The 230,686-nt window shown below is 40.6% G+C and carries 163 protein-coding genes, 8 pseudogenes and 1 CRISPR repeat array (2 of these 172 only partly in view); of the genes and pseudogenes, 86 read left to right on the forward strand and 85 right to left on the reverse strand.

The genetic code is table 11. From position 1 onward, the window contains the following. From FD724_RS26000 to FD724_RS26010, 3 genes are all read left to right on the forward strand, one after another. Window positions 1–1,527, forward strand: partial view of a cation:proton antiporter gene (locus tag FD724_RS26000; RefSeq protein ID WP_179074581.1) — the 3' portion only. Its footprint begins 612 nt before the window's first position; only the last 1,527 of its 2,139 coding nucleotides appear in the window; its start codon lies beyond the left edge, outside the window; the stop codon is at window positions 1,525–1,527. A 421-nt stretch (window positions 1,528–1,948) separates the two neighbouring features. Continuing rightward, entirely contained in the window at window positions 1,949–2,899 is a 951-nt protein-coding gene (locus tag FD724_RS26005; protein ID WP_179074582.1) for a UDP-glucuronic acid decarboxylase family protein, read from the forward strand. A gap of 155 nt (window positions 2,900–3,054) precedes the next feature. Further along, window positions 3,055–4,446 carry a UDP-glucose/GDP-mannose dehydrogenase family protein gene (locus FD724_RS26010; RefSeq protein ID WP_114083384.1) on the forward strand — a complete coding sequence of 464 codons (1,392 nt, stop codon included), beginning with the start codon at window positions 3,055–3,057 and terminating at the stop codon, window positions 4,444–4,446. Window positions 4,447–4,999: 553 nt separating this feature from the next. Here FD724_RS26010 and FD724_RS26015 read toward each other — a convergent pair. Further along, window positions 5,000–5,794, reverse strand: a complete 795-nt coding sequence (locus FD724_RS26015) for a DUF2993 domain-containing protein (RefSeq protein WP_179074583.1) — start codon at window positions 5,792–5,794, stop codon at window positions 5,000–5,002. Window positions 5,795–6,055: 261 nt separating this feature from the next. On the opposite strand from FD724_RS26015, the gene FD724_RS26020 reads away from it, so the two are divergent. Next, complete coding sequence (locus FD724_RS26020; protein ID WP_242060710.1) at window positions 6,056–6,358, forward strand: hypothetical protein; 303 nt, start codon at window positions 6,056–6,058, stop codon at window positions 6,356–6,358. A 104-nt stretch (window positions 6,359–6,462) separates the two neighbouring features. On the opposite strand, the gene FD724_RS26025 is transcribed toward FD724_RS26020, so the two are convergent. The 6 genes from FD724_RS26025 to glyA all read right to left on the reverse strand — a co-directional run bounded on the left by FD724_RS26025 (window position 6,463) and on the right by glyA (window position 10,466). After that, the gene (locus tag FD724_RS26025; RefSeq protein ID WP_179074584.1) at window positions 6,463–6,684 is read right to left on the reverse strand and encodes a type II toxin-antitoxin system HicB family antitoxin; all 222 of its coding nucleotides are present in this window, start codon (window positions 6,682–6,684) and stop codon (window positions 6,463–6,465) included. Between the two features lie 80 nt (window positions 6,685–6,764). After that, a complete protein-coding gene (locus tag FD724_RS26030) occupies window positions 6,765–6,938 on the reverse strand; it encodes a type II toxin-antitoxin system HicA family toxin (protein ID WP_242060711.1) in 174 nt (57 codons plus the stop codon). A 175-nt stretch (window positions 6,939–7,113) separates the two neighbouring features. Beyond that, window positions 7,114–7,530 (reverse strand): type II toxin-antitoxin system VapC family toxin, encoded by a 417-nt coding sequence (locus tag FD724_RS26035; RefSeq protein ID WP_179074585.1) that lies wholly within the window; start codon window positions 7,528–7,530, stop codon window positions 7,114–7,116. Continuing rightward, the gene (locus tag FD724_RS26040) at window positions 7,517–7,777 is read right to left on the reverse strand and encodes a CopG family transcriptional regulator (RefSeq protein WP_114083387.1); all 261 of its coding nucleotides are present in this window, start codon (window positions 7,775–7,777) and stop codon (window positions 7,517–7,519) included. Before FD724_RS26040 ends, FD724_RS26035 begins: the two co-directional genes overlap by 14 nt. A 48-nt stretch (window positions 7,778–7,825) precedes the next feature. After that, window positions 7,826–9,076, reverse strand: coding sequence for a competence/damage-inducible protein A (locus FD724_RS26045; RefSeq protein ID WP_179075630.1), 1,251 nt, complete (start codon window positions 9,074–9,076; stop codon window positions 7,826–7,828). A gap of 106 nt (window positions 9,077–9,182) precedes the next feature. Next, window positions 9,183–10,466, reverse strand: coding sequence for a serine hydroxymethyltransferase (gene glyA, locus FD724_RS26050; protein WP_179074586.1), 1,284 nt, complete (start codon window positions 10,464–10,466; stop codon window positions 9,183–9,185). A 409-nt stretch (window positions 10,467–10,875) separates the two neighbouring features. Here glyA and FD724_RS26055 point away from each other — a divergent pair, with 409 nt between their 5' ends. Both FD724_RS26055 and FD724_RS26060 read left to right on the forward strand, forming a co-directional pair. After that, complete coding sequence (locus tag FD724_RS26055; protein ID WP_179074587.1) at window positions 10,876–11,622, forward strand: hypothetical protein; 747 nt, start codon at window positions 10,876–10,878, stop codon at window positions 11,620–11,622. A 9-nt stretch (window positions 11,623–11,631) separates the two neighbouring features. Continuing rightward, entirely contained in the window at window positions 11,632–12,255 is a 624-nt protein-coding gene (locus FD724_RS26060) for a DUF4231 domain-containing protein (protein WP_179074588.1), read from the forward strand. 712 nt (window positions 12,256–12,967) lie between these two features. Here the strand turns inward: FD724_RS26060 and FD724_RS26065 are convergent. After that, window positions 12,968–15,745, reverse strand: a complete 2,778-nt coding sequence (locus FD724_RS26065; RefSeq protein ID WP_179074589.1) for a pitrilysin family protein — start codon at window positions 15,743–15,745, stop codon at window positions 12,968–12,970. 568 nt (window positions 15,746–16,313) lie between these two features. On the opposite strand from FD724_RS26065, the gene FD724_RS26070 reads away from it, so the two are divergent. Further along, entirely contained in the window at window positions 16,314–16,796 is a 483-nt protein-coding gene (locus FD724_RS26070) for a hypothetical protein (protein WP_218651478.1), read from the forward strand. A 140-nt stretch (window positions 16,797–16,936) separates the two neighbouring features. Continuing rightward, window positions 16,937–17,848: direct repeats of the CRISPR family, unit length 37 nt; unit sequence GTTTCAATCCCTAATAGGGATTTTATTTGATTGCAAT. A gap of 368 nt (window positions 17,849–18,216) precedes the next feature. Here the strand turns inward: FD724_RS26070 and FD724_RS26075 are convergent. Both FD724_RS26075 and FD724_RS26080 read right to left on the reverse strand, forming a co-directional pair. Then, window positions 18,217–18,984, reverse strand: a complete 768-nt coding sequence (locus tag FD724_RS26075; protein ID WP_114083392.1) for a circadian clock KaiB family protein — start codon at window positions 18,982–18,984, stop codon at window positions 18,217–18,219. Window positions 18,985–19,222: 238 nt separating this feature from the next. Beyond that, a complete protein-coding gene (locus FD724_RS26080; RefSeq protein ID WP_179074590.1) occupies window positions 19,223–20,506 on the reverse strand; it encodes a type IV pilus twitching motility protein PilT in 1,284 nt (427 codons plus the stop codon). A gap of 727 nt (window positions 20,507–21,233) precedes the next feature. Here FD724_RS26080 and FD724_RS26085 point away from each other — a divergent pair. Next, on the forward strand, window positions 21,234–21,608 hold the full coding sequence (locus FD724_RS26085; RefSeq protein WP_179075632.1) for a hypothetical protein: 375 nt from the start codon (window positions 21,234–21,236) through the stop codon (window positions 21,606–21,608). Between the two features lie 252 nt (window positions 21,609–21,860). Continuing rightward, window positions 21,861–22,991 carry a non-hydrolyzing UDP-N-acetylglucosamine 2-epimerase gene (gene wecB, locus FD724_RS26090; protein ID WP_179074591.1) on the forward strand — a complete coding sequence of 377 codons (1,131 nt, stop codon included), beginning with the start codon at window positions 21,861–21,863 and terminating at the stop codon, window positions 22,989–22,991. 493 nt (window positions 22,992–23,484) lie between these two features. On the opposite strand, the gene FD724_RS26095 is transcribed toward wecB, so the two are convergent. From FD724_RS26095 to FD724_RS26115, 5 genes are all read right to left on the reverse strand, one after another. Continuing rightward, the gene (locus FD724_RS26095) at window positions 23,485–24,156 is read right to left on the reverse strand and encodes a peptidoglycan-binding domain-containing protein (protein WP_179074592.1); all 672 of its coding nucleotides are present in this window, start codon (window positions 24,154–24,156) and stop codon (window positions 23,485–23,487) included. Window positions 24,157–24,470: 314 nt separating this feature from the next. Then, the gene (locus FD724_RS26100) at window positions 24,471–24,881 is read right to left on the reverse strand and encodes a response regulator (protein ID WP_114083396.1); all 411 of its coding nucleotides are present in this window, start codon (window positions 24,879–24,881) and stop codon (window positions 24,471–24,473) included. Window positions 24,882–25,050: 169 nt separating this feature from the next. Beyond that, window positions 25,051–25,785 (reverse strand): Crp/Fnr family transcriptional regulator, encoded by a 735-nt coding sequence (locus FD724_RS26105; protein ID WP_179074593.1) that lies wholly within the window; start codon window positions 25,783–25,785, stop codon window positions 25,051–25,053. A gap of 80 nt (window positions 25,786–25,865) precedes the next feature. Next, on the reverse strand, window positions 25,866–26,612 hold the full coding sequence (locus tag FD724_RS26110) for a Crp/Fnr family transcriptional regulator (protein ID WP_179074594.1): 747 nt from the start codon (window positions 26,610–26,612) through the stop codon (window positions 25,866–25,868). Between the two features lie 188 nt (window positions 26,613–26,800). Continuing rightward, window positions 26,801–27,538, reverse strand: a complete 738-nt coding sequence (locus FD724_RS26115; RefSeq protein WP_179074595.1) for a Crp/Fnr family transcriptional regulator — start codon at window positions 27,536–27,538, stop codon at window positions 26,801–26,803. Window positions 27,539–28,582: 1,044 nt separating this feature from the next. Between FD724_RS26115 and FD724_RS26120 the strand changes: the two genes are divergently transcribed. The 3 genes from FD724_RS26120 to FD724_RS26130 all read left to right on the forward strand — a co-directional run bounded on the left by FD724_RS26120 (window position 28,583) and on the right by FD724_RS26130 (window position 31,804). Then, entirely contained in the window at window positions 28,583–29,620 is a 1,038-nt protein-coding gene (locus FD724_RS26120) for an NADP(H)-dependent aldo-keto reductase (protein ID WP_179074596.1), read from the forward strand. 144 nt (window positions 29,621–29,764) lie between these two features. Beyond that, window positions 29,765–30,892: an aryl-sulfate sulfotransferase gene (locus FD724_RS26125; protein ID WP_179074597.1), complete on the forward strand. Its 1,128-nt coding sequence runs from the start codon at window positions 29,765–29,767 to the stop codon at window positions 30,890–30,892. A gap of 240 nt (window positions 30,893–31,132) precedes the next feature. Next, a complete protein-coding gene (locus FD724_RS26130) occupies window positions 31,133–31,804 on the forward strand; it encodes a glutathione S-transferase family protein (protein ID WP_179074598.1) in 672 nt (223 codons plus the stop codon). A 71-nt stretch (window positions 31,805–31,875) separates the two neighbouring features. On the opposite strand, the gene FD724_RS26135 is transcribed toward FD724_RS26130, so the two are convergent. The 3 genes and pseudogenes from FD724_RS26135 to nrdJ (FD724_RS26145) form a co-directional block, all read right to left on the reverse strand. After that, entirely contained in the window at window positions 31,876–32,889 is a 1,014-nt protein-coding gene (locus FD724_RS26135) for an NAD(P)-dependent alcohol dehydrogenase (RefSeq protein ID WP_179074599.1), read from the reverse strand. Window positions 32,890–33,077: 188 nt separating this feature from the next. Next, window positions 33,078–34,151: pseudogene (gene nrdJ / locus FD724_RS26140) on the reverse strand (ribonucleoside-triphosphate reductase, adenosylcobalamin-dependent); the annotation flags it as partial. A 309-nt stretch (window positions 34,152–34,460) separates the two neighbouring features. Beyond that, window positions 34,461–35,690 (reverse strand): annotated as a pseudogene (nrdJ, locus tag FD724_RS26145) (ribonucleoside-triphosphate reductase, adenosylcobalamin-dependent); the annotation flags it as partial. A 257-nt stretch (window positions 35,691–35,947) separates the two neighbouring features. On the opposite strand from nrdJ (FD724_RS26145), the gene FD724_RS26150 reads away from it, so the two are divergent. Both FD724_RS26150 and FD724_RS26155 read left to right on the forward strand, forming a co-directional pair. Beyond that, window positions 35,948–36,457, forward strand: coding sequence for a GNAT family N-acetyltransferase (locus FD724_RS26150; RefSeq protein WP_179074600.1), 510 nt, complete (start codon window positions 35,948–35,950; stop codon window positions 36,455–36,457). Beyond that, complete coding sequence (locus FD724_RS26155; RefSeq protein ID WP_179074601.1) at window positions 36,454–36,963, forward strand: GNAT family N-acetyltransferase; 510 nt, start codon at window positions 36,454–36,456, stop codon at window positions 36,961–36,963. Before FD724_RS26150 ends, FD724_RS26155 begins: the two co-directional genes overlap by 4 nt. A gap of 89 nt (window positions 36,964–37,052) precedes the next feature. On the opposite strand, the gene FD724_RS26160 is transcribed toward FD724_RS26155, so the two are convergent. The 3 genes from FD724_RS26160 to FD724_RS26170 all read right to left on the reverse strand — a co-directional run bounded on the left by FD724_RS26160 (window position 37,053) and on the right by FD724_RS26170 (window position 39,352). Next, on the reverse strand, window positions 37,053–38,438 hold the full coding sequence (locus tag FD724_RS26160) for an AtzE family amidohydrolase (protein WP_179074602.1): 1,386 nt from the start codon (window positions 38,436–38,438) through the stop codon (window positions 37,053–37,055). A gap of 9 nt (window positions 38,439–38,447) precedes the next feature. After that, window positions 38,448–39,074, reverse strand: a complete 627-nt coding sequence (locus FD724_RS26165; protein WP_179074603.1) for a DUF4328 domain-containing protein — start codon at window positions 39,072–39,074, stop codon at window positions 38,448–38,450. Window positions 39,075–39,163: 89 nt separating this feature from the next. Then, complete coding sequence (locus FD724_RS26170; RefSeq protein WP_114083407.1) at window positions 39,164–39,352, reverse strand: DUF4089 domain-containing protein; 189 nt, start codon at window positions 39,350–39,352, stop codon at window positions 39,164–39,166. 72 nt (window positions 39,353–39,424) lie between these two features. On the opposite strand from FD724_RS26170, the gene FD724_RS26175 reads away from it, so the two are divergent. The 3 genes from FD724_RS26175 (at window position 39,425) to FD724_RS26185 (ending at window position 43,029) form a co-directional block, all read left to right on the forward strand. Next, window positions 39,425–39,706: a glutaredoxin family protein gene (locus tag FD724_RS26175; protein ID WP_179074604.1), complete on the forward strand. Its 282-nt coding sequence runs from the start codon at window positions 39,425–39,427 to the stop codon at window positions 39,704–39,706. A gap of 53 nt (window positions 39,707–39,759) precedes the next feature. Continuing rightward, complete coding sequence (locus FD724_RS26180) at window positions 39,760–41,262, forward strand: UDP-N-acetylmuramoyl-L-alanyl-D-glutamate--2,6-diaminopimelate ligase (protein WP_179074605.1); 1,503 nt, start codon at window positions 39,760–39,762, stop codon at window positions 41,260–41,262. Window positions 41,263–41,547: 285 nt separating this feature from the next. Further along, complete coding sequence (locus tag FD724_RS26185; protein WP_179074606.1) at window positions 41,548–43,029, forward strand: DICT sensory domain-containing protein; 1,482 nt, start codon at window positions 41,548–41,550, stop codon at window positions 43,027–43,029. Between the two features lie 412 nt (window positions 43,030–43,441). On the opposite strand, the gene FD724_RS26190 is transcribed toward FD724_RS26185, so the two are convergent. The 4 genes from FD724_RS26190 to FD724_RS26205 all read right to left on the reverse strand — a co-directional run bounded on the left by FD724_RS26190 (window position 43,442) and on the right by FD724_RS26205 (window position 53,275). Then, entirely contained in the window at window positions 43,442–46,984 is a 3,543-nt protein-coding gene (locus FD724_RS26190; RefSeq protein ID WP_179074607.1) for a HEAT repeat domain-containing protein, read from the reverse strand. Between the two features lie 654 nt (window positions 46,985–47,638). After that, window positions 47,639–48,115 (reverse strand): hypothetical protein, encoded by a 477-nt coding sequence (locus FD724_RS26195; RefSeq protein WP_179074608.1) that lies wholly within the window; start codon window positions 48,113–48,115, stop codon window positions 47,639–47,641. 276 nt (window positions 48,116–48,391) lie between these two features. Next, a complete protein-coding gene (locus FD724_RS26200; RefSeq protein WP_179074609.1) occupies window positions 48,392–51,565 on the reverse strand; it encodes an efflux RND transporter permease subunit in 3,174 nt (1,057 codons plus the stop codon). Window positions 51,566–51,817: 252 nt separating this feature from the next. Continuing rightward, complete coding sequence (locus tag FD724_RS26205) at window positions 51,818–53,275, reverse strand: efflux RND transporter periplasmic adaptor subunit (RefSeq protein WP_179074610.1); 1,458 nt, start codon at window positions 53,273–53,275, stop codon at window positions 51,818–51,820. 797 nt (window positions 53,276–54,072) lie between these two features. Here FD724_RS26205 and FD724_RS26210 point away from each other — a divergent pair. Both FD724_RS26210 and FD724_RS26215 read left to right on the forward strand, forming a co-directional pair. Then, entirely contained in the window at window positions 54,073–54,954 is an 882-nt protein-coding gene (locus FD724_RS26210; protein ID WP_012409034.1) for an Npun_R2479 family HD domain-containing metalloprotein, read from the forward strand. Between the two features lie 106 nt (window positions 54,955–55,060). Then, window positions 55,061–56,176 carry an ABC transporter permease gene (locus FD724_RS26215; protein WP_179074611.1) on the forward strand — a complete coding sequence of 372 codons (1,116 nt, stop codon included), beginning with the start codon at window positions 55,061–55,063 and terminating at the stop codon, window positions 56,174–56,176. 242 nt (window positions 56,177–56,418) lie between these two features. Here the strand turns inward: FD724_RS26215 and FD724_RS26220 are convergent, their stop codons facing one another. Continuing rightward, window positions 56,419–59,022, reverse strand: coding sequence for an ATP-binding protein (locus tag FD724_RS26220; protein WP_179074612.1), 2,604 nt, complete (start codon window positions 59,020–59,022; stop codon window positions 56,419–56,421). A gap of 290 nt (window positions 59,023–59,312) precedes the next feature. After that, window positions 59,313–60,413 carry an ATP-binding protein gene (locus tag FD724_RS26225; RefSeq protein ID WP_179074613.1) on the reverse strand — a complete coding sequence of 367 codons (1,101 nt, stop codon included), beginning with the start codon at window positions 60,411–60,413 and terminating at the stop codon, window positions 59,313–59,315. Window positions 60,414–60,611: 198 nt separating this feature from the next. Here FD724_RS26225 and FD724_RS26230 point away from each other — a divergent pair, with 198 nt between their 5' ends. After that, on the forward strand, window positions 60,612–60,953 hold the full coding sequence (locus FD724_RS26230; protein WP_179074614.1) for a hypothetical protein: 342 nt from the start codon (window positions 60,612–60,614) through the stop codon (window positions 60,951–60,953). 120 nt (window positions 60,954–61,073) lie between these two features. On the opposite strand, the gene FD724_RS26235 is transcribed toward FD724_RS26230, so the two are convergent. Further along, entirely contained in the window at window positions 61,074–62,099 is a 1,026-nt protein-coding gene (locus tag FD724_RS26235) for an ABC transporter permease (protein WP_179074615.1), read from the reverse strand. A 221-nt stretch (window positions 62,100–62,320) separates the two neighbouring features. After that, window positions 62,321–63,973, reverse strand: a complete 1,653-nt coding sequence (locus FD724_RS26240) for an ABC transporter substrate-binding protein (protein ID WP_179074616.1) — start codon at window positions 63,971–63,973, stop codon at window positions 62,321–62,323. 280 nt (window positions 63,974–64,253) lie between these two features. Between FD724_RS26240 and FD724_RS26245 the strand changes: the two genes are divergently transcribed. Then, a complete protein-coding gene (locus FD724_RS26245; protein ID WP_179074617.1) occupies window positions 64,254–65,144 on the forward strand; it encodes a hypothetical protein in 891 nt (296 codons plus the stop codon). 43 nt (window positions 65,145–65,187) lie between these two features. Here FD724_RS26245 and FD724_RS26250 read toward each other — a convergent pair whose 3' ends face one another. Further along, a complete protein-coding gene (locus tag FD724_RS26250; RefSeq protein WP_179074618.1) occupies window positions 65,188–66,063 on the reverse strand; it encodes a DNA adenine methylase in 876 nt (291 codons plus the stop codon). Window positions 66,064–66,345: 282 nt separating this feature from the next. Between FD724_RS26250 and FD724_RS26255 the strand changes: the two genes are divergently transcribed. The 6 genes from FD724_RS26255 to FD724_RS26280 all read left to right on the forward strand — a co-directional run bounded on the left by FD724_RS26255 (window position 66,346) and on the right by FD724_RS26280 (window position 72,094). Further along, entirely contained in the window at window positions 66,346–66,672 is a 327-nt protein-coding gene (locus FD724_RS26255) for a hypothetical protein (protein ID WP_179074619.1), read from the forward strand. Window positions 66,673–67,187: 515 nt separating this feature from the next. Continuing rightward, window positions 67,188–68,717, forward strand: a complete 1,530-nt coding sequence (psbB, locus tag FD724_RS26260) for a photosystem II chlorophyll-binding protein CP47 (protein ID WP_114081688.1) — start codon at window positions 67,188–67,190, stop codon at window positions 68,715–68,717. Between the two features lie 111 nt (window positions 68,718–68,828). Then, entirely contained in the window at window positions 68,829–68,936 is a 108-nt protein-coding gene (locus FD724_RS26265) for a photosystem II reaction center protein T (RefSeq protein WP_012409025.1), read from the forward strand. Window positions 68,937–69,233: 297 nt separating this feature from the next. After that, complete coding sequence (locus FD724_RS26270) at window positions 69,234–70,361, forward strand: 30S ribosomal protein S1 (protein ID WP_179074620.1); 1,128 nt, start codon at window positions 69,234–69,236, stop codon at window positions 70,359–70,361. A gap of 153 nt (window positions 70,362–70,514) precedes the next feature. Then, on the forward strand, window positions 70,515–71,249 hold the full coding sequence (locus tag FD724_RS26275) for an HAD family hydrolase (RefSeq protein ID WP_114081686.1): 735 nt from the start codon (window positions 70,515–70,517) through the stop codon (window positions 71,247–71,249). Window positions 71,250–71,503: 254 nt separating this feature from the next. Next, window positions 71,504–72,094, forward strand: a complete 591-nt coding sequence (locus FD724_RS26280; RefSeq protein ID WP_179074621.1) for a Uma2 family endonuclease — start codon at window positions 71,504–71,506, stop codon at window positions 72,092–72,094. Between the two features lie 71 nt (window positions 72,095–72,165). On the opposite strand, the gene FD724_RS26285 is transcribed toward FD724_RS26280, so the two are convergent. The 15 genes from FD724_RS26285 to FD724_RS26355 form a co-directional block, all read right to left on the reverse strand. Beyond that, window positions 72,166–72,594 (reverse strand): hypothetical protein, encoded by a 429-nt coding sequence (locus FD724_RS26285; protein WP_179074622.1) that lies wholly within the window; start codon window positions 72,592–72,594, stop codon window positions 72,166–72,168. A 25-nt stretch (window positions 72,595–72,619) separates the two neighbouring features. Continuing rightward, the gene (locus FD724_RS26290) at window positions 72,620–74,338 is read right to left on the reverse strand and encodes a GUN4 domain-containing protein (RefSeq protein ID WP_179074623.1); all 1,719 of its coding nucleotides are present in this window, start codon (window positions 74,336–74,338) and stop codon (window positions 72,620–72,622) included. Between the two features lie 30 nt (window positions 74,339–74,368). After that, window positions 74,369–76,396: an ABC transporter ATP-binding protein/permease gene (locus tag FD724_RS26295; protein ID WP_179074624.1), complete on the reverse strand. Its 2,028-nt coding sequence runs from the start codon at window positions 76,394–76,396 to the stop codon at window positions 74,369–74,371. Between the two features lie 203 nt (window positions 76,397–76,599). Next, window positions 76,600–77,778, reverse strand: coding sequence for a 2-isopropylmalate synthase (locus FD724_RS26300; RefSeq protein WP_179074625.1), 1,179 nt, complete (start codon window positions 77,776–77,778; stop codon window positions 76,600–76,602). A gap of 66 nt (window positions 77,779–77,844) precedes the next feature. Beyond that, a complete protein-coding gene (locus FD724_RS26305) occupies window positions 77,845–82,032 on the reverse strand; it encodes a non-ribosomal peptide synthetase (protein WP_179074626.1) in 4,188 nt (1,395 codons plus the stop codon). Further along, complete coding sequence (locus FD724_RS26310; RefSeq protein WP_179074627.1) at window positions 82,029–89,765, reverse strand: non-ribosomal peptide synthetase; 7,737 nt, start codon at window positions 89,763–89,765, stop codon at window positions 82,029–82,031. Before FD724_RS26310 ends, FD724_RS26305 begins: the two co-directional genes overlap by 4 nt. Before the next feature lie 93 nt (window positions 89,766–89,858). Continuing rightward, window positions 89,859–93,089, reverse strand: coding sequence for a non-ribosomal peptide synthetase (locus tag FD724_RS26315; RefSeq protein WP_179074628.1), 3,231 nt, complete (start codon window positions 93,087–93,089; stop codon window positions 89,859–89,861). A 118-nt stretch (window positions 93,090–93,207) separates the two neighbouring features. Beyond that, window positions 93,208–99,708 carry a non-ribosomal peptide synthetase gene (locus tag FD724_RS26320; RefSeq protein ID WP_179074629.1) on the reverse strand — a complete coding sequence of 2,167 codons (6,501 nt, stop codon included), beginning with the start codon at window positions 99,706–99,708 and terminating at the stop codon, window positions 93,208–93,210. A 378-nt stretch (window positions 99,709–100,086) separates the two neighbouring features. Next, window positions 100,087–100,479, reverse strand: a complete 393-nt coding sequence (locus FD724_RS26325; protein ID WP_012409014.1) for a hypothetical protein — start codon at window positions 100,477–100,479, stop codon at window positions 100,087–100,089. Between the two features lie 186 nt (window positions 100,480–100,665). Beyond that, the gene (locus FD724_RS26330) at window positions 100,666–102,375 is read right to left on the reverse strand and encodes an aconitase/3-isopropylmalate dehydratase large subunit family protein (protein ID WP_179074630.1); all 1,710 of its coding nucleotides are present in this window, start codon (window positions 102,373–102,375) and stop codon (window positions 100,666–100,668) included. After that, on the reverse strand, window positions 102,359–103,450 hold the full coding sequence (locus FD724_RS26335; protein ID WP_179074631.1) for an isocitrate/isopropylmalate dehydrogenase family protein: 1,092 nt from the start codon (window positions 103,448–103,450) through the stop codon (window positions 102,359–102,361). Before FD724_RS26335 ends, FD724_RS26330 begins: the two co-directional genes overlap by 17 nt. Window positions 103,451–103,672: 222 nt before the next feature. Further along, complete coding sequence (locus FD724_RS26340; RefSeq protein WP_179074632.1) at window positions 103,673–105,811, reverse strand: patatin-like phospholipase family protein; 2,139 nt, start codon at window positions 105,809–105,811, stop codon at window positions 103,673–103,675. Window positions 105,812–105,872: 61 nt separating this feature from the next. Next, window positions 105,873–106,055 carry a hypothetical protein gene (locus FD724_RS26345; protein WP_218651479.1) on the reverse strand — a complete coding sequence of 61 codons (183 nt, stop codon included), beginning with the start codon at window positions 106,053–106,055 and terminating at the stop codon, window positions 105,873–105,875. A gap of 115 nt (window positions 106,056–106,170) precedes the next feature. Further along, window positions 106,171–106,563, reverse strand: coding sequence for a hypothetical protein (locus tag FD724_RS26350; RefSeq protein ID WP_179074633.1), 393 nt, complete (start codon window positions 106,561–106,563; stop codon window positions 106,171–106,173). Window positions 106,564–107,544: 981 nt separating this feature from the next. Then, window positions 107,545–108,456 (reverse strand): cation diffusion facilitator family transporter, encoded by a 912-nt coding sequence (locus tag FD724_RS26355; protein ID WP_179074634.1) that lies wholly within the window; start codon window positions 108,454–108,456, stop codon window positions 107,545–107,547. Window positions 108,457–108,925: 469 nt separating this feature from the next. Between FD724_RS26355 and FD724_RS26360 the strand changes: the two genes are divergently transcribed. Then, window positions 108,926–111,268 (forward strand): glycoside hydrolase family 31 protein, encoded by a 2,343-nt coding sequence (locus FD724_RS26360; RefSeq protein WP_179074635.1) that lies wholly within the window; start codon window positions 108,926–108,928, stop codon window positions 111,266–111,268. Between the two features lie 94 nt (window positions 111,269–111,362). Here the strand turns inward: FD724_RS26360 and FD724_RS26365 are convergent, their stop codons facing one another. The 17 genes from FD724_RS26365 to FD724_RS26445 all read right to left on the reverse strand — a co-directional run bounded on the left by FD724_RS26365 (window position 111,363) and on the right by FD724_RS26445 (window position 131,948). After that, window positions 111,363–112,766: a GumC family protein gene (locus FD724_RS26365; protein WP_179074636.1), complete on the reverse strand. Its 1,404-nt coding sequence runs from the start codon at window positions 112,764–112,766 to the stop codon at window positions 111,363–111,365. 100 nt (window positions 112,767–112,866) lie between these two features. Next, window positions 112,867–114,036: a DegT/DnrJ/EryC1/StrS family aminotransferase gene (locus FD724_RS26370; RefSeq protein ID WP_179074637.1), complete on the reverse strand. Its 1,170-nt coding sequence runs from the start codon at window positions 114,034–114,036 to the stop codon at window positions 112,867–112,869. 111 nt (window positions 114,037–114,147) lie between these two features. Then, window positions 114,148–115,326, reverse strand: a complete 1,179-nt coding sequence (locus FD724_RS26375) for an ATP-grasp domain-containing protein (RefSeq protein ID WP_179074638.1) — start codon at window positions 115,324–115,326, stop codon at window positions 114,148–114,150. Window positions 115,327–115,435: 109 nt separating this feature from the next. Continuing rightward, complete coding sequence (locus FD724_RS26380) at window positions 115,436–116,509, reverse strand: GNAT family N-acetyltransferase (protein ID WP_179074639.1); 1,074 nt, start codon at window positions 116,507–116,509, stop codon at window positions 115,436–115,438. Between the two features lie 45 nt (window positions 116,510–116,554). Beyond that, the gene (locus FD724_RS26385; RefSeq protein ID WP_179074640.1) at window positions 116,555–117,442 is read right to left on the reverse strand and encodes a phytanoyl-CoA dioxygenase family protein; all 888 of its coding nucleotides are present in this window, start codon (window positions 117,440–117,442) and stop codon (window positions 116,555–116,557) included. Between the two features lie 77 nt (window positions 117,443–117,519). Further along, window positions 117,520–118,626 (reverse strand): DegT/DnrJ/EryC1/StrS aminotransferase family protein, encoded by a 1,107-nt coding sequence (locus FD724_RS26390; RefSeq protein WP_179074641.1) that lies wholly within the window; start codon window positions 118,624–118,626, stop codon window positions 117,520–117,522. Window positions 118,627–118,802: 176 nt separating this feature from the next. Continuing rightward, window positions 118,803–119,459, reverse strand: a complete 657-nt coding sequence (locus FD724_RS26395; RefSeq protein ID WP_114081662.1) for a sugar transferase — start codon at window positions 119,457–119,459, stop codon at window positions 118,803–118,805. A gap of 53 nt (window positions 119,460–119,512) precedes the next feature. Then, window positions 119,513–120,817, reverse strand: coding sequence for a hypothetical protein (locus FD724_RS26400; protein ID WP_179074642.1), 1,305 nt, complete (start codon window positions 120,815–120,817; stop codon window positions 119,513–119,515). After that, the gene (locus FD724_RS26405) at window positions 120,795–122,048 is read right to left on the reverse strand and encodes a glycosyltransferase family 4 protein (protein ID WP_179074643.1); all 1,254 of its coding nucleotides are present in this window, start codon (window positions 122,046–122,048) and stop codon (window positions 120,795–120,797) included. The genes FD724_RS26400 and FD724_RS26405 overlap by 23 nt, the downstream gene beginning before the upstream one ends. A 73-nt stretch (window positions 122,049–122,121) precedes the next feature. Then, on the reverse strand, window positions 122,122–122,424 hold the full coding sequence (locus FD724_RS26410; RefSeq protein ID WP_179074644.1) for a glycosyltransferase: 303 nt from the start codon (window positions 122,422–122,424) through the stop codon (window positions 122,122–122,124). 43 nt (window positions 122,425–122,467) lie between these two features. Beyond that, window positions 122,468–123,667, reverse strand: a complete 1,200-nt coding sequence (locus FD724_RS26415) for an O-antigen ligase (protein WP_179074645.1) — start codon at window positions 123,665–123,667, stop codon at window positions 122,468–122,470. 15 nt (window positions 123,668–123,682) lie between these two features. Next, entirely contained in the window at window positions 123,683–124,003 is a 321-nt protein-coding gene (locus FD724_RS26420; RefSeq protein ID WP_179074646.1) for a hypothetical protein, read from the reverse strand. Then, window positions 123,984–125,222 carry a lipopolysaccharide biosynthesis protein gene (locus FD724_RS26425; protein WP_179074647.1) on the reverse strand — a complete coding sequence of 413 codons (1,239 nt, stop codon included), beginning with the start codon at window positions 125,220–125,222 and terminating at the stop codon, window positions 123,984–123,986. The genes FD724_RS26420 and FD724_RS26425 overlap by 20 nt, the downstream gene beginning before the upstream one ends. Beyond that, window positions 125,209–125,538 (reverse strand): hypothetical protein, encoded by a 330-nt coding sequence (locus FD724_RS26430; RefSeq protein WP_179074648.1) that lies wholly within the window; start codon window positions 125,536–125,538, stop codon window positions 125,209–125,211. The genes FD724_RS26425 and FD724_RS26430 overlap by 14 nt, the downstream gene beginning before the upstream one ends. A gap of 71 nt (window positions 125,539–125,609) precedes the next feature. Then, the gene (locus tag FD724_RS26435) at window positions 125,610–127,646 is read right to left on the reverse strand and encodes a nucleoside-diphosphate sugar epimerase/dehydratase (protein WP_179074649.1); all 2,037 of its coding nucleotides are present in this window, start codon (window positions 127,644–127,646) and stop codon (window positions 125,610–125,612) included. A 1,603-nt stretch (window positions 127,647–129,249) separates the two neighbouring features. Continuing rightward, window positions 129,250–131,427, reverse strand: a complete 2,178-nt coding sequence (locus tag FD724_RS26440) for a polysaccharide biosynthesis tyrosine autokinase (protein ID WP_256874363.1) — start codon at window positions 131,425–131,427, stop codon at window positions 129,250–129,252. A 383-nt stretch (window positions 131,428–131,810) separates the two neighbouring features. Then, the gene (locus tag FD724_RS26445) at window positions 131,811–131,948 is read right to left on the reverse strand and encodes a hypothetical protein (protein WP_179074650.1); all 138 of its coding nucleotides are present in this window, start codon (window positions 131,946–131,948) and stop codon (window positions 131,811–131,813) included. Window positions 131,949–132,929: 981 nt separating this feature from the next. On the opposite strand from FD724_RS26445, the gene FD724_RS26450 reads away from it, so the two are divergent. The 30 genes from FD724_RS26450 to FD724_RS26595 all read left to right on the forward strand — a co-directional run bounded on the left by FD724_RS26450 (window position 132,930) and on the right by FD724_RS26595 (window position 169,857). Continuing rightward, window positions 132,930–134,288: a glycosyltransferase family 4 protein gene (locus FD724_RS26450; RefSeq protein WP_179074651.1), complete on the forward strand. Its 1,359-nt coding sequence runs from the start codon at window positions 132,930–132,932 to the stop codon at window positions 134,286–134,288. A 341-nt stretch (window positions 134,289–134,629) separates the two neighbouring features. Beyond that, complete coding sequence (locus tag FD724_RS26455) at window positions 134,630–135,052, forward strand: hypothetical protein (RefSeq protein ID WP_179075634.1); 423 nt, start codon at window positions 134,630–134,632, stop codon at window positions 135,050–135,052. Window positions 135,053–135,101: 49 nt separating this feature from the next. Then, a complete protein-coding gene (locus tag FD724_RS26460; protein WP_179074652.1) occupies window positions 135,102–135,947 on the forward strand; it encodes an ABC transporter permease in 846 nt (281 codons plus the stop codon). 125 nt (window positions 135,948–136,072) lie between these two features. Then, on the forward strand, window positions 136,073–138,301 hold the full coding sequence (locus tag FD724_RS26465) for a N,N-dimethylformamidase beta subunit family domain-containing protein (protein ID WP_179074653.1): 2,229 nt from the start codon (window positions 136,073–136,075) through the stop codon (window positions 138,299–138,301). A gap of 133 nt (window positions 138,302–138,434) precedes the next feature. Then, the gene (locus FD724_RS26470; protein WP_179074654.1) at window positions 138,435–139,445 is read left to right on the forward strand and encodes a hypothetical protein; all 1,011 of its coding nucleotides are present in this window, start codon (window positions 138,435–138,437) and stop codon (window positions 139,443–139,445) included. Window positions 139,446–139,600: 155 nt separating this feature from the next. Continuing rightward, complete coding sequence (locus FD724_RS26475) at window positions 139,601–140,233, forward strand: DUF1566 domain-containing protein (protein WP_179074655.1); 633 nt, start codon at window positions 139,601–139,603, stop codon at window positions 140,231–140,233. 53 nt (window positions 140,234–140,286) lie between these two features. Further along, the gene (locus FD724_RS26480; protein WP_179074656.1) at window positions 140,287–141,582 is read left to right on the forward strand and encodes an ABC transporter ATP-binding protein; all 1,296 of its coding nucleotides are present in this window, start codon (window positions 140,287–140,289) and stop codon (window positions 141,580–141,582) included. 72 nt (window positions 141,583–141,654) lie between these two features. Beyond that, window positions 141,655–142,302, forward strand: a complete 648-nt coding sequence (locus tag FD724_RS26485) for an acetyltransferase (RefSeq protein ID WP_179074657.1) — start codon at window positions 141,655–141,657, stop codon at window positions 142,300–142,302. A gap of 26 nt (window positions 142,303–142,328) precedes the next feature. Next, window positions 142,329–143,126, forward strand: a complete 798-nt coding sequence (locus tag FD724_RS26490) for a TauD/TfdA family dioxygenase (protein WP_179074658.1) — start codon at window positions 142,329–142,331, stop codon at window positions 143,124–143,126. After that, entirely contained in the window at window positions 143,123–144,073 is a 951-nt protein-coding gene (locus tag FD724_RS26495; RefSeq protein ID WP_179074659.1) for an aldo/keto reductase, read from the forward strand. The genes FD724_RS26490 and FD724_RS26495 overlap by 4 nt, the downstream gene beginning before the upstream one ends. Window positions 144,074–144,181: 108 nt before the next feature. Beyond that, window positions 144,182–145,414 (forward strand): aminotransferase class I/II-fold pyridoxal phosphate-dependent enzyme, encoded by a 1,233-nt coding sequence (locus tag FD724_RS26500; RefSeq protein ID WP_179074660.1) that lies wholly within the window; start codon window positions 144,182–144,184, stop codon window positions 145,412–145,414. A gap of 179 nt (window positions 145,415–145,593) precedes the next feature. After that, entirely contained in the window at window positions 145,594–146,568 is a 975-nt protein-coding gene (locus FD724_RS26505; protein WP_179074661.1) for a glycosyltransferase, read from the forward strand. 337 nt (window positions 146,569–146,905) lie between these two features. After that, window positions 146,906–148,129 carry a glycosyltransferase family 4 protein gene (locus tag FD724_RS26510; protein ID WP_179074662.1) on the forward strand — a complete coding sequence of 408 codons (1,224 nt, stop codon included), beginning with the start codon at window positions 146,906–146,908 and terminating at the stop codon, window positions 148,127–148,129. Between the two features lie 281 nt (window positions 148,130–148,410). Then, the gene (locus FD724_RS26515) at window positions 148,411–149,574 is read left to right on the forward strand and encodes a glycosyltransferase (RefSeq protein ID WP_179074663.1); all 1,164 of its coding nucleotides are present in this window, start codon (window positions 148,411–148,413) and stop codon (window positions 149,572–149,574) included. 206 nt (window positions 149,575–149,780) lie between these two features. Continuing rightward, window positions 149,781–151,106 (forward strand): glycosyltransferase family 4 protein, encoded by a 1,326-nt coding sequence (locus FD724_RS26520; RefSeq protein ID WP_179074664.1) that lies wholly within the window; start codon window positions 149,781–149,783, stop codon window positions 151,104–151,106. Window positions 151,107–151,111: 5 nt separating this feature from the next. After that, entirely contained in the window at window positions 151,112–152,047 is a 936-nt protein-coding gene (locus FD724_RS26525; protein WP_179074665.1) for a glycosyltransferase family A protein, read from the forward strand. Between the two features lie 58 nt (window positions 152,048–152,105). After that, complete coding sequence (locus tag FD724_RS26530; protein ID WP_179074666.1) at window positions 152,106–153,119, forward strand: glycosyltransferase family A protein; 1,014 nt, start codon at window positions 152,106–152,108, stop codon at window positions 153,117–153,119. A 118-nt stretch (window positions 153,120–153,237) separates the two neighbouring features. After that, entirely contained in the window at window positions 153,238–154,461 is a 1,224-nt protein-coding gene (locus tag FD724_RS26535) for a glycosyltransferase (RefSeq protein WP_179074667.1), read from the forward strand. 272 nt (window positions 154,462–154,733) lie between these two features. Beyond that, window positions 154,734–155,762: a glycosyltransferase gene (locus FD724_RS26540; RefSeq protein ID WP_179074668.1), complete on the forward strand. Its 1,029-nt coding sequence runs from the start codon at window positions 154,734–154,736 to the stop codon at window positions 155,760–155,762. A 10-nt stretch (window positions 155,763–155,772) separates the two neighbouring features. Beyond that, the gene (locus tag FD724_RS26545) at window positions 155,773–156,585 is read left to right on the forward strand and encodes an FkbM family methyltransferase (RefSeq protein ID WP_179074669.1); all 813 of its coding nucleotides are present in this window, start codon (window positions 155,773–155,775) and stop codon (window positions 156,583–156,585) included. 13 nt (window positions 156,586–156,598) lie between these two features. After that, window positions 156,599–157,936 carry a glycosyltransferase gene (locus FD724_RS26550; protein WP_179074670.1) on the forward strand — a complete coding sequence of 446 codons (1,338 nt, stop codon included), beginning with the start codon at window positions 156,599–156,601 and terminating at the stop codon, window positions 157,934–157,936. Beyond that, window positions 157,933–159,441, forward strand: a complete 1,509-nt coding sequence (locus FD724_RS26555) for a hypothetical protein (protein WP_179074671.1) — start codon at window positions 157,933–157,935, stop codon at window positions 159,439–159,441. Before FD724_RS26550 ends, FD724_RS26555 begins: the two co-directional genes overlap by 4 nt. 3 nt (window positions 159,442–159,444) lie before the next feature. After that, complete coding sequence (locus FD724_RS26560) at window positions 159,445–160,650, forward strand: glycosyltransferase family 4 protein (RefSeq protein WP_256874364.1); 1,206 nt, start codon at window positions 159,445–159,447, stop codon at window positions 160,648–160,650. Between the two features lie 59 nt (window positions 160,651–160,709). Further along, window positions 160,710–161,867, forward strand: a complete 1,158-nt coding sequence (locus FD724_RS26565; RefSeq protein ID WP_179074672.1) for a glycosyltransferase — start codon at window positions 160,710–160,712, stop codon at window positions 161,865–161,867. A gap of 312 nt (window positions 161,868–162,179) precedes the next feature. Next, a complete protein-coding gene (asnB, locus tag FD724_RS26570) occupies window positions 162,180–163,979 on the forward strand; it encodes an asparagine synthase (glutamine-hydrolyzing) (protein ID WP_179074673.1) in 1,800 nt (599 codons plus the stop codon). A gap of 86 nt (window positions 163,980–164,065) precedes the next feature. Further along, the gene (locus tag FD724_RS26575; protein WP_179074674.1) at window positions 164,066–165,259 is read left to right on the forward strand and encodes a glycosyltransferase; all 1,194 of its coding nucleotides are present in this window, start codon (window positions 164,066–164,068) and stop codon (window positions 165,257–165,259) included. Between the two features lie 255 nt (window positions 165,260–165,514). Beyond that, window positions 165,515–166,282, forward strand: a complete 768-nt coding sequence (locus tag FD724_RS26580) for a glycosyltransferase family 2 protein (protein ID WP_179074675.1) — start codon at window positions 165,515–165,517, stop codon at window positions 166,280–166,282. A 267-nt stretch (window positions 166,283–166,549) separates the two neighbouring features. Further along, window positions 166,550–167,089 carry a WcaF family extracellular polysaccharide biosynthesis acetyltransferase gene (locus FD724_RS26585; RefSeq protein ID WP_179074676.1) on the forward strand — a complete coding sequence of 180 codons (540 nt, stop codon included), beginning with the start codon at window positions 166,550–166,552 and terminating at the stop codon, window positions 167,087–167,089. A 466-nt stretch (window positions 167,090–167,555) separates the two neighbouring features. Next, the gene (locus FD724_RS26590; RefSeq protein ID WP_179074677.1) at window positions 167,556–169,421 is read left to right on the forward strand and encodes a carbohydrate-binding protein; all 1,866 of its coding nucleotides are present in this window, start codon (window positions 167,556–167,558) and stop codon (window positions 169,419–169,421) included. A 289-nt stretch (window positions 169,422–169,710) separates the two neighbouring features. Continuing rightward, window positions 169,711–169,857: a hypothetical protein gene (locus tag FD724_RS26595; RefSeq protein ID WP_179074678.1), complete on the forward strand. Its 147-nt coding sequence runs from the start codon at window positions 169,711–169,713 to the stop codon at window positions 169,855–169,857. On the opposite strand, the pseudogene FD724_RS26600 reads toward FD724_RS26595, so the two are convergent. Next, window positions 169,854–170,074, reverse strand: a pseudogene (locus tag FD724_RS26600) (IS1 family transposase); the annotation flags it as partial. The gene FD724_RS26595 and the pseudogene FD724_RS26600 overlap by 4 nt on opposite strands. On the opposite strand from FD724_RS26600, the gene FD724_RS26605 reads away from it, so the two are divergent. The 4 genes from FD724_RS26605 to FD724_RS26620 all read left to right on the forward strand — a co-directional run bounded on the left by FD724_RS26605 (window position 170,063) and on the right by FD724_RS26620 (window position 174,406). After that, the gene (locus tag FD724_RS26605; RefSeq protein WP_179074679.1) at window positions 170,063–170,773 is read left to right on the forward strand and encodes a TIGR04283 family arsenosugar biosynthesis glycosyltransferase; all 711 of its coding nucleotides are present in this window, start codon (window positions 170,063–170,065) and stop codon (window positions 170,771–170,773) included. The pseudogene FD724_RS26600 and the gene FD724_RS26605 overlap by 12 nt on opposite strands. Window positions 170,774–170,863: 90 nt before the next feature. Next, complete coding sequence (locus tag FD724_RS26610) at window positions 170,864–171,622, forward strand: TVP38/TMEM64 family protein (RefSeq protein ID WP_179074680.1); 759 nt, start codon at window positions 170,864–170,866, stop codon at window positions 171,620–171,622. Further along, window positions 171,591–172,364, forward strand: coding sequence for a TVP38/TMEM64 family protein (locus FD724_RS26615; RefSeq protein WP_179074681.1), 774 nt, complete (start codon window positions 171,591–171,593; stop codon window positions 172,362–172,364). Before FD724_RS26610 ends, FD724_RS26615 begins: the two co-directional genes overlap by 32 nt. 491 nt (window positions 172,365–172,855) lie before the next feature. Next, window positions 172,856–174,406 carry a mercuric reductase gene (locus FD724_RS26620; protein ID WP_179074682.1) on the forward strand — a complete coding sequence of 517 codons (1,551 nt, stop codon included), beginning with the start codon at window positions 172,856–172,858 and terminating at the stop codon, window positions 174,404–174,406. A gap of 166 nt (window positions 174,407–174,572) precedes the next feature. On the opposite strand, the gene FD724_RS26625 is transcribed toward FD724_RS26620, so the two are convergent. Next, entirely contained in the window at window positions 174,573–178,490 is a 3,918-nt protein-coding gene (locus FD724_RS26625) for a PA14 domain-containing protein (RefSeq protein WP_179074683.1), read from the reverse strand. A gap of 1,342 nt (window positions 178,491–179,832) precedes the next feature. On the opposite strand from FD724_RS26625, the pseudogene FD724_RS41110 reads away from it, so the two are divergent. Further along, a pseudogene (locus FD724_RS41110) lies at window positions 179,833–180,419 on the forward strand (magnesium transporter); the annotation flags it as partial. A 27-nt stretch (window positions 180,420–180,446) separates the two neighbouring features. Here FD724_RS41110 and FD724_RS26630 read toward each other — a convergent pair. After that, window positions 180,447–180,704: a hypothetical protein gene (locus FD724_RS26630; protein WP_012409850.1), complete on the reverse strand. Its 258-nt coding sequence runs from the start codon at window positions 180,702–180,704 to the stop codon at window positions 180,447–180,449. Between the two features lie 373 nt (window positions 180,705–181,077). Next, window positions 181,078–181,950, reverse strand: a complete 873-nt coding sequence (locus FD724_RS26635; protein ID WP_179074684.1) for an SDR family oxidoreductase — start codon at window positions 181,948–181,950, stop codon at window positions 181,078–181,080. A 925-nt stretch (window positions 181,951–182,875) separates the two neighbouring features. On the opposite strand from FD724_RS26635, the gene FD724_RS26640 reads away from it, so the two are divergent. Continuing rightward, window positions 182,876–184,477, forward strand: coding sequence for a peptide ligase PGM1-related protein (locus FD724_RS26640; RefSeq protein WP_179074685.1), 1,602 nt, complete (start codon window positions 182,876–182,878; stop codon window positions 184,475–184,477). Window positions 184,478–184,489: 12 nt separating this feature from the next. Here FD724_RS26640 and FD724_RS26645 read toward each other — a convergent pair whose 3' ends face one another. Then, window positions 184,490–186,520, reverse strand: a complete 2,031-nt coding sequence (locus tag FD724_RS26645) for a protein kinase (protein ID WP_179074686.1) — start codon at window positions 186,518–186,520, stop codon at window positions 184,490–184,492. Between the two features lie 396 nt (window positions 186,521–186,916). On the opposite strand from FD724_RS26645, the gene FD724_RS26650 reads away from it, so the two are divergent. Together FD724_RS26650 and FD724_RS26655 are read left to right on the forward strand one after the other, a co-directional pair. Then, window positions 186,917–188,191: a DUF4255 domain-containing protein gene (locus tag FD724_RS26650; RefSeq protein WP_179074687.1), complete on the forward strand. Its 1,275-nt coding sequence runs from the start codon at window positions 186,917–186,919 to the stop codon at window positions 188,189–188,191. Then, window positions 188,188–190,176, forward strand: a complete 1,989-nt coding sequence (locus FD724_RS26655) for an ATP-binding protein (RefSeq protein ID WP_179074688.1) — start codon at window positions 188,188–188,190, stop codon at window positions 190,174–190,176. Before FD724_RS26650 ends, FD724_RS26655 begins: the two co-directional genes overlap by 4 nt. A gap of 338 nt (window positions 190,177–190,514) precedes the next feature. On the opposite strand, the gene FD724_RS26660 is transcribed toward FD724_RS26655, so the two are convergent. Continuing rightward, on the reverse strand, window positions 190,515–191,318 hold the full coding sequence (locus tag FD724_RS26660) for an S-adenosyl-l-methionine hydroxide adenosyltransferase family protein (RefSeq protein WP_179074689.1): 804 nt from the start codon (window positions 191,316–191,318) through the stop codon (window positions 190,515–190,517). Between the two features lie 111 nt (window positions 191,319–191,429). On the opposite strand from FD724_RS26660, the gene FD724_RS26665 reads away from it, so the two are divergent. Further along, window positions 191,430–191,585: a hypothetical protein gene (locus tag FD724_RS26665; protein WP_167755997.1), complete on the forward strand. Its 156-nt coding sequence runs from the start codon at window positions 191,430–191,432 to the stop codon at window positions 191,583–191,585. Between the two features lie 282 nt (window positions 191,586–191,867). Here FD724_RS26665 and FD724_RS41115 read toward each other — a convergent pair whose 3' ends face one another. Then, a complete protein-coding gene (locus tag FD724_RS41115; protein ID WP_256874365.1) occupies window positions 191,868–192,956 on the reverse strand; it encodes a type II CAAX prenyl endopeptidase Rce1 family protein in 1,089 nt (362 codons plus the stop codon). An 89-nt stretch (window positions 192,957–193,045) separates the two neighbouring features. Then, on the reverse strand, window positions 193,046–194,302 hold the full coding sequence (locus tag FD724_RS41120; protein ID WP_256874366.1) for a hypothetical protein: 1,257 nt from the start codon (window positions 194,300–194,302) through the stop codon (window positions 193,046–193,048). Window positions 194,303–194,651: 349 nt separating this feature from the next. Here FD724_RS41120 and FD724_RS26675 point away from each other — a divergent pair, with 349 nt between their 5' ends. Beyond that, window positions 194,652–194,996 (forward strand): hypothetical protein, encoded by a 345-nt coding sequence (locus FD724_RS26675; RefSeq protein WP_179074690.1) that lies wholly within the window; start codon window positions 194,652–194,654, stop codon window positions 194,994–194,996. Window positions 194,997–195,021: 25 nt separating this feature from the next. Here FD724_RS26675 and aspS read toward each other — a convergent pair whose 3' ends face one another. Beyond that, window positions 195,022–196,809, reverse strand: coding sequence for an aspartate--tRNA ligase (aspS, locus tag FD724_RS26680; protein WP_179074691.1), 1,788 nt, complete (start codon window positions 196,807–196,809; stop codon window positions 195,022–195,024). A gap of 290 nt (window positions 196,810–197,099) precedes the next feature. Here aspS and FD724_RS26685 point away from each other — a divergent pair, with 290 nt between their 5' ends. The 6 genes from FD724_RS26685 (at window position 197,100) to FD724_RS26710 (ending at window position 201,581) form a co-directional block, all read left to right on the forward strand. Then, complete coding sequence (locus FD724_RS26685; protein WP_256874367.1) at window positions 197,100–197,306, forward strand: hypothetical protein; 207 nt, start codon at window positions 197,100–197,102, stop codon at window positions 197,304–197,306. 231 nt (window positions 197,307–197,537) lie between these two features. Continuing rightward, complete coding sequence (locus tag FD724_RS26690; protein WP_179074692.1) at window positions 197,538–197,786, forward strand: type II toxin-antitoxin system Phd/YefM family antitoxin; 249 nt, start codon at window positions 197,538–197,540, stop codon at window positions 197,784–197,786. After that, window positions 197,786–197,956: a Txe/YoeB family addiction module toxin gene (locus FD724_RS26695; RefSeq protein ID WP_256874368.1), complete on the forward strand. Its 171-nt coding sequence runs from the start codon at window positions 197,786–197,788 to the stop codon at window positions 197,954–197,956. The genes FD724_RS26690 and FD724_RS26695 overlap by 1 nt, the downstream gene beginning before the upstream one ends. 260 nt (window positions 197,957–198,216) lie before the next feature. After that, a complete protein-coding gene (crtD, locus tag FD724_RS26700; RefSeq protein ID WP_179074693.1) occupies window positions 198,217–199,731 on the forward strand; it encodes a C-3',4' desaturase CrtD in 1,515 nt (504 codons plus the stop codon). 118 nt (window positions 199,732–199,849) lie between these two features. Next, entirely contained in the window at window positions 199,850–200,956 is a 1,107-nt protein-coding gene (locus FD724_RS26705) for a saccharopine dehydrogenase family protein (protein WP_179074694.1), read from the forward strand. Between the two features lie 235 nt (window positions 200,957–201,191). Beyond that, window positions 201,192–201,581, forward strand: a complete 390-nt coding sequence (locus tag FD724_RS26710) for a hypothetical protein (RefSeq protein WP_179074695.1) — start codon at window positions 201,192–201,194, stop codon at window positions 201,579–201,581. Window positions 201,582–201,725: 144 nt separating this feature from the next. On the opposite strand, the gene FD724_RS26715 is transcribed toward FD724_RS26710, so the two are convergent. The 3 genes and pseudogenes from FD724_RS26715 to FD724_RS26725 form a co-directional block, all read right to left on the reverse strand. Next, entirely contained in the window at window positions 201,726–203,024 is a 1,299-nt protein-coding gene (locus tag FD724_RS26715) for a sodium:proton antiporter (protein WP_179074696.1), read from the reverse strand. A 122-nt stretch (window positions 203,025–203,146) separates the two neighbouring features. Beyond that, a pseudogene (locus tag FD724_RS26720) lies at window positions 203,147–203,389 on the reverse strand (transposase); the annotation flags it as partial. 138 nt (window positions 203,390–203,527) lie between these two features. Next, a pseudogene (locus tag FD724_RS26725) lies at window positions 203,528–204,078 on the reverse strand (IS5 family transposase); the annotation flags it as partial. Between the two features lie 198 nt (window positions 204,079–204,276). Between FD724_RS26725 and FD724_RS26730 the strand changes: the two are divergent. Then, on the forward strand, window positions 204,277–205,617 hold the full coding sequence (locus FD724_RS26730; RefSeq protein WP_179071337.1) for a transposase: 1,341 nt from the start codon (window positions 204,277–204,279) through the stop codon (window positions 205,615–205,617). Window positions 205,618–206,161: 544 nt separating this feature from the next. Further along, window positions 206,162–206,431 (forward strand): hypothetical protein, encoded by a 270-nt coding sequence (locus tag FD724_RS26735; RefSeq protein WP_114082264.1) that lies wholly within the window; start codon window positions 206,162–206,164, stop codon window positions 206,429–206,431. Window positions 206,432–206,631: 200 nt separating this feature from the next. Here FD724_RS26735 and FD724_RS26740 read toward each other — a convergent pair whose 3' ends face one another. Then, a complete protein-coding gene (locus FD724_RS26740) occupies window positions 206,632–207,771 on the reverse strand; it encodes a glycosyltransferase family 4 protein (RefSeq protein ID WP_114082263.1) in 1,140 nt (379 codons plus the stop codon). A 75-nt stretch (window positions 207,772–207,846) separates the two neighbouring features. Then, complete coding sequence (locus tag FD724_RS26745; protein ID WP_179074697.1) at window positions 207,847–209,016, reverse strand: glycosyltransferase family 4 protein; 1,170 nt, start codon at window positions 209,014–209,016, stop codon at window positions 207,847–207,849. 499 nt (window positions 209,017–209,515) lie between these two features. On the opposite strand from FD724_RS26745, the gene FD724_RS26750 reads away from it, so the two are divergent. Further along, window positions 209,516–211,813 (forward strand): hypothetical protein, encoded by a 2,298-nt coding sequence (locus tag FD724_RS26750; RefSeq protein WP_179074698.1) that lies wholly within the window; start codon window positions 209,516–209,518, stop codon window positions 211,811–211,813. Between the two features lie 44 nt (window positions 211,814–211,857). On the opposite strand, the gene FD724_RS26755 is transcribed toward FD724_RS26750, so the two are convergent. After that, window positions 211,858–212,754 (reverse strand): aspartoacylase, encoded by an 897-nt coding sequence (locus FD724_RS26755; protein WP_179074699.1) that lies wholly within the window; start codon window positions 212,752–212,754, stop codon window positions 211,858–211,860. A gap of 170 nt (window positions 212,755–212,924) precedes the next feature. Between FD724_RS26755 and FD724_RS26760 the strand changes: the two genes are divergently transcribed. Then, a complete protein-coding gene (locus FD724_RS26760) occupies window positions 212,925–214,094 on the forward strand; it encodes an AGE family epimerase/isomerase (protein WP_179074700.1) in 1,170 nt (389 codons plus the stop codon). Window positions 214,095–214,350: 256 nt separating this feature from the next. On the opposite strand, the gene FD724_RS26765 is transcribed toward FD724_RS26760, so the two are convergent. Continuing rightward, window positions 214,351–214,704, reverse strand: coding sequence for a Spx/MgsR family RNA polymerase-binding regulatory protein (locus FD724_RS26765; RefSeq protein WP_179074701.1), 354 nt, complete (start codon window positions 214,702–214,704; stop codon window positions 214,351–214,353). Window positions 214,705–215,184: 480 nt separating this feature from the next. On the opposite strand from FD724_RS26765, the gene FD724_RS26770 reads away from it, so the two are divergent. Continuing rightward, window positions 215,185–215,367 (forward strand): hypothetical protein, encoded by a 183-nt coding sequence (locus FD724_RS26770; RefSeq protein ID WP_041565423.1) that lies wholly within the window; start codon window positions 215,185–215,187, stop codon window positions 215,365–215,367. Window positions 215,368–215,514: 147 nt separating this feature from the next. On the opposite strand, the gene FD724_RS26775 is transcribed toward FD724_RS26770, so the two are convergent. Beyond that, window positions 215,515–215,940: a hypothetical protein gene (locus FD724_RS26775; RefSeq protein WP_179074702.1), complete on the reverse strand. Its 426-nt coding sequence runs from the start codon at window positions 215,938–215,940 to the stop codon at window positions 215,515–215,517. A gap of 151 nt (window positions 215,941–216,091) precedes the next feature. On the opposite strand from FD724_RS26775, the gene FD724_RS26780 reads away from it, so the two are divergent. Together FD724_RS26780 and purD are read left to right on the forward strand one after the other, a co-directional pair. Then, complete coding sequence (locus FD724_RS26780) at window positions 216,092–216,511, forward strand: hypothetical protein (protein WP_179074703.1); 420 nt, start codon at window positions 216,092–216,094, stop codon at window positions 216,509–216,511. A gap of 139 nt (window positions 216,512–216,650) precedes the next feature. Next, a complete protein-coding gene (purD, locus tag FD724_RS26785; protein WP_179074704.1) occupies window positions 216,651–217,934 on the forward strand; it encodes a phosphoribosylamine--glycine ligase in 1,284 nt (427 codons plus the stop codon). Window positions 217,935–218,225: 291 nt separating this feature from the next. Here the strand turns inward: purD and FD724_RS26790 are convergent, their stop codons facing one another. Together FD724_RS26790 and FD724_RS42140 are read right to left on the reverse strand one after the other, a co-directional pair. Beyond that, window positions 218,226–220,094 carry a carbohydrate-binding protein gene (locus FD724_RS26790; RefSeq protein ID WP_179074705.1) on the reverse strand — a complete coding sequence of 623 codons (1,869 nt, stop codon included), beginning with the start codon at window positions 220,092–220,094 and terminating at the stop codon, window positions 218,226–218,228. Between the two features lie 386 nt (window positions 220,095–220,480). Continuing rightward, window positions 220,481–221,073: pseudogene (locus tag FD724_RS42140) on the reverse strand (transposase); the annotation flags it as partial. 49 nt (window positions 221,074–221,122) lie between these two features. Here FD724_RS42140 and FD724_RS26800 point away from each other — a divergent pair. Next, window positions 221,123–221,263: pseudogene (locus tag FD724_RS26800) on the forward strand (Uma2 family endonuclease); the annotation flags it as partial. 154 nt (window positions 221,264–221,417) lie between these two features. Here FD724_RS26800 and FD724_RS26805 read toward each other — a convergent pair. Both FD724_RS26805 and FD724_RS26810 read right to left on the reverse strand, forming a co-directional pair. Beyond that, window positions 221,418–221,984 (reverse strand): DUF2808 domain-containing protein, encoded by a 567-nt coding sequence (locus FD724_RS26805; protein ID WP_179074706.1) that lies wholly within the window; start codon window positions 221,982–221,984, stop codon window positions 221,418–221,420. A gap of 22 nt (window positions 221,985–222,006) precedes the next feature. Beyond that, complete coding sequence (locus tag FD724_RS26810; RefSeq protein ID WP_179074707.1) at window positions 222,007–222,444, reverse strand: DoxX family protein; 438 nt, start codon at window positions 222,442–222,444, stop codon at window positions 222,007–222,009. A 369-nt stretch (window positions 222,445–222,813) separates the two neighbouring features. Between FD724_RS26810 and FD724_RS26815 the strand changes: the two genes are divergently transcribed. Further along, a complete protein-coding gene (locus FD724_RS26815) occupies window positions 222,814–224,988 on the forward strand; it encodes a DEAD/DEAH box helicase (RefSeq protein WP_179074708.1) in 2,175 nt (724 codons plus the stop codon). Between the two features lie 52 nt (window positions 224,989–225,040). Here FD724_RS26815 and FD724_RS26820 read toward each other — a convergent pair whose 3' ends face one another. Next, window positions 225,041–225,925: an SMP-30/gluconolactonase/LRE family protein gene (locus FD724_RS26820; protein WP_179074709.1), complete on the reverse strand. Its 885-nt coding sequence runs from the start codon at window positions 225,923–225,925 to the stop codon at window positions 225,041–225,043. A 431-nt stretch (window positions 225,926–226,356) separates the two neighbouring features. Then, window positions 226,357–227,295, reverse strand: coding sequence for an NAD-dependent epimerase/dehydratase family protein (locus FD724_RS26825; protein ID WP_179074710.1), 939 nt, complete (start codon window positions 227,293–227,295; stop codon window positions 226,357–226,359). A 280-nt stretch (window positions 227,296–227,575) separates the two neighbouring features. Between FD724_RS26825 and FD724_RS26830 the strand changes: the two genes are divergently transcribed. The 3 genes from FD724_RS26830 to gmd all read left to right on the forward strand — a co-directional run. Continuing rightward, complete coding sequence (locus FD724_RS26830; RefSeq protein WP_179074711.1) at window positions 227,576–228,730, forward strand: glycosyltransferase; 1,155 nt, start codon at window positions 227,576–227,578, stop codon at window positions 228,728–228,730. Between the two features lie 99 nt (window positions 228,731–228,829). Continuing rightward, window positions 228,830–229,588 (forward strand): sugar transferase, encoded by a 759-nt coding sequence (locus FD724_RS26835; RefSeq protein WP_114082250.1) that lies wholly within the window; start codon window positions 228,830–228,832, stop codon window positions 229,586–229,588. A gap of 357 nt (window positions 229,589–229,945) precedes the next feature. Beyond that, window positions 229,946–230,686 carry the 5' portion of a GDP-mannose 4,6-dehydratase gene (gene gmd, locus FD724_RS26840; protein WP_114082249.1) on the forward strand. It continues 339 nt past the right edge of the window, so only the first 741 of its 1,080 coding nucleotides appear in the window; the start codon lies at window positions 229,946–229,948; the stop codon falls past the right edge of the window.

Raw genomic sequence — 230,686 nt, forward strand, 5'->3', positions numbered from 1 at the left:
ATTTACTCTGTTGCCGTTGTTACAGGCTTTGATTGGGCAGGTAAGGAATTTTTCAAGCGGTCTGGAGATGATGAAGGAAACAAGTTTTTGTTTGTATTACTTTCCGTATTTCTGGCGGCTGTAGGCGCTCAATTGATTGGGGTAGAAAAAATAGTTGGTGCTTTTTTAGCGGGTTTAGCGGTGAATGAAGCTGTGGGTGAAGGCCCTGTCAAAGAAAAGGTGGTATTTATTGGCAGTGTGTTGTTTATTCCCATTTTCTTTGTTGACCTTGGCTTACTGATCAATCTATCCACCTTTGTGAACAACCTGGATACGCTCAAGTTAACGCTGTTGATGATAGTCGGGTTGATTGCCAGTAAATTGATTGCAGCTTTGTTGGCAAAACTGCTTTACCGCTACAAGTGGCAAGAAACGTTAACCATCTGGTCGCTATCACTTCCCCAGGTTGGTACAACCTTAGCAGCTACGTTAGTGGGATATCGGGCTGGGTTGCTGCCACTAGAAGTATTACACAGTGTCATTGTCTTAATGGTTGTCACATCAACTTTGGGGCCGTTGATAACCAGTCGAATAGCTGTTGGTTTGAATTCCTTAGCAGAGGAAGATCCGGCACTACCTCTATCTGACCAGAATGCACCAGAGACAGACAGCGCTTTTACGATAGTTGTACCTGTCTATAATCCTCATACCGAACAGCATTTAATTGAAATGGCTGCCTTATTAGCGCGTCAGTCTCAGGGAAAAATTATACCACTGGCGATCGCAACTGCTGCGGCTCAGATGGATGCACCACAGTTAGAAGCTTCTCTACAACGCAGTGAGCAGTTATTGACTAAAGCCACGGCACACAGTCGATTATTAGGTGTTACCGCAGAACCAATGCTGCGAATTGATGATGCCTTTGCTCAAGGAATTAGCCGAGCCGCCCGCGAACAAAAGGCTAATTTAATTGTGATGGGTTGGGGTAAACGGACTGGGTTACGAGCGCGTTTATTTGGGAATGTGATTGATGGTGTGCTTTGGGCATCCCATTGCCCAGTAGCAGTAACACGTCTAGTAGAATCACCGAAAAAAATTCAGCGCATCTTAGTACCCGTAGAAAACTTAACAGCACCCATATTACAGCCTGTACAATTTGCCCAGATGTTGGCAGAGGCAAATCAGAGCCACATTACTGTGCTAAATGTGTGCGATCGCCGCACGAGTTCCAGTAAAATTGCTTGGAGGCGATCGCATCTCTCCCTAATGGTATCTAATTTAGCTTTGGCTAATGCTCCAGAAATTCAAATTATCGCTCATGAAAATGTTGCCCAAGCAATTTTGCAGGCAGCACGATTATATGATTTAGTAGTTTTACCTTTTATACGCAATCGTACCAGTCCTGGAGGGTTAGCCATTAGCGATGTTACAACCCAGTTAGCCAGACAACTAACCTGCTCCATTGTCATGCTTGGAGAACCGCAGCGCACCCAAACCACAAATATAGTTATGTCTAACACGGTTACTAGTATTACATCTGCTGTATAATATCAAGCAGATTTTAGTCTATCTGAGTGAACTGGGGCTGCGATCTGTATTGAAAAAAAGCTTTGCAACAAAAGAATTGACTGTAAGAATATATAGATATTCCTACGGTCAATTCTTCACTGCTTTGCATCCAACTGAGAACAGCAATAACCGTAAAAACATTTTATATTATTGAAGATTTGATGAACTTTAAGTGGAAGACTAACAATATTGAGACTAAGTTTGTTATTTTGCTAGTTAAATTGTTAAAAAAGCAGGTAAAAACATCACAAGACTATAACCATAGCAAAATAAGTAAGTTCAATAACACTTTTTGATTAAGCCTTGTTCTTTTTTGAGTTCTGTATTTTTGTCCCCAAGCTGGGTAATCTAAAAGTAAGTGCAATAGGTACTGAAAATATTTGTAAGTAACTGGGAAACTATGAGAATTTTGGTGACGGGCGGTGCTGGGTTCATTGGTTCCCATCTCATCGACCGATTAATGACCGATGGGCATGAATTAATATGCTTGGATAACTTTTACACTGGCCATAAACGTAACATTCTTAAATGGTTAGGTCATCCGTATTTTGAAATGATCCGCCACGATATTACCGAACCAATTCGGTTAGAAGTGGATCAAATTTACCATTTAGCTTGCCCTGCTTCACCAGTACATTACCAGTACAACCCAGTTAAAACCGTTAAGACTAACGTCATGGGAACCCTGAATATGTTGGGGCTGGCTAAACGTGTGAAAGCTAGATTTTTCTTGGCTTCAACTAGTGAAGTATACGGAGATCCAGAAGTTCATCCCCAAACTGAAGAGTATAGGGGTAGCGTCAATCCCATTGGGATACGTTCATGCTACGACGAAGGTAAAAGAATTGCTGAAACTTTAGCATTTGATTACTACAGACAAAATAAAGTTGATATTCGAGTTGTGCGAATATTTAACACCTACGGCCCGAGAATGTTAGAAAACGATGGTCGGGTAGTAAGCAATTTTATAGTTCAAGCCTTGCGAGGTAATCCTTTAACCGTGTATGGCGATGGTTCGCAAACTCGGAGTTTTTGCTACGTTTCTGATTTGGTAGAAGGATTCATCCGTCTGATGAATAGCGACTATGTTGGCCCAGTAAATTTGGGTAATCCTGGTGAATACACAATTTTACAATTGGCACAAGCTGTGCAGAACATGATCAATCCAGACGCACAGATTAAATTTGAGCCACTCCCTTCGGACGATCCCCGTCGTCGCCAGCCTGATATTACTAAGGCAAAGACTTTGTTAAATTGGGAACCTACCATTCCTCTGCAAGAGGGGTTAAAACTGACAATAGAAGATTTCCGTAATCGCATTCAAGGCGATGTCAATAATTCAACCAACTAAGTAGCGTAGCGCCTAGCGTTGCTCTGAATTTTCATGCAGGCTTACCCAAAGGGTAGCTGGTATGCTTAGTTACTGAGTTTTCTAACTGTGTGTTAAGTGTCATATTGATAACTTCTTTTTGAAGACTACACCAAAAAAAATTAGGGAGTTAAAGAATGCGTGTTTGCGTGATTGGTACTGGCTACGTTGGTTTAGTTACAGGTGCTTGCTTGGCTCATATTGGGCATGATGTAATTTGCGTAGACAACAACGAAGAAAAAGTTAAGTTAATGAAGTCTGGACAGTCCCCAATTTTTGAACCGGGACTCTCAGAAATTATGCAGTCTGCCATTCAAACACAGAAGATTCATTTTACAAGCGATCTTGCTGCTGGAGTTTCCCACGGTGAAATTCTGTTTATTGCTGTGGGAACACCACCTTTGCCAACTGGTGAAAGTGATACTCGTTACGTTGAAGCTGTAGCCCGTGGGATTGGCGAAAATCTCAACGGTGGTTATAAGGTGATAGTGAATAAGTCTACAGTCCCCATTGGCTCAGGTGATTGGGTGCGGATGCTTGTTCTAGATGGTGTTGCAGAGCGGCAAAAAACATTGATACCCGCAGGTGGAGTGCCGAGTGATCAGAAATTACCTGAATTTGTAGCCGAGTTTGATGTAGTAAGCAATCCAGAGTTTTTGCGCGAAGGTTCGGCTGTTCACGACACTTTCAACCCCGATCGCATTGTACTAGGAGGCAATAGTCAAAGAGCAGTAGCATTAATGCAACAACTGTATGCCCCGATTGTGGAACGCAAGTACGCTGAGGATCAATCTTTACCCCCAGTGCCAATTCTGGCAACAGACCTGAGTTCGGCGGAGATGATTAAATACGCCGCTAATGCCTTTTTAGCCACTAAGATTAGTTTTATTAACGAAGTTGCTAATATTTGCGATCGCGTCGGTGCTGATGTCACCCAGGTAGCCAAAGGTATTGGTTTAGACTCCCGCATTGGTAACAAGTTTTTACAAGCTGGTATCGGTTGGGGTGGTTCCTGCTTTCCCAAAGATGTCTCGGCTCTGATTCATACTGCTGATGACTATGGTTATGAAGCCCAGTTACTAAAATCTGCCGTTAGTGTTAACGAACGCCAACGCTTGATTGCTCTGGAGAAACTCCAACAAGTTCTGAAAATTCTCAAAGGCAAAACAGTCGGACTACTCGGACTGACCTTCAAGCCAGATACCGATGACTTACGTGATGCTCCAGCCCTCATTTTAATTGAGCAGCTAAACAGACTAGGAGCCAAAGTTAAAGCCTACGATCCTATTATTTCCCAAACAGGTATGCGTCATGGTCTTTCTGGCGTGTTAGTAGAAACCGATGCCGAAAGGTTAGCTGACGGCTGCGATGCCTTAGTACTCGTCACCGAATGGCAGCAGTTCAGCACTCTCGACTATGTGAAGATGGCGAAACTGATGGCCCACCCCGTTATCATCGATGGTCGTAACTTCCTCGACCCTGAAACACTGATCCGCGCTGGATTCCAATATGTAGGCGTGGGAAGGTAGAGAGTTAGGAAGTTATGGCAATACGGTTCGGTTAAAGTTTTAATCTTTTGAAGATCCCCCCAAGCACCCTTTTTAAGGCAGGGCCGTTTCATTCCCTAAAAGGCTCTGATTTACAAGCGTTTCAGGCAAAAAAGTCATGTGACTAAAAAATCTGATTGGGCAAGAAAATCGCGATCGCACTGAAATTTACTCGTTGAGGTGGTAGCTTTTCGATTAGCAAATTAAGCAAATTTCTGACTCCTACTCTTGACAAAATCTCTAAGAGATCGAATGAAACAGCCCTGCCTTTTTAAGGGGATCTTTTAACCCTCTTTATACCCCCTTAAAAAGGGGATCGCCGCAGGCGGGGGGATCTTAAGCAAACCGTATTGGGAGTTAGGGGTGATAAGTAAAAATGAATTACAACCTGTAATCAATTACTCCGAAATCCCTTAAAAACCTAAAAATTTAAAGTACCGCCTAGAATAATCTAGGCGGTATTTAATTTGTTTAAAGTTTTACACAAAGTTGCTCAGAAAGACTTTACTTTGATATTTTACGTGTTCATTTCATATTAGCTGCTACTTGGAATACGCTCGATTTCAGCATATCCACTGAAAATAAGTTTTTGACCTTCAGTTTCTAGTCGGTTGAGCCGCATTTTCACTCCATCGAGGTCAAAACGATCCAAATCAACCATATTATCTAAAATTTCTACCAGCGCTACGCTCAAGGTTTGCGAAATTTCTCGTTGTGCTTCTGGAACTTGATCAAGTTGAATTTTTGGATCTTTGAAAGAAACTCGCCGCCGCCTTTCAATACCTACAGTTAAAATCATGCTCAGGGGCACAAGTTCGCCATTGTTTAAATCTGCTTTTGCTACAACCTGCAACCGATTTTCTGGCAATAGCTGTACCTGAACATCTGTAAAGGAGACTGGTTCTCCGCCAGATAATTCTGTCAGTGATGGCACGGTGAGGTTAAGCAAGCGCTTTTTCACCAGTTCCGCATTAAAGGCTTGGTTAATGCCTGCTTCTGATAAAATTACTTGAGCGATCGCTTGAGTGGGTTGCTTAAGACTAAGTTTGCCCTTTAAAACCGAGCCGAAGTCAATAGCCACCGCATCAGTTTCAAAAGACATCTCTTCTACTGCGAAATCTCTCCGAATCACCAAGCCACGACCGCTCATTTTGAAGCTATCAATGCTGCCTTGCAAGAGCTTGCTGGAGGGGTAGCAGCGCACAAAGACTTCTACTGACTCGCTTTGGGTAAACAGGTGGCGAATCGTTTGGCTGGCGACCGTGTTGAGCATCCGCTCACCCCAATCAGTGCCTTTAGGATCTTGTAAACCAGTAAGTCCGCCGAACATGTGGTTCTTAGTCTCTAGAAGTTCTTTGTACTTTTGTAACAAATCGTGAAGAATACAGCAAGCGATCCCGTGATTAATTGTGCTGATGGGTAGGAGTTGGATAACTGATGATTATAATTTAAACGTATCAAATGTTACTTTGCATCTAATGAGTGGAAATAATCAAACTAAGTTATTGCTAAGATTCTCACCAGTACTATATATGATACACAACTAGAGAGTGAACAATATCTTGAAGCTGCTATCTCCCAAGAAAAGATTATGGATCAAATTTTGGTTCATATTGTCTTAGCGGGAAATCCAGATAAATCTTGGAAAGATATTTTGCTAGAATTACAAGCTGCGAATCTTAGTCCTGCCTCAATCGATGCGATTACAGGTAATATAAAATCGCTACCATCTTTAGAAACTTTACTTGAGCAACTTAATAGTGACTTTGCCGTACCTCTACTGGCGCAATGTCAAAAAATTGCTCATCTAGACGGGGTAATTACACCAGCAGAAGCTAAGGCTATAGATTCTATTAACAAAAAGTTTAACTATGATTTAGCTGCAATTAAATAACCTGAATACTGGTATTAAGATTTTTTAGCAAAGGCGATCGCAATCTCTACATAAAAGTGCGTAGACGCGGAACGGCTTGTCATCAGACATCGCATCTCTACTAATCATGAGGCTATCTGGTAAATTGCAGGACGATATCTCGGTTCAGGAATTAGTTTTCCCTCCTTTTTCGCAGCATCTAACCATGCTTCTTTTGCTTTCAAAACTTCATGAAGTGCTTCTTCTTCAGTTGAACCAAATGCTGAACAGTATTTCAAATCAGGAATATCAGCAATATAGCCCTCATCTTCTTGACTGTAGAAGATATTAATATGATAGTTTTTCATTCTTCATCCTCCAAAGTAAGTGTATATTTTTCAATCAAAATCAAAAATTGACGGACTTGATATGGAACAGCTTCGCCCTTTCAATTTTGCAGGTTAACAAGCTCAGGAATATCTGGATTAGTAAATATGTGGTGGCTGCCATTAACCCGTGATAGAGAAAATCCAAACGCCTCAACCAAAGTCACCAGTTCATTAAATTGGATATTCTTAGAACCAGAAAGAACTTTCTCTAGCAATTTACGCTTTTTCGACATTTCTACACTTTGGACTTTTGTAGATTCAGAGAGGAACGTTTTAAAGAATAGCCAAATTCGGACAGTGTATCTTCTGGATCGAATAACATCTCAAAATAGTTTCTGGAAGTGTATGAGTGATTTGGTTTAAGAATAGAAATTTTGCTCATAGCTGCGTAAGTCATAATTTAGTTTTTTAACATACCATCAGATTTTCAAACGGATACTGATTTTTCCAACGGTAAGCATTAAAATCTCTAAAATCTATAGACAAAATCCTTCCACGCCCCAGATGTTCTGCTAAAACTACTAACGAAGCATCGGCCAGATCCATTGGTAAGTTCGCATATTTTTCCATCAGTTCACAAATGCGTTTACCATGATGGGGTTGCAAATCAAAAACCGTAAAGGCCCCTAAAAATAAGTTATTAATGAAACTTACTTGCGCGTGGTTCGCCATCTTTGTTAGCAGTAGATAGCAAGTCTCTGTAACGACAGCCCCAGTCGTAATCAGAGGTTCGTTGACATTGGCAAGTACTGTTATTGCTTGAGTGTGGTACAAGTCATTGCGATTTGCCAATGCTAACCAAAAGCCAGTATCAACGATAATCATACTTAGCTTTTAAACCATCTCTTAAAATTGATTTGTAATTTACAGATAGATCCGGATGTGACTCACCGCAACCAATAAAGCCTGTTTGGGTGAGCATTGAGAAAGGATTCTTTTGCTCCTGCTGAAGCTGCTGGTAATACAATTCAATAGCAGACTTAATCACATCTGTTACTGCCTGATTAGTCTGCTGTTGAATAAAGGCTAGTTTGTCAGCATACTCATCATCTAATCGCGCATTAATTCGCATGGTTAGGTAAGCTTGTCATACATTTGTATGACAAAAATAACATACCTTTTACCTCGTCAACAACTTCCGCCGCAGATTATCTAACGCTGCATTCGCGCTGACATGACGAATTAGAGCGCGGCCTCGCACTGTACCAAACTGATACTCAAAACTTGTCACTTCATCCTTTGGGCCAGCTAAACCAACGTAAACTAAACCCACTGGCTTGGTATCTGTCCCTCCAGTTGGGCCAGCAATACCAGTAATACTCAATCCCCAAGTTGTTGCAAGGCGGGTTTTTACCCCAACAGCCATTTGCTCTGCAACAGTTGCACTTACTGCCCCAAATTTATCTAAATCTTCCTGGTTAACCCCCAGCAGCCCAACCTTCACCGAATTGTCATAAGAAATTACTCCACCCCAAAAGTAATCAGAACTTCCAGAAATTTCGGTCAACATTTGCCCTAAACCGCCACCAGTGCAAGATTCTGCCACTGAAAGCGTTTCTTTTGATGCCCGCAATAACTCACCGACAACGGAAGCAAGAGTATCATTATTAACGCCGTAAAAATCTAGTCCGGCAATTTCTTTAAGTTGTTTCTCAATGGGCGCAATTAGTTCTTCTGCGGCTGCTTCGGAAGTGGCTTTAGCAGAAACTCGCAATCTTACTTCCCCCTTACCTGCATAAGGGGCTACTGTGGGATTTGGCAACTTCAAATAAGAAGCAACTTTTTCCGCCAAAGCAGATTCACCAATACCCCAAAATTTTAAACTCCGGCTGTAAATAATTTCTTTACCCCAACCTTGACTTTTGAGAAATGGGACAGCTGTTTCTTCCCACATTGGGTACATTTCACTGGGAACACCGGGAAAGGTAAAAATTGTGATTTCAGGACGAGGTTGCCAAATGATACCGGGTGCTGTTCCTGTGGGGTTGGGGAGAATTTCTGCACCTTGGGGAATCAAAGCCTGTTTGCGGTTACTTGGTGACATAACCCGACCACGTTGGGCGAATTTCTGGGTTATATCTTCGATGATTTCTGGGTTTTCTACCAAAGGGGTTTTAAAAAAATCGGCGATGGTTTCGCAGGTGAGATCATCTGGTGTGGGGCCGAGTCCACCAGTGAAAATGAGAATTTGCGCTCTGGAAATAGCAATTTCTATAACTTGCTTCAACCGTTCTGGATTATCCCCAACTACTGTTTGATAGTAGTGGGGAATTCCTAGCTGCGCTAATTGTTGCGCCAAATATTGAGCATTGCCGTTGAGGATATCTCCTAACAGCAATTCAGTACCAACACAAATAATTTCTGCACTCATTGGAATTGGGAATTGGGAATTGGGAATGGGAATGGGAAATGGGGAATGGGGAATTGGGGAAGAAGAATTATTTACCAATGTTCTATGCCCAATGCCCCATGCCCAATTATGCTAGTGCTGGTACAGGAATTTCCAGGTGAGGATATAAGGGGAAGCGATCGCACAATGCTGCTACCCGTTGCCGACAATCTTGGGTTACTACGTCGGAATCTGGAGAAAGCAGGCGATCGCTAATAATATTTGCAATCTCGGTAAATTCTGCTACTCCTAAGCCCCGTGTTGTCATTGCTGGCGAACCTAATCTCAGACCACTGGTAACAAATGGCGATTGTGGATCAAAGGGAATGGTATTCTTGTTAGCAGTAATATTTACAGTACTGACTAGCTTATCGGCTTGCTTACCAGTTAGATTTACAGAGCGTAAATCCACTAGGAGTAAATGGTTGTCAGTGCCATTTGACACTAATTTTAAACCACGACTTTGTAGTTGTTCTGCCAAAGCACGAGCATTTTCAATTACTTGGGCAGAATAGGTTTTAAACTCAGGCTTTAGAGCTTCTCCAAAAGCCACTGCTTTACCAGCAATGACGTGTTCCAATGGCCCGCCCTGAGTACCAGGAAAAACAGATTTATCTAGTTTTTTACCTAGTTCTGCGTCGCTGGTCAAGATTAAACCACCTCTGGGTCCGCGGAGAGTCTTATGCGTAGTTGTTGTTACTACATGACAATGAGGAATGGGATCGGGATGAAGACCGCTAGCAACTAAACCAGCAATATGAGCGATATCGGCAAGTAAATAAGCACCGACTTCATCAGCAATACTACGGAATTTTTCAAAATCAATTATCCGGGGATAAGCCGAATAACCACAAATCAAGAGCTTAGGACGCTCCCTCAGCGCCAGCTCCCGAATTTGGTCATAGTCAAGTTGTTCTGTTTGTTGACTGACACCATAGTGGCTAACTTGGAACCACTTACCTGAAACGTTTACAGGTGAACCGTGGGTGAGATGTCCCCCATGAGACAAATCCATCCCCATAATTTTGTCCCCTGGTTCCAGAAGCGACAAAAATACTGCAAAATTGGCTTGTGCGCCAGAATGGGGTTGGACATTGGCATGAGCAGCGCCAAATATCTGTTTAGCACGATTGATAGCTAGTTGCTCGATTTTGTCAACATACTCACAACCGCCATAGTAGCGTTTACCAGGCAACCCCTCGGCATATTTATTTGTCAGTACCGAACCTTGAGCCGCCAGTACCGCAGCAGAAGTAAAGTTTTCGCTAGCAATCAGCTCCAAGTGATCTCGCTGGCGTTGTAGTTCGTCGTTGATTAACTCCGCGATCGCTGGATCGGTGGAGGAAAGAAAGTCTGAATTAGTCCTAGTCACTTCAATTATCCTTATGGAAATTTGTACAACGGCTGATTTTGGTTTGGCACAGTACCTAACAGCTTTATAGAGGCGATTAATCGTCTCCGTATTCTAGAGGTTTGTTTGTGCCAACTTATTTATTATTAGGCGTAAGCTTGATTAATGCATTAATTATCATAACGTTGCTTTTTGAAGCTGCACCAAATAATACTTCTGACATAGGCGTAGCCCTTCTCCTGTCGGAGACGCTTCGCGTAGCTTGCTTCCACGAAACGGCTGCGCTCAGGAACCACCCGTCGGAGACATCGCTCCTCGGTAGAACAAAAATCTGAACGCTTCGACAATTAATTGTCGGTAATACAACCCTTGCGGAACATGGCTAGGAACCTCTACCCTGGGAAACTTAATCAGTCAAAATTGTGGACAAATGAAAAATCCTTTGAAATTTACCTTTGACAGAGGACAAACAGCATTAGCTATTCGAGTCGATCGACAAGCCGAATTACCAGATGCTCTTGAGCAAATAGGGCTTGGCGGTTCGCGTTCTATTTTAGTAGTGGTAGGGGGTGCAAGTAAAATCAGTGAAGCTGATTTTCTTCGGATTAAACGGTTGTTTACGGAAGTTTTAGCCCCAATAGCCGAAAGTTTGGGTGCTTATGTTGTCGATGGAGGTACGGATGCGGGAGTTATGCAATTGATGGGTGAGGCTCGTAGCCAGATAGGTGCTAAGTTTGCTTTGATTGGTGTAACACCCGAAAACAAAGTGGCTTTACCTGATCAACAAGAACCCGGTTCTGATTTGACACCGTTAGAGCCAAACCATACTCATTTTGTACTGGTTCCTGGTGATAATTGGGGCGACGAATCACCTTGGATATCTGACGTTGCAACTATGCTGGCCAATAATGCACCTTCAGTAACTGTACTTTTAAACGGTGGTGAGATCACCTTTGATGATGCGTTTTATAGCGTTAATACTGGAAGGTTAGTTGTTGTGATTGCTGGTAGTGGTAGAACCGCAGATATCCTTGCCGATGCCTTGCGTGGAGAGGGTACTGATGAGCGAGCTAAAAAGTTAGCAAAATCTGGTATATTACAATACGTCAACTTGATTGACATCGAGAATGGGGTTAAAAATTTAGGCCAAATAATTAAAGATTTGCTGTCTAATTAGGAGTGAATAATGGCAAAAAAAGATAGTTATCAGGAATTTTTAAAGGAAGATTTTAACAAGTTATTTGAAGGTATGAATTTAGGCGATGGGCAAAGGCATTTTTTGCGATCGCGCTGGTTAGACCAAGTACTCTGGATGGAAGGTAAGGCTAATTTATCACGCGATCGCCATTATTTGTTACGGATAACAACTATTATTGGCGGTGTAATTCTCCCAGCGCTGGTAAGTTTAAACATTAACATTACTTCTCCCTTACAAGTTAATGAAAGATCCAGAAATATCATTATCTGGTCAACTTTTGGTTTAAGTCAAATTGTTGCTATTAGTGCTGCCATTGAAGAGTTTTTTCATTACGGTGAACGTTGGCGACACTATCGTCGTACAGTTGAATCTTTGAAAACCCAAGGGTGGCAATTCTCCCAGTTGACAGGCCCTTATCGTGATTATACAAGCCACCAACAGGCGTTTAATCTTTTCGCGGGTAATGTAGAAGATGTTATTCAACGAGATGTTGAAATATATTCCACTCAAGTTATACAAGAAAAGAAAGAAGAAAAACAGAGCCAGGAAAACTATATCCTGATGCCAAATGCGAAGATAACCAATTTGGAAGAAAAGAAAGAAGAAAAATAAAATCGGAAAAACAAGATAAGTAGGTAGACATAATTAAATATAAAATAAACTCTTAGTTTGTAGTGAGCGATTTATCGCTCAGAGCAAGGAATATCAGGACTAAAGTCCTTACTACAAACTTTAAATTTATTTATGCCTAGATAGTTATTGCGATAGTTATAAGTTAAGATTTCTCTAGTTACATACTTTTTTATGAATTGCATTAGCAATATGAAAGCGCCATTAAAAATTATTTTCCCGATGATTAGGGATAATCAAGGATTAAACTAAGCTGATTGATTTGCAAGAACTCTCATCTGTCTTGGTGCAGCCATCGATTGTTTAAATAAACTCTCCCCCGTTAGGTAAAAACATGGGGAGAGCTAGAACAAAGTTCGGTAGGGTAATCGGGCTACTTAAGTTTTTATTATTTTTAGACTTGATCTTATTCCTCCTAAAGACAGATAAATATTTCATTGGAATTCCACGTTGGTAGCTTTTGAAAAAAAATTCCTCATTTCTATCTAGAAATGGGGAAATAGGAGTTAAAGTTCGTCAGGTGATCGGAATATCTGTTTATTTTGTCCTGATACTATCTTTCTCAATTCCTCCGTTAGATAGAGAAATACTCTCTCAAAATGTTTAGCTATGTGTCTCTTAGCACTGTCAGGTTAAATTTTGAATTTTGAATCTTTCAATTCCATTATCCAAAATTCAAAATTCAGTGAGTTAATTAACCGCCTTTAGGTACAATCTCTCCAGGCCCGGCGGTGACAATTACCAGATTTTCTGGCTTAATTAAATCCTCAATTGCCTGTTGCATTTGAGCCATAGTGACTGCTTGAATCCGTTGAGGAAAGTCTCGGATTTCTGATCGTGAAAGTCCCAAGACAGCATTATCCAAAATGATACTTGATACATTACTGGGATTAGCTAAATCCACGGGGTAGCTATTAGTAAGTGAGCGTTTTGCCGTGTTGAATTCAGCCTCAGTTACTCCTTGTTCGCGCAACTGTTTAAGTAAAGCGAGAGTACTGGCAATCGCTTTTTGGGTATCTCCAGGAGCAGTCTGCATCTGAATCAAGAATGGGCCGGGATTGATGCCGGCGGCAAAACCACTATAGATACCGTAGGTTAGACCGAGGCGATCGCGCACTTCCGTACCCAATCGGCTCGATAAAGTATCACCACCCAAAATTTGATTCAGTATCAGTGCTGCATAATAACGCGGGTCTTTGCGAGAGATGCCGTTGTAGCCGATGTAGGTAACAGCCTCAGCTTTACCAGGAATTATTGTGCTTAAACGTGTCGAAGTTTGCGGTAATGGCACGGATGATATTTTCAGCACAGGTGGCTTACCTGTGGCTTGCCATGTGCCAAACGCCTGATTCAGCAAAGTTTTTACCTTAACTGGATCAAAGTCTCCAACTATTGCGATCGTTGTGTTATCTGGTCGGTAGTGTGTCTGATAAAAGCCAAGCAAATCATCACGACTAATGCTTTTTAAGCTCTCGAATGTAGGAAAGCTATGGAATGGATGATTTTCAGGATAAATTGCCTGCTGGAATACTTGTCGTCCTAGTCCTCTAGGATCATCTAGCTGGACTTTAAGACTTGTCAACGCTCGTTGACGGCTCAATTCTAGCTGGTCGGCGGGGAAAGTGGCGTTTTCTAACACATCTGCCAGAGTTTGAATCAATATCGGCAGGTTCTTTGAAAGTCCTTCACCGCTAACATTCACTCCCTCACGGCTAGCACTGAAGCTCAAATCGGCTCCCAGGTCTTCTAAGGTTTTTGCTAGGGTAAGAGCATTTTTAGTCTGCGTCCCATTCATTAAGTTGGCCGCAGTCAGATTCGCTAATCCAGCTTTTTGATTACCGTCAAATTCAGTACCAGCGTCAATTTGTCCACTCAGGTTAATAGTGGGGAGACTGCGATCGCGTAACAACAAAACCCGCAAACCATTATTTAAGGTAAACTCTTCTGGTAGCGATTGTTTGGCCGAATCTGTAGCTGATGTGGCAGGTGGGAGATATTTAGCTAGTTCTGCCGGATCTACAGGTTTACCGGGGCTGAAATTTTCGACTGTGCGCCCAGAACCAGCGCTAGAAGTCCCTGGTTTTCCATCTGGTTGAGTCGGCTCAAAGAAACCGATGGTTTGTTTAGCCGGATTTAGGTAAGTTTTCGCTACTTTTTGGACTTGGGCTGGGGTGACTTTAGCGATCGCAGCGAGATACTGTTCAATAAAATGATAATCGCCCGCGATCGTTTGGTTATATCCCAATTGGGTAGCCTGGCTAGTAATATCTTGATTACCCAAGATATACGAAGCTTGCAGTTGCGTCTTCGCTCGATTCAATTCTTCTGTGGTGACAGGCTGCTGTTGCAACTTTCCTAAAGATTCCTGAAGCACCTGGGCAATTTTACTTAACTCTTGACCTGGAGCTGCCGTAGCATTAATTTCATACCAACCTGGTTCGATAAGTTCGGCAGCACCGCCACTCACTGAACTAGCGAGTCCAGATTCTACCAAAGCTTGGTAAAGTCTAGAGCTACGTCCACCTGTGAGAATGGCATCCATCACATCAATTGCCGGCACATCAGGATGCTTGATATCTGGTAAAGGATACACTGCTTGTAGCAGTGCCGCACTTCCCGGTTGCTTCAAAACAATCGGTGCTTTTTTAGTAGTAGGGGCAAGTGGAGAAGATGGAGCGACATTTCTCCTTACATTGCCCTGTTGCGATCGTTTTGCCAACTTCCCATAAGTTTCTTGAACAACTTTGAGTACAGGTTCTGTGGCAAAATCCCCCGTAATTACTAACGTGGCATTTTCTGGGCTGTAGTAGGTTTGATAATAATTCCGTACCTGCTCCACCGTGAATTTCTCGACATCAGCTTTTGTGCCTCCCACTGGTAAGCCATAAGCTCTGTTAGGGAAAGCATCTCGCATTACTGCCCGACTCAGACGATAGCCTGGTGAATTTTCGTACCCCTGTAACTCGGATATCACCACTCGCTTTTCACTTGTGAGTTGTTCAGACCCAACTAAGGAATTTTCCATGCGATCGGCTTCCAGTGTCAACAATGCTTCGAGTCTGTCTCGTTGCACTGTGCCAAAATAAGCTGTTTCGTCATAACTAGTAAAAGCATTGAACTGGCTACCCAAGGCACTAAACAATCTTCCAAACTGCACTGGGCGGGCAGTTGTACCCTTGAACATCAAATGTTCTAGCTGGTGAGAAATGCCATTTTCTCCCTTAACTTCGTTACGGGAACCAACTTTATACCAAACTTGTACACTCACCACTGGAGCAGTATGAACTTCCTTGGTTAGCACTGTTAAGCCATTGTCCAACACCGTTTTTTTAACCCCTTGGGTGAATGAGGCCGCAGATACAGGTGCGACTGCTGTCGGTGTTGCAGCATTTATGAAATTGCTCGAAAAAGGCAAAAAAGTTAGGAGCAGACTCAGAAAAAAACCTAAAAACATATATGAACGTAACTTCATAAGCAATGCCAAATGCAAACTTTCTAATTTTGAAGAAGAATTCAGAAGCAAAGCCGGGGACTCCGCAACTCCGGTCACAATCAATTAGTAAGGGACTCGCTACCTCTGTGCTATCCACCAGTTGTACAGCATTCATTCTGTAGCTTGCTTCCCTGAAAGGGTATTCTGACTCCTGAATTCTGTTTTGATAAAACAAAACCTTAGTACCACTTCGTGGAAGTGAGAAGACTTAACATTCTCAGCTTTTTTAACATTTTTAATGGTAGCTTTATTTTTCCTATGCCGTAATAGTCGGTTTTCACGTTGACTTATTTGCAATACACTTACAAGCAATAGTCCACAATAATGGTATAAAAAGTTTTGTTTCTATCCCGTAACACTCATTTCATCTTCTTTTAGATATAAATTTACGTACTGTTACTAATTATTGTAATTATATTAACAACTATTGCAATGTGTTCCATTTGACAAGTGTTTTGGTATGGCTACTTCTACGATTGGTTTGATTCCTAATTGTCATCCCATCAGGGTAGGTATCTCCGTCAAACTAGCAAGAACTTTTTGAGATATGCAAACAAGAAACTTAATTGCATCATTCGCATTAGGTATAGCTTTAACAGCAATACCTGTATTACAGTCTCATGCCTTAGAAGAAAAAACACCGAACTTATATAATTTCACAGGATATAATTCTAAAGGTGAAAAAGTCAGTATTAATTACTCAGCATCAAGCATTACTGGCAAGCCCCTTTTCAACTATCAAGATCAGAAACAGACATTAAACTTTCAGGGAGATGAGATCCGTACTGTCGAAATGGAAATTGGTACACTGGTGACTGTGACTATTAAAAAGACAGTAGATACTGGTTTCACCACATTTAGCTTGCTCATCCCCCATGTAAACCTGGGATATAGCAACGAAGTCAAAATTGTAACTAACGGAATCACAACATTAAATCGGTTTTCTACGATTCCTCAATTCAACCAAGGGCAGAAACAAACTTATACAATAATCCATCTCAAGGGGACAGCCCAAGCTGTCGCTTTTTAAGCACAAGAGGGATAAAAAACATCTAAATTGCATAAACCTAATTAAACGTAGCTCTTGTGGGGCGGTCATATTGCCCGCCCAGCTTATGCAATTTAAATGTGGGATTACTAGTAGTGTTTACTGTCAAGCCCGCGACAGTTGTTTCAATCCCTAATAGGGATTTTATTTGATTGCAATAAATGCTGTGTATTGTGTCGAGGTTTAAGGTTTCGTTTCAATCCCTAATAGGGATTTTATTTGATTGCAATAATCCCAAGGGATTTGGCAAAGTTGGTAGGGATGCTCTGGTTTCAATCCCTAATAGGGATTTTATTTGATTGCAATTGCTTGCTGAGATCGCGCCAGAAGTGGCACGGGAAGGTTTCAATCCCTAATAGGGATTTTATTTGATTGCAATGGAAATGTTGTAATCAATGCTCCATCCTTCGCAACACGGGAAGGTTTCAATCCCTAATAGGGATTTTATTTGATTGCAATCTTATAGGCGTAAATATCTTTGCCTTTGGTGGTTTCAATCCCTAATAGGGATTTTATTTGATTGCAATCCAAGTTCAACAGTTAGAAAACAAAGGACTGCTTGTTTCAATCCCTAATAGGGATTTTATTTGATTGCAATTTTACCTGTATCCTGTCCATACTACGAAGGATTGGGTTTCAATCCCTAATAGGGATTTTATTTGATTGCAATAGAAGTAGTGGCAAGCTTGCCAATGCAGGTAAGAAGTTTCAATCCCTAATAGGGATTTTATTTGATTGCAATAGATACTATAGGTTTGATTCAGTTCGCGCATGGAATGGTTTCAATCCCTAATAGGGATTTTATTTGATTGCAATGCAACGCGCCTAATAGTATTTATATAGACCCTTTGCAAGTTTCAATCCCTAATAGGGATTTTATTTGATTGCAATTTTTTTGAATAAATTGATAGGCAGATAAAACTCGGTTTCAATCCCTAATAGGGATTTTATTTGATTGCAATAAATTAAGCACGAATATTGGTGCAGACTGACTTTGGTTTCAATCCCTAATAGGGATTTTATTTGATTGCAATCGCTGGCATTTGAAAGCTTTGTGTTATTTGGTTTTCAAGGTTCAAGAGCGCGAATAGAAAAATCATAACATGAAGAGTGGCAATGTGTCATACGAAAATCGCTGAAAGTCAGTCCACATAAGGTGCGCGGATGTCTTCAAGATTCTCCAGTCGTCAAGTCTTTGCATACACGGCAATTCAGCCATGTTTGTAGTCACCTCTTCACCAACACCTACCCATTCGCGCACTTGGCAAAAAAACTAGTCTGATTGCAAAGCGGTTCACGAGCCATGAGCTTACTACAGACTTTCTTTGATTTCTAGCAAAAACAATTGCCACCTCTCAAACCTCTGCATTTTACTTTTAACGCTCCAATTTCGTTATAAAACTTAAAATTTTTCCTTAGCAGCTAACATCTGTAAAATCTTTTCTACATGATCCAACTCTCCAACGATTCGCCGAATTGGGTGCGGCCAAACTTTGACAAGGGTAGGAGTTGCAGAAACTTGATTGAGTTCTGCTTGTTCTGGATGACTTAAAACATCAATTACTTTCAGAGTATAAGGATGTCCGAGCGATCGCTCCAACAATTCGTGTAAATTTTGCAGAATGCGTTCGGTTGTACTGCTATGTCCTGCAACAAACAAGCGGAGAACATAGCCTTGTGTGATTACTTCCTTTTTTTGTACTATTACTGGCTGGTGGTATTTTGGCACAGGTTCAGAAAGGTCTAGACGAACAATTAAATCGTGATCTTCCCAAAGCTGCCCAAATGAGGAACGATAAGATGTTAACACCATGCGATCGCACAACCCCTCTTGCCAAGGAGCAGCTTGCCATACTAAATCCCCTGTACCAAAAATGGCATTAAGCAAAGCTTGATGTCTAATTACAGCCGGATAAGCTTCAGCAAAAGTTCGCACTTGTTGAGTACGCGGATCTAACCAGTGGTCAATAGTTGCAGTATAACAAGGCACTAAAAAGTGCGGTGGCTCTGGCAAATCTAGAATTTCTTGCAAAGCCGAACACAAATGCAAATGCCATCGACCTTGTTTGCTAGGGTCGATGCAGTAAATTAAATCTCCTCCAGGTGTAAATAGGGCAATGCCTTTAAACAACTGGGGTGTAGATAGTTTGTTTGTTGTCAAGTTATTCACAAAGGCTAGGAAGCTAAAAGTAAAAATTCTCTCTTTTACCTTTTACCTTAGCTATAACCGCAACCAGGATCAGAAAAATATTTAGGATTGAGGGATGAGGGAGCAGGGGAGGCAGGGGGCAGGGGAAGCAGGGGACAAGGGGATAAGGGGACAAGAGGTGAGAACTTGAAACAAGTCTTTCCCCTTGTCCCCAAATCCTCTTCCCAATTCCCAATGCCCAATTCCCAATGCCCAAATCTTAAACTCTACCTCGGAGAAACTGTGCCATTTCATTAGGAGTTGGCGACATTTCCAAAGCAGTTTCTTCAGTGATGCGACCGTCTTGATAGAGATTGAGTAACGACTGATTCATCGTAATCATGCCGTCAAAGCTAGCTTGTTTCATCAACTCGCCAATTTCATCATACTTACCGTCTTTGATCCATTCTTTAATAGCCTCAGTATTGATCAGCACATCGTGGAAAGCAGCTCGCTTCCCGTCAGTTGTGCGGCACAAACCTTGAGCAATTACCGCTACTAAAGACTCAGAAATTGCTACTCGCATTGCATCCTGTTCGTCACCAGAGTAGAGGTTGAGAATCCGTTCAATGGTTTTAACTGCGCTATTGGTGTGTAGGGTTCCCATGACCAAGTGACCAGTCTGAGCAGCTTTTAGGGCAGTGTTAACTGTTTCCTTATCTCGCATTTCCCCCACCAGAATCAAATCTGGATCTTCCCGCAAAGCTGCTTTCAAAGCGTTGTCAAATTTCCGGGTGTGCATTCCCACTTCCCGTTGTTTGACTAAAGATTTGCGGCTTTGATGGATAAATTCGATTGGGTCTTCAATGGTAATGATATGCTTGGCCATCTCCTTATTGATGTAGTCAACCATCGCTGCCATTGTGGTGGACTTACCAGAACCAGTGGGCCCAGTTACCAAAATTAAACCTTTGTGGTGATGACAAATATCCCGAAAAACTGAGGGTAATCTCAACTGTTCCATAGTTAAGATTTTCAGAGGAATCAACCGCAACACCATCGCAGGCCCTCTAAGAGTGCCAAAAACATTAATCCGCACGCGAGCAAAGTCATATTGAGTTGCTCCGTCAAATTCTAAGTGTTCTTCAAAGCGCTGAATTTCCGCCTCACTCATTACCTCCCGCAACCAATTCATAAAAGCTTCTTTATCTACTTCTGGATAATCCCATGATTGAATTTCTCCTCGGGTGCGGAAGCGCGGTACTTCACCGACACCTAGGTGCAAGTCAGAATATCCCTGATCGTAAGCTTCCCTAATTAACTTCTCTAAAGTGGGCCCCGCACTGCTGGTTTTAGGGAGAACTGAAGTAGGTATTGGCGGTGGACTAACCGGACGATGACCTGCAACAGGTGTGTTGGAACCCCTATCCATTGACATATCCAATGTCTGTGTCATCTGCCTCTGCGTACTAAAGGTTGGCGGAGGTGGTGGCATTGGGGGCATTGGGGGCAAGTTACGTTCGGTAACAGGGCTAGAATTTGATGGAGACTGTGATTCTGTCATATATCTTCACATTTGGCAGGTAAAAATTTGAATGAGTGAGAAGTCAAGCACTTACTTCGATGACTTTTGGAAAATGCTTGCGTGCAAGCCCTAGTCGTGATGGGAGGCGATTGAAAATCTAGAACCACGGTCAATCCATTTCATCCACCTAAACTGGTATCTTTTTTTCTAAGATTCCGCTACTCAGAAAATTTAGAAAAATTATTTAACCTATATATAATGGTTAACACACCTAATAGCTTAGAGCGCCTCAGGAAAAATCCATAGATTATATTGTGCTTTATAATACTTACAACAAAATATGAATATTCTCAGCCATTAGATGAGAAATTTATCTTGGGCATGAATACAAATTGCCAGCAATTAACAGCATAAATACTAACTATTCATTTATTCAGCCCATCTATCAATTATGAGAAGCGCTATCAATTTTTATAAGAAATGTTAAGCTTGGTAGGAGCAATATCTGGGGATCAACGTTAAAAGCCCATACCTTTTAGGTTATATACCTGAAGACAGATGCAGAAAGCAAGTTATTCTAATAGATATAAACTTGGTTTTATATCCACAATTACAAAAAACTAACTGTAAACTTTAGTAAACAAATGCTCATTTTCCTGATTAGTTTTTATATACTGAATTTCACTGAGAAACAAATCAGTTAACTCGCCAAAAGCGAGATATGACTGAAATTAAAATTTGCTGTGTATTTTTGGGAGGAAAAGTCATGGTTTCTGCTGAAAGCTCTAATCTAGGAAAGACCTACTCCTTGTTGATGATTAAAAGCTTTTTAATATGGACTTTTACATTAGCAGTATGCTTGTTGGTTGTCGGTTTTCCATTAGTGGTCTTGATGGCTACGGTTGGATGTCTGTTATCGATCATCTTGCAATCTGTGATGCCTGTTAGTGCTGTTTTGCTTGTAGCAGGTGCTTTAATCATGTTTAATGTCATGGCAGTTGTATTTGCTGCGGGTGTGCTAACTATTAAAGGAGTTCATCCAAGTGAAGTTAAATGGTTAAGCTGGTTGCATGGAGAGGCAGACCCAATGCAGACTACTGTTTATGCTGCTTGCCCTTTAACTTGTGAGATTAAAATGTAGTCATCACAGGTGAATACGACAAACAGTGCGTCTGCCCGGTTAAGCCGGGTTTTTTCATGCTCTCTAATGATGTGATTACAATTGAATTCGATATACAGTTCATCTACCCGATTAAGCCGGGTTTTTTCATGCTTTTTATATAATTTTTCCTTTTATATTTATGATTTGTGTAATGATTGACCGTCAACTATTGACTATTGGTCATAGACCATTGACTATAACCATTGGCAAATGACAGATGACTAATGACTAATGACTAATCAAAAACGGGTTTGCATTATCTTGGGTACTCGTCCCGAAGCGATTAAACTTGCTCCAGTTATTCAGGTTTTCCAGAAGTCTTTAGCTTTTGAGTCGCAAGTAATTCTAACTGGACAACATCGGGAGATGGTTGAGCAAGTTATGCAGCTGTTCAACATCAAGGCAGATTATGATTTGGAAATTATGCAGGTTCAGCAATCTTTAAATGATATTACCTGCCGCAGTTTACAAGGGTTAGAAGCGTTATTTAAAGAGAAAAAGCCAGATTTAGTGGTGGTGCAGGGAGATACGACAACGGCTTTTGCCGCAGCTTTGGCAGCTTTTTATCAAAAAATCCCTATTGGTCATGTAGAAGCAGGTTTAAGAACTGATGATATCTTCAATCCTTACCCAGAAGAAGCCAATCGGCGGTTGATTTCTCAAATTACTCAGTTGCACTTTGCGCCGACTCCTTGGGCTGTGGAAAATTTGCACCGTTCTGGTGTTTTGGGTGAAATTCACATGACGGGTAATACGGTAATTGATGCGCTGTTGAATGTAGCTGCAAGCCAAGCTGTTTGCAATGTACCAGGCTTAGACTGGGATTCATACCGCGTTCTGTTAGCAACAGTTCATCGGCGGGAGAATTGGGGAGAACCCCTGCAAGCGATCGCAGAGGGGTTTTTACAAATCTTAGACAAGTTCCCTGATACAGCTTTATTGCTACCATTACACCGCAATCCCACAGTGCGAGTTCCGTTACAAGAACTTTTAGGGAATCATCCCCGAATTTTCTTGACAGATCCTCTGGATTATGGAGAGTTGGTGGGTGCTATTGGGCGATCGCATCTTTTGCTCACTGACTCTGGTGGTTTGCAAGAAGAAGCCCCCAGTTTGGGAAAACCAGTACTGGTTTTGAGAGATACCACCGAAAGACCAGAGGCTGTTGTAGCCGGTACAGCCAAACTTGTAGGCACTACGAGTGAGAATATTTTTGCATCTGCTACTGAGTTACTAAGCGATCCAGATGCCTATGCAGCAATGGCAAATGCAATTAATCCCTTTGGGGATGGTCATGCAGCAGAGCGCATTTTGCAGATTGTGCAAAATTACTTGGGTGTTTCATCCGAAATATCAACTTAGATTAAACAAAATACAAAATTTCTGTTTTTCAGGGTGTATAAAATCGACTTTTCTTATTTCAATTCAACACAGTTTCAATGTTGTGAAGTGAGCATCTTGCCCGCTTTAAGACGGGCGAGATGTTCAGTTTGCACAGCGTCTCCGATAGGAGAAGTTTTAATCTAGGACTGCCTCAATTTATATTTCTAAAAAAATAGATATAACCTAGAAATGAGATTTTTCAAAAGTGGCTGTTTGATGAAATTGTCTCTAAGAGGATGTTTGAAAAGTCCTCTTCTCGGTAACAAAACGTTTAGATCCCCCTAAATCCCCCTTAAAAAGGGGGACTTTGACTCCGGTTCCACCCTTTTTAAGGGGAGCCAGCGCGGTCTTCTCCCAAGGGGAGACGCTAAAAGCGATGGGGTCTCCCCAAGTGGAGCGACTGGCGTGGGTTAGGAGGGATCAATGAGTGCCTAAAATCACAGCCAACTACTTTTCAAACAACCTCTAACTTTTAAATACCCAGAGCTGCTCTAGTTTCGGGCCCCACCGTACCATCTACAAGTAGACCTTTACTTGCCTGAAAGCTTCGGACTTGGTTAACAGTTTCTTGACCGTAAATTCCATCAACTCTGAGATTACCTAAAGCTGTCTGAACGTCTTTTACAAGCTGACCTTTAGAACCACGGGAAAGAATGACTGAACCACCAACGCCACCAGGTCTACTAGTCACAGGAGGGTTGTTAGGTCTATCAGCAACCCATCGAGCATAAACATATCTACCCGTAGAAAGCCGAGCAAAACCGTTTTCATACCTCTCAATCGCTGGAAGTGTTGCACCATTTGATACACAATCAACATAAGAGTAGTTTGTGCTTGGGCCTGTACGGATACGCAAACAACCGCCGTTAGTCTTTACATAAGCAGCCGAACTCATTTGAATTTGGGTAGCAGCAATAAGCAATACACCAACACCAGCTAAAGCTAACCAAGCTGAAGATTTAAGTAGTTTTTTCCAATTAAACTTAGATTTGCTGTTTGCAGATACCTGTTTTTCAGCAATAACTATGTTGGAAGATTTAAGAGGTTCTTTCCCATTTAATTGAGATTTAGGGAGATTATATTTGGTGTTTTCAGATGCCTCTTCTTGAGCAATAAACATGTGAGAATAAGCAAGATATTCCATAATGCAGCCCTTTATATGAAAAAATGAGTACTCACAGAGAATTACCTTAGTCTTCTCTGTATTTATTCTTAGTATATTTTATATCTCTGCTCTTTCAAAGGTTTTTGCTGGTAGCGGAATTAAAAAAGAATAAAATTAGTCAAAAAATTCCTAAAAAAATGCGATGTCTACGAAGGGCTACGCCAACACGCTGATTTAGTATAAAAATCATCAGGCGTTGGTATAATCCTCGGTAGACATCGCATTTTCAAAATAAATTTAATTTATTTAAAGCTTTATTGCTTAATGCCTCATCCCTAAAACATCCAAATGTGTCAAGCGTATTCTTCGAGCGTAACTAGACTAGCAACTGTAGAAGATAAATCATCTAAGTCTATCGGTTTGCATCGGTATATATCATAACCTGCTAATAATGCCCGATTCTGGTCTTCGTCGAAAGCAGATGCTGTCAGAGCAATAGCTGGAATCTTTCTCCCTCGATTTGCTTCCAGATTTCTGACTTTCATGAGCAGTGAGCAGCCGTTTTCATCTGGTAAGTAAATATCACTAATAAAGATGTCTGGTTTAAAAAATGACATTATTTCTATAGCAGCACCTGCCGAAGCAGCTGTGATAATTTCTGCTCCCTCTAATTCAAACAAGAAGGTAAGTAAAGTTCTCGTATCAGGGTCATCATCTACGACGAGCAATCGTAGACCTTTAAAAGACATTGATTGATTAGACATTATTCTCACCGCCGTCTAGCTCAAACACTTAAAGTAGCAATTGCATCAAATGGCACGCGTTTGTAAATACCTTATGATGCATTCTTTACTAAATCTTAATGGAACTAATTGCTAAGTGTCTGTCCGGTTTCGGACATAATAACTTAGAAAATTGATTCATCGGCGATGTCTACGACGGGCTACGCCTACGCGCCTGATTGCCCAGTAACCGAGTAAATTCGTTTTGTATGACTTGATAACACTCGCAGGAAGTTGCTTCCAAATCCTCTCGGTTGAGAATACTAATTTGACCACGCTGATAGCGAATCATTCCGGCTCGGCTGAGGGTGCTAGCCGCTACTGTCACACCAGAACGACGTACACCTAGCATCTGGGCGATAAATTCTTGCGTGAGTGGAAAATCATCTGATTCAAAACGGTCAGAAACTGTGAGAAGCCAACGAGCTAGCCGTTCTTCTAGTGTATGAAGACGGTTGCAAGCACATCCTTGCGTAAGTTCTGTATATATAGCTCGTACATAGCGCAGCAGCAGCTTTTGAATAGCTCCGCCCCGATTGAACTCGGTTCTCAGAATATCTGCATCCATCCGCATTCCCTCGCCCGCAACTTGGACAAACGCTTTTGTGGTTGTTGTATTGCCTCCTAAAATTATTGGGATACCGACCATACCTTCATTGCTAACTATCCCAACTTCCACCGTTGAACCATCTTCCATAATAGTGACTATAGAAACCACTGCGTTTTGGGGAAAATAGACCTCTGTGATAGGTTCTCCTGGTTCATAAATGACTTGCCGAGTCGGAAGCGAAACTAATTTCAGATGGGGAACAAGACGCTCATAATCACTAGTTGGCAAAGCCGCTAGTAATCTATTTACTTGCGGCTTAAGAGTATTTTCACTCACTGAACATTAAAAGAGAAATTTCCTCAAAATACTTTAAATCAAGTTACTTTTGCGAGTCTGTTCGGTTTCGTACACATAACTCAAAAAAATTTTCTGGCTCGGTTACTGGGCAAAAAGCCCAGTAACCGAGCAAATTCGTTTTGTATGACTTGATAACACTCGCAGGAAGTTGCTTCCAAATCCTCCCGGTTCAGGATGCTAATATGACCACGTTGATAGCGAATCATTCCGGCTCGGCTGAGGGTGCTAGCCGCTACCGTCACACCAGAACGACGTACACCTAGCATCTGGGAGATAAATTCTTGCGTGAGCGGAAAATCTTCTGATTCCAAACGGTCAGAGACTGTCAGTAGCCATCGGGCTAGCCGTTCTTCGAGAGTATGAAGACGGTTGCAAGCCGCTCCTTGCGCTAGTTCAGAGTATACAGCTTGTACATAGCACAGCAGCAGGGTTTGAATAGCTCCGCCTCGATTGAACTCGTTTCTGAGTACATCTGCATTAATTTGCATAGCAGCGCCCGCAACTTGGACAAACGCTGTTGTGGTTGTGGTGTTGTCTCCTAAAATTACTGGGATACCCACCATGCCTTCATTGCTTACTATCCCAACTTCTGCCGTTGAGCCATCTTCCATAGTGGTGACTATAGAAACCACTGACTTATCAGGAAAATAGACCTGTGTGATGGGTTCGGCTGCTTCATAAAGAATTTGCTGAACTGGAAGCTTAACTAGCTTTAGATGGGGAACAAGATGCTCATAATCACTAGCTGGTAAGGCTGCAAGCAGCTTATTTGATGGTTGCTGAAAAAGGTTTTTGTCTAATGACATTAGAAGTCACTCTCCTTAAGGTAGGTGACTTTAGAAAAGTCAACTCAGGGCACAAGGAAAGGATTAAGGTTCTGATCCTAATGTCAAAAGGTGTATTCTCTAAAGGAACACGGGGACAATCTAAAAAATCTTAAATGAACACATTTCTTCAAGTCTGTGCGGTATCGTACATAGAGGCTAGAAAAAAATTATTTTTTCCGTTTATTGGGCTTATTGCCCAATAAACGGATATATTCATTTTCTATAATCTGATAACATTCGCAGGAGGTTTTTTCTAAAGCTTCTCGATTCAGGATGTTAATCTGACCACGGTGATAGGTGATGATTCCGGCTTCGCTCAAGATATTCGCTGCTTCGGTGACACCAGCACGACGTACACCCAGCATCTGTGAAATAAATTCTTGCGTGAGGGGAAATTCTTCTGATTCCAGACGGTCAGAAACTGTTAACAGCCACCGAGCCAGTCGGCTCTCTAGCTTATGAAGACGGTTGCAGGCAGATCCTTGTGCTATTTGAGTGTATACACCTTGCACGTAGCGTAGCAACAGGTTCTGAAGGGCTGTACCCCGATTAAACTCACTTCTGAATATATTTGCATCCATCTGCATAGCACTGTCTGGAATCTGCACTAATGCTGTTGTGGTTGTGATGCTGTCTCCTAAAATTACTGGGATACCTACCATGCCTTCATTGCTCACTAAACCAGCTTCCACAGTCGAGCCATCTTCCATAGTGGTGATTATAGAAACCACTGCTTTATTAGGAAAATAGACTTGTGCGATCGGTTCGCCTGCTTCGTGAAGTATTTGCCTATTTGAGAGCGAAACTAGCTTTAGATGGGGCGCAAGACGTTCATAATCACTGTCTGGCAAAGCTGCCAGCAGATTATTTGCTGGTTGCTCAAGGGTATTTTTGTCTAATGACATTGGGGTTCTCCTGAATCTAGCAGTCTCTAGAAAAGGCAACTTGCGGCATAAGGAGAAAATCAAGAGTCTAACCCTAAATGTCAAAAGATGTATTTCCTAAAAAAGTTATAATAGAAAATTGAGATTTTTATATTCATATATAATATAACATAATTAAATTAGTTATTCATAGTAACAAAAAATCCAGATTATAGACCAAAAAACTTAGTATAGGTGTCTGAGGTATCTATACTAAAGACTGAAAAACATAATACAAATTAATAGCAAAGTATTAAGCATATACTACAGTAAAAAACTATATTTCTATTGTTAACTACTGGCTTTATCAAAGTTAATAGAAAGTATAAAAAAATCAGTAGGTCAGTTTAAAGGTAAGGAATCCCAAAAAGTTGGAATTGCTAAATTTCACAGGAATTGCACTTGCGATTGCAGAATTAAGTCAAATTACGTTTACTCATCATATGGACACGAGAATCTTTGTCAGCGATCGCAGCAAAAAATCCTTGGTTGCACAAGTCCTTGCAACCCTAAGTCTTTGTCGTTGCGATCGGATATTGTGACCTTTCCCGATAGACTCGGTATATTTTGATTGTTCACGAAAATAATATACTTTTTCAGAAGCATATTAATATGAACATTTATTAAGACTTAATTCCAGAATAATCTTAAGATTTTTGGTATACTACGGTAAACTAACTGATTTATCGTAGTATATGCTTGGGCTGAAACAGTCTATTCCACAAAAACCCAATAAAAGCAAGTACTTTGTACTACAATTTTAGATTTTTATGACTCCACAAACTAGCTTACTTATCGGATTACTTTATGCAACAATAAGCAACTTCATTCATTAAATACGATTTAACTATCTATTTTTAGTAGTTTCAGTAAAATAATATTTTGCTGAAAAATTTATATTGGCTTAGTGCCAAACTAAGTTTTGTTTGAAGCTAAGTTAATTAAAAATAATAACGTACTTGACAAAATGTAAAATCTCCAACAAAAATATCACTGTTAAATCAAACAGAATAACAACACGAAAACATGAAGTATAACCAACTTGGCAAGAGCGACTTAAAAGTTTCTGAGATTTGTTTGGGCACTATGACTTATGGACAGCAAAATACTATTGAAGAAGCCCATGCTCAGTTAGATTATTCTATTGCTCAAGGAGTAAACTTTATTGATGCTGCGGAGATGTATCCAGTTCCAACAAGTGCCGAAACTTATGGATTAACTGAAACTTACATTGGGGAATGGTTAAAACGCCAACAAAGAGAACAACTGATTATAGCGACTAAGATTGCTGGCCCTGGACGTGGCTTTAAATGGTTACGGAATGGAGCCAAAGCAATTGATCGTGATAATATCAAACAAGCTGTAGATGATAGTTTAAAAAGATTACAAACTGATTATATTGATCTCTACCAAATCCACTGGCCAGATCGCTACGTGCCAAGATTTGGGCAAACGGTATTCGATCCGACTCAAGTGGGAGAAACAGTTCCTATCGCTGAACAGCTAGCAGTTTTTGCCGATGTCATTAAGGCAGGAAAAATTCGCTATATCGGTTTAAGTAACGAAACTCCTTGGGGAGTAGCACAGTTTAGTAACGCTGCTAAACAATTAGGATTACCCAAAGTTGTCTCTATTCAAAATGCTTACAACTTACTAAATCGAGTATTTGATGGAGCCTTAGCAGAAGCAGTTTATTACGAAGAAATTGGATTACTAGCTTATAGTCCTTTGGCTTTTGGTTTATTGACTGGTAAATACCTGAATGGCAAACCAGAAAAAGCAAGATTCAGTTTATTTGAAAATTTTGGTCAACGCTACTTAAAACCAAAAGTTAGTGAAGCAGTAGCAGCTTACATAGATATTGCCAAGCGCTATCAACTAAGTCCAGCGCATCTGTCTTTGGCATTTGTGCGGAGTCGTTGGTTTGTCCCTAGCACAATTATTGGTGCTACGACACTAGAACAACTCAAAGAGAATTTGGAAAGTGTAGATGTAGTTCTCAGTAAAGACATTTTGGAAGAGTTGGATGTAGTTCATGGTCAGTCTCCAAACCCAGCACCATGAACAATTAAAAATTAAAAATTAGAAATTAGAAATTCAAACATTTTAGACAGTTCACCTCGTTACCAGGCTCCAGCCTGGTAATGCCTCCCTAGAGGCTCTGGCTCTCATTATTAGATTCAAAACTAGATATTTAGTAGGTAGGATATGACTTTTACAGCAACATCGATTGACCAAAATACTATTCGTCGTCGGGGTACTGGTTTAAAGGCTTATAATCCCGAAAAAGTATTTAAAGGATACACACTTTTCACGCCTCTGACAGGTCAAGGTGAAGTCTATCTTTTGAACTTAGAAGGAGAAGTAGTACACCAGTGGAATCTGCCATATCCACCAGGGTTATATGGTTATCTCTTACCTAATGGCAACCTTTTTTATAACGGTAAGACTCCACCAGAAGAACCACTGCGTTTTGCTTTGTGGGCTGCGTTTAAAAGTGGTGTTGTTTTAGAGGCAGATCCCAAAGGAAATATTATTTGGGAATATAAGCATCCAGATCATCATCACGATGGACGCAGACTAGCCAATGGCAACACAATTTTACTCGCCATTGAAAAAATACCTCAGTCGTTGGTACCTCGTATCAAAGGCGGCGTAACAGGTACAGAGCCAGATGGGAATATATATGCGGATGTGCTTTATGAAGTGACTCCAGGAGGGGAAATTGTTTGGACTTGGCACGCCCACGAACACCTCGATCCAGATATATTTACCATTACGCCCCAGGATCATCGACATGAATGGACTCATGGAAATACTGTGGGAGAACTCGCTGATGGCAACATTATAGTCAGCTTTCGTAATATATCCACAGTTGTCATTATCGATCGCAAAACCGGAGAAATTATTTGGACGTTGGGTGATGACGTGCTAGCACAGCAGCACTTTCCGAACGAGCTAGCTAACGGTAATATCCTGATTTTCGACAATGGCGCACATCGCCGTAACGTCGCTCTCAATTTCTCCCGTGTGATTGAGGTAAACCGTCAAACGAAAGAGATAGTTTGGGAATATACCGATAACCCGCCTCAAAATTTCTTCAGTGCATACATATCAGGAGCGCAACGTTTAGCGAATGGCAATACCTTGATTACAGAAGGTGCTTACGGCCGGATATTCGAGGTGACAGTTGCAGGAGAGATTGTTTGGGAATACATCAACCCCTACTTTGCAACTCGGAATATTCCAGGTGAGAAATCGCCGGTCACTCGTGGGGAGCAGAATACAGTCTTCCGCGCCTTCCGTTATGCACCTGAAGAAGTGCCTTGGCTTTAGTAGTTTGTCAAGCTAATAAAAGCCTGGTACGTAGTAAGCACTGAAGTGCTTAGAAAATTAAGGACTAAAGTCCTTACTACGAACTTCTCATATTAAAAGTTTGGTTAGTGTCGAGAATTTTTCACGCTTCATGCGCCTCAAAGGGGCTTCAGGACACTAACAATTGAAGATTTGGGATTTTGGATTCAAATTCAATTCCCAATGCCGATTAACAAGTCCTATTTACCAAGGTACTTAAACATGGCCCAAATCAAAGTATACAGTGCAGTTGTTTGTCCTTATGCTCACCGTACCCGTTTGGTACTCCAAGAGAAGAGCATTGACTTCGATTTGATTGAGATTGATTTGCAGAACAAGCCTGAAGGGTTTACCAAAGTTTCCCCCTATGGTAAAGTACCTGCACTAACTCATGGCGATAACCGAGTTTGGGAATCAGCAGTAATTAACGAGTATCTCGATGAGGTATTTCCCAATCCACCACTGTTACCTAGCAATCCTGCTGCTAGGGCGCAGGCTCGTATCTGGATCGATTTTGCTAACACCAGATTCGTCCCCGCTTTTTCTACCCTACTGCGGAGTTCAGATCCGCAAAAACAAGAAGAAGCTAAACAGGAACTATACAAACACCTGGAATTCGTTGAAAACGAAGGTTTGGCAAAGCTTTCTGGGGAAGGTCCTTACTGGTTTGGTGAATCTATCAGTTTGGTCGATTTCACCTATTTCCCCTGGTTTGAGCGCTGGGCTGCACTAAAGCAGTATCGTGGTTTTGGGATACCAGAAGAGTTTACCCGTGTACGCCAGTGGAAACATGCTTTGAAAGAGCGTGAATCTGTGAAAGCGATCGCAAACTCTAAGGAATTCTACATAGAGCGATATGCTAAATTCGCTGCGCCTACTCTCGCTGCTGTATAAACGTAATTAATAATTATGTTTCAAGTGGGAATTTAAACCCCACTTGAAACATAGAATTAAACTCTTTACAATTACGAATTACGAATTACGACTTTCCCAAAATGAGCCGCACTTTTGAGATAACTGTAAGCTTCTCTTGCCTCAGTGAATGGAAAAACTCGATCAATAATTGGTTTGATTTGATGCTGTTGCATCGCCTGATTCATCGCCTCAAACATTTCCCGACTGCCGACATAAATGCCCTGAACTGTTAAACTCTTAAAAAGTATTGGCATGGGGTCAATTTCACTTCCTCTTCCTGACAATACGCCAATCAAACTAATCCGTCCCCCAATACGGACTGCTTGTAGTGATTTTGGCAGAGTACCTGCACCTCCTACTTCAACTACATAATCTACACCAGTGCGATTAGTTAATTGATAAACTTGCTTTTCCCAATCTGGTGTTGTTTTGTAGTTGATTGTCTCGTCAGCACCAAGCTGTTTAGCTCGTGCTAATTTAGCATCACTGCTGGAAGTAATAATTGCTCTAGCACCATGTATCTTGGCAAACTGGAGAGCAAAAATCGAAACTCCCCCAGTACCGAGTAATAAAACACTATCACCTGCGCCAATATTGCCTTTTGTCACCAGTCCGTGCCAAGCTGTGACTGCTGCACAGGGTAAAGTTGCCCCTTCAATGTAGGATAGATAGTTTGGTAATATCACCAATCCATCTTGGTGTAATACGACATATTCAGCCAGCATTCCATCGATACCGCCTCCGAGATCAGATTTCATTTTCTCTTTGGTTAAAGAGCCATAAATCCAGTCTTGGAAGAAAATACCAGCGACGCGATCGCCTATTTTCACCCGTGTCACACCTTCACCTACGGCCACAACTTCCCCCGCACCGTCAGATAGGGGAATTAACGGATACTTCTGTCCAGCACCGTAAGCACCCTCAGCGACGAGCAAATCGCGGTAATTTAGGGATGTTGCTTTGACTTGGATGAGAACTTGTCCCGCAGTTGGTTTTGGTTCAGCGCGCTCGACTAATGCGATCGCATCAATCCCGCCGTTGCTTTGAATTTCGTAAGCTTTCATACAAAAAGCAGTGGTTTAATGTCATATTAAACCACTGCTGTTTATTGTAATAAATTAGGACTTACGCACAATATTTCTCAAACTCTCATTTCTCTGTGTCCTCTGCGTCTCTGTGGTTCGTTATTCCGTAACTCGTGCTTAAGTCCTATAAATAAACAGTGCCTACCCTAAATTGATGTTATTTCGCCTTATGAGCTTGGTTGCTGATCGGGAAACATACACTTATCAGAATCACAACCACTAGGGCCAGCCTCTGACATTTCACCTAAATCGTAGCGGCTTAAGACTGCACAGAAATCATCTGTTTTCCGTCGTGCTTTCACCTCTTGATTCAAGCGCTCGTAGGTTGGTTTATCTATTGGTTCAAATGGCAAACGGGGGAATGATTGCAAGTCATCAAAACGAGCTAAAAGAGCTGCTGAAATATATCCCTGATCGCTTTGAATAGTTTCATAGATTTTCTGTCCCAAAGGTTCGATTTCATCAGAACGCAGTTCCAAAGTAGCTGATGTGTTGTGAGTTACATACCAACGTTGAACCTGGAGGACAAAATCAAATTGAGCTAAGACTGAAAACTTAGAAACATCAATCTCATCAGCACCTGGTAAATCTGCCCAAGATACAGAAACAGGGATTTCTACCAACCATTCACTCACCCGTGAATCAAAGGGATCGTTGAGCAAATTGCCCTGTTCATCTTTGTCTGATTGTGAGGGAATGACATTATAACCGTAGTCAATACAGGCTAAAGCTACTGGATCATTTTTGCCGAAGGTGATGCGGCGAATAAATCTTTGGGCTTTGGGAGGATGCCATCCTGAACTAGCATTAGTTAACAAAGCCTTAGTACCACTGGGTTGGACTGTGGTACAGCGATTGGGACGTTTGAGATTGTGGCGATCGCAATAATCCCAAACTACACGATGTACAATATCTCTCCAAGAACTTAGATATTTTTCTTCCTCACGCTTGAAAGCTAACCCTTGTGGAGTTGCAGGTCTTCCTGCTTCCCACCAGCGCAGCCAATCAACACCAAAAGCATGGACAAAGAAATCAAATAAACCTGTAAAAGAAACTCCCACAATTGGGTCTAATTCACGGCTGTATTGATAGCGTGGTTCTAAGAATTTGTGATTTAAAAGTGCCGCAACAGATAACGCCCCAGCAGTGAAAGCTTCTTCTTGTTCTTTGTAGTTACGTGGGTCGATTTGATTAAGGTGAACCTCAGACAAATTACAGTGAAAATTACTACCAATGATTTCCAAATTTGTTACCCTAGAGGCTTTTTATCCCCTAGTTCTACTGCTTGATTATTTGCAGTAGCTCCGCGTACCTTTTGCAGATGTGACTTTAGATAATAAAAGTGTTTCGGCTCCGCTCAACACAAGTATTTTTCACATCCACCCTCGCACTCTTGGAGAGATTATATTCTAGACACAAATTTCTGATGTCATCTAGTTTCACTCTCTACGCTGTACGGTGTCAAAGACTTTTTAATTCCTTTGATTACCACGGGATTAGCATCTCAGCTTTCCCCGTTTTTGCGAGGTTTTTAACGTGAGGCAAAATCACTTACCACACGGATTTAGCCCATAGCGAGCTAAACGATGTTCTAACTCATTAGCATCAAGATTTGAATAACGTTCTTCTAACCACTGTTTTGCTGTTCCTTGTTCATAAGCTTGTAAAAACTCAACTTTTAGAGCTTGTGTTGGCAGCAAATCAATATTCGATCGCGCTACAGCTTCACCAGCCCATTGAATCGCTCCCTCGCCGCTATAATACTGTTTGCGAACAGCATTAAGACATTCTTCTAAGGTTGGCTTGCGGTGAAAAACTCTGGTATGGTTTGCCATCCTGAGTGCATCGCGCTCTGGATCAATTCGCCAGTTGCCATTTTCATCTTGCTGCCATAAGTTATCTTTGGCATCAGCAAACAAACTATCTTCGCTAGAACCTTGCCTCATGCCAGCTGATCTTCTAATATTACCGGCAACAATTGTTACAGCAGCTTGATCGATTAATAGACAGCATTCAACTGAATTTAATTGTCGTCCTAAAGCTTTATTCAGAATAGATGCACAACGCTGATAAAGTCCGGGCAATTTTACAGGATTAGCAACTCCTCCAAAGCCGTTGAGAGTTTCTCCGGCTTTTCGGACATCGCTGATATCAACTAATACTTCAACTGCTGCTGAAAACTGTTCATTAGTGGAAAGTTCTAATAGGGCTTGATATGATTCAACCCAACCTTCACGGCTATCTCCAACGTGAATAGTGACGTTATTGCCTTCTATATGAGTTTGAGTATATTCACGTCGCTGTTGCACAGGAGTGCTGCCAATTTCACCTTTTACAGTGACATTCAGTTGATTACGGATAGGAGGTAACTGGTTAATAAATTGTGGTTCTAGGACGGCTCCAGTACCACAGCCCATCATTGCCAAATCCATCATTAACCCGAAGGCACTCCAGTCTTCGAGATTGGTAGAGGTGCAATTATAAGCGCCGGAAAAGTTCTTTGGTTTGGTTATCCAGTCTGTACCACCAACCCATAGCCAGCGTCCACTGGGCATAGCTTTCAAGTTGCGCTGCATCTTATCCAGTATGGCAGCTTCTTCTTGAGTGAGCTTTCCCAACTCGACTAAGCCGAGGAGAGTGCGATCGCATACCTCATCCCATGTTTCCCTTAATCCCGCCTTTGTGCGGCGGCTATAGGTTCTAAAAAATACGGGATTTGCAGCCGGTGCTGTTTCAGGAAACTTTGCACTCTGGCGTTTTCTTTCTAGCTCTCGAACCATATATTAAGTGTCTTGCGTTCTTGTTGCGTGCGGACAGATTATGACTATACGCCAAGTAGTTTGAGTATTAAAGATTGTCAAATTGTCCACTTTACGCTAGCTCTACTAGGCACTAATTACAACAGAAATTTATGATGTATAATGTCACTCGCCCTTGGGTAGGATCTCGATACGGAGTTTTAATTGGCACAGATTAAGTTATAAGTAAATTCTCTTTATACCGATTTTTGTGCAATTACTTAGCGGAGGTATAAACTTTGCTTAAAATTATACAAGTAGAGACTGACGAACATAAATCTCACACACAGAAACTGTTTTGGGAATATTTTAATGAGACTAGGTTGATATTCAGCCATCAGTTCGGCATAAATTTAGATGCTAATACATTCTTTGAGCAATATATGACTCAACTTCATGAATTTATACCCCCTTCAGGACGCTTATTTTTGGCACAATACGAAACACAAATAGTCGGCTGCGCTTGCTTGCGAAAGATTGGTGAAAATATTGGTGAAATTAAAAGAATGTATGTTCGACCAGAATTTCGCAGAAAAGGAATAGGTAGAACATTATTAGAAACTATCATCAATGAAGCTTCTAGTATTGGTTACTCACAGATTCGTTTAGACAGCGCCCCATTTGCAAAGCAAGCCCAAGCACTTTATCGTGTATTTGGCTTTCGGGATATCGAGCCGTATTTAGAAAAAACAGAGATTCCTTTAGAATATCGAGCAAACTGGGTTTTTATGGAATTAATTTTAAAATGATCAATATCCGTTGTGAAACTCTGGCAGATTATACAGTAATAGCTGAAGTGAATACATTAGCTTTTGGGCAGAGAAATGAGGCTAAACTTGTAGAGAAAATTCGCCGTTCTGACCGCTACATTCCAGAACTTACTCTGGTTGCAGAAGTTGAAAATGTTGTAGTCGGTTATATTTTATTCAGCTATATTAACCTGGTGAGTGAAGAAACACTACAGGTAATCGGTCTAGCACCTTTAGCGGTTCATCCACAGTTTCAACAACAAGGTATTGGTAGCGCACTGGTACAAGCAGGATTAGAAAAAGCAGATGCAAAGAAAGAAGCCGTAGTTATTGTACTTGGTCATCCTCATTTCTATAATCGTTTTGGCTTTCAGCCTTCTGTTATTTATGAAATCGAGTCTCCCTTTCCAGTACCAGAGGATGTCTTCATGGTTAAAACACTGCAAAGCTATGAAAAAAAGTATAAAGGTAAGGTTGTTTATCCGGCTGCTTTTGAGGAAGTATAGTATTATTTACGCCTAACAATGAGGTGACTTTAGAATGGGAAAGATACAACAATATCGCATATATATCCAACATTTATTATCTGCTATAATTACACTATAACTGCCGCAACTACGCCCTTTGTTTGTAAGGCAGCCGCAACTCTTAAAATTAAAGCTTCATTATATGGCGCTGCTATCAATTGCACACCCAAAGGTAAGGCATTTGGACGCTGAATTGGTACTGATAAAACGGGTAAGCCGATAAAAGATAATGGTTGAGTAAATAGCCCCAAATGAGGACGGACAAGAATTTCTTCCCCATCCAAAATCATAGTTTGTTGACCGATTAGCGGTGCAGAAATTGGTGTAGTTGGGGCAATAATTAGATCCACATTTTGAAATACTTCTCGAACGCGATCGCGATACCAGCTTCTAAACCGTTGTGCTTGCAGATACCAGCTACTGGGAATTAACGCCCCAGCCAAAAAGCGATCGCGTGTCGCTGGATCAAAATCTTGAGGACGACATCGCAAATTATCTAAATGCAGATTTGCACCCTCGCTAGCTGTAATCACGAAAGCTGCTGCACGGGCGCGGTGTGCTTCTGGTATGGTTACGTATTCAGTGACATTCAAAGCATCGGCTACCTTTTGCACTGCTGCTAAAGCCTCCGGTTCTGCACCTTTGGTGAAATAATCAGCAGCAATGGCAATTCTAATATCAGAAATATCTTGTTTGAGTTGTGATAAAACCAATTCAGGCGGACGCTTTGTGCAAATTGGATCGCGATCGTCTTCTCCTTGAAGCACATCAAACACCGTAGCAATATCTTGCACCGAACGCGCAAAAGAGCCAATGTGGTCAAAACTGCTAGAAAATAAAGCTACCCCAGCACGAGATAACCTTCCATAGGTTGGCTTCAAACCAAAAACGCCACATAACGCCGCCGGAACGCGAATTGAACCATTAGTATCAGAACCCAGCGTCAAAGGTACTAACCCAGCAGCAACAGCCGCCGCCGAACCACCCGATGAACCACCAGCAACTCGCTGTAAATCATGGGGGTTGTGAGTAGCACCGTAATGGGAGTTTTCCGTAACAAACCCATAGGCGTACTCATCCATATTCAAAGCACCAACCAGCACAGCACCCGCTTGTTTCAGCTTCGCTACTGCGGTTGAATCTTGGGTAGCGGCTGGGTTCTCTGCATTGATTTTTGACCCCGCCAGAGTCGTTAAACCAGCAATATCGAAAAGATTTTTCACCGCAAAAGGCACACCAGCAAGCAAACCAGGATTATTACCTTGAGCAATTTCTTCGTCAATGCGAACTGCATCTGTTAAAGCTGTTTCAGCAGTCACAGCCGTAAAACAGTTGAGTTGATGATCTCGCGCAGCGATTCGTGCGATCGCAGCTTTGGTAACTTCCACCGCGCTGACTTTGGCTGCACGCACCGCATTTGATATTGTTATGGCATCGGCAGAATCAAAATTCATGCTGGAATATTAGGAGATAGCACTTTTAGCTTTTTGAGTAATAGCAGTCTGCATAGTTTTTGCTAGTTGTAGCAAAATAGCCGTAAGACCTAAATCTAAAATACAAGAGAATAAAAACCAAAAGGGCAGAAATTTATCTTCGGGATTTTTAACAGCTTCTGTAAAAGCGAGCCGATTCAAAAGATTTGACCCAATCATACAACCATATAGCGGCCCGATTAACGATCGCACTTGTTCACTTAAACGTGTTAAATCCTCACCTTCACCTTTAAATCGATCAGCAAAAGTGGATAACGTGTTGGCTATTCCCCAAAGGCTATATATAGGAATTAGAAATCGCGCGATCGCACCTCCTGGCGTAATCGGATATTCCTTGAAAATATCCCTTAAATCAGCATGGAGACGATATAGCCAAATCATAAAAACAATGATTGAAGTTAAACTGAAAAGTAATGTAACTATTGATATCAGTGCATCTAGAGAAGCAAGTAGCTGATAAAGTGGCTTTGCTATTAATTGCAACAAAGATAATAGCGTAGAAGCAACACCAAATCCTAGCAGCACCCAAAGTAACCGCACCAACAATCTACCGATACTCGCAGACTTCAATGAAATAACAGCATTGAAATTATTCATCTGATTTTTCCAAGGTATAGTCGGCTATATCTTAGTATTGTTGGTTATATTGAAAACTCAGTAAAATTCCTTAAACATTAAAATAGCTCTTATGGTTCAAAAACTGGTGCAACTTCAATTTCTTCTGGTAAAGGGAAAGAATTTACAATATTTGCGATCGCACTAATTCTCTCAAAATTTGCCACTACCCCATCCCGATACTCATCTCTTAACTGCAAATCCAACAACAACGCCATAAGATCAACATACTCACCCACATCAAACCCTTCTCTTCTCATCTCTCCTCCTCTGCGTCCTCTGCGCCTCTGCGGTTCGTTATTCTAAACTTATAACTTCTTACCCCAACTCAAATGCAATTAATCTTATACAGTAAACCCGGCTGTCATTTATGTGAAGGCTTGCAAGAAAAGCTAGAACAAATCCAAAATATCAGTTTTGAGTTGGAAATTAGGGATATTACGACTCGTGAAGATTGGTTCGGTGCATATCAGTATGAAGTGCCAGTACTTTATTTATCGAACCACAGAGGCGCAAAGGACGCAGAGGGGAGTGAGAAATTATTGCCGCGTCCTTCTCCTCGTGCTAGTGTGCAACAGTTGGAGCAAATGTTGCGTAAGTATTTAGCCAATTAGAAAAAAATAATGCAGAATAAGCGCAAGATTAAGAATGTGACGAGGTTCACAACATGAAATTGCGGGAATTACTAACGGCGGTAGACAGTGTTGAACAATTGCCTAGCCATCCGACTTTGGAGGATGTGGAAGTTAGGGGTTTGAAGACCAATTCCCATGCTTGTGGTGTGGGAGATTTGTTTATTGGGATGCCAGGAACGCGGGTTGATGGTGGGGAGTTTTGGCAAAGTGCGATCGCATCGGGGGCTGTGGCTGCGATCGTTTCTCCTGAAGCTGCACAAAAAAATCCCCCCACAAATGAGGCTGTGGTCATCAGTGCAAGTAACATAACTCAAGCTTGTGCCCAGATAGCTAGTGCTTTTTATGGTTATCCAGGGCAAAAACTCAAGCTGGTAGGCGTGACTGGTACCAATGGCAAAACTACAACTACTCATATTATTGAATTTCTCCTGATCAAAGCTAATCTCGCCACAGCTTTGATGGGAACTCTCTACACTCGTTGGGCAGGTTTTGAGCAAACTGCTGCCCACACTACGCCCTTTGCAGTCGAACTGCAACAGCAGCTAGCAGAGGCTGTCAATGCTGGTAGTGAGTTCGGGGTGATGGAAGTAAGTTCTCACGCTTTGGCTCAAGGTAGAGTTTTGGGCTGTCAATTTGAGGTGGCGGTGTTCAGTAATCTTACCCAAGACCATCTCGACTATCACCGCGACATGGAAGATTACTTTGCCGCTAAAGCGTTGTTGTTTAGCCCTGATTATCTTAAAGGACGGGCAATAATTAATGCTGATGACTCCTACGGAAAGCGGTTAATTGCCTCGTTAGATTCCGAACGGGTTTGGAGTTATAGCGTCAACGACAACAGCGCTGATTTATGGATGAGTGATTTAAGTTATGAGCCGAATGGTGTCAGTGGGACATTACATACACCAAAAGGTGACGTAGCTTTTCGATCGCCATTAGTCGGGCAATATAATTTAGAAAATCTTCTCGCAGCCGTCGGAGCAGTTTTACACTTAGGGCTAGATTTGCAGTTAGTGGCATCTGTAATACCTGAGTTTCCTGGAGTTCCCGGACGGATGGAACGGGTGCAGATTAATTCTGACCAAGATATTAGTGTGATTGTGGATTATGCCCACACACCCGATAGCTTAGAAAACTTGTTGAAAGCTGCACGTCCATTTATACCTGGGAAGGTGATTTGCGTGTTTGGTTGCGGTGGCGATCGCGATCGCACCAAGCGCCCAATTATGGGTAGAATTGCTGCTGAATTAGCTGATGTGGCAGTGGTGACATCAGATAATCCCCGCACAGAAAACCCAGAACGGATTTTAGAAGACGTTTTGGCGGGAATTGCCCAAACAGTAAAACCAATGGTAATTTGCGATCGGGCTACTGCGATTCGTACCGCTATTTTACAAGCACAACCAGGTGATGGAGTGCTGCTTGCTGGTAAAGGTCACGAAGACTACCAAATTCTCGGCACTGAAAAAATCCATTTTGACGACCGAGAACACGCACGCGACGCTTTACAGCAAAGACTTAATAGCCAAGCTTAATTTATTTGGGCATGGGGCATTGGGAATTGGGCATTGGGCATGGGCAAGAGGATTTGGGGACAAGGAGAATTGGGGACAATGGGAAAGAGTTGTTTCAATTTCTCACCTCTTGTCCCCTTGTCCCCTTGTCTCCCCTGCCCCCATTCCCCCATTCCCACTGCCCCTGATGGGTGTAGTTTTTGATATTTAATGTTTCTTTCCGTGGGGATTTTGTAAAAGATGGACACATAAAGGTGAAAATCGAGACAGAATTATTTCTTGCTTCATCCTTTTTGTGCTTGACTCATGAATGTTTCTCTGACTAAGGATCTGTCTGTTTATCAACTGGTTATGGGAGTGCAAGTGCCTCCAAAACCATTGTCTCTCAGTCCTGCGACTCTGCTATCACTGGTGAGAGCGCAAATTGACTTACTAATTGAGCAGCAAATTGCAGCCACTTTATGGGTGAAGCTACCACCAGAAAAAATTTGGCAATCAGAATTAGCGCGTTACCAATCCTCAGTGGGTGCGTCTAGTATTATCTATACTTGCCAGATTGACGAGAATGAAAAACAGGGAGCGGGGGAAGATGATGAAGCAGGGGAAGAAAATACTTCCTCATCTTTCTCATCTACTCATCATGTCACCGTTCACCTGACACCAGATAGCCAACTGCGACGGGAAAACTTTTTGATGGTGTTATCGCCCCAGTTTTGTAGTTTAATTTTGGCTCATCGGCCACTTAAAAAACGCAAGAGTCAGACATCGGGGAAGGTAAATACTCATAAAAATCAGCCATTGCTGATTATCACTACTGTTGAGGGGAGAGTAATTCAGCAAGTATTAAATGGTATCCAAAAAGCGATATCTAACGACCATCTGCCAGGCAGTTCCGCGCCAGAATCATCGCCTATTGTACCTGCTGATTTTATTTGTCCAACGATGCCGGAAGCGGCAACGATGAGTCAACTGTTTACAAAACAACTCCTGCGACAGGATGAAATTAATCGCCAAATCATCACAGCCCGCACTACCAAGTTGCAGCAGATAAATCAAGAACTGCACAACAAAGAACAATTTCAAGATGAATATCTGAAAAATCTCTGTCAGGAATTGCGTATACCCCTGACGCATATCAAAACAGCACTTTCGTTATTGAATTCTCCTAATCTCAAACCTACGCAGCGACAACGTTATTTACAGATGTTAAATACCCAGTGCGATCAACAAAATTCTCTAATTACAGGTTTGTTGGAACTGGTGCAACTAGAACGTAATTTGGAGGGGATGGTTTTGGAGTCGGTGCGGCTCTCAGAGATTGTACCTGGAGTAGTGAGTACGTACCAACCTTTAGCCCAAGAAAAAGGGATTATGCTAGCCTACACCGTACCCACTGAACTCCCATCTATTTGGTGTGTGAGTGGTGGGCTGAGGCAGATTGTAATTAATCTGCTGCACAACAGCATTAAATTTACTCCTAATGGGGGTGAAGTATGGGTGCGTGCCCGTCTTCAAGGCGATTATGTCCAATTAGAATTCCGTGATACAGGTATTGGTATTGCCGAAAACGAGATTTCTAAAATCTTTGAGCGATTTTATCGTGTGCGTACAGGATCTACAGAAGATTATGCTGGTGCTGGCTTGGGGTTAACAATAGTACAGCAATTGCTGCTGCGCTGTGGGGGATCTATTTCTGTAAAAAGTAAATTATATGAAGGTTCCACATTTACAGTGCAACTGGCAACAGTTGGCGATGCCCCAAGAGCGATCGCAATAGAACATGAGTAGATCGGTTATGATTATCCCCTAAGTTAACTTTGTGGTGCTATGCAACTTTGCTTAAGAGGTTGTTTAAAAAGTATTTGGCTGTGATTTTAGACACTTATTGATCGCCCTTAACCTCCCTTAAAAAGCTACGGTGTACATACAAATCGAATTACCCCCCTTAATCCCCCCTTGGAAAGGGGGGAAAAAGAAATCTAGTTCCCTCCCCTTTACAAGGGGAGGGTTAGGGTGGGGTAATTTGAGGACTGGTAGAGTGATTCGATAACTTGTGTATACACGTAGCTTAAAAAGGGAGGCAAAAAGCTCTCAAAGTCCCCCTTTTTAAGGGGGATTTAGGGGGATCTAAAAGGATTTGATACATCACTAAGAACTTTTCAAACATCCTCTAAAACACAAAGAAAATAACCATGCCCACTTATCTAGTCCGTAACAACTGCACAAAGGTATTACTCACCGTATTGTCTTTAGTATCCGCCGCGTATTGAATCAAATCTTCTCGCAGTTCTTTGGCTGCATCTAAAGGAAGCAACGTTGCTAGCAAGAAATAAACACCACGAAAACGCGGATCGCCCATTCTATCAACTAATAGTCCTTCGGCGGTATCAGTTTCGCCGAGAAAGTTTTGCACCAAGAAGAAATCCATGATTTTATCGTGGCGGAAGTACCATTCTTTCTTCGCTTCGCCTTTTTCATCTTGCCACTGACGGCTGACTACCATCTTGTATTTCTCATCTTCCAAAGACATGGCAACTTGGTGAAATTCATCGGCGGGTAAGGCTTGTTTGTCATCGAGTCGCATTTGGTAGACGGCGGCGGAAAATCTTTTGAGGGGAAATTCTTGTTTCCATTCTTGCTGGTATTCTGCCGCCATCAGGTTGTATTGCTGTTCTTGCAGGCGAAACAAGTTTGGCTGTTTACCTTGTGATAACATCAGCGCTACTACTGTTAAATCCATTGGATTGGAAAGAATGCGGCGGACAGCATCTAACTCTTCTTTGGCTTGCTGGTTGTTGAGGACTTCTGTTAAATAAATGGTGCTGGCTTGGGCGTAATCAGCACCTTGAATTTTGGCATCTTGGGGGAGTCGCGGCTGACGGGAGATCAAAAACTCTTGAATTTGTTGTTGTTCAAGGGGCTGCAAGTAGTAGGTTTTGGCTGTTGAGGGGGGTGTCCACTCTAGGGGCTGGGTAGTCATGATAATGTTGCCCCGGAAATAGCTTTCGACAAACTGGCAGATTTTCGCCCGTGTTTCGGCGGTGACTTCGTTGAGTCCGTCGATGCAGATATCTATCGCGCCACTGTAAATCAGGTTTTTCAGGAAGCCGGCATCTTGGGCTTGGCCGTGTAGCTTGTCTTGGATGGCTTCTATTACGCCTTTATCACATTTTTGGGCGGGGAGATAAACGACTATGCGCTGGGAGTTTTTCAACAGATGACGGATAAACATCGACTTGCCTAAGCCGGAATCTCCTTGTAAGATAATTTGTCCTTGAATGCTGGGTAGGGCTGCGGTAATTGGCTGGATGTCTCCTGAAGTGGGAATTTTGACTTTTGATTCTGGGAAGTATGATTGGTCATAAAAATTATCTAAGCTGGCATCGGCTAATAGGGAAGGTTTGAAGGGTTCAAATAATTTGCGGCGGAAGGGGGGAAACCAGGTGAGGAGAAAGCCGACGTAGCCGACGCCGAGAATACGGCGTACCCAAGGGTTCCAGAAGAAGATGGCTTGGACTTGGGGAAATTTGGGGTAGGCGAAGATGAGGGCAAGCCAAAAGGCGGCATGAGTGAGGATGGTAATTCTGGCGTTAAAAAACCACTGCCAACCTTTGAGGTTAATTATGACTGATTGCAGTGAGTCAGCTTCGTTGTAGCCGGCGTTTTTCAGGTTGTGGTAGTGAGTTTCTAAAATCAAAATATCTTGTTGTTGCCAAGAGACTTTTCTGGCAACTACAGCAATTTGCCTAGCTAAGTCTTGTTGTAAACGTGGAAATTCTTGACTGAGTTTCCAGGTAGTACGGAATTCTTCTAGTGTTTTGACACCTTCAGGGTGCTTCAGATTATCGGGAGTTGCTTGAGGTCTGCCAAGCCATTTCAGTAAAGTTTGCACTTGCTCAGTGCCGCCACCCAGAAAATAAGTCCAAAATCGCCAAAATTCATAATTATTCTGACCATAACCAAAACTTCCCTGATTTGGTTCGTAGACATAATTTAAAACTACAGCAACCTCTTCTAATTTCAGTTGTCTGATTTTTCCCAATGCCGATGCTGCACTTGAACGAACTTCGGCATCCATATTTTCATCCTTAAGGAAATTGAGGATGTCAGGGACATACTTGGCTGCGGCGTCTCCCAAGTTGCCCAATGCCACTGCCGCATCTGAACGAACGTTGGCGTCCACCTTTTTATCCTTGAGGAAATTGAGGATGTCAGGGACATACTTGGCTGCGGCGTCTCCCAAGTTGCCCAATGCCACTACCGCACCTGAACGAACGTAGGCGTCCACCTTTTCATCCTTGAGGATATTGAGGATGTCAGGGACATACTTGGCTGCGGCGTCTCCCAAGTTGCCCAATGCCTTTGCCGCACTTGAACGAACGTAGTAGGCGTCCACTTTTTCATCCTTGAGGATATTGAGGATGTCAGGGACATACTTGGCTGCGGCGTCTCCCAAGTTGCCCAATACCTCTGCCGCACTTGAACGAACGGAGGTGTCCACCTTTTCATCCTTGAGGATATTGAGGATGTCAGGGACATACTTGGCTGCGGTGTCTCCCAAATTGTCCAATACCTCTGCCGCACCTGAACGAACGTAGGTGTCCACCTTTTCATCCTTGAGGATATTGAGGATGTCAGGGACATACTTGGCTGCGGTGTCTCCCAAATTGTCCAATGCCGATGCCGCAATTGAACGAAGGGGGGTGTCCACCTTTTCATCCTTGAGGAAATTGAGGATGTCAAGGACATACTTGGCTGCGGCGTCTCCCAAGTTGCCCAATGCCGATGCCGCACCTGAACGAACGTAGGCGTCCACCTTTTCATCCTTGAGGATATTAGCGATGTCAGGGACATACTTGGCTGCGGCGTCTCCCAAGTTGCCCAATGCCGATGCCGCACCATAACGAACGTTGGCGTCCACCTTTTCATCCTTGAGGAAATTGAGGATGTCAGGGACATACTTGGCTGCGGCGTCTCCCAAGTTGCCCAATGCCGATGCCGCACCTGAACGAACGTAGGCGTCCACCTTTTTATCCTTGAGGATATTAGCGATGTCAGGGACATACTTGGCTGCGGCGTCTCCCAAGTTGCCCAATGCCTTTGCCGCACTTGAACGAACGGAGGCGTCCACTTTTTCATCCTTGAGGATATTGAGGATGTCAGGGACATACTTGGCTGCGGCGTCTCCCAAGTTGCCCAATACCTCTGCCGCACTTGAACGAACGGAGGTGTCCACCTTTTCATCCTTGAGGATATTGAGGATGTCAGGGACATACTTGGCTGCGGTGTCTCCCAAATTGTCCAATGCCGATGCCGCACCTGAACGAACGGAGGTGTCCACCTTTTCATCCTTGAGGATTTTAAGGATGTCAGGGACATACTTGGCTGTGGCGTCTCCCAAGTTGCCCAATGCCGATGCCGCACCTGAACGAACGGAGGTGTCCACCTTTTCATCCTTGAGGATTTTGGCAGCTTTTTCGGCAATATCCTCTGGTTTCTTCACCAGGGATTTTAAATCTTTCAGATCATATTCAACTAATTTATCCAGAGCATATCCCTTAACTTTGTCGTGTCCATCATCAAGGGCTGCTGATATACCGTTAATCTGCCAATCTTGGGGTTTGGGTTTGGGGGTTTCTTTGGCGTTTACCCAAGGTAGAGAGAGGAAGAGAGTTAGGAGTAGGGTGAAACAGAAAAGGAAAAAGACGGAAAGCTTGTTAGTGTGGCGGGGAGTTATGAGCATAAATCAGGGCAGGGTGGCAGATTACACGCGGCTATCGGTATAATACCAAGCTTGCAATTCCTAATTCCTGATTTAGAAAGTCAGATTTTCTTTGGGTTTTTAAATTTGTATTTGTGGGAGCTTCCCAAATTTGAAAATTTACTATGCTGCGTTCAGGCAGGAGTAAGAGAATGAAGAAACGAACCGCAAAGGGCGCAAAGAGCGCAAAGTAAGAGAATAGACTGGATGTTAATCTTTGCTCATGAGTATAAAAGACTCATCCACGAGTATAAAAGACTCGCCGACGAGTATAAAAGACTCTCCCGCGAGTATCAAAGACTCATTCACGAGTATTAAAGACTCATCCACGAGTATCAAAGACTCATTCACGAGTATTAAAGACTCGCCGACGAGTATAAAAGACTCTCCCGCGAGTATCAAAGACTCATTCACGAGTATCAAAGACTCTCCCGCGAGTATTAAAGACTCGCTCACGAGTATTAAAGACTCATTCACGAGTATCAAAGAACTTTCAAATAAAAAAATACTCAAATAATTCTTGTGGGGTGGGTGTCTCACCCGCCCATAGCCAAAGGCGCTCATGTTGCCCGCCCCACAAGATTGAATAATTTATTTGTTGGAAATCCCTAAAGACTCTCCCGCGAAGTTTAAAGCTTATGAATCAGAAGCAGTTTTAGCAGGTTTACTTTTAATAGCTTTAAACCGTTCCCCTAACTGTTCGGCAATAGTTTTTAACCCTGGAGTCTTCTTAGCAGCAGTCTTGACATAATCGTAAACTGTCAAACTGCTGCTCATTGTCTCACTACCGACAGCCATTAAGGTATCATCTACTTGTTCTGTCAGTTGTCGCAGTCCAATCAGAAGTTCGCTGAGAGTGGCGGCTAGTTGATAATCCCGCACAAACTCATCTACATCAAAGCTGGCTGGTAAAATATCTTGGTTAGATTGGGCAGCAGTCAGGCTAGTGTTGACAAAAGCTAGGCTTTTATCGCCCATCTTAAATAACTTGCGTCGTTCTTCTACACTCAGAGTCACCAGAAAAGGCAACTTTGTTTGGATAGTCGCAAAGGCTGCTTTAATTTCTTGGATATCTGCTGGGGTAAGGGAGCCTGTAATGTTTTGGTAAGCCATTGTTTATTTACTGTGGTGAATCTGTTTGTTATGATTCCCACTGGTAAATGCGATCGCACAATATTTAAGGAAGCGGAAGTAGGGAAATTAACCTCTCTGGTGTACACATAAGTCGAATTACCCCCCTTAATCCCCCCTTGGAAAGGGGGGAAATAAGAGAATCTAGTTCCCTCCCCTTTCCAAGGGGAGGGTTAGGGTGGGGTAAAACTTACGTTGTAAGCAAGCAATACGATTTGGTTAAGAAGACGCGATAAATCGCCGTCTCTACAATAATTATTAACGCGATGGTTTCTTACCAAAGCCATAGCGCAATCTATCCATAATCCAAGTTTGGAAGTTGTCAATGTAGCTAAATATCACTGGCACTACTACCAGTGTCAACAGAGTAGAAGTTGTGAAACCGCCCATAATGGCAATTCCCATTGGTTGCCGAACTTCAGAACCTGCGCCAATTCCTAACGCTAGGGGTAGAATACCGGCGATCGTTGCCAGAGAAGTCATTAAAATTGGACGCAGACGTGACACGCCAGCTTCTACGAGTGCCTGACGCTGAGTTTTGCCTTCTTGCATATTGATGATTGTATAATCCACCAACAGAATCGAGTTTTTGGTGACAATCCCCAACAGCAACACGATACCAATCAAGGCATATATCCCCAATGGTTTTTGAGCAACCATCAAGGCTACTAGTGCGCCGCCTAAAGAAAATGGCAAGGCCGCCATAATCGATAATGGATGCAGAAAGTTGTTATACAGCAACACCAGAATTGCATAGATACACATTAATGCCAGCCCTAACGCGCCACCAAAGCGCCCAAAAATCTCTTGCATAATTTTGGCGCTACCGGAGGGTTGCTGTACTACCCCTGGCGGTAAGTTTTGCATTATAGGTAGTTTGTTGATTGTTTCTACAGCCTCTCCCAAAGAAATCCCTTGCAAATTGGCTTCTACAGCAACTTGACGGGCGCGATCGTAACGGTTGATGGTTGCAGGGCCACTACCAAAACGGATATCTGCAACAGCCACCAGGGGAATCAATTTGCCATTTTGACTGAGGACTTGGAGATTTGTGATTGTGTTAATGTCAGCCCTGACTTTCGGATCGATTTGCACGCGAATCGGGATTTGACGATCGCTTAAATTAAATTTTGCCAAGTTCGCCTCATTATCGCCGATGGTGGCCAGAGAAGCTGTCCGAGCGATCGCTTGTACTGTTACTCCCAAATCTGCTGCCCGTTGTGGGTTCGGAATTACCAAAATCTCTGGTTTAACCAAACTCGCAGTCGAAGACACTTCTACCAATCCTGCTAGCGATCGCATCTGCTTTTCTAGGGCATCAGCCGCTTGATTCAATGCTTCCGGATTTTCACTTCTGAGAACAATTGATAAACCTTTGCGACTGTCGCCTGGTGACTGACTTTGAAAACTAATTCTCGCTCCTGGTATTTGCTCAAAGGCAGGGCGTACTTGTTCCTCAAACTGTTTTTGAGAAATATTTCGTTCTTCTCTGGGTTTGAGATTAATTGCCAGGTTTGCAGAATTGATCTCTTCGGTTGCTAATACACGTTCAACGACTGGGTTTTGCCGGATGATATCAGTCGCTTGTGTGACTACCTTGTTAACATCTTCTAATGTCGAACCTGGAGCTAGTTCTATAGATACGTTAGAAATCCCAAAGTCGCCATCATCAACGAAACCCTTGGGAATCAACGGAACCAGCATCACACTGGCAATGAAGAAAGCTAGAGCGATCGCCATTGTGGTCAATCTATGGCGTAACGCCCATTGTAATAACGATCTATAAGGTTGAAACCCCCGACGATTTTCAGTTCTAAGTGTTCTGTTTCCATGCTTTCTACCTGGGAGTGCAAACTTGAAATTAAACAATCTTATTACTCCCCCCGCTCCCCTGCCCCCCTGCTCCCTCTGCTCCCCCTGCTCCCCTGCTCCCCTGCTCCCCTGCTCCCCTGCCTCTTTTAAAAGATACGCCCCCATCATCGGCGTAACCATCCGCGCGACAAGAGTTGAGAAAATTGTGGAAACGGCAACGGTAACACCAAATGGTTGGAAAAATTGCCCCGGAATCCCACCCATAAAAGCAACGGGCATAAACACGGCAATAATGGTTGCTGAACTTGCGATTACCGCTAATCCTACTTCGTCGGCAGATTCAAAAGCAGCATCCCAAGCTGATTTGCCCATAGCGATATGCCGTTCCATGTTTTCAATTTCCACCACGGCATCATCTACTAAGTTGCCCACCGCCAGCGCTAATGCCAACAAAGTCATGTTGTTGAGCGTGTAACCAAGGGCTTGCTGCACTGCAAAGGTGGGAATTATTGACAAGGGTAAGGCAACAGCCGTAATTAATGTTGCTCGCCAGTCCCGCAAAAATACTAAAATAACGATGACAGCCAGCACTGAAGCTTGAATTAATTCATCAATGGTGCTTTGGTAAGATTGGCGAACAACATCGGCTCTAGTAAAAATCAAATCTAGTTTGACATCTGCGGGAAGTGTTTTTTCCAGTTCTTTGACTGCTGCTTTCACTCCTTGTTCTACTGTCACCAGAACGCTGCCAGTACTACGCAACACTTGGAAAGCTACCACAGGTTGATTATTTAAAGTAGCAGCTTGGCGCACGTCACCAAATTTATCTTCTATAGTTCCCAAACTGGATAAGGGTACGGAACCGCCTTGTGGTAAAAGGATTTCGTAGGTTTTCAAAATATCCACACTGGCGGCACTTCCTAATGTGCGGATACTTTGTTCGCTACCGCCGACTTCGGCCCGTCCGCCAGGTAAGTTAATGTTTAAATCGCGGATTTGGTCATTTACCTGAGTGGCGGTGATACCCAGAGATTGTAAGCGGCTTGGACTCAGGTTAATCCGAATTTCTCGATCAACTCCACCCACACGTTGAATTTGGGCGACACCACGAACTCCCAATAAGGCGCGGCTAATGGTTTGATCGACAATATTGCTTAACTCTTCTACAGAAAGCTTATCTGATTTAACCGCGTAAGTAATCACCGGGCCGCCGGCAAAGTCTAGACGTTCCACAATTGGATCGTTGATCTCTTGGGGTAAATCTTGGCGAATTTGAGCGATCGCATTGCGGACATCATTGGTGGCGCGATCGCTATCTGTACCCAAAACAAAATTGATTGTCGTCTTAGAATTCCCATCGCTGACGGTGGAAATCATAAAATCGATATTGCCCAACCCCGCGACGGCATCTTCAATTTTTTTCGTCACTTGGGATTCTAGTTCGGCTGGCCCTGCACCTGGTTGGGTGACTTTGATCGAAACTGTTGGGACATCAATATTAGGGTTAGTATCAATCCCTAAGGATAAAAAGGAGAACCAACCCACAACCGTCAAAATTAAAAATAAAACTATCGTAGGAACAGGTTTTTTAATCGACCAAGCTGAGATATTAAAGGACATGAGAAAATTTTAGATTTTAGATTTTGGATTTGTCATTTGTCATTGGTCATTGGTCATTGGTCATTGGTTATTTCTCCCATTCCCCATTCCCTATTTACGCCGTGTGCAACTTTCTCTCAGACCTAACCCCCAACCCCTTCCCTACAAGGGAAGGGGAGCAATAATCAAAGCCTCTCTCCGTTTCGGGGAGAGGTTTGGAGAGGGGTTTTAAGAATAAGTCGCACATCCCATTTCCACATTGCCAATTCCCTTTTACTTTGCAACTCGAACCTTATCACCATCTTTGAGATATCCTGCACCATCAACTACGATGCGATCGCCTAATTGCAACCCACTCTTAATTTCTACTTTGTCGCCGTTTGTAGGATTTTCTAAGTCTACTTTCTGGCTGCGAACTATATCTCCACTTAATAAGGTGAATACAATTACACTTCCATCTGCTTGAGATTGGACTGCTTTTTGCGGCACTACCATCGTCATCCCTGAGTTAGTAGTAATTGCAGCATTGGCAAACATCCCTGGTTTAAGTAAAGTGGTTGGCGGTAAGTCAATTTTGACCGTAGCCTCTCGCCTTTGATCGTTCACCTGTGGTTGGATCTCTCTGACTCGTCCTTGCGATCGCACGCGCTGATCGACATCGGAAGTAATTTGCACAGATGCGCCAATTTTCACTTGATTTAATTGAATTTCAGGAACCTTCGCCTGAAGTTCTAACTTTTCATCTCGGATAATCGAAAATAGCTTTTGTGTGCCACCAATCACGGTTCCCACCTGCGTTTGCGGCGGCACACCAGTTACATCACCGACTCTGGCCAATTTCTCCGCGATGACTCCAGAAACCGGCGCACGCACCACAGTTTGTTCCAACTGAGTTTGTAGTTGTTGCACCTTAGCAGCACTGCTGCGGACATCAGCTTTGGCTTTGTTGATAATAGCTTGAGCGTTACTAATATTAGCCTGGGCGCTGCCGATATTGGCCTGGGCACTACGCAGATTTTCTTGGGATAGATTCACAACTTGTATGGCAGTTTTTACAGCGTAGGAACGAGTATCAAGTTCTTGCTTACTAATGGTTCCAGAATCAGCCAGTTGTTGATAGCGCTGATAATTTTTGGCGGCTTCTTCTAGCTTTGCCTTCGCTTGAGCTAAATCTGCTTGTTTTTGCTGGACTATGGCTTTATTTGATGCCAAATCTGCCTGCTTGGATGCTAAATCTGCTTGTTTCGATTCCACATCGGCTTGTTTTGATTCGACATCTGCCTTTGCTTGGCTAATTTGGCTTTGCAATATGGAATCATCCAACACCGCCAAAACTTGACCTTTTTTGACAAAAACCCCTTCTTTCACATCTTCAGGGATACTTTTGATTTGTAAACCGTTTGTCTGTGGTAAAACCGGAATTAAATCACGTGCTGCAACAGTTCCAGTAGTTTTAAGAGTACGCACAACACGGGCGGCTTCTACTGTGGCGATGGTAACTGTCATTGATGGGTTAATTTTTTTATCCGCTACCGCACTTTGTTGACGGGATGGAAGATGACTTAATACACTCATTCCACCAAATGCGATCGCAATTCCTAAACCAGCACCCAAAAATAATGGCTTCAACCATGCCCTAGTTGGTTTTTGCTCTGATTTGCTCAAAAAGCTAGCATCCTCAGAGGTTATAGGTTCTTCCACCTCGATTTCTGAAACACTTTCATCGCTCACAGTCCAACCTCCACTTTCTGTCTATGCATACCAATATTGGTATTTTCTTAAGAAAACTTGAAATTTATTTACTTCCCATCAACTATGACGCATTTCATAGTAAATGTCTTTTATTTTTAACCGTATATAATAGAACTTCTTTGATAAGAAAAATTACTGCCATCAAATACTTGAAACCTTTCTGTAGATTATGATACAAGAAATTATTTCATCTCATCTAGCTACTCTAAATCACACAATATACCCATTTAGATCACCGTCAACCAATGCTCATATATGAAAAACTGATAAAGCTAATCTAGAATTATTTAATTAAAAATTTGAACTATCAATGTATGTTATTAAACCAGTAAAAGCTTTTATCTACGCAAATCCTAATTCCTCTAAAGCCTTTGTCTTGTCAAAAAGTCGTACATCCAGGGATAGTTCAAGCTAGCGTCCACAGCTACACGTGAGTTACAAATGAGCAAACTCGCATTACCCTAACCCGAATTTCTCACGTATTGTGTGGTTCGGGTGGGGAGTGTGGGAGGTGTGGGAGGTGTGGGAGGTGTGGGAGGTGTGGGAGGTGTGGGAGGTGTGGGAGGCAATGCAGCGTTCATTGATGTGCAGTTATTCAATTCCTCCTCTTTCTCCCCACACTCCCCACACTCCCTACACTCCCTACACTCCCTACACTCACGCTCATTTCTCACTTGTGAGAAATCCAGGTAAATTCCAGCCAGGGCGATCCTGATAGTGGAATTTTGAAATCAATCAAATCAATAAATAATTGGTATTTACCAGAGTCACCAGATATGTTCAATGCCACTGAAATTTTAATTGATGCCTTTGTAAATGAAATTAGAGAAGGCTACCGTCGCACTTATGGCTGCTTCAAAAATGATTATCAGGACATTATCGCCTGGGCTGGTAACATGGCTTTGGAAAATATTGCCAATAGCGATGCCCTTTATCACAATGTTGAACACACTGTCCTTGTCACCCTTGTGGGGCAAGAAATATTACGTGGCAAACACATCAGAGAAGGCGGTGTTTCCAGTGAAGACTGGTTGCATTGTATTATTTCCTTAGTGAGCCATGATATTGGCTACGTTAAGGGAGTTTGCCGACTAGACCAAGAAGCAGTAGGCTTATATTCCACAGGTAAAAATGGCAAAATGGTTTCTGTAGCTCCTGGCGCTTCTGATGCCAGTCTCACGCCATATCATGTTGATAGAGCCAAGCTTTTTATTGATGAGCGTTTTGGAGGCCACAAGTTAATAGATGCTGAGGCAATTAAGAGCAATATTGAACTGACACGATTTCCCGTGCCTGCGGCAGAAGATCATCAAGATACAAAGTGCTTTGCTGGTTTAGTCCGGGCTGCTGATTTGATTGGTCAACTAAGCGACCCACGTTACCTGAAGAAAATTACTTCTTTATTTTACGAGTTTGAAGAAACTGGTGTAAATAAAGTTTTAGGCTATAAAACCCCTGCCGATTTACGGAATAACTACGCTAAGTTTTACTGGAATGGTGTCTATCCCTATATCCAAGAAGGGCTGCATTACCTATCATTGACACAACAGGGCAAACAAATTCTTGCTAATCTCTACTCAAACGTGTTTGTTGTAGAACACGAAAAACAACAGCAAGAACAGCAGAAGTATTTAGAGAAGTTAGGAGTGGGGAGTTGAGAGTTAGGAGTTAAAAGTTAGGAGTTAATAATTATTAATCATGAGTTATGAATTAAGATAAAACTTTAATAACTCATAAACTCATAACTTATAACTCCTAACTACTATGGATTGGTGGCGACGACTAAAGAAAAATCCTTTGGCACAATTTGGGGCGATTTTGCTGTTAATTTTCTACATAGCAGTAATTGCAGCAGATTTCGTGGCTCCTTATGACCCTTATGCCTCACAGCCTAATGGTTCACTGCTGCCACCAACTCAGATACACTGGGTTTCTCAATCAGGACAGTTTATCGGGCCCCATGTTTATCCCACAACTCAGGGAGACACAAATTTAGAAACAGGCGATCGCCAACTCATTGTAGACTTCAAAAAGCCATCACCTGTGCGTCTATTTGTTTCCGGGCCAGAATACCGATTGTTGCAGATGAGTTTGCCACTACCACCCAAGTGGGATGAAGTCACAATTTTTCCTGGTATTCCCTTAAATTGGCATTTATTTGGCACAACAACTGACGCAAAAGTCAATATCTTGGGCACTGATGACCAAAGCCGCGACCAATTTAGTCGCCTCTTACATGGCGGTCGCATCAGTCTGTTTATCGGGATTTTTGGCATTATCATTACCTATCCCCTCGGTTTGCTCATCGGTGGAATTTCGGGCTATTTCGGCGGTGTGACTGATAGCATCATTATGCGCTTGGCAGAAGTGCTAATGACTTTCCCTAGTATTTATCTTTTGGTGACTTTGGGCGCAGTCTTACCAGCGGGTTTAAGTAGTACCCAGCGCTTTTTGCTGATTGTGGTGATTACTTCGGTTATTAGCTGGGCTGGTTTAGCACGAGTCATTCGAGGACAAGTACTATCACTTAAAGAACGAGAATTTGTCCAAGCATCACGCGCGATGGGCGCAAACCCACTTTATATAATCCTTCGCCACGTCTTGCCGCAAACGGCTAGTTATGTAGTTATCTCTGCTACTCTTGCAATCCCCAGCTTTATTGGTGCAGAGGCAATACTAAGTCTCATCGGCTTGGGAATTCAACAACCAGACCCCTCTTGGGGCAATATGCTTTCTCTGGCTAGCAATGCTTCCATTTTGGTACTGCAACCTTGGTTAATTTGGCCGCCGGCTGTGTTGATTATTCTCACAGTGCTAGCATTCAACTTACTCGGTGATGGGTTGAGAGATGCACTCGACCCTCGGAGTTTAAGAAGATAAGCGTTTAGAATAGGAAATGCGATCGCCGAAATAGCAAATGCGAACCCCGAAGTAACAAATGCGAACTCCGAAATAACAAATGCGATCGCCGAAATAGCAAATGCGAACGCTAAAGTAACAAATGCGATCGCTGAAATAGCAAATGCGATCGCCAAAGTAACAAATGCGAACTCCGAAGTAACAAATGCGAACTCCGAAGTAACAAATGCGAACTCCGATGTAACAAATGCGATCGCTCTACTCTACTGCTGTAAAACCCAACGGCGAAAAAGTTCTACCATAATCCGCCAGTTTCCCTGAATTTCCTCAACTACATCATGACGCTTCAGAGTATTCAGCGCTTCCTGTAAATCAGCGTCGTTCATACCTGTAGACTGAGCTAAGGCATCCAGACTTATCCCCTCTGGGTGAGGTGCAAGTACTCGTACAATTGCTTGTTGACCCTCAGCACCCCGCGCCGCCTGACCCCAAACCCCATCAAAGTAGTAGCGTCCCCGCTTGAAAAACTCAGGGTCATTAATAACTGCTTCCACATCTTCTACTGTGAAAACTGGGTCACGCGATCGCCCTTGCTCAAAAACAAAGTCATTGTAGCCGCGTACTAGCTGGAAACCCAGCAGTTGCACTAAATATGGCTGGCCGTATGTCAAAGCATAAATTTCATCTAAAGCTTCCGGCATATAGTCGAGAGGGAAGTCTTCATTACCTGGGTTAGCTAAAATTTGGCGAGTAGCTGCACGTTCTTGAAAGCCTACATGAATAGGAATGACGCTGGCAAAGAAGGGTTGAAAATAATCTGCTGTCATCTCCTCTAAAGTGTGCAAACCAGCAAATGCAAAGGCGATTTTAGAACTCATTTGCACTAAACCCCGCAGAAAACCCATAAAGTCGATAGGGATTTTTTTCGCCTCTATTAAATCTTCAATTTTCTCAAACTCGTCTAAGGCAATGATTAACCCACCCTCTAGCTTTGCTTCCACCTGTTTTAAATAGCGTTCAAAAGTCCGGTAGGGAAGATTTAGTAAATCAGTGTCAGCTGGTGGTGGAAGTTTTACAGTTTGAGAAATTTCATCACAAATTGCCATTAGCACTTCACCCACACCTTGGGGGCTATCTCCCAAACGTAGCAAGTTGACATAAGCTAGCTGTATTTGTGAGCCTAAACAGTTAGCAGCGTTAACCAGAATAGAGGTTTTACCCATCCGCCTGTGACCGTAGAGAACTACAGACTGAAGTTGATTACCCATGACCCAGAGTTCTTCTAACTGTCTGATAATATCTTCTCGCCCAATAAAGAGATGACCTTGAACCGGGTCGCCTACAACATAAGGATTAACCACAGGCTTGGTGATGGAAATCTCTCCCACTTCACCAGCGATTTGTAAAAGGCTTTTTTGCCAAGTTTGAGCGATATCTATAATTAACCCTTGCTCTGCTTGCGGCAAGGTGTCGGCTTGATTTAGGATTTTTGTCAGTTCGCCTAATGCTCGATTGAGAGCTAAAGACCTGGCTGAACGTGAGACACTGCGATTAATAAACTGGACATCCTCAACAACTCTACGCAGATTAGCAAGGACTTTCCAAGTAATTGGACGTAAAAGCGGTTCCTGGGGAAAAGGAGGAACTTGGATAGCAGCAATAGAGGCTGGTTTTTTAGCTTTGTGAAACAGCGCTAGAGTTTGAGCAAGGGTATACATTTCCTCGCCATAGAGAAGAGAATGCACTACAGCAAAAGCAATACAGGCTTTTGCTGGTTCTTTTTCATGCAGATGCCAGAAACCAGCAGCAGCACGGGCAGGAGTACTTGACTTTGGCGTTTGATCTAAAGAAACTGAAGCCAAATGTACTATATTCCAATCAAAAGGATTTGCTACTAGACGAGAGACATTCCAAATAATTTGCTCTGAGGGGATTTTGGCAAGTACTCTATTGACTGCTTGCACAACAGGAATGAATTGTAGAGTATATGCCAGCAATTCATTAGTATTATGTAAACCTATTTCCCAATCATTTTGCAACCAATTTTGCAAGCGCCAGACAAGATTAGGAAGGGGAAGCGGGGTGATGCGGGGGAGTAGCCAACTACTGTTTTGGATGATTCGCAAGTTTAAAAGTGAGCCAATAAGCCAGGTTTCTGGACGCAGTACCGCCACGCTGAACGCCACGCTGAACGCCACGCCTCCCGCTACGCCTCCCGCCACACTTTCCCCCGCCACGCCTCCCACGCCCAACGCCACGCCCAACGCCACGCCTCCCACGCCCAACGCCACGCCTCCCACGCCCAACGCCACGCCCAACGCCACGCCGAACGCCACGCCTTCCAAGCCTCCCACGCCCAACGCCACGCCCAACACCACGCCCAACGCTACGCCTCCCACGCCTAACGCTATGCTGAACGCCACACCTACCGCCACACCTACCGCCACACCTAGCGCAACGCCTACCGCAACGCCTAGCGCAACGCCTACCGCAACGCCTAACGCCACGCTGAACGCCACGCCTACCGCCACGCTGAACGCCACGCCTACCGCCACGCCGAACCAGTCAACGGGAATGTTTATTGCCTGAAAAATTAAACCTATAGCTAAAGGTGTAATTACTGTTAAAACTAATCCTTGAAAAAGTAACTGACGTTGGATAGCATTTTGACGCAATAACTCCCATCCCTTCCGCCAATTCATTTCCTCTTCAGGAATATACCCACCCCCGAATGTATCCACATACCACCGTAAAGCTTGCGGAAAGAAAAACACCCAATACAAAAGGCGCAGATAATCTAAAGGGTTCCACAGCGAGAGGGGACGCTTCAACTTGGGCGCTAAGTCTAGGCGGGGTACAGGGTTCATTATTCAACCTCCATTATTCTTAATGAATGAAGAACCTAACCCCCCAGCCCCTTCCAGGGAAGGTGGAATAAGAGTAATCTTGCTCTCCTCCACTTGTAGGCTACCGTGTACGCACAAATCGTAGTTACTTTGAGATCCGGGTTTTACCCCCCTTAATCCCCCCTTGTAAAGGGGGGAAACAAGAAAATCTAGTTCCCTCCCCTTTCCAAGGGGAGGGTTAGGGTGGGGTAATTCGATAACTTGTGTGTACACCGTAGCCCCTTGTAGGGGAGAGATAAAAGCGGTGTCATTCATTGCAAACTCTCCACATACTGCGAATAAGTTCGATAACACAATTGCATCAGTTTGCGAGGATGTCCGCCACTTTCTTGGATGAGTTGGATGATTTCATCTTCAGTAAAACTCACAGAAGTTCTAGCCAAACGGTTGGTAATAAAAGCACGCATAGTAAATTCATCCCAAGGATGAATGTGTTCCTCTTGGCAAATACCTGCCAACGGAGAAGTATTACCTTGCTCCTGACTATCGTTAAAAAGGTTATTCAGGGGTTCGGTGGCAGCTAAAATCAGCTTCAACGGAGCATTACTTCCTTCGGCTAAACCGCGCAAATAATCCCTTATGTTACGAGTAAAACCTTCGCTTGTAAGCTTTCCTACATTGTCTATAGCCAGTAGTATTTTACAACTTCGCAAATTGCGGGTTAACTGATAGTCTTTACTGTCAGGTATACCGATCTCGTGGCACAATTCACTATAAAATTGGCTTTCATTATGAAGTAAATTCAGGTCTAAGAAAACTGGCTGACGTTCACTTTTGAGAAAGTTTTTCGCCTGTTGGTTAATCATCCATAGCAGCGAAGATTTGCCAATTCCCTCTTCCCCAATTAAAACGATACTACTACCGCTATTTAGTACCTCAAATATTCGTCGGATTTCGCGCTCTCGGTCAAAAAATAGATACTTTTCTTCTACTCTGCCACTAAAAGGAATGAAGGGATTTTGATTTAGCTCAGATACAGTATTATTACTTAACTCTGAAGAAGTAGTATAATTTGGTTTTGGCGCAGTGATATAAGATAGTTTTTTATTAGGGTAATTAAAATTTTTATCAAAAAAGTTTTCAAGTTCTTCCCTAAAATTCCTTTTATCAAAGTCGTCTATATTTAAAACTTTCTTAATTTTATCAATTAATTTTTTACCTATTTCTCTAAAATACTGTTCTGTATATGGTTTGCCAGTAGGTTTATATATTTTACAAGTCATATCGCCATAATCCATACCTTGCCAACTTAGTAGAAAAACTTTTTCTTCTAACTTGCTCAGTAATACTACTTTTCCTTTCCTCTCCTCAAATATTTGCCTAATAGATTCTAATGCTTCTTCAGCTTCCATTTAACCTGATTGAGTTGGTAGAATAAAGTTAACACTTAGATATAAGTTTATTATTTTACAGCAAAACCTACATAATCCTACGTCTATGTAGATATTCTTTGTATTTATGACCTAATCCTACGTTTACCTACATCCTACGTATAACTATGGACTACAGGCGAATATAGAGACATCGAAACAACAGAGGAGTGCAAAACGATGTCTACTTACTATCCTGGAAATGAAAATTTAGCTGCACAGCAACAGCCAATAGTTCAATCTCTAGATGTTCTCAGTCAGTCAAACAATACAGAACAACTTCTCGATATCGCTGAAAATATTACTGCTGCCTTAAGCAAATCAGATACAGTGGAATTAGTTCAAGCTGGGGGTCAGACAGCAGAAAATATTTTTAAGGTCTTAGTCCAATATGGTGGTAAACCAGTTGCAATTATCCTGGCTACTGCTGTTCTGATTGCAGCTACTTCTATACCCATATTAGCTGTAAAAGTATCTCTGGGTCAGATAACTCAAATCGATAATATTTCACAGACAAAATGATAGTTTTGTGTTGGGTTTTGCTTTGCTTAACCCAACCAACATTTTACTGTTCATTTAATACAAAAGGGCGGACAAGATGCCCACCCCACAAGAAGGTTAGAAAGAATTAAGAACTTTTTGCTAATATCGAATTCGCGGATCTACATAAGCATTTAAAATATCAATCAGAATGCTGGCACTGACAACGATCGCACCAAAAAAGACCAACACTCCCTGGACTGTGGGATAATCGCGATCGGCGATCGCTTGATACAGTCGATTCGCTAACCCAGGCCAAGAAAATGTCACCTCTGTCAAAATCGCCCCACCTAACAGAGATGCAAAAGTTAATCCCAACACTGTAATTACTGGGATTAGAGCATTCTTTAAGGCATGGGAGGCTAAAATCTTATTTTCACCAATACCTCTAGCTCTAGCGGCTTCTACATAATCTGCTTGCAAGGTTTGCTTTAAATTCACTCGCACAATTCGCTCAAAAATCCCACTCAGCAAAATTCCCAAAGTCAGACTCGGTAGGGCGAGATGGTGCAAAGATGTGAAAAACTGGGTGAGATTTCCACCGAGTAAGCTATCAATTGTATACAACCCAGTCACGGTAGTGGGAGCCGGAAGATTAGGCGGAAAGCGGTTGGAATTGGGAAACCAACCCAGTTGGACTGAGAAAATCAACTGCAAAAGCATTCCCGCCCAAAACATGGGGAGTGCGTAGGTGATAATCCCAAACAAGCGCCCACCAATATCAAAATATGTTCCAGGACGAGAAGCTGAAAGAGTCCCAACCGCAATTCCGACGATGAGTGCAACCGCCATACTACAAACTGCTAACTCCACTGTCGCCGGGAAATATTGCCCAATTATGTCCCAAACATTTTGTCCGCGACTCATTAGAGACGTTCCCAAGTCAAAGCGCAGTATGCTTCCCAAATAATTTAGGTACTGTAGCCACAAAGGAAAGTTTAAACCTAGTTGTTTTCGCAATTCTTCTTTGGCAGCTTCTGGCGCACGTCCACCAAGAATTGCATCTGCGGGATCTCCTGGTGTTGCTCTTAATAAGAGAAAGACAATGGTGATAATTGTTAATAGCTGAAGTGGTGCGAGAAGCAACCGAGAAACTATGTAATATTGTAAAGCTTTAGAGCGAGACATATTTTAGTTATTTGTTATTTGTCATTTACTATTTGTCATTTGTCATTTGTCATTTGTCATTTGTTTAGAAACCTTGATTTTGCAGAAGGGAAATTCGTGAATTGCCCTTACTGCGTGTAGTTTTGCGTAAGTCCTAACTTTCCTGAAAAACTCCAAATTTCAAAATAGACAAGATTTAACTCTTTACTAATGACTAATGACCAATGACTAATGACTAATGACTACTTTTTAATTGTCTGGTAAACCAGAATTTGGGTTGGGTTAAGTTGTACGCTATTCACACCTTTTTGAGCAAATACATAGTCTTTGCTTTGCCATAAAGGAACATAAGGTACATCAGCAGTTACTTGCTTTTGAATTTCTGCAAAAATTTTCTGACGTGCTTCGGGATTTAGTTCTTTGCGTTGTTGATCGATCAGTTTATTCATCGCTTCGTTATAGTAGAACGAACCCTGAGTTTGACTGCCTCCATCTTCACATCCTTTAGCAACTGAACCTTTGTCACAAGACAAAAACGGCTGGACGTAATTATCTGGATCTAAAAAGTCTGGATACCAATCAAGTAAAGCTCCTGGATATAATCCTTTGGCAATGTCTTTAAAAAATGTCGGCCCTTCAGCAGGGGTAACTTCAAATTGCAGAATTCCATCCATTTTGGCATCCACAAGAGATTTGAGCGTCTGTGCTGCCAAGCTACGAGTAGGTGAACTAGAAGGATACCAAATTTGGACTTTTGCGGGATTTTCTTTGGAGAAACCAGCAGTAGTTAACAATTTTTTAGCTTGATCAAAGTTAGCATCGCCATAAGCATCTTTGAATAATGGCACAGAAACATTAAATGTTGTGGGAATCATGCTATAAAGCGGATCTGCTTGACCAAGTAAGGCTCGCTCATTTAAGAGTGGACGGTCAATTATTGACGCGATCGCTTGTCTAACTTCTAATTTATCTAAAGGCTGCTGATTCCGGTTCAATACCAGATAGCTTACTACACTACCTTCAGCTGCGATCGCTTGCCAATCCCCTTTTTTACCACCTTCTTCTAAGCTCCGATTTTGATCTGGCTGTAGTGACAGATAAGCCACATCTACAGCGCCTGTACGGAAAGCATTAAACAAATTAACCGGACTAGTTTGAATTTGGAGGTTAACACCTTTGTTAGCTGGTTTTTCTCCCCAATATTTATCAAACGTATCAAATCTTATTGAATCAGTACCATACTGCGCCAACTTGTAAGGGCCAGTTCCCACAAAAATATTCGGCTTAAATTTACCAGCACCGAGTTCGTAAGCTTTTGGCGAAACTGCACATACCCCAGGAAACGCCAACAGTGAAGGAAAGGCTGCAAAAGGCTTTTTCAGCTTAATGGTTAACTCATACTCACTTGTACTTTTTACCGAATCTACTATATCACCTAGTAAGAATGAAGGTTTTCCTTTATTTTGAATAAAGCGGTTGATGGTAAACGCCATTGCTTCGGCGTTGAAAGGAGTCCCATCGTGAAAAACCACTCCCTGACGTAAGGGGATGGTATAAGTTAAGGCATCTTGACTGACTTTAGGTAATGCTGTTGCAAGCTGGGGCTTAATTTCCGTGCTTCCTGGTTCGTAGGTGTAGAGGCGATCGCTCATATTAAACACCAAACCCAAGGATGCTAACTCATAAGCATCAGCCGGATCAAGGGTTCTCGGCTTTGCTGTTGTACCTATAGTAATACGACCATCACCTGTAGGGCTATTTACAGAACCCGATGGTGGCGTAGAAGGCTGTGGACGAGGAGCGCAACTAACAACTAAAAATAAACATAGACAGAACAAAGATAGGAATTGTGTAATCCGACCCCACCGTTGCACGGACAAGGAAAACCAGGTCATACAGTTAAATTTCATGTAATGAGAAGTCAGTGATTATACTATATATTTGCTAATTTTATAGAAAATTTTACAATTAATTACTACTCTAGATAGTTTTTATAGAGGATTTTGCTAATATATATAAATTTATGTGTATTCAGGATGATTAAGTAAAAATACTTTAAAGCCTATAGTATATAGAAGGTTAGTATGTATAAATTTACTACTGTCTTTATATTAAAAAAATAGCTAAAGCCCTGGTAATAAGTGTAGATGAGTTATTAAGAGGTATTACTTAAAAGTGCTTCAAGAACAACAAGAAGAGAAATGGATAAATGATATTCGGAAATATTGCCAATCATTAAATATATCAATTAATGATTTATACAAAATTGTAACTGATTTAAAAGTGTCTCCAATGATTCGTGGCAAAGCATTTGAATTTTCTACATACGCTAGATTAAAGCAAATTTTGCCTGGCGAAAAATGGATGGTAACAAAGCCTATGATGAATGCACAAACTGGAACACATGATATTGATATAAAATTGGAACATAAAGACACGCGGAAAATAATATCTATTGAGTGTAAGTTAGCTAAAAAAGGAGATTTTAAAGTACTAAAACAGAATAAAAGTGGTCTTGGTCAGAAAGGTGATTATTTGATACCTGTTAAGTGTATGCGTTCACGAACTACTAAGAGTAATGATAAAGCCTTAGCAGCAGCAAACAAATTTAATGTTTCTCTTGATGCTTTTATTACACATAGCGACCAATATCGTACATCTAGTTTTCATGTTGTTGCTACATCTATTGGCAATGCTTTTTATGAAACAGGTGAAGATGAAGAGGCAAACATATCATATAGATTTAGTCCTACTCAGGAAGGAATGGAATTTATAAAAAAGCTAAATCCTCCTCATCTTACCGAAGCATTTATACAAGAATTTGTTTACAACAAAGTTTATCTTGCTAGTTCTTTTGATATAGTTGTCTCACACGAAACAGGGATTATTTGTGGAAGAAAAAAATGCCTAGACAAGTCTAATTGTGGTTTTATACCTAACTATCCAGTTATTAATTTTGGCAATGTTCAAAATTTAGAATCAACAGAAGTTCCCTATCCAAAAAATAAATGGATAGAAATAGAAAAATGCGAAGCTTTCTTTGAAGAATTACTTCTAAAGCTTTAGACTATTACTAACCAATTTATATTGATTATTGATATACAATTATTCAAACTTTTAAAACTAACTGTTCATAATTTTGAGAAGTAGAGTCAAAAGAAGAGTAGTTTAATATAAAAATTTCTTTCCCCTTATATCGTTCGCCTTTAAAATTATCTTGTTTACTCTTTCCATTCTTTTGATCGTCGGTTCTATTAATTGTATAGTTCCATTCTTTGTCGTGTATTTCTAATGCCCATTCATATAGATTTCTAATTTCTTCGCTATTATCGTAAGTTATAAGAAATTTTATTCTCTCCTTATGTCTGTTTAATATTTGGCAGAGCCTTAAATGATCGTCTTTAGAAAATGAATGAGCATAAAATTTATCTTGATCCGCATTGAAATAAGGAGGATCAATAAATAAAAAAGCTCCATTAGGTACAGATTCGATAACTTCTTCAAAGTCAAGATTAGTAATTTTAACATTTTGAAGTTTCTCCGAAGTTCGACGTATGTTTCTGGGCCAATTCTCTGGACGCATACTGTATTTATCACCATATCCCCAATAACAGTTTTGATGCTTCATAATCCCAGAGTAGGAGGTTCTATTAAGGTAAAACCATCTACCAGCTTGTTCTAATTTATTTTGTGGGATAAATTGATTTTTGTAATATGTATGTCTTTCTTTAGTAGCTGATTCCCCTGCTAAAAATTTTATTAATTCTTCTGGTTGATCTCGAATTATTAATAAGGTATTTATTAATAATTCATCAATATCATTGAGCCAGTTAATATTAACTTTATCTTTTACAAAAAAAATAGAACCACCCCCAGCAAAAGGTTCAGCATAATAGGAGTGAGAAGGAATATGATTAAGAATCAAATTGCGGGCATAAAATTTGCCACCAGGATATCTAAATGGTGAGTTTATAGCCTTGTTCATAATTACCTAAATTATATACGTTATTTGTTAACTATATTATACATAAAAATTTGTTGTCAACTTGCAAAAACAAAATTAGTAACTTAAAAATTAAATATTATTAATTTATTTTTTGTACTGAAGTTAAATTATAAATAGCTATTTATTTTATTAAAGCGTAGAGAATAAACTAAAGTAACCTTAAATAGTCTTAATTTAAAATATCATTATTTATACATAATTAACAAATAATATACGATATCGTAAACAGCAGATTGAAAGTTTAATAGTGAGACTAAGATCGTGAAGTATTTCTTTCTATCTGAGGGATGGGCAGTTGCTAGAGTCTGGGCATCTGATGGACTCTGGCAAGTAACTGCATGGCGGCGGCAACCAGATATTCAGCGAATGAATATTTGTTTAGTGGAAGAAAACGAATTGCTATGGCTTTATCGAGTTGAAGAAGCCATTTTAACCGTAGAAGTGAAACCGACAATACCAGTCACAGCTGGTACTACCATAGGTCAAGTAGTACTCAAGCGTTTGATGAGTGCTGAACAGGTAATTGAACGCTTAAACACAGCTGAGGCGAAATGCCAACTGCAAAATATCCAGTTGGTGGTTCAGTAGGATTGGCATTGGGCATTGGGCATTGGGTATTGAACATGAAAAAGAGACAAGGGAGACAAGGAAGAGGGGGGAGACAAGAGAGAGACTTGTTCAATAATTTCCCCTTGTCCCCCTTGTCCTCCTGCCTCCCTTCTCCCTACCCCCTTGCTCCCCTTAATAAAGTTAAATGATAAGTAAATTTAATCTCCAAGAGGGATTGGTAGCGAAAAAACTTTGAGATGCTACGCGATCGCATCAATTTACACGCTTGCAAACAATTCCATCAATAGTTACACTTTTTAAAACATTCTCATTTTTTGCTTGGCGGTGGCTACCCTACAAGGTAAACCTCCCGAAGCGAGTAAGCATTGTCAAAGCACCCACGCTGTCTAACTTATAAGACTAACTGTGGTAGTACTCTGGCTCTGGCAATAACAAAAAACAAGAGAGAGTTTTCTGAGTGGCGAATTTCGTTCCTTAGAATCTCAGTAAGAAAATTGCTTTGTAAACTAACTCATCGAGGAGGAGCGTAGTCGATGGGACTACCCTGGTACCGAGTACATACAGTCGTTCTGAATGATCCAGGGCGGCTGATTTCTGTACACCTGATGCACACAGCCTTAGTAGCAGGCTGGGCTGGTTCGATGGCACTCTACGAACTGGCTGTTTATGACCCTAGCGATCCAATTCTCAATCCGATGTGGCGGCAAGGGATGTTCGTCCTGCCCTTCATGTCGCGTTTGGGCGTTACCCAATCTTGGGGTGGTTGGAACGTTACTGGTGGCCCAGCAAGTGATCCTGGCTTTTGGTCATTTGAAGGCGTTGCTGCGGCTCACATTGTTCTTTCCGGTCTTTTATTCCTAGCTGCCGTATGGCATTGGGTTTACTGGGATTTGGAACTCTTTAGAGATCCCCGCACTGGTGAACCTGCTCTAGACTTGCCAAAAATGTTTGGCATTCACCTGTTCTTATCTGGTCTACTTTGTTTTGGTTTTGGTGCTTTTCACGTCACCGGACTATTTGGGCCGGGGATATGGGTTTCTGACGCTTATGGTATAACTGGGGCTGCCCAGGGAGTAGCACCGGAATGGGGCCCAGATGGTTTTAACCCATATAACCCTGGTGGCATTGCGGCTCACCACATTGCTGCTGGTGTTGTTGGTATTATTGCAGGGTTATTCCACCTCACAGTTAGACCCCCCGAACGGCTCTACAAAGCCCTACGGATGGGGAACATTGAAACAGTACTTTCTAGCAGTATTGCAGCAGTCTTCTTTGCTGCCTTCGTTGTTGCTGGTACTATGTGGTACGGAAACGCTGCCACTCCCATCGAATTGTTTGGCCCTACCCGTTACCAATGGGATCAAGGCTACTTCCGTCAAGAAATTCAGCGCCGCGTCCAAACTGACGTTGCTCAAGGTGCAACCCTTGACCAAGCTTGGTCGCAGATTCCTGAAAAACTGGCTTTCTATGATTACGTCGGTAATAGCCCCGCTAAAGGCGGTCTATTCCGTACAGGGCCGATGGTGAAGGGTGATGGTATTGCCCAATCTTGGCAAGGTCACGCCGTATTCAAAGATTCTGAAGGACGGGAATTGACCGTGCGTCGTCTCCCCAACTTCTTTGAAACCTTCCCAGTAATTTTGACCGATGCTGATGGAATTATCCGCGCTGACATTCCTTTCCGTCGGGCAGAATCAAAGTATAGCTTCGAGCAATCTGGTGTCACCGTCAGCTTCTATGGTGGCGATCTGAATGGTAAAACCTTTACAGAACCAGCTGATGTGAAGAAGTATGCTCGGAAAGCTCAAGGTGGCGAAATCTTTGAATTTGATCGCGAAACCTTGAACTCTGATGGTGTATTCCGCACCAGTCCTAGAGGTTGGTTTACCTTTGGACACGCTGTATTTGCTTTGCTGTTCTTCTTTGGTCATCTCTGGCATGGCTCTCGGACAATCTACCGAGACGTATTTGCCGGTGTTGATGCGGATCTAGAAGAGCAAGTTGAGTGGGGGCTGTTCCAGAAAGTGGGTGACAAGTCAACCCGCCGGAAGGAAGCTCTCTAATTTAAGTACTGAGTTCTGAGTGCTGAGTTCCGAGTTAAGGCTCTGACTCAGCATTCGGTGACTCAATACTCAGAACTTTAATTACTGGCTGGATAGGCAGGAATTCATAATATGGAAAGCGTTGCGTACATCTTGATTTTTACTCTGTGTATAGGTACTATCTTTTTTGCGATCGCATTTCGCGAACCCCCTCGCTTTGAGAAACCAAAAGATAAGTAGATCCTAATTACCAGACCTTTAGCTGATTTAAAGAAGTTAGTATCCGTTGCTACTAATTGTAGGGGCAACGGATATTATTGTGTTTGTCCTTTGTTAATTTTAAATACTAAGTAAATAACCAATCATTTTTATATTGTGATATAATTTCCAATCTTGGGAGTAGATATGTGTTAATACTAGCTTTTCTGCGCTAGGATGAAAAAGGATGTTAGGTGTAAACTGCCATAGAACTGCTTACATAGTACATCGCGCTTGTCGCACAACCTTTACGGAGACTAGAACCAGGAACAAATCAGCATGGTCAATCAGAATTTAACCGCTACAGAAATTGGATTCACTCACGAAGATTTCGCTGCTCTACTTGACAAATACGATTATCATTTTAGCCCTGGCGATGTTGTGCCAGGAACAGTTTTCAGTATAGAGCCGCGCGGCGCTCTGATTGACATTGGTGCTAAAACCGCAGCATATATTCCTATACAAGAAATGTCTATTAACCGGGTGGATAGCCCGGAAGAAGTCTTACAGTCAAACGAAACGCGTGAGTTTTTCATCCTTACCGATGAAAACGAAGATGGTCAATTAACCCTTTCCATTCGCCGTATTGAATATATGCGGGCTTGGGAACGTGTGCGACAGCTGCAAGCAGAAGATGCCACTGTCCGTTCTGGCGTGTTTGCAACCAATCGCGGTGGTGCATTGGTAAGGATTGAAGGATTACGTGGCTTTATCCCAGGTTCTCACATCAGTACTCGCAAACCTAAAGAAGAATTGGTAGGCGAAGAACTGCCATTGAAATTCCTAGAGGTGGATGAAGAACGTAACCGCTTAGTTCTATCTCATCGTCGGGCGTTGGTTGAACGCAAGATGAACCGCCTAGAAGTCGGGGAAGTAGTAATTGGTACAGTTCGTGGTATCAAACCCTACGGTGCTTTCATCGACATTGGTGGTGTAAGTGGTCTACTACACATTTCTGAGATTTCCCACGAACATATTGATACGCCTCATAGCGTGTTCAATGTCAATGATGAAGTGAAAGTGATGATCATTGACTTGGATGCAGAAAGGGGTCGCATTTCCCTATCTACCAAGCAGCTAGAACCCGAACCCGGCGACATGATTAAAAACCGGGATTTGGTTTACGATAAGGCAGAAGAAATGGCTGCTAAATATCGTGAACAACTGTTAGCCAAGCAACAAGGTGCTACTGCTGCGCCTGCTGCACCTGCTGATGTTTTAGCAGAAGAAGATATTCCACCAGCAACAGAAATTGAAGACGAGATCCCACCAGCAGCAGAACTAGAAGAAGAAATTCCACCAGCAGCAGAAATTGAGGAAGTAACCCCAGTAGTTGCGGAAGTTCAAGAAGAGATTCCAGCAGCCACGGAAACTGAAGAAGAAATTCCAGCAGCTATTGAAGAATAATACATTTTATAGTTTTACTTGTTTTTAAGTAAGAGTATTAAATCATTGTATAAAGAGGGAAAAACCCTCTTTTTTTATGTGGAAAATTAGGAACAGTTAGGGGTTAGGAATAAAAACTCATAACTTCTGACTAAATAAGTGGGGTGAAATATTGTGGCAACTATTAAATGTAGAAAAATCACTTTTGATAATATTCAGGCAATTTTGTTTGACAAAAACGGTACTCTAGAAGATTCAGAAACGTATTTGCGATCGCTCGCACAAAAGGCAACAAGATTAATAGATGCTCAAATCCCTGGAACTGGGGAACCCCTATTAATGGCATTTGGCATCAATGGCAATCTTCTAGATCCGGCAGGCTTAATATCGGTAGCGAGTCGCCGCGAAACAGAAGTTGCGGCTGCGGCATATATTGCCGAAACAGGGAAAGGATGGTTTGAGTCCTTAAAAATAGCCCGTCAAGCTTTGGATGAAGCAGAAAAATACATCGAACAAACTCCTTCACCGCTATTTGTGGGTAGCTTAGACTTGTTGAAATACTTACGCAAAGGAGGCTTAAAACTCGGTATCCTCTCAGCGGCAACAACCGATGAAGTAAATAAGTTTGTAGCGCATCACCAATTAAGCGATTATATCCAGTTAAAAATGGGAGTAGATGAGGGACCGAGCAAACCAGATCCAGTCCTATTTTTGCAAGCTTGCGAAGCATTGGGAGTTGAACCAGGTGCTACCTTGATGGTAGGTGATGCAGTTGGCGATATGCAAATGGCACGTAATGCTAAAGCCGCAGGTTGTATTGGTATCACTTGGGTGGGTAAGTCAGATAATGTCCGAGGTGCAGATGTGGTGATTAATCAACTTGATGAAATCCAGATTTTAGAAGATTAGCAGCCTTAACAAGTAGAATTCGCAGAGGTTACGGGCACACAAACAAGAGTTACACCGATTTGGGCTAAGGTTAAATCAAGAGTCTGAAACCCGCCTGCGCGGGTTTTGACTTTATAGATGCGGTTTAGTTTATAACAGCCGATTTTAGGTTAAGTTGACTAAAGCGAAATATCTTGCTGATATCATACTATTTTTCTTAAGTCAAGGAAAACAGGCTAAAATATTAATTACTTTTCACAATTGCGAAACAAGCCATGCAAAACACAGAAACGACGTTAAGGCTTCGCCTGTGGACAGTTGAAGAATACCATCGGATGGCTGAGGCTGGGATTTTTGGTGCAAATGAACGAGTAGAACTCCTAGAAGGAAAGATTATTTGGATGATTGCTAAAGGGACAGCCCATCGTTCAGCAGTGGGGAGAACAGATAGATTACTGCAAAATAGTTTGAGAAATCGGGCTTGGGTATGTATTCAAGACCCAGTAAAGTTAAACGCACGATCTGAACCAGAACCGGATATAGCTGTCGTTAAAGTAGATCCACTAGACTACGCAGACCACCATCCCACTCCAAAAGAAGTTTATCTGATTATTGAAGTAGCAGATAGCAGCCTGAAACTAGACTGCGAAATCAAAGCTAAAGCCTACTCGCAAGCGGGAATTACAGATTATTGGGTGTTAGATGTGGTTAGTCGTCAATTGCACGTCTTTCGAGAACCAACTCAGGATGGCTATCAAAATGAAGTGATTTTGGCAGAAGATGCGACTATTTCACCTTTAGAGTTTCCTGATTTGAGCATTACGGTTTTAGAAATGTTACCGCCCGTAATTGTGATTGGATCTTAGTTGAGAGTTAATTTTATCAAAAAAAACGTATTTAAGCCCGCTGTACCCATCTCCAAAGTAGCAAAATAAAGTTATTTTCTAATATTAATATTATTTATTTTTGTCCCAATAATTGATTGTTCTTTATCCTTAATTAAAAATTTAGAACTATTAATTCTCATAACTTCATAATTTTCTACCATAAGTACCGAACTTAAAGTAGCTATCATATCTGCAATGGATATCTTAAAAACTAGTGGTATCCTTAAGTTCAAAAAGGATTTTGGCATAGTTTTAACATTTAAATATAATTTTTTTTGACTTACGTACCATACCCCAGTAAATTTATTCCCTGTTATAAGTTCTTTCGGTTTAGAGAAAAGCAATGTTTGAACCGTGGTTTGTTCATAAGTCATATCATCTTTAAATTCAATAGTAACTTTTTCGGAAGACGTATCAAAACGCCATTTTCCAAAAAGTAAAATTTCTATTTCTATATCAGAATGCTTACTATTACTCATGTTTATCCTCAAATTAGCTTTAGCTCTAATTTTTCCTATTCTTAATAAATGTGCGATTATCACATAAGGAAGTTTCGTGACAAGTTTTTATACGAGAAAAGAATAAATGCATCTGCCAAACTAACCAAGACTTGACCCGCCAAGCTCCCATTGAAAGGTGTTCTGTAGATGATTTTGGGGATAAGTCAAAACTATGTTGATCGTAGTGTAACCATTGAGCTGGCAAGTGTCCCATCGGTGTCATAGGGGACAATTTAAAAGTTAGTTGCTCATAGTCTAACCAGTTTCCCTCTGTTCGCCAACCAAGGCGATCGCCAAGTCTTTTTTCTGTTTCGTAATCTACCTGGCCACCCATTTCGCTCCAGATAGTTTGCTGAACAGTAAAGCCGAAATAGCCATAACTATATTGATCCCAAAGTTGATCGATAGTGTGAAGGTCTTGACAAGAAAAGTTATCAATATCTTCTTTATAAACTTCATTCCAATAATTTTTACTCATGACTTTTAGCATTATTTTAGTGGTTTCAATATCAGCCTCTTTCCAATGATGTTGTGCTAAGAGATACCGCAATTGGGTATAATCAATACCTTTATTGCTGGGAAATGTTTTTGGCAACGTAACATTGTTATTAGTCAGTCCTATCAATCCTGTTTCTTCAACAGGAGATAGAGAATCTGTAGAGACAAAATTTACTTCTGCTATATCTAGCGCTTTTCTTTGATCTGTTAGTTGCGTGGATATATAGTTAGATATTAAATCAATGCCCTTATCTAAAAAGACACCATTTTCGCTCAAATCAAAATTATGGATTTGCCAATCTAATAATTGAGATTGAATAAAAGCATCTTTTAATCTGGCTTTTTTCTCATAACTTGTCACCATAAAATCGAGAAAACTTTCAGAAATAGCCTCGTTTTTTTCCAGGTTAAATAAGTTTGATTGATGCTTTAAAATATTATCTCCTAAATTTTTAATATCTCCAACAGTTGCATAAAAATATTCATCTACCTTTATGACTTCATCTATTAAAGATTGAAAGGGACTAAAGTATTCTTGTAAAGAATTTTCAAGGTTGATTGCAGTGTGGGCAATTTTAGCTATTTCTTGACGAATTTTATGGGCTTTTCTTTGATATTCGTAAATCTCTTGATATACTTCTAAATCTTTTACTATTTGTTGAACAACTTCTTTTTGATTTTTTGTATCTTCTGCAAGATTTTTAATCCCTTCACCAAGCAATTTTATTTTTTCTAGCATTAAGAAATAAGCATTACTCAATAGCAAAACTGCTTTGAGATTTTCTTGCTTTTCCCATGTTAGCTCATCAAGTATTTTCGGATTGTTATGATTTTTTAGCTCTAATTTACTTCTTTCGTCTTCTAAGGTTTTTATAGCCAAATATTTTTGTTTAAATAATTCTTTTAAGTCATCCGCAAGATTTAATAAAAAATTATGATAATTATCCTTATAATTTTCTAAAAAATCAATAATATGACTGTAATCTTTAATAAATAATTGGATTTCCTCAAAAACTTCTCCTTGGCTAATTTCTTCTTTTCGCTTAATTATCCCGCCAAGTTGATGACTATATCGAACGCCTTCTTTAATTAATCTTTGACGTTCTCTAATTTTTTTTTGAACTATTTTTACAGCATTATTTTTTAGAACTGGTAATTGATAGGTTCTTTCATAAATGGAAATAGTCTTGTAAGTAATTAGTTGTCTTTGCTGTCTAGTTAGCATGACCTTGATTTTAAAAAGTAAAAATATTCGTTAAGCTCTTACCCATTTCAACACCTTTGGGTCTTTGTCATAGCGGTAGGTAAAGCCATCATTAGCAGTAATAGACTTCCCAAGGCTAGCCTTACTTCTGATGGTGTTAATGCTACAGTCTGTTAATATCTGCATTTCTTTATGAGAAAGACCTTCGACTGTACCTATCTCAATAGATGTTTCTGGTTTAGTTTGGGATTCATTGTTGGGTAAAACATCTATTGTAATTTCAGGCTTTTTAGGAAGATTAATGACAGCTTCTTTTGCTTTTTGTAGTTGATAATCCTGTACGCTAATAATTTTCCAGCTAGAATCTCCTGATAGTTCCAAAACCCATTGATGATAATTAAATAAACTTTCTCTATGTCCCACACTGATAAAAGTTGTTTTTGTGTTTTGCAACTGTTGATATAAACTCTCTTCATTTTTCAAATCTAAAGCACTTGTTGCTTCATCTAATATAGTAAATCTAGGATGAGTAATTAGTAGTCGTGCAAATGCAAGGCGTTGTTGTTCTCCTAGTGATAATATGTTCTCCCAAGGAACTTCTGTATCAAAGCCATCTACTCGACTCAACAAGTTTTGTAGGTTGACTTGTTGCAAAACTTCTTTGAGTTCTGCATCGGTCATCTTACGAGTTGTATTGGGATAGAGCAATTGTTCACGCAAAGTTCCCAAAATTATATAAGGACGTTGGGGCAAAAATAACACTTCTTCTAATGGAGGTCGTACCAGACGACCAGTACCTGCATTCCACAAGCCAGCGATCGCTCTCAATAGAGAGCTTTTACCTCGACCACTAGGCCCAACAATCAATAAGCCTTCTCCAGGTTGAACAGAAAGTGATAAATCTTCAACAATCACCTGTTCATAGTTGGGTGTTTGTAAAGTGATATTCTCAAAAGCGAGATGGTTTTCTTCTATTGTTTTAATAGTACTTACTTTCTCTGGTTCTTTGGTAACAAATTCTAAAGCATCTGTAAACTCACCCAAACGTTGAACGTAACTAGAAAATCGTCCCGAAGTTGCAAATTCTCTAATTAATTCTGCCATAGCAGTAGCAAACAAATTACAAGCTAAACTGGCTTGAGCAATTTCTCCAAATTCAATTTCACCTCTAATCTGTAAAGGCCCGAATACTATAAATGGAAATATTTGGATAGCCGCCTGATATCCTCTGTTAAAAATATCCTGAGTTAACTCCCAATTAATCTTGCGTTTAGCACTTTGAATAATATTATTAAATCTTTGCTGGATTATATTTAATTCTTTTTTTTCTCCCTGAAAGAAAGCTATTGATTCAGCGTGATTACGTACATGAGTCAGGCTATAAGCATAGTTTGCATCAAATTCGAGTTCCTCTTGTTTAATCTTATTCAATTCTTGAGCCAAATAAACAGCAATTAAATTGCCTATTATCGTATAAACAACCAATACAACTGCAACAAATTGGGAGAGAGACCAGATAATTATTAAAAAAGTTGCCATCTCCAGCACTTTTTCTAGAAAAGTAGCCGAAAACGTGAGAGCATTTCTGATTAAAGGTTCAATTTCTTGGGATATTCGTTGATCTGGATTATCAATATCGGATTTGAAATTGATTTTATAATAGGCACGATTGCTTAAATATTTTTCTAAAACATGATTATTTAGCCATTCATACCAATCAAGAGCGATTTTTTTTCTAACAAATTTAGAAAATCCTACTAAGAGTGTTACGCATATAAGGGCAGCACCATAAACTAATAATGTATTAATAAATTCATTAAAATCTTTTTCTTCAGTAATGATATCTAGCAAATAGCGGCTAACAAAACTATTAAAGGCAGTTACACCGACAAGCATTATTATTAATAATATCAGGATGATGAGCATTCCCCATGCACGAATCACGTCTGAAAATGCTCGTCCCAATGCCTCTGTGGGATACCAGTAAGGCCCTGCGATCGCTTTGATATCTTCCCAAAATTGAGTAAAAGCTGAAGGGGTATTGGTTAGGGATTGATTATGAACGGTTTTAGATTGCATATTCTCGAAATCAGTTAAGACTCTTAAGGCTGACTGAATAATTTTGGTATTTTACTATATTGACTACATTCTTTGTTTTGCAATGCTTTTAGGGTTTTACAGTAATGTGCAAACAAAGTCTATATGTTTTAGCTGTAGGATGTAGCTCGCGGATATTTTTTCCCATCCCATGACAGTAGCGAGCTACTATACGAGAACATAGATTATTTAAAGACCCCATTTTTCCATAACTCTAATACCTCGTTGGCTGTAAAATAACGTTCTTGCTCAACAGCAAGAGATTTGATTACTGAGCGCATTTTTTCATATTGATTTCTGGGTTGGGGATTTTGTAGTTGCTTTTCAAATAGATATTGAAAATTGCTGACTCCACTCCATTTACCGAAGAGAACTTCTATAGTGCTGTAACGCAAAGCAGCATAGCTTTGAGGATCGCTAAACAAAGAATTGACATGGATACCTGATTCGTGGCGTTGAGCAGTTTGAGAGTAAGGGGGAGCAGGACGAATTCCCAGTTGATCAATGTAATCAGTCACTGTGGCGATCGCATCATAATTAATCCCTTTGACTTCGATTCCAAAACGGACTCGCAACCCATTTAATACCTGCTCAATCGCAACATTTCCGGCTCTCTCACCAATCCCGGAAAATGTACCCGATACTAAAGTCGCTCCGGCCATAACGGACTGGAGAGTATTTTCGAGAGCCAAGCCCATGTCATTGTGGTAGTGTACCCCGAAAGCAACGCCTGTTGTACGTTGGAGCAGATCATTAACCCAGATATAACTCTTTTCTGGAGTGAGGACTCCGACTGTATCACAAAGTAAAAAGTTTTCAATATAAGGGCTGCATGAGCGGATACATTGCACTAAAAAGTCAAAATCAGCTCTTGAAGCATCCTCGGCGGCAAAGTCTACCCTAAGACCAGCAACCTTAGTGGCATAGCGCAAATTTTCGACAATTGTATCAATGGCGTTTTGGCGAATTATCTCGATTACTTTTTTAGGGATATCGTCATCAATGGTTTTTCCTTTAAACTCGTTCAACAAACGGATCTGAGGATCTCGCAAAAACAGCAGGCGATCGGAAAGACCATAAAAAAGGATAATGCGCTTAACTCCGTACATTTTTGCTTTATCAATGTACTCCTTTCCCATTAAGGTACAAGCAGTGAGCAGACTATCAAATCCCTCTAATACTAATGATTTGACTAATTCTTCTTCTTGTTTACAAACACTGGGCATGATAGCGAGTCCATCGACTCCCGTTTGAGCAATGGAATAGGCAAGTTTTTGTTTAGTTGGATAAGAGAAGAAGATGCCTGCTTGTTGTTCTCCATCACGCAGGGTTTCATCGGAAATTCTGATAGAAATAGTTTCCATTATACCTATTGCAGAATCATTTTATAGTGGGCTAAAGAAAAGGTAAGAATAGACTATTGAAATACTCTATTCTGCTGTATTTACCATCAAATTATGTAATTGTGCAGCTAATAGTTTGACATTGGGTTCATAAAGCATCTGACCGTGGTTGCCAGGTACAGAAATTACTTTGACAGGCTTTTGAGTATAGGGTTGCCATCCCCAATCGGGTAGATTGTAATCAGAAAAAGCTTGGAGTTCTTGCAAGACAATCTCCTTAACTTCTTGAGCGCGGAATAAAACAATCGGGGCAGAAATTGGATAATTAGGCTGATAATTAGCGTAATTCAGTGTTAGTCCTTTCATTACTTTCATATTGGTTTTGAGTAAAGAAAGTGTGGAGTGTTCCGGTAAAACATTATTTCTGTACAAATACTCTGCCGCTAAATTCCACCTAGCTAGGTCATTAGGTTGAGCAGCTAAATCGTCGTATTGTAGTCTTGAAGAAACTCCCTTTAAAACTTCAATTCGTCGAATTAATTGCCAGATCCAATCAAGCTCTGCTCTATCAGTAAAATACTCAGGCTGAGAAACCAGTCCAGCATCGAAGATAGCTAGTAAACTTACCGTTTCACCTTGCTTTTCGAGTTGGGAAGCAATTTCAAAAGCAACGGCACAACCTGAAGAGTATCCTGCTAATATATATGGGCTTTTCGCTTGCTGTTGACGCAATATATCAATCAATTGATTTGCATGGGTTACTACTGATTCAGGGAGTGCGCTAGAGCCGTCTCTTCCTGGAGTTTCGAGTCCATATACTGGTCGCTCAGTTCCTAAATTAATTGCTAAATCTCGAAAATAGAAGCTGTGTCCGTTTGCGCCAGGAAGAAAAAATAGAGGGGTTGCATTTCCTTGAGGTTGGAATAAAAGTAAATCGGGATTTGACTGTTGAAGCTCAGTATTACAAAGTTGTTCTGCGAGTTGAGCAATAGTAGGATTCTGAAATAAACTACTTAAAGAAAGATGTTGTCCAAATACCTGTTGAATATTATTGAGCAGTTTGATTGCTAATAAAGAATGACCGCCCAAATCGAAAAAGTTATCATGAATCCCAATATTTTGATGTTCGAGTACAGCAGACCAAACTTGCGCCAGTTGTTGTTCAGTTTCGTTACGTGGAGCTACATATAAGCCCTCAATTACTCCATTTGGAGTAGGTAAAGATTTTCGGTCAACTTTGCCATTGGGAGTTAAAGGCAACTCATCCAATACGATGATCTGAGCAGGTATCATATAATCGGGCAGACGGGATTTTAGATGATTTTTTAATTGGGTAGATAAATCATTGGTGATTCCCGTTACATAAGCAATTAAACTCTGGTTACTCTCAGTTTTATATAAGGTGACAATTGCTTCTTTAACTGATGGATGTTGCAACAAAATCGATTCAATTTCACCGAGTTCAATGCGAAAACCCCGTAATTTAATCTGATCGTCAATGCGACCCAGATATTCAAGGTTTCCATCAGATTTCCATCTTGCTAAGTCGCCAGTTTTGTAAATTCGCTCAACTTTACCAAATAATTCAACTTCAATAAATTTTTGAGCGGTTAAGTCAGGACGATTTAGATAGCCTCGTGCCAAACCCACACCAGCGATGCATAGTTCTCCAGGTATGCCAGGGGGTAATGGTTGGTTGTGAGGATCTAATATATAGATGCGGATATTAGATAATGGTTGACCAATGGGTGGTTTCTTTCCATTAGGATGACAAAGTGCTAACGCCACATTAACTGTAGATTCAGTAGGCCCGTAGCAATTAAACAAACGCCGTCCCGTTCCCCACTGCGCCACCAATTCTGCTGAACAAGCCTCACCACCAACGCCTATGGTTTGCAAATCGGGTAAGGTCGCTTGAGGTAAGAGAGATAAGGCCGAAGGAGGTAAAAAGCTGTGGGAAATTTTGTGATGAGTTAAAAAGTCAACCAAAGTTTGACTGGGTAACAAGGTTTCTTTTTTAGCAAGATACAAGCAAGCACCAGTGACGAAGGTAGTCGCAATTTCAGCAACAGATAGATCAAAACTAAAGGAACCAAATTGAAGTAAACGGCTGTTTTGTTGAACTTGAAAAGTTTCAGCCCAAGCCAAGCTTAAATTTACAATTGCTTGATGCTCAATCATTACCCCTTTTGGTCGTCCCGTCGAACCAGAAGTATAGATTACATAAGCCAAATCATTAGGCATACTTTGAGAGCTAGGATTTTCTTTTAACGTGGTAAAAGTTTCCTTATCTAAACAAATTATTTGACAGGGTTTTTTCAGTTCAGCGATTGGTAATTGATTTAGCAGAAAACTTTGGGTCAGCAACACTGATGTCCCCGAATCTTCTAACATGAACTCAATACGTTCTTTAGGATAATTAGGATCAATCGGCACATAAGCCCCGCCTGCTTTCAGGATAGCGAGTACACCGATAATCATTTCACTAGACCGTTCAACGCAGATACCAATTAAAGTGTCTGGTTTAATTTGGTGATTTTGAATTAGATAATGAGCAAGTTGGTTCGCTTTTTGATTGAGTTGCTGATAAGTTAAGCTTTGAGATTCAAACACCAAAGCGAGATTATTAGGGTTTTTAGCAACTTGTTGTTCAAATATCTCAGCTAAAGTTTTATCGTCAAGATAAGCGTTTTGAGTTTGATTCCAGCGTTGTAGTTGCAGAAGTTCGGGCGCTGTCATCAAAGGTAAAGTATTGATAGGTTGTTGAGGATTATCAATAATTCCCTTCAGCAGAACTTCAAACTGTTCCGCCATCCGTTGGATAGTAGCCTTTTCAAAAAGATCGGTGGCGTATTCCCAAGTTAAATCTAACTGGTTATTAGATTCTATTACCATAAGTGTTAGGTCAAACTTAGCAAACGGATAGCTTAATGGGAGCCATTCAATCTCTAAGCCTGGTAAACTCAGGTCGGGACTTTCATTATTTTCTAGTGCGAACATGACCTGAAATAAGGGGTTATGGCTCATACTGCGTTCTGGTTGCAACTGTTCTACCAGATACTCAAAGGGAATGTCTTGATGAGAGTATGCATCTAAACAATTTTGGCGAGTTTGTTGCAGGAACTCGATAAAACTTTGCTCAGGCTTGATTTGGTTACGCAGTATTAAAGTATTGACAAAAAAGCCAATTAATCCTTCCGTATGGCTATGGGTGCGGTTAGCAATAGGAGAACCAATACATACGTCTTCTTGGCGACTGTAACGAGAAAGCAAAATATTGAAAGCCGCCAACAAAGTCATAAACAAACTAGTCCCTTGCTGTTGACTTAGAGTTTTAATGGCAAGAGTTAAGTCAGCCGATAAAGAATAGCGATCGCGATCGCCTCGGTAGCTTTGCAATGCTGGACGAGGATAATCGATAGGCAATTCCAGTAATGGGGGAGCATCACTGAGTTGATTTTTCCAGTAGTTGATCTGGGTTTCTAATACCTCTCCTTGTAACCAGTGGCGTTGCCAGTTTGCGTAGTCGCTGTATTGAATGGGTAATGGTGCAAGAGTTGGGGTATGACCTTGGGCAAAGGCAGTATAGACTTCCCGTAACTCACGGACAAAGACCCCCATTGACCAGCCATCACTAATAATGTGGTGCATAATTATGAGCAACACATATTTGTGATCCTTCAATTGCAGCAGTTTTGCTTTAAATAAAGGGCTAGTGTTTAAGTCAAAGGGTTCTTGAACATGAGCATCGATAAAATGCTGAACGGTTGTTTCTTGATTCCCAGTCCCCAGTACCTGGTACGTTAAAACTTCGATGTTGTCTAAATTTGCGATCGCAACCTGGGGTTGTCCCGCCACTGTGGGAAAATACATTCTCAGACTGTCATGCCGATTAAGCAGATAAGCCAAACTAGAATGCAAAGCATCAATATTGAGGTTTCCATCCAGTTGTAAAGCGATCGGCATATTATAACTAGCTGATGGGCCTTGGAGTTGCCCTAACAGCCAGAGACGTTGTTGAGCAAAGGAAAGGGGTTTGGGGACATCATCTGGTAAAGTTGGAATTTCCTCTGCCATGACAGATCCGGCTTTGGCAGAATTTAAGAAGGCTAATATATCTGCTTTGTTGGCTTGAATTTCTTGCTTGAGTTCAGAAGTTAAGGCGTTTTTACTACTACGAAGCCGTAACTTATCATCTTCAGCCCAAATTTTGCAGCCTATGTTCTGCAAACGAAGCATTAAAGAAACTATTTGCTGATTTTGTGTCATAGTCATAGTTCAATTTCCTCCTCGTCTGAGTTTAAAGGTTGTATATCTGCTGTGGAGAAATTAACCCAAATGCAGCTATCTATATAATTTGCCAATTCGCTGAGGATAGGAGACTCAAATACTTGACGCAGTGGCAGTTCTACTTTAAAAGTGTCGCGGATGCGGTAGCACATTTGGGTGGCTAGTAGGGAATGTCCTCCCAACTTGAAGAAGTTATCATGGCGGGCAATCGCTTCATATTTAAGCAGCTTCGCCCACAATTCGGCCAGCAATTTTTCTGTCGAGGTTACAGGCAATTCAATGTTTGTTGATGAAATGGCTGCATTTGGTGCGGGTAAAGCTTTGCGATCTACTTTGCCATTTGGTGTTAGTGGCAGTTTTTCCAAAACAATAAAATGGCTAGGAATCATATAATCTGGAAGAGTTTTTTCCAGATTATCTCGCCATTCTTCTAATAACGCTGGCTCAACTTGATTGGTGCGATATTGTAACGGTTGATTTGCATAATGTTGCCAGGGTTTTAACCGCAAATTTTCCCCTTGATTAAATCGTGGGATTGTCGCCTGTCCAGGAATATTCCGTTGAAAAACAACATCGTAATCAGAAAATTCTGTGGGGCTATATTGGATAAAAGCCGTATAGGGCAAATCTCGTACTAAATTTCGGAATGCTTCGGGTTCTATCCCTGATCTGACTTCGGCAACTGCGGCTTTTAAGTCTGAAACAGTACCATCCAATTGACTAATTTTTTCTACCAGCACCATTTCTGAAGTTAGACGCGCATTCGGAATATTCTTAATACCTAGAAAATCGGGTTGTTGAGTTGTTAAAATTCTCTCGATTTTTTCTAAATTGAGTTGCTCAGTTTGCCAATCTAACCATTCAGGTTCTGCAATTGGAGTATCTGTTTGATCCAAATGTAAAACAACGTCATAACGAAAACGGTTCATTTCCGTCTGCCCATAACCTCGTTTCATTTGGATTTGTACATGACTAATCCGAGGAAATTTTTGTTTTAGGGCAATAAATAAATTAGGGTCAATTAGTAACTCGCCTTCGGTGTGAATATTTTTTTGAATCTGTTGATGCAAATCCTTAATTGATAATTCATCAGGGGCGCGATTAAATTTAACTGCGGTATGAAAAACCTCTAGTAAATGGAGATTTCGCACATCTCCAATAAATATTTTTCCTTGATTCCTCACCGCACTAACAGCACCCCCAATAACTTCTAACAAATAATCTAAAGAAGGAAAATACTGAATAACAGAATTGAGTATTACCAGGTCATAATTATTTGTCTCAATACCGTTAAATTGGTTAGCAGCACTTTGTTTTAAAGTAACTTTTTCTTTGAGAGATTGCTGTGGAAGATGTTGTTCAATATAATGTAACCCTGCTGCGGCAATATCTGTACCCAGGTACTTTTGACAATGGGGAGCAATTTTTAACAATAACATCCCTGTCCCACAACCGATTTCCCAGATCCGTTTGGGTGCAAGTTCCAGAATTTGGTCAATAGTTTTATCCCGCCATTCTTGCATTACAGCTTTGGGATAAGGTTTATCTGTATAGCTATCATTCCAGCTAGCCAAATTCAGCGTTGGGTCATCTTCTGGATCTTGTGATTTATGGTAAGCATCATTAAAAACTTGTTGCCATAATTCTACCTGTTCACCTTGAAGGTCTTCATCCTCTGTTCCTGTTGGGACAATGTATGCTACTAGACGTTGATCGAAATCACTGTCCTCTCGGATAATGACAACTGCTTCCTGAATTTTTGAGTGTTTGAGTAAAGACGCTTCAATCTCACCTAATTCAATGCGGAAACCACGAAGTTTGACCTGGCGATCGATGCGACCTAAATATTGCAAATTGCCGTCAGGTAGCCAACGAGCTAAATCGCCAGTTTTATAAATCCGCTCAGTTTGGTTGAAGAGATTGAGGTCAATGAATTTTTCAGCACTCAGATCGGGACGATTCAAATAGCCCTGTGCTAAACCCGCACCTGCAATGCAGAGTTCCCCAGGAATACCAGGAGGAAGAGGTTGGTTATAGGTGTCTAGAATATAAATGCGGGTGTTAGCAATGGGCTTCCCGATACATACCACAGCGCCTTGAGAATAGTTTTTTCTCTCAAAAGTATTTATCTGATAAATATCTGACCAAATAGTGGTTTCTGTCGGGCCATAAAGATTCCAGAGTTCAGCACTTCTTTCTAGTAGTTGATTAGCAAGTTCCCAGGTTAAAGCCTCACCGCCGCAGAGAATTTTTAGTTGTGTTGAACCTTTCCATCCGGCGGCTAATAATATGCGCCAAGTCGCTGGAGTCGCTTGCATGAAAGTGATACCATTAAGCAATTGTTCTGATAACTGTAAACTGTCAGAAGCAATTTCACGACTGACTAGAACAATTTTGGCTCCTACTATAAGAGGCAAATAAATTTCCAGTGCAGCAATATCAAAGGATATAGTGGTGATAGCCAGAAGAGTATCGGACGCAGCTATTCCAGGCTTTTCCTTCATTGAATATAAAAAATTCGTCAGTGAAGAGTGACAAACTGCTACACCTTTTGGTCGTCCTGTAGAACCAGAAGTATAAATTACATAAGCTAAATCATCAGGACTACTTTGCAAGTTGAGATTATCTGTTGGCTGATTAGCCCATGTTTCTTTCTCTAGAAATACTACTTGACAGGGGTTTTTTAGTTTTTCTAGGGGAAGTTGCTTTTTGATGGGGTTTGTTGTTAGTAATACAGAAGCATTACTATCTTTGAGCATTAAATGAATGCGTTCTTGAGGATAACTCGGATCAATCGGCACATAAGCGCCACCCGCTTTGAGAATAGCAAACAAGCCAATGACCATTAAGAGCGATCGCTCCACACAAATCGCAATCAATGGATTATCAGGTAATTGTTGCTCCCTTTTGAGTTCCAACAAATAATGGGCTAGCTGATTAGCTTGTTGGTTGAGTTCTTGATAACTCAGGCTTTTATCTTCAAACACCACCGCAATGTTATCGGGCGTTTGTGCTGCTTGTTGTTCAAACAGACTCACCAAAGTCTGATTTTTGGGATAATTGATATTGGTTTGATTCCAAATTTGCAGTTGTTGAATTTCTGCGGTTGTGATTAAGGGTAGTTTACTGATCGGTTGTTGGGGATTTTGGGCGATTGCTTCCAACAAGACTTCAAAGTGTCCCGCCATCCGTTGAATTGTTTCTACTTCAAATAAATCTGTGGCATATTCCCACATACAATGCAGTTGGCCGCCCCTTTCGCAAAGATCCAGTGTTAGGTCAAACTTGGCAAATGGTAAACTTTGCTCTAAATATTGAATATCCAGCCCTGATAAACTAATATTTTTCCCCGCTTCTTGAGTATTTTGGAACACCATCATCACTTGGAATAAGGGATTATGGCTCAGACTGCGTTCTGGTTGTAACTGTTCTACTAAATACTCAAAGGGAATATCTTGATGAGCGTAGGCATCTAGGCAAGTTTGGCGGGTTTGTTGGAGTAACTGACTAAATCCTTGCTCTGGCTTAATTTTGCTCCGTAATACTAAGGTATTGACAAAAAAACCAATTAACGATTCTGTATTGCTATGGGTGCGGTTAGCGATCGCAGAACCAATACATAAATCCTCTTGACGGCTGTAACGAGATAGTAAAATACTAAAAGCCGTTAACAGGGTCATAAACAAACTAACCCCGTGTTTTTGACTGACAATTTTGAGTTTCTGAGTCAGTTCGCTGCTTAAAGGATATTCCTCACGCCCACCTTGGTAACTTTGTTGCGCTGGACGGGGATGATCGGTAGGCAAATCCAGCAATCGGGGAGCATCGCCTAGTTGTTGTTTCCAGTAATTTTCCTGGCTTTCTAAAATCTCCCCTTGTAACCAACTGCGCTGCCAAGCTGTATAATCGCTATACTGAATCGGCAATGGTGACAAATTCGGAGTATACCCCGCAGCAAAAGCAGCATAAGCTTGTTCCCATTCGCGCTTAAATACACCCATTGACCAGCCATCGCTGATAATGTGGTGCATATTAATCATCAGTACATTTTTCTGTTCGCTAAGTTGCAGCAGTTGTGCTTTGAACAGGGGGCCAGTATTTAAATCGAAGGGTTCTTGAGCATGGGTATCGGCTAAACGTTGTACAGTTTCTGCTTGAGACTGAGGATCGAGTGACTGTAAATCTGCGATTGTCAGTACTTCTATATCCTCTGAATTTTGGACGACTACTTGCGCCTCTCCCTCCAGTGCTGGAAAATAAGTGCGTAGAATGGTATGGCGATCGAGGAGATAATCAAAACTTGCACGCAACGCCTCTATATTCAACTTGCCGTCAAGTTGCAGCGCTGTTGACATATTGTAGGTAGCCGAGGTTCCTATGCCTTCAAGTTGGTCTAAAAACCAGAGTCTTGATTGGGAATAGGACAAAATTTTAGGAGCATTTTCAGGCTGTGGTGTAATGGGTGGTAAGGTGACACTGCAAGTAGCCTTGTCAATTTCTCCTGCCAACTCAGACAAAACACTTTGCTCAAATACCTTGCGGACAGGCACTTCTACCCCAAAACTGTCACGAATACGAGTAACTAATTGGGTTGCTAATAAAGAATGTCCCCCCAGTTCAAAGAAGTTATCTTGACGACCGATAGACTTAGCTTTTAAAAGACTTTGCCATAAAGTAGCCAGCAGTTCTTCAGTTGGAGAAACAAGGGCTTCAAAGTTAGTATAAGTAGCTGTATCTGGTGCTGGTAATACTCTACGATCTAGTTTACCGTTAGGGGTAAGGGGCAACTGATCCAACACCATAATCTGGCTAGGAATCATATAATTCGGCAGGCGAATTTTCAGGTAGTCTTTGAGTTGACTGCTTAAATTGCTGGATTTTTCCTTTGCCGTGACATAAGCTACTAACCTGGGATTATTATCAGTTTCATATAAAATAACAACAGCTTCTTTAATTAAAGAGTGCTGCAATAATAGCGATTCAATCTCACCAAGTTCGATTCGGAAGCCCCGCAGTTTAACTTGATCGTCAATGCGACCGAGATATTCAAGATTTCCATCATCTCTCCATCTTGCTAAGTCGCCAGTTTTGTAAATTCGCTCAGTTTTGCCAAATATTTCAACTTCAACAAATTTTTCAGAGGTAGTTTCTGGACGATTGAGATAGCCTCGTGCTAAACCCACTCCAGTGATGCACAATTCCCCAGGAAGTCCAGGCGGTAATGGTTGATGATGAGCATCTAAAATGTAGATGCTGTTATTAGCTATAGGTTGCCCAATGGAAGGTTTTTTCCCATTCGGTTCACAACTAGAGATACTGGCGATAACCGTCGATTCCGTCGGCCCATAGCAGTTAAAGAAACGTCTTTCTGTGCCCCATTTTGTAACCAACTCGGCTGTACAAGCTTCACCACCAACGATTACGGCTTGCAAATCAGGTAACGAGGCTTGAGGTAATACAGATAAGGCGGAAGGAGGTAAGGTGAAATGGGAAATTTTGCGATCGCGCAATAAGTCAACTAAAGTTTGACTAGGTAACAAAGTTTCTTTCTTAGCTAAGTACAAACAAGCACCTGCGGATAAAGCAGTGGCAATTTCACCAATAGACAAATCGAAACTAAAAGAGCCAAACTGAAGCCAACGGCTATCGTGTTGAACTTGAAAAGTTTCAGCCCAGGCTAAACTTAGGTTGACAATTGCACGATGCTCAATCATCACCCCTTTGGGTTGTCCCGTTGAACCAGAGGTATAAATTATATAAGCTAAATTATCAGGAGTACTTTGAGGATTGGGATTATCTGTTAATGCTGAATTAAAAGTTTCTCGATCTAAACAAATGATCTGGTGTTTAAGTTTAGTTAAAGGTAATTGCTCTTTGAGGTGACTTTGGGTTAGCAACACCGATGTCCTAGAATTTTCTAACATGAACTCAATTCGTTCTTGAGGATAATTGGGATCAATCGGTACATAAGCTCCACCTGCTTTAAGAATACCGAGGACACCAATAATCATTTCTAAAGACCGTTCAACGCAGATACCAATTAAAGTGTCTGGCTTAATTTGATAATTTTGAATTAAATAATGAGCTAGTTGGTTTGCTTTTTGATTAAGTTGTTGGTAGGTTAAGCTTTGAGATTCAAATACTAAAGCGAGATTATTAGGGTTTTTGGCAGCTTGAGCTTCAAACAAGTCAACCAAAGTTTGATTCAGGGGATAATCAGTTTTAGTTTGATTCCAGTTTTGGAGTTGCTGACGTTCGCTTTCTGCGATTAATGGCAGATTATTAATATTTTGTTGAGGATTATCAACAACTCCCTTAAGTAGAACTTCAAAATGTCCCACCATCCGTTGAATTGTTTTAGCCTCAAACAAATCAGTTGCATATTCCCATTCTCCTACCAAGCCTTGAGGAGTTTCACGGAACATCAGCGACAAATCAAACAGCGTTGTTGTGTTTTCCCACTCAAAACGGGTTAGAGATAATCCAGGAGTTTCTAGTTTCTCTTGGGTTCCACTTTGCAAACCAAAGGCCACTTGAAATAGGGGATGATGAGAAAGCGATCGCTCTAAACCCAATTCATCGACTAGTTTCTCAAAGGGTAAATCTTGATGGTCATAAGCATCCAGAGTTACTTGCTTCACTCGTTCGAGTAATTCTAAGAAACTTGGATTCCCTTGCAGATTGCTACGTAATGCTAGTGTGTTGACAAAAAAGCCAATTAGGGGTTCTGCCTCCCGACGATTACGATTAGCGATCGCAGAACCAACTACAATATCCTGTTGACCACTGTAGCGCGACAATAACAGCGTAAATACTGCAAGCATTGTCATAAACAGGGTAGTTCCTGATTCCTGACTTAAACGCTTCAACTTCTGCGTTAAATCTTGATTGAGTTCTAAAAACTCACTCCGTCCCCTAAAGCTTTGCACTGATGGGCGGGGTTGATCTGTGGGCAATTCTAACAGAGGCGGGACTCCGGCTAATTGTTTTTGCCAGTAATTGAGTTGGGTTTGCAGTACTTCTCCCTGTAACCATTGTCTTTGCCAGTGGGCGAAATCGGCATATTGTAGAGATAATTCGGGTAAAGGAGAAGGTTTTCCAGCGCAGAAAGCAGTATAAAGGCTGAACAATTCCCGGCGAAAGATGTCCATTGACCAGCCATCACAAACAATATGATGGATAACCAGCAACAGCAGATGAGATTGATCGGCCAGTTGCAACAACTTTACCCGCAGCAAAGGAGGATTTGATAAGTCAAAGGGCTGTTGTAATTCTTCTGCTGCTAACTGCTGCGCCTTGCTTAACTGGTCTGCTTGTGTCAATTGTCGCCAATCTAGCAGTTGCATTGTCAGTTGCGGATGAGTGTGAATCACCTGTATGGGTGACTCATCGACAACAGAAAAACTAGTACGTAAGACCTCATGACGTTGGACAATTTCTGCGATCGCTTTTTCTAACGCAGTTATATTCAAAAATCCGCGAATCTGCAAGAAAAACGGTACGTTATAGACACAATTTTCGCCTTCTAGTTGGTCGAGAAACCACAGTCTTTGTTGGGCAAAGGAAAGGGGAAGGGGTTGCTCTCTTGATACGGGTGTTAGGGGTGGAGTTAGCCTGTTATTATTTTGTGCAGATTGCTGTTGCTTCTTCAGTTTTTGTAGGACTAATTCTCGTTTTTCTGGTGAAAGTCCTTCTAGACGTTTTAGTATATCGCTCATAATATTTGTCGTTTAAAATTAATTTTTTATCGAACCACAGAGACGCAGAGAACACAGAGAGACAACAAAAATATCGAGTAGTTTAATTAATACTTAAAAAAGCAATTCTTGCGTCACTTCTTGGTCTGATAACTGATCAACTTCCTTTAAAATTTGTGCTAGGGCATCATTTTCTGCTTGTTCAATCTGTTGGGCGATCACTTTTTGGGCAAGTTCAGCAATGGTCGGATTTTCAAACAGATAACGGAGAGGAAAATCTACAGAAAAGGCTTCTCTTAATCGAGAAATTGCTTGTGTAGCTAGTAAAGAATGTCCCCCTAACTCAAAAAAGTTATCGTGAATTCCAACCTGTTTTACTTTGAGAACTTCAACCCAAATCGTAGCTAATTCTTGTTCGGTAGATGTGCGAGGAGGAACAAAATCAACCTCTAGATTTCTTTGGGAAATATCTGGGGCGGGCAAAGCACGGCGATTGATTTTAGCATTAGGCGTTAGGGGGAATGCCTCTAGAAATACGAAAGCGGCGGGAATCATGTAATCAGGCAGCTTTTTCTTGAGGAAGTTTCGCAGTGTACTAGGCGTTGGCTGATTATCTTTGGTGACAAGATAAGCCACTAAATACTTGTTACCAGGTTCATCTTCCCGCACAGTGACAACGACTTGCTTTATATCAGGGTGTTGATTTAAAAATACCTCAATTTCTCCTAATTCAATGCGAAAACCGCGAATTTTAACTTGTGTATCAATTCGACTGATAAATTCCAGGTTTCCATCAGGGAGACGGCGTGCTAAATCTCCAGTTTTGTAAAGCTTGTCCCCCTCAATAAAAGGATTAGGAATAAATCTTTCACGGGTTAATTTCGTTTGATTTAAGTAACCTCTACCAACACTTGCTCCACCTACATATAGTTCACCAGTAATACCAATTGGAACTCTATGTAAATTCTCATCTAGTATGTAAACTGTCCTATCACCGATGGGTTTACCAATAGGAATTAAATGGATATTTTCAGCAAGTTGTTTAGGAATTGGATAACAAGAGGTGAAAACTGTACATTCTGAAGGGCCGTAAGCATGAATAATTTGCGTTTTCGGCAATAGTTCTAAGGCGCGACGAACATGAGGTACAGAAACGGATTCTCCCCCAAACAGTAGTTGTTTTACACCTGACAATCCTTGCGGCATTGTCTCAATCATGAGATTGAATAAAGCTGTAGTCAGAAATAAGGTGTTAACTTTTTGTTCTTGAATAATCTGGCTTAAGCCTTCTGGTGTGGGAATTTTATCTGAATAAAGTACACAACGCCCACCGTAAAGCAATGGCGGCCAAAGTTCTAAGGTTAGTGCATCCCAAGAAATCGATGAATGTTGTAGCCAAATCTGTTCTGCATCAAGGTGAATATAATCAACCCCAAACATAAAACCAATAATGCTACGATGGGTAACTTCCGTTCCCTTTGGTGTTCCCGTTGTGCCAGAGGTATAAATGATATAAGCTAAGTTTTCTGGATTAACTTCACTGAGCAAATTATCTTCTTTGCGTTGAGCGATTATTTCCCAATCTGAGTCAAGATTAACTACAGTTTGATTATCAATTGGGAGTCTATTTTGTAAATTAGTTTGTGTTAGTAAGATGGGCATTTGTACATCTTCTAGCATGAACGCCAGTCTTTCGGAAGGATAAGCGGAATCTAATGGAACGTAAGCCCCACCCGCTTTGAGAATAGCGAGTATTCCGATTACCATTTCTAGCGATCGCTCTACACAAATTCCCACCCGTATTTCTGGTTTAACTCCCAGCCCTTGTAAATAATGGGCTAATTGATTGGCGCGGTTATTCAACTCCCGATAAGTTAAATGTTGCTTTTCGTATATAAGTGCGACTGCATCAGGAGTTTTTTCTACCTGTTCTTCAAATAAAATATGAATACATTTGTATTGAATAGAATCTATATTTTTATTATTCTCTTGTAAAATTATCTCTTCCTCTTCGGCTGCACTAAGCAGGGATAATTGGCAAATATCTTGTTGTAAATTGGCTCCCATCCCTGATAGCAATGTTTGGAAATGTCCAATCATCCGCCCAATTGTCTCTTGCTCAAAACGACCAATATCATAGACAATCCTTCCAGACAATTGTGATTCAGGATTAATCACCACTGTTAACGGATAATTCGTGCGTTCAAAACAACGAAGATGACTAATTTCTAAAGTTTTTTTGGTTTCCTGTTCAGCAGCATCTAGCGGATAATTTTCAAATATTAAAAGGCTCTCAAACAGAGGCATTCCTGGGGGAACATCACTCAAACGCTGAATTTCTGCCAGTGAATAATAAGCATACTGTTCCTGTTCAAATGCTTGACTTTGTAATTGCTTGAGCCAGGGTAATAATTTTGCTTTTGGTGTAATTTGTACCCGTATAGGGAGGGTGTTGATTAATAGCCCCACCATCGAATCCACTCCCACAAGCGTTGGTGGACGACCAGATACAGTTGCACCAAAGACCACATCGCTTTCCCCTCTGTAGCGGGAAATTAGTAATGCCCATGCTCCCTGCACCAAATTATTCAAAGTTAAATGGTACTGTCGCGCCGCGTATTGCAATTTCTCCGTTACCGTTTGGGATAATTGAAAACGTTGCTCATTATATGTTTCCAGTCCCCTGTTCCCTGTTCCCTGTCCCCTGTTTCCTATTAAAGGTGTAGGAACTTCAAACCCCTGGAGAGTTTGTTGCCAAAAATTCTTTGCTTGATCAATATCCTGTTGCTGTAACCAATTAATATACTCTCGATAGGGGCGAACGTGTTGGAGGCGTAAATGTTCGCCTCGCTGATGTGCTTCATAGAAAGCTAAAACTTCTTTGAGAATAATCTGCATCGACCAACCATCAAAGAGGATATGATGATGACTCCAAATAAATTGGTAAGTATAGTCCTCTAGTTGAATGATGGTGAAGCGCATCAGAGGGGCAACATCCAGTTCAAATCCTTTTTGGCGATCGCATTTCAAAAAATTCTCTAAATGCTCTTGTTGTTCATCAGGTGTAAAATGCCGCCAGTCCAATTCCTCCCACGGGAGATTCACTTGCTTACTCACCATTTGCAAGGGCTTTTCTATCTCCTCCCAATAAAAGGAACTGCGTAAAATTGGGTGTCGTGCAACAACCTGTTCCCAAGCTTGCTGGAAGGCAGGAAAATTTAATTTTCCTTGAAGGATACAAAGCAACTGCTCAAAATAAACTTCCGATTCTGGCGCATAAAGGGTATGAAACAGCATCCCTTGCTGCATGGGCGAAAGTTCATAAAGGTCTTCGATATTGTTCATGAAAATACCTTTGAGTGGGGACTGGGGAATGGGGAAAATAAAAAATGATTCTTGACTAATGACCAATGACCAATGACAAATGACAAATGACCAATGACAAATGACAAATGACAAATGACTACTTCGTTTTATTTTTTTTGATTTTGGTCATAAATTTGTCAAGCTGTTTTTGGCTGAGTCTGGCTGCTGAGAAGTCTGAAGGTGTATTACCGATCGCATCAGGGGATTGACAGTGGGTAATGAGCGATCGCAATGCCTCAATAAATCCAAAGGCCAAACCCTCAATAGTGTCTCGTTTATGAATTTTCTCGCTGTAAGCCCAAGTCATTTCTAGCCTTCCTGTACGAATGAATCCGCTTACCCCTAACAGGTGGCTGCGCTGATTAAGTAAACTCTGTTCAGCTTTGAATTCTTGAGCCAAACCCAAGGCGGTAGAAGCCTTAAGCACTTGATCGAATTGACCAAGGTAGTTAAAACTTACTTGTGCTTGGGGGAAACTTTGTAGTTTCGTGCGAATTGTGTCATCCGGGTGCAAATATCGCAACACGCCATAGCCTATTCCTCGGTTGGGGATGCGCCGCAGTTGTTCTTTAACTAACTTTAAAACCTCTCCTGGATGGTCAATTTCTTCTAGCTGTAAATGAACGGGGAATAAAGTAGTAAACCAACCTACAGTCCGCGACAAATCCACATCCTCAAACAAGTCTTCTCGTCCATGTCCCTCTAAATCAACAAGCAGAGAACGTTCTCCCGTCCATTGGGCAAAGCTTTGCACTAGGGCAGTCAACAGCACATCATTAATTTGAGTGTTGTAGGCAGAGGGTACATCCTGCAAAAGGGCGCGGGTCTGTTCTTCAGTTAAAGAAATTGACACAGACGCAGTTGAGGCTACAGTGTTATTTTCTTTATCGGAAGGATAGTCTACTGGTAAAGCTGTAACTTGAATACTAGATTGACTTAGCCAGTAATCCAACTCTGTGACTGCCTCTGATTGGGCGTATTCTGTGAGGCGATCGCTCCAATATTGAAAAGAAGTTGTTTTAGCTGGTAATTTAATGGCTTCACCACGGCTGATTTGCTGGTAAGCCATAGCCAAGTCTTCAAGCAAAATCCGCCACGAAATGCCATCTACTACTAAATGATGGATGATGAACAGTAACCGACCAGGTTGATCGTTGCCCAACCTAAACAGTACTACTCGTGCGATCGCCCCAGTCGATAGATTCAAACTAGCTTGGAGTTCAGCATCTGCCGCTTTCATTACTGTTTGTTGTTCTTCTGCCGATAGGTGCGATAAATTGATGACGCTAAATGGCACAGCTTCTAGGGTAGAGGCGTTAAACTGCTGCCAGTTTTCCCCTTCCTGCACAAATCGCAGACGCAAAGCATCGTGATGCAATAACAATTCTTGTACAACTTGCTGCAATAGCTCTGGTTGCAAATCTGGCGGCACTTCCAGCATGGCTGACTGGTTAAAGTAATCAGATTCGGGCAATTTCTGCTCAAAAAACCAGTGTTGGATAGGTGTTAGCGCCACCTTGCCAGTTACTAATCCTTGTTCGGCTTTGACAGAGCGAGTCATGCCTGCCACAGCAGCTAATTCAGCAATGGTTTGGTACTGAAATAGCTGTTTAGGGGCAATTTGGATACCCGCTTGATTAGCTCTTGAAATTACCTGAATGCTGAGAATGGAGTCGCCGCCCAATTCAAAGAAGTTATCGTGGATGCCGACTTGTTTTAGTCTTAAGATTTCCGACCAAATTGCTGCTAATCTCTCTTCTGTAGGGGTTTGGGGTGCAACAAAGTTATCTTCTGCGCCACGAGAGAGATCGGGTGCTGGTAGGGAGCGGTAGTCTATCTTGCGGTTCGGAGTCATCGGCAGGGCTTTCAGCTGCACGAAAGCTGAAGGAACCATATAATTAGGCAACTTTGCTTTTAGGAACTGGCGCAGTTCATCAGTGGTTGGTTGCGGCTCGTGCGGTACAACATAAGCTACAAGCCGCTTTTGTCCCGGAATGTCTTCACGAGCAATAACCACAGTTTGAAACACCTGTGGGTGTTGTCTCAGCACCGTTTCGATTTCTCCCAACTCAATGCGGAAGCCGCGAATTTTCACCTGATCGTCAACTCGACCAAGATATTCTAGATTGCCATCTGCGCGAAATCGTGCTAAATCTCCTGTTTTGTAGAGGCGATCCAATTTTGCATTTTGGATAAATTTCTCTGCGGTAAGTTCAGTCCGTTGCCAATAGCCTCTAGCTAATCCGGCTCCGCCAATGTGCAGTTCTCCGGGAACTCCTATAGGGACAGGTTGCAGATATTTATCCAGGACATAAACCTGAACATTGCTAATCGGTCGTCCAATGCTAACAGAGGAGGCTGATGGGGTTAAGCGATCTAAGGTGGCTATAACCGTTGCTTCTGTTGGCCCATAACTATTAAGTAATTGGGGTGGATGCCAGAAGTGAGCAACACTACTGTGCCAGCGCTTCACTTTTTCGAGTTGAACTTCTTCCCCACCAATAATCACTATTCTGATACTTTCGGGAATTCGGGAGTCTTCAGGGGTAAGTTCTGCGACTAATTGATGCCAGTACGCTGTGGGAAGATCCAAAACAGTTAACTGCCATTCTCGGCAACACCGCCAAAATTCATCGCTGGAGTGCAACATCTGTTCGGTTCGCAGCACTAATGTTGCACCGACTAAAAGACAAGGTAGGATTTCTTCAATAGATGTATCAAAACAGATTGACGCAAATTGCAGAATATTATCGCCCGCATTAATTCCATATTCATGAGTGGCAGTGATGACAAAATTTATTAGCGATCGCTGTTCAATCATCACCCCTTTGGGTTTACCTGTGGAACCAGAGGTGTAAATAATATATGCGAGGTTATGGAGTTGAACCTTAGTAATCGGATTGGCTGTACTGTGTTGAGCAATTATTTTCCAATCTCTATCTAAACAGATCGTTTTTCCGGCATAATTTGGTACTTTGCCCTGGAATCTTTCTTGAGTCAGCAGAATACTTAGTTGTGTATCTTCGAGAATATCAGCCAGTCGCTCTTCGGGATAGGCAGGGTCAAGGGGAATGTATGCACCCCCAGCTTTGAGAATGCCGAGTAAGGCGATAATCATCTCTGGGGAACGCTCAACGCAGATACCGACTAAGGTTTCTGGTTTGACTCCCAAACTTTGCAGATGGTGGGCTAGTTGATTGGCGCGATCGCTCAATTCGCGGTAAGTTAACTGTTGACCTTCTTGTTGAATAGCTACAGCGTCGGGCATTAACTCCACCTGAGCCGCAAATAAATCGTGAATACACTCTTTAGCGGGATACTCTTTCTGAGTCTGATTCCACTCCACTAGTAACTGCTGCTGAGTCTGCGTTAACAGTGGTAATTCAGAAACTCGCTGCTCTGGATTAGCAACAATTCCCACTAGTAAAGTTTGATACTGCTCTGCCATCTGCTGGATTGTGGCAGCGTCGAATAAATCGGTGTTGTATTCCCAAATAACACTAATTCCCTTTTCTATACCATGTTGCGGGATCAGAACGACATCAAGATCAAACTTTGTTGATTTGTTGCTGAGGGCTACATTCGTGGTGATGTTCAACTCTGGGAGAGTTAAGTCTGGACGAGGAGAATCATGGAAGCTAAACATCACCTGAAACAGGGGATTATAACTCAGGTTCCGTATTGGTTTCAGAACCTCCACGACCTTATCGAAGGGTAAATCTTCGTTAGCAAAAGCTTCTAGACTGACTTGGCGGACTCGATCTAGTAACTCCCGAAACGTGGGATTACCAGACAAATCGGTGCGTAAAACCAAATTATTGACGATCATGCCAATTAATTGTTCTGTCTCGCGCATCCGCCGATTGGCAACAGCTGTCCCCACACAGAGATCGTCCTGTCTGGTGTATCGGTGCAATATTACTAAAAAAGCCGTTAGCGTCGTCATGAATAAGGTGATTCCCTCTTGACGGCTCAAAACTCTCAAAGATTCACACAAGCTAATGGGCAACTCTACCCTGACTTGAGCGCCGTTGTAAGTTTGTTCTGCTGGTCGCGGGCGGTCTGATGGTAATTCCAATAGGGGCGGACTGCCGGATAACTTTTGTTGCCAATAAGCTAACTGTGCTTCGGCTTCCTGGCTTTTAACCCACTCTCGCTGCCAATGGGCATAATCTCCAAACTGGAATGTTAATTCTGGCAGTGGGGAGGGATTACCCAAACAGAAGGCTTGATAAAGTTCCAGGAACTCATTCAAGAACACATTGTTGAAAGACCAGCCATCATGAACCATGTGATGTTCGATGTGGATCAAAAGATGGTTTTGGTTGCTCAACTTCAACAATAACCACCTAACTAACGGCAGTTGATTTAAGTAGAAGGGCTTTTGCACCTCTGCGTCAAATAGGCGCTGACTTTCTGCTTCTTGCTCAGACTCAGGAAATCTCTGGAGGTCTACCACTGTTAACTTAAGTGGTGAGGCTGGGTGGATTACTTGAAATAACCGTCCATCTATTGCCGGAAAAGTTGTGCGGAAGATTTCATGCCGTCGGACAATCTCACTGAGGCACTGCTCTAATGCAGACACATTAAGTTTCCCGGTGAATCGCAGAGTTACCTGAGCTTGATAGGCAGCACTTTCAGGTGCTACTTCTTGGATGAAGTATACTCGCTCTTGAGCAAAGGATGCAGGCAAGTATCCTGACCGTGGAATTGGCTGCATAGCAGGACGTTGCAACTGTTGTTTGAGTTGGCTGTGCTGTTCAATCAGCCCAGCTAGACCCGCTATGGTAGGATTGGCAAAAATGTGGTGAAAGAATAACTCGACTTGGAAACCCTCGCGGATGCGGGAAAGCATCTGAGCTGCTATTAAGGAATGACCACCCAAATTGAAAAAATTGTCATCGATTCCTATCTGCTCAAGTCCCAGTAACTCAGCCCAGATGCTGAAGAGTGTTGCTTCAGTGGAGTTACGAGGTGCGATAAAGGTTTCTTCAAGATCGGGGCGTGTGCGATCGCAGGCTGGAAGATTTTGACGATCAACTTTACCATTGGGAGTAAGGGGCAAGGAGTCTAGGATTACAAAGACTGCTGGCACCATGTAGTTAGGCAGTTTTTCTTGAAGAAAGCGTTTGAGGGTAGTGACGCTTGCATCAATTTGGTTAAGCACAATATAGGCGACAAGACGCTTATCACCAGGGATGTCTTCACGGCTGATTACCACCGCTTGCTGTACATCCGGGTATTGACTCAAAAGCGCCTCAATTTCTCCCAGTTCAATACGGAAGCCGCGAATCTTCACCTGATGATCGATTCGCCCCAAAAATTCAATGTTGCCATTTGGTAAGAAGCGGGCTAAATCGCCAGTTTTGTATAATCTACTCCCTTCTGTTTTCTCAAAGGGATGGGGAATAAATTTTTCCTTGGTTAACTCTGGGCGGTTCAGATAGCCTCTAGCCAAGCCATCGCCACCAATATACAATTCGCCAGGAGTACCAATCGGAACTGGTTGTTGATGGTTGTCGAGGATATAAACTTGTGTATTAGCGATCGCTCGACCAATTGTCAGTTGAGTGCCGCCAGTATATTCTGCTACTGTGGCGCAGACTGTTGATTCTGTTGGCCCGTAAGCATTAAAAAAGCGCCGTCCTTTTGACCATTCAGCAATCAGCTTCGGATTACAAGCTTCTCCGGCGACGATGAGGGTTTGCAAGTTTGGCAATTCCTCTTTTGGTAACGCTGCTAGTGCTGTGGGTGGTAGTGTTACCTGAGTTATTGATTGCTCACGCAAAAATTCAATTAAATCTGTTCCTGGGCGCAAGGAATCTTGAGTGCCAATGTAAAGGCTACCTCCTGAACACACAGCCATGAAAATTTCCCAAACTGAAGCATCAAAGCTGAAAGAAGCAAACTGGAGAACACGGCTATTTTGCTTTACATCAAACAGCTTTATTTGTGCCTGGACTAAATTACACACGCCTTGATGCTGGAGTAGCACGCCTTTGGGTGTTCCTGTTGACCCTGATGTGTAAATTACATAAGCCAGATTTTCGGGTGTAACCCCACTACTAAGATTCTCGTTGCTCTCTCGCTGAAAAGATTCCCTGCCAGTATCCAGACAAATCAACTTCGCCCCACTTGCAGCTAATTCTTCAACAAATTTGTCTTGGGTTAACACCACTTGGACTTGCGAATCTGAGAGCATAAACGATAGACGCTCTTTCGGATACGTTGGATCTAGTGGAATGTATGCTCCACCCGCCTTGAGGATACCCAACATTCCTACAATCATTTCTAGCGATCGCTCAACGCAAATCCCTACCAACATCTCTGGTTTTACACCCCAAATTTGTAGATAATGTGCTATTTTGTTGGCTCGGTGGTTCAACTCTTGATAAGTTAGTTGTTCCTCCTTGAACACAACAGCGATGCTGTCTGGAGTTTTTTCTACTTGTGCTTCAAATAACTGATGTATACATAAGTGCTTTGGATAATCTACCGTTGTATGATTCCATTCCACCAATATTTTATGTCGCTCCTGCTCAGTTAAGGCAGACAAATTATTAATATTTTGAATAGAGTTAATGATAGTTTCTTCCATAATAAATTTGGTACAGAAAGTAAGGATTTTACAATTTCTCTAACTTTTTACTATATGCTTGCCCAGGCTTTACAGTTATTTCTTTCACAGACCTTTAGAGCGATTTTTGGGCTTCTGTTAGGTAACAGATTTATTGCATAGATATCTCAAAAAATAGGCCTTTGAGGGTTTAATCGGTGAGATTGGACTCAGAGGCCATTTTCTTTGCTCATAGAAATTTGGTGCGATCGGTTAACTGATACTGTTTTGAAAATAGAATCCGAATGATATCTTAAAGCAAAATCCAGTCAGCTTTTAATAACACCAAATCCCTAATCTAAAATCCCAAATAGGATTTGTGCCATTTGATTTTAAATGTCACCAAATCTAACCGTGAAATTATTCCTCGACAATTTCAATTGTTTTTGGAGCCTGAACATCTTCCACCTCAGTAACAGTTTCTGGGCTAAGGTGATTTTTAAGTTTGAGTTTTAGCTCCTCTGAAATGGGTAAATCTTTAATTTCTTTCAGGAGATATCTTACAGATTCGGTTTTACTCCGTTCTGTATAGACAGCCTTGAGAACAGCTTCAATTCCATATCCCGCGACAGTATCACCTAGAACCGTAATTAGACCAAGTAAACCTATACCTCCAACGATGCCAAATGGGCCTCCTACTGCTGTGAGGGCAGCAACAATAGCAGCATTACTACCTGCTGATGTAACTGTTAAAATCACGAGAATTATCCCAGGAAGACCCAGACCAGCAAGTTTTTTAGCGATTTCGTCCATTTTAATTACCTAAAATCCTTTTTTTGTTGGTTAAGACATTACTAAGGGTAAGAGGATAGAGTCTTTGTAAATCAAGAAACTTCTCTTAAAACCTAGACTAAGCTAAATAAGAGTAATTCACGTTCAGATTGGGTTAATATTCTTTGAGTTTTATCTCTAATTCAACCTCATCTGATAGCTCAGTCTTTAATCAAAGCGATCGCTAATTTTTCCATTTACAGCAGAGATAGCTACTGTTCTGGGTGAGGCTAAATAATTTTTGCCCGTTGGATCGCCACTGCGTCCTTTAAAATTGCGATTGGTTGCATAAATACCTGTTTCTTCTTTCGCCAAAACCCCAAATCCAGAATTGATACAAGCCCCACAACCTGTCTTAAGAATTTGTGCCCCTGCTTGTTCAAAAATGTCGAGATAGCCCAATTCTTGAGCTTGTTCTCTAATTTCAATGGTTGCAGGTACAATAAACAAGTTTACACCGTCTGCCAGTTGGCGACCATTTAAAACTTCGGCTGCCTGAGCTAAGTCATAGAGTTTTCCTCCAGTACAAGAGCCAATAAAGGCTTTGGTAATCGGAATGTTTTCTAACTGACTAATGGCAACTACTTGATCTGGTTTTGGGGGACGTGCAACTTGTGGTTCTAAACTGCTGAGGTCAAATTGATAAACCCTTTCGTACTCAGCATCAGCATCGCCAATAATCTCTTGAAATTCTTCTGAAACTCGGTTTTTTAGATACTCACGGGTTACTTCATCAGGAACAATCAACCCACAGATTGCCCCACACTCCACGGCCATATTGGCTAAAGTCAACCGTTCATCAAAAGGTAGTTGTGTGAGGATTGACCCTCTAAACTCCATTACTTTACTGGTAGCACCAGCACAGCCGATTTGTCCCAAAATAAACAGGATAATATCTTTGGCACTGATTTTAGGAGGTAAGGTTCCAGATAACTCAAATACCAGGGTTGGAGGAACACGAATCCACATATCTCCTGTGGCATAAATATTAGCCATATCTGTCGTTCCCACCCCTGTGGAAAAAGCTCCCAATGCCCCGTATGTGCAGGTATGGGAATCTGTACCGGCAATTATCATCCCTGGTCGGACAAACCCTTTTTCTGGAAGTAAAACGTGACAGATGCCTGCTGCTTCACCTGGGGAAACCACATCAAATAAGTGGCATTCTTGGAATTTAGCAAATTCAATCATCTGTTCGTACATCAGATATGCTTTGTCATCAGCACGGATGTCGTTGATTTGGATGAAGTGATCTGCTACTAAGACCACCTTTTGGGAGTCCCATAACTTTGCTCCTTCTCCATACTGTTTATAGAATGTTTTAGCTACAGGCCCGGCTACAGCATCATGGGATAATGCTAAATCGACCTGAGCAAAAACCACTTCTCCAGGCTGGACGTAGGAATTTCTAGAGGCTTTGGCCAAAAGTTTTTCTACTAAAGTCATGGGTCGGGTCGGGGTCAGGCTGCGAGGAATGGTAATCTGACCCTGACGACGCATCTGATTAAAAGACATTAACCCACCTGCTGCTGCGATCGCATCAACGACAGGATTCTCCTGTTTCTCCCCTAAAATTTCTAGAGAAAGTCCAATATTAATGCTATTACGATAAAAAATTTCGGCGAACGATTGCGCCCGAATCTTTGTAATTCCAGCAGCTTGGAGGGCAATGGGAGCAATTTCTCGACTGGAACCACAGCCGAAATTTTCTCCTGCTTCAATAACATCATATTTTAGCAGTTCACCTGCTCCAATCACATGTTCTAAAGCATAATGTTTTAAGCTATCTAAGTCATCATTTGTAGCTCGATTGGCAGGAATAATATCATCGGTATTGATATCATCTCCAAGGTGTAAAACTTTATTTTCTTGACTCATGAAGCACTCCTAATTGAGAATGTTGCACAACTGAAAGTTCTTCAAGTAAAAGGTCAACTAAGGTTGCAGTGTTAACTAAAATTTCTTCTCCTTGGGTAAACAAATCAGCTGTTCGGTATCCCTTAGCTAAAATTCGGTCTTGCGCTGCAATAATATGTTGGGCAGCCTGCACTTCTCCCCATTGCTGAAGCATTAAAACACACGCGCCCAAGGTTCCGAGGGGATTAGCAATTCCTAAGCCTGCAATATCTGGAGCCGTACCATGAATGGCCTCGTACAAACCAAATCCATTAGCGTTAAGACTTGCCGATCCTAATAAGCCAATTGAGCCAACTAATGCACCACCAATATCGCTGAGAATATCTCCAAACAAATTACCAGCCAAAATGACATCAAACCGTTGGGGATTTAAAACCATTTGCATAGCTAAGTTATCTACCAGCATTGGCTCAACAACAACGCCGGGAAATTGTCTAGCTTCTTCTTGAACTAGACGAGTCCAAGGCAAATGAGGTAAAGCGTTTTCTTTGTGAGATACGGTCAGTAATCCTCGGCGAGATTGCGCTTTTTCTAATGCTTTGTGAGCAATTCGACGAATCTCTTCATCGTAATAGCGCATTGTATGGTATCCATAATTTCCTTGTTCATCGCAAGAGCGTCCAGATGGGCCAAAATAGATTCCACTGACTAGTTCTCGAACGATGAGAATATCAAGTCCTTGAATTTTTTCTGGTCGAAGACTAGATTTATGTACAAGACTGTTAACGCTGAGGATTGGACGAAGATTGCAAAAGAAGTCGAAGTGCTTTCGGAGTTCCAGCAATCCGCCTTGACTAACTGCACCAAATACAATCCCATCGGCTCCATCGCACAGTTCGGCGGTGGCTTGAGGGAAGTAACTACCCAGTTGTTCAAAGGCAGTTGCGCCGAGCCAACCATAGTCTACCTGTAAGCTAAATCCTTGAATTTTAGCAACGTGTTGCAGAATTTTTAAGGAAGCTTCCACTACTTCTGGCCCAATCCCTTCTCCAGGAATGGCAACAATTCGATAAGATGCTTTACTTAAAGACTCCATTTGGCCACAACTCCAATACCTCGTTGTTTTACATACTTACTCAGAAAGCCTCAAAGGTTGTTTTAAAAGTGTTTATCTGTGATTTTAGACACTTAATTTATTCCCTCTATCCCCCTAAAAAGGCAGGAGACTGGAATCAAAGTTTCCCAATTTATCGAGTGATTTAGAGGGAACTAAAACTTTTGATATCGCCAAGGCAACTTTTAAAACATCCTCTCAGATTTAGCTTGTTAAAATACTACACAACTCATCGATTTGTTGACTTTTTTCTTGAATCAGTATGCTACCTAAAGTTTGTAACTGCCGGACATTTTCTAGTTTGGCATTATCTATTGCTTCAAGTTCGCTTTTTAGGAATGTTTGGAATCGATAATAAGAAGCTTTACTCCCTTTATTAGTAGCCTCAAATAACCGTTCTAATTCTCCAGCTACTACTTCGCTCCCACCGTCCAGTACAATATTTAACAGTGGTTTTGCCCATTGTAATAGTCCCCATTGTTTGACTTCATCATAAGCGTAGACACTGGTCAAGGAACCAGTACCCAAGGATACTAATAAGATATCCTCTATATTCAGGGCTTGTTTTGCTTCTTGTCTACTGATTTGTGCTTCTAAAATAGCCAAATTAGCTGGATTATTAGCAACTACTCCACCATCGACTAAAGTATAAAATCCGTTGGTATTATGGGAGCTAGAAACGCGATAGGGAGCAAAATAAGTTGGAGTTGCACTAGTTGCTAATGCCGCATCTGCGAGGGTAAAACCTGCACATAACTTACGAAACTTTTTCGATTCTGTCTGTTGTTTTTCCAGTTTGTTAGTAAAGAATATCGGAATTCGCTGCTCGATATCGTAGCTAGTTACAAATACTTCTTTGAGATTATTTTCTAGAGGACTATCACCAAAATATTGCTTAATAATTTCTTCTCTTCCTTCGGAAGAATATTTTGGTTGAACGAATATATCCTCTATTTGACCGAGTACTTTTTCCCAGAATGGCTCGTAAAATATCTCAGCCCCATACTCAATATATATTTGCAGGAGATCCTCAGCACTATATTGGGCGGTGGGTGAGGTATCAGTGGACTCTAAATCTAACCGGGGTTTAGTTAATCCGAGTGCCAGAATTCCTCCGCTAGAAGTACCAGAAATTAAATCGAACAAACTAAAAATCGGCTTTTGTGTCCGCTTTTCAATTTCTGCCAGGATCATGGTGGGGATAATGCCCCGAATACCGCCTCCGTCAATGGCAAGGATTTTATATTTGGAATTGGCTTTAGTATTCATAGCTTTTGGCGATCGCTCCTGAGTTAATGTTTGTGGTTGTTCCTGTTGTTGGATATTGACTGCAACTGTTTGGGCTGTTTCTGATTTCTGTCCCTTTGGCTGGTTAGTTTGAATATTTGCAGATTTTTCGGTCTGTCTTTTTGCCCCTTTTTTTCCCTTCGTTGTTTTCTCTGTGGGGATGTCAGTTTCTACAACCGGAGGAACCTCAACGGATAGTTGCCGCAAATCACCTTCAGCGATCGCAGTTACTTCAGTGGGGATAACTTGTGCAATCAACTGGCTTTCCTCATCCACTACCACAGTTTCCTCTGGTTGTTCCCCATCAGGACTACTTGCTATCTGGTCTTGTGTCTCACTCTCGCTGGATGATTGTGTAATTCCAAAGGGAAGTTGTGCAACATCCCAACTGGGATCGCCACGCAATTTTCCATCATGGCCATTTCCAGTTTGGTCTTTTACACTTGTCCCTTGCCCTTCGTTTAATGCCCAATAAGCGATTAATCCCTGTTCATTGCCAACTAAAGGTTGATAGCGATGCCTCTGGATTTCCACTGGGGGACAAGGGTAATTCCAGACGCTAATGTTAGCTAATTGACCGGTGAAATATATGTTGTTGTGTAAAGTCGCGCCCAGAGTCACAGAACTCGTTGCTTTGTTTAAAGAGTCACCTGTGAAGTAGCCAAAGTACTCATTTTCGTCAAGGTATATACTTACTTGACCCTTATTAAAAACAATAGCAAAAAAGTGCCATTGTCCGACAGTTAATTCTCCATTACCAAAGGGTTTGATAAATTTTTCAACATTCTCGTCAATGTATACATCTAGGTTCCCTGATTCACTGATGCCAAACTCAAAATTATCACTATATCGATCTGAAGAACGAGCGAAAAAAACGTTGCGCGTTCCATAAGTGGTGGCTTTATCTGTTAGTTTATGAGGATTCACCCATCCTGAAATCGTAAAGGCTGAACTTCCTTGAGCAAAAACACCAGCAAAATCGTTTTTGCCAAAATCTATGTAATCATCTTGACCATCAAATGTTAGTACTGATTGGCTATATATCTGGTTTGTCACAAGATTTTAATCTCCACAAAAAATAAATTTGTAATTTTGCTTTCATAACTTTACGGTAAAACTAGTCAGGAATAGTATTGGCATTACCCAGTAATATATCAATCCGTTTAATGATTGCTTTAAACTCACCTGCATTAAAGCGCTGGCTAAGTTGCGATCGCTGAATTTTGCCAATTGCAGTTTTAGGAATAATTTCTTTATCTAGTGGAATCAAATAATCGGGATTTACTCTCAGATTGTTCACAATTCGAGTGCGAATTCCTTTTATATCCTTATTAAAGTCCCCTTTGAGAAAAATAGTATTATTTTGCTGTACATTGGTCAAGATTTAGGTTGACCAACGTACAGTTTTATAAAAACTATTTCTCGATGATTTCAATTTTTTTTAGATATCGAACCTCTTTAGTATCAGTAATCATTGCTACGCTAAGTTGATTTTTCAGTTTGAGTTTTAGCTCCTCTGTAATCGGTAAACCTTGAATTTCTTTGAAGAGAAATATCACAGATTCAGTTTTGCTACGTTCTGTATAGATGCCTTTAAGAATGGCTTCAATTCCATATCCCGTTACAGTATCTCCTACCACAGTTACTAGACCTAGCAGCGCTATACCTCCGACGATGCCAAACGGCCCTCCCAAGGCTGTCAGAATAGCTGCAACAGCAGTAGAACTCCCCCCTGTTGTTACCGTTAGAATCACGAGTATTACACCAGGAAGACCCAGACCAGCAAGTTTTTTAACTATGTCATCCATTATAATAATTACCTAAAATCCTTACACTTGGATGCTGATGAAAACACTACTTAAGTATCTAATTCAGAAAAATATTTTCATGAGAATAATATATTCTTTTTTAAAGGAACTATGTGTTTAAATAATAGCTCGTAAAATATCTCATTCCTATACTAAATATATTTTTGGGGAGATTTTCAACACTATAATTTAGCGCTCGGAAATGTATGAGATTTATTTAAGGTTAATAAAATTCTATTAGTCTGATTGTAAGAACACCTCCGGTTTAAATGTTAGCAATTAAATCTAACAAAGTAAAAATAATTTTTAGCATTCGCTTTTCTATTTATGCTGGTATAATTTTCCTGGTACTGTCCTTCATTAATGACAAGCATTTTATATTTTTAATTGGTGTGAACTCCATAGTTTTTTGAGATGGATTAGGGATTGCTTATGAGATAAGATTTACCGTTTATTCCTACTATTTAATATCGGAAAAAACTTTCATTATGATAGATTTCTACAATAAATTTATTAAATTAGATTATTTTTCAATTTAATAACTGCATTTCAAAGAACAGGCTGAAGTTCAGCCTACAAATCATCTCAGCTTTATCTACAAAATGCAATAGCAGTTAAGACAGTTAAGGAGATAGTTAAGCGGATGCTTAAGATAGCTAACCAGACAATTAAGACAGTTAAGACAGTTAAGCGGACAGTTAAGACAGTTAAGACAGTTAAGGAAATAGTTAAAATTTTTAAAATTGCTAATTACACAGAAGTTACTAACTGTAACTTCTGTGTAATTAGGTAAATAATTATGCAGATTTTCAGAGGTACTTGCTTTTTTTCGTCCCTAGGGGCTACCGCCTCATACATACACTCATTCAAAAAATGCTGCTGATGTTGGATCGTTGAATGGGGCAGAGGTGGCTGTTTTGTGTTTAGAAGGTGCTTCACCTATTATTTAACCTCTTGAACAGTATTTGCAAGTGATTCATGTCATTGGTTACTAGTCCGCTCCAATTCCTGATCGTCCCAAGATACAGGGTCTTCTAATGGTTCCAGATGAGTTGTGATGCTGCTTTTTGGCAATGCTTGAATGATGCTCAACTCAATTGCTTCGCATAAATCATGTCCTTGCTGCACTGTCCATACTCCAGGTACTAAAACATGAAAGGAAATAAACCGACGTGTTCCAGCAATCCGAGAACGCATTGCATGGAACTGGATACCTTGGCGTTCATATTTACTGAGAATAACCCGGATTGTCTCTATTTCTTCAATAGGCAAGGCAGTATCCAGTAATCCAAAAAAGCTTTCTCGTAGCAAACTAAATCCTGTCCAGACAATATTGACTGCTACCAACAAAGCGATGATTGGGTCAAGTATTAGCCAGCCTGTTACCTGAACTAAAAAGATTCCCACTATCACACCACCCGAAGTCCAGACATCAGTAAACAGGTGGTGAGCATCAGCTCGCAGTGTAATCGAACGCAAACGTCGTCCCGCTTTTAGCAAGACAAAAGCAACTCCTCCATTGACTGCTGTTGCCAACATTGATAGAGCCAAACCCAATCCCACTTGAGCGATCGCTTCTGGATGCAGTAATCTTCCCCAAGCTTCAACTCCAATACTGATAGCTGCAACTATAATCAATGCACCTTCTGCTCCACTGGAAAAATATTCCGCTTTAGAATGCCCAAAGGTGTGTTCTGCATCGGCTGGTTTGGCAGCATAAGTTACTGCCCACAGTGCTATCAATGCTGCCGCCAGATTCACACACGATTCAATTGCATCCGAAAGCAACCCTATCGATCCGGTTAGCAGATAAGCCCCAAACTTCAAAGCAATAGTAACAACTGCTGCCCCAATTGATAGGAAAGCGTAGGAGCGTAGTGTTCGAACACTCATCAAATTTACTCAATTGTAATTTTTAGCCAACAGTAACAAATTTAGCTCATAGCTTCATCCACCTTAAGACTTTGCTCAGAATTTCGTATTCACATAGAAACGGGTAATCGTGGGGCATAGAAAGCGATCGCTCTTGAAGGGATAATATCTGCGATCGCAGATATTACTACTTTTGGCTCCAAAGCACGGCTTTGATTGCCTAGTAGTTCGCCAACCCAAAATTGTTGGGTGGAAGTCGGCAGAGGAGCAGGGGAGCAGGGGAGCAGAGGAGAGGCTTATACAAGTTCTTTCCCCTCTGCCCCTCTGCTCCTCTGCCCCTCTGCTAACCACCATGCAAAGTTTCCTTGGCAGACTACTAGGACAGTGATAAATAAAGTTCAATATACGCTATGCCTAAAGATACACGCTTTTGAGTAGTAGTTTATGTGAATCTCAATTGGGTAAAATAATTATCTTAAAATCAGAAATTATGCCACAATACTTTGGACAACTGCACACAACTGAAGCGCCTTGGTCAACCCTGGGAGCAGTACAAGCAATACAACAAAATGAGCGTCATATCCTATTGCTGTGCGGCGACCCTTGTCTAATAGTTAGTGTGCTAGCACCAAACTTAATTCGGGTAAGGATGGCCCCAAGTGGTGAATTTCTCTCTAGGCGATCGTGGGCAGTAGCACTTGCGGATGAAGAATGGCTTACTGTGCCGTTTGAAGTGCGGGAAAAAGCAGAGACTATAGAAATTGAAACTGAGCAATTGTGTATTGTCGTGTCCCGCGATCCGTGTCGTATCCAGTGCTTTGACTCAGCAGGACAGCCTTTTGCACAAGATACAGACTTAGGGATGGGGTGGCGGACAGGGGAAGTTGCTGGGTGGAAACGGATTGAATCTGACGAACATTTCTATGGTTTTGGTGAACCGACTGGTTTACTAGATCAGCGTTCAAAAGTCAAAACCAACTGGGCATCAGATGCGATCGATTACGGCATCATGACAGACAGTATGTATCAGGCAATTCCTTTTTTCATCGCCTTGCGTCCTGGATTGGGATACGGACTTTTTTTTAATACTACTTATTGGAGCCGATTTGATCTGGGCGCACAGCAGCCTGGAGTCTGGCAGATGGAAACTCAAGGGAGTGAACTAGATTACTACATTATTTATGGGCCTGAACCTGCGAAAATTATCCAGACTTATACGCAGTTAACTGGACGGATGCCTTTGCCACCTCGATGGTCATTAGGTTATCACCAATGTCGCTGGAGTTACGAGTCACAAGATATAGTAGGCAAACTAGCTGATGAATTTCGTCAGCGTCGCATTCCCTGTGATGTTATTCATTTAGATATTGACTATATGAATAGCTATAGGATTTTTACCTGGAGTCCCAAGCGATTTGCTGACCCTCAAAAATTAATCCAAAATCTTAAGCAAGATGGATTTAAAGTAGTGACGATTGTTGATCCGGGGGTCAAATACGAGCCAGAAGCAGATTACAAAGTCTTTGATGAGGGATTAAACAACAACTATTTCATCCGAAAAACTAATGGTCAATTGTTCCACGGCTATGTTTGGCCAGACAAGGCTGTCTTTCCTGATTACCTACGTCCTGAAGTTAGAGATTGGTGGGGAAATTGGCAAAAAAGTTTGACTGATATTGGTGTTGCCGGCATCTGGAACGACATGAATGAACCCGCACTGGATGACCGTCCATTCGGCGACCCTGGTAACAAAATTTCCTTTCCCCTTGATGCACCACAGGGGCCAATTGAGGAAATAACCACCCACAAGGAAGTTCACAATCTTTATGGGTTAATGATGGCACAGGCATCTTATCAAGGAGCTAAAATATCTCGTCCGACTGAACGCTCTTTTATATTGACACGCTCTGGATATGCCGGCATTCAACGCTGGTCAGCTATCTGGACAGGAGACAATCAATCTCTGTGGGAACACTTGGAAATGTCCATACCAATGCTTTGTAACCTGGGCCTATCGGGCATTCCCTTTGTTGGTAGTGATATTGGGGGGTTTGCGGGGAATGCTACGGCTGAACTATATGCGCGTTGGATGCAGCTAGGAATGCTTTACCCCTTGATGCGTGGGCATTCTGCATTAACTACTGCACAGCATGAGCCTTGGGTATTTGGCGATCGCATCGAAAAAATCTGCCGCGAGTATATTGAACTCCGTTATCAACTACTACCTTATATTTACAGTCTTTTTTGGTTAGCTGCAACTACTGGCGCACCAATTCTTCGCCCACTTCTGTATGATTTCCCCAATGACCCAAAAACCTTTTCTCTTGCCGATCAAGTAATGCTTGGCCCCTCCTTACTAGCAGCACCTATTTACCGTCCAGGCGTTGAACATCGTGCTGTGTACTTGCCTGAAGGTTGTTGGTACGATTGGTGGAGTGGAGAGGAATTTACAGGGCCAACTCACATTCTTGCTTATGCACCACTGGAGAAAATGCCGTTATATGTTCGTGCTGGCTCCATTATTGCGATCGCACCAGTAATGCAATATGTAGATGAACATCCCATAAATCAAATGAGACTGCGGATTTGGAAGGGTGTTGGTGAGTTTACCCTTTATGAAGATGATGGTCATACTTTTGAGTACAAAACAGGAGCCTTTTGCACCACAACTTACCATGTTTATTCCGAGCAGCAAACAACCATTGTTGAGATTGCAGCCAGAGAAGGTGAGTTTTCACCCATAACACGTGAAACCATTGTGGAATTAGTCGGCGTTGGTGAACAGAGTTTTGTAGATAATGGTACTGCACATCGGTTGGAATTTTCTACTTAAGCAGCTCCATAAAATTGATTCTGAAGTTTGCATTTAGAATTCAGTAATATTCGTGAAATGGTATTACTCAAAGAAAGAATAATCCCTAATGAAGTCAATCCCAACAACTTTTGGTCTCATCAACAGTCTTAATTGATTTATCTGTTGCTTCCAAAATAAAGATAGCCACTAAAGTAGCCAGGATAGACAATAAAGAAGCACTCACAAGCATAAAAGGAGAAGAAATAGGCTCTTGAGGAACTTGAGCTTCGGATAGGATAATTGCATTACCTAAGTTTTGATTTTCTGCTAAACGGCTTTCTTCTAGCTTTTGTTGCAAAAGTAAATAAGTAGATTGTGCGACTTGTGCTTTACGTTCTAACTGGCGTTGTTGTTGTTCTAATCTCGGAAGATAACTCAAACGTTGTTTGTGGCTAGCTTGTAAGTTAGATAAAGCAGCAGCTTGGCTTTCTAAACCTAGATGGGTTGACTCTAATTCTATAAGCTTCGCTGAGAGTTGCTGTTGTAGCTCTCCTAATTCATAGTTTTGATTTAGTTGTAGTTTATTCGTTCCTGTAACTTTTTCTATACGTTGTTGCAGTAGCTCATTTAAAGACTTTAATTTGTCTTCTAAATCTATAATTTGCGGATGGGTGTCTTTTACAACAGTTCGCCTGAGCGTAAGTTGCGACTCTAATTGTTGGATTTCTTTGAGAATATCTTGTACACCTGAAATTTGGCTAAGGGAAGTCTTAATCATTGCCTGCCGAGAGTTCATACCCAATTGTTCGCGGATTTCTTTAGATTGTGCATCGATATCAGCAATTTTTGATTGAGCTTCACTAAATTTCTTTTGTAAATCTGCAATATTTTCTACTGCCTTACTTGCTTCCTCTGGCAGGGAAACACTTTTATAATTTTCTTTAAACTTTGCGATATCGGCTTCTGCTTTTAGAACAGTTAATTCTGCATTCGGCATCTGTTTTTCTAAAAATTTGCGAGCAGCCGTAGTTTGATTCCTCTGAGCGGATACATTATATTCTAAATAAGCATCCATCAATTTATTAACAACTTCTGTTGCAATTTCCGGGTTCTTATCTTGATATGATACTAATAAAATATCAGTTCCATCAATATTATTCACATTCAACTTTTTAAGAAAAGCCTGGAGTTTTATAAGCTCCCCTTTGTCATCCTTCAAGTTGAGTTTTTTTATAGCTTTTTGCGCTATAGGTATAGAGCGTATAACTTCTGCTTCTGTATTTAAAGGATTAGTTTGATCCTGAGATACTGATTCTAGCTTGTTTATTTCTGTTCCTACTCCCGTTAGGGAAGAAGTTATATTTGTTTTGTGGAATAGCAGCTTTCCCTCTGCCATATAATTAGGCTGTCTTAATAACAAAGGTAGCAATGAAATTAGCAAAGCTGGGAAAAATATTACTATAAAAGACAACCATCGGCGCTTCAAAATTTGCAAATATATATTAAACGTAATAATGCTTTCTGTTCGAGATTCCATAAATTTAAATTGAATTTTTAATGATTGATGTAATTAAGATTGGATGACTCAATATTGCAAAAAAGTAAAATAAATAAGATAGATAATTTGTCAAGCCAAGCTACTGATTAGATAGAGACATATAAGTATGAGTTTTAGAACTATTATGGTGAACTGCTAGAATTTCACTAATCACTTGCTCCAAATCTTCGTCTGTAAGATTAGAACCCGAAGGTAGGCAAAGACCGTGTGTAAATAAATCTTTAGCGACTGTATCTCCAATATATTCACACTCAGCAAACACAGGCTGGAGATGCAAAGGCTTCCATACAGGACGAGTTTCAATTTGCTGTGCGGCAAGTGCGATGCGGACTTGTTCTCGATCTACTCCAAAAGTTGCTGGATCGATTGTTAAACAGGTTAACCAGCGAGTAGCACGGCCAAAAATAGCTTCCGGCATAAATTCTATGCCTGGGAGATTTCCTAAAACCTGTTGGTAAATTTTAAAGTTGCGTCTTCTAGCCGCCACTCGCTCACTCAAAAGATGTAATTGACCGCGACCAATACCAGCTAAAACATTGCTCAGACGGTAGTTGTAACCAATTTCTGAGTGTTGGTAATGGGGAGATAAATCGCGTGCTTGGGTTGCTAAGAAACGGGCTTTTGCTACCAATTGTGGATCGTCGGAAACCAACATTCCACCGCCGGAGGTAGTGATGATTTTATTGCCATTAAAGGAGTAAATGCCAATGCGCCCAAAAGTTCCGGGGGAACGCTCTTTGTAGGTAGCACCTAAAGCTTCAGCTGCGTCTTCAATTAAAGGAACGTCATATTGATTGCAAGCTTTCAGGATGGGATCGATATCTGCACTTTGACCATACAGATGAACAAGTACCACTGCTTTAGGCAATCTACCAAAACGTGCGCGGTTCTCTAGCGCTTCCTGCAATAAGTCAGGATTCATATTCCAAGAAGTGCGATCGCTATCAATAAATACTGGTTTTGCTCCTAGGTAAGCAATTGGATTGGCGGTAGCTATAAATGTCAGGGTAGAGCAAAAAACTTCATCTCCAGACTGGACACCTACTAACCGTAAAGCCAAATGCAGAGCTGCTGTACCAGAACTAACAGCCGCCGCATACCCAGCCCCAGTTTCTTGACAAAATTCTTGCTCAAAAGCATTTACGTGTGGGCCTACTGGTGCAATCCAGTTAGTATCAAAAGCTTCTTTGATGAGTTCTAGCTCGCGATCGCCCATGTGTGGAGTTGAGAGCAAGATTGGTTTAGTCATGATTATTTTCAGTAGTTTGGATTATCTGATAAGGCTGCAATAATTCAGATTTTTTCATGAGAAACTCCTCAAAGTATTCCTGATGACCCTAAAAATCTTTACACTTAGTTGTTATTTAACATTTTGTAATTTCTGAGATTGCAGAGAAAATATACTTTTCATATTTTGAAGTAACTTCTGTTTAATAAGCTTATAAAATAAGAAATGGAGTATACCACTTGGATCTGATAAAAAATATTTAACATTCGTATCAAACAAACTATATTCTAAAGAGCCGTTGAAAGCATCTTGAATAAACCTATGGAATTTAGCATAATATTGTTCTTTATAGGAAATCCTCTCAAAATTGATGTTATTTGATAGTAAATATAAAATATACGGAAAGTTTACACCAACTGAGAGAGAACCCATTAGAGATTGCCAAAACCGTGGATTGATTTCAATAATATTAATTTGCCCTGTCTGAGAATTGTATCTTAAGTCTAAATTAGCAACACCATTCCATTTAAGTACATTCATAGTTTTTGTGACTATATCAATAACAGCAGAATCATGAACAAACTTCAATTTGTCAATTTTGGGAGTAAATCCTTTTGCTAACCCTAATTGCTGTTGTATTGTGTAAGCAAGAACTTGCCCATTTTGACAAAGAACGCTACAACCTATATCATGACCAGGTACATATTTTTGAACAATATAGACATCGTTGGGATAGTTACAAAGAGCCTGAAAGTTTTCTTCTTCTAAAGACTCAAATTTTTGTATATTTTTTCCACCACTTCCATCAACTGGTTTGAGTATTACAGGATAATTAAATTGGCTAATATTCTCAATCTCTTTAAGTAAAACTGTTTCAGGTGTTGGAATATTATGTTTTTTTAATAAAAGGTGCAACTTCCATTTGTCAAAGGCTGTATCTAAATTTTCTTCACTTGGTAATGCCACTATTCTACAAAACTTTGACAATTTATCTCTATATTTTGAAACAAACTTAAATCCTTCTTCGGAAGCCGGAAATATAATATTTATTCCTTGATTTTCGATTATCCTAATTACCTCATCTAAATACTCTAGTGAATTTATCCTATTTTTCGAAATAACTAAACTATCAATATATGCCGAATGCTTGTAAAAATATAACCATTGATTCTCATCTGATACTTGGTCTGAAGAGACAATCACATTTATCTTAAATTCACTATTAGCTTTTTTAAGACAGCGTATTGCATAGTACGCGAGAGGATTGTTGCATGGATCGGGAATTAAAACGGATGGTTGTTGAATTTTCATTGACTATGATTTATGTAAATTTTCAAAACTTAAATACTAGAAGCATTATCAAGCTTAATTGCTTAACCAATATGAAAAATGAAAAGCATAATTTTCCGATCGTGGTTATTCAATGTGAACGATAAGCAGGAAAAAAGTCTGATTCCAATAATTCTGATGCTGTTTTACCTATAACTTTCGCTCTTAATTCCACCAATTTATAATATTTTTCCTCATTAATTATTAAGCGTAATGTTAAAAACTTGTGAGTCAGTTGAGAGAAACCCGCTTTGAAAATATATAAACTATCCTCATTTGAACTACCAACTCCACCTCCCAAGTGCAAAAATTCATTACCGCGTTTCTGTGCCCAATACCTTGCATAGTCGGTTTCTAAACTACCTGGTGATAAATGAGCAAATTGATTTCTTGTTCCTCCAAGTGTGCTTTGCACAATTCCACAACATTCTGTATATAAACCAACACAAGCTATTTGATGTTCATGTTCAACAATGCATAGATGAAGACTAATACCTAACAAATCATTCATTTGAGTAAAATATTCGGAATTAAAGGAATAGTATCCTGTCGTTGCATTGACACGTTTCATGGTTTCTTCATAGATTGCAACAAATTCGTCCAAATAATCTTGGAATGGAACCATCTTTGCAACCATTCCGAGGCGCTTACACTTGTTAATTGTGCTACGATGACCCTTTCTGGTGTGAGTCCACAAGTTAGAAAGCCTCAAATCAACTGAGACTGTTTCGCCTGTAAGTTTCAAAGTTTCCGTTTGAGAGACTTTGGTGAAACTCTCATTGAGAATTGGATGCAAACGAAAGAAAGCGGAGCATATTCCCCTAGAGTGAAATTCCTGCTTCATGATATCTAGAGCAGCATCTAGAAATCCTGGTGTGTTAAGAGCTGCTTCACTGAGCAAGATTCCCGGATAGCCATAGGGGGAAACAACATCAAAAATATCTGCTGATTGTAGTCCTTCAAAGAGGATATCATTACATTTCCTGAGTAAATAAGGGACAAAAAACTTTTTTTCACCTTCAGTTATTAATATAGCTTCGGGGATAGTATCAGTTCTTTTAGCTTCTAAATAGCTGTACTCAGGCAAATGGTAAAAATCATGACGGATTTCTTGCAGGGTTTTTAACCACAAATCATTTGTTAATTCTATTATTTGTACTTGCATATTTATCTTATGTTCCCAAGTTATTTGGTTATATTTGACTATTTTTTATCTATCATCTGTTGACCACAAGATAGGAAATATTGCTGGATCACTATAATCTGGATTGCCGTTGGGCAGTTTGCGACAGATACTGTCAAGAAAGTGATGAATTTGTTCTTTGTTATTCCAAAAAGGTTGATGGCGATTGGCATAGTCCTGTAAATATAAAGCAAATGCTAAACGTACTGAATTGCTGCAATTGGAATAGCTACCGTGAATAGTACAACAGTGGTGAAAGCTAACTTGACCTTTGTTGAGGATGATAGGTACTTCAACAATTCCTCGTCCTTTTTGGGTAAATTTCTCTTCTATCTCTTTGAGATTCTGGTTATTGAAGCAACGCAGATGTTCAGTATCTGACCACTTATGACTACCATCAAGAACAACGAGTGGTGCTTTATTTTCATCAATATCTTGGAAAGGTATCCAAGCGGAAAGCATTTTTTTAGAGGTGCAGTTAGAAGAATAAGAGTAATCGGTATGCCAGCCAACTACGCCTCCTTGATTGCTAATCGTGATGGGTGCCTTATAGATTAGCGTATCTTCAAATAATCGAATTTCTGTAGTTCTAGCTAGTTTCGCGGCGATCGCCCCAACAATTGGCTGAAGAACGAGCTTGCGTAGTTCTTTTTTCCGATAAGAAACGTGTTGATTATTGCGTACAGCGTCTCCATCTCCAGGCTTCCAATCGCTGTAACCAGTACTATAGGGAAGTGTTGCGTCTCGCTCTCCGCGATAAAAATTTTCACTACCTGCGATCGCTTCATCTATAATCTCATCAGGTATAACTTTTTTGCTAATAAACCAGCCGTGTTCTTCATAAAAAGCAATATCTGACTCTGTGGGTAAAAGAGCTAGCTGATCTTGTGATAATTTGTAAGTAAAAGTTTTCATGTAATATATCCTGCTTACTTTCAAAACTTCAAAAAATTGTGCGAACAACAATAAATTATTGAATTTTGAATTACTTTTCATCCTCCAATCATAGAGATAGCAAGATTATCATATTGTTGAAAAAATTCTCGAAATTTCGCTGCCACACGACTAATATCATCTAAAGAGTAACGTTGATCTGTTGGTATTGTTAAAATGCGTTTTGACAAATCTATTGCTAAAGGGTCATTAGATGAATTTTCTGGCGTTTGCGGCCAATGAATCGGTGGAAATATGTTTTGACTTATTAAGTAGTTACGTAAAGCTTCTCGATTTTCTGAATCTTTACAGACAATTATACTGTTGAATGGCACAGAACCATTGGGCCAAGAGGTAAAAAGGGGTGTCCAATTAGGATGGTTTGTAATTGATATCCAAGCTAAAAATTGTTTGACATTTTTTTCCCTTTTTCGCCTAAATTCTCCAATTTTTAGGCAGTTTAAAATATTAGAAGTAAAAGTTGAAGCTGCATAATTAGTTTCGCAATCAAGCTCTTCCTCACTTTCAATCTCTAGTCGCCGATAGATATCTTTCGAGATATTTGCACCACTAATATAAGCTCGTTTTAACAGCATCGCAGTCAGCTTTTTACAACTAGCTGGTGATTCTGAAGAAGCTTTTGGCAACTTAATATTTTGGGGTGACCAGATAATACCTCCATTTGGGATTGGCAGAGTTTTACGTAGAGAAGCTATAGCATAGTGAGCATTACTTTGCTGTGCCCAAGAAGAAAAAGGGTCGTGGCTATGGTCTTCAATTAAGATAATCTCATTATGTTTAGATAGCCAATCTTGCCAACATTTTCTTTGTCTAACCCCAAATAAGTTAACTGCTAAAACTAAATCACCTGGGAAAGTATTGAGGGAGTTAAAATCTGGGGATTCTTCAGTTGGCAAATCTCGATACCAACATATCTCAAAATATTTTTTGAGTTTTGTTGCAAAATCCATGCATGAAAAAGATGGCAAATGCAGTCGTAGCTGACGGACTTGATTCTGATTTAATAGATTGTTGAGAGAAATCAAACAAGCTGTACCAGTGGAAAAAAGTTCATATAGCTTAGGTAGAAAATTGTTAGTTTTAGATGCCATTAAAAAGTCATTTGACCAATCAAATTCAGAACCTACTTCCCATCCTTTTTCCATAAACATTTACCTGAAATAATAGGATTTATTACAAGAAATTTCTTTGGTTATTGTGAAGCTAATCTCTTGTCTTGACGAAGTTATGAAGCGTTAGCGAGTTCACGAGCTTCGAAAAACCTCACTCAGACTTTTCTCAGTCTTCTGCCTTATTTATTGAGAGTTTGTACAATAATATTTCATACTTCTCTAGTACTACCTTGAAATTCTTCACCTGTAGCGTAGCCTTCTTGGCTAATATTTTCTTTTTTCAAAACTTTGAACAGAGTTAAAACCAGAATTTTCAAGTCCAACCATAGATTCCAATTGTCAATGTACCAAATATCTAATCTGAATTTCTCTTCCCAACATCCATCTAATAATCGGCGACCATTGATTTGCGCCCAACCTGTGATACCCGGTTTGACATTGTGGCGACGTGCTTGTTCGAGGCTGTAACGGTCAAGATACTGTACCAGTAAAGGACGAGGGCCCACCAAACTCATGTCACCCTTGAGGACGTTCCAAAGTTGTGGGAGTTCGTCCAAACTGGTTTGACGAAGAAATTCACCAAAAGGCGTGAGGCGTTTCTCATCAGGGAGAAGATTACCTTTGGCATCGCGTTCATCCGTCATAGTGCGGAACTTGTAAAAATTGAAAATACGAGCATTTTTACCGGGACGGGGTTGGATAAAAATAACTGGATAACCCATACGGAGATAAATAGCGATCGCAATTATCAATATCACTGGAGAAAGAGCTAAAAGGGCGATCGCTGCTACAAATCTATCTAATATAGACTTGATTAATCTGCTACTTTTTATAGAAATATGTTGCTGTAAATATTTGCTGTTCATAGCTATATTCTTCACTTTTGTCAACTAAAATCAGTAATCAAGGTATATAACTTTTATCGAAAAAATTGAGCGCAGATACTTTGCTTTTCCCCTTTCAAGACTTTGCTGCTACTGCTGCTAGCAATTTTGAAGATATGTACACCAAGTGGTTGAAATTCGGTATTCAACACTCCATCGGTAAGCGGAACTGTCTTGTTTTCAAATAGAACAGTTGCTTCGGTGGGCGTATTAGGAAGACCAGTAAAACTAACCGAAACAGGTTCATTTGCTGAGTTGACGGCAATAACGTAGGTAGATTGATTCCAAACAGTTGTCAGGAGATTAATAGAAGGAAAGCTGAGTGGCTGTTTCATGCCATAGGTGTAGAACTTCTCTGTCCTTCTTGGCCCAGCGATAATCTCAAAGCTCACATTATCTAGCCTCGTGCCATACAAGATAGCCGAGCCCAATTGCTCTGGCCCTACAATCTCTCCAGCAGCCTTATGATATGTTTGCAAAACACTTTCTAGATTTGGATGGTCGCGCTCATGCCAGTAAGAAAAAATGAGAATCCCCCTAGCACCAGATACAATAGACTGCCAGAAGTCATGATAGGCCCCTTCAGTTGTGGCGATCGCATTACCCGATTCGTAAAAAAGTTCCAGAATTGCTACAGGAGTTTTTTCTCCATTCAGATAATCAGGGCCTATCGTGGCTTGTGCTAGCTTGATCCCCTTTAGTGTGGTTTCCATCCGCCATCGCACCCATGCATGTGGCACCCCTATATAGTTTGTGTAAACGCTGGAGGGAATGATATCCAAATAAGGTACATACTGCTGGACACTTGTAGCATCATAGTGACCGGGGATGTACATATAATTTGGTCGCTTTTTTGGGTCATACTTGCGTGTCCAACTCGCATAATTGGTGACTATCGCCATTTCTCCATCTCTCCAATAGCGCCGTTCTTCAGGAAATTCCCACCACGCTACTTGATCGCTCTTAGCAAGAGCAGTTATCTTCTTTGCCGCTTGCACTTCTGGTATCGGCTCAGATTTACCTGGCAGGCTGGCAAGAGCAAGCATCTTACCCTTAGCTACAGTCTCAAGAAAAGAAGGGGTAAAATGATATGTCTGGGCGATTTTCCATCCGAATTGCCGCACCCTCTGCATATCTTGTGCTTCGTGTATGGAGTATAGTCCTAACGGAAATTGCTTACTCTTAGGGTATATATCTTGTCCAACAACTTCTGTATTTGTTGCCGTAAAGACGACGGACGCAACAACAATTCCAACGGCTGCTAGTAACTTATCAGCACAACGTAAGAATTTTATTTTCGACCAATGTTTCCACTTTTTAAATGCCAGAATGCGTTTCATTTAAAACCTTCTGAAAAACATTTGCTAGTTTCTTGTACAAAATATCCCGATCAAACACTGTGTCTGCAAGTTTTCTTGCAGCAGTCTGAGCGCTTTGCAAGCACTCAGAGCTATTTAAAAATTTTGCAAGTTGAATTGCAGCAACTTTTGGATCGTTGCTAGAAATGCTAATACCAGCACCAGACTGTTCGAGAATTTCTTTTTGCCAACCGCCATAGTTAATTACGACTGGACGACCTGCTGCTAGGGCATCAAAGAATTTATTAGCTGAATTATGCTCCATCTCAGGAATTGGCTTAAACAAGGAGGTGGCAACGGTACATGCAGAAAGAAGTGCTGGCATTTCAGCTTTAGGAATAGGTGGCCACATCCAGAAGTTTTTTTCCAAAATCCCTAATTGACAACTAGCTTCTCTGACTTCACTTTCACAGACACCTGAACCAACCACCAGAAATTTAGCCTCAGGTATGATATTTCTCATGTGACTTGCTAAATAAGCCAAGTAGTTGACTCCATTTATATGCCCCAATGTACCGGTGTAAACAATCAAAGGCCCGCCAGATAATTCGGGATGCTGGCGGAGAAACTCTAATCCAATTGTTTCTGAAATGTTAAAACGTGCATTATCGCAAGCATTAGGAATCACTTCTACTTTCTCAGCAGGAATACCCTGTTTGACGATGCCTTCTTTCATGCCAGGAGAAAGCGCCACAATATGAGAAGCATTTTGATAAGCTATCAGTTCTAATTGCCGAGCCAAAAATATAGCTAATGGTGAGCGTACAGCTTTCATCGCTATTGGCATTTCTGGCCAGAGATCTCTGACTTCAAAAACATAAGGAGTCCCATGTAACCATTTTCGCAATAAAGCTGGTATTGCAATAGTAAGCGGTGTGCTAGTAGCAAAAGTGAGATCAGCTTTTTCTTCCCGCAGGACTTGTAAAGAAGACCTTACAGCAAAACTCAAAAATGCCAAAATTCTCCGCGAGAAGCTCATGTAATTACTGTACTTCAAAGGAATAACATTTAATTTAAAACTAACATTTTTGGTGTTGAACAATTTCAGGATATTAACGGCGGGAATTCCATGAATTTCCGAGTCACCGCAAAACATACAAACTTGCCATTTATCTTGGACAAGACGAGTCGAAAACTCCCAGGATCTTGTGCCTCCAGAAACTGTGGGAATAGAAAAATATTGATGTAAATAAATTAATGTGCGAGTATCCATCAACGTTGAACCTCTGGAGAATTATTTGACTTAACAATTACATCTGCAATTTTGTAATTTGGATGCAATAAGTTTAAATATTCTTGAAGTGACTGCTTGCCAATCTGGTTCCAGGAATATTTTCTTCTACTAAATTTCGTGCCGCCTGTCCTCTTTTTGAAAGTTCTAATCGCGCGGCCAAAACATCTTGCATACCTTTAGCGATCGCTGCTGGAGTAGCCTCCACTGACCATCCAGCCCCAGCGGTCTCCACTTCACTTGCCATATTAGTACCAGGTGTGAGTAGACAAGGTATTCCATAAGATAAAGCCTCTAATACTGCTATTGGATGTCCTTCAAAACGGAAGGTATGTATCAACAAATCAAATTCATACATAAAATTGATTCTCTCCTGTTCAAACTATAGATTTGAATCTTTATTAGACCCTTTGATTTTTTGTAGCTATAGTAGGAACTTGGTTTTGTATCAAAATTGGTAGTGCTAATATTAGGCTTATAATTGAATAGTTGTCATATAATGTTCCAGACAATAGAGAACCTATATAAATTGGTGAACAAATTATAGTTATAATTTTCCAGTTTCTATTTAATTTACCTTGCCATAAAAGTATTCCATACATTGCAGTAAATCCTATAAGAATAACACAGGGTAAAAAGCCGCTATTATATAGCAGGTCTAGATAAATATTGTGAGGATAGGAATATATATATTGGCTTCCTTCTCCGAATAAAAAATTATCTTTTATAAAAAAAGATGTCAAATTTTGCCAATATCCTTCCCTGACTGCAATAGAACTAGAGGAGGCACCACGGTCATAAAACCAAAATACTCTAGAATCAATAATATATTTAGAAAAACTTGAATTTATAGCGAGTAAAAAAGGAGCAAATGTTATAGCTATACTAGCAAACTTTAGCCAATTCAATCTGATATATAGTACTGTGTAAAGAAAAGATAATGTCATAACAATTCCTACTATTGTTGCACCTCTAGAACCTGTTTTAACCATTAGAGACAATGCAATAACTAAACAAAATATCGTAGTGATTAAGCTAAGTATTGAAATTTTTTCTTTTTTGCTAGAGTAATTTTCATGAACCAATACGAGATTTAGCAAGAAAATAGTTCCAATAATTCTGTAGTAAATATTGGGCCCAAATATAAAGGATTGTCTTGGCTCGTTTCCAGAAAACTGTTGAGATAATACTCCAAGAAAAATTAGTGTCATGGCAGGCAGCCATCGAACTATCTTACAACCTGGACTATTACTGAGCAATCGCTCGATTACATGAGTGCCAAAAACAAGAATATTAACATATAGAATTCCTGATATAGCGCCAAAATAATAGTCAAAATTGTATTGATAAAATTGAATAAAAATAGGTAAAAGAGCGAGAAAAATGAATATTTGAGCAGAAATTTCTGCTGGGCTTAAAATAAAGTTTCTTCTCAGGACAAAAACTATTGTCCAAAAAACAAAAAATAAAGGAATTTCATACACCGTTTTATTCTCTCCAGGAAATGTCGAACAAAAAATCAAAATTAAGTCAATAGGTAAAAGAATTACGTTATTCCAAAAATCCTGATTTAATGTTTTTTTAATGATCATATTTGACATTAATTTGTACCAATATTATGACTTTGAGAACACACAAGGTAGTCCTGTTGCGTACTCGTGTAAGATACGTTTGAAATTAGGAGCATAAAACCAGGATCGTGACGGATGAGAACATAGAATAACCTTGCTACCAAGGGCACGGATTTCTTCATCGTAAGCACCGGGCTGGGCTGTGTTAATCAGAAAATCCATCTGGAAGCGATCGCAATCAATGTGCCGCAAAATGTACATTAGCCAGGTTTCGATTCCACCCCTGTTCATCCCTGCAACAATATGGAGGATACGTATTGAATGCTCATCGACATTCTGGATATCTCTAGAGTTTGTGTAGTGCATAGAAGATAACTCCTAAACTAAAAATTGTTTGAACAATAGTTGCAATAACTAGTGCGATCGCTACTCCTAGCAACCCCAAACTGGGTAGCAGCAATAGACAGGCTATGGTTGAGATAGTTACTACAGTCGCAAACAAAGGCATTTGGATGCGAAAGTACTGACATGCCGTCATTCCATAGCTCAGGAAAGACGATACATAGTTAATTCCAGCCGCAACCATCAACCAGATAAACAAATTTGTTTGCTCGGCATATTCAGGTTGATACAGAAGAGTCAGGATCTGATGTCCAGCTACAACAGCTATCAAAACACCTGTTCCGCCCAATAAGGCAGCGATTCCTACCAGCTTGAGTAGGAGTGTATGGAAAGCAATAGCATCTTTAGCCGCGTAATACTTAGCTAGTCTAGAAATGCTTGACTCTCCTAGGGCATTTACTACGATGTTTCCTGCCACCATCAGGTAGGCAATGGCTGCAAAAATCCCCAATTCCCGCTCACCTAAATATCGTTCAATAAAGTAACGGGGAATATTGGTATTGAGTGAAATTAGCATCATCACAAACCCCAGAGGCAAACAGAGCCATACCAGCTTTACTAGGGTTTTTCGATGCCAACGCGGTTGCAATTGTGACCTGTATAGCATCAAGATACCACTGCGAATGTCCCAAGCGACCAACACCACTGCCCAAGCAAAGACCAACCCCGCCACTCCCCAGAGAATATGGCCAGACATATATACTCCAATGCCCAGTAGTAGGAGTGATAGAGGGCCTTTAATCATCAACGATGTTGCAATCCGATCCATGCGTTCATGCTGCTGAATCAGTCCATGAAATATGTCGCTAATAGACTCGAATGCCTTTGCCAAGCCCATCAAGAAGATAACTAGAGAGGTTTCCCATCGAAAGCCGCCTAACAAACTAATAACCGTAATGATCGCAAGTGCCAAAGCTGTCGAGATTAGTCTTAGCCCCAAGTAATCGCTAAAAGAATACTGTTTTCTGGCATCTGTTGCTTGGACAATTCGCAACTGAAGATTTGTAAACATGATTATAGGTGCTGTGATCGCCAGCCCCAAGGTAAACTGTCCTACCATCTCTGGACTGCCAAGTTTAGCCAGTATCACCAACATTCCCCACTGGCAAGCTGCATAAACTAAATTACCGGCGAAAGTCCAAGAAAAGTTGCCGCGCAGTGTTAGAGGCTTATGTTGTTGCATTTGCTTTAGTCATTAACCTCATCCAATTTTGCAGTTTGATACCAAACACAACAATGATTTGATAACCATCTACACAAGCTATCCATTTGCCGCTCTCAAGCTTGTGAGGATCGATATTATGCATTCCGGTTTTATTCCACCCATAACCACTTACATTGATAATTGGATTATCTTTAAACGCTTTTTCTTTATAAGTTGTTGTTGTCAAATCGGTAATTTCAAATGCTCTCACTTGATTGCCATACAAATGCTCATCATCCTGGGTATATCGGATTATTTTTTGTAATAAACCGTGAGAGCCATAGATAGTTTTCATGTTGATTCCCTAAATTAAATGTAGAGTTATTTGATGAATTAGCCATCGACTTAGAGTCCAAATCCTCTATTTTATTTAGCTCCTCCCGATTCCACTTTCGCAAGTTTATTTTTATTTGAATATCTGATTACAGCACTATTCTTTAGACTGTTTCTTCGCTCATTATTTTCTAAGTACTTAGGTTTGTATCCTGACACCAGTTGTTCCAGTAATAACATGATGTATTTAATATCATTTTTACCTGCTGCGGCACACAATTCTTCTACAGTCATGGCGAGATTTTCTGAAACAATCCGACTGCCATTTTTCACTACTATCAATTTTTCATGTTGAGTTGGTTCGTACTCTTCTCCCTCGATAAACAGTTCCTCAAATAACTTTTCTCCAGGTCTTAAGCCTGTAAATAAGATGTCAATATCTTTATTTACCTCGTATCCCGAAAGGCGAATTAATTCCTTCGCCAAGTCAACAATTTTTACAGGTTCGCCCATATTCAGCATTAAAACTTCACCACCACGACTCAATACCGCAGCTTGTAAAACAAGTTGCACTGCTTCTGGGATAGTCATGAAATAACGACAGATATCTGGATGGGTAACGGTTACTGGGCCACCTGAAGCAATTTGTTTTTTGAAAGTGGGAACTACACTACCGCGACTACCCAAAACATTGCCAAAGCGCACAACAACATAAGGTTTACCGCTTTCTTTTGCAGCTTGCAGCACTAGCATTTCGGCAACTCTTTTACTAGCACCCATGACACTAGTGGGATTAACAGCTTTATCCGTGGAAATCATCACGAAGTTTTGAACATTGTATTGCAGCGCCATATCCAATAAGTTTTTTGTTCCAAGCACATTGTTAGTGATTGCTTCTGATGAATTTAATTCCATCAGAGGAACGTGCTTATGAGCAGCCGCATGAAAAATCACGTTAGGTTGAAATTGTTCAAAAGCTTGTTTTAGGCGAATGCTATAACGAATATCGCCAATGAAAGTATAAATACGAGGGGTGTATCGCTGTACTTTCCCATCATTTTTGAGTATTTGGATCAGTTTTTCTAACTCTTGTTGGATATTAAATATAGAATTCTCCCCATGTCCCATAAGTATCATTTCCGCAGGATGACACTTGAAAATTTGACGGCAAAGTTCACTACCAATTGATCCTCCTGCACCTGTAATCAGTACTGTTTTACCTTTGATAAATTTATGCACTTGCTCAACATCAGTTTGTATGGGTTCTCGCCTGAGCAAATCCTCAATCCTGACATCTCGAATGCTATCTACCCGCACACGATCGTTGAGGATTTCATATATTCCAGGTAAAGTACTAGTTTGTATTCCAGTTGCTTTGCAAATATCTACGATTTCTCGAATAACATGGCCAGCAACCGTAGGCATAGCGATGATAACTTTGTGGATTTGGAGAGATTTCAAAGTATCAGGAATTTGGTGGCGATTGCCTACAACTGGAATACCACGAATTCGGACATTTAATTTCCGTGGATCGTCGTCAATGAAGGCAACAGCATGAAAGCCTAGTTTAGGCTTGCTTTGCATATCTTGCACAAGGGAAACTCCGGCATTACCAGCACCAATAATCAGCACCCGCTCTCGTGGATTAAATACTCCTTGACGTTGGATAAATCTTTCTACAACTCGAAAACTGAAACGTAACATTCCTATGAAAATACATGACAGTAATCCATCAATAAATGGCAGCGATCGCGGCAGGTTATCTGTTGCAAAAGGCAATATGTGATTAAGAAGATTAAATGTCATGCTTTGGATGACTATTGCACCTACCATCAACATGGCTATATATGTCAGTTCCTCAACACTGGCATAGCGCCAGTATCGCCTATAAAAACCAAAACTCCAAAATACAATTAGTTTAACTAATAAAAATAGTAGAGTTGCGATTCCTAGTTGTGATATGTCCGCTTGAATATCGAGAGAGCCGTCTAAACGGATAAGCAGTGCTAATAAAGGAGTAATTGAAAAAATAATAATATCAAAAATTAACAAGTGCGTATTTTTTAGCTTTAGCAGTTTCTTTAATAAATTGGCACTAAATTTTTGAAAGATTCTAAGTAAGAGTTTCATACTTCAAAAGACCTCCTAAGCAAGTTACAGAATCATCCGTTTTGTGCATAAATTTTATTCATTCAGAGAATATTTAATATCGCCAAATAACTTGAAAAATGATGTTTATATGCCTGGAACGTCTTGTTAAATAATCATTTCTAGAGAATTGACATAGGTATGTCTTTTGTCCATTTGATAATTTATAAATAAACAAAAATTTAATTCCTATATCAATTCCTAATTTCTGACTTTTAAATTCATATTAGAGTTGGCTTGTCTAGAAATAGACATAGCTAATAATCAAAAAAATGCCCATGCACATTTCTACTGGTTTGTGCCCAGGTTACTGAAATATGTTTACAACTTATATCCTGAGAGATTTTTTGAGTAGACCTCTTGCACAAAAGTTTTGGCAAATTTATGTCGAAATTCTCTATCGTAACATAAAATTATTCTGCAAGAGGTCTACTAAACCGCAAACTTTTCAAACATCCTCTAAGTACGGAATTTAGTTGAATGACGCAACTACTATCTTTGCACTAGTTTGTATTTATGCTTGAGTTGTCTTCAGCAATTGTTTAATTGTTATAATTTGCCTTGACAATTTTATACAACTTATGTGCTAACAAACCATATTTAAATTAATATTGTCCTGTATAGATTGCTACGTATTACTTCAGATGGATTGTTTGTTTTGTAAGTTAATGGCGTTGCTATCTTTATGCAAAGAGTGAATATCATATTTAAAATTTACCCCTGATAACATCGCATTGGTAATTGAGCGGTGTTCAAATTTGTGTAACCCAACACTTAAAGTTAGTAATAATTACGTTGTACTTAACTAAATGTAACTATTACTATTACTATATTGAACTACTAAAATCTATACCAAATTTTAGTTGTATGTGTCACGCCAATTTGGCACAAGTTTTTTTTGTAACTGGGGATTTAGGCGAGAGCGAACGTATATAAAGTGATTTATAAAAAGGAATTTACCAATAAAAGTTACGAAGTTACCCTCCTGACCTAGGTATCCACATAGCAATTACATTAGAGTAGTTAGCTAGTGAATTTCGTGAGATTTCCCAGGACCATCAAAACAAAGATTGGACACATTAGAGCATTCTGAGTCTAGAAAATCAATATAAAACTATTTTCATGTGATGAAAGCATTCTGAACAGATTGGGAAAGCAGAATCTAAAATTGGGGGTTGTATAAATACGGGATGAATTGGCGGGCAGGGCGAACGCACGGGATTTCTGAAACCCTTGCTGGGCAAGGATCTTGATGAAAAAATAGGCTAAATTAAAAAACGCCAAAACCCTTGCTATTAAAGGATTCTTATACTTTAGATGCGTTTGCCCTGAATTGGCGGGTGAAAGCATTGATAACTCGTTCCAAACAAATTTGGCTAAATCATCCCATGATTCAGGAACGCCTGAATCGTTTGTTGCCCTTATCTTATTTGCTGATCCCAATAGTATCCTTTCAAGATTGGATTGTTAATTAATTATTTTTCACCTCACCATCCCGGAAATTGAATCTATGAACCAGAGTCAATAATTACAAGGTCATAGGCTTCTATAACTGTAATGTGGAGACTATAAAGTTCATTCTTTTTTAATACAAACCATTGAAATTAGTTTTTTGACCGTTACAAACTATGCCTAATATATTCAAGCGATAAATTTTCAGGTTATCTAAAGCTATTTTTAGTATTGAAGAATTTGTTTTGTGAATTCGAACTACTATCAATAGTCCATCAGTGTGGGGTGCTATCAGGCTAGCATCAGCTAATCCCACTAGGGGAGGTGCATCATAAATCACTAAGTCAAAATTCTTCTGAAAATCTGTCATTAATTGCTTCATCTTTGAAGATGAGAGCAACTTTGCGGGATCGGATGGTACTGGTCCAGCTGTGATTACAGATAGTTTGCTCATAGAAGGTAGTTGTCGAATTACTTCTCCCACTGGCAAGTTTGTAGAAATTAAATTGCTTAATCCCCAGAGATTATTTAAATGTGAGAGATTGTGAATTGTGGGTTTACGAAGATCAGCATCTACAAGTAAGACTCGTTGCCCCATTGCTGTAGCTATCTGAGCTAGATGAAGGGCTATGGTAGACTTGCCATCACCAGGCATAGCTGAACTAATAACTATGGAACGGAACGGGCTATCGGAACTGAGTAGTTTAATATTTGTATAAACTACCCTTAAAGCTTCCGAAAAGTTGGAAGAATACTCACCCTGTTCTTCCTCTGGTAAAACAGTCAGTTTAGCAATCTCCTTAGAAAGAAAATTTGGTATCCTTAACAAGGGAAAACTTTGCTGATAAGTGCGGTTTTGCTTAGTTTGAATTTGCTGTTCAAAAGGAATATTTCCTAACAATGGCTGCTTAACTTTTCTTTTCAGATCATCGACAGTATGGTAGGCATTATCTAGCTTTTCCATTAGTAAGACAATACCAACTCCTGAGATGATACTTGCAACTAATACTAATACGAAACTGCGTAGGGTATCAGAAGAAGAAATAGGAATGTCCGGTGTAGTTGGTACTTGAAGTAATTGCCAGCCCAGCTCTGTTTGGGATATTTGAATTTGGAGATTCTCGCGGGTTGATAAAAACCGATTCAAACTCTCATTTGCAAATTGCAATTTACGCTGTAATTCAGTGTACTGTCTTGTTAGAATTGGCAGTTGGTTGCGTCGCTGTGCAAGTTTCTGTTCTATTTTGGTAAGTTCTTGACTTTGCACTTCTAATTTCTGAAGTTGCATCTCTACTTCTGCAAATTTTATACCCAATAATTGCTGTGCCTGTTTACGTAGCAAAGGTAAAAGACTAGCTCGTTTCTCTTTCAATGTTTGAATGGTTGGGTTTTTGTCCTGTAAACGAGTTGATTCAGTTGCAATCTGAATATCAAATTGACGTATTTGAGTAATTAACTGCTGATATAAAGGAGCATTATTCAGCATTGCTGTTGCGCCATTTTTTTCTTTTAGACTCGTTAAATTAGCACGAGCTTGAGCTAACTGTAGATCAATTTCTTGTCTTTTTTGAGATAATTCAACGGTTTGTGATGAGATTTGCTCTGCTTGGGATTCTGGATTGTCAAAATTGTAATTTTGTCTAAAAAATTGCAACTCTTTTTGGAGTTGATCTACCCGATTCTGTGTTAAAGGTAATTGGTATTCAACAAACTGAAGCCCTTGACGTAATTTGGTTTGCCTCCTTATTTTGCTGTAGTCTAAGTAATCTTTAGCGAGCCTCTGTAGTACGGCTTGAGTTTGATCTTGATTTTTACTGTGATAGCTAACTAATATAATCTTGGTTTCACCTAATCGAGTAATTTTTAGAGAATCGATCAGAGAATAATAGTTTAATTCTGGATAAGAAGCTTGTAGCCGTTTAAGAGTATCTCTCATCAGTTCAGGACTCTTAAGAACCTGAATTTGGCTTTCATAATCTAGACTAGACATCTGTGAGTTAGAGTTTTTGACAACATCCACATCTGTGGAGTCATCATTCACAGGTTCCACTAACAGTTGAAAATTGCCTTCATATTCTGGGGGCTTCTGTTTTAGCACTAAGCTAATAACTGCAATTGTCATAACAGTAATAGTTACACCTGTCATAACTAGCGCTCTTCGCCGTAAAACACCCAGAAATTTTTGCACACTCCATTCTTCTTCCTCTTCAACCCACGGAACAAGTTGATTTTGTTGATTTTGAAGAGATGGAGGCACAGAATTATTACTACTATCAGAACTGGAAGGTTGGGAAGGATAATTCTCTATCATATTCTTAATATTTGGTAATAAGTTAGACAGAATTTAGTAGAAAGAGTTTTATAAGCTTCTGTAAGATAAATTTTGATACGGCCAACAATCTATACTATATTTGATATTTACTTAATAAACTTATGATGAAATTACAAGTCTTTATTCTTTAATCCATTACACAAATAACGCAAGTTGCTAGTTAGGCTCGTTAAATAGTATGAAATAATACAAGTAATTTGGTTTAAGTATAGGAAAGTACAAAAATTGAAATTTTCTACTTAATAAACGTGAATTTCGGTTAATGATGTCCAATTATTCTCTCATAAAAACAATTTATTTTTGGATTCAGTGGAAACACAGGCAATACTCAAGTGCTTAAGTTAATAATTAAGGGATATAAATTATAGATGCTTGACATCAAGTGGAGTTTTCGCCATACTTCCTACTGCGGCTGTGGCAGCTTGTAAATGCTGACTTCTACCAAATCCTAAGTAAATGCACTGAATAATTAATTCCTCGACCGATCTCTTTCTTTGCATACCTTGCAGTTCATTGAATAAATATTAAGTACATTTTAATACAAATTAAGTATACTTGCATTTATTATACTTTTATTTCCTCAGTATGTTATCTAAATCCTCTTCAACAATCAAACAGGAGTCCTGGTAGCCCATAAAACTATTATTTTATAAAGTTTTAGATTAGATATACTTTAAAAATATAAATTTTTAATGAAGTAAATGATTCGATATGGAAACATGATATTGTGAAGTTCTCAGTGTTGCATATAAAAAGTAATAAAGCCTAAAAGCTTTAATTATAAAGTTATATGTAACTAGAGAAACTTAAACAAAAACTAAACACTGCTCAAAACAAAACATTCTAGAATCAAATTGTGAATAGTAATTATAACTCCAGATATCTCAGTTGATTGAATGTTAATCAAACAATAGAGACTGCCACCAACTATTAAATCTCTTTTTAGAAGTTTAAGTAAGTACCTGCTCAACCTGTCAAGGACTTGCTTTACCACATAAGAATATTACCTTCTCTCTAAAATAATTTGTTCTCGGCTAGAAGTATTTTCATCATTTTTGTGTTCTCGTATCTGTTAGAGAAGTGTGTATATAAACTAGAAAGAGTGTTCTGGTAGTTAGCCTTAATAGAGTTATAAGACCATGCCTAAATGTGCAAGGTTCAGAGGTCTCTTAAGCTATTGTGGTGTGACTAACTAGACTCTACTTGGGAGCGTGAACTAAACAAAATTACAAGGTTTTCAGTTTAGTTAGGGTGTTGCCAAGCTGTGGCTAACATACCGAAACAAAATTGGTCTTGATAGTACCTTATATCAATGACTTAACTTTACGAAAATTGTAGTTTGTTAATTCAAGCTTTCTTAGTGAATATTAAGCCAGATTTGTAAATTCTTACAATATAGTCTAGATATGTTTTCTAGATTATTTCGAGTTTATACGGGTTTTGGATAACAGTTTTTTCTATTTCAGACGAGGCTATAGACTATGAGACTTAATCAATGGATTAATCAAAATTTTTTGAAATCCATTTCTACTCCTTTAGATGCAAAAAAAGATACAAGAAACAAGCCTTCTGTAAAAGCTCAACAATCAATTAAGTTATCTGTAGTTACCCAATTTTTCCCTCCGGATTATGCCGCTACAGGGCAGCTGATTGAAGAATTGGTGAAACAGTTAGGGCAGCAAGGAGTGGATATTGAAATTTTTACAAGTCAGCCAGGATATGCATTTCGTTCTGATACGGCCCCAGCAGTTGAATGGGCTGACCAAATCCGAATTCAGCGATCGCGCACTGCTCAACTCTGGCCTGGAAGAATTCGTGGCAAAGCCATTAATGGTGTGCTATACACCTTGCGGGCGACGCTCTATTTGCTGAGAGGTTCGCGTCGCAACAATGTATTGTTGCTAACTACAGCGCCCCCATTTTTGCCAGTGATCGGATATTTAGCTTATATATTATTCAAGTTGCCCTATGTATGCGTGTTGTATGACTTATACCCTGATATTGCGATCGCATTAGGTGTAATTTCAAAGAGTAACTGGCTGGTGCAATTGTGGCGTGCAATCAATAAACAGGTTTGGTTAAAAGCCAAGGGGATCATAGTACTTAGCCCAGCGATGAAACAACAGGTAGTGGCACATTGTCCCCAAGTAGCTGATAAAATTTCTGTAATTCACAGTTGGGCTAACCCAGAAGCGATCGTGCCGATTGCTAAGAAAGAAAACTGGTTTGCCTGGAAGTATAACCTAGTTAACAAATTTACCGTCCTCTATTCTGGCAATATGGGTCGTTGCCATGATATTGACACCATGTTGGAAGCTGCAAAGCAATTGCAAGATGAGCCAATTCAGTTTGTCTGCATTGGTGGTGGTGCCAAACGCGAAGAATTAATGATGGAGGTGGATCGGTTAGGGCTGACCAATTTTACATTTCTACCTTATCAAGATAAGCAGGTATTACCTTATTCTCTAACAGCTTGCGATCTATCAATAGTCAGTGTAGATGCAGCTACAGAGGGTTTAGTTGTTCCCAGCAAACTTTACTCAGCTTTAGCCTCTGGGCGACCAATAGCAGTAATTTGCTCCCAGACTTCATATTTGAGACAACTCGTAGCTGATGCTAGTTGTGGTAGCACATTTGACAATGGAGATGGTCAAGGTCTAGCGCAATTTATTCGCTTTCTGAATCGAGATCCCCAAATAGGAGAGCAGATGGGCAAAGCAGGTCGTCAGTATTTGCGATCGCACTTCACACCTAAAGTTATCTCTAAACAATACTTACATGTTTTACAGCAGGCAGTATTTGATGAAATACTCACCATGTCTCGAAGCGATGTAAAGTAAGCATATTAGGTTTATTAAATTTCTATGATTTTGATAAACCTTACAACAATTTGATCCACAAATTTTTGGTTGCATGGTATAAGACTATTAGGAGAAAAATAGAGCATTAGAATATTTTGATTTAGTCAAAAACTAACTCTTTGCGAAATCATTTTTTTCAATTACCAAGGAAGTGAATTAATTAAAAAACAAGGTAAAATAAAAACAAAATTATCATTTATAATTGAATATTTTTGCAATATTTTTTAGGAGCAGGGCTTTGATGGTCTTATTGATCTCAGTCCCTCCAACATAGCCTTCCTTGCTCATGGTTTTTGTCTATACAGGAGGTGAAATTACATATGAGGTGTGACCGAAATCGGAAACGTTCCAAGCGAAGAGCAATTTACTGCCCGATTCATAGTTGCTATATAGATAGCGTCAGTCAAAAATATCAAATGTTTGCTGACCAAGCAGGTCAATTACAGCAACGAGGTATGAGTCGACGGAATGCTTTGATGTTAGTAGCGAACCAAACCACAGTTCCTATAGAAGGGGAATGGTTAGAAGCTTTTTGGTGTGAAGGATGTCAGCAAACAACCTGGTATCACATTCGTAAGTGTGATCATAGTAATTATGAAATTTTGGTAGCACCACAAGAACTATGGCGGCAAGTCACAGGAGTGATTGATTCTCTAGGGAACCCTTCCGTTGGTGAGTTTACTCGTAAAAGCGCCAGGCAAGTTGGTTATCAAGGTCTTAGAGGTTTCCAGTTTGTGAGTTAAGAATTATTCGTGTCATTTCGTTAAAAATACTAATCTTCAATCAAGAACTATGAGTAGCCCAAAAATTTTCTCCCAACAGGAGTTAGTGATTGAAGCTGGACGTACAGAGCAGCAGTATTGGAAAGATATATGGCGCTATAGAGAATTATTCTATTTTCTTGCTTGGCGTGACATTCTGGTGCGGTATAAGCAAACAGTGATTGGTATGCTCTGGGCACTCATTCGACCATTTTTGACGATGATCGTGTTCAGCGTCATCTTCGGAAGTTTGGCGAAATTACCTTCAGAGGGGTCAGCACCGTATCCAATACTGGTATTTGCTGCCTTGTTACCCTGGCAATTTTTTTCCAATGCCCTAAGTGAGTGTAGCAACAGCCTAATTAGTAATGCCAATTTGATTTCTAAGGTCTACTTTCCGCGCTTAATTGTGCCTGCCAGTTCAGTGATTGTCAGCTTTGTGGACTTTCTCGTTTCTGCAATGATTCTCTTAGGGCTTATGGCCTGGTATAATTTCGTTCCCACTTGGCGGATATTATCATTACCGTTATTTATTGGCATTGCCTTTGCTGCTTCATTAGGAGTAGGGCTGTGGTTGGCAGCTTTGAATGTCGAATATCGAGACTTCCGGTACATTGTGCCGTTTATTGTGCAGTTTGGTCTATATGTATCGCCCGTCGGTTTTAGTAGCAGCATTGTACCAGAGCAATGGCGTTTGCTCTACTATTTGAACCCAATGGTAGGCGTGATTGATGGTTTTCGCTGGGCAATTTTAGGGGGAGAATCCAAACTTTACTGGACTGGATTCACGTTATCTCTAGGACTAGTTGCTTTGTTACTAGTAAGTGGCATTTGGTACTTCCGCAAAATGGAACGGACATTTGCTGATGTCATTTAGGAGGGATTTGAAATATTTGATGATAACCACATCGATCAGTTAGTTTACTACCCACTCTAAAAATTTTGTACTTCAACTTTTTTATATTAACTCACGTGTTAAGAAAATTAAATTTCTGAACAGCAATGACTCAGCAAAACGATTTCGATAAAATACTTTTAGCCCAATCTCAGACCACCTCGCAAACTGTATTTACAACTCAGGTACCTGGGTTTGAATGGAGTGATGGCGTATCCTATGAACTTGGAATGAAGTTCCAAAGTGCCAAGAGTGGTCAAATTACCGCAATCCGCTATTGGAAAGCGGTCAATGAGACTGGCAATCATATAGGGAGAATCTGGTCGGCAACAGGATCTATACTAGGAAGTGTTACTTTCTTGAATGAAACCGCTTCGGGTTGGCAGCAGCAGGACCTCAGCACGCAAGTGAGTATCTTAGCCAATACCACCTATGTAGTGACTGTCAGTTGCAATAGCTATTTTGGTGTAACTAATAATGGATTAGCCAGTCCAGTTGTAAATGGCGATCTCAGTTCAGTTGCTGATGGCAACAATGCAGTCTTTGGTAGTCTAAATTCTTTCCCCACTAATTCCTATCAGAACAGTAACTATTTCCGCGACATAGTATTTGTGATTGGCAACAGTCTGACTAAAGTAAGCGGAGATAATCAAACTGGTACGGCAGGTTCTGCCTTAGCCAACCCGTTCGTTGTTAAAGCTACAGATAGTAATGGCAATCCTCAGTCAGGAGTGACAGTCAACTTTGCTGTCATCATTGGTGGAGGTTCAGTTTCATCTGCTAGTGCGGTAACTGGTAACGATGGCCAAGCCAGCACAGTGCTAACTCTAGGAACAACAGCTGGCATAACAAACACTGTGAGTGTAACAGCTTCTGGCATAAGCAGCCTCACCTTCAGTGCCAGTGCTAACCCAGCAAACACTAATGCGATTTATTTAGAAAACCAAAAACCTGGCACTACAGATTGGCGAATCCCTCAAGTAGGTCAATCAGATATTGCTGGCTATGCGACAGCAACTAGTGTAAATAAGGGCGGCTCGTTGCCAATTAAAGTTTCTCTAGCACAGGCCGGAAATTACACGATTGATGTGTATCGGTTAGGTTACTACGGAGGACAAGGCGGCCGGCTAATACTGAGTAGCGGTCAGCTTAACGGAATTACCCAGCCCGCATGTAATTTCGACAGTTCTACCCGCACAGTCTCATGTGAAAACTGGTCAACTTCCTACACGCTACAAGTTGGCAATGACTGGACTAGTGGTTTGTATATTGCCAAGCTAACTGACCAAAGAAGTGGGAGTAAGTCCCAGGTAGTGTTTGTTGTTCGTCATGACAGTGAAAGGTCTGACATATTATTCCAGAGCAGCTTCAATACTTTGCAGGCTTATAATCTCAGTGGTGGTTACTCTCTATACCCAGAACAGAGTATCGGAGGTCAAAGAGCGTTTAAGCTTTCTTACGACCGACCATTCGCACAACATAGCACGTTAAGTGGTAGTAACCCTTATAACAACATTATCTTGTCTTGGGAGTACAATATGGTGCGGTGGCTGGAGTCCCAAAGCTATGACATCTCCTACGTAACTAACGTAGATGTCCACGCCAACTCAAGTTTGCTGCAACAGCACAACATATTTCTGTCAGTCGGTCACGATGAGTACTGGTCGCTAGAGGAGTTCAATAGTGTCCAGAGCAACAGCATCAACAAGGCTTTTTTCTCAGCGAACAGTGTCTACTGGCGAGTTCGGTTTGAAAACTCTAGTACGGGGGTAGCTAACAGGGCTATGGCTTGCTACAAAGATGCTACAGATCCTGTTGCGCCAACCAACAAATTCCGCAGCCCAGAAAACAACAAGCCAGAGAGTGCGTTGAAAGGGAATATGTACATTGGAGGTAGGTGGCAGAATTTCTTTTTTGATGGGTTCGATTTTGTGGTGAAAAACAGTACTCACCCCTACTATGCCAACACAAACCTGAATGATGGGGATAAATTAAGTGGTTTGGTGGGCTTTGAATGGGATGCAATCAATTTAAATGCATCTCCAAGTGGGTTGGTCGTTCTGAGTGAGTCAGTACAGTCGCAAAACTTTGATCAAGCTGAACTAGAGGGTTTCCCTGCTGGAACAGACCCACGGATTTCCCAAGCAGTTAGCTTCACTTCTGCTAGTGGTGCTAAGGTCTTTTCGACTGGCTCTATTCAGTTTATGTGGGGGTTAGACAGCGAGGGCGTTAGCGGACCTCGCGAAGATACTCGCGTCAAGCAAATGGTTGTCAATATCTTAGCAGACATGGGAGCTAGACCTTTGACTCCCGGTTCCGGCATAATTGTGCCTTGAAAAACCGTAACAAAATTCACAAATATTATGCTCTACCCTTGCTGGAGTACTGTATGTACCACATAAATGGATGCACCACAGTTATCTTTCATAATTGAGCAAATACTAATCCCAGTTGCTTAGGTAGTAGGTTATGAATTTGAGAATCAGACGACGAAGATTTGGGCAGTTGGCTATCGTCAGCGCTGTCACCGCAGCAAGTGCTAAATTTACATCTAAGGTGTTTGCACAAGAGTCGGAGCAGCTTTATGGAGTGATCCTTTCTTCAGCTAGCAAAAGTAAAACACAAGACTTAGTTGACACTGCTGCTGCTAACGCCATACCAGGAATTATCTTTCAGTCTATAAACTTTACCACTGGTCAGGTGTTATTAACTGCCGAAATCGCTGCCGACAGCGTTACTAACTCCCTAGAAACCACTGAGACTGTTGCAAAAGCCTTGGTTGTTAAAAAGCCCAGCGAGCGGATAACTGCTTTTACTGTCCTACCCGATAACACATTTGTTATTGCTGCTGTTGCAGCCACTAAGAAAGGCGATTTCAGTCGCCTGATATCTATTACACCTCCTAAAAAGATTGGAATTAAGCCTCCAAAAGGCTTGAAAATCAAAAAAAACAAGGATAAGAAGTATAGTACTGTTGAAGGGTTATTATCAACCACTATAAAAGGTAAGCAGGTACTACTTGGTGTAATTAGTCTTGCAGAAGGTAGCCCTCCTTTTGAGTTGGCATTTATTGACCAAAACTCAGGGCAAGTGGATTCTAGTGTTGCAACAGGTCTACCATATATTTCCCCCAAGCAGAGGCTCAGTAATCTTGCTCAATCTCCATTAGATGGAAAAATTTATGCTACTAGTGTCGGCGGTGAAGGTGGTGGTCTAAGTTTAGTGCAACTAGACCTAGAGAATAGGGCAGTAGTTAGTGGTAGAGGAAAGATTATCAGACTGGTGGAATTAAGCTTCAAGAACAAACCTTTGGAAAATGACTTAGCAAGTTTAGCCTTTTCTTCTTCAGGTCAACTATTTGCACTTGCTGACCTCAAATATGAGGGAACAAATTCTCTGTTCACCGTGGATATGAAAACCGGAGCTATGACTCTGGTGAGAAAATTTGCGGTCGATAAAATTCTATTTGCGCGAGTCTAAGAAAGCCTTGTTATCTCAGTGATTATCATATACAAGTATGACAAAAAGATTGCTGTTGAAGTAGTTTATAGTATTTTATGCTTAATCTCTGAGTATCGATTCACCGAGGCAAGCGGCAGAGATTTGCACGCTTAGATGTTTGGAAGTTGAAAAATATGCTCCACATTCGTTTACCTGGTTTTGCTATCAAAATACTATACGGGGCTGTATTCATATTTTTTCTGGCTTTTACCTTTACTCTTCCTGTGTCGGTACAAGCCAGGAAACATAGAAACTACATCAATACCCAACAACCTGTGGGAACTGTGGTCAAAGCCTCCGGCCCCTGCTTCAATAACAGCGATCGCTATGTAGACTGTGGTAATGGCACGGTGACTGATACTGTGACTGGACTTATATGGCTCAAGAAGGCAGATTGTCTTGAAGCAACAGATTGGGCAACAGCCAATTACAAAGCAGCTGAGATTAAAAGCGGCGACTGCAATCTGTCGGATAACTCTTCTTCTGGCGATTGGCGTTTGCCTACCAAAGACGAGGTTACGGCGATATTACCTCCTTCAAATCTAAACTGTACTAATCCGACATTGGTAGACCAAGAGGGTTCAGGCTGCTTTGCCCAGGGGACGCAGTGGGCTACCGGCATCCAGTTCAACTACTGGTCTAGTACTACGGGCCCTTACCAGGAGGCTGGGAATTCCGCCTGGGCAATCTTCCTAAACTTCGGCGGCGTTGTCAACACCAGTAAGCCGAGCCTCCTCTACGGTTGGCCTGTCCGTGGTACACCATAGTAACTTGGGTCTTTTAAGAGAAAAGTTTTCGATCTACTGAGAGTAATTTAATAATGTCTGATACAGTAATTCGGGTTGAAAACCTCAGTAAAAAATACGTGTTGAGTCATCAACAAGAAGGAAGCAGCAGATATAAATCTTTGCGAGAATCCATCAGTGATAGAGTCAGTTCACTGGGTAAAAAATTGGTGAAGTCTTCTGGCAAAGAAATATCTAATCCAGCCCGTGAAGAGTTTTGGGCATTAAAAGATGTGTCATTTGAAATTAAACAAGGCGATAGCATTGGAATTATTGGTCGCAACGGTGCAGGAAAATCAACTTTACTCAAAATTTTGAGCCGCATTACTGAACCAAGCAGCGGCTGTATTTCTCTCAAGGGTAGAGTCGCAAGTCTTTTAGAAGTGGGCACAGGTTTTCACCCAGAATTGACAGGTAGAGAAAACATTTATCTCAACGGTGCCATTCTGGGGATGAGCAAAACAGAGATTAAAAGAAAGTTTGATGAAATTGTTGCTTTTGCTGAAGTTGAGAAGTTTTTAGATACACCTGTTAAACGCTATTCATCAGGGATGTATGTGCGTTTGGCATTTGCCGTAGCGGCGCATTTAGAGCCAGAGATTTTGATTGTGGATGAAGTTCTGGCGGTAGGAGATGCCCAATTTCAAAAGAAGTGCTTGGGAAAAATGAATGATGTTTCTGAAAAAGAAGGGCGTACTGTCTTGTTTGTTAGTCACAACATGACAGCATTAAAAAATCTATGCGATCAAGCCATCTTGCTCAAATCAGGATGTTTAGTAACTTATGGAGAAACTCATCAGGTCGTATCTAGTTATTTGGAGTCCGAAAATGACTCTAAATTTCTTGAAAGAATCTGGGATGATATTGAAACTGCTCCCGGAAACGATAAAATTCGCATACATCAAATCAGGGTAATTCCAGATATTGATGACTCAATAGATGAGATTACGGTTAAAACCCCTCTCAGGATTGAATTTGAGTATTGGAATTACCTCAATGGTGCTAATTTAAATTTGAGCTTACACGTCTACACACTAGAGGGAGTTTGTGTTTTTAATTCAATCTCAAGATCGATTCCTTGTACTTCAGGTCTAATCAGAGGAGTTTGTTACATTCCTGAAGATTTTTTTAATGATGGAAGTTATCAAATTACGATGATGGTCGTTCAAGATACTTCAACTATACTTTATACATGTGAAAATTTACTGAGTTTTACTGTGCATGATATTGAGAGAGAATTCAAATGGTATGGCAAATGGCAAGGAATAGTTCGCCCTAACTTGAAATGGAGGTTTGCTCCCGTTGAAATATTCGCATCTAAGTCCTGCTAAATTTTTGACTAAAAAATGTTGAAGATGAATTAAGACTATAGATAATTCAACGAAGATTTTTAGTAAATTTTTATGATATCAAAGTTACTGTTCTGGGGTGCTTCAGGGCACGCTTTAGTGGTCGCAGACATAATCCGCTTACAAGGAATCTATGAAATTGTTGGTTTCCTTGATAATATGAATCCACAACGTTATGGTGAAAACTTCTGCGGAGCTAAAATTCTGGGAGGACAAGAACAGTTAGATTATTGTAAAGATAAAGGGATTAAGTATATAATTTTTGGATTCGGAGATTGTCAGGCGCGATTAAAGTTGTCTGAATTAATTTATAGAAAAGGTTTTTCCTTAGCAACTGCTATCCACCCAAATGCAGTAATTGCTGCTGACGTATCTATAGGATCGGGAACCGTAATTGCAGCTGGAGCGGTTGTTAATCCCGGATCAAAGATTGGTCAGAATGTCATTATCAATACTTCTGCGAGTGTTGATCACGAGTGCGTGATAGAAGATGGAGCGCATATTTGCCCAGGTGTTCACTTAGCTGGACGAGTAACTGTGGGGCGTGCAGCTTGTGTAGGAATTGGAGCGACGGTCATAGATCGCGTGCGGATAGGTGCAGGTGCCCTGATCGGTGCTGGCGCGGTTGTCGTCAATGATATTCCTGATGGTGTCTTAGTCTATGGTGTTCCGGCTAGAGTAATCAGAAAAATTGACTTATAAGGAAGATTGATTTGGTGAGGCTGATTATGGAATTTTATAAAAAAATACAATACACTTCTCCTGAAGAAACTAAAAAAGCTATCCAAGAAGCACTCGATAAATATAAAATAGTTCATTTTGTAGGGTTTGATTTTCAAATAAATATTCACGACTATTTCACGGAACTAAGTGATTTTTTAGGACTAGTGATTAGTATGGATGAAGATAAAGACACAGGTAAACGAACTGGCCAACGTTGGATAGATATTAGCTACGATCCCGCACGTCCAAATAAGTACCGCTCAAGTAAAACTAGGCAACCTCTTCATACGGATAATTCTTATCTTAATCATCACGATGCTGTGAATTATTTTTATTGCTTATCTCAGGCGCAAGTGGGAGGTGCTACTTTTTTCTTAGATAGTGAATTGCTCATTAAAGTTTTGGAGTTAGACAATGAGCATCAGTTACTAGAAGACCTAAAAAAAATTCCTGTATCTTTTTCAAAAGAAGGTGTCAGCAAAACTAAGCCCATTATTACAGAAGACGAATTAGGGCTTCGTTTAAATTATAATTATTACCCGTTAGATAAAGATAACACTCCAGAAGCTAAAGATTTAGTTGAAAGATTTCAGCACTTCCTTGAAGATCGCGTTCATCATAGCGGAATTTACACGAATATCATATTAACAAAAGGAGATGCTGTATTCTTCCATGACGAAAGAGTTTTGCACGGTAGAAATGCATTTTTTACTCCTAACAAAGGAGACCGAATTCTCCTTAAAGGTTCTGTAATTTTGCATTCAAGAAAACACAAGAATTTAGAACTTTTTTGCCCAGCATGAAAACAGCAACTGCTAAATTAGGTTTTGGTACTTGGCAATTTGGCGGCGAAACCCTTATTGCTGGTCAGCATAAAGGATGGGGCTATATTGACGATAAAGAAGCTATTCAAGCAGTTCATCTTGCTCTTGATGGCGGTATCCAATTCTTTGATACAGCTGATTCTTATGGAGAGGGTAGATCAGAAGAAATTTTAGGTAAAGCTTTTCAAAGCTATCCGAATGGGAATTTTATTGTTTGTACGAAGTTTGGCAATCGAAAAGATAATCAAGGTAATTCTTTTCAGGATTTTTCTTCGGAATGGCTGGAAAAAGCTGTAACTAACAGCCTTGAACGTTTAAAACTTGATTGCATTGATGTTTTACTATTTCATAGTCCGCCAGATAATTTTGATTGGAAAAATTACGATAAGTTCATTCTAGAATGCCTCAAACAGAAAGGATATATTAAGGAATATGGTGTGAGTTCAAAAAGTATTAAAGGCGCATTAAAAGTAGCAGAAGATAAATTTGGAAGTAAGATTGAGGCCATATTTAATCTATTGGATCGCCGTGCCGAAGAATATTTATTTAATAATTTAGATGATAAATATCAATTTATAGCTAGAGTGCCTTTAGCTTCCGGTTTTCTTAAGCAAAAATATTTGTACCAAACTCCAGAATTTGCTGAGAATGATTGGCGGCATTATTTGCCCGAAATAGATAAAAATTGGTTACTGGAAAGTGCCAGAAAATTAGCTTTTCTAGATGAATTGCCAGGAGGAATTACAATTTCAGCGTTGCGCTATGTCTTATATCATTCAGGTGTTGGAGTCGTTATCCCAGGAATGAGAAATCCTCAACAAGTGAAAGCTAACTTGCAAGCTGTAGAATTTGGCGCACTCGACCCCGAAGTCGTTAAAAAAATAAAACAAGCTGTTAGTGATGTACCAGCACACTGGAAATTTTAGCTTTTAGCTTTGGTTCATAAAAATCATTAATAGCAATTGTTCGAGAACTCTATTGGTTCTCTATATCACCTAGTAAACAGACATAAACTAAAAGGTTATTTACAGCAAATGAGTAACAAAACTCGATTGGAACACTTAGCAATATTCGGTGCGGCTCCTGCCTTTAATGAAAAGCTACATGTGGGTCGCCCTAATATTGGGAACCGCGATCGCCTGTTCCAACGAATTAACGACCTGCTAGATAGAAGATGGTTGACTAATAACGGTAGCTACGTTCAGGAGTTTGAACAGCGCATTGCTGACATGATTGGGGTCAAGCATTGCATTCCTATGTGTAATGGAACTGTTGCTTTAGAAATTGCTATTAGAGCAGCAGGACTCACGGGAGAAGTTATTATTCCTTCATTCACCTTCATTGCTACTGCTCACGCATTACAGTGGCAAGAGATAACTCCAGTCTTCTGTGATATTGATCCTCACACTTACACTATCAATCCGTGGCGGGTTGAGGCAATGATTACACCCCGTACGACCGGAATCATTGGTGTTCATCTGTGGGGACAACCTTGTAATGTAGAAGCCTTAACAGAAATAGCTCGCAAGCATAACCTCAAGCTGATGTTTGATGCAGCCCATTCTTTTGGCTGTTCCTACAACGGACAAATGATAGGTAACTTTGGCGATGCAGAGGTGTTCAGCTTTCATGCAACTAAATTTTTCAATACCTTTGAGGGTGGAGCTGTCGCCACCAATAATGATGAACTCGCTGGCAAAATTCGTCTGATGAAAAACTTTGGTTTTTCTGGATTTGAGAATGTCAGTTATATCGGCACCAATGGCAAAATGAGCGAAATTTGTGCCGCAATGGGGCTAACAGGTTTGGAAAGTTTAGACGAATTCGTGGCTGTCAACTATCAAAATTACAAACAATATCAACACGAAGTAAGGAATATTCCAGGTGTTAAATTATTAACCTACGATGAGGCTGAAAAATCCAATTATCAGTATATTGTGCTGGAAATTGACCAGGAAATTACTCACATCAGCCGAGATGAATTGGTAAAAATATTCTGGGCTGAAAATATATTAGCTCGACGCTACTTTTATCCTGGATGTCATCGTATGGAACCCTATCGCTCCTACTTTCCTCATGCAGGACTACTGCTACCGGAAACTGAAAGTTTGGGCAAACGAGTACTGGTTCTGCCTACAGGTACGGCGGTTGGTACAGAGGAAATCAATAAAATCTGCCAGATTATTCGGTTGGTAGTTCAGCATAGTCGTGAAGTCAAGGAAAGACTAGTTGATGCATCTGAGGAGTTGATACGGACACGCCGATGACACATATATATATTCCACTTAGGAAAAATTAGACAATGAGAAATCGCGATTAAACAAACGAAGCCGACCTCCGCAATTTAGGATAATTCAGTCCGTGGCAGCTGACCTAGTTTGTATAGCCCCAGACTTTCAGTCTGAGGGCAATTTGTTTGAGTCAACATTATTTAGACAGTATTCCTATGAAACTAAGTGTATTAATACTCGCCTACAATCATGAAAAATTTATTATTCAGGCACTAGATAGTGTTCTGATGCAGCAAGTTGATTTTGACTATGAGATTGTGATTGGCGAAGACTGCTCTACAGATAATACGCGAGATATTCTGGTTGGATATCAACAAGAACATCCAGAGAAAATCCGCTTGTTACTGCCTGAGAAAAATTTGGGAATGCATGATAATTTCATTCAAACTTTTAAAGCGTGCCGAGGTAAATATATAGCGCTTCTTGAAGGAGATGATTACTGGACTTCTCCGGAAAAACTACAAAAACAAGTAGATTTTTTAGATACACATACTGACTATACAATCTGTTTTCATAATGCCTTATATCTTTATCAGGATGGCAGTACAAAGTGCTTTATGCCTCCAGAAAATTGTAAAAATACTTTTACTCTTGAAGATATACTTAACTCAAACATTATGTCATTTGCTTCAATAGTGTTTCGACAGGGTTTTATAGAAGAATTTCCAGAGTGGATGTACGATATAAACTTTGTTGATTGGATATTGCAAATTTTACTTGCTCAACACGGAAATATTGGATATATCAATGAAACCATGAATGTATATAGAATTCATCCTAATGGGAATTGGTCTTGGAGAACTCAAATAGAAATGCGCTTGGAAATCTTGAAAGCATATCATTATATCGAAAACTATCTAGACTCTAAATACCAGAAGAAAATAAGAATAGCCATGTCCGAGAATTATAAATTATTATGTATAGCTTATATGCAAAATGATGATAGAGAAAATGCTCGCAAATTTCTAAATAAGTTCTTATTGCAAGACTTATTAAACAATCTTATTTTAAGCGATCTCTCATTAAAAACTTCATTTTCAATGAATATTTATCTTCCAGCTTTATACAAAGTTTTAAAAAAAATAAAGTATACTTTTATAAGTCAAATAGCATCTGAAAAAATAACTTAAAAATTTTTACTTAGTAAAAAGACATATAAGTTAATAGCCAACCTTTGCTGTTATTTTTTTTTAAATAGCAAAGGTTGGCTAGCTCAAGATATTAGGTAGGAGAAGTCAAAATAAGTAGTGATCGCGTCGCATCTAGCAAAGTTACAAAAGCTGTTGTTTAAGCTTGAATTCAAATAATAATGGTCAGACTTATACTATGAATCAATATGTTGCGTATGATGTTCAAGAGATATCCTCTGCTCGCTTAACATGAAGGCTTAATTATTATAAATAAGAATAATTTAAGTCTGCATCTATCTTAAGATACTTTAATAAAAACTATAATTTAATCAGATATATGAATGTCCTGCATATTAATCAATCCGATATTGGTGGCGGTGCGGCGATCGCAGGCTATCGCCTTCATCAAAGTTTATTGCAACAAGGTGTTAACTCAAAACTGTTAGTTGGCAAAGTTAACACCGATAGTAGCCTTGTTGCTGCCGTAGGTCATAAGTATCGCGTAGAAAACCAATTATTACGTTTGACTAGGCCCTTGGGATTAAATTACCTCCATTTACTAAGCACGTTTGACATCTGGAAGCATGATTTTTATGAACAAGCTGATATTATTAATTTCCATAACCTGCACACAGGGTATTTTAATTATTTAGGTATTCCTGGATTAACTAAAAGTAAACCTGCTATTTTTACCCTCCATGATATGTGGAGCTTTACTGGACATTGCGCCTATAGTTACGATTGCGATCGCTGGCAGCAAGGTTGTGGTCAATGTCCCTACCCTGGAATTTATCCAGAGATAGCAAGAGATAATACTCGTTTAGAATGGCAACTGAAAGACTGGGTTTACAGTAAGTCTCATCTCACGATAGTGACTCCTAGTCAATGGCTGAATGAGCAGGCAAAAAAAAGTATACTTAACCGTTTTTCAATTTATCACATACCATATGGTCTTGACACTGATGCTTATCAACCTTTAGATAAAGACAAATGTAAAAATATTTTAGGTATTCCTGCCGAGAAAAAAGTTATCATGTTTTGTGCAGATGGCTTACAGGATTCTCGTAAAGGTGGGGATTTACTTGTACAAGCGATCCAAGCTTTACCTAAAGCCTTAAAAGCAGAAACAATATTACTAACTTTGGGTAGTGGAGGCGAAAAAGTTCTTGAAGTAGTGGGAATACCAACTTTAAACTTGGGGTATGTAAGTGGCGATCGCATGAAGTCAATAGCCTACTCTGCGGCTGATGTGTTTATCTTCCCCACTCGTGCGGATAATTTACCTTTGGTACTGCAAGAGAGTATGGCATGTGGTACGCCAATGGTTTCTTTCAAAGTTGGTGGTGTACCTGATTTAGTCCGTCCAGGAATAACTGGTTATTTAGCTCAACCAGAAGATACACAAGATTTTTGTAATGGTATTGTCCAATTACTAGTAGACAGAGAGCAACGGCTCAAAATGAGTGAAAATTGTCGAGCGATCGCACTTCAAGAGTATACCCTGGAACTGCAAGCAAAAAGATACATTGAGCTATACCAACAGGTGTTGCGATCGCCATGATTGGGAAGGATGATATTGACAACAGGTTACACCTATGCGCTCGTCTATACAGCACTTACGGCAGCTATGAGGTACATCCTCAAATCTGAAAGCTTTGATAGGAGAGGGCAAGGAGAAAAACTGTATTGCATAATAGCCGGAAGCGCTGTAACTGTAGTGTTTGTGCATTATAAAGTGGATATTTGAAATCGCATCAGTGAAAATTGTCCATTTGCAGCAATACCCATCTTAGACATTCCCCTCAGTGAGTCCTTGGTAAATGCTATGAATAGGCAAAAATAATGCAAAAGCATATTCTTTTAGTTTCTTTCCTACCACCAATGCCAGGAACTGGTAGTCCTATTATTTTAAAAAGACATCTCAGCCAACTTGAGCTTCAAGGCTGGAAAATAACAATTGTAGTACCAGAATCATCTCTAAGCAATACAAATAAATTTTCCAGTTCGTGGCAAATTATTCCTTTAACTGGTCGCAAATGGTGGTGGCCTCCTGTTAGACGGGAAATTTCAGGGCTATTAAAAATGCGTCTACCTCTTTGGCGATGGGAGTGTGAGCAATATCTAGTAAAAGAGCGACCCTCAGTAATTTTGACGTGTCTTTGGGATATCTATCCTCTATTAGCTTTGCATCTATCACAAAGTTGGAATGTTCCTCTATCAGTCATAATTCACGACCAAGAAGAAGTATGGGCGAAATCAGAAGACGAACGTTCCCGCATTAGGCAACGCTCTCTAACTATACTTAACAAAGCAGCTAGAATCTGGCCAGTTTCGTCAGAGCTTGCAAAAGTTTACAACCTTAAGAATAGCGAAAAAATTTCTGTCCTTTACCCCATTCCTGAAAAAATCAATTGCAGTTTTGTGGAATGGAAAAGTAATTTCCAGTCCCATCCTGTTGTTGCTCATGCTGGAAGCTTACATCCATTTCAATTTACTAACTTTCTAATCCTTGCTCAAACTCTGCAAAAAATAAATGGGATACTTTTAATCATTGCTTCTGGTGATAATCCTACTTTGGCTAAGTTGCTTGATATATGCCCCAATGTAAAATATCATGAGCCTTTTAAGCAAAATAAAGATGTTATAAGTTTTCTATCAGATAATGCTAGTTGTATATTGGTATCCTACTCCTTCTCCGTAGTTGAACAACCTTGGGCAGCCACTAGTTTTCCGAGCAAGTTAGTTGAGTTTTCAAAATTAGGTTTACCAATCCTTATTCTGTCACCTCGCTCTACAGCAATATCTGAGTGGGCTGAGAGAAACCATTGGCTTGCACACATTACCCAACTAGATAATGCAGAAATTTTGAATACTTTAGTCAAGCTGACAAACCAAGAAACTTGGATGCAAATGTCTGACCAAACACAAAAATTTGCTCTTCATGAATTCAATCCAGAACGTATTCATTCACAGTTTATGTTTGAGTTACCTGATCAGGCATTTTAATATTAATAAAAAACATTGCATAATGTGTTACAAATAAACATAATAATTAAAAACAAATTTTATTTATATTGATTTCAATAATATATTTTATCTACCTATATCAAAATTGTAGAAGATGTATATAAATTATTGCTATACACTTGAAGAAAAGCAAAATACTAAGTGTTCAAGTCTAAAATTGATAGTTTTTGGGATTCGGTGATTGCATGAAATTACTATTCATTATCCCCGAATATCCACCTTGCTCTGGTGGTGGAATAGCTACTTTTTATAGTAACCTGCTACCAGAACTTTCTCGTCAAGGACATCAAGTTCGTGTAGTAGTGGGTAGTGCCTTTTCACCAGCACTAACCGACTATCAGGTAAACGGATTAACTATAGAATTTCTCAAACCCCAAGCAGTAAATGCTAATCTTGCAAAATTTAATCGTTACCATGCAATTCCAGAATTTCAACGTCATCTTGCAGCTGCTTGGACAATATGGGAACAAGTAAACGGAGGTCAAGAATACGACTTAGTTGAAACAACAGATTGGGGTATGTTGTTTGCCCCTTGGATTGTCTCAGAAAACAGTCCACCCACCGTTGTTCAACTTCATGCCAGCATTGGTCAAATAGATTTTTCTGATCCTCAACTTGATAATCAACTCCAAGGTAGTTTGATTCGTTTATTAGAATTAAATCTACTATCGCTAGCAGATGAGTTACAAGCTAACAGTCAGTCTAATGCTAAGATTTGGCAACAGATGACTGGCAGAGATGTTACCTATATTCCCCCAGCTCTGTCTTCTAAGGCTATTACTAAACCATTAAATAAATCTGCCAATGGTTTAGTGGTAGGACGGATTCAGCACTGGAAAGGGCCAACAATTCTCTGTGAGGCCCTAAGATTACTGGGGGAAAAATCACCTACTATCGACTGGATTGGTCGTGATACAGTTTATCGGGATTCAAAAACTTTGATGTCTGCCTATCTTACACAGACCTATCCTGATATGTGGGGAAAAAAAATTCAGCCATTAGGAACTTTCTCTATAGAAGAAACTTGCCAACTTCAAGCAATGGCAAACTTCATTCTTGTACCGTCTATTTGGGACGTATTTAACTACACCTGTGTAGAAGGAATGGCTCAAGGACAGCTTGTATTGTGTTCTCAGGGAGCTGGAGCAGCTGATTTGATTACTGATGGAGTCAATGGTTTAACTTTTAAAGTAGGTGATCCCCAAAGTTTAGCAAAAGGCTTGGATACTCTGCTGAGTTGGAGTGTCGCAAAACGAGAAGAAATTGGCAAGGCTGCTCAAGAAACTGTCAAGACAAAACTTGCACCAGCTAAAATTGCCCAACAAAGAATTGAAATTTATGAAAAGCTGAACAATAATGGTAGATTTCCAAATCGTCCTAATTCTTGGTTAATTGATGCTGTTTCTCCTACACAGCCTTTAGAAAAACCATTAGCATTTCTTGATCTTCTATCTTTGCGTGAGTTAAGTAATTATCTGTGGAAACGCAGTCTGCAAAAATTTCTAAGTTGATAGCTATGACTCATCCTTCCTTAGCTTTATGTATTCCTGCTTACAATGCTACAGCTTACCTACCGCGATTACTTGAGTCTGCCTTAGCACAGACAATTCCGTTCGATGAAATCTGGGTTTATGATGATTGCAGCACCGATGAAACGGGGAAAGTCGCTGCTGAGTTTGGAGCTAAAGTGATTAGAGGAGAAATAAATCGCGGCTGTTCTCACGGTAAAAATGTGCTAGCTGAACACACAACTTGTGAGTGGATTCATTTCCATGATGCTGATGATGCCCTATATCCAAATTTTGTAGAAAAAGCTCATCAATGGATGGCGTTAGAGAATCCCCCAGATGTTGTGCTATTCAATTATGAATGGCGACGGGATGATACTGGAGAGTTGCTCGGCATTTGCAAGTTTGATGATGCTGAATTGAGACGAGATGCGATCACATACACAATTCGACAACAAATTAATCCCTTTTGTGGGTTGTATCGTCGTTCGGCATACCTGCAAGCGGGTGGTTATGATACTGATCCATTAGTACTTTACAATGAGGATGTAGCATTCCATTGTCGAATGGCGATCGCAGGCTTAAAGTTTGCGGCTGATTCTAATATTACGATCATTAATTACTCTCGAGATAATTCGATGTCCTCTGCTAACCAAATTAAATGTGCCAAAGCACAATTTCATGTTATGCAGAAGGTAGCTGAATCTGTCCAAGGGCAATATTCTCATGAAATTGCTCAAAAGCTTTGGGGGATTGCCGCAGTTGCTGCTGCTTATCTAGACTGGAAAACAGCTGACAAATGTGTGGATTTAGCTATGTCTCTTTGTAGTAAAGTTCCAAATAATTTCAGTGCTTCGTTTCGAGTTTTATGTAATTGTAATCCTTATTTTGCTATTCGCTTAAGAGAGTGGTTAATCAGATTCTTTAAGCCACAGCTTCGCTAGTAAATCACTAATCAATTTTTGTATTCTAATCTGATAATATTAATTACTAATTAAATTGATGAATTCCTTAGTCTCTATACTTATACCATGCTACAATGCAGAACCATGGTTAGCAGAAACATTAGAATCTGCTTTACAGCAAACTTGGAAAAATACAGAAATAATCGTAGTAGATGATGGCTCAAGTGATGGAAGTTTGGCAGTTGCTAAGAAATTTGAGTCAAACGGCGTTAAAGTTATCAGCCAGACTAATAAGGGAGCAAGTGCGGCAAGAAATCGAGCGCTTCAAGAAGCACAAGGAGACTTCATTCAATATCTAGATGCTGACGATTTATTAGCACCTGATAAGATAGAGCGTCAAATGCAACTTCTAGATTGCGATCGCAATTCTGATTATATTGTGTCAGGAGCATGGGCAAGATTTTACAAAACTCCCTCAGAAGCTTTGTTTATTCCTCAGCCTCTTTGGGTAGATATGTCGCCCGTTGAGTGGTTGATTTGCGCTTGGGAAGGATACTGGATGATGCACCCTGCTGCTTGGTTAGTTCCTCGCAAGATTGCTAACAAGGCTGGTACTTGGATTGAAAACCTATCATTAAATGACGATGGTGAATATTTTTGTCGGATTCTCCTGGCTAGTCAAGGAGCCAAGTTTAGCTCAGAAGCTAAGTCATATTACAGATCGGGCAACTCTAATAGTCTTAGTGGTTCCAAATCTCGTAAAGCCTGGGAATCTGCTTTTCTAACTCTAGAACTTAGTACCAATAATCTCTTATTAAAAGAAGACAGCCCACGTACACGCCATGCTTGTGCTACTGTTTTTCAACGCTTTATTTACGAAGTTTACCCTGATGTGCCAGACCTGCAAAAGAAAGCAGAAGCCAAGGTGCAACAGTTGGGTGGTTCTGACCTCACACCTTCAGGCGGCCCAATGTTTAAACTAGTCTCTGCTTTTTTGGGCTGGAAATTGGCAAAAAAAGTGCAAAGACGAGTTTATCAATATGGATATGCTAAAGCTGCTCTGGGTTGGAGGATATCGAAGCTACAAGACAAAATAATGCTTAATTCATAGACAGAAAGGTTTGCTAACAAGCCACCAAAAAAGTCAAAAAGAATGGCGGATGCTTGGTATTATCTAAATAACCTGTAATTATACAACGCCGCTTTAATCAGCTAATTAAAATCAATTAATGGCAAAAATCATTATTTTAATCGGTGGACATATTTGTACAGCTCCTCGCCCTCAAAAAGAAGCAGAAACACTAGCTAATGCAGGCCATGATGTTACTGTACATGGCTTTTGGTTTAACCCAGCGTTAGTAGAGCGCGATCAGCTCCTCATCACCAATAAAAAATGGCGATTTGCACCCATTATCGACTTTCAACCAACTCGAAAATTCCACAACTGGGCGATTCGGTTTCAGGGACGTATAGCTAAGGAAAAATACTTGCGTTTCGGTATGTTTTCCCCTGATTTACTTGGTTATGGAACCAAAGCTATGCTCAAAGCTGCCCGGAAAGCTAATGCAGATTTAACAATTATTCACTCAGAAGGGGGTCTGTGGGTAGGAAACCAACTATTAAATAAAGGTTTTAGAGTCGGGGTGGATTTCGAAGATTGGTTTTCGGAAGATTTATTACCAGAAGCTCGTGCTACTCGACCAATTGCTCAGTTAAAATTGCTGGAAAGCAGACTAGCTAAAGAGTGTCGTTACTGTCTGACAACTTCCCATGCTTTAGCCGCAGCATTAGCAAAAGCTTATCAAGTACGCGAACCTACAGTCATTTATAATGCTTTTCCCTGGTCTGAGCGATCGCAAATTGACCACCAAAAACGCGATCGCCAAAATCTTAACTTACCATCTCTACATTGGTTTTCCCAAACCATTGGGCCAGGACGTGGACTAGAAATCCTATTCCAATCTTTACCCAATATCAATATTCCCTTAGAAATTCATCTGCGAGGTAATTACCCGGAAAGTTCCCGTCAATGGTTAGAACCATTAATACCTGATAAATGGCGCGATCGCCTTTTCATTCATCCTACTGTTCCCAACACTGAGTTACTATCTCGCATTGCTGAACATGATATTGGCTTGGCTTTGGAGTATAACCATATTCCTAGTCGTAATCTCACAGTGACAAATAAACTTTTTCAGTATTTACAAGCAGGGTTAGCAGTTATTGCCACTGATACTGCTGGTCAAAGAGAGATTTTATCTAAATATCCTGGAATTGGTCACTTGATACCTAGTAATAATCCAATAGCACTAGCTCAAGCCATTAATGAATTATTATGTAACCCTGACAAATTGAATACTGCTAAAGCAGTTTCATTACAAGCTTTTCAAAAACAGTTTTGTTGGGAGCGACAGGTTGATAGATTCAATAAGCTAATTGTTAAAGTAGTTTGAAATTCAACAGTTACGAGTTTTTATAATTTTCTATTTTTGTGCAAATTGAATAATTATTTAATTAGAAATAATTTTCGATTAAAGAGTTTATGAATTATTTATATAGGAGAAGAAATAAAAGATATTTTGGCTCACTTAATAGTCCCATGATAATGCTTGTTAAAGATACTTATTTGGGCAGCAGCAATTAGTGTTATTCTTATGTTTTATCGATTAATTAAAATGCCTTTAAATGACTGGCGACATCAAATAATAATAACTAAACCAGTATCATGAGAATCTTGATTAGCGCCGATCCTGAACTACCAGTACCACCAAAACTTTATGGTGGTATTGAACGTATTGTTGATTTATTGGTTACAGGATTACAAACTCGTGGTAATACCGTAGGACTAGTTGCTCACCCTGACTCAACCTCAAAAGTAACTCAATTCTTTCCTTGGCCGGGGAAGCGATCGCAGAACAAATTTGATGCTTTGCAGAATACAATCACCCTAGGGTCAGCGGTAAAGAAGTTTCAGCCCGACATTATCCATAGTTTCTCTCGCATCCTCTATTTATTACCTCTGTTACCATCTAGCCTTCCCAAGGTGATGTCTTATCAGCGAGATCCTAACCATCGCACCACTCGGTGGGGTACAAAGCTTGCTAAGGGTTCTCTGACCTTTACAGGTTGTAGTGATTATATTTGTAGCATCGGACGAACTGCCGGGGGAGTTTGGCATACCATCCACAACTGTGTGGAACTAGAAAAATACACTTTCCAACCACAGGTAGCTCCCGATGCACCATTGGTATTTCTCGGCAGAGTAGAGCAGATTAAAGGAGCGCATAATGCGATCGCTATTGCAAAAAAAACCGGACGCAGATTAATCATTGCTGGTAATCACGCCACAACTGGGGAAGCAGGTCAATACTGGCAACAACAAATTCTCCCTCACTTGGGAAAAGATGGAATTGAGTATGTTGGGCCTGTCAACGATGCTCAGAAAAATGATCTATTGGGACAAGCTGCTGCCATGATTGTACCAATTGAATGGGAAGAACCTTTTGGTATTGTCTTTGCGGAAGCCTTGGCTTGTGGTACTCCGGTAATTTCCTGTCCCAGAGGTGCATTGCCAGAGATTGTGCGTCAAGGTATTGACGGTTACTTAATTAACAGTATTGACGAAGCAGTTGTTGCTGTTAACCAATTACTAAATATTGATCGTTATCAATGTCGTCAACGGGCTGAAAAACATTTTTCAGCTTCTGTTATTTTAGATCAGTACGAAAAACTTTATCATAACCTTTTGTTTTAGTTAAAAGAAGATGAGCATACAAACAATTTCTTTACCTTTACCTCTAACTTGGATACAAGCGCTGGATTTTAAACATAAATTGGGAATTTGCGAACGATTGTTTGGTGAAGCGATCGCATTAAAAGGCATCTGTTGGGTGGAAACTGGAGCAGGAATTCCCTGGAAGCTTGATTTGACAAATTCCACCCATCGCTGGATTGTTTATGGCAAATATGAAGGAGCAGCATTTCTAAACTGGGCGAAAAAATTTCTCCCTAGCGATGCTATTGTTGTAGACTCAGGTGCAAATATCGGCCAAATGTTAATGTACTTAGCTCAGTGGCTACCGCAAGGTAAAATACTAGCATTTGAACCCGGTACTGAAGCAGGCAACTGGCTAAAAGAATGTTTAGCAATTAACACCACACTGCCCGTAGAAATAATTAAGGCAGGACTTGGTGCATCTGTGGCTCAATTACGTCTCAACCATATTGGAGATAGCTTGGGACATGGTGCTTGGAGCCAAATATCTGAAACTGAAGGTGAAAAAATTCAGATAGTACGTCTAGAAGACGAATTAGCTGCACGTTTTATTAAAGCAGTAGATTTGTGGAAGTTGGATGTAGAAGGTTATGAAATTCCAGCCTTACAGGGTGCAGAAGCATTTTTAAAGGAGCAACGGATAAAAGCTATTTACGCAGAGATGATAGATGAAAATGGGCAGCGAATTCGAGATTATCTTACTCAGTTTGGCTATAGCTGTTACCTGTTTGACTCAAAAGGAAAAATATATTCTCCAAGTCAATGGCCAAGTCATACTAACGGACTTTTCCTGCCTAATTAAATTGTAATATGCAATGTATCCTACTTTAAAGCATAAAGTTTTAATCATCAGTCCCCACTTCCCGCCCATTAATGCCCCTGATCATCAACGGGTAAGAATGTCTCTACCCTACATGGAACAATTTGGTTGGGAAGCTCATGTTCTCACGGTTCAACCAGACTATGTTGCAGGTATTCAAGACTCTCTACTAGCGAAAACAATTCCCGATCGCATCCCTGTAACTTATACAAAGGCATTACCTCTGCAACAAACTCAGCGTATTGGCCTAGGTAGCCTGGGTATACGAAGTTTTCCCTATTTACTCAAAACTGGCGATCGCTTACTTCAGCAAACAAAATTTGATTTAATATACTTTTCAACAACTGTATTTATCACAATGGCTCTGGGTACCCGATGGTATCGCCGCTTCCGCATACCTTACGTCTTGGACTTTCAAGATCCCTGGTTAAGCGATTACTACAAACAGACAAACACACCTCCACCAGGGGGACGCTGGAAATATGGGTTTTCTCAACTCCAAGCAAAACTGCTCGAACCCAGAGCTATGAGCAAAGTCAGTCACGTAATTAGCGTATCACCAGCCTATCCAAAAACTCTACAACAGCGATATCCACATTTGCTTTCAGAACAATTTACTGTTTTACCCTTTGGTGCGCCTGAGCCTGATTTTGAGCAACTACCCTCCCTCAATATTCAACAAAAAATATTTAACCCCCATGATGGTAAACGTCATTGGGTTTACGTAGGTCGAGGCGGTGATGATATGGCTTTGTCATTACGGACTCTATTTCTCGGCATCCAGTCAGAGCGTCGCCATCACCCTGAAAAATGGCAAGCAGTTGAATTACACTTTGTAGGTACTAGTTATGCACCAGGAAATCGCGCTGTCAAAACCGTAGAGCCGATTGCTCAAGAATTAGGTGTTGCGGACTTAGTTCGAGAACATGTCCATCGTATTCCTTACTTTGAAGCGCTACAAGTTCTTGTCGATAGCGATGCTGTTCTAATGATTGGTTCTGATGACCCAGACTATACCGCCTCTAAACTCTATCCTTGCATTCTAGCCCGCAAACCCGTTCTGGCCATTTTTCACCAGCAAAGTTCTGTAGTCAATATATTACAGAGTTGCCAAGCTGGTAAATCTGTAACTTTCACTTCCCAAAACAAACCAGCAGATTTGCTCCCCAAGATAGTTGACCAACTCAATTGGTTATTATCTATCCCAAAAGGTTATGAACCAGAAACTAACTGGTCTGCTTTTCAAGCTTATACCGCTAGAGAAATGACTCAAAGACAATGTAGTATATTTGACAATTGTCTTACTACTGCCAAAATTAACAAATCATTATGAACGGATACTTTGAGTCTAATCCTCAGCCTTGGGAATACTTTCCTCGCCCCCCAAAGAAGAAACAAGATCAGCTATTAAGAGTATTTTGGATAATCGCTTTAGGGCTTTTTACTTTTGAAATCTTCTTCAATGAAAATACCTCTATACTTAGCAAAGCTGGAGCAGTATTGATTACTATTGCTTCTCTAGTACCTAGCTATCTTTGGTGTTCAGGTCGCGCTCATGGAATGCCTATCTTCCCATTTTTTGCTCTCACTTTCCTTTGGACTCATGCCTTACCACTTGTCAGTAATCATCCAACCGTTATTACTTACTCTCCCAGTAGCCATTTGTTTGCTAGTCTGACGGTCGCTGGGTTTCTAGGACTAGGAACCTTAGTCTGGTTCCGATTTGTCAAATCTATTCCTCCAATGCCTAAATTTTATCGGAGTTTGAATATTCGTAAAGGCATTAACTTTTTTTTATTTATATTGATAACCAGTGTTTTATTTAATGTATATAGTAATGCTGGCTGGCTTGAATCTATTAATGGAGGAACAATTGCTGTAGTGCGCGGTACAATTTTAGGATTAACCGCACTAGGTGTTTTTGTCCTTTCTTATCAATTAGGAAAAAAAGAATTATCAAAATTACAGGCTAGATTGTTTATATTATTTCTAATTGCCAATTTAGTGACAAGTACAGTTACATTACTGCTTGTCTCTGCTTCTAGTATCGCTTTGCTCGCTATAATTTCCTTTGTTATTTCTCGGAAAAAAATACCTGTAATATCAATTATAATCCTTCTGGTTCTATTGAATTTTTTGCACTATGGCAAATCCGAGATGAGGTCTAAGTATTGGTTTGCTAAAAATAGCTCTTATTATGTTCAACCCTGGAATTATCCTGCTTGGTATTCTGAATGGATAGGCTATTCACTAACTTATATAAATCGAAATAAGAGTGAAGAGAATTTACCTAGTAAATCCGAAGAAAAAGCTTCTTTTGTTGAACGATCTAGTGTAATCCAAATGCTACTTTTAGCTCAGGACAAGAGTCCCGATAGAATACCTTATTTATACGGAGCAACATACGCAATTTTACCAGAACTTTTAGTCCCTCGCATATTAAACTCTAATAAAATCAGGTCTCATGAAGGTACAAGCATTTTAAACGTACACTATAAACTACAGACATACGAACAAAGTGTGAAAACTACTATTGGCTGGGGTTTATTAGCTGAATCCTATGCCAATTTTGGATTAATTGGCTGTGGAGGACTGGCTATTATTTTGGGTGCAGCTTATGGAAAAGCAACTCGTTGGAGTATGAATGCTCCAATTTTATCATTCCAGTCTCTGTTTGCTGTACTGATGATGTCATACTCTTTCCAATCTGAATTTTCTGCCGGAGTATATGTTGCTGCTTTATTTCAATCAAGCACAACAATAGCTGGTATTTCGTTAGTTTTGATGAAAAAGCAGAGGGTTTCACGAGATGCTTTTCAGGGGGGACAAATGAATTAAATTATGAATATGATAAAACTGGCAATTATCACATCTCACCCAATACAATACTATGCACCTTGGTTTCGTTACCTGGCTAGTGCTGGTGATTTGCAGATTAAGGTATTTTACTTGTGGAACTTCGGTGTTACACAGCAGATTGATACAGGCTTCCAGCAAGCCCTACAGTGGGATATTCCTCTCTTAGATGGATATAAATACGAGTTTGTACCAAATGTTAGTTATAAACCAGGAGTTGATCATTTTTGGGGATTACAAAATCCATCTTTAATCTCACAAGTGAAAGCTTATAATCCTGATGCAGTCCTCTTGATGACTTACAACTACGCTAGCATCTATAAATTTCTCTGGAAATGGAATTCATCTGAGATACCGTTGCTATTTAGAGGTGATTCCCATCGACTTCTACAGCCTACTGGAATTAAAGCATGGGCGCGTCAGCAGTTTATTACCCAGATTTATCGCCGCTTTGCTGCTTGCCTTTATGTAGGTAAAGCTAATTATGGCTACTTTCAATATCATGGTGTACCCAGTAATCATCTATTTTTTTCTCCCCATGCTGTTGATAACGATCGCTTTTTTACTCAAGCAGAGAGTGCCAAACACCAGGCAACTATATGGAAGCAAGAATTAGGTATCCCATCAGATCATGCAGTGATTCTATTTGCAGGTAAATTTGAATCCAAAAAACGTCCTTTGGATTTACTACAAGCTTTTTTGGCAGCAAACCTGTCTCAAGTATCGCTGCTATTTGTCGGTGCAGGTTCTTTGGAGGCAGATTTAAAAACCGCAGCCGCACACCATTCAAATATCTATTTTGCTCCTTTTCAAAATCAAAGCTTGATGCCCCGCACCTATGCTATTGCTGATTTAGTTGTGTTGCCCAGTTACGGCGCTTCAGAAACTTGGGGACTGGCAATTAACGAAGCAATGTGCTTATCTCGCCCAGTAATTGTCAGTAGCCACGTGGGTTGTGCCCAAGATTTGATTCATGACAAACACAATGGGCTTGTATTTAAAGCTGGTAATGTGTCAGCTTTAGTCAGTAGCCTGCAAGAAGCATTTTCTGATCGCCAGCGTTTGTGTCGTTGGGGAGAAGAAAGCCAAAAAATTGTGTCTCAATACAGCTATACTCATGCAAGCAAGGGTTTGAAACAGGCGCTTGATTATGTATGTCGGCCCAAGCAAGAGGAAGTTACAGCTAAATAAATAAAAACCTTATCTAAAAAGTTTCCTACTCTGAATTTGCTGATAGTTAATAACAAAAAGTGAATAAGAAAAACTTTAGTAAACATAACCAACACTATCATCTCTGGTTTCCTGGTCTATTCAACTCAACAGGTGGAATTGAATGTTACTCTTCTTTATGTTTAAAAGCATTTGAAAGTCTCTACCCCGATTCTGCTTACGATATTGTAATTAAGCACGATACAGATGTGCCATCCAAGTCACCTAATTTGTGTTTTCATGCAACCGGTAATTGGCCTTTATCCCTACGTACTCCAATACTTGCAGCCCAAATGATTGGTCTTGGTCTTTGGCAACGACCAAAACTCATCTTTTCAACTCATCTCAACTTTAGTGTGATAGCGTACCTATTGAAACGATTAATTGGCATTCCCTACTGGGTTGCAGCGCATGGAATCGAAGCCTGGGACATCCAAAATCCCACCCTTAAAAAAGCCCTCAAGAATGCTGACTTAATTCTAGCCGTTAGTAATTACACTCGCGATCGCCTACTCAAAGAACAAAATCTCCAGCCAGATCGAGTTGTCGTCCTGCCTAATACTTTCACTCCTAATCGCTTTAGGATTGCACCCAAACCAGATTATCTCCTCCAACGATATGGCTTAAATGCACAACAACCAATTATTCTTACTGTGGCTCGGCTTTCTCAATCAGAGCAATACAAAGGCTATAATAAAATCCTTAGCGTCTTACCTCAAATTCGTCAAGCTATCCCAAATGTACACTATGTTATAGTCGGTAAGGGAACTGACCGACCAGCAGTTGAACAGTTAATTGCCGAGTCTCAACTTCAAGATTGTGTAACCTTAACTGGCTATGTTCCTGACCGAGAACTGGGAGATTATTATAATCTTTGCGATCTGTTTGCCATGCCAAGTAGAGGTGAAGGCTTTGGTATTGTTTACCTAGAAGCGCTGGCCTGTGGTAAACCTACTTTGGCAGGGAATAAAGATGGAAGTGTTGATGCTCTATGTCAAGGAGAATTAGGCGCACTGATTGACCCTGATGATGTAGAGGCGATCGCTGAAGCTATAATTCAAATCCTCCAAGGTAAATATCCTAACCCTCTAATATATCAACCCGAAGAATTAAGAAAGCGGGTAATTGATAAATTTGGTTTTGAACGCTTTCAACAACGCCTTAATTATTACTTAGAAAAGCAGTTTTCCCAGACTTGATATTGTGTCTTTGCTGTGGAATAGAATGAATTTTGTATAAAAGAAAGTAAATGATGGTAATTTAAGGTGAGCTTCCAAAGAACAGCATTCGTTATGCCTTAAGGAAAACAATCAAGTTTCCTAAAAGTTTGAAGATTCAAAAAAATTTTCCAGAGCTTGCTTTTCTAAGAAACTTACGCGAATCCATAGGTATCTCTGTCGTACAAAGAGTAGCTAGCGTCAAGAAAAATTGTAGATTCTTTGCCGCTAAATTAAGCTAATCTACTATTAATTTTCATATTTATATTTTCTGTATTTCTTAAGAGGTCTTAAATGTGTGGTATCGCCGGAATTTTAACTAAAACAGAAATAAATCAGGATCTGGAAAATTTGGTGCTAAAGATGCAAAATGCTATTAAGCACCGTGGCCCAGATGATTTGGGTACTTATATATCAGAGGATCGACGAGTAGCCCTTGCTCATACTCGTCTGTCAATTTTGGATCTCAGCCCTGCTGGACATCAGCCAATGTCTACACCTGATGGTCGGTACTGGATTACTTTCAATGGTGAAATTTATAACTTTTCACAACTGCGGCAAAATCTCATTTCTCAAGGAGAGCAGTTCCAGTCCCAAACAGATACAGAAGTTATCCTCAAGCTCTATCAAAGAATGGGTTCTAATTGTTTAGAACATTTAAGAGGTATGTTTGCTTTTGCTATTTGGGATGACTGGGAAAAAACCTGCTTTATGGCTCGTGATCCTTTAGGAATCAAGCCATTATACTATTGGTCATCTGGTTCTACTTTAGTCTTTGCTTCAGAGCTAAAAGCTATCCTTGCATCTCGTTTACCTGCCCTTAACTTGAGTCCAGAAGGATTATATGGCTATCTGGTATATGGTTCAGTTCCAGAACCATATACCCTGATTGCAGATATTCATTGTTTAGCAGCTGGTCATTGGTTGTATTGGCAAGGCGATCGTGTCACAAAACAACAGTATTGGCAAATTAACTTTACTCCACAAGCAATTTCACCAATAGAAGCCCAAGAAAAAGTTCGTAATGCTTTAGTTGATACAATCGAACATCACTTGGTAAGTGACGTGCCTGTTGGCATTTTTCTTAGTGGTGGAATTGACTCTACAGCTATTCTAGCTCTAGCTACAAAGGTGCAGAATAAACAGATATCTACATACTCTATAGCTTTTGAAGAAACCCAATGGAATGAAGGTGAAGTCGCAAAAAAAGTTGCCAATTTATTTGGAGCAAAACATACAGAATATAAAGTTACGGCCTCTATTGCCAAACAGTTTTTTCCTGAATTCCTACAAGCTATTGATCAGCCCAGTATTGATGGATTTAATACTTTTTTTGTATCACAGATTGCCCACGAAGACGGCATGAAAGTAGTCCTATCTGGGCTAGGTGGAGACGAAATTTTTGGTGGATATAAATCATTTGAAAAAATTCCTCAGATGCTAGCATGGGGTAAAACATTGCAAACAATTCCTGTTCTAGGAAAGAATATAGGTAAAGGATTATCGCGTTGGGGAAAATCACCAAAACTAAAACGCCTGGGTGATTTTTTGGAACAGCCTCCAAGTTCTGCATCTGCCTATTCTACTTTCAGAGGAATTTTCTCTCACCAAGAAGCATGTGCAATTATGCAGCAGTATATTCCTCATCAACCTTTAACTACTTATATCTTTCCATCAGCCGATACTCATAAAGCAGATTTGACAATAGAAGATGAAGTAAGTTTGTTAGAAATAACCTGCTATATGCGTAATCAACTATTAAGAGATAGTGATGTAATGAGCATGAACTGGGGATTAGAATTACGGGTTCCCCTAGTTGATCGTCATCTATTTGAGGCAGTAGCTTCTATTCCTAGTAATATGCGTTTAGCAATTGGTAAAAAACTATTAATTCAATCAGTTCCTGAATTGCCAGAATGGGTTGTTAACCGTCCCAAAAAAGGATTTTATGTTCCCGTTGATAAGTGGATTTCTGGAGATTTACAAAATCATTTTAATAATGTAAAGGTTCCCGATAATATTTCTCTTACTCATTGGTATCGGCACTGGAGTTTGATGATGTTACAACATTGGCTAGAGCGAACTTATGCCTAAAAAGTTGTTCAATTTTAAAGGCAACTCGTGAGGACTGCCAAAAAAAGTTAGATTGATATTTAAAAACCTCACAATTTTGGATAAAAATGAAAATTCTTCATATTATTCCTTCAATAGCATCAGTAAGAGGTGGCCCAAGTCAAGCAGTAATAGAGGTAGTTAAAGCATTAAGAGATGAAAATATTGAAGCAGAAATTGTTACTACTAATGATAATGGTAATGATTTGCTTGATGTACCCCTTGGTAGGCGTATTGAGTACAACCAAGTACCAGTAAATTTCTTTAAGCGTTTTTCTCCTAAAGTTGGCTCCATCAGAGAATTTGCCTTTTCTAGAGAGCTAACTATATGGTTGTGGCAAAATGTTTCTAAGTATGACTTACTACACGTCCACGCTATTTTTTCCTATCCTTCTACAGTAGCAATGGCGATCGCTCGTTTCCAAGGAGTTCCTTACATCGTTCGCCCTTTAGGACAGCTATGTGAATGGTCTTTACAACAAAGCTCTCGCAAAAAGCAAATTTATCTCCAACTCATAGAAAAAGCCAATCTAAATTATAGTAAATCCATACATTTTACCTCAAAGCAAGAACAACAAGAAGCTTCGCAATTAAATCTAAGTTCCCCAAGTTTTATTTTACCGCACGGTGTTGATATTCCTAATATTAACCCTAACGCGCGTCAGCATTTGCGGGAATACTTAAATTTACCAGCCGATGAACCAATTGTTTTATTTTTATCTCGCCTGCATCCTAAAAAAGGTTTAGATTACCTGATTCCAGCTTTAGGTAAACTATCTGATTACCGCTTTACTTTCGTTTTAGCAGGTAGTGGCGATCCAAATTATGAAAGTGAAATTCAATCTCTTCTTGCTATTAACAACATTCATAACTGTACTCATCTTGCAGGATTTGTTAAAGGAGAAATTAAAGATTTATTTCTGCAAGGAGCGGATTTATTTGCTCTGACTTCTTACTCGGAAAACTTTGGTGTAGCAGTATTAGAAGCTTTATCTGCGGGTATTCCTGTTATAGTTACTCCTGGTGTTGCTTTAGCTAATCTAGTTGCACAAGAAAATCTTGGTTATGTTGCAGAGTTTGATATAACTGCGATCGCGGCTGCTATACAGCAGGTTTTGGATTGTCCTGAAGAAGCACAGAAGCGAGGCGATCGCGCCCGTAAATTCATATTAGAAAATTATACTTGGGATCGTATCGCCTCAAAACTAATTTCAGTTTATACTGATATCATTGAAAGTCAGACTGTTTCTACTACCAGTTAAGATAAATTATAAATAATAGGTGATTAAACATATAAATTCAAAGATTACTAACCAATACGAATACGAATATCAATCTTCCAATCAATCACATCATTATCTTTATCTCATAAAACCTCTGATGGAGATGATATTGGAATATAATTACAAACATTAAATTTAAGTTTGCAGGTAGATCTCCCTTTCTTTGGAAGTCTATGCTTTGTTCTAGTACTTTACTCGGTAATTTATCTGAATTCTGAAAGATTTACTTTTGATATGCTAAAGCTGATTACTCCTCTTATTCTCACGTATAATGAAGACCCAAATATTGAACGCACACTCCAGCAACTCACTTGGGCAGAAAAAATTATAGTTATTGATAGCTATAGTAGTGATAAAACTCTAGAAATTCTTAACTCCTATCCACAAGTTCATGTATTCCAACAGAAATTTGATACCCATGCTAGACAATGGAATTATGGTTTAGAGCAAGTTCAGTCGCCGTGGGTGCTTTCTCTAGATGCAGACTATATAGTAACTAATGAGTTAATTTCTGAAATTGCTGCTCTACCGATTGATGGAAAGATTGATGGCTATTTTGCCAGATTCCAGTATTGTGTGTTTGGTAAACCAATGCGTAATTGTATACTTCCACCTCGTCAAGTACTTTTTCGTAAAAGCAAGGCTAAGTATATCGATGATGGACACACACAACTTTTGCAGATGTTTGGTAACTCTGCAACACTCTCTGCCTATATTCACCACGATGATCGCAAACCCCTAAAGCGTTGGTTATGGGCACAGGAGCGTTATATGGTATTGGAAGTAAAAAAATTACTAGAGACTCCTACTAGTGAACTTAGTTTAGGCGATCGCATCCGCAAACAAAAAATTATTGCACCTTTTATAATTTTATTTTATTGCTTGATTATCAAAGGCGGTATTCTAGATGGTTGGCATGGTTGGTACTATGCTTTTCAGCGTGTTCTGGCAGAAATACTCTTGAGCATTCGACTTATAGAAGCTGATAAATTTAAAACTTAATTAGTCAGTAGTTATTAAGAATTTATTTTAAATATTATAAATATTTACAATACTTCGATACACTCAGTAACCATCAATATGAGATTCAGACCTACAGCTACAAAGGTTGACCACTAAATCTACGATTTGGTGGGGTCTTAAAACCATCTATTCAGCGTTCGACTGAGCCTTGTTGAAGTGTCACACCGAAGTCAAAGTCCTCCAGTCGTATAGAATTCATGTTGAATTCTGGCTCCTGAATGCTATTTCGATAAATTTAACCACCGTATGCGCCTAAATAAATATACTGTTAACGACTATACTCCAGGAGCACCATACTGGAAACAGCTTCTTTGGTATTTTATTGGATCGCCCTTAGTTGAAAGTTATTGGCTACCATTTTCAGTTTTTAAGATTTGGGTACTCCGCAGTTTTGGGGCTAAAGTCGGTCAAGGTGTCCGTATTAAACCTGGAGTGCGGGTAAAATTTCCCTGGCGGTTAGACATTGGTGATTTTGTTTGGATTGGGGAAAATGTATGGATAGATAACCTCGCTTGTGTCACCATTGAAAGCCATGTTTGCCTATCTCAAATGGTCTATCTCTGCACTGGGAATCATGACTGGAATCATCCCGATTTTAAATTAATTGTTGCCCCAATCAATATTCAAGAGAGTAGCTGGATTGCTGCCAAGTCTGTAATTGGGCCAGGAGTCACTGTTGGTCGAGGAGCAGTACTAACATTAGGTGGCGTTGCTGGAAAATCGCTACAGTCGATGACCATTTATGCAGGTAATCCGGCTCAACCCATCAAGCAACGAAAGCTTTGATAATACATATCTGAAAACAGGCAAAGCCTCTGTGCAAAACGCTTCAAGCAGGCGATCGCAGATTGCACTCTTAACGTAAATTTAAACTGATAATGGTACTTTAAGATATTTTTCGTTGTAAATAGGTCAGAATCTAAGCTTATAAATAATCAGACAAAATTACAAAATTAATTATATATGGTTCTCGAACGGTTTGATCCCTGATATACTCTCTGCGTAGTAACGAAAGAAGGATGCCTAGCCTAGATTAATGGAAAAGTGACAGTCATCACATTTTGAAAAAACGACATTTTCAAAATTTTTCCACCCGAATAAATACTGAAGTTGTTAGTTCAATCTCTAATCTATTAGCTCTGACATATTTCAAGAGTTATTAGTAGATGTAGTAACTAGCAGCCTGTTGACTGCGGCTAGTTTGTTTATCTTTTGATTCAGCAACGCCTTTTAATCTCAGAGGATAAATGATGTGAACCCTAAATTAAGCAGATTTTTTCTGCACACTGCGATTACGTTACTGTTACTACTGAGCTTATCCGGCATTACTCATGTATTAAATATTCCGGTTTTGGAGCCACTGAAGGTTGTGGCGGCTACCAGCACATCGACTATTCCGTCGAGCGCGCTAGCACCTTGGCCTGTATTTAAGCGTGTAGATGTTCTCAACTCATCATTTCGTTCTGGACTAAACACAGCCTGGGGAGACTATTGGGAGCGTAGCGAAAACCCTTTTTATATTGGGCCTACAGAGCAAACCCAGGAACTAACCAACACCGCCTATGGTAACTATGCAGTATACAACAACCTTGACTTAGGTAGTGGTGTAGAGGCATTGATGCTGCGTATCGCTTTGCCTTCTGGGACAAACAGCGTTGAAGTGCGCTTAGGTTCAGCTAGCGGCTCTGTGGTGGGGAGCTGTACCATCAACAGCACTGGTTCTCTGTCAGACTATCGTACAGTTCCGTGTCCTTTGAATAGCAGCCTTGCAAAGGGACAACAAAACCTTGTCATTAGATTTCCAGGCTCTAACCGTTCTATGCGCTTTAATTGGTTTGCCTTTTGGGCAAAGGATACAGTGCAAGAAATTGACGAGATACAAAAAATCCAATCCGACAGTATCAACCAAGGTTCGCCTGTTATTCCTATTTCTGGCAGACCGATACGAACACAAAACCTACTGCCAACCAGTTCTCAGATTCTGGCCAAATCCTATGGGCTGTGGTCTCCTGCCAAAACATGGGAATGCCCCAAATGGATCCACGATACTTATTTTACCAAGGCCGAGGATGGTAAAGTCTACCCCACATGGCATCCGCCTGTAGATTTCAACCCTGAAACAAATACGTATTGTACATACGGTCACGAGCATGGCGACGATCCGCTCAGTTCAGAGGTATTTAATATTGCAGGGATGCCAGCTTTTGGCTATGTAAATGAGCAACTGGCAGCTAATAATCCATCTAATCCATCTGTTCATAGAAATGAAGATCATTTTGGGCATAAGGTTCTTGTTGCCAACAATTGGCAGATGTTCGATGAAAACAACACCAGTTTAATTAAATCCTGTGACGTGAGCTTAAAACTGCACATGGGTACACATTCGCCAGATGCGCTAGTAAATACAGCCCATGAAATGTTTGCGTCTGGTAAATGTGATGGTCTTGAACCCTTCAATTTAAAGCATTTTGCTTTGTTTGGTGCTGCCGGAGAATTTAAAGAACCTGAAACTTCTTTGTGTGACTTACCGGTAGAGCCTGGCATTACTCCCTCTCCTACGAATCAACCCTATGGTGATGCCCATCGCGCCATTCCTACTGCTGGTTGTTACCAGCGTGGGACAGTTGATCAAAAAACGGAAGATGTAAATACAAGAAATACTGAATCTTGGCTTACTGGCTTTGTTGGAAAAAGTTTTTACTTTAAGATCACAAATCCTTCCCGTTTTTATGATCCGTCTACCACAACGAAGATCAATAGGACTGTGAATAACTGCTACGACCCAACGCATCCTCTTTCTACAACTCTAATTTGCGAAGAAACATTAGCTGCTGGTAGCAAAGTCGAGTGGGACGACCCGCGATCGCCCTTCCGAGGAACAACTCAAAGAGAAACTCACTTTTCTGGTCTTGCATTTAGCAATTCTGCAAATTCAGTAATCTATACAGATGCTTATGGGAGAAACGCAAGAATATCGTCTGCTCCCACTCAAGGGATTACGTTCAAGCAAATTGTTCCTGTCAAAGGATTTAATTATGATGTAGATAGTCAAGACAGCCTCTTCCCACCCAGAGACTATTCTGCATTGGGACAAAATGGGGTAAGAGCGCCTAATTAAAAGAAACCGAGCAATTCTAAATCCGTGAAGCAGGGCGATTGTCCCAGCATTCCATAGAAAACTCAAAGTTTCAGTTTCTCCATCCGCTGATGCCACGCCTTCGACCTAGCAGCAATAGCCCCATTCGACCATTTGTTAGGGTGTGGCATCGGCGGTGATACTAGTTTTCATGATGAGTTGTTAATTATAAAGACTTATTCAGACGGAGATTTATTTAAACCCAGATTCCGCAGGTGATCTCGTAAATACTGTATTTTTCAAAATGACCTAAATGCTGCATTTTAAAAGCATGACAGCATCACCATCAACCGCTTTTGTCACTCTCGAAAAACTTTTGCCATTTTTGAATTTTAAAGCTTTTGTATACGAAGCGATGGCTCCGTCCGCCGCAGGCATCGCAAGATTTTTCGGCGTTGCTGAGTGCGGTATGAATTAATTGAACACCAGGATAAAACGATACTTCAAGTAGTGAAGTAATAATCGAATAGAGTATTTTAATATTTCTACGGACTTAGAATAACATAGTATTTTGCGATGGCAAAGCGGTAGCGACGTATGTAAATCTTACTCACAATCTGATCACCTGGGTCAATAAACTGAGGGTAAACTTTCCATCCGTCAGTAACATAAAATAATAATTTATGAGTCAAAATATTGACGCAGCTAGAATTTCTATTATTATTCCGACTCTTAATGAAGCAGAGAATATCAAAGAAGCAATTGTAACTACTCAACCCAATACAAATATAGAAGTAATCATAGTAGATGGTGGCTCTAAAGATAACACGATAGAAATAGCTCAGTCTTTAAATGTCAAAGTTATCTCATCATCTCCCGGTCGTGCTGTGCAAATGAACGCGGGTGCTGTAGCGGCTAGCGGGAATATTCTCTTATTTCTTCATGCAGATACCCGTTTACCGACTGGGTTTGATGACATGATTCGCACAGCGCTAGAACAACCTGGGATTGTAGCTGGTGCATTTAAGTTGCGGATTGATGCCCCACTTTTAAGTTTACGATGGGTGGAGTGGGGAGTAAATGTGCGATCGCATTTTTGCCAAATGCCCTACGGCGACCAAGCATTTTTTTTAACCAAGGAAGTATTTCAGCAAATTGGTGGTTTTCCTGAATTGCCTATCATGGAAGACTTTGAACTCATACGTCGCTTAAAACCCATTGGACGAATTGTAATTATTCCTACACCAGTTGTTACTTCAGCCCGTAGATGGTTGCAAAAGGGAGTATTCAAAACTACGCTGCTTAATCAAATAGTAATTATTGCTTATTTACTCGGCGTTTCACCTGAGCGAATTCGTTGTTGGTATCGCCGAGAAAAATTTAAAAGAATTTAAGCTGTTTCTCATCTGGGTACTATATCTTAGGAGCAGTGAATTTAAAATCTAGGTTTCAAACTTGAGCCTCAGAAGGTCAAACTTATAAAAATGAAAAAACCTTTATTAACTTCTAAACTCAAACTACTACTCCTAAGTTGCCTGATTTTCACTTTAATAATTGCTGCTAAACAGTTAAACTTTCAGGGACTTTTACACACATCAATCATTTGGGTTGAGAGTCTTGGAGTTTTAGGGCCTATCGCTTATATATTCATTTACAACTTGGCAACATTATTATTTATACCGGGTTCTCTCTTGACACTCAAAGGTGGTTGTCTGTTTGGAGTATTTTGGGGGTCAATATATGTACTAATTGCTGCAATAGTCGGAGCAACTTTAGCTTTTATTATTGGACGCTACCTTTCACGAGATTGGGTTTCTCGACAAATGGACAAACATCCTAAATTTAAAGCAATTGATTTAGCAGTTGCTAAAGAGGGATGGAAAATAGTTTTTCTAACTCGTCTCTGTCCCGTTTTTCCCTTCAATTTATTAAATTATGCTTTTGGAGTTACACAGGTTTCTCTCAAAGACTATATATTAGGTTCCTTTGGCATTATTCCTGGTACTGTGATGTACGTTTATATTGGTTCTTTAGCTGGTAATCTTGCCATGATTAACACGTCTCATCAACCAACTACTCCAGAAACTCAAGTCTGGCAATGGATAATGCAAGTAGTTGGGTTGATTGCTACCGTTGCTGTGACTGTATATATCACAAAAGTTGCTCAAAAAGCATTAGATCAAAGTGTGGCATTAGAAGAAATAACAACCCATGACAAAAATAACAATCATTCAGATATTTAAAAGTATTGATGCCAGAAACTTACAGAAGCTTTTTAGCCTAAGTGTATTAATATTATTGATATTGGCGAGTGCTTTCGCATTAAACACAGACGCGGCTTTAGCAGAAGAATCTGCAAATCCAAATTATTTCAATCATCAAACCATTTTACGGGATTCGTTGCAGTGGATTGATAGCCTGGGTGCGTTGGGAGCCATAGCTTTTATTGCCCTTTATATTATCGCTACCGTCGCTTTTTTCCCTGGTTCTATTCTCACCTTGGGTTCTGGCGTTATATTTGGCGTAGTTTGGGGTTCTTTGTACGTCTTCATTGGTGCAACCCTTGGCGCTACAGCTGCTTTTCTCGTTGGACGTTATTTAGCAAGGAACTGGGTTGCTGGTAAAATCGCGGATAACAAAAAATTTGCCGCCATTGACCAAGCTGTTGGCAGAGAAGGATTAAAAATTGTCCTGCTAACGCGACTCTCGCCAATATTTCCTTTCAATTTATTAAATTATGCCTTTGGCATCACGGGAGTTTCACTTAAAGATTATTTCATTGGCTCTGTAGGGATGATTCCTGGAACCATTATGTACGTTTATATAGGTTCCCTTGCAAGTAATCTTGCCATGATTGGTACTGAAGCTCAACCTACTAACCCAACTTTACAATGGGCAATTCGGATTTTGGGTTTGATGGCGACAGTAGCCGTTACAGTTTATATAACCCGGATTGCACGTAAAGCTTTAGAAGAGGAATTGTAGGTAAGCTGTCGCGTATTTAATTTGCACAACCAGGGCGGGCAAGATGCCAGGGCGAACGCACGGGATTTCTGAAACCCTTGCTGGGCAAGGATCTTGATGAAAAAATAGGCTAAATTAAAAAACGCCAAAACCCTTGCTATTAAAGGATTCTTATACTTTAGATGCGTTTGCCCTGGGCAAGATGCCCACTCCACAAGAGATTCATTTTTTTGAGGATGCAAATTAAAATATTTTTAGCTTACTCTAGTAGTGTCGTTTATTCAACAGCAAATTGCTGTAAATTATCGATTGTTGAAACGTTTATACAGGAAAACTTTAATCGTATCTGTCAATTCCCAAACGGACAAAACAATTCAAAGGCTGTATTTATTATTAAACAAACATAAAAAACAAGAGACTGAGCCAACTAAATTTATCAGGATTCTTAATTTTCAATTCCTCCCAAAGGTAGTTGACTTTAGTATTTTCAATTCTTAAAAGAGGTTTCGCCAATGACCAATTCAGATTTAGAGAGAGTCACGGTTCGCCCAACGGATGAGTATAACCAAAAGTTGGTATCTTACGTGCATCCGCCAAATTGGGTTAATCCTCAACCTGCCGATGTTTATGATTTGGTAGTAATTGGGGCTGGTACGGCGGGATTAGTGGTGGCGGCGGGTGCTGCGGGTCTAGATTTGGGTTTAAAAGTGGCGTTAATTGAAAAGCATCTTATGGGTGGAGATTGCTTAAATGTTGGTTGCGTACCATCTAAAACTATTATTCGGTCTGCCCGTGTAGTTGGCGAAATCTGGGATGCTAAAAACTTGGGAGTTAATATTCCCCAACATAATATAGATGTGGATTTTCCCAAAGTCATGGCAAGGATGCGGCGAATCAGGTCTGATATCAGCCCTAACGACTCGGCGGAGCGGTTTCAAAAGTTGGGTGTCGATGTCTTTTTGGGTAGCGGTCGATTTGCGAGTAAGAATACTGTGGAAGTTGGCGGTAAAACCCTGCGGTTTAAAAAAGCTGTAATTGCTACTGGCGCAAGAGCCGCACAACTGTCGATTCCGGGAATTGAAAAGGCGGGTTATCTAACGAATGAGACGGTTTTTTCCCTAATTCAACGGCCGGAACGTTTAGCGGTGATTGGCGGCGGCCCCATTGGTTGCGAATTGGCGCAAGCTTTTCGGCGCTTGGGTTCTGAGGTGGTACTTTTCCATAGCGGTTCTCATCTTTTGAATAAAGAAGACGCTGAAGCTGCTGAAGTTCTGCAAAAGGTTTTGATTAGGGAAGGAATTCGCGTAGTGTTGAATTCCAAATTAGAAGAAGTGGTAACTGTTACTGAGGGGAAACGACTTTACTTTTCCTCCAATGGTCATCGAGATTCGGTGACAGTAGATGAAATTTTAGTCGGTGCGGGGCGATCGCCAAATGTCGAAAATCTAAATTTAGAAGCTGTGGGTGTAGAATACGACAAGCGCCAAGGTGTAAAGGTAAATGATTACCTCCAGACGACGAATCCCAAAATTTATGCGGCTGGCGATATCTGCATGAACTGGAAGTTTACCCATGCTGCTGATGCTGCGGCGCGGATTGTAATTAAAAATACGCTGTTCTCTCCCTTTGGCTTAGGACGCTCGAAACTCAGCAGTTTGGTGATGCCGTGGGTAACTTATACTGACCCAGAAATTGCCCACGTGGGGATGTACGAACACGAGGCGCAGAAATTGGGTATTGAGGTGACGACAATTAAAATACCTTTTAGTAGTGTAGATCGAGCGATCGCAGATGGTGAAGAATCAGGATTTCTGAAAATCCACCACAAAAAGGGATCTGATGAAATAATTGGTGCAACTATTGTCGCCAGTCACGCAGGTGAGATGATTTCAGAAGTGACTACAGCAATGGTAAATAAGCTCGGTTTGAGTAAGTTAAGCAGTGTAATTCATCCTTATCCCACTCAAGCCGAAGCTATTAAAAAAGCAGCTGATGCTTATCGCCGAACACTCTTGACATCAAATACCAAAAAATTGTTGGGATTTCTAACAAAGTTATCTTGACAAAGATTCAGTGAACAGCCGAATAACTAACTGTTCACTGATAATTGATACAGGATTTTTCAAGTAGATGAGGTATAAAGTACAGGACTCAAAAAATCAGACATAAAAAGTTTACTCCCTTCTTTCTGCCTCCTGCCTCCTGCCTCCTGCCTCCTTCAAGTCATCTCTAAGCAGATCGGAAGCGATCAATCTCACCCCCGGTCAAGTTTGCGTAGTACAGATTACCATCTTTTCCAGTAGTGATTTGTGTAGTCACTCCTAGATTTGGCGTGTCTGCTGGGGAAGCAAACCGCTTAACAGAGACAAGTTTGCCTTGGCTATCAAATGTCAAAGCATCGATAGTTCCTTGACTGAAATCACCAACGAATAACGCACCTTGATAGATTGAGGGGAAAGTATTGCCTGTGTAAAAGTCACCCAAAACAATTGAATTGGAACTAAAATGCTTGTAAGTATAAACTGGTGCTGTAACAGTTTTGCCACTACTATAAAAGTCTTTTGCTGCATTTAGGGTCGCATATTTTGGTTGTTGCAAGCTGACGATGTTGCCTTTTGCATCAAGACCTCCTTCATAGAACGGCCAGCCAAAGTTAGCTCCTGGTTTTCCGACATTGACCTCTTCGTAAGTATCAAAGCCAACATCACCAATCACAGGGTTATTATTCTTATCAATTGTGAAACGGAAGGGGTTACGCAGACCTAAGTTATAAACCTTGGAGCGATTGCTATTAGGATCGCCGTTGTAGAAAGGATTACTTGATAAACCTTGACCAGTAATGGCATCAATATGCAGGATCTTGCCGGACAGATTATCGATATCCTGAACGCGAATTGCTCGCGGATCTATTCCGTTGTAGGAAGTCCCGTCTCCTAAGCTTACAAACAAAGAACCATCGGTACCAAAGCGCACAGCACCAACTGAGTGAGATTCACTATCGTTGGCTATAAAATTCTGGACATTTTGGACTTTATCGAGATTATTAAGATAATCCTGCAAGCTAGTAAACTGCTTACCAGTATCTTTGTTAATAATTCCTGATGGTGCGTAGCCTAGTGAGACATTTGTGCTATTTCCATCTGGACGGCTAATATTATCCCAAGTGGCATTAGTACCCAGTAGCACAAATTGGCTGCCGGCAATGGCAGTAGTGTAATTTGTTTTGGGGTCAGCTGTTACCCGAATTAGCTGTGCAGTCCGATTCCCATTCTGATCGGGATTGTCCAATGTGCTATTGGGATTGTTCTTAGGGTTGTTTGGATTAGTTTCTGGTGGATCGTAAGTATACAATAGGTAAACATAGTTGTTGCCGGTTGGACTTTTGCCAAAATCTGGATGTACAGCAATGCCTAAAAGACCGCGATCGCGCGTGTCATTTACCTGTGCAGAAATATCGATAAATGGTGTTGCTAATAATTTGCCGTTGTCTAAGACTCGCACTACCCCATTTTTCTGGGCAATGAACATCTGCTTTTGGTCAGCTGTCCAGTCAAAAGCTGTGGGTTGATTCAAACCAGAAGCTACCGTATCTAAAGCAAACTTAGTAGAGTCATCATCAAGAATCGTGATAGTTGTCTGTTGATTAGTTAGTTGGACTCCAACTGCATTACTAAAGTTGAGAGTAAATGTTTCATTTGATTCCTCAACGTTGTCATTAATAATGGGGATAATAATGTTTTGCTGGCTTTGTCCTGCGATAAAATTCAAGGTTCCAGATTTACTTTGGTAGTCAGATCCAGCTTTAGCAGTTCCATCCACAGTTGTGTAGTTCACACTAGCAGCTCCGACAGTGTTACCCCGTGTAGCTGTCACCGTAGCTGTACCAGCACCCTCATTAATTACTGGCGCACTAAAATCGATGCCAGAGCGATCGTTATCTTGAATCGTAATTCCAAGAGTTCTTTGGAGCCCTAGTGTTGCTCCCCCTGGCTGATCGATAACAAAACTAAAGGTTTCATCTACTTCTATTAATGAATCGTCATTGATCGGAATTGATACTTGTCTGCTGCTTTCACCCGGCGCAAAAATAATTGTTCCAGCGCTTTCGGTACCATCACTTCCGTAGTCAACTCCTGCTGTGGCAGTACCAGCTATGGTTGCATACTTGATTGAAGATGTGCTGCTTAAATCACCAGTCCTGAGCAAAGTTATGGTAGCATTACCAGCGCCTTCGTTCAGAGTTGTGGAAGATGATCCTAATGTGATTGTGGTCTGAAGAACTGGTGAATACAGTTGTGATTGAGGAATAATTTCTTTGGTCTGAGAAGCACTCGACCAAGCCAACTTGGAAACGGCATTGACGGTATTTTCGAAGTATTCAAGTTTAATATCATACTTCTGACCTGCAACTAGTGCGATCGAGCCGCTAAATTCAGTGGCAGATTGATTGACAAACTGATTGATGATTTGCTGACCATTCACCCAGAGTCGCACACCATCATCGCTAGTGGTATAGAAGTTGTAAGTCTCGCTGTACTTGGCTTGTACCTGGCCTGTCCAACGTGCTGAGAAGGTATCTGGAGCAATGAACGGTTCTGGAGAACCAAGACCCCAGTCAAAGTTCACTGTCGTATCTGTACGGGTTTGCTTCAGGTTGGTAAAGTCGATGTTGTCGTAGTACTCTGCTTTGAGTCCGTTGCCGTTGCCATTAGCGCTTTGACTATAAAGTTGTGACTGAGGAATGATTTCTTTGCTTTGAGAAGCACTTGACCAAGCCAGCTTGGAAACGGCAGTGACTGTATTTTCGTAGTATTCAAGCTTAATATCGTACTTTTGACCTGCAACCAGAGCTATTGAGCCAGTGTTTTCTGTAGGTGATTGATCGACAAACTTATTAATGATTTGTTGACCATTGACCCAGAGTCGCACACCATCATCACTACTGGTGTAGAAGTTGTAAGTCTCGCTGTACTTGGCTTGTACCTGACCTGTCCAACGTGCTGAGAAGGTATCTGGAGCAATGGTCGGATCTGGAGAACCAAGACCCCAGTCAAAGTTCACCGTCGCATCTATGCGGGTCTTCTTGAGGTTGGTTAAGTCGATGTTGTCGTAGTACTCTGCTGTGAGTCCGTTGCCATTACCACTAGGAGGTACGTTGCTCTGGCTATAAAGTTGGGACTGAGGAATGATTTCTTTGTTCTGAGTAGCACTCGACCAAGCCAGTTTGGAAACGGCAGTAACGGTATTTTCGAAGTATTCAAGCTTAATATCGTACTTCTGACCTGCAACTAGTGCGATCGAGCCGCTAAATTCAGTGGTAGATTGATTGACAAACTGATTGATGATTTGCTGACCATTCACCCAGAGTCGCACACCATCATCGCTAGTGGTATAGAAGTTGTAAGTCTCGCTGTACTTGGCTTGCACTTGACCTGTCCAACGTGCTGAGAAGGTATCTGGAGCAATGGTCGGATCTGGAGAACTAAGACCCCAGTCAAAGTTCACCGTCGCATCTGTACGGGTTTGCTTCAGGTTGGTAAAGTCGATGTTGTCGTAGTACTCTGCTTTGAGTCCGTTGCCATTACCAATAACAGGTACGTTGCTCTGACTATAAAGTTGTGACTGGGGAATGATTTCTTTGGTCTGAGAAGCACTCGACCAAGCCAGTTTGGAAACGGCATTGACGGTATTTTCGAAGTATTCAAGCTTAATATCATACTTCTGACCTGCAACTAGTGCGATCGAGCCGCTAAATTCAGTGGCAGATTGATTGACAAACTGATTGATGATTTGCTTACCATTCACCCAGAGTCGCACACCATCATCGCTAGTGGTATAGAAGTTGTAAGTCTCGCTGTACTTGGCTTCTACCTGACCTGTCCAACGTGCTGAAAAGGTATCTGGAGCAATGGACGAATCTGGAGAACCAAGACCCCAGTCAAAGTTCACCGTCGAATCTATGCGGGTTTTCTTTAGGTTGGTGAAGTCGATGTTGTCGTAGTACTCTGCTTTGAGTCCATCTCCTTGAGAAAGCAGACTGGCACTAGCTTGAGGAGAAATACTTGGCAGCAGCGTCTTATCAAGGGTTTGTAGAGATTTATTATCAATTACCGTTGGGTTAGAATTTTGATTCTGTAATTCATTCATTGAAATATATGCCTCACAATAATGCTAGAACTAATTCCATAATTAATGTTGTGGAACTAGTTTTATAATGGATATTTCCAACAAAAAAGGCGTAGCTATACTAGGTGTAAACATATTAATAAGATAACAGTAAATTTTCTTATTAATATATTTGTTGCATGTAATATTTTCTCTTAATTGCTGATAGAAACTATTTTTTTATATATGCTCCTTCGCTCATATCCCTTTCTAATGGGCTGCCTATTTGTGTCAACCTCAAAATGAACGAATATGGACTGATTTACCTTTCTATATATTCTTTGAAGGTAGATTATAGAGAAGAATTGGTACTACAAGAAATACCAGATATTAATTATCGGAAGGGTGCAATAGTCCTTATAAATGGTTATTTTTTGTTACAAGCTTATGATTTTTTGATTAAATTCACTTTGGTGAATTCAATTAAAAATTATAAGTAACCTCTCAAGAGAGCCTTTAATCTAACTGATAAGCAGTTACATAAAGTTGAAACAAAGCAAAATCCAAGATGTCAGATAAATGCTTAAGTAGTTGAAGATTATATTTTACATGAGAATGCTTAAGTACTGTCATTAGATTTATCAACTACATATTTGACACTATATCAGGGTGTTATGTCTATCTTTTTTATAGAACTTTATTTAAATATTCATATTGCTATATACCTTTTTAAAGGAATATAAAAGTTTTAATGGTTTTTAAATAAAAATTACCAATATAGGGAATGATGTCATGTTTTCTAGCCTCATATTTCTTAATGAAATGAAAATTATATAAAGAAAATTTTTAATATTTAAAGATTTAAAAAAGTAATATTTATCTATGCTTCATCTTGACTATTAATTCATATCTTTGTGGTAATAAACAGGAGAGAGGCTTTGCAACCCAGTTGTTGTTTTTATTCCACTTGTATGAAACTACCCTGCCTTCTCGACGCGGTAAGGGGGAATTCAAAGCCTCTCGATCTTTCGCAAAGAGGAATGGAAGCGGGGTTTATAGTATACTTAACGACTTTCCAAACATCCTCTTAAACTCAATAAAGTTCAGTTAACAGGGCAAACGCATCTAAAGTATAAGAATCCTTTAATAGCAAGGGTTTTGGCGTTTTTTAATTTAGCCTATTTTTTCATCAAGATCCTTGCCCAGCAAGGGTTTCAGAAATCCCGTGCGTTCGCCCTGGTTCAGTTAAGGGCTACTGGCAAAAATTTTGGGTTTTTGAGATGCACGATAAATCGCCGTCTCTACAAGTGTTTTGGTCTTATCTGAACTCTATTGCTCTTAAACTAGGGTGTAAGTGGGAATGTTCAAGCTGATTTGAAGATAACAAGAAACCACCGAAGATATCTATACCTTGGGTGGTAGTGTGCAGTCGGGAGCGACAACTATTTTCAGATGAATTTATTAGAAATTGCTCAGAAGCAGGTTGTATGGTTGTTGGTTTTTACTTATAACCAATACACCATTACAGTAAAAATTATTAAGTCACAAGAAAAAATCTTAACAAAAGTGGTAACACTGACGGCGTTTGTCCCTTTGCTGACTTGTAGCTAGCGGTAATGTGCGTGTCCAGTCTTCTACAGTGGTGATTTGAGGGATGAACACTGATGAAATGCGATCGCTTGGCATATTGCAGATAGTTGGCCGCGAAACGATCGCTACTATCTAGGCTTACTTTCTGCAAAAGCGATTAGAAGTAGCGATCGCGGCATGTGTCTGGTAGCGATTTCTGTATTAGCTTTTATCTCCGGTTCAGTACTGCCGTTTCTATTTTGCTACCTCCGCTGAGATCCGGCATTGATGTCAGCACCAGTTCTTACTACAGAAGTTGATGTCGTAGGCATTTTGATTTATTTCAATTTGGCGCAGTTAACTTTAAAGTTACGAAAGGAGTCATTGGTCATTAATCAATAACAAATTACAAACGACAAATGACTATTTTTACAATTCTGATTCCGTCACTGGAGCAACAATTTCGCCAGTACCCAATTGCAGTATCATGTCTTGTTCAGTAATTAATCCACTGAGTTCTTTTACTTGTAAATTCATTTCTTCACAAGCTTGTCTGAGTTCTCGGGCAAATTTGTTGAGGTCTTGACCATAGCCACATTGATAAGCAGCAGTTTCAATTCCTTGCTTGGCATTTGCTCTAGCACAATCTACTAGTTCTGTGCCATATAGTGGTGTAGGAGATGCCATAGACGTAGTTGTTATCTCTAAATGTATGCTGCTGAATAGACTATCAATATTTCAATTTTTACTCATCCCTCTAATGGAAGACAATGAGGGTAGAGTTAGTAGTTAGAAGTTAATAAGTTATAATTTTGAACTCTGATAACTTTAGTTTTTGAATTTTGAATTAAACAAAAAATATAAAATTCCAAATTCTATGACTTCTAACTCCTAACTTTTTTATTAAACATAATTCAGGAGTCAGAATGGGCTAAAACTTAGCTATCCGCTAACAGAATTAATTCTGTACGAAAAAGCGGATAGCGTAGCGGTAGCGTTCGCGCAGCGTCTCGTAGAGAGGAACGAGCGTCTTGATTCTGACTTCTGAATTCTTCTTCAATTACCCATTGACAACTTCGCCACCATTTACGTGCAGAACTTGTCCAGAGACATAAGAAGCATCATCAGATGCTAGATATACATAGCTGGGGGCAACTTCTTCTGGTTGTCCGGCTCGTTGCATTGGTACTTGCTTCCCAAAATTCTCAACTTTCTCTTCGGGGAAAGTTGAGGGAATTAAAGGTGTCCAAATTGGCCCTGGCGCGACAGCATTAACGCGAATTCCTTTTGACACCAAATTTTGTGATAAGGAGCGAGTAAAAGCAACGATCGCACCTTTTGTAGAAGAATAATCTAGCAGTTGTGGGCTACCTTTATAAGCTGTTACCGATGTGGTATTGATGATAGCACTGCCTGTTTGCAAATGCTTGAGTGCAGCTTTAGTCATAAAAAACATTGAGAAGATATTAGTGCGAAAAGTTCGCTCTAATTGTTCTTTAGTGATTTCTTCAATGCTTTCTTTAGGATGTTGTTCGGCAGCATTGTTGATGAGAATATCGAGTTTGCCAAACTCACCGACTGTTTGTTGGATAGCTTGCTGACAAAAAGTTTCATCGCCAATATCGCCTGCGATAGTTACTGCACGACGACCTTGTTTTTCTACCAAATTTTTTGTTTCTTTGGCATCGTCGTGTTCATTCAGATAAAGGATAGCCACATCTGCACCTTCTTTAGCAAATGCGATCGCTACAGCACGACCAATACCACTGTCTGCACCCGTAATCAATGCTACTTTATCTTGTAACTTGCCACTACCTCGATACTGGGCATCATCTGCTTTCGGTTTTGGTGTCATTTCTGATTCAACACCTGGTACTTCTTGCTGCTGTGGCGGCTGCAATGTTTTCTCTTTTTTCTCTTTTGATTTAGCCATAGGTTTTTTCTTGGTAATTGAATATTGAATTGGGCATTTATTACCCCCATCTTTCTCATTAGCCATTTTCAAAAGTAAACCCTGGATCAAAAATTTAACCCAAGGTTTATTTTCTGCTTTGGCTCCTACTTGCCATTTGCAATTTTTCGGATATACATATCCCGAATTCGTATCAAAGGCACTTATTTCTAGAAACTGTAGGCAGATGATGTTATTTATACTCAAACATGACAGACACTATTCACCTGACGGCAAGAACAAGTATAAAACTATGATTCGATGAAATAGTTATTTCTTTCATCTGCTATTAATTTAACTATTAAGTTGCTGTAATTTATCGCTCCATAGAGGTAAACTAAGCTAAAATTTGCTCAACCTTAAGACGGAAAATAAATTAAATAATAAAAATTATTCAATTAGTTAATCATGATTTCTTCTAACTCACTCAAGAACCGTGGCATTTTCGATAAATGAAAATATAGATTTCTACTTTTTCACTTTGTAGTTGCACAACTACCTACCAGTCTGTCAAGTTTAAATTTATGGATATAGGAATCCGCTTTGATTTTTTTCGCGCAGTATGGGGTAGCCATAGTTACTTGATGGGCAGGCAAGAGGCAATAGGAAAGAAGGCTTTCTAAATTGTACGGAGTTTTTTCACGTAATAAAATATGAGTCATATTGACAATTTTAGATTAAGGAGTTTAGTCCCTGTTTTAAAAGCACTAAACTCATTACTACAAACCTTCAAAAGTAGCTTGACAGAATAGTAATGTTATGCGTTTAAGCTTCATTGGTATTAATTTAAGCTGATATCTGCATAGCCACATTTTTGCAGGATAAAGTACTTGCTTACTAGTTACCAAACTAATAGGCCAAAAGCCTGCATGGTGCGCTACATTGGGATTATTAGAGGGCAGGGGTTATGGCAATACTAAATATTTCCGAGTTAGAGCAGGTTGAAAAGTTTCGCCAATTACAATTAACCCTGCGCGATCGCTGGAAAACGATCGAGTCGTTTGACAATAGTGAAGCAGATATTTTAATTATTCCCTCCCTAAGTCTTGACCAGCGCGAACTCCAAAAGATCGAAGGCTGCGAACATTATGAAGAAAGATTACTATTTTCTTTAATTCGGTTGCAGAATCCTCGGACTCGGCTGGTTTATGTAACATCTGTACCACTGCATCCTAGTATTATTGATTATTATCTGCAACTTTTGCCAGGAATTCCCTTTTCTCATGCTCGCAATCGCTTGCTGCTACTTTCTACTTACGATTCTTCCCTTAAACCTCTTAGTCAAAAGATTTTAGAACGCCCCCGTCTACTAGAGCGGATTCATCAATCTTTGAGACTAGATAAATCATTTATGATTTGCTACAACTCTTCGCACTGGGAAGGCGAATTGTCTTTAAAATTGGGTGTACCACTGTATGCTGCTGCACCAGATTTACAGATCTGGGGGACAAAAAGTGGCAGTCGGCAAATCTTCAAGGAAAGTGGAGTACCGCATCCAGATGGCAGCGAAAAAATTTGGAACCACACAGATTTGGCAGAAGCTACCAGTGATTTGTGGGAAAGACAACCAACATTAAAACGGGTAGTGGTAAAACTCAACGAAGGCATTTCGGGAGAGGGAAATGCCTTGCTCGATCTGAGGCCAATTGAGAATTTAGCACCAGGTATTGGTACTCATGCTCAAAGAGTAGCAGCAATTAGCGATCGCTTCTCAACAATGCGCTTTCAAGCAAAACTTGAGACTTGGGATAATTTTTCGGGAAGAATCCCAGAATTAGGGGCAATTGCCGAAGCATTTGTGGAAGGGGAAATAAAGCGATCGCCCAGTGTCCAAGGACGGATCACACCCACTGGTAAAGTGGAAATCCTTTCAACTCACGACCAAATTCTCGGAGGCCCAGACGGTCAGATTTATCTTGGTTGTCGCTTCCCGGCTGATGAAAGCTATCGATTGCAATTACAACAATTAGGACTACAAGTTGGTAGAAAGCTAGCAGAGAAAGGTACTTTAGAGCGATTTGGCGTAGATTTTATCACCGTTGACAAGGGTAATGGTGAGTGGGATATTCAGGCGATCGAAATTAATCTGCGTAAAGGTGGCACAACTCATCCATTCATGACCCTGAAATTATTAACAAACGGTCGCTATGACCTTTCTACTGGTTTATTTTATAGTCAGCAAGGTCGTCCAAAATACTACATTGCTACTGATAATTTGCAAAAAGAGCGCTATCAGGGATTGTTACCTAATGATTTGATGGATATCATCGCTGAACATAGACTACACTTTGACACTGGTACAGAGACTGGCACAGTGTTTCATCTCATGGGTTGTCTTTCGCAGTTTGGCAAGTTGGGATTAACCAGCATCGGTGATTCTCCGCAACAAGCACAAGATATTTATAACAAAGTTGTCAAGTTTTTGGATGAAGAAACCCGCAGTGAAAATCATGATTTCTCGGCGTTTTCAGATTATTCTTTTCCTGTAGCTTGGGATGAACATAGGTAAGCTATTAGCTAATTAGTTCTGAATGCGATCACTATTAGGTAAACTTTCCTGGTTGCTAGGTTCTTTACGAGATTGAGTATAAATATAGGCCACCAAGGCTAAAGTCAGCCCAATTGCCAAGACTACTCCCAAGATTCGCAAAAAATTGGGAGTAATTTTCGTAGCTAGTTGCTCACTTAGCTTTGGTTGGTAAATAGTGTCATCTAGCGGTACTTGTCGTCTGCCTTGACTGGATGCAGACCGTGGTTGATACAATGTCACATCTGGCGGTACTTGTGGTCTATCTTGATTCGCTCCAGGTCGCGGTTGAAATAATGTCTTATCTGGTGGCACTTGTTGTCCGCCTTGATTCGCCCCAGGTCGCGGTTGAAACAATGTTTTATCTGGTGGTACTTGTTGTCTGCCTTGATTAGCCCCAGGTCGCGGTTGAAATAATGTCTTATCTGGCGGCACTTGTTGTCCGCCTTGATTAGCCCCAGGTCGCGGTTGAAATAATGTCTTATCTGGCGGCACTTGTTGTCCACCTTGATTCGCCCCAGGTCGCGGTTGAAACAATGTTTTATCTGGTGGCACTTGTTGTCCACCTTGATTCGCCCCAGGTCGTGGTTGATACAAGGTCACGTCCGGTTTTCTGGGGTTGGGATTATTTACAGGACTCTGTGGACTTTGCTCAACGGGATTAAACTGCCTCGGAACTGTTTCGTTATTTGAACCTTGGTTGTATCCAGGCTGAAGGGGAGGAACTGTTTCCTCAGATTGGTTTTGCTCAATCTGGTTAAATTGTCTGGGAATAGTTTCGTGATTCGAACCTTGATTATATGCAGATGGAGGGCGGAGAACGGTGTCGTCGTTCGATTGTCTGGGAACAGTTTCGTGATTTGAACCCTGATTATATGCAGATGGAGGGCGGAGAACGGTGTCGTCGTTCGATTGTCTGGGAACAGTTTCGTGATTTGAACCTTGATTATATGCAGATGGAGGGCGGAGAACGGTGTCGTCGTTCGATTGTCTGGGAACAGTTTCGTTGTTTGAACCTTGATTATAGGAAGGTTGTGACTGCCCGGTAGCTTTTTTGGGTAAATTAATAGTGTTTGTGACAGATTTGGCAGCAGCTTGCAAAGCAAGATTGAGTTCTTCTACCGTTGCAAATCGGTTAGCTGGGTTCTTGTGGAGGCATTTCATCACCACTGCTTCCAATTCTACGGAATAATGCTCACAACCTGGTTGCGATCGCAGTGGCTTTGGTGGTTCATAGGCATGAGCTAATACCCAAGAAGCCTCGCTGACATGACTACCCTTAATGCTGATTCCAAATGGATCGGCGGCACTCAGCATTTCATAAAGGATAATTCCTAAACTGTAAATATCACCTCTTGCATCCAGGTTTTTATCGCTTTGGATTTGCTCAGGAGGTGCATAACGAAACGTACCAATAAAAGTACTGGTAATATTTGTAATATTGTGATTTTCTGAAGATTCACTCCGAATTTTGGCAACACCAAAATCCAAAACCTTTACCCACTCACCCAAATCTGTAGGTACTAAAAATATATTATCTGGTTTCAGGTCACGATGAATTACCTGAATATGTTCAGTGCTTTTTCCGCCTTCCCGTTGGAGAGTAACCCCTTGATGGGCAAGCTGTAAACCTTTGCAAACTTGCGCCATAATTTTTACCGCCCGCTCAACAGATAGCCGCTTCTCGCGCAGCAGTAATTGTCTGAGCGTTTGCCCGCGTAAATATTCCATTACGTAAAATGGAAAGCCTTCTGGGGTGAATCCACAATCACTAATTTTAACTATGTGGTCACTTTGCAAAGCAGCACAAACTGCTACCTCACGCTCAAAACGCTTTCTCATTTCTTGTGATGCCACCAGCGTATCTTTGAGCAACTTCAATGCTACCTGTTGACCCACACGGGTGTCCGTTGCCAGGAAGACATCTCCCATGCCACCCCCGCCTAACCGTTTGTCTAAACGATATCGCTCGTTATCACCTACCAAGCGACCAATCCAAGAATTTGAAGGAGGTGGGGATTTCATCTGGGGGAACCCATTCTAGTAACTTTAAGGTTTTGACTTTAGCTCAGATATACTACTAGTATTACAAATATTTTGCTTACTTGGTAACTTAGATGAATATTAGTAATATATATTACTTAGCGTTTATCTGATTATACTCAGCTTAACATATTACTAACTTAAAATAATATTAGCAATTTGATAAAATGTTTAAAATTAAGCCCTAGGGTACTTTAAATTGGTTTCTAATGTGAAGTTGACGCGAATTATACGAGGTCTTTAGCTTCATTAGTGCTGATACTTCGTATGCCATGCTGATAGTCTCTGTTACAGAATATTTAAAGTTTTGCAAAATATATTCTGTCAATGTACTCTGGCGTACATGATTAAGATGTGCTATTGCCATGAGGAACGAGGATGAGTAATGTACTCTCTATAGCCGCCGTGACAGCAGTACTAAAAGTCTTGCTGGAAAATGGCTTAGTCAGCGATCCGATCGCTGCGAGTGTTGGTGATGTGATTGTAACTGCCCTACCGCCCGATCGAATTTCAGTTGAAGCTGACGAGCGGGCTCAAATCAACCTGTTTCTTTATCAAGTAACACAGAACCGCAATGTCGATTGGGTATCTCAGGAATTTCGCAGCAGGCATTCACGTATAAATGGAAACACATCCTCTCAAAGCCCGCCACTAGCTCTTGACCTCCATTACTTACTAACAGCGTATGGAGCCAAGGATTTTCAGGCGGAGCTTTTATTGGGCTATGCAATGCATTTATTACACAAAACACCAGCCATCACATCGGATATTATTGAGAATACTCTGATAAATGCCTCTACAACCAATACCTCAAGTGCTTTTTCGCAAGCTGTAGCAAGTGTATCTGTACCTGATTTAGCTGAACAAATTGGTCAGATTAAACTGACTCCAGAGTTTTTTAACATGGAAGAAACTTCTAAATTATGGTCTGCGTTACAAACACACTATCGACCTTCAGCTACCTATCTGGCATCAATGGTATTGATTGAGAGTAGCAAACCTGAAAATTCTGAAGTCTACATAATGCCCTTGTCTCAACCGACTATAGAGCAAGTTATGGCTTCGGCAAAGACGGAGCAAACGATTGTTACGGGCACAACATTAGTAATTCGTGGTAAACGTTTACGCGGTGAGATTACCCGAATCCGTTTGAGTCATAGGGAGACTTTATTAGTACCTCATGATGTTAAAGAAACACAAATTAGCCTGTTAATCCCATCAGATTTATACGCAAGTGTGCAGACTATCCAAGTTGTACATCTAACAATGGGCAATGCAGGACAAACAGATTATCTATTTGAATCAAACGTTGCAGCTTTTGTCATCCATCCAACAATTACAGCATTTGTCGCTCAAGTGGAAAATAGCGGTGACAATTTACGCACAGCAGAAATTACCGTTAAATTCCAGCCCAAAGTTGGTAAGGCACAGCGAGTAGTTTTGCTACTCAATGAAGTATCAGTTAATAGTCCGGTAGCTTACTCTTTCTTGGTCGCACCACGCACTGAAGACACCGATGCAATTACTATTCCTGTCAAAAATGTAAAGCCAGGAACTTATATTGTTCGGGTGCAAGTAGATGGGGCAGAAAGCCTACTGCACAAGAAGAATCAGTCTGGAGCTTATGATTCACCACAAGTGACAATCTTATGAATGCTACAACAAATCCCAATTGGGATGAGGCAAACTACCGCTTTCTATCAGCAGCCCTTGCCGTGGTACGTGGGATTTTAGAAAATCACACAGCAAAAGAGCAAAATCAATCTGTAGAGAAAAATCAAGAGAATTTACAGCAAGCTTTACAGGAAGCGGCGGCTGCAATGCCTGCGCCATCGGCATTGGAGAGAGTATGCAAAATATTTAGCCTCTCATCCTTTGAACGTGATTTGTTGTTGTTGTGTGCAGGTATGGAGTTGAATGGAGATTTTGCTAAATTGTGTGCCATAACACACGGAGATTTACAACGAGCTTACCCAACTTTAAGTTTAGGTTTGTCCGCTTTACCTAACGTCCACTGGGATGCGATCGCTCCAAATGCTCCCTTACGTCATTGGCGGTTAATTCAAATTGGTGATGGTCATGCCTTGACTCTCAGTCCCGTCAGAATTGACGAACGAATTTTACATTATCTCACGGGCATTCAATATCTTGACGAACGATTAGCTGGCATCATTGAACCATTACCAGAGGTTAGCGATCTAGTCCCCTCGCACCAAGATTTAGCAGAGCGAGTTGCAGCAGTTTGGTCGCAAGCTGACAAAATTAATAGCTTACCAATCGTGCAGCTATGTAGTAGCGAAACAACTAGCAAACGCGCCATTGCCGCGGCCATTTGTCAACTCCAGGGTTTAAGTTTGTGGGTAATGCCTGCACAACTGATTCCCTTAGTACCTAGTGAGTTAGATAATCTCATCCGCCTATGGACTCGTGAGACGATTTTAAGTAAGTGTGCGTTACTCATAGACTGCAACGAACTAGATAATAATGATATGGCGCGGCTGAATGCGATCGCTCGTTTCATCGAACGCACCAAGGGCTTTTTAATAGTTACGAGTCGAGAACGGATTGGACTAGGACAACGCCTGGTAGTTAATTTTGACGTACATCAACCAACTAGCAAAGAACAAGGTACAGTTTGGCAAGATGCCCTAGGTTCAATGGCATCACAAATGAACGGGCAAGTTAAAACCCTAGTGGATCAGTTTAACCTAAGTGCCGCAACCATCCGGGCTGCTTGTGCAGAAGCCGCAGGACAGTTAGCACAAAAACCAGACAACGATATCACGAGCATTTTATGGGATGCCTGCCGTGTGCAAGCACGTCCGCGTTTGGATGAACTCGCCCAACGGATTGAGCCATCTGGTGATTGGGAAGATTTGGTATTGCCAGAGGCACAGAAACAAGTTCTCCGAGAAATTGCGGCTCATGTGCGTCAACGCAGTACTGTATATAACAATTGGGGTTTTGGTGGCAAGAGTGCTAGAGGATTGGGAATTAGTGCTTTATTCGCAGGTGCTAGCGGCACTGGTAAAACCTTGGGGGCAGAAGTACTCGCCCAGAAATTGTGCCTCGACCTTTATCGGATTGATCTATCATCGGTAGTTAGCAAATATATTGGCGAAACAGAAAAGAATTTGCGCCGGGTATTTGATGCTGCTGAACAAGGCGGGGTGATTTTGTTATTTGATGAAGCTGATGCTTTATTTGGCAAACGTAGTGAAGTTAAAGATGCCCGCGATCGCTATGCCAATATTGAAGTTAGCTACCTTTTGCAACGCATGGAAAGCTACCCAGGTTTAGCAGTTCTGACTACGAACTTAAAAAGTGCAATTGATACAGCCTTTCTGCGCCGGATTCGCTTCGTGGTGCAATTCCCCTTCCCCGATACAACACAACGAGCCGAGATTTGGCGGCACGTCTTTCCCGCCGACACCCCAACCGCAGACTTAGATGCTCTGCAACTAGCACGGCTAAATGTTGCTGGGGGTAACATCCGTAACATAGCCTTAAATGCAGCTTTCCTTGCCGCCGATGCCGGAGAAGCAGTGCAGATGAAACACGTATTGCGGGCTGCTCAAACGGAATATAGCAAGTTAGAGAAACCTTTAACTGATGCGGAAGTTGGAGGGTGGATGTGAAGAGAGCAGGGGGCAGAGGGCAGCTGACAGGTGTAGGTTTTTTATTTGTGCATGAGTGGGCACTCTCAAACAGAGTTCTAAACGTGGTTCAAATAACGAAATTTCGTTCTTGGGTAGGAAATCAGAAATTAAAATTTGAGTTCTCAACCAACGGAAAAACCCTATTTCAGCCACATTTGTTAAATACCTACACCTGTCAGGCAGGGGGCAGGGGGTAGGAGGTAATTTTAGAAGTTGCCAAATCATTTTGCAAATATGCAACGCCATATTTGATATGATGCGTGATTCGTGGGTTTTGTAACTCACCTAAGTGAAGGTTTTAGTTAGTGTGATTGGTTCTACGTTAGAACAACTTGAAGCGGTGCTTGCCAATCTAAATGCAAGCGGGAGTGAGCATTACCGCTATTAATGGCAATTTCTACCCAGCCGTGACTGCCAACTAAAGCTAGTATCTCTCCCACGTTGACATCACTGTAAATTTCACAGCCTGGTATACTCAGCCCAGCAGCTTGCACATACCAAGTTTTGCCTTGTACGTAACTCGCTGGAATGTTGCTCACTAGGTTGCCAAAGTGGTCAATATATTGAATGCAACCCACTGCACCATTGCTTGTCTGCTTGCACTCGGTTATATCCAGTTTGACCAAACTTGCTGGATCAATTTCTTGTCCTAGCTCTTTGAGAGAGACACCACTAGCAAGACTAGCTGCCACTGGTGCAAAAATATCTCTACCGTGAAAAGTGTTGCTTGGTTGAGGAGTTCGCCAATAGTTAAGATTTGTAAGTTCGACGGCTGCTATCGCCAGAGTTTGACTAAGTACCCCGCTAAAGATACCATTATCTGGGCCGACTAGAAACCCTTGAGCAAATTCTACTGCGATCGCTCGTCGCTTACTTCCCACACCCGGATCTACTACTGCCAGATGCACTGTCCCAACGGGAAAATATGGATAAGCATTCATCAGGCAAAATCTAGCTGCGGCGATGTCTTGCGGTGGAATTTGGTGCGTTAAGTCTATCACCCTCAGCCTGGGATTGGCTTGGGCTATGACTCCCTTCATTACGCCTACATAAATATCGCGATCGCCAAAATCGCTTAGAAAAGTCATGAGTCGTTGTTGATCTATCTGCTTTTCAGACATATTTTTGTTAAAATCTACATTAAGTTATAAAATTCTGTAGCAACAGCTACAAAATATGTGCTATGTTACGAATAGAAGACATAAAGTGAAAAATTAAAGAAGGTAATCACTATGAATCAAAATAGACTACAAAGTGGCAGGAAAGCACAAGAAGCTCACAGAGAGAATATTCAAAAAAGCCTAGAGCATCGCTTGCAAGTAGCCAGAGCAAAGGGCGACGAACAACTGATTCGTCAACTTGAAGCTGAAATGAGATATTCCAGCTAAATCAGGTTTTCATTGTTCTTAGTTTGTTGTGTAACCCGCTACGGCGGGTTTTTTTTGTTTTTATGGATGTTTGAAAAGCCCTCCTGTAAGTATCGAAAGTTTTAGATTCCCTTCTAAATACCTCGATAAAAAGAGGGAACTAGAATTAAAGTCCCCCTTTGAAGCTACGGTGTATTACGTCTGATACCATTTTTTTGTGAGGCTGCGCCAAATTTTATTTCTTCCTTTGTGTTCTTTGCGCCCTTTGCGGTTCGTTCCTTATATATATAATTTGGCGCATCTTTATACAGAATTGGTATGAGCTTTATGATTTTTTTGATTCTTATCTAATTTTGTTATTCCTCCAAAAACAATTAACCAAACTACTACTACAACCCAGTGGATTAAAACTATCACCCAGAAAGATCCTGTTAAGGTATATGCAACAGTACATATAATTCCCAACCATAAAGCTAAAGCAAGAAAACCACGATTAAAGAATGTGGGATTTCCAGCTTTAAAAAATGTTTTAGCATTCAATGGATGATACAAAACAAACAATACTAAACTAACTATTGCCCATAAGCTCCATCTTAACCAATTGTTGATTTCACTAGGATGAGGAAGCAAGATAACGCGAAAAATGAGTTCTTCGATAATCGCAGGTGCAAATAAACAACGCAACGTTAATAAGCATTGGTCAATCCAACTTGCAGACCAAAATTGGACCTGTAAAAATCCTAATTTCCAGCCATAAGGTAGGGCGATAATACTATAAGTTATCAGCAGTAAAATTAGAACTAACCAATCTTGCTGTGTAGGAATTACTAACGACGCTAAAACGCGATTTACAACAATTGAAAGCGGTGAAATATTAGTAAAGGGAATCTTAATTTGTCCTAAAAAGACTGTTGGTGCAAGGGGTGTAATATTGGATTGCCAACCACCCACTTGATTGGTTCGCACTACTTGCAAAGTTGCACCATGTTTGAGAAATATCGCGGCGAGATCATCTTGTACTTGTCTTGGCATGATTGTTCGCCATGTTGTCAAACCAGCCCAAATACTACCATCTTGAAATGGTTTCGTCGTTTTTCCTATTCCCGTCCCTGCGAGTATACCTGCTTGACTCTGCCAATCAGCACGAACTATCCCTAAGGGTGCTAATTGTTTTTCTAAAGATTTACCTAATTCAATTAGCTGCTGAAAGCGTAATGTTTGCGGATGATTCTGATTAGTACGTACCCAAGTTTGAATTTGAGGAGTTGTAGCAACTTGGTTTTTAATTGCCATTATCGCAGCATAAAGTGCTTGGCTTGAGTCTTGGACGCATGACGTACCAGGTGATACCATTGCGCCACCAGTACCATCGCCAACGCGATAACGTGCCATTGTTACCTGTAATTGTTGCTGGAATTCTTCTAAAGGCGAAAGTTTAATCCCATCAAAATCATAATCTTGCGTTACAGGGTCGAATTTAATCAGAATATCTGATACTGGACGTGTTGCTGTTGTAAATTACCCATATAATCAGCCCATGTATGCGTTCCGGCGATAATTCCATCAGGGTTATGGGCATAAATTTGGTGGTATTTAGTCTCAAAGCGTAATTCGTTAGTAAACTCGTCGCGGACAACTTCTGCGATTCCAAAAGCAAAATGTCCGGTGATAGTATAGGGTACTGCGATCGCTTCAGCTTTAAGTCCGCCAATTCCACCGAATAGGTGTAGTACAATCGCTTTATCGCCTTGTTGCCATTTTGATATGGATGTTTCTATAGGTTTTAACAAGGCAGTATTGAATTTACCTTTATCTTTCTCGGTATTGCGCCAATTTACCTCTTGGATATAATTTAGCCCTAATTCCTTGCCAGTGATGATTTGACGGGGTTGAATTTGAAACAGAGAACGAGGTGCAAGGGCGCTTACTGTAAATACGGCATTTGCATCTTTAGCACCATAAATATACCAACCATCCTCACCCGCAGGTGATTTTTCGATTTCCTGCGAACTTGAAGGCGCGAAGTCTCGCGTATCTATTACTTGTTGGGGAATACGAATAGTTTCTTGAACCCCATCAAATTTATTTGAATTAAGGCTATAGTGTTGTACAGAAAAATAATCGCTATCCTTCTTATCTTTTGTAGATAAAAGATTAGATTTAATCGGGTTAATTATTTTTACTAATCCATAAAATCTACCAGTTGCCAAAACAGGTTCATGTTCAATTTGCAAAATGGATTTTTCTCCATCTGCATTGATGATTGTATTTGCATCTAAAACAACAATTACATCATCTTGAGGATTTGCACCAGCCAAAGAACGTAAAATACCTACTTGACGAACTCCATTTAGTCGGAAAGGATGAATATTCCCTTGTTTTTGACTTTTAATTACTTCTGAAGTGAAATTTATATCTCGCGTTACAGCTTTAACTTTAGCAAGCAAATTTTCATTATTTTTCCACTCTAGACGCACAATATTTCCTAGCAAATTTTGCGCTGTGGGTGGTGCATATTGCACTTCCATCCATACCCAATCTAAACCATCTTGTAATTGCTGTTTTGTTGGTAAGATTAACCTTCCTACCCAGTTGCCAATAGGTTTGTAAAGTTTTGCAGATGGGATTTGTGCAATTGGATAAAAAGCAGATTGATTAAAATTTTGTCGCGTATGTATCCCGTAATTGTTTTCTTGTTGTACTAGCTGGGGTTCTCTTGCAGAAATTTCCTGCGACACGATTACTACTATAAAGACTAATAGTAAAAATATCGGAAACACTAGCCTTATTTTTCGATTTAATCCACGCTAAATCATAGATTATCAGTAACTAATATTATGCCCACTTGATTACTTATCACACTCCAATAATCCCACCCCGCCAAAGCTAAACTTTGTCTTCTCTACCCAAAAATCAGGAAAAGAGATTAAGTGAAATGACTGGCATCTGAGGTACAATTACGGTGACAATTATAACTAATCATGCGGACATGATAGCCGAATTTCATGTTATGCAACTACTGCAACCGCAAAGCATAATGGTAAAACTACTGGAATTACACTAAGACTTTGGCTAAAGGATATAAAGATGGATGCAATTACGAATGAATTTAATAAACATTTTTCTAAATGGAAAATTACCTTGCCAGAAGAAAATATACAAAAGCGTCAGAAAGGTTCAATTTTTCAAGCTGGTTGGAAGATAAATTTTATTTTTGGGATAAAAGATGATGCTGAGTACCTTGAGTTTTACGCTATGCATAGAATGACCAATGATCGTCATATCATAATTTATGAAAATGGAGAAAAAGAACATTTAGAGTGTTTAGAGACTCCTTTAGAATACAGTCCAGCAATTGATGAAAGGCAAAGGGAGCATAATAAACATAACAGAAGAGTTAAAGAAGAACTAAGCTATAAAGGCTTACTTTAACTTTCTGTACTCCCCTTGCACTTTGTTAAGCTTTTGGTTTATAAGTCGAAGCAACGTGCAATTCTTTCAACTGTTTAGCATCTACACTCGAAGGTGCATCTGTTAACAAACAACGCGCTTGTTGTGTCTTTGGAAAAGCAATAACATCTCGAATGGATTCTTCCCCAGCTAGCAACATTACCAAACGATCTAAACCGTAGGCGATGCCACCATGCGGCGGTGTACCATATTCAAATGCTTCTAAGAGAAAGCCAAACTTACTTTGTGCTTCTTCTGGAGATAAACCAATCGCTTCAAACACCTGCTGTTGAATTTCTCGCTGATAAATCCGTAGACTTCCGCCGCCAACTTCTACGCCGTTGAGTACCAAGTCGTAAGCTTGGGCGCGTGCTGTCTTTAAGTCGCTCAAATCATCAGGATGTGGTGCTGTGAATGGGTGGTGTAGTGCTTCTAAACGCTTTTCGTCAGCATTCCACTCGAACATCGGGAAATCTGTAATCCAGAGTAAGTTGATTTTATCTGGATCGATTAAGTTAAATTCTTTAGCGATCGCTTGTCGTAATCTATCTAAAGTTTTATTAACTGTAGCAGCTTCCCCTGCCCCAAACAACAGCAAATGTCCAGCTTTAGCACCTGTACGGCGTAAAATTTCTTGTTTTTGTTCTTCGCTGAGGTTATCTTTAATCGCCCCAATGGTGTCAATTTCGCCATCATCTCTGACGCGAATATAAGCTAAACCTTTAGCACCGGCTTCGCTGGCTTCTTTGAATAAGTCACCACCTGGTTTAATGCGGACATTAGAAATTACATCGTTACCGTTGGGAATGGGCAAGATTTTGACGATACCACCATTAGTAACAGTGTCCCGAAAGACTTTGAAACCAGAGTCTTTGACAATATCTGAGACATCAACTAATTCCAAACCATAGCGGGTATCTGGTTTATCACTACCGTAACGTTCCATCCCCTCAGCGTATGTGAGGCGGGGGAAAGGGCGCTGTAACTCAATGCCTTTAACTGTTTTGAAAATATGACAAACTAAGTTCTCGTTTAGTTCGATAATTTCTTCTTGGGACATGAAGCTCATTTCCATGTCCAACTGGGTAAATTCCGGTTGTCTGTCGGCACGTAAATCTTCGTCACGAAAGCAACGGGCAATCTGATAATATCTATCCAAGCCAGATACCATCAGCAATTGTTTAAATAGCTGGGGTGATTGCGGCAAAGCATACCACTCACCAGGATTGACGCGACTGGGTAGAACATAATCCCGCGCCCCTTCTGGGGTAGAACGGGTAAGTATTGGGGTTTCGACTTCGATAAAACCTTCCAAATCTTCCAGATAACGCCGCATGGCTTTAACAATTTGATGACGCAATTGCAAATTTTGCGCCATGCGTTCGCGTCGCAAATCTAAATAGCGATATTTCAGCCGCAAATCTTCCCGCACTGTCTCGGTGTCAGCTACAGAAACTTGGAAAGGTAACTGTTTGCGGACAGCATTGAGGAGTTCAATTTTATCAGCGTAGATTTCTACCTCGCCTGTAGGGATGCGGGTATTCAGCGATTCTTCGGGACGTTGTGTTACCCTACCAGTGATTGCGACAACATATTCATTTCGCAGGGCGTTCGCATGTTCGTAGGAATCTGGGGTGCGTTGCGGATCGCTGACGATTTGGACTATTCCAGTGCGATCGCGTAAATCTAAAAATATCACACCACCGTGATCGCGGCGACGGTCTACCCATCCGTAAAAGGTAACAGTTTCTCCAATATGTTCTTTTCGGAGTTCGCCGCAATAATGAGTTCGCATAAGTCTTAGTTATTGTTTCCGGGCTAGATTGGGAAGAAAATGTCAAAGCCTTCCCATTATCTAGCATCAATAGTAATTGTAGTAGTTCTGGTGCAATAAAAAATGGAATAATCTCACACTATATATAAAGGTAAAGGAAGTCATAATACCGGAAGGCTGGGTTTTCCATACACAGGAAAGTGAAAAGCTATGAAACATATAGCAGCAATTACCAGCTTAACGGATGTTCATAACCAATTCGGTTTAGTCCGCATTGAAGACTAGCAGTTTTTCCAGAGTGGTATGAGAGATTGCCTAAAATTACTGAAGCTGAAAAAATCTCTCTGGATGTAATGCGGCGCAGATATCTATATCATCGTGGCGAAGGTGATTTGTTAGAGGGGACAGTGATGTTGTTAGTGGTGTCTCTCTTACTTGCGATCGCAGGATTTTACGATCCTCCCTTTAAAATCGCCGCCGAGTCATCAGTAGATTTAGTGCTGAATGATGCAGAATAATTACTACGTGGGCGGTGTTTACCTCTGCTACAGAGGGTCTATGAAATATTGCCAATTCTCAAGTGTATTAGTCACGCGATTTCTACGACAAGCTGCGCCGATGCACTTTTATAAACTCTGCTACTCTATATAATATTGTCTAAAATTCTGATTCTTTCACGTATACTCTTCCAGAATTTAGGTTTGAATTCTGACTCCTGAATTCTGTTTGATAAAAAAGAGGTTTCAATCATGGATATGATTAATGTTAATGATGCACAACAGCACCTTGATGCTGTCATTAATGAAAGTGCAAAATCTCACACACCAGTAATAATTAGTGGTAATCAAAATCAAGCGGTACTTGTTGCTCTTGAAGACTGGAACGCAATCCAAGAAACGTTGTACATACTACAAGTTCCTGGAATGCGAGAAGATATTCTTGAAGGAATGCGTACTCCTGTTGAAGAATGTGTGACCAAAGAGAAGCTTGATTGGTAGTGTGGGAATTACGTTTTACCAAGCGATCGCAAAAAGATGCAAAAAAGCTTGCTGCATCTGCACTCAAGCATAAAGCAGAGGAACTTCTGGCAATTTTGGAGCAAAATCCCTATGAAAATCCTCCTAAGTTAAAAGGAGATTTACAAGGGGCATATTCAAGGGAGAATTAACATCCAGCATCGGCTTGTATATGAAGTGCTAGAAGAAGAGCGAGTTGTGAAAGTCAAATTAAGACCCGGCGAATGGAATTCGCGGCTACACAAACAAAGCCCACCTTCGTGGGCTAATAAGAAAAAATTAAGGTTTTTTATTTAACCCGCGTAGGCGGGTTTTGTCTGTGTAGACGCGGTTTCTAACCGCCCTTTTATCTGCTTAGAGAGTAAGGTAAAATTATAAGTAAAAATGTTAAGAATTTTAAAGAAAATAATCAATGTCCAGCATTACTCTTGACAAAAGTAACTCTCATGTCGTCGTTATCGGTGCCGGAATAGGTGGACTGACTGCTGGAGCATTATTAGCTCATAGAGGTTACAGCGTCTTAGTTTTGGATCAGGCCCTCGTACCAGGAGGCTGTGCTTCCACGTTTAAACGCCAGGGATTTACCTTTGATGTTGGCGCAACTCAGCTGGCTGGGTTGGAACCAGGGGGAATTCACCACCGCATTTTCTCAGAATTAGAAGTAGATTTACCACAAGCAACGCCTTGCGATCCTTCTTGTGCGGTCTATTTACCTGGGGAAAGCACACCGATTAATGTCTGGCGCGACCAAGAGAAATGGCAAGAGGAACGACAAAAACAGTTTCCCGGTAGCGAACCGTTTTGGCAATTGATGGCAACTTTGTTTGATGCCAGTTGGGAATTTCAAGGACGCGATCCGGTGCTACCACCACGTAATTTATGGGATTTGTGGCAACTAACGCAAGCGGTGCGTCCTAGTACATTAATTACCGTACCCTTCACCTTGTTTACGGTAGGAGATGCTTTACGGTTATGTGGATTGGGAAATGACCAGCGATTGAGGACTTTTTTAGATTTGCAATTAAAGCTATACTCTCAGGTGGATGCAGACGAGACAGCGTTACTTTATGCAGCCACAGCGTTGAGTGTATCCCAACTGCCCCAAGGATTGTTTCACCTCCAGGGAAGTATGCAAGTATTAAGCGATCGCTTGGTACAATCCTTAGAAAGAGATGGCGGCAAGTTATTGATGCGCCACACTGTAGAAGAAATCAAAGTAGAAAACGGCAAAGCTACTGCTGTTGTTATTAGAAATCAGAAAACTGGCGAAGTCTGGACAGAAGCCGCCGACCACATAGTTAGCAACGTCACCGTGCAAAACTTGGTGCAGTTATTGGGAGAACAAGCACCATCTGGATATAAAAACCGGGTGGAAAAACTACCCCAAGCATCGGGCGCGTTTGTGGTGTATTTGGGTGTAGATGCTAGCGCGATTCCGCCTGGGTGTCCTCCCCACCTGCAATTTCTATACGATGTTAATGGCCCAATTGGCGAGAATAATTCCCTATTTGTTTCTGTCAGTCATCCTGGAGATGGCCGCGCACCGGAGGGGAAAGCGACAATTATTGCTTCTTCATTTGTCGATCCTGCACAGTGGTGGGAGACTGAAGATTATGAAGGACTAAAAGAAAAGTTTACCCAAGAAGCGATCGCTCGTCTTGCCCAATACTTCTATCTCAAACCAGAAACGATTATTCATCAAGAAGCCGCAACACCCCGCACTTTTGCTCATTTCACAGCCCGCGATCGCGGTATAGTTGGCGGTATTGGTCAAAGGATTCCTACCTTTGGCCCCTTTGGATTCGCCAATCGTACACCCATCCAGCATTTGTGGCTAGTTGGTGATTCCACCCATCCCGGCGAAGGTACGGCTGGGGTGAGTTATTCGGCGCTGACAGTAGTTAGGCAAATTGAGGCGCAAATGTAAAGGCACATATCTGTGCTGCTTTACATAACTCCGTGAAATGCTATAAATCATACTTATAACCGATGGCAAACAGGACGCAAAACTGATGAAATAAGGTTAGTGTTGCGAATCTGGAGTAATGACAGACAGAGTTTTAATTCTTGGTGGACGGGGGCGGATTGGTAGCACTGTTGCTCACGATCTAGCTACTCATACGCAGGCTCAAATTACAATTACTGGGCGTTCTGCGGAGTTTGGGAAGGCTGTTAGCTTGTCTTCGGGAGGACAAGTGCAGTTTTTGGTATTGGACTTGGCAGAAGTTGACAAGTTGCAAGATGCGATCGCAAACTCTAACTTAGTCATTCATTGTGCTGGCCCATTTCACTATCGAGATACTAATGTTCTCGAAACCTGTATTGCTAAAGGCGTTAATTATGTAGATGTCAGCGACCATCGTTCTTATACCAGCAAAGCTCTCCATTTTAGTGAAAAAGCTGCTGCTGCTGGTGTGACGGCAATTATTAATACTGGCATTTTTCCTGGTATTTCTAATAGCATGGTACGTCAAGGTGTTGAAGAATTTGATAAACCAGAAAAGATCCATCTAAGTTATTTAGTTTCGGGTTCTGGTGGTGCTGGCATTACAGTCATGCGGACAACTTTTCTTGGGTTGCAGTATCCTTTTGAGGCTTGGATAGATGGGAAGTGGGAAATAATCAAGCCTTATAGTGAAAGAGAAATAGTTGAGTTTCCATCCCCATATCAACGCACCGGAGTTTACTGGTTTGATATGCCAGAAACCTTTACATTGCCCAAAGCTTTCCCATCAGTAAAAACTGTAATTACTAAGTTTGGCTCTGTTCCCGATTTTTACAATCACCTAACTTGGATTGCGGCACACATTTTTCCCAAATGGTTAATGCAGCGTCGTTACATGATTGAATTTCTATCTCATGTCAGCCATTCGATGACAGATTTCACTAATAATTTTAGTGGAATTGGGGTAGCGGTTCGTTCAGAAGTGACAGGGCAAAAAGATGGTAAAACTGCCGTTTATTGTTCAACGGTAGTGCATGAAAACACAGCGATAGCTTCTGGTTGTGGCACAGGTAGTATTGCCCAATTGTTACTAGAAGGAAAACTCCATAAACCAGGTGTTTTTGCTGTGGAAGAAGCACTCCCAACAGATTTATTTGAAGAAGTAATGCAAAGCCGAGGAATTAAAATAAATCACAGTTGGTTATAATCCAATACGCTTGGATTAAGCAAAATGCAACCCAACAAAAGCCCGGAAATGTTGGGTTTCGTTCCTCAGCTCCTAAAAGCTTCAGATAGGTTTAACTGAACTATAGGTAAAAATTAATATACCCTGCGGTAGAAGGAAGAAGTGTACCTAAACACTTAGGATGCCTGTGAGTCTTAAATATTGAATTTATTTATACATGACCAAGGCTCATTAGGAAAACTAGGAGTATTATTCCATGCAAAAAATTCGATTAACTTTAAAAAAAGCGTTACGCTCAAGCTTTTTGGTTGTTTGCTTGATGGTTTCTATCAGCTTATCAGGTTCATTTCTATTCGTTCAGCAAGCTAGTTATGCAACTACTCTTGAAGAATTGAAGCTAATACCTCCACAGTTTAAACCAAATTCTGAAGAAAAAATTAATCGTGCTAACGAATACGACCCAGGTGTTGGTATTCAAGAAGAAGAAAGACAAAAAGCTTATGAGCAAGCGATAAAAGATTCAAAGAATCTTAATACTATAGAAAAAACTTACGAAAGAAATTTGAAGGCTGAACAAGAACAAAATCCCCCAGAAACTTTTGGTGAAAAAGCGAAAGAAGTTATTGACAAGGTGACAGGTAAATAAAGAATATAGACCTAACCCTTAACCCTTACCTAGTAGATTTGGTGAGTAATATTAAAAGCCTCTATACGGTTGGGAATCATAGGTTTATCAAATTAAATTGTAGGATGTGTTATCACTGTATCGTAACGCACCCTACAATTTTTTTTATTCAAATTCATCAATTGTGTCGGGAGGAGTGGTCTTTCTGCGATTAGCAAAATTGCGCTCATACCACTTCATTAATGGAGTTGCACTAATGCCATGAATAATCACAGAAGCGACAATAGTGGTGTAAGTTATCCAAGCAATTTGTTCGGCAGGTTCACCTTTTAAGCCATTACCAAAAGCATAGGCGAGATAATATAAAGAACCGACACCGCGAATGCCAAACCATCCAAATAACCAACGAGTTTCTGCATGAAAGGTTCGGCGACGTGAGTCTAAAGGTCTTTTACCTATAGTGCTAATCCAAACTCCTAAAGGTCTAATTATCAAGAATAATAAAATTATTACTAGCAAAGATTGCATAGCATAATTGAGTATTGGCTTTAGCAACAATATTGAACCCAATAGTAAAATTGTTCCAACTTCCAGCAGCTTTTCAACTTGCTCAATAAATTCCAATTGGGCTAGTGGTTTTTCAGGATTTTTGTAACTGCGTTGGACAACTAATCCAGCCACAAATACTGCCAAAAATCCATAGCCATTCACCATTTCTGTTAAAGAATAAGTTATAAGAATTGTGCTGATAGCAATAAAATCTTCCATTAACTTATCGGCAGGACGGCGTTTTTGAATTTTATTTTCAATCCAAACTATAGATTTGGCAACAACAATCCCCATAATAATGCCAACTGCGATCGCCCAAATTAAATCAACTGCAATCCACTGTTTAAACCAGTTACCCCAGTTGTCATCTTTTAACGCATGAAGACCAAAATAAACGAAGGGGAAAGCTAAAGCATCGTTTAACCCACCTTCAGAAGTTAAACCAAATCTCAACTCATCTTGGTCATTTATATCAGTCAATTGTACTTCTGATGCTAATACCGGATCGGTCGGTGCAAGAATTGCTCCTAATAAAATTGCTTCTCCCCAACTCATCCCTAAAAATAATTTACCCACAACAGCCAGAGCAAAAATTGAAATGGGCATCAAAAATACAATCAATCGCACTGTAATATCCCAAACCCCCAACCTTAGAGGACGGACAATTCTTAAACCGCAACTAAACACAGAAATAATTACTACAAGTTCTGTTATTTTTTCCAGTAGTTCGGCATTAAAAACTTCATCTCGACGTAATTGAATCAGTCCAAAGGCATAAGGGCCTAGAAAAATACCAACTATGAGGTAGATAATGGCAAAAGAAAGAGGTAGGCGAGCAATCCAACCTGACCCTAATGTTACCATCAGCAGAAGTAGACCAATTACAAATAGGTCAATAATATAGATATCTACCATATAGCGATTTGTATAAAATTAGGCGTTACTTTGTAAGCTTAATTGCAATAGTTTTTTATTAGCATTACCTATGGGCAGATTTTCTGGAATGAAGGATTAGAGACCATTTATAAAGTAAATCTTTAGACGGCTAGACGACGTAACATAATACGAGTCATAACGGCATATATGGCAGCTTCACTCATTTCAGTCAGGCGTTCGTAATCTTTACTCAAACGATGGTACTGGTTAAACCAACCGAATGTTCTTTCTACTACCCAACGCTTGGGTAAAACTTCAAATTCTTTATTAGTACGGCGCATGACCTCAACATGAGCTTGAATCATCAACCAAACAGCCAGCGCAAACTTATCGCCGTCATACCCCAGGGCAAACGCATCTAAAGTATAAGAATCCTTTAATAGCAAGGGTTTTGGCGTTTTTTAATTTAGCCTATTTTTTCATCAAGATCCTTGCCCAGCAAGGGTTTCAGAAATCCCGTGCGTTCGCCCTGCGTCATACCCCGAGTCAACCCACATGACTTCAACTTTTTCCAATAATTCTGGGCGTTCTTCCACCAGTTCCATCAAGGCATACGCTGCAAGCACTCTTTCAGGAGCATTGCCTTCGCTCACAATCACTTTGAGCAATAGCCCAAGGCTATCAACGATTGTTTGGCGTTTTCTTCCTTTGACTAACTTGCCACCATCAAAGCCGTACACATCCCCCTTTTTTCAGTCGTTTTTACCGACTGACTATCTGCTGCGATCGCACTTGGTTGTGTTGACCTACCTAATTTTATGCGAACTTGATCGCGCAGTGTATGGTTTAATTTTTCCCAAACTCCCTTGCGTTGCCATTTACGGTAATAGCTGTATACCGTTGAGCTTGGCGGGAAGTCCCCCGGAAGCATATTCCATTGACATCCAGTTTTCAAATGATAATAGATGGCATTGCATATTTCACGCATATCTGTTGTGCGTGGATGCCCTCCTTCTTTAGCTGGTGGAATCAAGGGAGCCAAGATTTCCCACTCTATATCAGTTAAATCTGTGGGGTAAGACTTTCGCGCCATACCGACTATCTATGTAAATACACTGCACATGAAGTATTTTATCGTTATCATAACTCCTTTCTCCTGGCTTTTAGATTTACTTTATAAATAGCCTCTTATCAACAATACCATTGCCAAAATAAGAGTATGAAGAGGTAGGGCATTTCGTAGTAGATTTATTGTCTCTCACAACGATAAATCAAACACTACAAGCAGCCCATGCCTGATATCTTATCACTGCTACAATGCCTGCTACCGCAGATCAACGCGACAACAATGCGGCAATTTAACCAAATAATCCTGGCTATGTTAACGATGAGCGGGCGAGTCACGATGTTGGGAATCTCGCGTTGGGCAGGCACTGGTGGTAGTTATCGGACGATATTAAGATTCTTTCAGACAGTAATACCTTGGGCGACGTTGTTTTGGCTATTTTTCCGTAAGCATTTATTCCGTGCAAATGAGGTGTATTTGCTTGCAGGAGATGAAGTTGTAGTGAGTAAATCAGGTAAAAAAACTTATGGTTTGGATAGATTCTTTTCCAGCCTAGTAAGTAAACCGATATTAGGACTGTCTTTCTTTACATTATCATTAGTAAGTGTTGAACAAAGGCACTCATTTCCCATTCAAATAGAACAGGTGATTAAGAGCGATGTAGAAAAAAGTAGTTCAACATTAGCCTCAGAAATAAAGCCTAAAGAAAAACGTAAGCGTGGACGACCAAAAGGAAGTAAGAATAAGAATAAAGCCGAGGTGATTTTAACATCTGAATTAGTGCGAATTCAAAAGATGATTAATTCGCTGTTCAAATTATTAGCTGGATTTGTGCCGCTTACTTACTTAGTGCTAGATGGGCATTTTGGTAACAATAATGCTTTGCAGATGGCACGTCTTGTTAACTTACACATAATTTCTAAGTTGCGCCACGATTCTGCATTGTATATCCCATATCAACATCCTGACTCCCATAAACGCTCTCGTCGTAAATACGGTGATAAGATTGACTACCATAACATACCTGATAAGTATTTGCGTAAAAGTAGCATAGAGGATGAAATTCAAACTGATGTTTATCAATGCACTCTCCTTCACAAGGAATTTGCCCAAGCACTAAATGTAGTTATTTTAGTTAAAATTAATCTTAAAACTCATGCTCGTAGTCATGTAATTCTATTTTCTAGTGACCTAAAGTTGTCCTACGAAAAAATAATAGATTACTACAAATTGCGCTTCCAAATCGAGTTTAATTTCCGTGATGCCAAGCAGTTTTGGGGACTGGAAGATTTCATGAACTTAAGCCAAACTGCTGTGACTAATGCTGTTAATTTAGCATTTTTCATGGTCAACTTGTCCCATCATCTTCTCTTGGATTTTCGTCTCCTTAATCCCGACTCTGGCATTATTGACCTGAAGACTCATTATCGTGGTTTTCGATATGTCCGTGAAATCTTAAAAATGCTTCCGGAAATGCCTGAGCCTATTTTATTAACCCAGATTTTTGCCAAGATTACTTCTTTGGGACGGATTCATAACGTTTCTACAGGCGTTGAACCCTCGTAAATTGGCAAAGGTATTGATCAAATTATTTAGTTCAGCAACTAAAACGTCCGAATGTTCCCATGTTTATTGCCTAGTTGTTTGGCGCACGGCGCGGCTACACCGCGCCATTGCTTGTGACAGTTGCGTAAGTCCTGTTTATATTTGATGCGTGAGTCTTGTATTTTCTATCTCACTCACTTGCAAACGCCTGTAAGTAAGTTGGCACAATAAAATCAAACTATGTAAATAAAAATCAACTAGGCTAAAATCCTTATGCCTATTGCCTATTGCCTTATCCCAACGACAATTATTTACACCCACTTACTTAAATTGAGCATTAGCTTCGTCCAACCTAGACATCGCACTTCGATTCTTCGCATCTGCCCTTAAAACAATGGAATGTAGCACGCAAATATGATAACAGCACACACGTGTACTACTTTTTCACTCAGGCATGGCTTTTTAGTACAAATATACTATAATAGATATAGCGTCCACAAAGCCTAATTAAATGCCTAACGGCTGTGTGACAACCTTCTGGAAGATGGATTCAAGGGTTAGTTCGATGATGAAGCATTACATTCTCAACCTCAATCCGACTGCCAAACATGAATGGGATCGGTGTATTTTACGCGATCCGCTAACTGCCAAACGCCCAGACATTGCTAAACTAATTGCTGAAGCGGTTGGTGCTGATACAGGCAGTTATTTGGTAAGCGTGAATATCGAAGTTCAAGTTTTGCAGCAAGCCGCAGTCCCTCAAGCAGAACAACTCTCGCTTTCGTTTCCAGAGGTGAGTGTGCAGTCACAACCACAACTGCGGGAAGCGGCTTAATGCGATCGCTTGAAACATCTGCATAATCAATTTAGTGTAGCTAAATTGAGAGCAAGATTAGCGTAGCTTGCCGCCGTAGGCATCGCTCAATAACTCATATCATTCAACTAGACAACGCAAGACAAGGGGTTTCCAAAAAACAAATTATCCAAAATGATTTATAGGGGATCTTGGACAAGATCCCCTAATTCCAGCGTGTACTAGAATGTGTGGGACAAAAGTTGAGCAATTTGCTGATTAATAGTTGCAACATCAAAACGCCGACTAGCAGTAGTCCTGGCATTATTAGCTATAGTTGCAGTTATTTCCGTCTCCTGAAGACAGGTGATTATTACCTGTGCAAGTTCCTGGGGTTCTCCTGGTGTCACTAGAAAACCATTAAGTCCATGTTCTACTAATTCCATTACACCCCCAGCTTTTGCTGCAACTACAGGTTTTCCACATAGCATCGCCTCAACAATCACTCTACCAAAGGGTTCTGGGGAAGTAGAGGTATGTGCCACCAAGTCACAAGCTGCCATTAACTGGGGAATATCTGAACGAAATCCTAAAAATTGGACGCGGTTTTCTAGTCCCAGATCGGCAACTTGTTGATGTAATTGTTTTACATAATCTTGTTCGCCAAACAGTGCATCCCCCACTAAAATTACTGTCACCTCTGGCGGACATTTGGCAAGAGCATCAATTAAAATATGCTGTCCTTTCCAAGGTGCAAGACGGCTAAAGTGTCCAACTACAAATTTTCCTTGCAATCCTAACTTTTGCTGTAATTGATTAATGTCAGATTCATCAGTTTGATAAATTTTTGGATCAAAGCCGTTATAGACAACTTCGACTATATCCGAGCGTCCTCCCGCTTGAATAAAGGCTGTTTTACTAGCTTGGGAGTTAGCAATTACTAATGAGGCACAACGATTAGCTAAGTTAATCGCAATGCGAAGATTAGTTTGGCTAAAATGTTCTGTGGAAAGAATATCATGTAAATGATAAACCAGAGGACGACGACTAAAAAAACTTGCTAATGCTCCGACAACTAATGCTTTCTGAGTGTTGGCATAAATTAAATCGTATTCACGCGCTTTTTTTATTACTTTAGTAATCAAAGGTGCAAGTTGTTTTAAACTCTTTAATCCTTGTGCCAAACTGCTTTCTTTGCGAACTTGGATTGTTTGAGTTGCGAGAACTTCTACTGGGATATGATTTTGCTGTAGTAAATCTTTAAATTGTCCATCTGCAAATAAACCTACTAAAGCGCGATGAGAGTATGGTTTAGCAATATCAATTAAACATAATTCTGCACCGCCGGGTTTACCACTTTGGTCTAAGAAAAAAATTCTCATAAAACTTCCTTATAATACAATACGATTCAGACGCGATAAATCGCGTCTCTACAAAGCAATTTTCGCGTCTCTAGTTTAATTTAATAGAACATTTCGCACTTGTTGAGCAATTTGATTCCAGTCGTAGTGTGTAGTCGCGTACTCACGACAGGCTTCTCGTGAAGGTGTGGGAATGTTTCCCAAAAGCACTTGTTCTAATTTTTCAGCAATAGCTGAGGCTTCTGTTGAAGTCGTAATTAAATCAGGTGAAAACTCTGACAAAATTTCTGGCATTCCGCCAACTGGGGTACATAAAACAGGAGTACCACAGGCTAGAGATTCGACTATTACTAATCCAAAGCCTTCAAAAGATTGACTAGGCATTATAGTCAATTCCGCAGCTTGATAAGCTATAGGTAATTGCTCATCAGGGAGAAAACCTAAAAATTTAATGTTGTCGTCTAATCCTAATTCTGTAGCCTGTTGTTGTAGTGCAGCTTGGATGTGACCACGACCTGCGATCGCTAGCCAGACATCTGGTATTCTGGGCTTAATTATAGCCAAAGCTTGTAATAATTTATCAACTCCCGTTCGATGCACTAAACGGCGCGATGTAAATATAATTCGGCGATTATTTGGCCAGCCTAGCTGTTTACAAGCATCTTGGCGTGATAAATTTGGTTGAAACCAGTTAATATCAACTCCACCAGGAATAATATTAATTTTGTTCCACGGTACTTGATATTTATCATGTAATATTTTACCAAATGCTTTGCTCAAAACAATGAAGCGATCGCAGTGATTATATGTGTTTTTTTCTATTAAATGATGCTTAATCAAAAGACTGAGATTCTTATTAACTACCTCTTGCTGACTCTCAGAAGCCCAAGGGCCATGAAAATTAAAGGTAACAGGTACTCCCTTTGGTAAAATATCTAAAAGCGGAAAGCTATATAATGCAAAGTGTAGATTAATAGCATCTGGTTTGTTTGTTCTTGTTTTCTGAAAGTTTGTGCGAATAGACCATAATCTTTGCCAAATAGCGCTATCGGGAGAAGCCAAGTTAGTTAGCTTAATCGGTAAATTTAGTTCAGTCTCTGGTAGACCAACTCCGCATAATTCAACCTGGTCTTTATTGGCTGCTAATTTATGAGTTAGTTCATACATATATCTTTCTAATCCTCCAGGATTTTTGGGAAACCAGCCTAATCCCAAAGTGAGAATAGATGCAGATGATGAAGCTAAATTTTCTGGTTTATTTTTCACTAATATGTCTCCTATAAATATATAAAAACAGTATGGATGTACAACTGTAAGCCCCTACAGTATGTTCCAAAGATTAATTACTATAATTTCTAAATATACATTTCCAATAAGATTTTTATATAGAACACCAATTTATAAACTATTTATATGTCAACGTCAACAAGGGAGAAAACCTTGTGTTTTTATAAACTACATAATACTGACTTTGATATATATGATACTTACTAATTAGCAAAGACGAATGCTAGATAGAGAGAGGCAAAAATCGCTATAAATTAACAATTGTAGAAATATCATGTATTAATATTTACCATTTTTGCTTACAAATCAGTAGCTATTAATACCTTCAAAAGGTTTTAGAGATATTACCTTAAAAATTAAATAATAAAAGGATTTTTGTAAAGATAGCGTAAAATTATCGCTCATTTATAATAATTATATTTTTTACTGATTTCTCAAAAAATGATTGTATATAAATAATTAAAAGCTGAAAAACTATATGATAAATAAATTAATGGCGAAGTTAGGAAAACTCCGTCACAAGCTTAATCAGCAAATCAAAAATTTATCTAAACTTAGATATTTACAAAGAAGTAAAACCTTCAATTTTTTACTCAGTTTGACTGTTGGAGTCATTGTTACTACCCTGGGAATTACAACAGACTGGGCAACAACAGAAACACCCACGCTTACATACAAAACATCGTGGACAAGTAATTCTATTGATAATACAAATCTGCTGGTACAAAACAATACTGAAACACCCACGCTTACTTACAAAACATCGTGGATAGGTAACACTATTGGTAGTGGAAATCTACGGGTACAAAATAATATTGAGGCAATGTATGTTTCTCCTGATGGCACAGTTTATACCAACAGCCATTGGGATGAGGCGGGAATGGAGGCAGCCATATATAAAGATGGTAAGGTTATTAGTGCTATTGGCGATACTCACGGCTGGAGTCGTGGAGGTGGCATCGCTGTAACAGCAAGTAGTAAATATATTTACCTTGCCATGACTCAGGGATCGAAGGGTAAAACTGATGAAGATTACCCAGCTGAAGGTACAAGTTGGCATTGCGTTAGACGCTATGATTTGTCGGGAAAACCTGCACCGTTTCCTGAAGGGCGTGGCTGGGATAAAAGTATGTTAATTACCAGTACTAAAAGTGAAGTTACTGGATTAGCAACAGTAGGAAGCGAGTTGTATGTGAGTGATTTTGCTGCTAACCGCATTCGTGTCTATGATACTGATACGATGAAGCAAGTACGCAGTTTTACCTTTGCCAATCCGGGAGCAATAACTGTTGATCCACAAAAAAATCTGTGGATTATTCAAAGCAAAAATGGTAATAAACCTGCGAAAATTTTACATTATTCCCAGAGTGGAAAGCAATTGCCCGAACAGATTGCAGATATCGTTGAACCAACTGCGATCGCAATCGATCGTCAAGGTAAGCTGTTAGTGGCAGAAAATGGCCCGCGTCAGCAAATATTGATTTATGACATCAAAGATCAGCCAGTACAGACGGGGAGTTTTGGTTCTAAGGGTGGTATTTATACAGGAATTTCTGGCGAAGTTGGAGATTTGAAACTTTACGGACTTACCGGAGTTGGTGCAGATGCTTCAGGTAATATCTATATAAATAGTAATGGTTTCAACAAATCGGGAACAGATTTACGGAAATTTTCGCCATCGGGAAAACTAATATGGCGATCGCTAGGATTGATATTCGTCGATAATGCAGATGCCGATCCTAAAACTGATGGTGTAGATTTATTCACCAAACAAGAACACTATCTCATGGATTACAGTAAGCCTGCTGGTAAGCAATGGACTTACAAAGCTTACACCTTAAATCCTTTCAAATATCCTCAAGATCCACGTCTACATACATCACCCGATGGAACCTTTGTGCGCCGCATCCAAGGAAAGCCGTTCTTGTTCCTCACAGATATGTACAACAGCTTCCTGCAAATATATCGTTTTAATCCAGACAAAGACGGAAAAATTGCTATTCCAGCCGGAATGTTTGTCGGTAGCAATGGCGCAGACAAACCATTTTTAGCCGGAAATTGGCCGCCAAATCAACCACAAAAAGGCGAATGGATCTGGCGCGATCGCAACGGTAATGGCAAATTTGAAAATAATGAATATGACACTAGCAAAGATTATCCTTATATCGGTGGATGGTGGGTAGACAGCAAAGGAGATGTTTGGAAAGCTTTGCGAACAGAAGATGGCATTCGCCACTATCCTTTACAGGGAATAGATGCTAAAGGCAACCCCATCTACAACTATGGTTCGATGGAAAAGCAAACTACTCCCAGAATATTTAACGACTTGCGGCGGCTCGAATATTTCCCTGAAACAGATAGTATGTATTTGTCAGGTTTCACAGTAGATCACCCCGCCTTTGGTGACGATACTGGAGTTGCTGGATCTGAAATTGCCCGTTTTGACAATTGGAGTAAAGGAAATCGTACCCCCAAGTGGCGAGTTGTGATTCCCTACGACACCACCGGCAAACGCGAAGTATCTACAGCAGCCATGAGTGTGGCGGGCGATCGGGTATTTGCCGTGACAGTCAAAACCGCAGAGGTATATGTCTATAATGCCAAGACGGGAGCGCAAGTACAACACTTAAAACCAGGCCCAGAAGTTGGCAGCGAAAGTGGCTGGATTGATATACCTTATGGTATCCGCGCTTTTCATCGTTCAAATGGCGAGTATCTGGTATTTGTAGAAGAAAACTGGAAAGGAAAAGTGATTATGTATCGGCTAGCAGGTTGAGTATTTACTAGCTGATTTGCAATCTTAGTTAAAAAGCAAAGAAATTAAACTATCTCTTGCAGCTTTTGACTGAGATACATCGCAATTCCTTTCTCATAGTAAGCGGCTTCATTAATAAAAATAGGATAAACAGTAGACTCTCCCTCATAGAAAATATCTTTTCCTGCAAAAGTTAGAAACATTGGATCGCCTGGATTCAGAGGTTCATAGTCTCTAAACTGAAGCTGGGGATGAATCATGGCTTGAATCTCCCCACTTTGCAGCCCGCCGTAAGCATCGCTTCTCGGATAATCGATAGTCTCAATATATTGATAGAGTGTAAGCTGGCTGCTTGTCTGCGGAATATTACCTTGGTTGCACCATTCAAAATAGTCTAAAATTGCATAAATAAGCTGCTCTGTTTGCTGAAATAATTCGGCATTTAAAATATTCTGAGCCACAGCACCAACTTCAATAACAAAACCCAATTCGCACAAAGAACGAAGAAAACCACCTTCTTTAGATTGCTGATTCACAAAAACTTTTACCATCGGATTGATAGAACTTAAATAAGCAGCTAACCGAAGTAAGAAAGGATTCAGATCGCAAAAAATCAGACTTAACCCCATATTGGCAGTTGTGCTGTGCAAATCAACAATTACATCTACAAATGGCTGATTTTGCGGTTGCAGTACTTGTTGGATTGCTTTCGCGCGCGTATCTTCATAACTTGAGAGTTGAGGATTTTGTAAACCTTGATTGGTGAAGCAACGGTTTAAATCCCTGTCAATGTATCGTTTACCTTCTTCAATAGCTTTAAGATTGCCAAGTAATGGCAGAGTTTCAAAAGTTGTTCTGTTGATTAAATTTGGATACTGCTGAAACTTTTTGACTAGATATACTCCTGTTAACTCATTACCGTGGTTTCCTCCAACGATCGCAACTCGTTTAATCTCACTCATAACAACCTCACTGTCTCCCCGACGGTTATTGAGAATAGTGCAAGATACAAGATAGAAGTATAACTGCTGCTGACTAAATCTTGTAAAAGACTGACGCGAACGCTCCATGTTCGAGCCAAAATGTGATAACTGTTAAGCTGTTAGCTTTAGCACAAAAGGGGTGAAAATTTATGGAGTATAATTTTCAAGCGATCGCTGAACTTTACAAAAACGCCCTCCTCAATGACGTACTCCCATTTTGGGAAAAATATTCTCTTGATTGGCAACAAGGCGGCTATTTCACTTGCCTAGATCGCTACGGCAAAATTTATAATACAGACAAATTCATCTGGCTGCAAAACCGCCAAGTGTGGACTTTTTCGATGCTTTACAACCAGCTAGAAAAACGCGAAAACTGGCTAAAAATTGCCAGCAATGGCGCTAATTTTCTCGCCCAACATGGCAGAGATACTGATGGTAACTGGTACTTTGCTCTCACCCGTGAAGGAAAACCACTGGTTGAGCCTTACAACATCTTTTCTGATTGCTTTGCAGCGATGGCATTTAGTAAATATGCACTCGCTGGGGGCGAAGAATGGGCAAAAGATGTGGCAATGCAGGCTTATAACAACGTTTTACGCCGTAAAGATAACCCGAAAGGCAAATATAATAAAACCTATCCCGGCACACGCCTGATGAAATCATTGGCTGTACCAATGATTTTAGCCAACCTGACTCTAGAAATGGAATGGCTGCTACCAAAAGAAACCCTAGAGAATGTCCTAGCTGAGACTCAGGGCGAAGTGATGACCGATTTTCTCGACCCAGAACGGGGACTAATGTACGAAAATGTTGCCCCTGACGGTTCCCACATAGATTGTTTTGAGGGACGGCTAATTAACCCTGGTCACGGTATCGAAGCTATGTGGTTTATTATGGATATCGCCCACCGGAAAAACGACACCACAACTATTAACCAAGCTGTTGATGTGGTGCTAAATATCCTAAATTTTGCTTGGGATAACGAGTACGGCGGATTGTATTACTTTATGGATGCAGACGGTCATCCTCCACAACAATTGGAATGGGATCAAAAATTGTGGTGGGTTCACCTAGAGTCTTTGGTCGCATTAGCAATGGGCTATCGCCTGACAGGGCGTGAGGTATGTTGGGAATGGTATCAAAAGATGCACGATTATACCTGGTCACACTTTGCCGATTCAGAGTACGGTGAGTGGTTTGGCTATCTCAATCGACGTGGGGAAGTATTGTTAAACCTCAAAGGTGGCAAATGGAAAGGATGTTTTCACGTACCGCGTGCATTATATCTTTGTTGGCAGCAGTTTGAGGCATTAAAGTAGTTTAGCTATCTCAGCAAGCAGATTTTTCTAGCTAACCACTTAGCTAGGATTTTTTGGAATTGAAAGTTTATTTGAAGTAAATGCACTTTATAAGAATCTGTATAAGGAGATAACTATATAGGACTTAGGCAGGGGTAAGGAAAACGAACCACAGAGGGCGCAGAGGTCACGGAGGAATGAGAGTTTTAGAGGGTTTTGGCGTAAGTCCTACTATAATGTGCTGAAAATCAAGAGTTAAAGCCACTTGCCATCTGAATTAAAGCTTTAATTTTGTTTTAATTACTGCCTCATCTCTAAAGCCTACTAACACTGCTGTTCCATCTTTAACGAAAATTGGGCGTTTTAGCAGCATTGCATCGTTAGTAAATGCGTCAATCCACTGTCGCTCAGTCCAAGTCTTCTTTTCATCCCCTAAAGCTCGATAAGACTGGCCGGAGGTATTTCGCATGGGAGCAGAACCCAAAGACTTCATCCAGTTTTCGATCATCTCACTGTTGGGTGGAGTTTCTTTAGTATTGATGAATTCATATTCAATGCTATTGCTTTGGAGGCATATCAGAGCTTTTTTACAAGTGCCGCAGTTGGGAATTCCGTAAACTTGAATGGACATAAAGTAGTTAAGCAATAATTACCATTTTTATACATAATATAGCGGTTCTTGCTTGGGTGCAGTACAATTTTTACCTCTCTCCAAACCTCTCACCTAAAAGGAGAGAGGCTTTAAATCTTACTCCCCTTACCTTCAAGGGAAGGGGCTGGGGGTTAGGTCTGTATTCCATGCAATTGGGAACCGCTATATAATCGACGTAACCCTTATTTTCAGTTTTTTGAAAGTTTATATTTTACTTCTTGTGGGTGCAGAGAGTTTATGAGAGTTTTGAACAGCAAGCACTACCCAGCCAAGAGAAAATAAGGAAAATATATTATGGTATATGCACAATCTGTAGTTTTAATAGCATTAATATCTCTGTATTCGTTAAGCACGTAAAATTTAGGTCGGTTATTACCCACATTAGTCTGATTGTTATTAGTCAGAATGAAGTGGTGCAATAGATTGCACTCTTACCAAAGCTAAATATAGAGGTAAACTATGTTTCCTTTTTGGGGTAATCCTTGCTATGGAAGCGAACCTATTTCGCACAAAGCTAGCTTAGAGCGGAAATTAAAATTCTTGATTTGGATACGAGATGATTTAGAGTCTAAACTGGCTGGCATTAATGCTTCTATTGATACCATTCGGCAGCAAATAGAACGCTCAGACTCAGCTACTTAGAATTTAATTTTTGCAGAGATTTGTATTTCAAACGACATGCTTTAATTTTATGCTTCGATAGTTGATCGGGAGCGATGTCTACGACGGGCTACGCCTACGCCTTGCAGAAAACCTTAAAAACAAGACGTAGACGCATAAAGTTTGTCATTAGACATCGCTCAAGCGACCTTTGCCGTTAGTTACAGTTTGGGTGGCTTGAGTGACGGGAACCGTTACAACTATAGGAATTTGTGAAATAGATTTTTTACTCGTACTCCGCTTTCGGTTAGAGCCACCTGCTTTTGAATACTCCATGCTGTTTTTGCCGTAGACAGTTGCAACTGCACTAAGCATCCTCTCAGATAGTTCCGAGAGTCCTCTATCCATCTGATTCATCGTCTTACGAGATTCCTCAAGATGAGACAGAAGGGTATTATGGGCTTCTAGCGTGGCACGGGTATTATCAATGAAGCGGGTATAAGCTTCAATTGTTAATCCGTGCCCTAAATCCAAGTTCTCGTTAATGGATTTAAGCAGTGCAAGACGGCGTTGAGCTTTGTCTACAGCAGCAGAACCGCGAGTTTTTAAAGACATGGTAGATACTTCTTGAATAGTTCTATCTCAACATAGCGGAATGCCTTTCTACGTGAGATGAGTAATTTTGTGGATTTAATTAAGAGTTAATATTGAGAGTTTACCTGTATTTTTACTAATCCATCCATCTGTATTTGCTTATTGTTTTGGGATGAACTCAATCATTTATGTAACAGCGTTCGCCGAAATAGCAAATGTAGTCGCTGAAATAGTAAATGTAGTCGCCGAAATAGCAAATGTAGTCGCCGAAATAGCAAATGCGATCGCCGAAATAGCAAATGCTGTCGCCGAAATAGCAAATGCTGTCGCCGAAATAGCAAATGCTGTCGCCGAAATAGCAAATGTTGTCGCCGAAATAGCAAATGCGATCGCTGAAATAGCAAATGCGATCGCTGAAATAGCAAATGTTGTTGCCTGTTATAGAAGAGTGAGTGCGTTAGCATTCCGAAAGCTCACCGTTCGCGTAGTGTTCCGCAGGAAAGGTATCGCTTTACAAAAAACCTCAAAAATAAAGCGATCGCTAGAATGCCTTATCTCTTCACGGCAATGGATCTATAATTACAAATCCTGAAACGTAGATAATTATTTCTCCCCTTTCCCTGACTCTTTTGATCATAATGAGGCTTGTACAAGTGTGATAATTGGTGAAAAAATTGATCGCGAGAGCCTAATCAGGTATTCTCGTTTGCAAGGGACGCACGAGGAAATCAGTGAAAGTTTTAGTTGTAGGTAATGGAGGGCGCGAACACGCTCTGGCATGGAAACTGTTGCAATCTAAGCAAATTGAGCAAGTTGTCTGTGTACCAGGGAATGGGGGAACAGCAAGTATGGAACGTTGCCAGAACTTGCCCCTAGCAGTAGATGATTTTGAAGGCATTAGCCGATATGCCCTAGAACATGGCATAACTCTAGTAGTCGTTGGGCCAGAGGTACCTCTATCTAAGGGAATCACAGATTACCTTCAAGATAAAGGATTGATGGTATTTGGCCCAGTCAGAGCGGGAGCGCAAATTGAAGCGAGTAAAGCTTGGGCAAAAGCCCTGATGCAAGAAGCAGGGATTCCAACGGCGCGGGCGGCGGTATTTACGGAGGTAGGAGCAGCAAAATCTTACGTCAAATCTCAGGGAGCGCCTATTGTCGTTAAAGCTGATGGCTTGGCAGCTGGTAAGGGTGTGATAGTAGCTGAAACAGTTGCACAGGCAGAAAGTGCTGTTGATGCAATTTTTCAGGGACAATTTGGTAGTGCTGGTGAATTTGTCGTCATTGAAGAATGTTTAATTGGGCAAGAGGTATCAGTTTTAGCATTAACCGATGGATTAACGATTCGTCCATTGCTGCCCGCTCAAGACCATAAGCGAATTGGTGAGGGCGATACAGGCGAGAATACTGGTGGTATGGGAGCATATAGCCCAGCACCCATTGCCACACCAGAGTTGATGGCACGGATTCAAACAGAAGTCTTAGAAAGAGCGATCGCAACCTTACGAGCTAAAGGCATTGATTACCGGGGTGTGCTGTATGCTGGCTTAATGATTGCACCCGATGGCGACTTGAAGGTTTTGGAATTTAACTGTCGCTTTGGCGATCCAGAAACCCAGGTGATTTTGCCATTATTAGAAACACCCCTAGAAGAGTTACTTCTAGCCTGTGTACAACAGCGATTAAGTGAATTACCGCCCATTGCTTGGAAAAAAGGAACATCTGCCACTGTCGTTGCCGCTTCAGGTGGTTATCCCGGAGAATATGAGAAAGGTAAGGTTATTACTGGTATTGGCGACGCAGAGGTAACAGGAGCAACTGTATTTCATGCAGGTACAAAATTAAACCAGCAACAAGAAGTTGTGACAGATGGGGGTCGAGTATTAAATGTGACTGGAATCGGAGAAAATTTTGAGCAAGCGATCGCCCAAGCATACTCTGGGATCAAATATATTCAGTTTGAGGGCATATATTACCGGAGAGATATCGGTCATAAAGTGGTGAGTGCGAAGTAGGAAAACGAACGCTATAAGCGATCGCATTGAACATATATTAGGACTTACACAAAGCTAGACGCTGTAGGGGCAATTCATAAATTACCCCTATTGCTATTTATTATTTGCGTAAGTCCTGGAAAGATAGTATTTTGAACTGCCTGTGCCACACCTTGATAGATAGTCTAATGAGGCTATTGCCGCTCGGTTGAAGACGTGACATCGACGAATGAAGAAACTGAAACTTTGAGTTTTCTATGGAATGCTGGGACAATCGCCCTACTTTACGGATTTAGAATTGCTCGGTTTCATTTAATTAGGCGCTCTTACCCCATTTTGTCCCAATGCAGAATAGTCTCTGGGTGGGAAGAGGCTAGCTTGACCATTTGCATCATAATTAAATCCTTGGACAGGAACAATTTGCTTGAACGTAATCCCTTGAGCGGGAGCGGGTGATATGCTTGCGTTTCTCCCATAAGCATCTGTATAGATTACTGAATTTGCAGAATTTTCAAATGCAAGACCAGAAAAGTGAGTTTCTATTTGAGTTGTTCCTCGGAAGGGCGAGCGAGGGTCGTCCCACTCGACTTTGCTACCAGCAGCTAATGTTTCTTCGCAAAGTAGAGTTGTAGAAAGAGGATGCGATGGGTCGTAGCAGCTATTCACAGTCCTATTGATCTTCGTTGTGGTAGACGGATCATAAAAACGGGAAGGATTTGTGATCTTAAAGTAAAAACTTTTTCCAATAAAGCCAGTAAGCCAATATTCGGTATTTCTTGTATTTACATCTGCCGTTTTTTGATCAACTGTCCCACGCTGGTAACAACCAGCAGTAGGAATGGCGCGATGGGCATCACCATAGGGTTGATTCGTAGGGGAGGGAGTAATACCAGGATTTACCGATAAGTCACACAAAGAAGTTTCAGGTTCTTTAAATTCTCCAGCAGCACCAAACAAAGCAAAATGCTTTAAATTGAAGGTTTCAAGCCCATCACATTTACCAGACACAAACATTTCATGGGCTGTATTTACTAGCGCATCCGGTGAATGTGTACCCATGTGCAGTTTTAAGCTCACGTCACAGGATTTAATTAAACTGGTGTTGCTTTCATCGAACATCTGCCAATTGTTGGCAACAAGAACCTTATGACCAAAGTGATCTTCATTTCTATGAACAGATGGATTAGATGGATTATTAGCTGCCAGTTGCTCATTTACATAGCCAAACGCTGGCATCCCTGCAATATTAAATGCCTCTGAACTGAGCGGATCGTCACCATGCTCGTGACCGTATGTACAATACACATTTGTTTCAGGGTTGAAATCTACAGGTGGATGCCATGTGGGGTAGACTTTACCATCCTCGGCCTTGGTAAAATAAGTATCGTGCATCCACTTGGGGCATTCCCATGTTTTGCCAGGAGACCACAGCCCATAGGATTTGGCCAGAATCTGAGAACTGGATGGCAGTCCGTTTTGTGTTCGTATCGGTCTACCAGAAATAGGAATAACAGGCGAACCTTGGTTTACATTATTCTTGGATTGGATTTTTTGTATCTCGTCAATTTTTTGCACTGTATCCTTTGCCCAGAAGGCAAACCAATTAAAGCGCATAGAACTGTTAGAGCCTGGAAATCTAATGACAAGGTTTTGTTTTCCCTTTGCAAGGCTGCTATTCAAAGGACACGGAACTGTACGATAGTCTGACAGAGAACCAGTGCTGTTGATGGTACAGCTCCCCACCACAGAGCCGCTAGCTGAACCTAAGCGCACTTCAACGCTGTTTGTCCCAGAAGGCAAAGCGATACGCAGCATCAACGCCTCTACACCACTACCTAAGTCAAGGTTGTTGTATATTGCATAGTTACCATAGGCGGTGTTGGTTAGTTCTTGGGTTTGCTCTGTATACCCAATATCAAAAGGATTTTCGCTACGCTCCCAATAGTCTCCCCAGGCTGTGTTTAGTCCAGAACGAAACGATGAGTTGAGAGCATCTACACGCTTAAATACAGACCAAGGTGCTACCGCGCTCGACGGAATAGTCAATGTGCTGGTAGCCGCCACAACCTTCAGTGGCTCCAAAACCGGAATATTTAATACATGAGTAATGGCGGATAAACTCAGTAGTAACAGTAACGTAATCGTAGTGTGCAGAAAGAATCTGCTTAATTTAGGGTTCACATTATTTATCCTCTGAAATTAAACGGCGTTGCTGAATCAAAAGATAAATCAACTAGCCACAGTTAACTGGCTGCTAGTTATTAAATCTACTAATGACTCTTGAAATATGCTAGAGATAATAGATTAGAAATCGAACTAACAACCTCAGTATTTATTCGGCTTAGAAAATTTTCGAAATGTGATTACTTCAAAATGCGATGACTATCACTCTTCCATTAATCTAGGCTAGGCATCTAGGCAAACACATCTAAATATTGACGAGCCAGAATGAGATTGTAATTCACCGAGATCCTTATTAGATATGACTTTCAAGAAAATAAATCTACCTATTCTCCAATACTCTGCCAATTGACAAGGGTTCAACGCCCGTAGAAACGGGATGAATAATTGAGTGCTTGAGCAAATTCCTTGTAGAGTAAAGTAGCTTCATAAATATCTGTTTTAATATCCTGTTCAATGGGACTTTTACATAAATATTTGTCAGATATATTACCATAGTCAATCTTCTCACTAGACCTACGACGAAAGTGCTTATTGGAGTCAGGATTTTTAGAAGGTATATATAATACTGAATCGTAGCGAAGCTTGGAAATTATATGGAAGTTAACTTGCCGAGCCATCTGCAAGGCATTATAATTTCCAAAAATACCATTTAGTACTAAGTAAGAAAGAGAAATAAACCCGTCTAAGAGGATGTTTGAAAAGTCCTGTTGTTGGTAGCAAAAAGTTTTAGATCCCCCTAAATCCCCCTTAAAAAGGGGGACTTTGACTCCGGTTTCCCCCTTTTTTAGGGGGGTTAGGGGTGGATCTAAAAGTGCCTAAAGTCACAGCGAAACACTTTTCAAACAACCTCTAATAACTGGAATAACGAATGAATCAATTTCTGAATTTGAAGTAATTCAGATGTGAAAATTACCTCGACTTTATTCTTGTTCTTACTCCCTTCTGGTTGTCCACCTTTACGTTTCTCTTTGGGTCTCTTTCTCCATCGGCGATCGCTCGAATAATTGCCATCCTAGTAATACCATAGTTTGCGAGAAACGCAAGCCAAAATGCAGGAATATATTGACAACGGAGTTAAATTAGGCTGTTTAATTAATCCGAAAATGCGTCAGGTAGAAATCTATCGTCTTGGTAAACCAGTAGAAATACTAGCATCTCCACAATAATTATCAGGAGAAGATGTTTTACCAAGATTTATTTTAAATTTGCAAATAATTTGGGGATAAAAATTTGATTTGCGATAACAACTGCGTAACGGCTTACAGCAAACTGTCAATACCATAGAAACTTGTGTTGTTCATAGCATTGACGTAATACTGCTTATGGAAACCACCAGTTACTTCTATTGCTGTAAAACTGAAATCGTCCAAAACCGAGAAATTGTCCGTGAGATTTTTCACCCACCGGAAATGCTGTCACACCTAGTAAGTAGACACCAGAAAAGCTGGGATTACTCACAGGACGGAGGGCGATTGTCACTGTTTGTCCGGGAGTGACAGGCGGATCAAAATTCACAGTAACGGTTCGTGTGCCGCGTTCGTCTGTGACTGGGCCTAGTGTTAGCCGAAATTCTTTGCGCTCGCTCATTCCGACAAAGGCGCGGGTATCATTAAGATTGTAGCGGATGTTCTCTGTTCCCTCCCTTTGTGCGATCGTTACCTTCTGGAGAGATTCTCCAGCATTTTCCGGCAGGTTGATAGTGAAATAGTAAGTTCCACCCCAAACATTCACATCTTTGTAAGTAGTTCTTGCATTCACAAGTTTCGGCGGTTGGACAAAGTAGACTGTACCATCTCTAAGCTGCACCGCTTCAGTCACCGGAAGTGTTACTCCCCCAATACCGATTGCTAACGAAAGTGTTATCCCAAATAAAGTTGTGACACGCATAATTCAAATATAAAAAACGCACTCATTTCAATTTTAATTCTTTGGGAATGAGTGATTTGGGAATGATGGAAGCTTGTTTTTCCCAATCAGAAGATTTTGTGTACCACCAAGCCCAAGCAATTAAAACTGCTTGCAAGGGAAGCCTGACTACGTGTACCCAAGGTGAATTTGGTATATGTTCAATCTTAATAAGATTAACCGCCATATTAATATTGGCAGGGTAAACAGCAATAAAAAGAGCAAGAAGTCCCCAAGCAGCAGCTTGACTTACAGGCGGGACTAATAAGCCGATACCACCCAAAATTTCATAAAAGCCACTCAGATAAACTAATCCTAAAGGGTAAGGTAGTTGTGGCGGCACAATTTTGACATATTCTCCTGGAACAACAAAATGTGTCATTCCAACCACAATGATAGATATAGCAAGAACTACACGTAATATTTCCTTATACTTATTCATGGTTTTGCCTGATTATATACTTGTCTCTATTACTTCAGTTTGATTTATGGATGTTAATCTGTCTTGAGTCAACAGGAGGAAAATCGGCAAAACTTTTCAAAATACCATTTAATTTAGCCCTTTCAATCTGACTGCTAAAATCTCTTTTTTTCTCTCTGTGTCCTCCGCGCCTCTGCGGTTCAAAAGTCTCTTATTGAACCACAGAGGCGCAGAGGACACAGAGTAAAGAGCTTAAAAAGGAATTTATTGAAAAAATTTTTTACCCACCTTGAAAGGGCTAGTCCTATATATAATTAAGAAATTTATTTAATTGCCCATCATATCTTACAGATACGTGACCGATTCTTTAATCCAATTATTCATAGAAAAATGAGTGATGCTTTTAGCCGACTTTCACCCTTCATCCAAGAATATATTTATCATCATCAGTGGACTGAGTTACGACCAGTTCAAATTGCCGCTTGTCAGGTTATATTTGACACTGATGCTCACTTGCTAGTTACTGCTGCAACTGCTGCGGGTAAAACAGAAGCAGCCTTTCTACCAATTTTGACGTTATTACATACCAACCCTGCTACCACCATCGGCGCATTATATATTAGTCCAATCAAAGCTTTAATTAACGATCAATTTGAGCGTCTTAACGACTTACTCAAAGAAGCAGATATTCCAGTTTGGCACTGGCATGGTGATGTTTCTCAAAGTCGCAAAAACAAACTTTTAAAAAATCCTCAAGGTATTCTCCAAATTACACCAGAATCTCTAGAAAGTTTGTTAATCAATAAAAATAATGACCTCCTTCGCTTATTTGGTGACTTAAGATTTGTCATCATTGATGAAATTCACGCTTTTATGGGTTCAGAACGTGGTTGTCAAATTATTTGCCAATTAAAACGTTTAGCACAGTTAACGCAAAAACAACCGCGCCGTATTGGTTTGTCGGCAACTCTTGGTGATTACTCACTAGCTGAAGATTGGTTGCGTTCAGGAACAGATAAGCCAGTGATTACACCTCAAACTGATGGGATAAAACGCCAAATAAAACTAGCTTTAGAACATTTTTATATTACTAATGAAGTAGATGAATCAGAGGCAACAGATTATGAAAAATATATTTTTAACCTCAGCAAATCTCGCAAATGTCTGATATTTGCTAATAATCGCACGCGTACCGAATCTGTAATCGCATCTTTGCGACAAATTGCCACAGAACAAGGACTACCAGATATATATCATGTGCATCATGGGAGTATATCTGCTAGCTTACGGCAAGCCGCCGAGAATGCAATGCGTGAACCGAACAATCCAGCAGTTACCGCCGCCACTCTGACTTTAGAATTAGGCATAGATATTGGTCATTTAGAGCGAGTTATTCAGTTAGAATCACCCTTATCTGTAGCTAGCTTTTTACAGCGTTTAGGACGTAGTGGCAGGAGAGGTGAAGCTGCCGATATGCGCTTTATCTGTGCTGAAGATAAACCATTAGCAGAAGCTTCTCTACCAGAGCAAATACCCTGGCAGTTGTTACAGTCTATCGCTATCATTCAACTTTATTTAGAGGAACAATGGATTGAACCAATCAGACCGATCAAATATCCTTTGAGTTTGCTTTATCATCAGACAATGAGTATCTTAACAGCAACAGGAGAACTTTCACCTAATGCTTTAGCTAAACAAATTTTTAGTCTGCCACCCTTTGCTGCTATTTCCAAAGAAGATTTCCAATTATTGCTTCGCTATTTAATTGATATTGGTCATATTCAGCATACTGAACAAGGTAAATTAATCCTGGGTTTGGCAGGAGAAAAGATTGTGAGAAAATTTCAGTTTTATGCTGTCTTTGCTGAACAACAAGAATATATTGTTAAGCAAGGCGCAACACAAATTGGCAGTATCGTCACGCCACCTGCTGTTGGAAATCAATTTGCTTTAGCTGGCAGAAGTTGGGAAGTTGTAGAAGTTGACTTTAGAAAGAAGGCTATTTTTGTTAAACAAGCCGAGGGTAAAGCTAGTATTTATTGGCGTGGTAGTAGTGGCACTATTCACACCAAAGTTTTACAACGAATTCAACAGGTTTTATTTGAAAATATCGAGTATAGCTATTTGCAAAAAAATGCTTTACAACGTTTATGTCAAGTTCGTCAATTGGTACAGAAGATTGGATTAGATAAACAAAATATTGTGCAATTAGAAAAAGGTAAATGCTGCATTTTTCCCTGGATGGGTACGGTTGCTTATCGCACCCTAGAAAGATTACTCAATTCCTACTGTAGAGAATCATTGGAAATTACAAGTATTGGCGGATTAAATCCCTATTATTTCACAATCAAATTAGGCAAAGATAAATTTAAATATCTTTATCCCGAAATTGCTTCATTGTGTGAACAAAGAATTAGCTCAGAAGATTTACTCAGTACTTCAGAAGCACCGGAAATTCAAAAATATGATCAATTTATTCCTCATCCACTTTTACGAAAAGCTTTTGCTAGCGATTATTTAGATATGAGAGAACTCAAGCAGCAAGTGGCGCAGTGGAAAGAATAAATAGAGAATACCTCAAAATACTCTGGCGATTTCTAATCACCGAGTATATTTGCTATTTTTTATAAAAATCATAAGTAGGTAATCCAGTAACATTAGTTTGGAGAGCAAACAAATCACCAGAGTAGAAACTTTTTTCGATCTCTGCTTGGCTTAGTCCAACTGAAGCAGTGGTAATGTAAAGGGTTTGCAAATTATCTCCGCCAAAAGTACAGCTAGTTGGCAATTGCACAGGTAGCTTTATCCTCAATATCTCTTCACCCTTGGGATTGAAACGAATCACACACCATCCATCCCACATAGCTGACCAGATATGTCCTTCACCGTCTATTGTCAACCCATCTGGATAGAAATATTCATGAGTTAAATCAACAAAAATCCGACGATTAGTAATACTTCCAGTTACTGAATTAAAGTCGTAAGCATATATTTTTTGTTGAGGAGAATCTGTTAAGTAAAATGTCTTTTGATCGGGACTCCATCCTAAACCATTAGAAATAGTCAATCCCGTTTCCATTAAATGCAATGAACCATCAGTGTCATAGCGATAAAGGCTAGCTTGAGGTTTTTCTATAGAACACATTGAACCAAACCAGAAACGTCCTTGAGGGTCACATTTACCATCATTGAGACGGTTATCTGGAAGATTTGCTTCAATTTCCAAAATGGGAGTAACTACACCTGTCTGAGTGTTGAGGAATGCCAAGTGATGACGCAGCAACATAATTAATCTATCTGCACCTGCTGTTGCGATCGCACTTACCACGTCTCCTACATCAAAAAAGCCCTTTTCCCCCGTAGCAGGATTGAACTGATGCACTCGATGGTTATAAATATCGACCCAGTATAGTAGTTTTCGGATAGAGTCCCAGATGGGGCCTTCACCCAAGCGGGCGCGGGCTTCTAGAACATTGTGGAGTGGATATTGCAACTCGTTCATTTTATCAATCAATAACACCATATAGGCAACAGGAAAAAATTTTATCGAAACAGAATTCAGGAGTCAGGAGCCAGAATTCAGTTGAGTATTTTGTGCTACTGGTGGATAGCGCAGCCTTAGTGAGTCTGCGAGCGTCTGAATCCAGGGGTTTAAGACCCCCAATCAAAGATTTAGTGGTGCAACAATTCCGTGGCGGGTCTGAATCCCGCACTGATAGCGTAGCGCTAGAGAGGAACGAGCGTCTTCATTCTGACTCCTGTTAGCGGTAGCGGGGCGTTTAGCCCATTCTGACTTCTGAATTCTTCTTCAATCAAATTCAAGTAAAAACTGAAGACGCAATGAATTGCGTCTTCCCCAGGTAAAAGAAAAAATTCTTCCTTTTGGCTAAGTTTGAGATTCCCAACTTCGATAAAAAAGCGGGAATCTTGTTTTTAAACAGCTTGTAAAATCTCGTCATCTACAGAAAAATCTACTTCGGTTTTATCTTTTGCATTAGCCAAATAATCATTTTCCAGAGAGTCTTGCAACCCAGAAATCAAATCATATTCAGGCTGCCAGTTTAATTCTCTTTGCGCTTTATTCACCGAAGCAAAGAAATGCTGCACCCGCATCGGAAAAGCTTTGCGCTTACCGAAATCAAACTTTTTCGGGTCGTAATGGACGATTTTTACAGCATCGGGTGATTTGCCAGCCGCCACAGCACTAGCACGGGCTAAACCATCAAAAGTGACGAAGCGATCGCCTGAGATATTATAAATCTGTCCTACAGCTTGTTTATTACCCAAAACCTGGGTCATGGCTTGTGCTAAGTCTTTTACATGACCTAGCTGGGTGATATGCAAACCATTTCCGGGGATGGGAATCGGGCGATCGCGCACAATTCTGTCAAAAAACCACCCTTCCAACTCATTATAATTACGAGGCCCGTAAATATAAGTAGGACGAATGGAAGTAAAGGGCAATCCCAATTGAGCTAAATAAGCTTCTGTTTCATGCTTACCCTTATGGCGACTTTTGGGATCTACTAAATCTCCTTCGGCATGGGGTAGTTGATCGGATTTGAGATACACCCCGGCAGAACTCATATAGACAAAATGTTGCACTCGTCCTTGAAAAATCTCTGCAAGTGGTTGAGTATCAGTAAGTTCCCGCCCATTATTGTCAAAAATGACATCAAAGCTTTCTTGTGATAACTTTGCTTTTAATTGGGTAGGGTCAGTGCGATCGCCTATAATTTGTCCTACTCCCTGTAAAGAAGGCGCTGGCCGATTTCCACGATTGAACAGCACCACCTCATGTCCTTGTTCCACTAGTAATTGAGTCAAATAGACACCAATGAACCGAGTACCACCCATAATTAGAATTCGCATAAACTCACCTTTTCCATATCAGTTGTCGTTACAGGAGTAGGCAGCGAGGAAGGGAGTGCAAGGGATGAGGAAACAGGGGAATAATAATCCCCGATGTCCCATGCCTTATATCCCATAACCAATGCCCAATCTGAGGTTATCATCCATCTGGAACCTCTAACGGAAAAATTGCGTCTTATGTGCTAATCTGGGGCGCTTCCCATTAATTAATCACAAGGGGAAACTTTTCAGTTAACGTCATCAAGTTGGCCTTTGTATCTTCCATTTATTCAAGTTAGCTGTGCCCTTGAAATATGCTCTGGTTCATGAGTGGCTGACACCTAAAGCCACCGGTGGTTCCGAACTCGTTGTCCGAGAAATTTTGAATCACATTGATGCTGATTTGTATGCTCTGATCGATTTTGAATCCAGCAATAGAGAAAGTTATTTATATAAACGTCAAATTGGCAAGACGTTTCTCCAGAACTTTCCATCTGCTCGCAACGGTATACAAAAATACTTGCCTTTGTGGCCTTTGGCAATTGAACAACTTGATTTGCGGCATTATGACGTAATTCTGTCTTCATCTCACGCTGTTGCCAAAGGAATCCTTACCACTCCCGAACAGATGCATATTTGCTACTGTCACAGCCCTATGCGCTATGCCTGGGACTTGACCTTTGATTATCTTCGCTACAGCAAACTGGGTAGTGGCTTACCTGGGTGGGTGACGCGATATTTATTACATCGTTTGCGCCAGTGGGATGTATTGAGTGCCAATCGCGTTGATTACTTCATTGCTAACTCGCAACATACGGCTCGGCGGATTTGGCGTTGCTATCGGCGAGAAGCAACAGTCATTTACCCACCAGTGAATATCGCGGAATTTCCATTTCTGTCTGAGAAAGAGGACTTCTACCTGACAGTTTCCCGCTTAGTGAGTTACAAGCAAATATCGTTGATTGTCAAGGCTTTTAATCAACTAAAACGACCATTAGTAGTCATTGGTACAGGAGATGAAATGAATAAGATTCGCGAGATGGCAAACTCCAATATTCAAATACTGGGATGGCAACCCGATAATGTGGTAAAAAAATATATGTCTAGGGCTAAGGCCTTTGTGTATGCAGCTTGTGAAGATTTTGGGATTGCCCTAGTGGAAGCACAAGCCTGTGGTACACCAGTAATTGCCTACGGTGCAGGAGGGGCTCTCGAAACAGTGCGAGATATCCGCTCTTGTGTAGATACAGGGACAGGTATATTCTTCAAGACGCAAACAGAGGCGGCTTTAGTGGAGGCAGTAGAAAAGTTTGAAGTGTATGAGGGTTCGTTCAGTTCCGAGTATATGCGATCGCACGCCGCGCAGTTCTCACCGCAAATCTTTGCAGATCGTTATCTAAACTTTGTAAACAAGTGCAACGAAAAAGGCCGTTTTCGGAATGATGGTCTTGGTTAATGTCTTATTTTTTTTAGGCTTTTGGCAATTTTCCCCAGAAGCACATCATTTTGGCTTTAATATTGGGACTATGTGTGGTGTGGATTATTAAGGAGTATGATGACTGCCCAGAGCTCACTCCTCTCCGGCAAGCGAGGCGTACGGCAAGACACTAGAGCGTCTACGCGTACTTTCTTAAAACGCGGTCAAAAAACAAAGACGCCAAAAGTTAAACCCAAAGGTTTATCTTTTCAGGGTTTAAACGGAGAGTTTGCCAAACGACTGTTCGATATAGTGTTTTCGCTGTCGGTATTGATTTTGTTCTTCCCCGTCTACTTAATTTTGGCCTTGCTGATTGCCTTCAGCTCAGAAGGCCCAATATTTTATGTCCAGGAACGGGTAGGAAAAAATTACAAAGCGTTTAATTGTATTAAATTCCGAACAATGGTAAGCAATGCGGACGAAATCCTCATGCAGATGATGGAAACATCGCCCGAGTTGCGACAAGAATTTGAAAGCAGTTTTAAGCTGAAACAAGACCCCCGGATTACCAAAATTGGTCAATTTTTGCGAATTACTAGCTTAGACGAATTTCCCCAGTTCTGGAACGTTTTAAAAGGGGACATGAGTGTAGTCGGTCCCCGGCCCTTAGTAGCAGAAGAACTACCAAAATACGGTTGTCACATTGATGAGATTTTAACAATCCGTCCAGGAATTACTGGTTTGTGGCAGGTATCTGGGCGTAATGACATTCCCTATCCTCGGCGAGTCCAAATAGACCTGCATTATGTCAAATTTAGGAATTTCTGGCTTGATTTATGGATCATTTTGAAAACTGTTGATGTAGTTATTCTACCCAAAAATAACGGGGCATACTGAGTCAATATTGAGGGGCAATTCTGTGGGGCAGTTAATGCCCCTAAAATTCTAATTTCAAATACCTATTTTATTCAGTCTTCACAAAACCAGACATATATGAAATTTTGACAAAAAATAACGTATACAAAAAGAATCTTGATATATCTGGTAAAAGAAAAATATACATACTTAAAAAACCTTGGTCTATCTAAGGTTTAACTTAGGTGTTAAATTATTTTTATTAAGTATATTTATTTACGGGAAAAAGTCTTATAGCAACAAGAACTCGTAGGTTTCCCGTTAGGCAATTTAGCGATTAACTGCTAGGTTGTATCAGATTAGCTGTAACTTTTTAATACACATAAGGGATAATTGAGCATGACGCAACAGAAGCGAGCGTTGATTACTGGTATCACTGGTCAAGATGGTTCATATCTAAGTGAGTTTTTACTGGAACAAGGTTATGAGGTTCATGGCATCATTCGCCGGACTTCTACCTTCAACACAGACCGCATCGATCACATTTACGAAGACCCTCACAAACAGGGAGTGCGGTTGTTTCTTCACTATGGTGACTTGACAGATGGTACGACGTTGCGACGTATTTTAGAAGAAGTCAAACCAGTAGAAATTTACAACCTCGGCGCTCAATCCCATGTCAGAGTAAGCTTTGATTCACCAGAATATACAGTGGATGCTGTAGGAATGGGGACACTGCGTCTGTTGGAAGCAATTCGAGACTACCAACACCGGACTGGAATTCAGGTGCGATTTTACCAGGCGGGTTCTTCAGAAATGTATGGTTTAGTACAAGCAATACCCCAAAGTGAGACAACGCCCTTTTATCCCCGCAGTCCTTACGCCTGTGCAAAAGTTTACGCCCACTGGCAAACTGTAAATTATCGTGAGTCTTACGATTTGTTTGCTTGCAACGGTATACTTTTCAACCACGAATCACCAAGACGTGGTGAAACCTTTGTAACCCGCAAAATTACTAGAGCAGTTGCTGGTATAGTTGCTGGTAAGCAAAAAAAGATTTACATGGGTAATCTAGACTCTAAGCGAGATTGGGGCTACGCGAAGGATTACGTGAAAGCAATGTGGTTGATGTTACAGCAA

The organism is Nostoc sp. C057, assembly GCF_013393925.1.
GTDB lineage: Bacteria > Cyanobacteriota > Cyanobacteriia > Cyanobacteriales > Nostocaceae > Nostoc > Nostoc muscorum_A.

Bases quoted from the DNA above. Each gene is read 5' to 3' on its own strand.
- FD724_RS26005 (WP_179074582.1), top strand. From the start codon at position 1,949: ATGAGAATTTTGGTGACGGGCGGTGCTGGGTTCATTGGTTCCCATCTC.
- FD724_RS26010 (WP_114083384.1), top strand. From the start codon at position 3,055: ATGCGTGTTTGCGTGATTGGTACTGGCTACGTTGGTTTAGTTACAGGT.
- FD724_RS26015 (WP_179074583.1), bottom strand. From the start codon at position 5,794: ATGTTCGGCGGACTTACTGGTTTACAAGATCCTAAAGGCACTGATTGG.
- FD724_RS26020 (WP_242060710.1), top strand. From the start codon at position 6,056: ATGGATCAAATTTTGGTTCATATTGTCTTAGCGGGAAATCCAGATAAA.
- FD724_RS26025 (WP_179074584.1), bottom strand. From the start codon at position 6,684: ATGAAAAACTATCATATTAATATCTTCTACAGTCAAGAAGATGAGGGC.
- FD724_RS26030 (WP_242060711.1), bottom strand. From the start codon at position 6,938: ATGTCGAAAAAGCGTAAATTGCTAGAGAAAGTTCTTTCTGGTTCTAAG.
- FD724_RS26035 (WP_179074585.1), bottom strand. From the start codon at position 7,530: ATGATTATCGTTGATACTGGCTTTTGGTTAGCATTGGCAAATCGCAAT.
- FD724_RS26040 (WP_114083387.1), bottom strand. From the start codon at position 7,777: ATGCGAATTAATGCGCGATTAGATGATGAGTATGCTGACAAACTAGCC.
- FD724_RS26045 (WP_179075630.1), bottom strand. From the start codon at position 9,076: ATGAGTGCAGAAATTATTTGTGTTGGTACTGAATTGCTGTTAGGAGAT.
- FD724_RS26055 (WP_179074587.1), top strand. From the start codon at position 10,876: ATGAAAAATCCTTTGAAATTTACCTTTGACAGAGGACAAACAGCATTA.
- FD724_RS26060 (WP_179074588.1), top strand. From the start codon at position 11,632: ATGGCAAAAAAAGATAGTTATCAGGAATTTTTAAAGGAAGATTTTAAC.
- FD724_RS26065 (WP_179074589.1), bottom strand. From the start codon at position 15,745: ATGAAGTTACGTTCATATATGTTTTTAGGTTTTTTTCTGAGTCTGCTC.
- FD724_RS26070 (WP_218651478.1), top strand. From the start codon at position 16,314: ATGCAAACAAGAAACTTAATTGCATCATTCGCATTAGGTATAGCTTTA.
- FD724_RS26080 (WP_179074590.1), bottom strand. From the start codon at position 20,506: ATGACAGAATCACAGTCTCCATCAAATTCTAGCCCTGTTACCGAACGT.
- FD724_RS26085 (WP_179075632.1), top strand. From the start codon at position 21,234: ATGGTTTCTGCTGAAAGCTCTAATCTAGGAAAGACCTACTCCTTGTTG.
- wecB (WP_179074591.1), top strand. From the start codon at position 21,861: ATGACTAATCAAAAACGGGTTTGCATTATCTTGGGTACTCGTCCCGAA.
- FD724_RS26095 (WP_179074592.1), bottom strand. From the start codon at position 24,156: ATGGAATATCTTGCTTATTCTCACATGTTTATTGCTCAAGAAGAGGCA.
- FD724_RS26100 (WP_114083396.1), bottom strand. From the start codon at position 24,881: ATGTCTAATCAATCAATGTCTTTTAAAGGTCTACGATTGCTCGTCGTA.
- FD724_RS26110 (WP_179074594.1), bottom strand. From the start codon at position 26,612: ATGTCATTAGACAAAAACCTTTTTCAGCAACCATCAAATAAGCTGCTT.
- FD724_RS26115 (WP_179074595.1), bottom strand. From the start codon at position 27,538: ATGTCATTAGACAAAAATACCCTTGAGCAACCAGCAAATAATCTGCTG.
- FD724_RS26120 (WP_179074596.1), top strand. From the start codon at position 28,583: ATGAAGTATAACCAACTTGGCAAGAGCGACTTAAAAGTTTCTGAGATT.
- FD724_RS26125 (WP_179074597.1), top strand. From the start codon at position 29,765: ATGACTTTTACAGCAACATCGATTGACCAAAATACTATTCGTCGTCGG.
- FD724_RS26130 (WP_179074598.1), top strand. From the start codon at position 31,133: ATGGCCCAAATCAAAGTATACAGTGCAGTTGTTTGTCCTTATGCTCAC.
- FD724_RS26135 (WP_179074599.1), bottom strand. From the start codon at position 32,889: ATGAAAGCTTACGAAATTCAAAGCAACGGCGGGATTGATGCGATCGCA.
- FD724_RS26155 (WP_179074601.1), top strand. From the start codon at position 36,454: ATGATCAATATCCGTTGTGAAACTCTGGCAGATTATACAGTAATAGCT.
- FD724_RS26160 (WP_179074602.1), bottom strand. From the start codon at position 38,438: ATGAATTTTGATTCTGCCGATGCCATAACAATATCAAATGCGGTGCGT.
- FD724_RS26165 (WP_179074603.1), bottom strand. From the start codon at position 39,074: ATGAATAATTTCAATGCTGTTATTTCATTGAAGTCTGCGAGTATCGGT.
- FD724_RS26170 (WP_114083407.1), bottom strand. From the start codon at position 39,352: ATGAGAAGAGAAGGGTTTGATGTGGGTGAGTATGTTGATCTTATGGCG.
- FD724_RS26175 (WP_179074604.1), top strand. From the start codon at position 39,425: ATGCAATTAATCTTATACAGTAAACCCGGCTGTCATTTATGTGAAGGC.
- FD724_RS26180 (WP_179074605.1), top strand. From the start codon at position 39,760: ATGAAATTGCGGGAATTACTAACGGCGGTAGACAGTGTTGAACAATTG.
- FD724_RS26185 (WP_179074606.1), top strand. From the start codon at position 41,548: ATGAATGTTTCTCTGACTAAGGATCTGTCTGTTTATCAACTGGTTATG.
- FD724_RS26190 (WP_179074607.1), bottom strand. From the start codon at position 46,984: ATGCTCATAACTCCCCGCCACACTAACAAGCTTTCCGTCTTTTTCCTT.
- FD724_RS26195 (WP_179074608.1), bottom strand. From the start codon at position 48,115: ATGGCTTACCAAAACATTACAGGCTCCCTTACCCCAGCAGATATCCAA.
- FD724_RS26200 (WP_179074609.1), bottom strand. From the start codon at position 51,565: ATGTCCTTTAATATCTCAGCTTGGTCGATTAAAAAACCTGTTCCTACG.
- FD724_RS26210 (WP_012409034.1), top strand. From the start codon at position 54,073: ATGTTCAATGCCACTGAAATTTTAATTGATGCCTTTGTAAATGAAATT.
- FD724_RS26215 (WP_179074611.1), top strand. From the start codon at position 55,061: ATGGATTGGTGGCGACGACTAAAGAAAAATCCTTTGGCACAATTTGGG.
- FD724_RS26220 (WP_179074612.1), bottom strand. From the start codon at position 59,022: ATGAACCCTGTACCCCGCCTAGACTTAGCGCCCAAGTTGAAGCGTCCC.
- FD724_RS26225 (WP_179074613.1), bottom strand. From the start codon at position 60,413: ATGGAAGCTGAAGAAGCATTAGAATCTATTAGGCAAATATTTGAGGAG.
- FD724_RS26230 (WP_179074614.1), top strand. From the start codon at position 60,612: ATGTCTACTTACTATCCTGGAAATGAAAATTTAGCTGCACAGCAACAG.
- FD724_RS26235 (WP_179074615.1), bottom strand. From the start codon at position 62,099: ATGTCTCGCTCTAAAGCTTTACAATATTACATAGTTTCTCGGTTGCTT.
- FD724_RS26240 (WP_179074616.1), bottom strand. From the start codon at position 63,973: ATGACCTGGTTTTCCTTGTCCGTGCAACGGTGGGGTCGGATTACACAA.
- FD724_RS26250 (WP_179074618.1), bottom strand. From the start codon at position 66,063: ATGAACAAGGCTATAAACTCACCATTTAGATATCCTGGTGGCAAATTT.
- psbB (WP_114081688.1), top strand. From the start codon at position 67,188: ATGGGACTACCCTGGTACCGAGTACATACAGTCGTTCTGAATGATCCA.
- FD724_RS26265 (WP_012409025.1), top strand. From the start codon at position 68,829: ATGGAAAGCGTTGCGTACATCTTGATTTTTACTCTGTGTATAGGTACT.
- FD724_RS26270 (WP_179074620.1), top strand. From the start codon at position 69,234: ATGGTCAATCAGAATTTAACCGCTACAGAAATTGGATTCACTCACGAA.
- FD724_RS26280 (WP_179074621.1), top strand. From the start codon at position 71,504: ATGCAAAACACAGAAACGACGTTAAGGCTTCGCCTGTGGACAGTTGAA.
- FD724_RS26285 (WP_179074622.1), bottom strand. From the start codon at position 72,594: ATGAGTAATAGTAAGCATTCTGATATAGAAATAGAAATTTTACTTTTT.
- FD724_RS26290 (WP_179074623.1), bottom strand. From the start codon at position 74,338: ATGCTAACTAGACAGCAAAGACAACTAATTACTTACAAGACTATTTCC.
- FD724_RS26295 (WP_179074624.1), bottom strand. From the start codon at position 76,396: ATGCAATCTAAAACCGTTCATAATCAATCCCTAACCAATACCCCTTCA.
- FD724_RS26300 (WP_179074625.1), bottom strand. From the start codon at position 77,778: ATGGAAACTATTTCTATCAGAATTTCCGATGAAACCCTGCGTGATGGA.
- FD724_RS26305 (WP_179074626.1), bottom strand. From the start codon at position 82,032: ATGACTATGACACAAAATCAGCAAATAGTTTCTTTAATGCTTCGTTTG.
- FD724_RS26310 (WP_179074627.1), bottom strand. From the start codon at position 89,765: ATGAGCGATATACTAAAACGTCTAGAAGGACTTTCACCAGAAAAACGA.
- FD724_RS26315 (WP_179074628.1), bottom strand. From the start codon at position 93,089: ATGAACAATATCGAAGACCTTTATGAACTTTCGCCCATGCAGCAAGGG.
- FD724_RS26320 (WP_179074629.1), bottom strand. From the start codon at position 99,708: ATGGAAGAAACTATCATTAACTCTATTCAAAATATTAATAATTTGTCT.
- FD724_RS26325 (WP_012409014.1), bottom strand. From the start codon at position 100,479: ATGGACGAAATCGCTAAAAAACTTGCTGGTCTGGGTCTTCCTGGGATA.
- FD724_RS26330 (WP_179074630.1), bottom strand. From the start codon at position 102,375: ATGAGTCAAGAAAATAAAGTTTTACACCTTGGAGATGATATCAATACC.
- FD724_RS26335 (WP_179074631.1), bottom strand. From the start codon at position 103,450: ATGGAGTCTTTAAGTAAAGCATCTTATCGAATTGTTGCCATTCCTGGA.
- FD724_RS26350 (WP_179074633.1), bottom strand. From the start codon at position 106,563: ATGGATGACATAGTTAAAAAACTTGCTGGTCTGGGTCTTCCTGGTGTA.
- FD724_RS26355 (WP_179074634.1), bottom strand. From the start codon at position 108,456: ATGAGTGTTCGAACACTACGCTCCTACGCTTTCCTATCAATTGGGGCA.
- FD724_RS26360 (WP_179074635.1), top strand. From the start codon at position 108,926: ATGCCACAATACTTTGGACAACTGCACACAACTGAAGCGCCTTGGTCA.
- FD724_RS26365 (WP_179074636.1), bottom strand. From the start codon at position 112,766: ATGGAATCTCGAACAGAAAGCATTATTACGTTTAATATATATTTGCAA.
- FD724_RS26370 (WP_179074637.1), bottom strand. From the start codon at position 114,036: ATGACTAAACCAATCTTGCTCTCAACTCCACACATGGGCGATCGCGAG.
- FD724_RS26375 (WP_179074638.1), bottom strand. From the start codon at position 115,326: ATGAAAATTCAACAACCATCCGTTTTAATTCCCGATCCATGCAACAAT.
- FD724_RS26380 (WP_179074639.1), bottom strand. From the start codon at position 116,509: ATGCAAGTACAAATAATAGAATTAACAAATGATTTGTGGTTAAAAACC.
- FD724_RS26385 (WP_179074640.1), bottom strand. From the start codon at position 117,442: ATGAAAACTTTTACTTACAAATTATCACAAGATCAGCTAGCTCTTTTA.
- FD724_RS26390 (WP_179074641.1), bottom strand. From the start codon at position 118,626: ATGGAAAAAGGATGGGAAGTAGGTTCTGAATTTGATTGGTCAAATGAC.
- FD724_RS26395 (WP_114081662.1), bottom strand. From the start codon at position 119,459: ATGAACAGCAAATATTTACAGCAACATATTTCTATAAAAAGTAGCAGA.
- FD724_RS26400 (WP_179074642.1), bottom strand. From the start codon at position 120,817: ATGAAACGCATTCTGGCATTTAAAAAGTGGAAACATTGGTCGAAAATA.
- FD724_RS26405 (WP_179074643.1), bottom strand. From the start codon at position 122,048: ATGGATACTCGCACATTAATTTATTTACATCAATATTTTTCTATTCCC.
- FD724_RS26410 (WP_179074644.1), bottom strand. From the start codon at position 122,424: ATGTATGAATTTGATTTGTTGATACATACCTTCCGTTTTGAAGGACAT.
- FD724_RS26415 (WP_179074645.1), bottom strand. From the start codon at position 123,667: ATGTCAAATATGATCATTAAAAAAACATTAAATCAGGATTTTTGGAAT.
- FD724_RS26420 (WP_179074646.1), bottom strand. From the start codon at position 124,003: ATGCACTACACAAACTCTAGAGATATCCAGAATGTCGATGAGCATTCA.
- FD724_RS26425 (WP_179074647.1), bottom strand. From the start codon at position 125,222: ATGCAACAACATAAGCCTCTAACACTGCGCGGCAACTTTTCTTGGACT.
- FD724_RS26430 (WP_179074648.1), bottom strand. From the start codon at position 125,538: ATGAAAACTATCTATGGCTCTCACGGTTTATTACAAAAAATAATCCGA.
- FD724_RS26435 (WP_179074649.1), bottom strand. From the start codon at position 127,646: ATGAAACTCTTACTTAGAATCTTTCAAAAATTTAGTGCCAATTTATTA.
- FD724_RS26440 (WP_256874363.1), bottom strand. From the start codon at position 131,427: ATGATAGAGAATTATCCTTCCCAACCTTCCAGTTCTGATAGTAGTAAT.
- FD724_RS26445 (WP_179074650.1), bottom strand. From the start codon at position 131,948: ATGCAAAGAAAGAGATCGGTCGAGGAATTAATTATTCAGTGCATTTAC.
- FD724_RS26450 (WP_179074651.1), top strand. From the start codon at position 132,930: ATGAGACTTAATCAATGGATTAATCAAAATTTTTTGAAATCCATTTCT.
- FD724_RS26455 (WP_179075634.1), top strand. From the start codon at position 134,630: ATGAGGTGTGACCGAAATCGGAAACGTTCCAAGCGAAGAGCAATTTAC.
- FD724_RS26460 (WP_179074652.1), top strand. From the start codon at position 135,102: ATGAGTAGCCCAAAAATTTTCTCCCAACAGGAGTTAGTGATTGAAGCT.
- FD724_RS26465 (WP_179074653.1), top strand. From the start codon at position 136,073: ATGACTCAGCAAAACGATTTCGATAAAATACTTTTAGCCCAATCTCAG.
- FD724_RS26470 (WP_179074654.1), top strand. From the start codon at position 138,435: ATGAATTTGAGAATCAGACGACGAAGATTTGGGCAGTTGGCTATCGTC.
- FD724_RS26475 (WP_179074655.1), top strand. From the start codon at position 139,601: ATGCTCCACATTCGTTTACCTGGTTTTGCTATCAAAATACTATACGGG.
- FD724_RS26480 (WP_179074656.1), top strand. From the start codon at position 140,287: ATGTCTGATACAGTAATTCGGGTTGAAAACCTCAGTAAAAAATACGTG.
- FD724_RS26485 (WP_179074657.1), top strand. From the start codon at position 141,655: ATGATATCAAAGTTACTGTTCTGGGGTGCTTCAGGGCACGCTTTAGTG.
- FD724_RS26490 (WP_179074658.1), top strand. From the start codon at position 142,329: ATGGAATTTTATAAAAAAATACAATACACTTCTCCTGAAGAAACTAAA.
- FD724_RS26495 (WP_179074659.1), top strand. From the start codon at position 143,123: ATGAAAACAGCAACTGCTAAATTAGGTTTTGGTACTTGGCAATTTGGC.
- FD724_RS26500 (WP_179074660.1), top strand. From the start codon at position 144,182: ATGAGTAACAAAACTCGATTGGAACACTTAGCAATATTCGGTGCGGCT.
- FD724_RS26505 (WP_179074661.1), top strand. From the start codon at position 145,594: ATGAAACTAAGTGTATTAATACTCGCCTACAATCATGAAAAATTTATT.
- FD724_RS26510 (WP_179074662.1), top strand. From the start codon at position 146,906: ATGAATGTCCTGCATATTAATCAATCCGATATTGGTGGCGGTGCGGCG.
- FD724_RS26515 (WP_179074663.1), top strand. From the start codon at position 148,411: ATGCAAAAGCATATTCTTTTAGTTTCTTTCCTACCACCAATGCCAGGA.
- FD724_RS26520 (WP_179074664.1), top strand. From the start codon at position 149,781: ATGAAATTACTATTCATTATCCCCGAATATCCACCTTGCTCTGGTGGT.
- FD724_RS26525 (WP_179074665.1), top strand. From the start codon at position 151,112: ATGACTCATCCTTCCTTAGCTTTATGTATTCCTGCTTACAATGCTACA.
- FD724_RS26530 (WP_179074666.1), top strand. From the start codon at position 152,106: ATGAATTCCTTAGTCTCTATACTTATACCATGCTACAATGCAGAACCA.
- FD724_RS26535 (WP_179074667.1), top strand. From the start codon at position 153,238: ATGGCAAAAATCATTATTTTAATCGGTGGACATATTTGTACAGCTCCT.
- FD724_RS26540 (WP_179074668.1), top strand. From the start codon at position 154,734: ATGAGAATCTTGATTAGCGCCGATCCTGAACTACCAGTACCACCAAAA.
- FD724_RS26545 (WP_179074669.1), top strand. From the start codon at position 155,773: ATGAGCATACAAACAATTTCTTTACCTTTACCTCTAACTTGGATACAA.
- FD724_RS26550 (WP_179074670.1), top strand. From the start codon at position 156,599: ATGTATCCTACTTTAAAGCATAAAGTTTTAATCATCAGTCCCCACTTC.
- FD724_RS26555 (WP_179074671.1), top strand. From the start codon at position 157,933: ATGAACGGATACTTTGAGTCTAATCCTCAGCCTTGGGAATACTTTCCT.
- FD724_RS26560 (WP_256874364.1), top strand. From the start codon at position 159,445: ATGAATATGATAAAACTGGCAATTATCACATCTCACCCAATACAATAC.
- asnB (WP_179074673.1), top strand. From the start codon at position 162,180: ATGTGTGGTATCGCCGGAATTTTAACTAAAACAGAAATAAATCAGGAT.
- FD724_RS26575 (WP_179074674.1), top strand. From the start codon at position 164,066: ATGAAAATTCTTCATATTATTCCTTCAATAGCATCAGTAAGAGGTGGC.
- FD724_RS26580 (WP_179074675.1), top strand. From the start codon at position 165,515: ATGCTAAAGCTGATTACTCCTCTTATTCTCACGTATAATGAAGACCCA.
- FD724_RS26585 (WP_179074676.1), top strand. From the start codon at position 166,550: ATGCGCCTAAATAAATATACTGTTAACGACTATACTCCAGGAGCACCA.
- FD724_RS26595 (WP_179074678.1), top strand. From the start codon at position 169,711: ATGACAGCATCACCATCAACCGCTTTTGTCACTCTCGAAAAACTTTTG.
- FD724_RS26605 (WP_179074679.1), top strand. From the start codon at position 170,063: ATGAGTCAAAATATTGACGCAGCTAGAATTTCTATTATTATTCCGACT.
- FD724_RS26610 (WP_179074680.1), top strand. From the start codon at position 170,864: ATGAAAAAACCTTTATTAACTTCTAAACTCAAACTACTACTCCTAAGT.
- FD724_RS26615 (WP_179074681.1), top strand. From the start codon at position 171,591: ATGACAAAAATAACAATCATTCAGATATTTAAAAGTATTGATGCCAGA.
- FD724_RS26620 (WP_179074682.1), top strand. From the start codon at position 172,856: ATGACCAATTCAGATTTAGAGAGAGTCACGGTTCGCCCAACGGATGAG.
- FD724_RS26625 (WP_179074683.1), bottom strand. From the start codon at position 178,490: ATGAATGAATTACAGAATCAAAATTCTAACCCAACGGTAATTGATAAT.
- FD724_RS26630 (WP_012409850.1), bottom strand. From the start codon at position 180,704: ATGGCATCTCCTACACCACTATATGGCACAGAACTAGTAGATTGTGCT.
- FD724_RS26635 (WP_179074684.1), bottom strand. From the start codon at position 181,950: ATGGCTAAATCAAAAGAGAAAAAAGAGAAAACATTGCAGCCGCCACAG.
- FD724_RS26640 (WP_179074685.1), top strand. From the start codon at position 182,876: ATGGCAATACTAAATATTTCCGAGTTAGAGCAGGTTGAAAAGTTTCGC.
- FD724_RS26645 (WP_179074686.1), bottom strand. From the start codon at position 186,520: ATGAAATCCCCACCTCCTTCAAATTCTTGGATTGGTCGCTTGGTAGGT.
- FD724_RS26650 (WP_179074687.1), top strand. From the start codon at position 186,917: ATGAGTAATGTACTCTCTATAGCCGCCGTGACAGCAGTACTAAAAGTC.
- FD724_RS26655 (WP_179074688.1), top strand. From the start codon at position 188,188: ATGAATGCTACAACAAATCCCAATTGGGATGAGGCAAACTACCGCTTT.
- FD724_RS26660 (WP_179074689.1), bottom strand. From the start codon at position 191,318: ATGTCTGAAAAGCAGATAGATCAACAACGACTCATGACTTTTCTAAGC.
- FD724_RS26665 (WP_167755997.1), top strand. From the start codon at position 191,430: ATGAATCAAAATAGACTACAAAGTGGCAGGAAAGCACAAGAAGCTCAC.
- FD724_RS41115 (WP_256874365.1), bottom strand. From the start codon at position 192,956: ATGGCACGTTATCGCGTTGGCGATGGTACTGGTGGCGCAATGGTATCA.
- FD724_RS26675 (WP_179074690.1), top strand. From the start codon at position 194,652: ATGGATGCAATTACGAATGAATTTAATAAACATTTTTCTAAATGGAAA.
- aspS (WP_179074691.1), bottom strand. From the start codon at position 196,809: ATGCGAACTCATTATTGCGGCGAACTCCGAAAAGAACATATTGGAGAA.
- FD724_RS26690 (WP_179074692.1), top strand. From the start codon at position 197,538: ATGGATATGATTAATGTTAATGATGCACAACAGCACCTTGATGCTGTC.
- crtD (WP_179074693.1), top strand. From the start codon at position 198,217: ATGTCCAGCATTACTCTTGACAAAAGTAACTCTCATGTCGTCGTTATC.
- FD724_RS26705 (WP_179074694.1), top strand. From the start codon at position 199,850: ATGACAGACAGAGTTTTAATTCTTGGTGGACGGGGGCGGATTGGTAGC.
- FD724_RS26710 (WP_179074695.1), top strand. From the start codon at position 201,192: ATGCAAAAAATTCGATTAACTTTAAAAAAAGCGTTACGCTCAAGCTTT.
- FD724_RS26715 (WP_179074696.1), bottom strand. From the start codon at position 203,024: ATGGTAGATATCTATATTATTGACCTATTTGTAATTGGTCTACTTCTG.
- FD724_RS26730 (WP_179071337.1), top strand. From the start codon at position 204,277: ATGCCTGATATCTTATCACTGCTACAATGCCTGCTACCGCAGATCAAC.
- FD724_RS26735 (WP_114082264.1), top strand. From the start codon at position 206,162: ATGATGAAGCATTACATTCTCAACCTCAATCCGACTGCCAAACATGAA.
- FD724_RS26740 (WP_114082263.1), bottom strand. From the start codon at position 207,771: ATGAGAATTTTTTTCTTAGACCAAAGTGGTAAACCCGGCGGTGCAGAA.
- FD724_RS26750 (WP_179074698.1), top strand. From the start codon at position 209,516: ATGATAAATAAATTAATGGCGAAGTTAGGAAAACTCCGTCACAAGCTT.
- FD724_RS26755 (WP_179074699.1), bottom strand. From the start codon at position 212,754: ATGAGTGAGATTAAACGAGTTGCGATCGTTGGAGGAAACCACGGTAAT.
- FD724_RS26760 (WP_179074700.1), top strand. From the start codon at position 212,925: ATGGAGTATAATTTTCAAGCGATCGCTGAACTTTACAAAAACGCCCTC.
- FD724_RS26765 (WP_179074701.1), bottom strand. From the start codon at position 214,704: ATGTCCATTCAAGTTTACGGAATTCCCAACTGCGGCACTTGTAAAAAA.
- FD724_RS26770 (WP_041565423.1), top strand. From the start codon at position 215,185: ATGTTTCCTTTTTGGGGTAATCCTTGCTATGGAAGCGAACCTATTTCG.
- FD724_RS26775 (WP_179074702.1), bottom strand. From the start codon at position 215,940: ATGTCTTTAAAAACTCGCGGTTCTGCTGCTGTAGACAAAGCTCAACGC.
- FD724_RS26780 (WP_179074703.1), top strand. From the start codon at position 216,092: ATGAACTCAATCATTTATGTAACAGCGTTCGCCGAAATAGCAAATGTA.
- FD724_RS26805 (WP_179074706.1), bottom strand. From the start codon at position 221,984: ATGCGTGTCACAACTTTATTTGGGATAACACTTTCGTTAGCAATCGGT.
- FD724_RS26810 (WP_179074707.1), bottom strand. From the start codon at position 222,444: ATGAATAAGTATAAGGAAATATTACGTGTAGTTCTTGCTATATCTATC.
- FD724_RS26815 (WP_179074708.1), top strand. From the start codon at position 222,814: ATGAGTGATGCTTTTAGCCGACTTTCACCCTTCATCCAAGAATATATT.
- FD724_RS26820 (WP_179074709.1), bottom strand. From the start codon at position 225,925: ATGAACGAGTTGCAATATCCACTCCACAATGTTCTAGAAGCCCGCGCC.
- FD724_RS26825 (WP_179074710.1), bottom strand. From the start codon at position 227,295: ATGCGAATTCTAATTATGGGTGGTACTCGGTTCATTGGTGTCTATTTG.
- FD724_RS26835 (WP_114082250.1), top strand. From the start codon at position 228,830: ATGACTGCCCAGAGCTCACTCCTCTCCGGCAAGCGAGGCGTACGGCAA.